At 64.9% G+C, this 225,179-nt stretch carries 212 protein-coding genes, 2 other RNA genes, 3 pseudogenes and 1 riboswitch (1 of these 218 running past the window's edge); of the genes and pseudogenes, 119 read left to right on the forward strand and 98 right to left on the reverse strand.

The window, feature by feature from the left end:
• Positions 1 to 128: 128 nt before the first annotated feature.
• Together XH84_RS12910 and XH84_RS12915 are read right to left on the reverse strand one after the other, a co-directional pair.
• On the reverse strand, positions 129 to 1,736 hold the full coding sequence (locus tag XH84_RS12910) for a TRAP transporter large permease (RefSeq protein WP_128917367.1): 1,608 nt from the start codon (positions 1,734 to 1,736) through the stop codon (positions 129 to 131).
• Complete coding sequence (locus XH84_RS12915; RefSeq protein WP_128917366.1) at positions 1,733 to 2,272, reverse strand: TRAP transporter small permease subunit; 540 nt, start codon at positions 2,270 to 2,272, stop codon at positions 1,733 to 1,735. Before XH84_RS12915 ends, XH84_RS12910 begins: the two co-directional genes overlap by 4 nt.
• A gap of 347 nt (positions 2,273 to 2,619) precedes the next feature.
• Between XH84_RS12915 and XH84_RS39715 the strand changes: the two genes are divergently transcribed.
• On the forward strand, positions 2,620 to 2,793 hold the full coding sequence (locus tag XH84_RS39715; RefSeq protein WP_164935971.1) for a hypothetical protein: 174 nt from the start codon (positions 2,620 to 2,622) through the stop codon (positions 2,791 to 2,793).
• Positions 2,794 to 2,816: 23 nt separating this feature from the next.
• Here the strand turns inward: XH84_RS39715 and XH84_RS12920 are convergent, their stop codons facing one another.
• From XH84_RS12920 to XH84_RS40735, 7 genes and pseudogenes are all read right to left on the reverse strand, one after another.
• Positions 2,817 to 3,053 carry a hypothetical protein gene (locus XH84_RS12920; protein WP_128917365.1) on the reverse strand — a complete coding sequence of 79 codons (237 nt, stop codon included), beginning with the start codon at positions 3,051 to 3,053 and terminating at the stop codon, positions 2,817 to 2,819.
• A gap of 19 nt (positions 3,054 to 3,072) precedes the next feature.
• The gene (locus tag XH84_RS12925) at positions 3,073 to 3,282 is read right to left on the reverse strand and encodes a hypothetical protein (RefSeq protein WP_128917364.1); all 210 of its coding nucleotides are present in this window, start codon (positions 3,280 to 3,282) and stop codon (positions 3,073 to 3,075) included.
• 1,791 nt (positions 3,283 to 5,073) lie between these two features.
• Positions 5,074 to 5,556, reverse strand: coding sequence for a hypothetical protein (locus XH84_RS40730; RefSeq protein WP_245471711.1), 483 nt, complete (start codon positions 5,554 to 5,556; stop codon positions 5,074 to 5,076).
• A 1-nt stretch (position 5,557) separates the two neighbouring features.
• Positions 5,558 to 5,731 (reverse strand): hypothetical protein, encoded by a 174-nt coding sequence (locus XH84_RS39720; RefSeq protein ID WP_164935970.1) that lies wholly within the window; start codon positions 5,729 to 5,731, stop codon positions 5,558 to 5,560.
• A 297-nt stretch (positions 5,732 to 6,028) separates the two neighbouring features.
• Entirely contained in the window at positions 6,029 to 6,433 is a 405-nt protein-coding gene (locus XH84_RS12940) for a hypothetical protein (protein ID WP_128917363.1), read from the reverse strand.
• Between the two features lie 103 nt (positions 6,434 to 6,536).
• Positions 6,537 to 6,962, reverse strand: a complete 426-nt coding sequence (locus XH84_RS12945) for a response regulator (protein ID WP_128917373.1) — start codon at positions 6,960 to 6,962, stop codon at positions 6,537 to 6,539.
• 93 nt (positions 6,963 to 7,055) lie between these two features.
• A pseudogene (locus tag XH84_RS40735) lies at positions 7,056 to 7,169 on the reverse strand (SOS response-associated peptidase); the annotation flags it as partial.
• A gap of 1,361 nt (positions 7,170 to 8,530) precedes the next feature.
• Here XH84_RS40735 and XH84_RS12955 point away from each other — a divergent pair.
• On the forward strand, positions 8,531 to 8,839 hold the full coding sequence (locus XH84_RS12955; RefSeq protein ID WP_128917362.1) for a hypothetical protein: 309 nt from the start codon (positions 8,531 to 8,533) through the stop codon (positions 8,837 to 8,839).
• Positions 8,840 to 10,109: 1,270 nt separating this feature from the next.
• On the opposite strand, the gene XH84_RS12960 is transcribed toward XH84_RS12955, so the two are convergent.
• From XH84_RS12960 to XH84_RS12980, 4 genes are all read right to left on the reverse strand, one after another.
• Positions 10,110 to 10,751, reverse strand: a complete 642-nt coding sequence (locus XH84_RS12960; protein ID WP_245471746.1) for a helix-turn-helix domain-containing protein — start codon at positions 10,749 to 10,751, stop codon at positions 10,110 to 10,112.
• Positions 10,752 to 11,069: 318 nt separating this feature from the next.
• Complete coding sequence (locus XH84_RS12965; protein ID WP_164935969.1) at positions 11,070 to 12,467, reverse strand: tyrosine-type recombinase/integrase; 1,398 nt, start codon at positions 12,465 to 12,467, stop codon at positions 11,070 to 11,072.
• A gap of 845 nt (positions 12,468 to 13,312) precedes the next feature.
• Positions 13,313 to 14,155 (reverse strand): AAA family ATPase, encoded by an 843-nt coding sequence (locus XH84_RS12975; protein ID WP_128917361.1) that lies wholly within the window; start codon positions 14,153 to 14,155, stop codon positions 13,313 to 13,315.
• 95 nt (positions 14,156 to 14,250) lie between these two features.
• The gene (locus tag XH84_RS12980) at positions 14,251 to 14,496 is read right to left on the reverse strand and encodes a GlsB/YeaQ/YmgE family stress response membrane protein (protein ID WP_128917360.1); all 246 of its coding nucleotides are present in this window, start codon (positions 14,494 to 14,496) and stop codon (positions 14,251 to 14,253) included.
• 123 nt (positions 14,497 to 14,619) lie between these two features.
• On the opposite strand from XH84_RS12980, the gene XH84_RS12985 reads away from it, so the two are divergent.
• The 3 genes from XH84_RS12985 to sseA all read left to right on the forward strand — a co-directional run bounded on the left by XH84_RS12985 (position 14,620) and on the right by sseA (position 17,433).
• The gene (locus tag XH84_RS12985) at positions 14,620 to 15,795 is read left to right on the forward strand and encodes a vWA domain-containing protein (protein WP_128917359.1); all 1,176 of its coding nucleotides are present in this window, start codon (positions 14,620 to 14,622) and stop codon (positions 15,793 to 15,795) included.
• Positions 15,796 to 16,018: 223 nt separating this feature from the next.
• Positions 16,019 to 16,432, forward strand: a complete 414-nt coding sequence (locus tag XH84_RS12990) for a rhodanese-like domain-containing protein (protein WP_128917358.1) — start codon at positions 16,019 to 16,021, stop codon at positions 16,430 to 16,432.
• A 140-nt stretch (positions 16,433 to 16,572) separates the two neighbouring features.
• Positions 16,573 to 17,433: a 3-mercaptopyruvate sulfurtransferase gene (gene sseA, locus XH84_RS12995; protein ID WP_128917357.1), complete on the forward strand. Its 861-nt coding sequence runs from the start codon at positions 16,573 to 16,575 to the stop codon at positions 17,431 to 17,433.
• Between the two features lies 1 nt (position 17,434).
• Here the strand turns inward: sseA and XH84_RS13000 are convergent, their stop codons facing one another.
• Positions 17,435 to 18,304: a hypothetical protein gene (locus XH84_RS13000; RefSeq protein ID WP_128917356.1), complete on the reverse strand. Its 870-nt coding sequence runs from the start codon at positions 18,302 to 18,304 to the stop codon at positions 17,435 to 17,437.
• 321 nt (positions 18,305 to 18,625) lie between these two features.
• On the opposite strand from XH84_RS13000, the gene XH84_RS13005 reads away from it, so the two are divergent.
• On the forward strand, positions 18,626 to 19,831 hold the full coding sequence (locus XH84_RS13005; protein ID WP_164935968.1) for a L,D-transpeptidase: 1,206 nt from the start codon (positions 18,626 to 18,628) through the stop codon (positions 19,829 to 19,831).
• 57 nt (positions 19,832 to 19,888) lie between these two features.
• Here XH84_RS13005 and XH84_RS13010 read toward each other — a convergent pair whose 3' ends face one another.
• Entirely contained in the window at positions 19,889 to 20,851 is a 963-nt protein-coding gene (locus XH84_RS13010; protein WP_128917354.1) for a D-2-hydroxyacid dehydrogenase family protein, read from the reverse strand.
• Positions 20,852 to 20,981: 130 nt separating this feature from the next.
• Positions 20,982 to 21,197: a hypothetical protein gene (locus XH84_RS13015; protein WP_063201904.1), complete on the reverse strand. Its 216-nt coding sequence runs from the start codon at positions 21,195 to 21,197 to the stop codon at positions 20,982 to 20,984.
• A 234-nt stretch (positions 21,198 to 21,431) separates the two neighbouring features.
• Between XH84_RS13015 and ettA the strand changes: the two genes are divergently transcribed.
• The 3 genes from ettA (at position 21,432) to XH84_RS13030 (ending at position 24,597) form a co-directional block, all read left to right on the forward strand.
• A complete protein-coding gene (ettA, locus tag XH84_RS13020; protein ID WP_128917353.1) occupies positions 21,432 to 23,081 on the forward strand; it encodes an energy-dependent translational throttle protein EttA in 1,650 nt (549 codons plus the stop codon).
• A 74-nt stretch (positions 23,082 to 23,155) separates the two neighbouring features.
• A complete protein-coding gene (locus XH84_RS13025) occupies positions 23,156 to 23,356 on the forward strand; it encodes a hypothetical protein (RefSeq protein ID WP_128917352.1) in 201 nt (66 codons plus the stop codon).
• A gap of 53 nt (positions 23,357 to 23,409) precedes the next feature.
• Complete coding sequence (locus XH84_RS13030) at positions 23,410 to 24,597, forward strand: lytic murein transglycosylase (protein WP_245471747.1); 1,188 nt, start codon at positions 23,410 to 23,412, stop codon at positions 24,595 to 24,597.
• 81 nt (positions 24,598 to 24,678) lie between these two features.
• Here the strand turns inward: XH84_RS13030 and XH84_RS13035 are convergent, their stop codons facing one another.
• Both XH84_RS13035 and XH84_RS13040 read right to left on the reverse strand, forming a co-directional pair.
• The gene (locus XH84_RS13035) at positions 24,679 to 24,960 is read right to left on the reverse strand and encodes a hypothetical protein (protein ID WP_128917350.1); all 282 of its coding nucleotides are present in this window, start codon (positions 24,958 to 24,960) and stop codon (positions 24,679 to 24,681) included.
• Between the two features lie 226 nt (positions 24,961 to 25,186).
• Complete coding sequence (locus tag XH84_RS13040; protein WP_128917349.1) at positions 25,187 to 25,510, reverse strand: hypothetical protein; 324 nt, start codon at positions 25,508 to 25,510, stop codon at positions 25,187 to 25,189.
• 135 nt (positions 25,511 to 25,645) lie between these two features.
• On the opposite strand from XH84_RS13040, the gene XH84_RS40740 reads away from it, so the two are divergent.
• From XH84_RS40740 to bfr, 3 genes are all read left to right on the forward strand, one after another.
• Positions 25,646 to 25,948 (forward strand): hypothetical protein, encoded by a 303-nt coding sequence (locus XH84_RS40740; protein ID WP_128917348.1) that lies wholly within the window; start codon positions 25,646 to 25,648, stop codon positions 25,946 to 25,948.
• Positions 25,949 to 26,109: 161 nt separating this feature from the next.
• Positions 26,110 to 26,382: a (2Fe-2S)-binding protein gene (locus XH84_RS13050; protein ID WP_128917347.1), complete on the forward strand. Its 273-nt coding sequence runs from the start codon at positions 26,110 to 26,112 to the stop codon at positions 26,380 to 26,382.
• A 134-nt stretch (positions 26,383 to 26,516) separates the two neighbouring features.
• Entirely contained in the window at positions 26,517 to 27,005 is a 489-nt protein-coding gene (gene bfr, locus XH84_RS13055) for a bacterioferritin (protein ID WP_024339472.1), read from the forward strand.
• Between the two features lie 209 nt (positions 27,006 to 27,214).
• On the opposite strand, the gene XH84_RS13060 is transcribed toward bfr, so the two are convergent.
• The 3 genes from XH84_RS13060 to XH84_RS13070 form a co-directional block, all read right to left on the reverse strand.
• Complete coding sequence (locus tag XH84_RS13060) at positions 27,215 to 27,817, reverse strand: MSMEG_1061 family FMN-dependent PPOX-type flavoprotein (RefSeq protein ID WP_128917346.1); 603 nt, start codon at positions 27,815 to 27,817, stop codon at positions 27,215 to 27,217.
• Positions 27,818 to 27,894: 77 nt separating this feature from the next.
• Positions 27,895 to 28,239, reverse strand: coding sequence for a hypothetical protein (locus XH84_RS13065; protein ID WP_128917345.1), 345 nt, complete (start codon positions 28,237 to 28,239; stop codon positions 27,895 to 27,897).
• 166 nt (positions 28,240 to 28,405) lie between these two features.
• Positions 28,406 to 29,467: an alpha/beta fold hydrolase gene (locus tag XH84_RS13070; protein WP_128917344.1), complete on the reverse strand. Its 1,062-nt coding sequence runs from the start codon at positions 29,465 to 29,467 to the stop codon at positions 28,406 to 28,408.
• A gap of 128 nt (positions 29,468 to 29,595) precedes the next feature.
• Here XH84_RS13070 and XH84_RS13075 point away from each other — a divergent pair, with 128 nt between their 5' ends.
• Both XH84_RS13075 and XH84_RS13080 read left to right on the forward strand, forming a co-directional pair.
• Positions 29,596 to 29,862 carry a DUF2277 domain-containing protein gene (locus tag XH84_RS13075; protein ID WP_128917343.1) on the forward strand — a complete coding sequence of 89 codons (267 nt, stop codon included), beginning with the start codon at positions 29,596 to 29,598 and terminating at the stop codon, positions 29,860 to 29,862.
• Between the two features lie 97 nt (positions 29,863 to 29,959).
• Positions 29,960 to 30,175, forward strand: coding sequence for a hypothetical protein (locus XH84_RS13080; protein WP_128917342.1), 216 nt, complete (start codon positions 29,960 to 29,962; stop codon positions 30,173 to 30,175).
• A 165-nt stretch (positions 30,176 to 30,340) separates the two neighbouring features.
• On the opposite strand, the gene XH84_RS13085 is transcribed toward XH84_RS13080, so the two are convergent.
• Positions 30,341 to 30,862 carry a collagen-like domain-containing protein gene (locus tag XH84_RS13085; protein WP_128917341.1) on the reverse strand — a complete coding sequence of 174 codons (522 nt, stop codon included), beginning with the start codon at positions 30,860 to 30,862 and terminating at the stop codon, positions 30,341 to 30,343.
• A gap of 159 nt (positions 30,863 to 31,021) precedes the next feature.
• Here XH84_RS13085 and XH84_RS13090 point away from each other — a divergent pair, with 159 nt between their 5' ends.
• Positions 31,022 to 31,264, forward strand: a complete 243-nt coding sequence (locus XH84_RS13090; RefSeq protein WP_128917340.1) for a hypothetical protein — start codon at positions 31,022 to 31,024, stop codon at positions 31,262 to 31,264.
• Here XH84_RS13090 and XH84_RS13095 read toward each other — a convergent pair.
• On the reverse strand, positions 31,261 to 31,509 hold the full coding sequence (locus XH84_RS13095; protein WP_128917339.1) for a helix-turn-helix domain-containing protein: 249 nt from the start codon (positions 31,507 to 31,509) through the stop codon (positions 31,261 to 31,263). The two genes, XH84_RS13090 and XH84_RS13095, sit on opposite strands and share 4 nt — an antisense overlap.
• A 338-nt stretch (positions 31,510 to 31,847) precedes the next feature.
• The gene (locus XH84_RS13100; RefSeq protein ID WP_128917338.1) at positions 31,848 to 32,615 is read right to left on the reverse strand and encodes an SDR family NAD(P)-dependent oxidoreductase; all 768 of its coding nucleotides are present in this window, start codon (positions 32,613 to 32,615) and stop codon (positions 31,848 to 31,850) included.
• 111 nt (positions 32,616 to 32,726) lie between these two features.
• On the opposite strand from XH84_RS13100, the gene XH84_RS13105 reads away from it, so the two are divergent.
• The gene (locus tag XH84_RS13105; protein WP_128917337.1) at positions 32,727 to 33,212 is read left to right on the forward strand and encodes a J domain-containing protein; all 486 of its coding nucleotides are present in this window, start codon (positions 32,727 to 32,729) and stop codon (positions 33,210 to 33,212) included.
• A gap of 69 nt (positions 33,213 to 33,281) precedes the next feature.
• On the opposite strand, the gene XH84_RS13110 is transcribed toward XH84_RS13105, so the two are convergent.
• The 3 genes from XH84_RS13110 to XH84_RS13120 all read right to left on the reverse strand — a co-directional run bounded on the left by XH84_RS13110 (position 33,282) and on the right by XH84_RS13120 (position 34,570).
• Entirely contained in the window at positions 33,282 to 33,533 is a 252-nt protein-coding gene (locus XH84_RS13110; RefSeq protein WP_128917336.1) for a hypothetical protein, read from the reverse strand.
• Positions 33,534 to 33,771: 238 nt separating this feature from the next.
• Positions 33,772 to 34,032, reverse strand: a complete 261-nt coding sequence (locus XH84_RS13115) for a hypothetical protein (protein ID WP_128917335.1) — start codon at positions 34,030 to 34,032, stop codon at positions 33,772 to 33,774.
• A 154-nt stretch (positions 34,033 to 34,186) separates the two neighbouring features.
• Positions 34,187 to 34,570 carry a RidA family protein gene (locus XH84_RS13120; RefSeq protein WP_128917334.1) on the reverse strand — a complete coding sequence of 128 codons (384 nt, stop codon included), beginning with the start codon at positions 34,568 to 34,570 and terminating at the stop codon, positions 34,187 to 34,189.
• Positions 34,571 to 35,031: 461 nt separating this feature from the next.
• On the opposite strand from XH84_RS13120, the gene XH84_RS13130 reads away from it, so the two are divergent.
• On the forward strand, positions 35,032 to 35,466 hold the full coding sequence (locus tag XH84_RS13130) for a hypothetical protein (RefSeq protein WP_128917332.1): 435 nt from the start codon (positions 35,032 to 35,034) through the stop codon (positions 35,464 to 35,466).
• Between the two features lie 159 nt (positions 35,467 to 35,625).
• Here XH84_RS13130 and XH84_RS13135 read toward each other — a convergent pair whose 3' ends face one another.
• The 8 genes from XH84_RS13135 to XH84_RS13170 form a co-directional block, all read right to left on the reverse strand.
• Positions 35,626 to 36,276, reverse strand: a complete 651-nt coding sequence (locus XH84_RS13135) for a glutathione S-transferase family protein (RefSeq protein ID WP_164935967.1) — start codon at positions 36,274 to 36,276, stop codon at positions 35,626 to 35,628.
• 264 nt (positions 36,277 to 36,540) lie between these two features.
• On the reverse strand, positions 36,541 to 37,053 hold the full coding sequence (locus tag XH84_RS13140; RefSeq protein ID WP_164935973.1) for a mismatch-specific DNA-glycosylase: 513 nt from the start codon (positions 37,051 to 37,053) through the stop codon (positions 36,541 to 36,543).
• A gap of 322 nt (positions 37,054 to 37,375) precedes the next feature.
• Entirely contained in the window at positions 37,376 to 39,274 is a 1,899-nt protein-coding gene (gene thiC, locus XH84_RS13145; protein ID WP_128917331.1) for a phosphomethylpyrimidine synthase ThiC, read from the reverse strand.
• A 184-nt stretch (positions 39,275 to 39,458) separates the two neighbouring features.
• Entirely contained in the window at positions 39,459 to 40,067 is a 609-nt protein-coding gene (locus XH84_RS13150) for a thiamine phosphate synthase (protein ID WP_128917330.1), read from the reverse strand.
• Positions 40,054 to 40,836, reverse strand: coding sequence for a thiazole synthase (locus XH84_RS13155; RefSeq protein ID WP_128917329.1), 783 nt, complete (start codon positions 40,834 to 40,836; stop codon positions 40,054 to 40,056). The genes XH84_RS13150 and XH84_RS13155 overlap by 14 nt, the downstream gene beginning before the upstream one ends.
• 178 nt (positions 40,837 to 41,014) lie before the next feature.
• Positions 41,015 to 41,212, reverse strand: a complete 198-nt coding sequence (gene thiS, locus XH84_RS13160; protein ID WP_128917328.1) for a sulfur carrier protein ThiS — start codon at positions 41,210 to 41,212, stop codon at positions 41,015 to 41,017.
• On the reverse strand, positions 41,203 to 42,213 hold the full coding sequence (locus XH84_RS13165) for an FAD-dependent oxidoreductase (protein WP_128917327.1): 1,011 nt from the start codon (positions 42,211 to 42,213) through the stop codon (positions 41,203 to 41,205). Before XH84_RS13165 ends, thiS begins: the two co-directional genes overlap by 10 nt.
• Positions 42,201 to 42,329, reverse strand: a riboswitch (TPP riboswitch). It overlaps the preceding gene by 13 nt.
• Before the next feature lie 209 nt (positions 42,330 to 42,538).
• On the reverse strand, positions 42,539 to 43,096 hold the full coding sequence (locus XH84_RS13170) for a lytic transglycosylase domain-containing protein (RefSeq protein WP_128917326.1): 558 nt from the start codon (positions 43,094 to 43,096) through the stop codon (positions 42,539 to 42,541).
• Positions 43,097 to 43,347: 251 nt separating this feature from the next.
• Here XH84_RS13170 and XH84_RS13175 point away from each other — a divergent pair, with 251 nt between their 5' ends.
• Positions 43,348 to 43,548: a hypothetical protein gene (locus XH84_RS13175; protein ID WP_128917325.1), complete on the forward strand. Its 201-nt coding sequence runs from the start codon at positions 43,348 to 43,350 to the stop codon at positions 43,546 to 43,548.
• A gap of 9 nt (positions 43,549 to 43,557) precedes the next feature.
• Here XH84_RS13175 and XH84_RS13180 read toward each other — a convergent pair whose 3' ends face one another.
• Positions 43,558 to 44,883, reverse strand: coding sequence for an ATP-binding protein (locus tag XH84_RS13180; protein ID WP_128917324.1), 1,326 nt, complete (start codon positions 44,881 to 44,883; stop codon positions 43,558 to 43,560).
• A gap of 14 nt (positions 44,884 to 44,897) precedes the next feature.
• On the reverse strand, positions 44,898 to 45,698 hold the full coding sequence (locus XH84_RS13185; RefSeq protein ID WP_128917323.1) for a response regulator: 801 nt from the start codon (positions 45,696 to 45,698) through the stop codon (positions 44,898 to 44,900).
• Between the two features lie 181 nt (positions 45,699 to 45,879).
• On the opposite strand from XH84_RS13185, the gene XH84_RS13190 reads away from it, so the two are divergent.
• Complete coding sequence (locus XH84_RS13190; protein WP_128917322.1) at positions 45,880 to 46,452, forward strand: hypothetical protein; 573 nt, start codon at positions 45,880 to 45,882, stop codon at positions 46,450 to 46,452.
• A gap of 229 nt (positions 46,453 to 46,681) precedes the next feature.
• Positions 46,682 to 47,209, forward strand: coding sequence for a PRC-barrel domain-containing protein (locus XH84_RS13195; protein ID WP_128917321.1), 528 nt, complete (start codon positions 46,682 to 46,684; stop codon positions 47,207 to 47,209).
• Positions 47,210 to 47,328: 119 nt separating this feature from the next.
• Here the strand turns inward: XH84_RS13195 and XH84_RS13200 are convergent, their stop codons facing one another.
• From XH84_RS13200 to XH84_RS13230, 7 genes are all read right to left on the reverse strand, one after another.
• Positions 47,329 to 48,156 carry an ABC transporter permease gene (locus XH84_RS13200; RefSeq protein ID WP_164935966.1) on the reverse strand — a complete coding sequence of 276 codons (828 nt, stop codon included), beginning with the start codon at positions 48,154 to 48,156 and terminating at the stop codon, positions 47,329 to 47,331.
• Positions 48,153 to 49,415, reverse strand: coding sequence for an ABC transporter permease (locus XH84_RS13205; protein ID WP_128917320.1), 1,263 nt, complete (start codon positions 49,413 to 49,415; stop codon positions 48,153 to 48,155). Before XH84_RS13205 ends, XH84_RS13200 begins: the two co-directional genes overlap by 4 nt.
• Positions 49,416 to 49,673: 258 nt before the next feature.
• Positions 49,674 to 50,732, reverse strand: a complete 1,059-nt coding sequence (locus tag XH84_RS13210) for an ABC transporter substrate-binding protein (RefSeq protein WP_128917368.1) — start codon at positions 50,730 to 50,732, stop codon at positions 49,674 to 49,676.
• A 67-nt stretch (positions 50,733 to 50,799) separates the two neighbouring features.
• Positions 50,800 to 51,909: an ABC transporter ATP-binding protein gene (locus tag XH84_RS13215; RefSeq protein ID WP_128917319.1), complete on the reverse strand. Its 1,110-nt coding sequence runs from the start codon at positions 51,907 to 51,909 to the stop codon at positions 50,800 to 50,802.
• Positions 51,910 to 52,247: 338 nt separating this feature from the next.
• Positions 52,248 to 53,816 (reverse strand): DUF4403 family protein, encoded by a 1,569-nt coding sequence (locus tag XH84_RS13220; RefSeq protein WP_128917318.1) that lies wholly within the window; start codon positions 53,814 to 53,816, stop codon positions 52,248 to 52,250.
• A 345-nt stretch (positions 53,817 to 54,161) separates the two neighbouring features.
• Positions 54,162 to 54,800: a Vgb family protein gene (locus XH84_RS13225; protein ID WP_128917317.1), complete on the reverse strand. Its 639-nt coding sequence runs from the start codon at positions 54,798 to 54,800 to the stop codon at positions 54,162 to 54,164.
• Positions 54,801 to 54,825: 25 nt separating this feature from the next.
• Positions 54,826 to 56,046: a helix-turn-helix domain-containing protein gene (locus tag XH84_RS13230; RefSeq protein ID WP_128917316.1), complete on the reverse strand. Its 1,221-nt coding sequence runs from the start codon at positions 56,044 to 56,046 to the stop codon at positions 54,826 to 54,828.
• A gap of 142 nt (positions 56,047 to 56,188) precedes the next feature.
• Between XH84_RS13230 and XH84_RS13235 the strand changes: the two genes are divergently transcribed.
• Positions 56,189 to 56,980, forward strand: a complete 792-nt coding sequence (locus XH84_RS13235; RefSeq protein ID WP_430641899.1) for a DUF899 domain-containing protein — start codon at positions 56,189 to 56,191, stop codon at positions 56,978 to 56,980.
• Positions 56,973 to 57,296, forward strand: a complete 324-nt coding sequence (locus tag XH84_RS13240) for a hypothetical protein (protein WP_128917314.1) — start codon at positions 56,973 to 56,975, stop codon at positions 57,294 to 57,296. Before XH84_RS13235 ends, XH84_RS13240 begins: the two co-directional genes overlap by 8 nt.
• A gap of 172 nt (positions 57,297 to 57,468) precedes the next feature.
• Here the strand turns inward: XH84_RS13240 and XH84_RS13245 are convergent, their stop codons facing one another.
• On the reverse strand, positions 57,469 to 57,900 hold the full coding sequence (locus tag XH84_RS13245; RefSeq protein WP_128917313.1) for a c-type cytochrome: 432 nt from the start codon (positions 57,898 to 57,900) through the stop codon (positions 57,469 to 57,471).
• Positions 57,901 to 58,002: 102 nt separating this feature from the next.
• Positions 58,003 to 58,719, reverse strand: a complete 717-nt coding sequence (locus XH84_RS13250) for a L,D-transpeptidase (protein WP_128917312.1) — start codon at positions 58,717 to 58,719, stop codon at positions 58,003 to 58,005.
• Between the two features lie 274 nt (positions 58,720 to 58,993).
• Between XH84_RS13250 and XH84_RS13255 the strand changes: the two genes are divergently transcribed.
• From XH84_RS13255 to XH84_RS13265, 3 genes are all read left to right on the forward strand, one after another.
• Positions 58,994 to 60,046, forward strand: coding sequence for a glycosyltransferase family 4 protein (locus tag XH84_RS13255; protein ID WP_128917311.1), 1,053 nt, complete (start codon positions 58,994 to 58,996; stop codon positions 60,044 to 60,046).
• 33 nt (positions 60,047 to 60,079) lie between these two features.
• Positions 60,080 to 60,769: a class I SAM-dependent methyltransferase gene (locus XH84_RS13260; RefSeq protein WP_128917310.1), complete on the forward strand. Its 690-nt coding sequence runs from the start codon at positions 60,080 to 60,082 to the stop codon at positions 60,767 to 60,769.
• Positions 60,770 to 60,892: 123 nt separating this feature from the next.
• On the forward strand, positions 60,893 to 61,552 hold the full coding sequence (locus XH84_RS13265) for a hypothetical protein (RefSeq protein ID WP_128917309.1): 660 nt from the start codon (positions 60,893 to 60,895) through the stop codon (positions 61,550 to 61,552).
• 143 nt (positions 61,553 to 61,695) lie between these two features.
• On the opposite strand, the gene XH84_RS13270 is transcribed toward XH84_RS13265, so the two are convergent.
• A complete protein-coding gene (locus XH84_RS13270) occupies positions 61,696 to 63,360 on the reverse strand; it encodes an aminotransferase class III-fold pyridoxal phosphate-dependent enzyme (RefSeq protein ID WP_128917308.1) in 1,665 nt (554 codons plus the stop codon).
• Positions 63,361 to 63,395: 35 nt separating this feature from the next.
• Here XH84_RS13270 and asd point away from each other — a divergent pair, with 35 nt between their 5' ends.
• Positions 63,396 to 64,259: an archaetidylserine decarboxylase gene (asd, locus tag XH84_RS13275; RefSeq protein ID WP_128917307.1), complete on the forward strand. Its 864-nt coding sequence runs from the start codon at positions 63,396 to 63,398 to the stop codon at positions 64,257 to 64,259.
• A 67-nt stretch (positions 64,260 to 64,326) separates the two neighbouring features.
• Positions 64,327 to 64,884: an NUDIX hydrolase gene (locus tag XH84_RS13280; protein ID WP_128917306.1), complete on the forward strand. Its 558-nt coding sequence runs from the start codon at positions 64,327 to 64,329 to the stop codon at positions 64,882 to 64,884.
• A 301-nt stretch (positions 64,885 to 65,185) separates the two neighbouring features.
• Here XH84_RS13280 and XH84_RS13285 read toward each other — a convergent pair whose 3' ends face one another.
• Together XH84_RS13285 and XH84_RS13290 are read right to left on the reverse strand one after the other, a co-directional pair.
• The gene (locus XH84_RS13285; protein WP_164935972.1) at positions 65,186 to 66,619 is read right to left on the reverse strand and encodes a FecR domain-containing protein; all 1,434 of its coding nucleotides are present in this window, start codon (positions 66,617 to 66,619) and stop codon (positions 65,186 to 65,188) included.
• Between the two features lie 315 nt (positions 66,620 to 66,934).
• Entirely contained in the window at positions 66,935 to 67,717 is a 783-nt protein-coding gene (locus XH84_RS13290; protein ID WP_128948308.1) for a DUF2147 domain-containing protein, read from the reverse strand.
• A 96-nt stretch (positions 67,718 to 67,813) separates the two neighbouring features.
• Here XH84_RS13290 and XH84_RS13295 point away from each other — a divergent pair, with 96 nt between their 5' ends.
• The 3 genes from XH84_RS13295 (at position 67,814) to XH84_RS13305 (ending at position 70,250) form a co-directional block, all read left to right on the forward strand.
• Complete coding sequence (locus tag XH84_RS13295; protein WP_245471712.1) at positions 67,814 to 68,146, forward strand: DUF2147 domain-containing protein; 333 nt, start codon at positions 67,814 to 67,816, stop codon at positions 68,144 to 68,146.
• 218 nt (positions 68,147 to 68,364) lie between these two features.
• Positions 68,365 to 69,567 (forward strand): extensin family protein, encoded by a 1,203-nt coding sequence (locus XH84_RS13300; protein WP_128918529.1) that lies wholly within the window; start codon positions 68,365 to 68,367, stop codon positions 69,565 to 69,567.
• A gap of 101 nt (positions 69,568 to 69,668) precedes the next feature.
• Positions 69,669 to 70,250, forward strand: a complete 582-nt coding sequence (locus XH84_RS13305; protein WP_128918528.1) for a histidine phosphatase family protein — start codon at positions 69,669 to 69,671, stop codon at positions 70,248 to 70,250.
• Between the two features lie 42 nt (positions 70,251 to 70,292).
• Here the strand turns inward: XH84_RS13305 and XH84_RS13310 are convergent, their stop codons facing one another.
• From XH84_RS13310 to XH84_RS13320, 3 genes are read right to left on the reverse strand one after another with little or no spacing between them, the layout of a single operon-like run.
• Entirely contained in the window at positions 70,293 to 71,435 is a 1,143-nt protein-coding gene (locus XH84_RS13310; RefSeq protein ID WP_245471713.1) for a lanthionine synthetase C family protein, read from the reverse strand.
• Between the two features lie 47 nt (positions 71,436 to 71,482).
• Positions 71,483 to 71,827: a DUF6665 family protein gene (locus tag XH84_RS13315; protein ID WP_128918527.1), complete on the reverse strand. Its 345-nt coding sequence runs from the start codon at positions 71,825 to 71,827 to the stop codon at positions 71,483 to 71,485.
• Between the two features lie 43 nt (positions 71,828 to 71,870).
• Positions 71,871 to 72,506 carry a TetR/AcrR family transcriptional regulator gene (locus XH84_RS13320; RefSeq protein ID WP_128918526.1) on the reverse strand — a complete coding sequence of 212 codons (636 nt, stop codon included), beginning with the start codon at positions 72,504 to 72,506 and terminating at the stop codon, positions 71,871 to 71,873.
• Positions 72,507 to 72,702: 196 nt separating this feature from the next.
• Here XH84_RS13320 and XH84_RS13325 point away from each other — a divergent pair, with 196 nt between their 5' ends.
• From XH84_RS13325 to XH84_RS13340, 4 genes are all read left to right on the forward strand, one after another.
• Complete coding sequence (locus XH84_RS13325; RefSeq protein ID WP_128918525.1) at positions 72,703 to 74,016, forward strand: HlyD family secretion protein; 1,314 nt, start codon at positions 72,703 to 72,705, stop codon at positions 74,014 to 74,016.
• 148 nt (positions 74,017 to 74,164) lie between these two features.
• Positions 74,165 to 75,751 (forward strand): DHA2 family efflux MFS transporter permease subunit, encoded by a 1,587-nt coding sequence (locus XH84_RS13330; protein ID WP_128918524.1) that lies wholly within the window; start codon positions 74,165 to 74,167, stop codon positions 75,749 to 75,751.
• Between the two features lie 336 nt (positions 75,752 to 76,087).
• A complete protein-coding gene (locus XH84_RS13335) occupies positions 76,088 to 77,887 on the forward strand; it encodes an ABC transporter ATP-binding protein (protein WP_164936129.1) in 1,800 nt (599 codons plus the stop codon).
• A 67-nt stretch (positions 77,888 to 77,954) separates the two neighbouring features.
• Positions 77,955 to 79,361: an MATE family efflux transporter gene (locus XH84_RS13340; protein WP_164936128.1), complete on the forward strand. Its 1,407-nt coding sequence runs from the start codon at positions 77,955 to 77,957 to the stop codon at positions 79,359 to 79,361.
• Positions 79,362 to 79,476: 115 nt separating this feature from the next.
• Here XH84_RS13340 and XH84_RS13345 read toward each other — a convergent pair whose 3' ends face one another.
• Positions 79,477 to 80,220 (reverse strand): sulfite exporter TauE/SafE family protein, encoded by a 744-nt coding sequence (locus XH84_RS13345; protein WP_128918521.1) that lies wholly within the window; start codon positions 80,218 to 80,220, stop codon positions 79,477 to 79,479.
• A gap of 218 nt (positions 80,221 to 80,438) precedes the next feature.
• Between XH84_RS13345 and XH84_RS13350 the strand changes: the two genes are divergently transcribed.
• A complete protein-coding gene (locus tag XH84_RS13350; RefSeq protein WP_164936127.1) occupies positions 80,439 to 80,702 on the forward strand; it encodes a hypothetical protein in 264 nt (87 codons plus the stop codon).
• Between the two features lies 1 nt (position 80,703).
• On the opposite strand, the gene XH84_RS13355 is transcribed toward XH84_RS13350, so the two are convergent.
• A complete protein-coding gene (locus XH84_RS13355; RefSeq protein WP_128948309.1) occupies positions 80,704 to 82,074 on the reverse strand; it encodes an aminotransferase-like domain-containing protein in 1,371 nt (456 codons plus the stop codon).
• A gap of 48 nt (positions 82,075 to 82,122) precedes the next feature.
• On the opposite strand from XH84_RS13355, the gene XH84_RS13360 reads away from it, so the two are divergent.
• Positions 82,123 to 82,587 (forward strand): DUF983 domain-containing protein, encoded by a 465-nt coding sequence (locus tag XH84_RS13360; protein WP_164936126.1) that lies wholly within the window; start codon positions 82,123 to 82,125, stop codon positions 82,585 to 82,587.
• A gap of 101 nt (positions 82,588 to 82,688) precedes the next feature.
• Here XH84_RS13360 and rnpB read toward each other — a convergent pair.
• An RNA gene (gene rnpB, locus XH84_RS13365) (RNase P RNA component class A) lies at positions 82,689 to 83,114 on the reverse strand.
• A 148-nt stretch (positions 83,115 to 83,262) separates the two neighbouring features.
• Here rnpB and XH84_RS13370 point away from each other — a divergent pair.
• Together XH84_RS13370 and XH84_RS13375 are read left to right on the forward strand one after the other, a co-directional pair.
• Positions 83,263 to 83,616, forward strand: a complete 354-nt coding sequence (locus XH84_RS13370) for a YciI family protein (RefSeq protein WP_128918517.1) — start codon at positions 83,263 to 83,265, stop codon at positions 83,614 to 83,616.
• A gap of 22 nt (positions 83,617 to 83,638) precedes the next feature.
• The gene (locus tag XH84_RS13375) at positions 83,639 to 84,871 is read left to right on the forward strand and encodes an RNA polymerase sigma factor (RefSeq protein WP_128918516.1); all 1,233 of its coding nucleotides are present in this window, start codon (positions 83,639 to 83,641) and stop codon (positions 84,869 to 84,871) included.
• A 116-nt stretch (positions 84,872 to 84,987) separates the two neighbouring features.
• Here the strand turns inward: XH84_RS13375 and XH84_RS13380 are convergent, their stop codons facing one another.
• Positions 84,988 to 85,770, reverse strand: a complete 783-nt coding sequence (locus XH84_RS13380; protein WP_128918515.1) for an N-acetylmuramoyl-L-alanine amidase — start codon at positions 85,768 to 85,770, stop codon at positions 84,988 to 84,990.
• A 512-nt stretch (positions 85,771 to 86,282) separates the two neighbouring features.
• Between XH84_RS13380 and rsmH the strand changes: the two genes are divergently transcribed.
• The 20 genes from rsmH to ligA all read left to right on the forward strand — a co-directional run bounded on the left by rsmH (position 86,283) and on the right by ligA (position 112,758).
• Positions 86,283 to 87,272 carry a 16S rRNA (cytosine(1402)-N(4))-methyltransferase RsmH gene (rsmH, locus tag XH84_RS13385; protein WP_164936125.1) on the forward strand — a complete coding sequence of 330 codons (990 nt, stop codon included), beginning with the start codon at positions 86,283 to 86,285 and terminating at the stop codon, positions 87,270 to 87,272.
• 3 nt (positions 87,273 to 87,275) lie between these two features.
• A complete protein-coding gene (gene ftsL / locus XH84_RS13390; RefSeq protein WP_128918513.1) occupies positions 87,276 to 87,668 on the forward strand; it encodes a cell division protein FtsL in 393 nt (130 codons plus the stop codon).
• Positions 87,665 to 89,407: a peptidoglycan D,D-transpeptidase FtsI family protein gene (locus XH84_RS13395; RefSeq protein ID WP_128918512.1), complete on the forward strand. Its 1,743-nt coding sequence runs from the start codon at positions 87,665 to 87,667 to the stop codon at positions 89,405 to 89,407. The genes ftsL and XH84_RS13395 overlap by 4 nt, the downstream gene beginning before the upstream one ends.
• 85 nt (positions 89,408 to 89,492) lie before the next feature.
• Entirely contained in the window at positions 89,493 to 90,965 is a 1,473-nt protein-coding gene (locus tag XH84_RS13400; protein ID WP_128918511.1) for a UDP-N-acetylmuramoyl-L-alanyl-D-glutamate--2,6-diaminopimelate ligase, read from the forward strand.
• Positions 90,962 to 92,341 (forward strand): UDP-N-acetylmuramoyl-tripeptide--D-alanyl-D-alanine ligase, encoded by a 1,380-nt coding sequence (locus XH84_RS13405; RefSeq protein ID WP_128918510.1) that lies wholly within the window; start codon positions 90,962 to 90,964, stop codon positions 92,339 to 92,341. Before XH84_RS13400 ends, XH84_RS13405 begins: the two co-directional genes overlap by 4 nt.
• A 167-nt stretch (positions 92,342 to 92,508) precedes the next feature.
• On the forward strand, positions 92,509 to 93,612 hold the full coding sequence (gene mraY, locus XH84_RS13410) for a phospho-N-acetylmuramoyl-pentapeptide-transferase (protein WP_018318673.1): 1,104 nt from the start codon (positions 92,509 to 92,511) through the stop codon (positions 93,610 to 93,612).
• A gap of 7 nt (positions 93,613 to 93,619) precedes the next feature.
• On the forward strand, positions 93,620 to 95,017 hold the full coding sequence (gene murD, locus XH84_RS13415; RefSeq protein WP_128918509.1) for a UDP-N-acetylmuramoyl-L-alanine--D-glutamate ligase: 1,398 nt from the start codon (positions 93,620 to 93,622) through the stop codon (positions 95,015 to 95,017).
• Between the two features lie 86 nt (positions 95,018 to 95,103).
• Entirely contained in the window at positions 95,104 to 95,415 is a 312-nt protein-coding gene (locus XH84_RS13420; protein ID WP_128918508.1) for a hypothetical protein, read from the forward strand.
• 269 nt (positions 95,416 to 95,684) lie between these two features.
• Positions 95,685 to 96,836 (forward strand): putative lipid II flippase FtsW, encoded by a 1,152-nt coding sequence (gene ftsW / locus XH84_RS13425; RefSeq protein WP_128918507.1) that lies wholly within the window; start codon positions 95,685 to 95,687, stop codon positions 96,834 to 96,836.
• Positions 96,837 to 97,015: 179 nt separating this feature from the next.
• Entirely contained in the window at positions 97,016 to 98,116 is a 1,101-nt protein-coding gene (gene murG / locus XH84_RS13430) for an undecaprenyldiphospho-muramoylpentapeptide beta-N-acetylglucosaminyltransferase (protein ID WP_128918506.1), read from the forward strand.
• 137 nt (positions 98,117 to 98,253) lie between these two features.
• Entirely contained in the window at positions 98,254 to 99,657 is a 1,404-nt protein-coding gene (gene murC / locus XH84_RS13435) for a UDP-N-acetylmuramate--L-alanine ligase (RefSeq protein WP_128918505.1), read from the forward strand.
• A 4-nt stretch (positions 99,658 to 99,661) separates the two neighbouring features.
• Positions 99,662 to 100,582: a UDP-N-acetylmuramate dehydrogenase gene (murB, locus tag XH84_RS13440; protein WP_128918504.1), complete on the forward strand. Its 921-nt coding sequence runs from the start codon at positions 99,662 to 99,664 to the stop codon at positions 100,580 to 100,582.
• Between the two features lie 96 nt (positions 100,583 to 100,678).
• The gene (locus XH84_RS13445) at positions 100,679 to 101,665 is read left to right on the forward strand and encodes a D-alanine--D-alanine ligase family protein (protein ID WP_128918503.1); all 987 of its coding nucleotides are present in this window, start codon (positions 100,679 to 100,681) and stop codon (positions 101,663 to 101,665) included.
• Between the two features lie 350 nt (positions 101,666 to 102,015).
• Entirely contained in the window at positions 102,016 to 103,044 is a 1,029-nt protein-coding gene (locus tag XH84_RS13450) for a cell division protein FtsQ/DivIB (RefSeq protein ID WP_128918502.1), read from the forward strand.
• The gene (gene ftsA / locus XH84_RS13455; protein ID WP_128918501.1) at positions 103,041 to 104,363 is read left to right on the forward strand and encodes a cell division protein FtsA; all 1,323 of its coding nucleotides are present in this window, start codon (positions 103,041 to 103,043) and stop codon (positions 104,361 to 104,363) included. Before XH84_RS13450 ends, ftsA begins: the two co-directional genes overlap by 4 nt.
• An 87-nt stretch (positions 104,364 to 104,450) precedes the next feature.
• A complete protein-coding gene (gene ftsZ / locus XH84_RS13460) occupies positions 104,451 to 106,256 on the forward strand; it encodes a cell division protein FtsZ (protein ID WP_128918500.1) in 1,806 nt (601 codons plus the stop codon).
• A 363-nt stretch (positions 106,257 to 106,619) separates the two neighbouring features.
• Positions 106,620 to 107,582, forward strand: coding sequence for a UDP-3-O-acyl-N-acetylglucosamine deacetylase (gene lpxC / locus XH84_RS13465; protein WP_128918499.1), 963 nt, complete (start codon positions 106,620 to 106,622; stop codon positions 107,580 to 107,582).
• Positions 107,583 to 107,831: 249 nt separating this feature from the next.
• The gene (locus XH84_RS13470; RefSeq protein ID WP_128918498.1) at positions 107,832 to 108,722 is read left to right on the forward strand and encodes an outer membrane protein assembly factor BamD; all 891 of its coding nucleotides are present in this window, start codon (positions 107,832 to 107,834) and stop codon (positions 108,720 to 108,722) included.
• Between the two features lie 13 nt (positions 108,723 to 108,735).
• Positions 108,736 to 110,421 carry a DNA repair protein RecN gene (gene recN, locus XH84_RS13475; protein ID WP_128918497.1) on the forward strand — a complete coding sequence of 562 codons (1,686 nt, stop codon included), beginning with the start codon at positions 108,736 to 108,738 and terminating at the stop codon, positions 110,419 to 110,421.
• Positions 110,422 to 110,604: 183 nt separating this feature from the next.
• Positions 110,605 to 112,758, forward strand: a complete 2,154-nt coding sequence (ligA, locus tag XH84_RS13480; RefSeq protein WP_128918496.1) for an NAD-dependent DNA ligase LigA — start codon at positions 110,605 to 110,607, stop codon at positions 112,756 to 112,758.
• Positions 112,759 to 112,874: 116 nt separating this feature from the next.
• On the opposite strand, the gene XH84_RS13485 is transcribed toward ligA, so the two are convergent.
• Together XH84_RS13485 and XH84_RS13490 are read right to left on the reverse strand one after the other, a co-directional pair.
• Positions 112,875 to 114,149, reverse strand: a complete 1,275-nt coding sequence (locus XH84_RS13485; protein WP_128918495.1) for a multidrug effflux MFS transporter — start codon at positions 114,147 to 114,149, stop codon at positions 112,875 to 112,877.
• 326 nt (positions 114,150 to 114,475) lie between these two features.
• Positions 114,476 to 116,302: an aminopeptidase P family protein gene (locus XH84_RS13490; protein ID WP_128918494.1), complete on the reverse strand. Its 1,827-nt coding sequence runs from the start codon at positions 116,300 to 116,302 to the stop codon at positions 114,476 to 114,478.
• Between the two features lie 186 nt (positions 116,303 to 116,488).
• On the opposite strand from XH84_RS13490, the gene XH84_RS13495 reads away from it, so the two are divergent.
• On the forward strand, positions 116,489 to 116,668 hold the full coding sequence (locus XH84_RS13495; RefSeq protein ID WP_128918493.1) for a hypothetical protein: 180 nt from the start codon (positions 116,489 to 116,491) through the stop codon (positions 116,666 to 116,668).
• A gap of 183 nt (positions 116,669 to 116,851) precedes the next feature.
• Here XH84_RS13495 and XH84_RS13505 read toward each other — a convergent pair whose 3' ends face one another.
• A complete protein-coding gene (locus XH84_RS13505) occupies positions 116,852 to 117,739 on the reverse strand; it encodes a 50S ribosomal protein L11 methyltransferase (RefSeq protein ID WP_128918491.1) in 888 nt (295 codons plus the stop codon).
• A 163-nt stretch (positions 117,740 to 117,902) separates the two neighbouring features.
• Here XH84_RS13505 and XH84_RS13510 point away from each other — a divergent pair, with 163 nt between their 5' ends.
• A complete protein-coding gene (locus XH84_RS13510) occupies positions 117,903 to 118,058 on the forward strand; it encodes a Flp family type IVb pilin (protein ID WP_128918533.1) in 156 nt (51 codons plus the stop codon).
• Positions 118,059 to 118,340: 282 nt separating this feature from the next.
• Here the strand turns inward: XH84_RS13510 and XH84_RS13515 are convergent, their stop codons facing one another.
• Entirely contained in the window at positions 118,341 to 119,951 is a 1,611-nt protein-coding gene (locus XH84_RS13515) for a phytoene desaturase family protein (RefSeq protein WP_164936123.1), read from the reverse strand.
• 218 nt (positions 119,952 to 120,169) lie between these two features.
• Here XH84_RS13515 and XH84_RS13520 point away from each other — a divergent pair, with 218 nt between their 5' ends.
• Positions 120,170 to 122,449 carry a fused MFS/spermidine synthase gene (locus tag XH84_RS13520; RefSeq protein ID WP_128918489.1) on the forward strand — a complete coding sequence of 760 codons (2,280 nt, stop codon included), beginning with the start codon at positions 120,170 to 120,172 and terminating at the stop codon, positions 122,447 to 122,449.
• A 145-nt stretch (positions 122,450 to 122,594) separates the two neighbouring features.
• Here the strand turns inward: XH84_RS13520 and XH84_RS13525 are convergent, their stop codons facing one another.
• Complete coding sequence (locus XH84_RS13525; protein ID WP_128918488.1) at positions 122,595 to 123,590, reverse strand: glycerophosphodiester phosphodiesterase; 996 nt, start codon at positions 123,588 to 123,590, stop codon at positions 122,595 to 122,597.
• A 131-nt stretch (positions 123,591 to 123,721) separates the two neighbouring features.
• Here XH84_RS13525 and XH84_RS13530 point away from each other — a divergent pair, with 131 nt between their 5' ends.
• Entirely contained in the window at positions 123,722 to 124,984 is a 1,263-nt protein-coding gene (locus XH84_RS13530) for a hypothetical protein (protein WP_128918487.1), read from the forward strand.
• Between the two features lie 37 nt (positions 124,985 to 125,021).
• Here XH84_RS13530 and XH84_RS13535 read toward each other — a convergent pair whose 3' ends face one another.
• On the reverse strand, positions 125,022 to 125,819 hold the full coding sequence (locus XH84_RS13535; RefSeq protein WP_206734113.1) for a L,D-transpeptidase: 798 nt from the start codon (positions 125,817 to 125,819) through the stop codon (positions 125,022 to 125,024).
• A 328-nt stretch (positions 125,820 to 126,147) separates the two neighbouring features.
• Here XH84_RS13535 and XH84_RS13545 point away from each other — a divergent pair, with 328 nt between their 5' ends.
• Entirely contained in the window at positions 126,148 to 126,474 is a 327-nt protein-coding gene (locus XH84_RS13545) for a hypothetical protein (RefSeq protein WP_128918532.1), read from the forward strand.
• 56 nt (positions 126,475 to 126,530) lie between these two features.
• Here XH84_RS13545 and XH84_RS13550 read toward each other — a convergent pair whose 3' ends face one another.
• Together XH84_RS13550 and XH84_RS13555 are read right to left on the reverse strand one after the other, a co-directional pair.
• Positions 126,531 to 127,292: an ABC transporter permease gene (locus XH84_RS13550; RefSeq protein WP_128918485.1), complete on the reverse strand. Its 762-nt coding sequence runs from the start codon at positions 127,290 to 127,292 to the stop codon at positions 126,531 to 126,533.
• Positions 127,289 to 128,212, reverse strand: coding sequence for an ABC transporter ATP-binding protein (locus tag XH84_RS13555; protein ID WP_128918484.1), 924 nt, complete (start codon positions 128,210 to 128,212; stop codon positions 127,289 to 127,291). Before XH84_RS13555 ends, XH84_RS13550 begins: the two co-directional genes overlap by 4 nt.
• A 288-nt stretch (positions 128,213 to 128,500) precedes the next feature.
• On the opposite strand from XH84_RS13555, the gene XH84_RS13560 reads away from it, so the two are divergent.
• Entirely contained in the window at positions 128,501 to 129,214 is a 714-nt protein-coding gene (locus tag XH84_RS13560) for a hypothetical protein (protein ID WP_128918483.1), read from the forward strand.
• A gap of 67 nt (positions 129,215 to 129,281) precedes the next feature.
• Here the strand turns inward: XH84_RS13560 and XH84_RS13565 are convergent, their stop codons facing one another.
• Positions 129,282 to 129,872: a TMEM175 family protein gene (locus XH84_RS13565; protein ID WP_128918482.1), complete on the reverse strand. Its 591-nt coding sequence runs from the start codon at positions 129,870 to 129,872 to the stop codon at positions 129,282 to 129,284.
• A gap of 13 nt (positions 129,873 to 129,885) precedes the next feature.
• Complete coding sequence (locus tag XH84_RS13570; RefSeq protein WP_128918481.1) at positions 129,886 to 130,737, reverse strand: alpha/beta fold hydrolase; 852 nt, start codon at positions 130,735 to 130,737, stop codon at positions 129,886 to 129,888.
• Between the two features lie 127 nt (positions 130,738 to 130,864).
• Here XH84_RS13570 and XH84_RS13575 point away from each other — a divergent pair, with 127 nt between their 5' ends.
• Both XH84_RS13575 and XH84_RS13580 read left to right on the forward strand, forming a co-directional pair.
• Entirely contained in the window at positions 130,865 to 131,482 is a 618-nt protein-coding gene (locus XH84_RS13575; RefSeq protein WP_181769344.1) for a CGNR zinc finger domain-containing protein, read from the forward strand.
• Between the two features lie 155 nt (positions 131,483 to 131,637).
• Positions 131,638 to 132,576 (forward strand): LysM peptidoglycan-binding domain-containing protein, encoded by a 939-nt coding sequence (locus XH84_RS13580; protein ID WP_164936121.1) that lies wholly within the window; start codon positions 131,638 to 131,640, stop codon positions 132,574 to 132,576.
• A gap of 181 nt (positions 132,577 to 132,757) precedes the next feature.
• On the opposite strand, the gene XH84_RS13585 is transcribed toward XH84_RS13580, so the two are convergent.
• Together XH84_RS13585 and XH84_RS13590 are read right to left on the reverse strand one after the other, a co-directional pair.
• Positions 132,758 to 133,831, reverse strand: a complete 1,074-nt coding sequence (locus tag XH84_RS13585; RefSeq protein ID WP_128918478.1) for a tartrate dehydrogenase — start codon at positions 133,829 to 133,831, stop codon at positions 132,758 to 132,760.
• Positions 133,832 to 133,852: 21 nt separating this feature from the next.
• A complete protein-coding gene (locus XH84_RS13590) occupies positions 133,853 to 135,151 on the reverse strand; it encodes an MFS transporter (protein ID WP_128918477.1) in 1,299 nt (432 codons plus the stop codon).
• Positions 135,152 to 135,306: 155 nt separating this feature from the next.
• Between XH84_RS13590 and XH84_RS13595 the strand changes: the two genes are divergently transcribed.
• Both XH84_RS13595 and XH84_RS13600 read left to right on the forward strand, forming a co-directional pair.
• Positions 135,307 to 136,224: a LysR family transcriptional regulator gene (locus XH84_RS13595; RefSeq protein ID WP_128918476.1), complete on the forward strand. Its 918-nt coding sequence runs from the start codon at positions 135,307 to 135,309 to the stop codon at positions 136,222 to 136,224.
• A 36-nt stretch (positions 136,225 to 136,260) separates the two neighbouring features.
• Positions 136,261 to 137,085, forward strand: a complete 825-nt coding sequence (locus tag XH84_RS13600) for an aspartate dehydrogenase (RefSeq protein ID WP_128918475.1) — start codon at positions 136,261 to 136,263, stop codon at positions 137,083 to 137,085.
• A 156-nt stretch (positions 137,086 to 137,241) separates the two neighbouring features.
• On the opposite strand, the gene XH84_RS13605 is transcribed toward XH84_RS13600, so the two are convergent.
• The 8 genes from XH84_RS13605 to XH84_RS13640 form a co-directional block, all read right to left on the reverse strand.
• The gene (locus XH84_RS13605) at positions 137,242 to 138,546 is read right to left on the reverse strand and encodes a PQQ-dependent sugar dehydrogenase (protein ID WP_128918474.1); all 1,305 of its coding nucleotides are present in this window, start codon (positions 138,544 to 138,546) and stop codon (positions 137,242 to 137,244) included.
• A gap of 232 nt (positions 138,547 to 138,778) precedes the next feature.
• Positions 138,779 to 139,405, reverse strand: a complete 627-nt coding sequence (locus XH84_RS13610) for a methyltransferase family protein (RefSeq protein WP_018319663.1) — start codon at positions 139,403 to 139,405, stop codon at positions 138,779 to 138,781.
• A 27-nt stretch (positions 139,406 to 139,432) separates the two neighbouring features.
• The gene (locus XH84_RS13615; RefSeq protein ID WP_128918473.1) at positions 139,433 to 140,464 is read right to left on the reverse strand and encodes an NAD-dependent epimerase/dehydratase family protein; all 1,032 of its coding nucleotides are present in this window, start codon (positions 140,462 to 140,464) and stop codon (positions 139,433 to 139,435) included.
• Positions 140,465 to 140,493: 29 nt separating this feature from the next.
• A complete protein-coding gene (locus tag XH84_RS13620; protein WP_164936131.1) occupies positions 140,494 to 141,012 on the reverse strand; it encodes an Mpo1 family 2-hydroxy fatty acid dioxygenase in 519 nt (172 codons plus the stop codon).
• A 171-nt stretch (positions 141,013 to 141,183) separates the two neighbouring features.
• Positions 141,184 to 141,855 (reverse strand): OmpA family protein, encoded by a 672-nt coding sequence (locus XH84_RS13625; protein ID WP_128918471.1) that lies wholly within the window; start codon positions 141,853 to 141,855, stop codon positions 141,184 to 141,186.
• The gene (locus tag XH84_RS13630; protein WP_128918470.1) at positions 141,855 to 142,271 is read right to left on the reverse strand and encodes a hypothetical protein; all 417 of its coding nucleotides are present in this window, start codon (positions 142,269 to 142,271) and stop codon (positions 141,855 to 141,857) included. The genes XH84_RS13625 and XH84_RS13630 overlap by 1 nt, the downstream gene beginning before the upstream one ends.
• Before the next feature lie 88 nt (positions 142,272 to 142,359).
• Positions 142,360 to 142,647: a type II toxin-antitoxin system HicB family antitoxin gene (locus tag XH84_RS13635; RefSeq protein WP_128918469.1), complete on the reverse strand. Its 288-nt coding sequence runs from the start codon at positions 142,645 to 142,647 to the stop codon at positions 142,360 to 142,362.
• Between the two features lie 10 nt (positions 142,648 to 142,657).
• Entirely contained in the window at positions 142,658 to 145,249 is a 2,592-nt protein-coding gene (locus tag XH84_RS13640) for an ATP-dependent helicase (protein ID WP_128918468.1), read from the reverse strand.
• Positions 145,250 to 145,485: 236 nt separating this feature from the next.
• Here XH84_RS13640 and XH84_RS13645 point away from each other — a divergent pair, with 236 nt between their 5' ends.
• Positions 145,486 to 145,659 (forward strand): DUF1328 domain-containing protein, encoded by a 174-nt coding sequence (locus tag XH84_RS13645; RefSeq protein ID WP_028138034.1) that lies wholly within the window; start codon positions 145,486 to 145,488, stop codon positions 145,657 to 145,659.
• Positions 145,660 to 145,662: 3 nt separating this feature from the next.
• Here XH84_RS13645 and XH84_RS13650 read toward each other — a convergent pair whose 3' ends face one another.
• On the reverse strand, positions 145,663 to 146,169 hold the full coding sequence (locus XH84_RS13650) for a thioesterase family protein (protein ID WP_128918467.1): 507 nt from the start codon (positions 146,167 to 146,169) through the stop codon (positions 145,663 to 145,665).
• Between the two features lie 83 nt (positions 146,170 to 146,252).
• Here XH84_RS13650 and XH84_RS13655 point away from each other — a divergent pair, with 83 nt between their 5' ends.
• The 3 genes from XH84_RS13655 to XH84_RS13665 all read left to right on the forward strand — a co-directional run bounded on the left by XH84_RS13655 (position 146,253) and on the right by XH84_RS13665 (position 149,465).
• Positions 146,253 to 147,677, forward strand: coding sequence for an FAD-binding oxidoreductase (locus tag XH84_RS13655; protein WP_128918466.1), 1,425 nt, complete (start codon positions 146,253 to 146,255; stop codon positions 147,675 to 147,677).
• Positions 147,678 to 147,781: 104 nt separating this feature from the next.
• On the forward strand, positions 147,782 to 149,068 hold the full coding sequence (locus XH84_RS13660) for a Spy/CpxP family protein refolding chaperone (protein ID WP_128918465.1): 1,287 nt from the start codon (positions 147,782 to 147,784) through the stop codon (positions 149,066 to 149,068).
• A 31-nt stretch (positions 149,069 to 149,099) separates the two neighbouring features.
• Entirely contained in the window at positions 149,100 to 149,465 is a 366-nt protein-coding gene (locus XH84_RS13665; RefSeq protein ID WP_128918464.1) for a hypothetical protein, read from the forward strand.
• A 52-nt stretch (positions 149,466 to 149,517) separates the two neighbouring features.
• On the opposite strand, the gene XH84_RS13670 is transcribed toward XH84_RS13665, so the two are convergent.
• Entirely contained in the window at positions 149,518 to 150,987 is a 1,470-nt protein-coding gene (locus XH84_RS13670; protein WP_128918463.1) for a caspase family protein, read from the reverse strand.
• A gap of 426 nt (positions 150,988 to 151,413) precedes the next feature.
• On the opposite strand from XH84_RS13670, the gene XH84_RS13675 reads away from it, so the two are divergent.
• Genes XH84_RS13675 through XH84_RS13685 form a run of 3 tightly spaced genes read left to right on the forward strand, consistent with a single transcriptional unit; the run spans position 151,414 to position 155,311 of the window.
• Positions 151,414 to 152,445 carry a TRAP transporter substrate-binding protein gene (locus XH84_RS13675; protein ID WP_128918462.1) on the forward strand — a complete coding sequence of 344 codons (1,032 nt, stop codon included), beginning with the start codon at positions 151,414 to 151,416 and terminating at the stop codon, positions 152,443 to 152,445.
• A 22-nt stretch (positions 152,446 to 152,467) separates the two neighbouring features.
• A complete protein-coding gene (locus tag XH84_RS13680) occupies positions 152,468 to 154,321 on the forward strand; it encodes a TRAP transporter large permease (protein WP_164936130.1) in 1,854 nt (617 codons plus the stop codon).
• A gap of 12 nt (positions 154,322 to 154,333) precedes the next feature.
• Positions 154,334 to 155,311 (forward strand): hydroxyacid dehydrogenase, encoded by a 978-nt coding sequence (locus XH84_RS13685; protein ID WP_128918461.1) that lies wholly within the window; start codon positions 154,334 to 154,336, stop codon positions 155,309 to 155,311.
• A gap of 6 nt (positions 155,312 to 155,317) precedes the next feature.
• Here XH84_RS13685 and XH84_RS13690 read toward each other — a convergent pair whose 3' ends face one another.
• The gene (locus tag XH84_RS13690) at positions 155,318 to 156,484 is read right to left on the reverse strand and encodes an ABC transporter substrate-binding protein (protein WP_128918460.1); all 1,167 of its coding nucleotides are present in this window, start codon (positions 156,482 to 156,484) and stop codon (positions 155,318 to 155,320) included.
• 328 nt (positions 156,485 to 156,812) lie between these two features.
• On the opposite strand from XH84_RS13690, the gene XH84_RS13695 reads away from it, so the two are divergent.
• The 4 genes from XH84_RS13695 (at position 156,813) to XH84_RS13715 (ending at position 162,960) form a co-directional block, all read left to right on the forward strand.
• On the forward strand, positions 156,813 to 159,203 hold the full coding sequence (locus tag XH84_RS13695) for a bifunctional diguanylate cyclase/phosphodiesterase (protein WP_164936120.1): 2,391 nt from the start codon (positions 156,813 to 156,815) through the stop codon (positions 159,201 to 159,203).
• A gap of 221 nt (positions 159,204 to 159,424) precedes the next feature.
• Positions 159,425 to 162,010 (forward strand): EAL domain-containing protein, encoded by a 2,586-nt coding sequence (locus XH84_RS13700; protein WP_128918458.1) that lies wholly within the window; start codon positions 159,425 to 159,427, stop codon positions 162,008 to 162,010.
• Between the two features lie 109 nt (positions 162,011 to 162,119).
• Positions 162,120 to 162,536, forward strand: coding sequence for a hypothetical protein (locus XH84_RS13705; RefSeq protein WP_128918457.1), 417 nt, complete (start codon positions 162,120 to 162,122; stop codon positions 162,534 to 162,536).
• Positions 162,537 to 162,723: 187 nt separating this feature from the next.
• Entirely contained in the window at positions 162,724 to 162,960 is a 237-nt protein-coding gene (locus XH84_RS13715; RefSeq protein ID WP_128918455.1) for a DUF6894 family protein, read from the forward strand.
• A 201-nt stretch (positions 162,961 to 163,161) separates the two neighbouring features.
• On the opposite strand, the gene XH84_RS13720 is transcribed toward XH84_RS13715, so the two are convergent.
• Entirely contained in the window at positions 163,162 to 163,440 is a 279-nt protein-coding gene (locus XH84_RS13720; protein ID WP_128918454.1) for a DUF1488 family protein, read from the reverse strand.
• Positions 163,441 to 164,024: 584 nt separating this feature from the next.
• Between XH84_RS13720 and XH84_RS40750 the strand changes: the two genes are divergently transcribed.
• Positions 164,025 to 164,351, forward strand: coding sequence for a hypothetical protein (locus tag XH84_RS40750; RefSeq protein WP_245471716.1), 327 nt, complete (start codon positions 164,025 to 164,027; stop codon positions 164,349 to 164,351).
• A gap of 118 nt (positions 164,352 to 164,469) precedes the next feature.
• On the opposite strand, the gene XH84_RS13730 is transcribed toward XH84_RS40750, so the two are convergent.
• Positions 164,470 to 165,081: a TetR/AcrR family transcriptional regulator gene (locus tag XH84_RS13730; protein WP_128918453.1), complete on the reverse strand. Its 612-nt coding sequence runs from the start codon at positions 165,079 to 165,081 to the stop codon at positions 164,470 to 164,472.
• A gap of 131 nt (positions 165,082 to 165,212) precedes the next feature.
• On the opposite strand from XH84_RS13730, the gene XH84_RS13735 reads away from it, so the two are divergent.
• From XH84_RS13735 to XH84_RS13755, 4 genes are all read left to right on the forward strand, one after another.
• The gene (locus tag XH84_RS13735) at positions 165,213 to 166,445 is read left to right on the forward strand and encodes a cytochrome P450 (protein ID WP_128918530.1); all 1,233 of its coding nucleotides are present in this window, start codon (positions 165,213 to 165,215) and stop codon (positions 166,443 to 166,445) included.
• Between the two features lie 142 nt (positions 166,446 to 166,587).
• The gene (locus XH84_RS13740) at positions 166,588 to 170,205 is read left to right on the forward strand and encodes an AsmA family protein (RefSeq protein WP_128948310.1); all 3,618 of its coding nucleotides are present in this window, start codon (positions 166,588 to 166,590) and stop codon (positions 170,203 to 170,205) included.
• A 342-nt stretch (positions 170,206 to 170,547) separates the two neighbouring features.
• The gene (locus tag XH84_RS13750) at positions 170,548 to 171,666 is read left to right on the forward strand and encodes a DUF2336 domain-containing protein (RefSeq protein ID WP_164936169.1); all 1,119 of its coding nucleotides are present in this window, start codon (positions 170,548 to 170,550) and stop codon (positions 171,664 to 171,666) included.
• A 19-nt stretch (positions 171,667 to 171,685) separates the two neighbouring features.
• Complete coding sequence (locus tag XH84_RS13755) at positions 171,686 to 171,928, forward strand: hypothetical protein (protein WP_128918803.1); 243 nt, start codon at positions 171,686 to 171,688, stop codon at positions 171,926 to 171,928.
• 95 nt (positions 171,929 to 172,023) lie between these two features.
• On the opposite strand, the gene XH84_RS13760 is transcribed toward XH84_RS13755, so the two are convergent.
• The 10 genes from XH84_RS13760 to ssrA form a co-directional block, all read right to left on the reverse strand.
• Positions 172,024 to 173,730 carry a response regulator gene (locus tag XH84_RS13760; RefSeq protein ID WP_128918802.1) on the reverse strand — a complete coding sequence of 569 codons (1,707 nt, stop codon included), beginning with the start codon at positions 173,728 to 173,730 and terminating at the stop codon, positions 172,024 to 172,026.
• On the reverse strand, positions 173,727 to 175,241 hold the full coding sequence (locus XH84_RS13765; RefSeq protein WP_128918801.1) for an ATPase domain-containing protein: 1,515 nt from the start codon (positions 175,239 to 175,241) through the stop codon (positions 173,727 to 173,729). The genes XH84_RS13760 and XH84_RS13765 overlap by 4 nt, the downstream gene beginning before the upstream one ends.
• A 207-nt stretch (positions 175,242 to 175,448) precedes the next feature.
• A complete protein-coding gene (locus XH84_RS13770; protein WP_128918813.1) occupies positions 175,449 to 175,946 on the reverse strand; it encodes a GNAT family N-acetyltransferase in 498 nt (165 codons plus the stop codon).
• A gap of 209 nt (positions 175,947 to 176,155) precedes the next feature.
• Entirely contained in the window at positions 176,156 to 178,027 is a 1,872-nt protein-coding gene (feoB, locus tag XH84_RS13775) for a ferrous iron transporter B (protein WP_128918800.1), read from the reverse strand.
• A gap of 47 nt (positions 178,028 to 178,074) precedes the next feature.
• Positions 178,075 to 178,350, reverse strand: a complete 276-nt coding sequence (locus XH84_RS13780) for a FeoA family protein (protein WP_128918799.1) — start codon at positions 178,348 to 178,350, stop codon at positions 178,075 to 178,077.
• 118 nt (positions 178,351 to 178,468) lie between these two features.
• Positions 178,469 to 178,720: a ribbon-helix-helix domain-containing protein gene (locus XH84_RS13785; RefSeq protein ID WP_025038043.1), complete on the reverse strand. Its 252-nt coding sequence runs from the start codon at positions 178,718 to 178,720 to the stop codon at positions 178,469 to 178,471.
• Positions 178,717 to 178,905, reverse strand: a complete 189-nt coding sequence (locus XH84_RS13790) for a DUF4169 family protein (RefSeq protein WP_128918798.1) — start codon at positions 178,903 to 178,905, stop codon at positions 178,717 to 178,719. Before XH84_RS13790 ends, XH84_RS13785 begins: the two co-directional genes overlap by 4 nt.
• 279 nt (positions 178,906 to 179,184) lie before the next feature.
• Positions 179,185 to 180,618, reverse strand: coding sequence for a class II fumarate hydratase (fumC, locus tag XH84_RS13795; protein ID WP_128918797.1), 1,434 nt, complete (start codon positions 180,616 to 180,618; stop codon positions 179,185 to 179,187).
• Between the two features lie 89 nt (positions 180,619 to 180,707).
• Positions 180,708 to 181,223 (reverse strand): SspB family protein, encoded by a 516-nt coding sequence (locus tag XH84_RS13800; RefSeq protein ID WP_128918796.1) that lies wholly within the window; start codon positions 181,221 to 181,223, stop codon positions 180,708 to 180,710.
• A gap of 113 nt (positions 181,224 to 181,336) precedes the next feature.
• Positions 181,337 to 181,703, reverse strand: a transfer-messenger RNA (tmRNA) gene (ssrA, locus tag XH84_RS13805).
• A gap of 96 nt (positions 181,704 to 181,799) precedes the next feature.
• Between ssrA and XH84_RS13810 the strand changes: the two are divergent.
• From XH84_RS13810 to XH84_RS13860, 11 genes and pseudogenes are all read left to right on the forward strand, one after another.
• Positions 181,800 to 182,404 (forward strand): annotated as a pseudogene (locus XH84_RS13810) (chromate transporter).
• A gap of 43 nt (positions 182,405 to 182,447) precedes the next feature.
• Entirely contained in the window at positions 182,448 to 182,930 is a 483-nt protein-coding gene (locus tag XH84_RS13815) for a chromate transporter (RefSeq protein WP_128918795.1), read from the forward strand.
• A 95-nt stretch (positions 182,931 to 183,025) separates the two neighbouring features.
• Complete coding sequence (locus XH84_RS13820; protein WP_128918794.1) at positions 183,026 to 183,787, forward strand: tripartite tricarboxylate transporter TctB family protein; 762 nt, start codon at positions 183,026 to 183,028, stop codon at positions 183,785 to 183,787.
• A gap of 7 nt (positions 183,788 to 183,794) precedes the next feature.
• The gene (locus XH84_RS13825) at positions 183,795 to 185,360 is read left to right on the forward strand and encodes a tripartite tricarboxylate transporter permease (protein WP_128918793.1); all 1,566 of its coding nucleotides are present in this window, start codon (positions 183,795 to 183,797) and stop codon (positions 185,358 to 185,360) included.
• Positions 185,361 to 185,566: 206 nt separating this feature from the next.
• Positions 185,567 to 186,361 carry a thymidylate synthase gene (locus XH84_RS13830; RefSeq protein WP_128918792.1) on the forward strand — a complete coding sequence of 265 codons (795 nt, stop codon included), beginning with the start codon at positions 185,567 to 185,569 and terminating at the stop codon, positions 186,359 to 186,361.
• Positions 186,362 to 186,366: 5 nt separating this feature from the next.
• Positions 186,367 to 186,852 (forward strand): GNAT family N-acetyltransferase, encoded by a 486-nt coding sequence (locus XH84_RS13835; RefSeq protein ID WP_128918791.1) that lies wholly within the window; start codon positions 186,367 to 186,369, stop codon positions 186,850 to 186,852.
• Positions 186,852 to 187,364 (forward strand): dihydrofolate reductase, encoded by a 513-nt coding sequence (locus XH84_RS13840; protein WP_128918790.1) that lies wholly within the window; start codon positions 186,852 to 186,854, stop codon positions 187,362 to 187,364. The genes XH84_RS13835 and XH84_RS13840 overlap by 1 nt, the downstream gene beginning before the upstream one ends.
• Before the next feature lie 153 nt (positions 187,365 to 187,517).
• A complete protein-coding gene (gene hflK / locus XH84_RS13845; protein WP_128918789.1) occupies positions 187,518 to 188,654 on the forward strand; it encodes an FtsH protease activity modulator HflK in 1,137 nt (378 codons plus the stop codon).
• The gene (gene hflC / locus XH84_RS13850) at positions 188,651 to 189,547 is read left to right on the forward strand and encodes a protease modulator HflC (protein WP_128918788.1); all 897 of its coding nucleotides are present in this window, start codon (positions 188,651 to 188,653) and stop codon (positions 189,545 to 189,547) included. Before hflK ends, hflC begins: the two co-directional genes overlap by 4 nt.
• Before the next feature lie 71 nt (positions 189,548 to 189,618).
• Complete coding sequence (locus XH84_RS13855; protein ID WP_028137993.1) at positions 189,619 to 189,825, forward strand: DUF2065 domain-containing protein; 207 nt, start codon at positions 189,619 to 189,621, stop codon at positions 189,823 to 189,825.
• 141 nt (positions 189,826 to 189,966) lie between these two features.
• Positions 189,967 to 191,463: a Do family serine endopeptidase gene (locus tag XH84_RS13860; RefSeq protein ID WP_128918787.1), complete on the forward strand. Its 1,497-nt coding sequence runs from the start codon at positions 189,967 to 189,969 to the stop codon at positions 191,461 to 191,463.
• A gap of 132 nt (positions 191,464 to 191,595) precedes the next feature.
• On the opposite strand, the gene serB is transcribed toward XH84_RS13860, so the two are convergent.
• A complete protein-coding gene (gene serB / locus XH84_RS13865; RefSeq protein ID WP_128918786.1) occupies positions 191,596 to 192,501 on the reverse strand; it encodes a phosphoserine phosphatase SerB in 906 nt (301 codons plus the stop codon).
• Positions 192,502 to 192,512: 11 nt separating this feature from the next.
• Here serB and miaA point away from each other — a divergent pair, with 11 nt between their 5' ends.
• The 9 genes from miaA to XH84_RS13910 all read left to right on the forward strand — a co-directional run bounded on the left by miaA (position 192,513) and on the right by XH84_RS13910 (position 202,580).
• Positions 192,513 to 193,469, forward strand: coding sequence for a tRNA (adenosine(37)-N6)-dimethylallyltransferase MiaA (miaA, locus tag XH84_RS13870; protein WP_128918785.1), 957 nt, complete (start codon positions 192,513 to 192,515; stop codon positions 193,467 to 193,469).
• Between the two features lie 330 nt (positions 193,470 to 193,799).
• The gene (locus XH84_RS13875) at positions 193,800 to 195,575 is read left to right on the forward strand and encodes an acetolactate synthase 3 large subunit (RefSeq protein WP_128918784.1); all 1,776 of its coding nucleotides are present in this window, start codon (positions 193,800 to 193,802) and stop codon (positions 195,573 to 195,575) included.
• A gap of 24 nt (positions 195,576 to 195,599) precedes the next feature.
• Positions 195,600 to 196,142 carry an acetolactate synthase small subunit gene (ilvN, locus tag XH84_RS13880; protein ID WP_128918783.1) on the forward strand — a complete coding sequence of 181 codons (543 nt, stop codon included), beginning with the start codon at positions 195,600 to 195,602 and terminating at the stop codon, positions 196,140 to 196,142.
• Positions 196,143 to 196,145: 3 nt separating this feature from the next.
• Positions 196,146 to 196,841, forward strand: coding sequence for a class I SAM-dependent methyltransferase (locus tag XH84_RS13885; protein WP_128918782.1), 696 nt, complete (start codon positions 196,146 to 196,148; stop codon positions 196,839 to 196,841).
• A gap of 46 nt (positions 196,842 to 196,887) precedes the next feature.
• Positions 196,888 to 197,778 carry an EamA family transporter gene (locus tag XH84_RS13890; RefSeq protein ID WP_128918781.1) on the forward strand — a complete coding sequence of 297 codons (891 nt, stop codon included), beginning with the start codon at positions 196,888 to 196,890 and terminating at the stop codon, positions 197,776 to 197,778.
• A 7-nt stretch (positions 197,779 to 197,785) separates the two neighbouring features.
• Complete coding sequence (locus tag XH84_RS13895; protein ID WP_164936168.1) at positions 197,786 to 198,388, forward strand: LysE family translocator; 603 nt, start codon at positions 197,786 to 197,788, stop codon at positions 198,386 to 198,388.
• 133 nt (positions 198,389 to 198,521) lie between these two features.
• Entirely contained in the window at positions 198,522 to 199,541 is a 1,020-nt protein-coding gene (gene ilvC / locus XH84_RS13900; RefSeq protein WP_126255348.1) for a ketol-acid reductoisomerase, read from the forward strand.
• Between the two features lie 152 nt (positions 199,542 to 199,693).
• Positions 199,694 to 200,542, forward strand: coding sequence for an SDR family oxidoreductase (locus XH84_RS13905; protein WP_128918779.1), 849 nt, complete (start codon positions 199,694 to 199,696; stop codon positions 200,540 to 200,542).
• A 325-nt stretch (positions 200,543 to 200,867) separates the two neighbouring features.
• Positions 200,868 to 202,580, forward strand: coding sequence for an LTA synthase family protein (locus XH84_RS13910; RefSeq protein WP_164936167.1), 1,713 nt, complete (start codon positions 200,868 to 200,870; stop codon positions 202,578 to 202,580).
• Between the two features lie 202 nt (positions 202,581 to 202,782).
• On the opposite strand, the gene XH84_RS13915 is transcribed toward XH84_RS13910, so the two are convergent.
• Positions 202,783 to 204,342: a glycine betaine ABC transporter substrate-binding protein gene (locus XH84_RS13915; RefSeq protein ID WP_128918777.1), complete on the reverse strand. Its 1,560-nt coding sequence runs from the start codon at positions 204,340 to 204,342 to the stop codon at positions 202,783 to 202,785.
• Complete coding sequence (locus XH84_RS13920) at positions 204,339 to 205,121, reverse strand: ATP-binding cassette domain-containing protein (protein ID WP_128918776.1); 783 nt, start codon at positions 205,119 to 205,121, stop codon at positions 204,339 to 204,341. Before XH84_RS13920 ends, XH84_RS13915 begins: the two co-directional genes overlap by 4 nt.
• Before the next feature lie 120 nt (positions 205,122 to 205,241).
• Between XH84_RS13920 and XH84_RS13925 the strand changes: the two genes are divergently transcribed.
• Both XH84_RS13925 and XH84_RS13930 read left to right on the forward strand, forming a co-directional pair.
• Positions 205,242 to 206,060 carry an ABC transporter ATP-binding protein gene (locus tag XH84_RS13925; RefSeq protein WP_128918775.1) on the forward strand — a complete coding sequence of 273 codons (819 nt, stop codon included), beginning with the start codon at positions 205,242 to 205,244 and terminating at the stop codon, positions 206,058 to 206,060.
• Positions 206,060 to 206,848, forward strand: a complete 789-nt coding sequence (locus XH84_RS13930; protein ID WP_128918774.1) for an ABC transporter permease — start codon at positions 206,060 to 206,062, stop codon at positions 206,846 to 206,848. Before XH84_RS13925 ends, XH84_RS13930 begins: the two co-directional genes overlap by 1 nt.
• A gap of 157 nt (positions 206,849 to 207,005) precedes the next feature.
• On the opposite strand, the gene XH84_RS13935 is transcribed toward XH84_RS13930, so the two are convergent.
• On the reverse strand, positions 207,006 to 207,455 hold the full coding sequence (locus XH84_RS13935; protein WP_128918773.1) for a cupin domain-containing protein: 450 nt from the start codon (positions 207,453 to 207,455) through the stop codon (positions 207,006 to 207,008).
• A 138-nt stretch (positions 207,456 to 207,593) separates the two neighbouring features.
• On the opposite strand from XH84_RS13935, the gene XH84_RS13940 reads away from it, so the two are divergent.
• The 13 genes and pseudogenes from XH84_RS13940 (at position 207,594) to XH84_RS39730 (ending at position 222,474) form a co-directional block, all read left to right on the forward strand.
• Positions 207,594 to 208,619 carry an ABC transporter substrate-binding protein gene (locus XH84_RS13940; protein ID WP_128918772.1) on the forward strand — a complete coding sequence of 342 codons (1,026 nt, stop codon included), beginning with the start codon at positions 207,594 to 207,596 and terminating at the stop codon, positions 208,617 to 208,619.
• A gap of 29 nt (positions 208,620 to 208,648) precedes the next feature.
• Complete coding sequence (locus XH84_RS13945) at positions 208,649 to 209,353, forward strand: NUDIX hydrolase (protein WP_128918771.1); 705 nt, start codon at positions 208,649 to 208,651, stop codon at positions 209,351 to 209,353.
• Between the two features lie 93 nt (positions 209,354 to 209,446).
• Positions 209,447 to 210,757, forward strand: a complete 1,311-nt coding sequence (locus XH84_RS13950; RefSeq protein WP_128918770.1) for an ABC transporter substrate-binding protein — start codon at positions 209,447 to 209,449, stop codon at positions 210,755 to 210,757.
• 15 nt (positions 210,758 to 210,772) lie between these two features.
• Positions 210,773 to 211,543 (forward strand): ABC transporter ATP-binding protein, encoded by a 771-nt coding sequence (locus XH84_RS13955; protein ID WP_128918769.1) that lies wholly within the window; start codon positions 210,773 to 210,775, stop codon positions 211,541 to 211,543.
• Complete coding sequence (locus tag XH84_RS13960) at positions 211,543 to 212,247, forward strand: ABC transporter ATP-binding protein (RefSeq protein ID WP_128918768.1); 705 nt, start codon at positions 211,543 to 211,545, stop codon at positions 212,245 to 212,247. The genes XH84_RS13955 and XH84_RS13960 overlap by 1 nt, the downstream gene beginning before the upstream one ends.
• 5 nt (positions 212,248 to 212,252) lie before the next feature.
• Positions 212,253 to 213,134, forward strand: coding sequence for a branched-chain amino acid ABC transporter permease (locus tag XH84_RS13965; protein ID WP_128918767.1), 882 nt, complete (start codon positions 212,253 to 212,255; stop codon positions 213,132 to 213,134).
• Positions 213,131 to 214,150, forward strand: a complete 1,020-nt coding sequence (locus tag XH84_RS13970; RefSeq protein WP_128918766.1) for a branched-chain amino acid ABC transporter permease — start codon at positions 213,131 to 213,133, stop codon at positions 214,148 to 214,150. The genes XH84_RS13965 and XH84_RS13970 overlap by 4 nt, the downstream gene beginning before the upstream one ends.
• Positions 214,110 to 215,060, forward strand: a complete 951-nt coding sequence (locus XH84_RS13975; RefSeq protein ID WP_128918765.1) for a polyphosphate kinase 2 family protein — start codon at positions 214,110 to 214,112, stop codon at positions 215,058 to 215,060. Before XH84_RS13970 ends, XH84_RS13975 begins: the two co-directional genes overlap by 41 nt.
• Before the next feature lie 866 nt (positions 215,061 to 215,926).
• A complete protein-coding gene (locus XH84_RS13985) occupies positions 215,927 to 218,266 on the forward strand; it encodes a mechanosensitive ion channel domain-containing protein (RefSeq protein ID WP_128918763.1) in 2,340 nt (779 codons plus the stop codon).
• 99 nt (positions 218,267 to 218,365) lie between these two features.
• Positions 218,366 to 219,362 (forward strand): annotated as a pseudogene (locus tag XH84_RS13990) (tripartite tricarboxylate transporter substrate-binding protein).
• 506 nt (positions 219,363 to 219,868) lie between these two features.
• A complete protein-coding gene (locus XH84_RS13995) occupies positions 219,869 to 221,521 on the forward strand; it encodes an NAD-dependent malic enzyme (protein ID WP_128918762.1) in 1,653 nt (550 codons plus the stop codon).
• 172 nt (positions 221,522 to 221,693) lie between these two features.
• Positions 221,694 to 222,218 (forward strand): septal ring lytic transglycosylase RlpA family protein, encoded by a 525-nt coding sequence (locus XH84_RS14000; RefSeq protein ID WP_128918761.1) that lies wholly within the window; start codon positions 221,694 to 221,696, stop codon positions 222,216 to 222,218.
• 100 nt (positions 222,219 to 222,318) lie between these two features.
• The gene (locus tag XH84_RS39730) at positions 222,319 to 222,474 is read left to right on the forward strand and encodes a hypothetical protein (protein WP_164936166.1); all 156 of its coding nucleotides are present in this window, start codon (positions 222,319 to 222,321) and stop codon (positions 222,472 to 222,474) included.
• 259 nt (positions 222,475 to 222,733) lie between these two features.
• On the opposite strand, the gene XH84_RS14005 is transcribed toward XH84_RS39730, so the two are convergent.
• From XH84_RS14005 to XH84_RS14015, 3 genes are all read right to left on the reverse strand, one after another.
• Positions 222,734 to 223,039, reverse strand: a complete 306-nt coding sequence (locus XH84_RS14005) for a hypothetical protein (protein ID WP_128918760.1) — start codon at positions 223,037 to 223,039, stop codon at positions 222,734 to 222,736.
• A gap of 96 nt (positions 223,040 to 223,135) precedes the next feature.
• Positions 223,136 to 223,408, reverse strand: a complete 273-nt coding sequence (locus XH84_RS14010; protein WP_128918759.1) for a hypothetical protein — start codon at positions 223,406 to 223,408, stop codon at positions 223,136 to 223,138.
• Positions 223,409 to 223,539: 131 nt separating this feature from the next.
• Positions 223,540 to 225,179, reverse strand: the 3' portion of a protein-coding gene (locus tag XH84_RS14015; protein WP_128918758.1) for a flavin-containing monooxygenase. Its footprint extends 1,045 nt past the window's final position; 1,640 of the gene's 2,685 nt are visible here — the last part of the coding sequence; its start codon lies beyond the right edge, outside the window — the gene reads right to left on this strand; it ends in the stop codon at positions 223,540 to 223,542.

The raw sequence follows: 225,179 nt of genomic DNA on the forward strand, positions 1-225,179 counted from the left end.
AAATTGACTGCATAGGCTGCTCCTCCGAATCGTGGAGCCTCAAAACGGCACCCACTCCTTGGCACTCTCGTGCCGGTGGAGGAGCCGTCCACAACATCAATAGCGGAATTTGCCTCGGTCGATATCCTTCAGTTCTTGGGCTGGCCAAAATCGATCACCGGCGGCGGCAGCTCGATATCCGGGATTTCGATCTTGACCTTGTCCAGATCCACCTTGGTCGGGGCGTCCAACAATCCGGTGACGGTGATCGGGAACGCGATGACGACGGCAACCATGATCGCCTGCAGGCCGATCCAGGGCATTGCGCCCCAATAGATGTCTGAACTCTTGACCTCCTTCGGCGCCACGCCCCGCAGGTAGAACAGGGCAAAGCCGAACGGAGGATGCAGGAAGGAGGTCTGCATGTTGACGCAGAGCATGACGCCGAACCAGATCAGGGCAGCGTCCGCCCCGACGACGGGAGCGAGCAGCTTCTGCGCGATCGGCGCAATCATCGGAATGATGATGAAAGCGATCTCGAAGAAGTCGAGGAAGAACGCGATGAAGAAGATGAACAGGTTCATGAAGATCAGGAAGCCCCAGACGCCTCCCGGCAGCGATGTCAGCATGTGCTCCAGCCAGACACCGCCGTTGCAACCGAGAAAGACGATCGAGAAGCAGGTCGATCCGATCAGGATGAACGTCACCATGCAGGTGATGCGCATGGTGGTCTCGTAGCCCTGCTTGACCAGATCGCGGAGATCCGGAATCCGGACCGCCTCGAGGCAAACCCAGGCGACCGCAAGATAGGCGATCGCGAAGGCGATCTTGAACACCAGATTTGGCGTGAAGTAGATGCCGATGATGGTGCCGACACCCGCAGCCGCAACGCCGACGAGCAGCACCCTGTGGCCGGCCGAGCTGAAATCCTTGTGATGGATGACGGCGAGGACGATCGCGCCGACTGCGCCCATCGCACCTGCTTCGGTCGGCGTGGCGAGGCCGAGCATCATTGTGCCGAGCACCACGAAGATCAGGACGGCGGACGGGACGATGCCCAGAAGACATTTGCGCCAGAGCGCCCAGCCCTTGAGCGTCCTTGCTTCCTTGGGCACCGCCGGAACGTGGCCCGGCTTGATCACGCTCAGAACAAAGGTGTAGCCCGCAAAGAGCGCGATCTGGAGGATCGACGGCCCCCAGGCACCCAGATACATATCGCCAACCGACTTCCCAAGCTGGTCCGCGAGCACGATCAGAACCAGCGAGGGCGGCACAAGCTGGGTAATGGTGCCGGACGCCGCGAGCACGCCGGTGATGTAGCGCATGTTGTAGCCGTAGCGGATCATCACCGGCATCGAGATCAGCGCCATCGCGATCACCTGCGCCGCCACCGTGCCTGTGATGGCACCGAGGATGAAGCCGACGATGATCACGGAATAGCCGAGGCCACCGCGAATGGGGCCGAACAACTGCCCCATCGAATCCAGCATGTCCTCTGCGAGGCCGCATCGTTCGAGGATCGAGCCCATGAACGTGAAGAATGGAATGGCCAGCAGCAATTCGTTCGCCAGAACGCTGCCGTAGATGCGCTCCGGAATCGCCTGGAGGAAGCGGAAGCCGAAGAAGCCCTCGTGGATCGCCAGAAATCCGAACGAAAGCCCGAGAGCGGCCAAAGTGAAGGCGACCGGATATCCGATCAGCATGGCCAGGACCAGGCCGCCGAACATCAGCGGCGGCATCATCTCAATCGTGATCATTGGGTCGGGCGCTCGTATTTCGCGTCGATTGTGACTTCACCGCGCAAGGCCGCAGCTCGTTTGATGGCTTCGGAGACGCCCTGCAAAGCCACCATGAAGAAGCCTGCCGGCAAGACGAATTTGATTGGCCACCGAACAAGACCACCGGCATTGTTGGACATCTCGCCGATGATGAACGAGTTGTGGAACATCGCCCATGACAAATAGCTGAGGAGCAGGCACGCCGGGACCAGGAAAACCAAAGTCCCGATCAGGTCCAGCCACAACTGGCCGCGCTCAGACAGCATGAGGTAGAGGATTTCCACGCGGACATGCTCATTGCGCTTGAAGGTATAGGATGAGCCGAACATCACGATGACGGCGAACATATACCACTGCGTCTCGAGCCAGCTGTTGGAGCTGTAGCTGAAGGCATACCGGATCATCGCATTGACAGCGCTGACCATGCAGGCCGCGAGCACCAGAATATTGCAGACGTTGCCGACCTTTTCGTTCAGCCAATCGATAGCTGTACTCACCGCCAACAATGGGCGCATCGATGCCTTTTCCCCGCTCGCTGAGTGCTACCTCCAAGCAGGGAGGATCATGGCGACGCAATAGCCACCGTCCACGCCCATACGGGAGTTAGGTACCCCTCCTGATGCTTCCGCCCGTTCTTGTTGTCGGTTTTTGGCAAGCCATGGTCCGGTCTTGCCCGCCGCGTGAAGCAAGGCCACCTTTACCGTCGGCCAATTCCGGGTCAACAGGAAAATGGACAGTTTGCCGCAGCAGCGTCTAAGTTAGCGTCGCTGTGCTTAATTGGGTTGACCTTCGGGGCTTACCGGCAACGCGACCGCCGGAGGACAACCTCCAGTGAGATGTCACTGCTTCAGAGGGGGATTTCGTGATCGGCGCATTCCTGGTCGTCTTGTCAATCGCCCTCCTATGGGTCTTCCTGCCTCGCAACGGGCAGTCACATCGGTGGATGGAGCTGCCGTTCTTTGAGACAGGAGTTCCTCTGGTGATCATCATGTCCTTCTCAGCTGGTCTGACGATGGTGATCGACCGCATCTTCTGACCTGTGTAGATTGTCGAGGACGCCTAACCCTCGACATCGTACTGCTTGCAGAGGTGATCGCCGATCTGGACGAGCATTGCGACGCATTCAGGGTATCCCGGCCGATCCGAGGTTACCCGATCGGCGCTGGCTCGAAACTCCCAGGAACTACCGTCGCGGAGGACGGAAATGATCATGCCCTCGGGGCAGTCGGCGTGAACTTTCAATTCGGCCTTCGCCATAGCGATCAGCTCGCTTTCAGATTTTACGGGCTTGCTCATTTCGTTGCCCTTTGATCCCCTAGCGAACAACGCCAGCCGCGTCATCGTCGCTAGGCATCACCCAATCGAGGGCGAGCAAGCAAGCTTCCAGCAGGGCGAAAGCAACGAGGCCGCCGATTAGACCGAAAAATACGATCGAAAAGGTCCCGAGCAAAAGCGCACAGAAGACATCTGCAAGCACCTTAGACACGCGATCTGATTGGGTCTGCTTGGCTGTGAAGTACGGCATCTTCATCCTCCGGAGTTTGGCGCCAACTTAGCCACACCAGCGCGCGGCCGTCTATGCCGAAGGGACGGCTTAGCGGTCCAGCTAATGAATTGATGGGAACGTCCGCAACGGGTCAAAATGCGAAGAACTCAGGCTGAGCACATCAAGCCCGCTACGGTCCACTGAGCCGACCTCATGAGTGTGCAGTCACCTCGCGAGCTGATCGGCGAGGTCGTCGAGGTTTCTCGTACCGAAGCGACCGCCACTTGCTCTTTGCCCCGGTAAATGGGGTAGGAGCTATTTACCGGAGTTTACCGGCAAGCCAGCCCCCCGGAGTAGCCTCCGCCACTCGAACGCATAGGCGATGATTATAGGCCGAGCCGTTGGAGGTCCGTCTCGCTCAGCGCCGCGTCCGCGAGCCGCAATCCCCTTCTGCCACGTCCGCCGCCGCGTCGCCGCACCGCTGCCGCGCGCTCTTGGGCATAGGCTCCACGGAACAGCGCGAGAAATCGCACCCGATCAGGTCGCGAAAGCGCCCGCCAAGCCCGCCACGCCCGTTCTAACTCGCTCATCGCACTATCCTGTTGAATTCGCGATATTACCGGATGCAGCAAAATCGGAAAAGTTCGGGGCCAAATACGCCAAACGGGGGCCGTCGCGCGTCCCGGCATTTGATTTTGCGATCTCGGTAGGACCCACCAAAAGCCCGCGCAAAAAGGATTGCTAGGCCGCCTTAGTCGCGACGTCGCCAAACGGCGCGAACAGAAGATCAGAAGTCTTTCTTCAAACGGCTCTCCGGAAGATCTAGCCGATTATATTGCCTGATTAGCTCGTTCAATTCGAACTGGCATCGTTCCGGAAAGATTGGCGAAGTGGTTTGATTGACGGCCTTCTCCCAGATTGCGTTGACATCTAGCTCTGCTTCTTCGGATACGGCAGCCGAGCAGCCAGTGCATGGAGGCGGTGGAGGTTGTCGGCATGCCAAACGATCATCGTTCGACTGCGCTGCTGCGCTAGCCGCAAGTGACAGGGTGAAAATCAGCCCTATTGCGGCGCGAAAGATAAAACGTGTCGCAGGCAGCATGTTCGCTTTTCGTTAAGCCATCATCCTAAACCCGGAATGTATCGCTACATTTGCGGATGGTTATCCGGGGAAATGCGGTGGCTTGTTGGTCCTGCGCGGAACCGTCCTCGAAATGATGACGCGGGCAGAATAGTTCTCGGTGATCTTCCGGGATTGAAAGGTGAACAGGATCAGCCGCTATCAGCGCCTTGTTGTCCTGACTTGTGTGATCTCTCCGCTGCTCGCAGTCATTTTGCTTGCACTGCTAAGACGTGGAGACGATCCGTCGTACATGGAAGGACACGATGGCAAGGCGAGGAAGTGCCCGTTCTGCGCCGAGAATATCAGGCCCGAAGCCATCGTCTGCAAGCACTGTGGACGTGACGTGCCGCCGGTCGAAGTCTCGACTTCAAATGCAGAACCTGAGATCAATCGGCCGCGATCGTCGCCAACTGTCCGTTGAGTAGCGATCAACGGCTGGTTCTGTTCGTTGCGGCCTTCTTCGGGGGGCGCGGCGCACCATTGAGCACAACGCCGCACTAGCCGAATATATTGGCTAGCGGGCGCTGCTTAGACGCTGGGCCCCTCAAATCCCCAGCCGCAATAATCTTGGGCAAACTCAGGCGTGAAATTCAATGTTCCCTGTTGGAACACCGCAATCCCACGGAGAAGTATATAGCCTGCTGCCAGCGTCACCCGGGCGATTGTGCCAAGGCCGACTTCGCCGCGTGGACGGGCATTGAGATACATCAATCGTCGCGGGGGCGGTTTGGATGCATGCTCTCAGCGCGATGATCGAGACCGACGCAGATAGATTTCGCGAACAAGCTCAGGAGTGCCGTCAACTGGCCGCTAAGGCTATCCATGAGGTTGACAAACAGGCTTGGCTTCGGCTTGCCGCTGATTGGATCAAGCTCGCGCAAGAAGTTGAGGAAAGACGGAGCGGAGGGTCTTCCGCCTGACACGCCTTCACCTGCTTCCGTCGCGGTGCTGCAACGGCTTGTGATGGCGGTTGAACGCACGCACACAGCGATGCGCGCGAACATGGTGGGGCCGCTGAGACTGACCACGAGCAATAGCGCCTCGATCGCGGCCAGCCATTCCGGCGCATCATGCTCCTGCTTCCGCAACTTGGTGATGAAGGTGGCGGCATCGTGCAGCGTGCTCAGTGTTCGGCCATCGGACGACAGGATCGGATCGTCGAATTCGCGCCGCCAGCCGCGATCGGTCATCTTAGGGATCGCGCTTATGAGTGATCTCGCGTGCCGCCAAGCTCAACTCAAGCTCGGTCAGCCGCTCGATCAACCGCTCGACGATCTCCTCACAGTCAGATGGCGTTAGTGAACTCACACCTCGCCGGGCCAATTCGTTGGCGAGGATCGAGGTCATGATGGCTTTGACGGTCAATTCCGCCTCTCCGGCTAGAAATTCGATCGTGATCGAAATGCAATCGAAGCGGGTAGTAGACGCCAAACGGCAACCACGGGCAACAGCGTGCACCGCGCATCGGTATAACTACGGAGAGGCCGCCCGTTCGGCGTCTTAATCCCGAATAGGTGTCGTGGAGACACGCTGGCAGGGAGCGCATTTGTAGACGCGCACGCCCGGCCGATCTGCGATTGCGGACAGTTGCCCTACCGGCATCATGTCGCGCTCGCACCTCTCGCAGGCGGGACCTCGCTTGGTATCGGTTTTGGTCAGCATCTAGCGGGAGCGTTTTGGTAGTTTCGGGAGTTTCGCCGGGTCGAACCGTGGTCTCGGCTTGGTCGCTTCTGGCGCGGGCGTCTGTTGTTCGCTCAGAATAAGCGTTCCCTCAAGCACCACTCCCGGCACCTGATCCGCCGTGCCAACGTAACGAGCTATCTTGCCGGGGCACGTTCCCTCAAGCCGAAGCGTAAGGTCATCTGCGCCGAACACCGTGGCATGTCCTTCGGTGTGCCTCTTGATCGTGATGATCGCGGTGAAGCGGTCACCGTCGGTCTGGCAAGAGCCGCTGTATGTCATGATGCTATCATGACCCCAGATTTGCCCGTCCGCGACGTGGGCGATCCCGGTTCCGCTGCCCAGCGGGGTCCTAAACCACGCGCTGTATGTGCCGTCCTTCAACATGGGAGCGATCGTCCTGTTGCATCCGCAAGTTGAGGGTCGGACGAGCAGCACTAAGACTTGGTAAAATCCTGCATCCGGACGATCCCGGTGCAGGACGAATGGGTTAGGCCGGGTCCTTGGGGCTGAGCGGAGGCGTGCCGTTGTTCAGGAGTTGGGAAACGGCGGTGACCAGTTGGGCGGAGGCAAATGGCTTCTGCAAAAGAATGCTGTTTGGCACGCCTTGGGAGGGCCACTCGTGACCGGCACCGGCGGTTATGTAAAGAATGGGAAATGCCGGATCGATTTCTCGGGCTTGCCTAGCGGTCACCCAACCCGTCATTCTGCCCCTCAAGTTGATGTCCAGAACGAGCGCGCAATACTTGGCTGCGCGGCCCTTAAGCAGGGTGATCGCTTCCTCACCGGAGGCCGCGATGGCGGGCTCAAAGCCCCCATCGGCCAGGGCATCTTCGACAATGCGCTGTATGTCGGCGTCGTCCTCGACAACCAAGATTACCGGTTTCTCCGCCAAGGCGCTCCCCCGCTCCGGCATAACCCGTGAATACGCCCAGCGATTCACAAAGTTCCCGAAAAATCACCAAAGGTGCCATGCATATCTTGGCCGGGCAGTCGTCGAGCCAGTCGTATAGTCCGGAAACACGCCCAGCATCGGAGCCAGGTTGCCGACGTAGCGATTGACTACGCGGAATAGAGCGCGGATCGCCTCTTGGTTCGTGGTGACCGAATACAGATTGCACATGTCCGCTTGTCGTTGAGGCCATAGGGTTGGCGCGTGTGCAGCCGCTCTTTCCAATTGCTTTCGAGCGATATGACTTCGTCGGGCGGCATCGTGGGGAAACAAGTTCGAGGATGGTGAAACGAAAATTTGTTGGGTCACGCTGCCGCAGCAATCTGTTCCCGCCGTGCCCGGAGGTCCCATAGTTTCGCCATCTGCCCAACAGATTTTCCGCGCCATAAGCGGAGCCGACGTAGCCCTTTGCATCCGAGCTATCGAAAATGTAGTAGATGCCCCGCCATTCAGAGAGCTTCGCTTGCCAACGCTTCGGCAAAATACTGAGTTGGCTCCAAGTAAGGTCTAGCTCGTTCCACTTATGCATCGCAGTATCGAGCGCGCTATCTTCGAGAACAGCGTGAACCGACATCCTGTTGCGATGGGCGCGCCGCCACCAAGATCGCTCGGGCGGCGGCCAGTCCACCACCAATTTGCCTTTCCATTCGGAATAGAAGTCCAAGAGTTGCAAGTCGAACCACAGGCAAGAGCGACGGCCACTCACAAACCCGCGCATTCCTAGCTTCTTTAACTCGGTATTGGCCGGGATGCGCCAAAATTGCTGCTGCGTGAGAGGTTTTGGTTTGCCGATAGCATATGCGCCGATGAACAACGCTCTACCGGAGCCGTGCCGGATGAACGACGCTACATGGCTCGCGGATAGCAAGACCTTCTCGATCTTTTCGCTGTGCGCTCGTTGATAGGCGTTGAACAGGTCAGGCCGGTCGGCTGCCAGCAGAGGAAAGATTTTATTCAACTCCGGCTCCGTGGGGCGGTGCCGAAATACAAGGACGTTACGCGGGTCAATACCTTTGCCCGACAATAACTCGTTCAATTCCATATGCCCGATCCATGTTAGCGTCTCGGCTTAAGGCACATTAGATCAGGGCATATAGTTTTCCTGCCGCGCAAATGCTCTTGAGGGCCTTTATCCACGGTGAATGATCGTCCGTGTCGTCGTCTTGGGGACGTTCGGTCACCATGACCGTCCACCTAAGACACGGCCATTGGGCAGGCGGCGGCTGCTCTTTCTTGAGCCGGTACCGGGCGGCCCTGCCGCTCTAGGAGGCGCAGACGGTGCCAAAGCCCGTCATCCATGGTCGCTCACTCCCGATCCGGCCCGCCGCGAACGAAATGAGAACAAACGGCAAGCCGCGAGACATCGGGCGGGTGACCTTTGGGGGCGCTAATTCGGTAGTAATGGCCGCCGACGATCGCCAACCGCGCGATGGGCAAACTTGGGACCGTAAAAGGAAGAAGCCGCCACCTACCGCAGGAACGGTCGGAGTTCGCTCCCGTTACACCGGTTCACCCCAAGGGAGCACTCGCACATGTTGAAGATCGCTCTTGTGTTAGCCGCGACCGCAGCCGCGCTGACAACTACTCCGCTCGCCATTCCGGCCAACGCCCAAGGCGTCAAGATGGCCCAAGGCGTTGACGTTCAGATCGGGCGGGACCGCGAGGACCGCTACTACCGGGACCGTGACTATAGGGCACGCGACCGCTACGACCGCGACACGACAGTTGGCGTCGGGCCGGGCGGCGTTACGGTCGGCCCAAGACAGCGCTGCCGCACAGAGACCGTCACGGTCGAACGTGATGGACGCATGGTTACGCGCAGGGAGCGCCGCTGCGACTAATTCCGTCCGGGTGAAGGCGGAATTGATCCGGGCAACACCATGGTGCACGCCGCAAGAAAACGCGCGAGCTTGCCGCTTGACGCCTTATGTTGGCGGCCAGACGCCGATTTGAAAGCTCAATGCGGCACCGAAACGCTAGCAGTGCAAGAAGAACCGACGCGCACCGCCGGTTCAGCCGGTCCTACTCGCGCTGGATCGCGCCCTACATTGGAACGTGGCTAGCGGCGAGTTTGTTGGCTTTCCGTCCATTTTTGACAATGGACGGCAGGCCGGCCCCGACCCAGCGTCCCCCATTGCCCTTGGTGTCGGGGCCAGCCCGTGTGTGGAGAGAGACCTTGGATGGTAGAAGCACGGCCCGGATCGTCGGTTTCAGCATCGCGGGTATATACTTCGTTTGCATGGTACTCGCGGCGATCAGCATGAGCTGACTACCTTCCGGCCTTCACGACCCATGCTTCCGCCAGGAACAAGTGCGCCAATTAGCGCGTTGGCGTCATTACTTCGACGCTTACTGCCGGGCCTCGGAGCGTTTGCCACGTTGTGCGACCTCAAGCGCGTCCGACGGCGGCCATCTCATAGAGCAGTGATGGGCGTGCAATGGGAGATCGCGGTCAGGCAGACAGCCGTACGACTGTTCTGTACCAACGCCTTGAGGTGCTCGTTGCTCAGCGGGCTGAGCTTGAGAACCTTCGCAGGCAAGTTCTGACTGCGGAGGAAAGAACCGTAAGCACAAATCGACAACCCATTTTGGGGAACACCAAAGTGGGCCAAAAGGGCGAGCAGAAGCTCTAAGCCGCGCGTTCAAATGGATTGCCCCTGGCGCTCCGCCGAAGCGGCACGGGCCAGATTGAGCGGGGGCCCTATGCGTCACGTTTTGTCACGCGTTCTCTAGGCCACCATCCACACGCAGGCCGACTGCGGCGAGGCCGAGCAGAGATAGACGACGTAGAAGTGACAGTCCGAAGCCCAATAAGAGTAGAAGCATTGCATTGCGCCCGTGGGTGACGCTCAATCGGCCGAGCGTCAATTGGGACTTTTCCCAGTGCCGCATGAGACCTTCGACGTAAGTAGAAGCCCGGTATCCAAGTTGCGGCGCAACTCGCGCTAAAACACATTCGCACCGGGGCTGGCAATTTCAGTACGGAAAGATAATTCATTCCGGTGGGCCGCAGAGCAATCTGCGGCCATTTTGCCTTGGCTCCCATCGACGATGCGATCGGCTGCATGATCACGCGCTGCGGCGGGACGAGGGACGGCAGTTCGGCTTCAATCAGGCGTCATACTGCGCAAGTCCGCACCGGTTCAAGAGTGCGACCTGTCGCTGTGTAGTCCCTATGAAGCGCAGCAAGCCATCATCGCGAAGCACTGAAAGGGCACGCGATACGGTTTCAAGCGTCAGACCCAAATAATCAGCAATATCGCGGCGGCTCATCGGCAAAATCATCACGTCGGGATGAGACTGCCGGTCGTCCATTTCGAGGAGGAATGCAGCTACTCTCTCCAGCGCTGTTTTACGACCCAGCAGAAGCATGTGGTTCTCAGCGTGCTGCAGGCTTTGAGTGACCAGACGGAGAAGGTTAGTTGTGCTGCCTTCTCGGCTTGCCACCGTATGAAGCAGGCTGCGCTGTCTCATGAGGCGAACTTTAGTTTCGACGAGAGCCTCGGCAGAAAAGCGGTGAGAGGCACCGTTCTCAAACCCAAACATATCGCCCGGCAGGTGAAATGAGTTGATTTGGCGGCGACCATCTGCGAGCAACTTGTACGTCCGCACCGCTCCAGTGATGATTTGATAGACGTATTCCGCCGCATCTCCCTCGCCAAAAACCTCGGTTCCCTTGCGGTACTTAAACTCGCTAGAGAAGACGCGCTCCCCGACGAGGACAGCTAGGGGCCCGTCATTTAAACGGCGCATCGTTTCGTTGGTTCTGACCAGCATCATCGAACTCCCCGAAGTTAATAAACGCTAAGCAGGCGGTGCATCCGTGGATTTGATCTGACGCAAGTTCCAGCGCGGCCCACGTAGTTGCCCGGAGTGCTCTCGGGGTGAGGCCGATCGGGATTGCGGAGAAAAAGAGGAGCCGTCAGCCCTTGGGAAGCTGACGGCTTTACTTTGGGGGGCTGCGTAGTTGGGGGCTACGCTGTTTTTAAATAGGCCTCTGCCAAGGATCACATATTGATCAGCATCAAAAAGGCACTGGCGATTGCATTGCCAAATTTGGATTTGCGTTGATTAGGCGACGAGACGCAATCCGGCTTCCGCTTGCTCGGCATTCGTGCCGATGATGCGCCGAAGCTCGGCGGCCCACGCCTGCAAGACTTCGCGCTTCTCTTTCACCTCGCGATCCTCGGCGCGGACATAGTGCTTGCCGGTGACGGGCGGCAGCTTGATGCCGTCCTCCGTCGTCACGCGATGATCCAAGCAGAGCGCGATCTTCGCCATCGGCTGGCCGATCCGGCGCGCCCAACTCGCCGCCGTCCGCCGCAGATCGTGTGGCGTGAACGGCTTCAACCCGAGCAACTGGCAGATGCCGGGCGTCCTGACCTTGCCCTTGCGCCTGTCGCCGCGCAGCGCGTCCGCCATCGCCTTGCGGTGCAGCGGCCTGTTGTCGAGCGGGCTGGCGAATACGAAATCCTTGTTGTTGCCCTTCAAAGCCTCCTTGACGATCTCCACCGCGAGGCTCGGCAGCGGCTGTTGGATCATTCGTCGTTTCTTCACCCGCTTGAGTGGCACGTCGAGGCGCGGCTGCTCGCCGTCGAGGTCGATCAGTTCGTTGCGGTGTGCGCCGAGCAGTTCGGCCGAGCGCAGCATGGTCGCCAACTCGAACTTGAGCGCGAGCCGGGTCCTACGGTCCCATGACGTCATTAAGTCGTCGCGGTCGAGGCCGTGCCAGAAAATCCTGATCTCGTCCTCGGTGAGAACGCGGGTGCGCGGATGCTCCGGGTCGAGCGGCTCCAGATCACTGCAAGGGTTGACGGTGATGTACTCGCGCCGCAATGCCCACCGGAACATGCCCGATGCCGCCTTGCGCATGTGACGCGCATTGCTGACCGACGGCTTGCCGCCGTGCCGACCCGCCACGATGTCGTCCGACAACGCCTGAATGTCGCCTCGGGTGACGTCGGCTGCGATCTTCCGGCCGAGCTTCGAGCCGATGAAGCGGCGCAGATGGCTCGCGGTGTTTTCCCAACTTTCCAGCCGGGGCCGCATCTCGCCATCCGCCTTCCGGACCGGCGTCTTCATCCAGTCGATCCGCTCCTCGATGATCTCGGCGACCGTCTTGCCGCGCTTGGCCTGCCGCTCTCTGCGGTCGCGGAACGTCTCGGCAATGGCGTCGCCACCCTTGCCCTTGAGGCCGTAGACCTTGCTCCGGGCGTCGTCGACGGTGAAGGTCTCGGGGTTATAGAGGCCGAGCCAGCCGGTGCGCTGCTTGCCGGTCTGCGGATCGGTGAACTTAATCGAGAAGGTCGCCACGCCCGCCGTGGTGATGCTGACATAGAGGCCCGGGCATTTGCGATCGTAGAACTTGACCCGTTTGGGCACCCGCCTTTCGCAAAGGCGGTTGGTCAGGATGACGCTGCCGTTGCGGGCGCGCTTGCCAGCGGGGGCGGCGGTGATGGTAGTATCCATTTCGGTTTCGGCTCCTAAGGCTTGGGACCAAAGGGCTCGGCTTTGGGTCTTTCAGTTTGTCGTGCGGACGCTGAAAGACTTAGGGCCGGGCCCTAGTTTTGACGAAACCCGCCGAAGCGCCCCGAAACAGGCTAGTCGAAAAGAGCTTGTTTTAAAGGATTTTTGTAGTTTCGGCGTGTTTCACCGAATGCCAAAATATAGACGTGTGGTCCTGGCCGTCGTTGCTACGGTCAAGCCTTTCGCGGAGATGCGAGCGAGCCCAACCGGGCAGACTGCATCATCCAATTCGCGGGGTGAGGGAGGCCAGAAGGAAAGTTCGGCTCCCGGGAGATCACGGCATAAGCCGTCCGACCATCGCGCAGGGAAGGCCGAGTGATCGGCACCACCTGTATGCTGCTGTGCGGTCTTCTCTGCGTGTGCATTTCGCGCAGCGGACCGCGGGTGCGATGTCGGCACCCGGCCTTCCCTGCGCCCTCTTTCTGGTGGGGCGAGGAATGCAAGCAAAGCTCGGGCGAACTAAGCCACGAGGCTGCGAAGGCGTGTCTGCAAGCGAGATGGAGCGGAAGAGCGGAGCCGTTGCGTCACACTCCGTCATTGCGAGCGAAGCGAAGCAATCCAGAAATCCCTCCGCGGAAAGATTCCGGATTGCTTCGTCGCAAGAGCTCCTCGCAATGACGTGGAGAGTGTGTGCCCCACACGCCGCTCTCGTGCCCCGGACGCGGCGCAGCGCCCTTGCGGTGCGCTGCAGAGCGGGCCCATGTCTCCGAGCAGGCCGTGTCGCCTTCTGGGTCCCGGCTCTGCGCAGCAGCGTTGCACGCTGCAGCGCGTCCGGGACACGGCTCCCCTCACACTTCCCTACGGCTCAAGAACGCCAGCCGCTCGAACAGATGCACGTCCTGCTCGTTCTTGAGCAGCGCGCCGTGCAGCGGCGGGATCAGTTTGCGCGGGTCGCGCTCGCGCAGCTGCTCGACGCTCATGTCTTCGTTGAGGAGAAGCTTGAGCCAGTCCAAGAGCTCCGAGGTCGATGGCTTCTTCTTCAGGCCGGGCACCTCGCGCACTTCGAAGAAGATGCGCAGCGCCTCTTCCACCAGGCGCTTCTTGATGCCGGGGAAGTGGACGTCGACGATGCGGCCCATCGTGTCGGCGTCGGGGAACTTGATGTAGTGGAAGAAGCAGCGGCGCAGGAAGGCGTCCGGCAGCTCCTTCTCGTTGTTGGAGGTGATCATCATGATCGGGCGCTGCTTGGCCCTGATCGTCTCGCCGGTCTCGTAGACATGGAATTCCATGCGGTCGAGCTCGAGCAGCAGGTCGTTCGGGAATTCGATATCGGCCTTGTCGATCTCGTCGATCAGAAGCACCGGGCGCTGCTCGGCCGTGAAGGCCTCCCACAGCTTGCCGCGCTTGATGTAGTTCTTGATGTCGGAGACGCGCGCGTCGCCGAGCTGGCTGTCGCGCAGGCGCGACACCGCGTCGTATTCGTAGAGGCCTTGCTGCGCCTTGGTGGTGGACTTGATGTGCCAGGTCAAAAGCGGGGCGTTCAGCGCCTTCGCCACCTCCTCCGCCAGCACCGTCTTGCCGGTGCCGGGCTCGCCCTTGATGAGCAGCGGGCGCTCGAGCACGATCGAGGCGTTGACGGCGACCTTGAGATCGTCGGTCGCAACATAGTCCTTGGTGCCGGTAAATTTCATTGCGTGTCCTTGGGTCATTGTCGGCGAGAGGCGCTCGCCTCGTCGCGACAAGCGAACGGCCGCTCGCGGCGGCCGTTCCTGGTTCGGTCAGGCTTTCAGACCCGTTTTATCAGCGAAAGGATGACGAGCACAATCACCGCGCCGATGGTGGCGTCCACGATGGCGCCGAAGGTGCCGGTGGCAAGCCCGATGTGGAGCTGTGGCAGCACCCAGCTCGCAACCAGCGCGCCGATGATGCCGACGACGATGTTGCCGACCAGCCCAAATCCCGCCCCGTGGACAATCTTGCCGGCAAGCCAGCCTGCGATCGCGCCGATGATGAGCGCTGCGACAATTCCCATTGCAAACGTCCCCCAAACAACCCCGTGAGGGCGCCAATTCTAGAGCAAAAAGCCTGCCGGTCCAGAGTCCCGCGAAGGACCCCGCCCCTTGACGTTCGCCCCCCGACGGGCAATCTGTCACCCATGTTCCTGCAATTCTTCACCTCTCTGCGCGACGCGCAGGTCCCCGTGACGCTGCGCGAATACCTCACGCTGATGGAGGCGCTCGACGCTGACCTTGCGGACTACACGGTCGAGAACTTCTACTACCTGTCGCGCGCCTCGCTGGTGAAGGACGAACGCAACCTCGACAAGTTCGACCGCGTCTTCGGCACGGTGTTCAAGGGGCTGGAAAACCTGCTCGACGCCATGGAGAAGGCGGAGATCCCCGAGGAGTGGCTGAAGAAGCTCGCCGAGAAATATCTGACTGAAGAAGAGAAGAAGCAGATCGAGGCCATGGGCTGGGACAAGCTCATGGAGACCCTGAAGAAGCGCCTCGATGAGCAGAAGGGCAGGCACCAGGGCGGCTCGAAGTGGATCGGCACCGCAGGCACTTCGCCGTTCGGCGCCCACGGCTACAATCCCGAGGGCGTGCGCATCGGCCAGGAGAAGAACCGCAACAACCGCGCCGTCAAGGTGTGGGACAAGCGCGAGTTTAGGGATCTCGACGGCAATGTCGAGCTCGGCATCCGCAATATCAAGGTGGCGCTGCGCCGCCTGCGCAAGTTCGCGCGCACCGGCGCGCCCGACGAGCTCGATCTCGACACCACCATCCGCGAGACCGCCAATCACGGCTATCTCGACGTCCACATGCGCCCCGAGCGGCGCAATGCGGTGAAGCTCTTGGTGTTCTTCGACATCGGCGGCTCGATGGACGCGCATATCGAGCAGGTCGAGGAGCTGTTCTCGGCGGCGAAGAGCGAGTTCAAGCACATGGAGTATTTCTACTTCCACAATTGCCTCTATGAAGGCGTGTGGAAGCAGAACAAGCGCCGCTTCACCGACCGCACGCCGACCTGGGACGTGCTGCACAAATATCCGCACGACTACAAAATCGTGTTCGTCGGTGACGCCTCGATGTCGCCTTACGAGATCATGGTGCCCGGCGGCTCGGTCGAGCATGTCAACGAGGAGCCCGGCTCGGTTTGGCTCGACCGCATCATCCGCACCTATCCGCATGCGGTGTGGCTGAACCCGGTCGCGCAGAAGCATTGGGATTATTCGGAATCGACCACCATCATCAAACGCATCTTCGCCAATCGGATGTACCCGATCACGATCGAGGGGCTGGAAGGTGCGATGAAGGAATTGACGCATTGATGCGTGATTAGTCCGGCTCGATCGGCGACGGGACTGCGCTCCCTCCCCCGCCTGCGGGGGAGGGTTGGGGAGAGGGTCTCTCCACGAGCGACGTCCCCCAAAGAGGAGAGAGCCCTCACCCGCCGCGCTCTTCGAGCGCGCCGACCTCTCCCGCAAGCGGGAGAGGTTACCTCCACCTCCGGCAGTTCGCCCGGAACGGCGACGTAACAAGAGGGAGAACCACATGCCCCAAAACATCACCCGCGGCATCAAGGCGCTGATTGACGAGGCCAATGCCGAAATCGAGACGCTCACCGCCAAGGATGCCATCGAGATCTCCAGGAACGGCGACGTCGTCATCGTCGACATCCGCGATCCCCGCGAGATCGAGCGTGACGGCCGCATCCCCGGCGCCTTCGCCTGCACCCGCGGCATGCTCGAATTCTGGATCGATCCGCAGAGCCCGTACGCCAAGCCGATCTTCCAGGAGGACAAGAAGTTCGTCTTCCACTGCGCCGGCGGATTACGCTCCGCGCTCGCGGCCAAGACCGCGCAGGACATGGGCCTCAAGCCCGTCGCCCACATCGCCGGCGGCTACGCCGCCTGGCGCGACGCCGGCGGGCCGGTGGAGAAGTGGGAGCCGAAGAAGAAGGGGTGAGGGTACGACACCTACACCACACACTCCGTCATGGCCGGGCTCGTCCCGGCCATCCACGTTCTCACCTGCGGGTCGAAAGACGTGGATGCCCGGGACGAGCCCGGGCATGACGACCGAGAAAGCTGCCGGAGAGTACATCAATGACTGACACCGCCACCGACCCCCTCGTCTCCACCGAATGGCTCGCCGCCCACATGGGCGACGCCAACGTCAAGATTCTCGACGCCAGCTTCAAGCTGCCGGGCGTGCTGCCGCTGCCGAAGGACGATTATCTCGCCGCGCATCTGCCGGGCGCGGCCTTCTTCGACGTCGATGCGGTGTCAGACCATTCCAACCCGCTGCCGCACATGTATCCGAGCGCCGAGCAGTTCGGACGTGACGTCGGCAATCTCGGTATCTCCAACGCCGATACCGTCGTGATCTACGATGCCGGAGGCTGGGTTGCCGCGCCGCGCGCGTGGTGGATGTTCCTGGCCTTCGGCCACGACAACGTGCGCATCCTCAACGGCGGCCTGAAGAAGTGGCGGGCCGAGGGGCGCCCCGTGGAGAGTGGCGAGGTGAAGCCGAAGCCGGCGACGTTCAAGGCGAGCTACGATCCAAAGCGCGTGCGCAGCATGCAGCAGCTGATCGCCAACGTCGAAAGCCGTGCCGAGCAGGTGATCGACGCCCGCGCCGCCGACCGCTTCGAGGGCCGCGCGCCCGAGCCGCGCGCGGGCATCCGCTCCGGCCACATCCCCGGCGCCCGCAACGTGCCCTACAATCTGCTGTTCGACGCCGCGACCGGCACGATGAAGCCGCTCGAGGATCTGCGCGCCGCCTTCACCGGCGCCGGCGTCAAGCTCGATGCGCCGATCGTGACCAGCTGCGGCTCCGGCGTCTCCGCCGGCGTGCTGACGCTCGCGCTCTATCGCTTAGGCGTCACCGACACCGCGCTCTATGACGGCTCCTGGTCGGAATGGGGCCAGGAGGGCGGCCCGGCAATCGCGATCGGGCCGGCGTAAATTACTGGCGCGACCTCGTGGCCGTCGTCGTCGCAAACGTCTGCTGCTGACCGAACGGATCGAGCTGCTGCTGCAACTGCTGAGGCGGCGGACGGCGCACGACGCGGTGCCGCTTCTTCGCTTTCGCCTGCCGCTTCGTCGCCTTGCCGTCAGATTTGCTGTCCGCCTTGTCAGGCTTGGCCTCAGACTTAGCCTCAGACTTAGCCTCGGACTTGGCCTTCGCCGGCACGTCCTTCACGACCGTCGTCGCCGGGGCGTTCAGCGCCGCAACCTTGTCCGAGGCGATCTCGAGCGCCGAGGCGGCGGGGGCGGCATTGGAGTTGGCGGGAGCCGGCTCGCTGGCGGCCGCGACAGGCTGAATGTCAGGCTTGATCTCGGGAATCGATGCCGTGGTATCGGCCGGGGTGAGCGTGTCGGGGGACGCCGGGACGGTGGCTTCCGCCGTGGTCTCGGTCGGGACCGGCTCGACGGCCGCCGCTTCCGCCGGAGGCGGAGTGAGCTGCGGCTGAAGTTCGGCCTCGGTTGTCGGCGCGCCGGCTTGCTCAGGCTCACTCGCCGGCAATCCAATGGTCGGCACGAGGTCGCGCAACGACGGCTCCGGCTCGGCCATCACCTCGGGTTCGGCGCGAAGGACCGCCAGCACGGGCGGGGCAGGCTCGGGAGCCTGGGCGAACCTCTGCTCCTGCGGCCCGTTCAGCCAGGACGAGTTGTTGGCATACTGCTCGTGGCTCGCCCGCAATAGCGCGGCGGCGCCCAGGCCGAACACCAGGATGGAGGTTGACAGCAGGATCGCGGCAAACAGGAAGCGAAAGCCGGGAAGCATCGAGGGGTTACGAATTTCCGCCCCGGCGGCGTGGGTGCCAGGGCCCATGAGCCATCTGAACGCGGTGACGGTACTGTTTGCCGCGTTCGCCGCGCGGAGATCGGGAGCTCAAATGGGCGGCGAATCAGGCTGATTCGAACATACCGCAACGATTCCGACCCGTTCCCTTAAATTCGGGGCCGATGTGTCAGGCAATTCACGACACGATGCGATTTCCGCCCCGTGATGCAACGGGGCAACGGTAGTCTTGCGGATCACAAATCGGCAAAACCGGCGCAAATATGCCTGATATGTCTTGAATGTGCCGCTATCTTCCGTCATCTGGCCGTTAACGGTCCGATCGGGCTTGGGGACTATACAAGAGCGATGATGATCAAACATTTTCTGACGATATGCGCTGCGGCAACAGTCGCTGCGGCGGGAACCTCGCTCGCGCAGGCTCAGAGCTATCCGGTCCAGCAGGCCCCGAGCTACGGCGCCCCGGCCGAATATCGGCCCGGCGACCGCACGCCCAATTTCGACGCGCTGGATGACGAAGACGACGCGGCGCCCCAGGCATCGCTGCCGCCGCCCGGCCCGGGCGACGATTCGCGCTATGGCCGCCCGGCCGGCGCGCCCCCAGTCTACTCGGCCGCGCCGCAGGGGCCGGTGATGTCGCCGGATGATCCGCGTTATGGCCGCCCCGCTGGCGCTCCGCCGGTCTATTCGGCCGCCCAGCCGCAGGGCCCCGTGATGTCGCCCGACGATCCCCGCTATGGCCGCCCCGCCGGTCCGCCGCCGGTGATCTATGCCAATCGTCCGGATCAGCAGGGACAGGCCCCCGCCGGTGACGGCGTGCGTCCGCCGGAGGCTGTCGGCGGTCCCGCCGCGACCGGAGCGGTCCAGGCCGGCCAGCCGCCCGTCGGCACCGATGGCCGTCCCGTGACGATTGCCTCGCTGCCGCCCGAGGAGCAGCCCGACGCTGCGCCGGCGCAGTTGCCGCCGAACCTGCGCCGCCAGGAGGTTTCGTTCCAGACCAAGGAGCCGGCCGGCACCCTCGTGGTCGATACGCCGAACACCTATCTCTACTACGTGCTCGGCAATGGCCGCGCGATCCGCTACGGCGTCCGCGTCGGCCGCGACGGCTTCACCTGGACCGGCGTGCAGAAGATCACCCGCAAGGCCGAGTGGCCGGATTGGCATCCGCCGACCGAGATGATCGAGCGCCAGCCCTATCTGCCGCGCTTCATGGCCGGCGGTCCCGGCAATCCGTTAGGGGCCCGCGCGATGTATCTCGGCTCGACCGTCTACCGCATCCATGGCACCAACCAGCCCTCGACCATCGGCAAGTTCGTCTCGTCGGGCTGTATCGGCATGCTGAACGAGGACGTCTCCGACCTGTTCGATCGCGTCAAGGTCGGCACCCGCGTGGTCGTGATGCCGGGCGGCCCGCCGCCGGGAACGGCGACCGCGTCCGCGGCGCCCGCCTCCGGTGCTGCTGCCGGTCCGGCTCCGATGGCCGCTCAGGCTGGTCCGGTCCCGGGCACGCAGCCGACCGTGGTGCCGCCGCTGCCCGCGCCGGTCACCGTGCGCTAAGGGCTTCGCGAGAACTGGATTGCAGAAGGGCGTGCCGTCGGCACGCCCTTCGTCGTTTCAGACGAGCTTGCGCGGCAAATCACTGCCTTTGGTGAAGGCATCGATCGCCTCGACCATCTGACCGTAATGGATGCCAAGACCATCCTTGGTGGCGTAGCCGAGATGCGGCGTCAGCACGAGGTTGTCGAGCTTGCGGAAGGGATGGTCGACCGGCAGCGGCTCGACTGCGAACACATCTAAGCCGGCGCCCGCAATCCTGCGCTGCTGCAACGCTTCGAGCAGCGCCTGCTCGTCCACGATCGGCCCGCGCGCGGTGTTGACGAGAAAAGCCGTCGGCTTCATCCGGGCCAGGTCCTCGCGGCTGACGAGACCACGCGAGCGCTCGCTCAGCACGACATGGATGGTGACGATATCGGCCTTGGCGAACAGCTCCTCCTTGGTGGCGTAGCCGACGCCTGCGCCTGCGCACTTCTCTGGCGTCAGGTTCGGGCTCCAGGCGATCACATTCATGCCGAACGCCTTGGCGATCCCAGCCATCTTGCTGCCGAGCTTGCCGAGCCCGATGATGCCGAGCGTCATGCCCTCGATCTCGACGCCGGCAAAGGTCTGCCAGGCTTCGCCCGAATGCATGCGCGCATTCTCGCGGCCGATGCCGCGGGTCAGCTCCAGGATCAGGCCCATGGCGAGGGGTGCGGTCGGGTCACGCGAATATTGCGTGCCGCCGACGACGATGCCGCGCGCCCTGGCAGCTTCCATGTCGATCGCGGCGTTGCGCATGCCGGAGGTCAGGAGCAGCTTCAGCTTCGGCAAGCTCTCGAACAGGCTCTTGGGGAATGCGGTGCGCTCGCGCATCGCGCAAATGATCTCGAAGTCGGCCAGCGCGCTGGCCGCGGCGTGTTCGGAGGCAAAGGGATGGCTGAACACGGTGACGTCGACGCGGTCGGACAGTTTCTGCCAGTCGGCGGCGTCGAGCGCGAGGTTGAAATAGTCGTCGAGAATTGCACAGCGCAGCCGGCTCATCAGCGTTCATCCATGGCGAGAGGCGAGGGCGCCGGGTGGGCGCCATCGTCGAAATCAGGCCATGGTTGCGCGCAATCGCACCCGCGCGCAAGTCGCTGCGGTCTTCAAAAGTCCGATAGGGAAAGGCCGCTCAGAGGTCGCGGGGCTTCAGGCGGAACGGCGCATCCATGCCGTGCTTGGCGCGCCAGGCGGGGCCGGGGCCGCGCATGTAGTGCAGTTCGGGCCGATAGGGATTGAAGGCGGTGGCGAAGAAGCGCTTCCAGAATCCCTTGATCTCCGAGGCGAAGTCGGAGACGTGGCCGGCTTCTGCCGGAACAGGAAGAGAATGGGTCTCGATCAGAGCCATGATGCGGCCTCGCTGTGCTCCCGTTCGTTCTGAGCGGGTGGCGCTGTTTCCGCGCGAAACCGAGCTTTCGGCCTGATTTATTAAAAGATGGTTTCAATTGTCCGGATCGATGGCCGGATGGTGTCCGGTCCGTATTCATCCGTGGTGAACGGACGGAAAACGTTGCCCTTTTGGGACGGGATCGCTACATCGCAGGCGAAGCAAATTTCCTCAAATCGAAGGTTTTCGGGACCGATGGCGCGCCAGTTCATCTACTTCATGCAGGGCCTGACCAAGAGCTACCCGACCCGGAAGGTGCTCGATAACATCCATCTGTCGTTCTACCCGGACGCCAAGATCGGCGTGCTCGGCGTCAACGGCTCGGGCAAGTCGACGCTGCTCAAGATCATGGCCGGCCTCGACAAGGAATACACCGGCGAGGCCTGGGTCGCCGAGGGCGCCCGCGTCGGCTATCTCGAGCAGGAGCCGCAGCTCGATCCGAAGCTCTCGGTGCGCGAGAACGTCATGCAGGGCGTCGCCAAGAAGAAGGCGATCCTCGATCGCTACAATGAGCTGGCGATGAACTACTCGGAGGAAACCGCCGACGAGATGACCAAGCTGCAGGACGAGATCGAGGCCCAGGGCCTCTGGGATCTCGATAGCAAGGTCGACCAGGCCATGGACGCACTGCGCTGCCCGCCCGACGATGCCGACGTGACCAAGCTCTCCGGCGGTGAGCGTCGCCGCGTCGCGTTGTGCAAACTGCTGCTCGATCAGCCCGAGCTTCTGCTGCTGGACGAGCCCACCAACCATCTCGACGCCGAGTCGGTGTCGTGGCTGGAAGGGCATCTGCGCAACTATCCCGGCGCGATCCTGATCGTCACCCACGACCGCTACTTCCTCGACAACGTCACGGGCTGGATCCTCGAGCTCGATCGCGGCCGCGGCATTCCGTACGAGGGCAATTACTCGTCCTGGCTGGTGCAGAAGCAGAAGCGTCTGGAGCAGGAAGGACGCGAGGACGCCGCCCACCAGAAGACGCTCGCCCGCGAGCAGGAATGGGTCGCGTCCTCGCCGAAAGCGCGCCAGGCCAAGTCCAAGGCCCGCTACCAGCGCTATGAGGAGCTGCTCAAGCAGGCGAGCGAGAAGCAGACCCAGACCGCGCAGATCATCATTCCCGTTGCCGAGCGGCTCGGTGCCAACGTGGTCGATTTCGAGGGGCTCAGCAAAGGCTTCGGCGATCGCCTCTTGATCGACAATCTCACCTTCAAACTGCCGCCCGGTGGCATCGTCGGCGTCATCGGTCCCAACGGTGCCGGCAAGACCACGCTGTTCAAGATGATCACGGGCCAGGAGAAGCCGGACTCAGGCACGATCACGGTCGGCGAGACCGTGCATCTCGGCTATGTCGACCAGTCGCGCGATGCGCTCGACGGCAAGAAGACCGTGTGGGAGGAAATCTCCGGCGGCAACGAACTGATCCTGCTCGGCAAGAAGGAAGTGAATTCGCGCGGCTACTGCTCGTCGTTCAACTTCAAGGGCGCGGACCAGCAGAAGAAGGTCGGCGCGCTCTCCGGCGGTGAACGTAACCGCGTGCATCTGGCCAAGATGCTGAAGTCCGGCGCCAACGTGCTGCTGCTCGACGAGCCGACCAACGACCTCGACGTCGACACGCTGCGCGCGCTCGAAGAGGCGCTGGAGGACTTTGCCGGCTGCGCCGTCATCATCAGCCACGATCGCTGGTTCCTCGACCGTATCGCGACCCACATCCTGGCCTTCGAAGGCGACAGCCACGTCGAATGGTTCGAAGGCAACTTCCAGGACTACGAGAAGGACAAGATGCGCCGGCTCGGCCAGGACAGCATCATCCCGCACCGTATGAAGTACAAGAAGCTGACGCGGTGATGTCGGCACGCCGGCCACCTCCGGGGGCGTTGGCTGGCATTTTCATCAGGTCAGGTCCGTGATAAAGTGGATCGATGGTTGAGCCTGACAACATGGTCCTCGAGCTCCTGCGTCCCATTCGCGGCGCCGTCGACGATGTGCGAGATGATATTCGTGAGATGAAGCAGCGTATTGGCAATCTGGAGAGCCAATACGCCAATATGTCGAACCGGCTCGACCGTATGGATGTTCGCATTGAGCGAATAGAGCGACGTCTCGATCTGGCTGACGCGTGAACGGGCTGAGCCGATCGAGTTTGGCGGCCGTCGCGTCCGCTCTGTTCCTCGGATTGCTCGTGCCCACTTCGGCCTCTTCGGCCGACGCCGCCTTTACCCAGTTCATCGCCTCGCTCTGGCCGGAGGCGCAGGCAGAAGGCGTCTCGCGCACGACGTTCGACGAGCAGACGCGCGGTCTCGAGCCGGACTACAAGCTACCCGACCTGATCTTGCCCGGGCGTCCCGCGACTGGCGCGCCATCGCAGGCCGAGTTCGTGCAGGTGCCCGCTGATTATGTCAAGGAAGCCTCGATCGCGCGGCTCGCGGGCGAGGGACAGCGGCTGCTGCAAAAATATCGCGCCGCGCTGAGCGAGATCGAAAAGAAGTCAGGCGTGCCGGCGACCGTGATGCTCGCGATCTGGGGCCGCGAGACCGATTATGGCCGCTACACGCTGCCTTACGATCTCGTCCGCGTGCTGGCTACGCAGGCCTATGTCGGGCGCCGCAAGGATCAGTACCGCACCGAGTTCATCCTCGCGCTGAAGATCCTGGGCGACGGCGTGGTGACGCGCAAGGAGATGCGCTCGTCCTGGGCCGGCGCCACCGGGCTGACGCAGTTCCTGCCGTCCGAATATTACAAGCACGGCGTCGATTTCGACGGCGACGGCCGCATCGACATCTGGCACTCGGTGCCGGATGCGCTGGCCTCGGCCGCGCAACAGCTTGTCAACAAGGGCTGGCAGACCGGCGTGCGCTGGGCCTACGAAGTGCAGGCGCCCGCGAAGATCGATTGCACGCTTGGCGTGCCCGAGGTGACGAAGCCGATCGGCCAGTGGCTGCGCGAAGGTTTTGTGCCGGTGCGCGGCCAAAAGCTCAGCGCGGCGGAGCAGGCGCAGCCGGCCTCGCTGCTGCAGCCGGAGGGCATCTACGGCCCGTCGTTCCTGACCACGAAGAATTACTTCGTCATCAAGGAATACAATTTCTCCGACCTCTATGTGTTGTTCGTGGGCCACCTCAGCGACCGCATGACGAGCCCGCTGCCGTTCGCAACGCCCTGGTCGGCCTCCAAGCAGCTGCGTACGAAAGACGTCGAGACCATGCAGCGCGGGCTGACGCGCGTCGGGCTCTACAAGGACAAGATCGACGGCAAGGCCGGCATGCAGACGCGTGCGGCGCTGGGCGCTTATCAGAAATCGGCGGGGCTCAAGGTCGATTGCTGGCCGAGCGAAGAGGTGCTGCGCTCGATCCAGGCGGCGCGATAGCGCAGCGGCAAAAAGAAAAAGCCCGGCCGATGGTCTCGGCCGGGCTTCAATCGCGACGCTCGTGAGCGCGGTGCGATCAGATCAGTAGCAAACGCGGACCGGACGGCTCACCCAGCCGTAGCCGTCCCAATAGCGCTCACGGCGCCAGTAGCATGGCGCGGGCGGCGGGGGCTCGGCGACGTAGACGGGCCCGCCATAGGCGGGACGGCTCGACGCGATGGCGCCGCCGACGATGGCGCCGCCGATCAGGCCGGCCGCGATGCCGGCGCCGACGCCGTCACCGGCTTTCGCGGGCGGCGTGGCGGTAACCAGCGAACCGGCGATCGTCGCAACCGTGAGGGCGGCAACTAAAGTCTTGTTCATGCTCTTGGCTCTCCTGGGAGATGGGTTCCTCTTGTTAGAGGCGCCCGGGTTTCAAAGGTTCACGCACACGCTGAGGGAATTGGCCGTGCAGCTAGGAAGCGCGCAATTGGTCAACCCACGGTAAACGCACACGGAGCTGTGACGTGAAAAAGCGGTCTTTTTCAGGCCCCGAGATGAACAGCGCATCCGTAGTGAACCGGTCCAAACGAACCCTGCCCGCGGCGCCTCAGCCACAGACTCTGACGCGGCGGACGCGCCAGCCATAGCCGTCCCAGAAGCGCTGCTTCTGCCAGACGCAGCCGCCGCCATAATAGTCGTCAGCGACATAGCCGGGACCCGGTGCATAGTAGCGGGGCGGGTAGTAGCCCGGCTCGTAATAGCCCGGGCCGGGTCCGTAATAGTACGGAGATGCCAGCGCGCCGCCGACAATGGCGCCGCCGATGATCCCGGCCGCCACGCCCGCGGCGACACCGCGCTGGGCCTGGGCCGGCGTTCCGGCCGCAACGGCCAAGGTGGCGACGGCGGCGACCGCCAGGAGCAATTTCTTCATTGGCTTGACCTTTCGTACAAACACTCTGGGACCCTTTGGGGGGAGAGTTCCATATTTCGCTTGAATGATCAATGAACGGCACCTTTGCCGGGCACGACCAATTCAATGGACCGCGGCTCTGCCAGGGAGGCGATAATGGGCAACGCGATGATAAACGCATTGATCGCTGCCGGGATCGTTTTTGCGATCGGCTATGGCTGGTTGACCCACCTCCAGAACCGCGGCCGACGCTCGCGCGCCGGCGCTGGTGGCGACGGCGGGAGCAGCAGCGACACCTCCTGCAGCGGGACGAATGACGGGTTCTCACTGGGGAGCTGGTTTTCCGGCGACGGTTCAGGGAGTTCGACAGATGGCGGCAGCTGTTCCAGCAGCGATAGCAGCGGTGGTGGCGGGGATTGTGGAGGTGGCGGCGACGGTGGTGGGGGCGGCGGCGACTAGATCCGCTCTAATCTTGATTCAGCGCAACGCCGGGTTTTGAAGCCGCTCTAGGTTGCCAATGGGCCAGTTTGGAATAGCTTCAAATACCGGTTTTTCCTTTTGCATCCGGCCGGCTCGTTAAATATCGATGATGTCGCATCACCGAAGGGCCTGCCGCTTCCATGATCGTTTGTTCCTGTAATGTGCTGAGCGATGACGACATCCGCGCCGCCGTCGCCGAGTCCGACGACGCCGTGCGCCATGCCAAGCAGGTCTATGGATGCCTCGGCTGTAGCGCCGAATGCGGCCGCTGCGCGCGGACGATCAAGACCATCATCGACGAAGCGCTTGGCCCCTGCGCCCAGTCCTGCTGTACCGGCTGCCCGCACAACCACACGGTGGCCGCCAATGACGAGACGGCCGAGCCCGCCCAGTTCGCCCTCGCAGCCTGCTGAAATCTTCCCGCCGGATTGGCTGAGCTTTTCCCCGGCTGCGTTCTCGGTAGCCAGTTGCCCTCATCCGCAAACTGACTTAGAAACGTTCTAAAGTCGGTTAGGACCGATTTGGACTGCAAGAGCTGGAGTGAATCATGCAGGGCGACGCAAAAGTTATCGACTATCTCAACAAGGCGCTGCGTCACGAACTGACTGCGATCAACCAGTACTGGCTGCACTACCGCTTTCTCGACAATTGGGGCCTGCTCGACATGGCCAAGGTCTGGCGCAAGGAGTCCATCGAGGAGATGGAGCATGCCGACAAGCTCACCGCACGCATCCTGTTCCTCGACGGATTCCCGAACATGCAGGTGCTCGATCCCCTGCGCATCGGCCAGAACGTCAAGGAGATCATCGAGTGCGACCTCGCCGCCGAGATGAGCGCGCGGGCGCTCTACCAGGAAGCGGCGACCTACTGCCACGGCGCCAAGGACTATGTCACGCGTGACCTGTTCGAGAAGCTGATGAGCGACGAGGAGCACCACATCGACTTCCTCGAAACCCAGCTCGACCTGATCGGCCGCATCGGCCTCGAACTCTATACCCAGAAGCACGTCGGCGGGCTCGAGGGCGAGGGGCATTAATTCGACGCGCTAGCGCTGCCACACACTCGGTGTCGTCCCTGCGAAAGCAGGGACCCATAACTCCAGGGAGGAGTGTGGCGCGAGGCTGGTAACTCCGAATCTTCGCCAAACGCCTCCCTGTGGCTTATCGCGACGAGCGCAAGCGCTCGCGCGGAGGTCCCGGATCTGCGCTGCGCTTGTCCGGGACGACACCGTCATTGTAGCAGCGCTCACAACTGCGTCTTGTAAATCTCTTCCACGGTCTCCTGGCTCGCCGGTTCGCCGAGGCCGGTCTGGTCGTGAATGACCGTGACGATGCTCGGCATCACCGAGCGCTGCACCTTCTCCGACGACCATAGCTTCGAGCGCATCAGCGCCTTGCCGCAGTGGAAATAGACTTCGTTGACGGCAACGTTCAGCACCGCGCGCGGCGGCTTATCGAACTCGACCATGGACGCGAGCAGACCCGGGTCGGCCGACAGCGTGCCGCGTCCGCCGACGCGCAGCGTCTCGTCGATGCCGGGGACGAAGAACAACAGCTGCACGAAGCCCGAGCCTTCGACGACGTTGCGAAAACTGTCGATGCGGTTGTTGCCGGAGCGGTCGGGCATCAATAGCTGGTTGGGGCCGGCGACGTGGACGAAGCCGATGCCGCCGCCGCGCGGTGAGGCATCGACGCTGCCATCGCTGCCCGATGTCGCGAGCACGCAGAACGGCGACATCTCGATGAATTTCTTCGCATGCGCGTCGATCGCGGGACGCGCCTTCGCAATCACGCGCGGGCTCGGCTTGGCATAGAAGGTGGCGAGGTCTTCGGCGCAAAGATCGGTCAACGGCGTGCCTCCGCATCGGATTGGCGGCAACCTACCCGATCGGGCCGCCGCCAGCCAATGGAATCGATAAAGACGCGTTACACGGCATCCGCCGGCACGAAGCAGCTGATGATGATGGCTCCGCGGTGGTGAACATACCACACGACGGCCTCGCCGACCGGATTGCCGCGGTCACGGATGATGGCGCGCTCGGGCACCTCCATCCATTGTCCTTCGATTGGCACCCAATAGCGGCCCGCGCGCACGTCGTAGTCGGTGCGATGGCCGTCGGAGATGTCGCAGCAGGGCACGCCGTTCGGCGCGATCACGCTCTTGAACCAGGAACGGATGTCGGGCGGGACGTGATCGTACTGCCCGTTGTCAAACGCGAACGCAGCGCTCGTCAGCGCGGCCAGCCAAACGCACAGTGCGAACCTGTGCATGCGATCCTCCCCCATCGCGTGTCGTGCCGTGGCGCGCCATTGTTCCGCGCCTCGATTCGTATCGTCGACGCGATTAAGCCCGAGCTGTCGGCGCATTGCATGCTCAAATAATATGCGGCGCCGAGACGCCGCACATGATGCGTTGCGATATGAGTGGTCTGCCGTCTTACATCGTCCGCTCCGGTGCGGTCTGCAGCAATTGTCGGACCTGCTCGCTGTAGAACTTTGCATTGCTGGTGGTGCCGTGGCCGCGCGTCTCGGTGCTTGCGGGGATGAGATACAGCTTGCCGTTCTTGACCCGCTTCATCGCTGCGTCCGTGATACCGGTCTCGGGCGGGTTGCGCTCGTCGTCGGCGGAATTGATCAGCAGAAGCGAGGCCTCGATCGCTTCCAGCTTCTCGCCGGCATTATAGTCGTGCGAGGACTCCCACTGGTAGACGAAGTCGTTGGCATCGGCCGTGATCGGTGCCGCCAGTCGGTCGTCGACCATCTTGTCGGCCTTGGCCGCGGTCGGCGCCTGCGATTGATAGGCCAGCGTTCCACCGATGCTCGCGATGCCGTAGGCAGTGACGGCGTATTTCATCATGCGCGGCTGGCTGGTGTAGTTGCCGCCATTGTACTCGGGATCGCTGCGGATGGTGTCGAGCATGATCCGCCGCATCATCCAGTTGCGCGATGCCATCTCGGTCGGCTGCGAAGCCATCGGCACCAACGCGTCCATCTCCTTCGGATATTTCTCGCCCCACAGCCAGGTTTGCATGCCGCCCATCGAATTGCCGATCACGAGCCGCAGATGCTTGACGCCGAGGCCTTCCATCACCAGGCGATGCTGCGCTTCGACCATGTCGTCGTAATTGTATTTCGGAAAGCCGGTCTTCATGCCGTCGGACGGCTTTGACGATTTGCCATGGCCGACCGCGTCGGGAATGATGATGTAATATTTGGAGGCGTCGAGCGGTTGCCCAGAGCCGAACAATTCGCCCGCGAAGGCCGCTGACAGCATGCTTGCGCCCGAGCCGCCGGTGCCGTGAAGCACCAGCACCGGTTGGCCGGTCGGCTCGCCGACGGTCGTGTAGTGCAGCTTCAGCTCCGGGATGATCTCGCCGGTGTGGAACTTGAAATCTTTGGCGATCCAGTCGCCCTGCTTCGGGGCCGGATAATCTGCGGCCAATACGGATGTCGAGACGGATAGCAGGATGGCCGACAACGCCGCGCAAGTGGCTTTCATGTTTCTCTCCCCGTTGCGGCTCGTCGTCGGCGGCCGCGTTAGGACGGAACTTAGCAGAAATGCCGGGAAGGATGTAGGATTTCGGCTCCGCCGATCGTCTTCATGGAAACATCCGGAGAGAGGCCTGCATGTGCCGCAACATCAAGACGCTGTTCAACTTCGAGCCGCCGGCGACAAAGGATGAGATCCACGCCAGCGCGTTGCAATTCGTGCGAAAATTGTCCGGCTTCAACAAGCCGTCGCAGGCCAACGAGGCGGCGTTCGACCGTGCCGTGGCGGAGGTCTCGGAGGCCGCGCGAAAACTGCTGAGCTCGCTGCATACCCATGCGCCGGCGCGCGACCGCGAGGTCGAGGCGGAGAGGGCCAGGGAGCGCTCGCGGCTGCGCTTCGGTTAGTGGGCGCCGGCCACTCGTTCCGTGATCTGGCTCACGGTATGGGGCGCCTGACTCCGCAATGATGTCTGCCGGGGTTTTGACAGCCCGGAGCACGACCATGAACCGCCCCCTACTTCCTCTGAAAGCAGGTGCCATCGTTTTCACGCTGCTATGGACGGCGTGGATGATGTGGTGGAGCGGCTCGGCCTCGCGCGCGAGCGTGATCATCCTGGCCCTGTGCGGCGCGGCGGTCGGCTATCTCTGGTACCGCGCCATGCGCTGGCAGTTCGAGCGCATGGGCATGCTCCCGCACAAGGATGATCCATCGGCCTGAACCGAGGCTCGTGTCCCGGACGCGGCGCAGCGAGTCAGCGCTGCGACGCAGAGCCGGGCCCAGAAAATCGCAAGTTAAGCTCCTGGTTAGATGGGCCCCGGCTCAGCCGCGCAGCATTGCATGCCGCGCTGCGTCCGGGGCACGCAACCAACTTGCCGCTTACTTCTAATCCTTCTGGCCGTGCTTCTTCTTTTTCTTCTTTTTCCTGGGCTCGTCGCCATCGCCGTCGTCGCTCTCGTTGTCGACGATCGCTGCGTCGGGCTCCTGCACGGCGGCTGCGAGTGCCTCGCGCTCGGTGGCTTCACGTTCGCGCTGGCGGCGGCGCTCGTCCCAGGCGTCGAACAGTTGATCGAGCCACGGCAGCACCTGTTCGATCGAGGGTAATTGACCGGCAGGTCCCGGCTCGCCGCGCGGGCCTTGCGGCCCCGCAGGTCCCTGCGGTCCAACAGGCCCCTGCGCGCCGATTGCCCCGCGCGGGCCGGCCTCGCCCTGCTTGCCTTGCGGACCGGGCTTGCCCTGAGGTCCCGCCTTTCCGATCGGCCCCGGCTTGCCTTGCGGACCCGGCTTGCCACGCGTGCCGTCGGGGCCGCGCCGGCCCGGATGACCCTGCGGTCCCGGCCGTCCCGGCTCGCCCTGCCGTCCGCGCGGTCCTTGAGGTCCCTGCCGTCGTCCCTGATCGTCTGCCACGCCGCTGCTCCCTTGACCGGAAGCAAGTTACTTAGCGGCGTTTGACGACAGCAGCAATTCCGCCCGCGCGGCACGCCGGGCTTGATCAACATCAATTGGCGGCACGCGCCCTGTGCCATCGATCCCACGGCCAGACCCAACTCTCGCGAGGACCGACCGATGCGCGCCGCGTGGAAAGTCTTTTGCCTGTTCGCCGTCGTCCTTGCAGCGGCGCTCGGCGTCGCTCACCAACTGGTGCCCGACGTCGTGGCGGTCGCATTCGCCGAGGAGCCGCAGCCGTCATGGGCTGTCATGACGGCCTTCTTCCTCCGTGCGGTCGAGATCATCGCCGCCTCGGTCGCGATGATCGCGCTGGCGGTCATCGTCGGCGGACTGGTTCGGCGGCGACTTCTCGGACGCTAATCCTGGTAGGCGGGCACGTCGATGCCGGAGGCGGCGTAGAGCTTGATCTTGTTGCGCAGCGTGCGTACCGACAGGCCGAGCACGCGCGAGGCGCGCGTACGGTTGCCGTCGCAGCGCGCGAGCGTCTGGAGCACGAGCTCGCGCTCGACCTCGTCGACCGTGGCGCCGATCAGAAGCGGAACGATCTGGTTAGGAGCAAGAAATTGCGCGCCCGGCTCGGACGCAGCGACATGAACAGTGGTCATCAATACACTCCCCGATCAACGCCCGCTTCCATCGTTGGAAGCGGATCGAGAACAAACGACCCCCAAGCCGTGGATCTACGGTGGTCGGGTTTGGTTAATGAAAGGTTAATTCTCCGCGGTCAGCACCAGATGACCTCGGGAATGCCGCGAAGCCGCCGCGATTGGCAGGAGGTGAATGGTGATGCGGACCTATCTCGCGCGGCAAATACGGTGTCATCGTCCGCGAAAGCGGACGATCCAGTACGCCGCGGACTCTCGGCGTCTCACTGTCGTCTCTGGAATACTGGATCGCCCGCCTTCGCGGGCGATGACACCGAGCAAATGGTGAGAACCTCTGATCACACCGTCCGATAGCCGCCGTCCACCATCACGATCGTTCCCGTGACATAGGCCGACAGATCCGAGGCGAGGAAGAGCGCGGGTCCGACGATATCCTCGGGCTTGCCGGTGCGCGCCAGCGGGGTGTGGTCGACGAAGGCCTGCACCAGCGCCGGATTGGTCGCGCGCACATTGGCGTTGATGTTGGTCTCGATGAAGCCCGGCCCAATCGCGTTGACGCGCACGCCTTCCTTGCCGAGCTCGACCGCGAGCGCCTTGGTGAAGCCGAGCACGCCGTGTTTCGAGGTCGTATAGGCCGCCGAGCTCGGCGTGCGCAGATGCACGAAGGACTGGATCGAGCCGATATTGACGATGCGGCCCTTGCTGGCGCGCAAGGGTGCGAGGAAGGCCTGCGTCATGTTGAAGACGCCGTTGAGGTTGAGCGAGATGATGTCGTTCCAGTCCTTCGCCACCGTCTCCGTCTCGGCGGTGAAGGCGTTGCGGCGGGTGATGCCGGCATTGTTTACGAGGATCGAGACCTGTCCGACCTTGTCCGCGACCTGCTTTGCCAGCGCGAAGCAATCCTCGCGCCGGGTCACGTCGAGCGCAAAGCTCTCCGCCGTGCCGCCCGATTTTCGGATCTCCCGGGCGGCCTCCGCGACGGTCTCGGAATTGACGTCGAGCAGCACCACCTGCGCGCCTTCCCGCGCATAGCCGGCGGCGATCGCGCGGCCGATGCCGGAACCGGCCCCGGTAACGACGGCGATGTGGTTTGCAAGCAATGCCATGACATTTTCCTCCCGATTTCTTGTCGAAGTTTCACGAAACGCTAACTCGAAATTAAGGGGTCGGAAACGGCAGCCTTGGCATACTGATCTCGATTGCTAAACGTTGCGCGCATGATGGAACGGCTCGACTCCTGGAAACTCGCCCTTGAACGGCTGCGGTCGGCGCCATCGGCCGACTTCGCCGAGGCGGTCCGGCTCGTGGCCGAGATCGCGCGGATGAGCGTTGACCCCACGCTGCGTCAGGCGGCGGAGCAGGCGCTTCCGGTGCTGCGCCAGGCGGTCGACAATGACGACGACGGCGTCACGCTGGCGGCGCAGCGCCGTCTCGGCGTGGTGCTCGAGGTCGTCCATGATTTGACCGCGCCGCGCTTCGGCCGCCGCAACGCCAAGCCGAAGCAGCTCTCCAGCGAGGATCGCGCCCGTAAGATGCTGGGCCTGCCGCTCGCGGTGCAGCTGACCTGCGAGGACATCAACCAGGCCTATCGCCGCGCGGCCAAGGGCATGCATCCCGACCACGGCGGCAGCACGCAAGCCTTCATCGACCTCGCCGCCGCCCGCGACGTCCTGATCCATCCCGGCGCGCACAAGGACGCGTGAGAGCGTCTCATCAAAAACGAGCGGGCAAGGACGCTGGCGCCCTTGCCCGCCCTTCGTCCGCCGATCGAATTACCAGCTGCAGTGGCCGTTCTTCAACGCATGATCCTTCAACATGAGCGCGTCACCAAGGGTCGGCACGCTCGCGCTGACGCGGGAATAGTCGGAGGGCCACGGCGTGGTCGGGATGCTCTCGTCCCAGATCTGGCAGAAGCCGGTGTCCTGCCAGCGGATCAGGTGATAGCTGGCCTCCGCGGGGCTCGCCGCGACGAACGAGGTGACGGCAAGTCCGGCGGCAGCGCACAGCAGGGAAATACGACGCATGATTAGCTCCTCGAAATGAATGATGTGATGCGCCTCCCGGCAATGACGGGGAGGGCTGGTGCCGGACGCTTTTGGGGATGCGCGCCGGACAAGATGTGAGTAGTTGGACGTGTTGATCAGGTTCAAAGAACGCGCGCGCCATGGCTGACTTCGGCGGGACAAATCCGCGGTCCTGCAAAAAGAAAAGGACGGACCGCTTGCGCGATCCGTCCTTGAAATCCGTCTTGTCGCGTCAAGCCTAGAGCGTGCAGCGGCGTTCGGCGCGCAGCTTGATCTGGAGGTCGGACGCGGCCTGGAAGGTCGGCAGCGGCTTGCTGACCACCTTGTAGGTCGACACGCCAAACTGGAACGGCTTGTACTTCAGGTCCTCGTTCCAGACCTGGCAGATGCCGGTGTTGTCCCAGCGGATCACGTAATAGCCGACCGCCGCGGATGCGGGCCCGGCGAACACGGACGAAGCGATGCCGGCAACGGCACAGAGCGCGAGAACGCGACGCATGGAATATCTCCTTGTGGGGAAGAGTGACCCGAAAATTCGTGCGGTAAAAGCAGGTCCTTTGCAAGCCGGGGAGCGGCCGTTCACGGATATGTCAGACTGCGCAGGGCACTTGGTTTGGCGGAGTGCCCGGCAAGTCACACGCGCAAGGCGCGGCTCACTTCGCTAGCGAGGCCACCGCCTCGATTTCGATCAGCATCTTTGGATCGGGCAGCGCATGGACCACGCAGGTCGTGCGCGCCGGATAAGGCGGCGGGCCGAAGGCGCCGGCATAGAGCGCATTCATGGCGGCGACGTCGGAGGCGCGGGTCAGGAGCACGTTGACCTTGGCGAGGTCCCGGATTCCGGCGCCGGCCTCGTCCAGCACGCGCTTGATGTTGACGACGACATTGGCGAACTGCGCCTCGAAACTATCAGGCAGCGCGCCATTGACGTCGAAGCCGGGAATGCCCGAGACGAACAGGAGATCGCCGACGCGCGTCGCAAAGGACAGCGGCGGCGCCTTGACGTGCGGCGGGGGCGCGAAATGCTGGATCGGCATGGGATCACCTCGAAAGACGTTCGCTAAGGCCTGAGGGTAGCCGCAGGCGAGGGGCGCTCAAACCAAAAAATGCGAAAACAACCCCATGCACAGTAGGCATGAGATGGAAATCATTGAGCTTTTCAAATTCGGGAAGAGCGAAAATGAGGATTTGCTCCGTCGGGCAAGACAGGGGCAGAATGGCATGATGCGGTTGGCTTCGACGATGGCCCCTCACTCCGTCGTCATGCCCCGGCTTGACCGGGGCATCCAGTACGCCGCGGCAGACGTGGCGAGAGCGAGCCCTCCGACGAAGGCCTCTGGAATACTGGATCGCCCGGTTGAACCGGGCGATGACAGCTGAGTGTCTGGCGAACAACCCGACTGACGCCGCCCCCATCATGTTGCCGCCCCGATCAATCAGATACATTCGCCGCGTCTGATTCGAGTCCCCCCTAAAAAATAGCCCCCCGGAGACCCCCATGAAGCTCGCATCCACCCTTCGCGCCGCGCTGGTCGCCATTGCCGCCCTGGCCGGACTTTCGACCGCGGCAGAGGCCGACAGCGGTTTCGTGACGCTGACGATCTACAAGGCGGGCTGGATCATCGGCGGCTCTGGCGGGAGCGGAGTCCTCAGCTTCCGCGGCCGCACCTATGGGCTCTCCACCGGCGGCCTCGATTACGGCCTCGTCTTCGGAGGCTCCAAGACCGTGCTGCGCGGCCGCGTCAGCAACATCAACCGTCCCTCCGACGTCGCCGGGGTCTATGGCGCCGCCGGTGCCGGCCTTGCCGTCGGCGCCGGCGCCCGCGCCATCGTGCTGACCAACCAGAAGGGCGCTGTGCTGGAGCTGTCGGGAACGCAGGTCGGCCTGATGGCGAACGCAGATCTCAGCGGCCTTGCGATCACGATGCGGTAGGGCGGTGCGTAGGGTGGGTTAGTCCTACTGAGGATTAGTCCTGCGATTGCGCGAAGCGTAATCGCTCGGCGTAACCCACCACTTCAGCGTCCGCGGTAACAGAAGCGGTGGGTTACGCCGCGCGGGCTCCGCTTCGCGCCGCCGCGCAGCTAACCCACCCTACGAGCGCGATGCGGCGGTGAACACCGCCAACTGCGCATCGAACGCCCGCCGGAACGCCGGCCGCGCCTCGCCGCGGGCCACATAGGCGGCGACAAGTGGATAGCCGTCCAGCAAACCCGAATTGTTCAGCCGGCGCAGCACCGTCACCATCAGGAGATCGCCGGCGCTGAACGCGCCGTCGAGCCAGTCGGCATCACTGATGTGGCGGGACAGTTCGCCAAGCCTGGTCCGGACGCGTTCCTGCAGCATGGGGAGCCGCTCCGCATACCAGCTCTTGTCGCGCTCGAACAGCATGGCCATGGTGAGCTCGACGATCGGCGGCTCCATTGTGCTGAGCGCGGCGAACATCCAGGCGATCGCGTGGGCGCGCGCATTGGCATCTTTCGGCAGCAAGCCATCGTGGCGCTCGGCGATGTGCAGCACGATGGCGCCCGACTCGAACAAGGCGAGATCGCCATCCTCATAGGTCGGGATCTGCCCGAACGGATGCAGCGCGCGATGCGCGGGCGCCTTCATCGCCGCGAAGGAGAGGAGGCGAACGTCGTAAGGTTGGCCGACCTCTTCCAGTGCCCAGCGCACGCGCATGTCGCGCGCGTGGCCCCTGCCGCGGTCGGGCGAGGATTCGAAGGCGGTGATGGTGGGAGGCATCGGAAGGCTCCGAGTTGATCGCGGTTTAGCTTGCATAGGACGAACGACGAGGGCGGATTCCGACATCGGTTCGATCCTTTCCACGCCTGATGCCAAACCAACAATGTCGTCCCGGCGAACGCCGGGACCCATACCGCGTGATTTATCTGTGCGGTTAGTCTCAGTACCGATACGCCGAGTCTCCGCCAAACTACTCCCTGGGGTTATGGGTCCCCGCGTTCGCGGGGACGACAGCGGAATGTGACGCGCTATTGTTCGCCGAACCTACGCGGCGATCCACGCCGCCAGCTCGCGCCACGGCTCCAGTGTCCAATGCCCCGACGCCGCGCCGGACGGCGACGGCAGCACGAAGATCTCCGGCAAGCTCTCACGGCGCTGCTGCCGCCCGAGCGCAATCCCGCTCGACGGCCTGCCGTAAAACAAGCTCGCCGCCTTCTTGCTCGTGAACGCAATCGTCCGCGGCCGATACGTTTCCATCTTGGCCCTGAAGCCTGATACGTCGATCGTCTCCGCCGCGATCTGGTGATCCATCCCGGCGCCCGTCTTGGAGAGATCGGTGAAGCCGATCCCGAGTTCGATCAGGCTCGCGAACTCGCTTGGCTGATAGCGCCGCGGCGTGATGCCGGCCTCATGAATCGCGCGCCAGAAGCGGTTGCCGGGATGGGCGTAATAGTGCCCGAGCTCCGCCGAGCGCGTCGAGGCGGCGGTGCCGACGAAGACGAGGCGGAGGTTGGGGCGGAGTTGGTCGGGGAGGCGGTGGGGGGTGGGTAAGTGGATCGTCGCTGTAAATGAGAATATGCCAAAATCACTTATTTCCCAGTTGCTGATCGCGGTCAGCGAGTTTGAGTTTGATGGCTTCGTCCTTTGGACGCCGGTGCGAGATGTTGGCGAGACCGAAGATGTATACATCGGATCGTATGGTCAAAGCGACTATGTCGAGTTTGCTCCAGGATTTGCAGACGTCGTGAAAGACGAATTCAGCTTTAGTGAATACGTGCTCAAAAATCAGCACCGCAAACGGCACTAATAGATTCTATCAATTACAGAGAAATGGGAACGAGCAACTGCTCGGTCCCATTTCATCGTTCATTTAGTGGTCTCACAACACCCGATTACTCTCCTTCACCTTCTCCGCATCCAGATAAACGCTGCTCCCCATCTCCTTAAACTTCGCGCTCATCCTGGCCATGCCGTCCTCGGCGGTGCCGGCCAGCGACATGCCAACGCTGTTCGGATCGTTCAGCGTTGCCGCGTAGTCGCGTACGTCCTGGGTGATCTTCATTGAGCAGAATTTCGGACCGCACATCGAGCAGAAATGGGCGACCTTGTGGGCTTCCTTCGGCAGGGTCTCGTCGTGGAAGTTCTTCGCGGTGTCGGGATCGAGGCCGAGGTTGAACTGGTCGCTCCAGCGGAAGTCGAAGCGCGCGCGGGAGAGGGCGTCGTCGCGCAGTTGCGCGGCGGGGTGGCCCTTGGCGAGATCACTGGCGTGGGCGGCGATCTTGTAGGTGATGACGCCGGTCTTGACGTCGTTGCGGTCGGGTAGCCCGAGATGCTCCTTCGGGGTGACGTAGCAGAGCATGGCGCAGCCGAACCAGCCGATCATGGCGGCGCCGATGCCTGACGTGATGTGGTCGTAGCCCGGCGCGATGTCGGTGGTCAGCGGTCCAAGTGTATAGAACGGCGCCTCGCCGCACTCCTTGAGCTGCTTGTCCATGTTGATCTTGATCTTTTGCATCGGCACGTGGCCGGGGCCTTCGATCATGACCTGGCAGCCCTTGTCCCACGCGATCTTGGTGAGCTCGCCGAGCGTCTCCAGCTCCGCGAACTGCGCGCGGTCGTTGGCGTCCGCGATCGAGCCGGGACGCAGGCCGTCGCCCAGCGAGAACGAGACGTCATACTTGCGCATGAGGTCGCAGATCTCGTCGAAATGGGTGTAGAGGAAGCTCTCCTTGTGATGCGCCAGGCACCACTTCGCCATGATCGAGCCGCCGCGCGAGACGATGCCGGTGACGCGGTTGGCGGTGAGGTGGATGTATTGCAGGCGCACGCCGGCGTGGATGGTGAAATAGTCGACGCCCTGCTCGCACTGCTCGATCAGCGTGTCCTTGTAGAGCTCCCAGGTGAGCTGCACCGGATCGCCGTTGCACTTCTCCAGCGCCTGGTAGATCGGCACGGTGCCGATCGGCACCGGCGAGTTGCGCAAGATCCATTCGCGGGTGGTGTGGATGTTGCGGCCCGTCGAAAGGTCCATCACGGTGTCGGCGCCCCAGCGGATCGCCCACACCATCTTCTCGACCTCTTCCTCGACGGAAGACGTCACCGCCGAGTTGCCGATATTGGCGTTGATCTTGGTGAGGAAGTTGCGGCCGATGATCATCGGCTCGAGTTCGCTGTGGTTGATGTTGGAGGGGATGATGGCGCGGCCGCGCGCGATCTCGTCGCGAACGAACTCCGGGGTGATGAAAGCGGGCACGGAGGCGCCGAAGCTTTCGCCGTCGGCCAGGGCTGCTTCCGCGCGCTCGAGCTGTTGCTTGCGGCCGAGGTTCTCGCGCGCGGCGACGTAGATCATCTCCTTGGTGATGATGCCGGCACGGGCGAATTCGAGCTGGGTGATCTTGTGGCCGTCGAGGCCGCGCAGCGGCTTGTGATAGGCCGAGAAGGCGCGCGCGGCCTTGTCGGTGGAGACGCTGCCATTGTCCTCCGGCTTGATCTGCCGGCCCTCATATTCCTCGACGCCGCCGCGCTCCAGCACCCATTGCTTGCGGTTGCGCGCCAAGCCGGCATTGACGTCGATGGTGACGCTGGGGTCGGTGTAGGGCCCCGAGGTGTCGTAGACCGGCAGGTTCGGCTCGCCGGCGCCTTCGGACAGGATGATCTCGCGCAGCGGCACGCGCAGATCGGGCGCGGCATCGGGGGACGCGAAGATCTTGCGCGAGGAGGGAAGGGGACCGGTGGTGACGGCGGGGATGGTCTTGTCGGGGTTGGAGCGGATGTTCATGGGATCCTCCGTTTTAATTCGTTCATGTCGCTGCGCGAGAGGCAAATACCGCTGTCATCCACGCGAAAGCGGGGATCCAGTATTCCAGAGGCGGTGCGGCTAGAGCCGAGAAGCCGCGGCGTACTGGATCGCCCGGTCAAGCCGGGCGATGACAGTGGAATGTGGGGTGGGAACGGGACATGCATCACGCAGCCTCCGTGGACAGGCCGAGCCATTGCCGCACGCGCGCATCCGGATCGGCGTTCTGCGTGACGTCGCTGACAACAGCGATCGAATCCGCGCCCGCCGCAAAAATCTCCGCGGCGTGCTCGAACTTGATGCCGCCGATGGCGACCAGCGGGATGGTGCCGATGCGCTGCTTCCATTCGGTGATCTTCGGAATGCCCTGCGGCTCGAAGCGCATCGATTTGAGCGTGGTGAAGAAGATCGGGCCGAGTGCGACGTAATCCGGCTTTGCTGCGAGCGCGGTTTCAAGCTCGGCATCGTCATGGGTGGAGATGCCGAGTGACAGGCCCGCTTCGCGGATCGCCTTGAGATCGGCGGCGGCGAGGTCCTCCTGGCCGAGATGCAGATATTTGGCGCCGGCGACGATCGCGGCGCGCCAATAATCGTTCACGACCAGCTTGGCCTGCGTGCCCTTAGTGATCGCGAGTGCATCGGTGACCATCTGCAAGGCCTGCCCGTCGTCGAGCTCTTTCGCGCGCAGCTGGATGGTGCCGACGCCGAGCTTGGTCAGGCGCTCGACCCAGCCGAGGCTGTCGACGACTGGATAGAAACGATCAGGATACGGCATGCCAGAACGGGGTCCCAACGACAGGGGTGGAAGGGGAGGCGAAGTCGCGGGCGTTCATCAGCCCGGCCTCGAAGGCTATGCGGCCGGCATCACAGCCGAGGCGGAAAGCCTTGGCCATCGCGACCGGGTCGGCGGCTTTGGCGATGGCGGTGTTGAGCAGCACGGCATCAAAGCCGAGCTCCAGCGCCTGCGCCGCGTGGCTGGGCGCGCCGAGACCAGCGTCGACCACCAGCGTGATGTCAGGCAGCCGGTCGCGCAGCAGCTTCAGCGCATCGCGATTGGTGATGCCCTTCGCGCTGCCGATCGGCGCTGCCCACGGCATCACGACCTTGCAGCCGGCATCGACCAGGCGGTTGGCAACAGAAAGATCCTCGGTGCAATAGGGGAACACTTCAAAGCCGTCCTTGACCAAGATGGTCGCGGCCTCGACCAGGCCGACGACGTCCGGCTGCAGCGTGTCGTTGTCGGCGATCACTTCCAGCTTGATCCAGGACGTCGCGAACAATTCGCGCGCGAGCTTGGCCGTGGTCACGGCCTCGCGCACGCTGCGGCAGCCGGCGGTGTTCGGCAGCACGGTGACGTCGAGCTCGCGGATCAGCTTCCAGAACGCGTCCCCGGTCTTGCCGCCGGCGGATTCGCGCCGCAGCGACACGGTGACGATGTTCGAGCCGGAGGCGCGGATCGCCGACTGCATGATCGCCGGCGAGGGATAGAGCGCGCTGCCGATCAGCAGGCGCGAGGCGAAGGTTTTGCCGTAGAAGGTCACCATGTGGGAGGTGTCTCCTTTGATTGCGGTGTCATCCCCGCGAAAGCGGGGATCCAGTACGCCGCGGCAGGGTGGCTAGAACCGTGAAGCCGCGGCGTACTGGATCGCCCGGTCAAGCCGGGCGATGACAGCGGAGTGTTTGGCAGGCGTCGCGGCGACAAATAGAGTGCATTCATCATCCTCACCCTCCCTGCCGCGGCGTGATGATCTCGATCTCGTCGCCGGCCTTCAGGCTCGTCTCGGCCCAGCGGCTCTTCGGCACGACGTCGTAGTTGAGCGCGATCGCGAAATGGCTGCCCTCGTAATCGAGCTCGGACAGCAGCGCGTCGACGCTTGCGGAATTCACCTCGCGCTGCTCGCCGTTGACGATCACAAGCATTGCATCACCTCGTTGTCGATCTGGCCGCGCTCGACATAGGCGAGTGTCAGCTCGGCGAGCGCGGGGGCGATCAGGAAGCCGTGGCGATAGAGGCCGTTGACGGTGATCCTGCGGCCGCGAATGCCGATGCGCGGCAGATTGTCGGGATAGGCGGGGCGAAGCCCCGAGCCGAACTCGACGATGCGGGCTTCGCCGAAGGCCGGGTGCACGGCATACGCCGCGCCCAAGAGCTCCAGCGCGGAGCGGACGCTGACGCCGGTGTCCTCGGCCTCGATCGAGGTCGCGCCCAGCATGAACAGATTGTCCTCGCGCGGGATCACGTAGAGCGGCCAGCGCGGATGCATCAGCCGCACCGGGCGGGCAAGCTGCACCTCGCTCGTCTCGATCAGGATCATCTCGCCCTTGACGCCGCGAAGCTCGCTCTGCTCGTCGCGCGCGCCGAGGCCGCGGCAGTCGATCACGATGCCGTCGAGATCATTCGCGGTGACGTCGCTTTCGAACTTGATGGTGCCGCCGGCGGCGCGGATGCGCTCGTGCAGCTGCGGCAGCACGCGGCGCGGCTCGACATGGCCCTCGGCGGGGAAGAACAGCGCGTCGCGGAAGCGGCCCTCCAGCGACGGCTCCAGCTCGGCGAGGCCGGCGGCGTCGAGCCGGCGGTGGTCCTCGGTCATGCGGGCAAAGCGCTCGAAATCGTTGCGTTCGCGCGCATGGGCGACGACGAGCGAGCCGTTGAACGGCGTGTCGGGCAGCTCGCGCCGCCAGATGTCGAGCGAGCGCAGCCCCAGGCGGCTGATGATGGGTTCGGCGACCTCGGCCTCGCAATAGGGCGCGAGCATGCCGCCGGCCCAATGGCTGGTGGCGTCCGTCATCGCCTCGTCACCGCGCTCGTGCAAGGTCACGGCATGGCCGGCCTGCGCAAACAACAGGGCTTGCCAGGCTCCGGCAATGCCTGCGCCGATGATGGATACCGGTGAATCCGGTCGCTTGGTGTTCTGCAACATCCCTGTCCCTTCGCCGGCATGACCCGGATCAGGTTCAAAGGGTCACCGCGGTCCTGGGCGGTATTGCCCATTTAGCGGTATCTCAGCTCCTCCTCGGAGCACCCCTCGGAACGGGTCTAATGTAGGACAGCGGGACGGGGTGGTCAACGCGTTAGGTGGGAACCGCAGCTGTGCCCCGGATGCGATGCAGCGCGCCCCTGGCGATGCGAAGCATCGTCCAGCGCGGCGTGATGCGTCGCAGAGCCGGGGCCCATGCTTATGTGGGACGCTCTTATGTGGGACGCTGGGTCCCGGCTCTGCGCAGCAGCGTTGCACGCTGCCGCAGTTACTTCATCGCCTGCGCCCGCGCGTTGCGGAGGCGCTGGGCGAGCTTCCGATGCGGCACGTTGCCGAACATCGGCTGCGGATTGCCGTTCGGTTCGAGCCAGGGTTGGCCCATATTGCCCATATTGGTGTCGCCCATGCTGGCGACCTGCACGGCCTCCTGCCGCTGGCGCTTGGCGGCGTAGTAATAGCCGCCGGCGAAATAACGCACGGCGCGGGCGTGGTCGCCGTTGGCGGCGCGATAGGCGCCGGCGAGGTATTTCACGGCATAGGTGAGGTTGGTGTTGGGATCGCGCAGGCCCGCGGCATCGCCGGTGTAACCAACCCCGCGGGCGGTCGCGAGCTTGATCTGCATCAGGCCGATGGTGCCACCGCGGCCGACGAGGTGCGGCTGATAGCGGCTCTCGCGCATGATCACGCGATGCACCAGCGCTTCCGGCACGCCGTTGGCGCGGGCATGGGCCGCGACCATCTCGGCATATTCGGCTTCGCCGGCGAACGCGGCCTGCGGCAATGTCAGTCCGGCCGCGAGCAGCGCGGCAATGCGTAAAATTTTCATCAGATATCCCTGAGGCCCCTTAAATGAGGCCCCTTAAATGACCTGCGCCCGGCTGCCGTTAGGCCTTCCGAACGCGGCGATGATGTGACCAAACGCCGCCGCTTGCGATTTTGCGGCGCCGAGCCGTTGTTACGACGCAATGCCGGCGTATCGGTTCCCTCAGGGCGCGGTCCGCTCGCGGCAGCAAAGCTGTCTATTCGCGCGGGCGCGCGAAAGCGAGTAGGAAGACGCCGCAAATCGGGAGAGGTGCCATGACAAAAGCAATCCTCAGCGACATCCCTAGGCAGAATCCCTGTGCCCAATGCGGCGCGCCGATCCCGCAGCCCGACTGGATCGAGCCGGGCGAGGGGTGCGTCCGCTATCTCTGGACCTGCCACGCCTGCAATTACCGCTTCGAGGCGGTGGCCATCTACGACGAGGTGGCCGTCGAGCATCCGCCGCTCGCAGCGTAAGGGGCGATCTTAAGCCGCCGCAAGCCTAGGCTGCTGCCAGAGCGGCAATTGCATCCGCACGATCAGTCCGTGCGGGGCGCGGTCGTGCAGGGACAGCTCGCCGCCATGGGCGAGCGCGATGGCGCGCGCGATCGACAGGCCGAGCCCGAAGCCGGTGGACTCGTCCATGGTGCGCGCATCGTCCCCGCGCACGAACGGCTCCAGCATCTCCTGCTTGCGCGCATCCGAAATGCCGGGACCGTCGTCCTCGACGTCGATGACGAGCCTGCTGCCCGAGACGTCGAGGCGGATCGTCACCTCGGCGCCGAAGCGCACCGCGTTCTCGACGAGGTTGGTGACGCCGCGATGCAGATCGTCGGGCCGCGCGGCGGCGGTCGCGGACGCCGGTCCGTCATAATGCACGACATGGCCCATGTCGCCGAACTGGTCGGTGACGAGCTGGAGCGTGCTGGCGATGTCGACCAGCGTCACGGCTTCGACCTTGCGGTCGTTGCGCAGCAGCGACAGCACGCTCTCCAGCATCGCGCGCATCTGGTCGAGGTCGATCAGCATGCGCTTGCGGTTGGTCTCGTCCTCGATGAACTCGGCACGCAGGCGCAGACGCGTGATCGGGGTGCGCAGATCGTGGCTGATCGCGGCCAGCATGCGGGTGCGATCCGACATCAGGCGGGCGATCCGCTCGTGCATGCGGTTGAGCGCGCGCGCCACCGAGCGGATCTCTTCCGGACCGCGCTCGGGCAGGGGTTCTGCCCCGCCGTCCAGGCTGAAATTCTCGGCGGCCTTGGCAAAGGATGACAGCGGAGCGGCCAGCGCCCGCGCCGCCCACAGGCCGAGCACGGAGACGCAGATGAAGGCGGTCATCAGCGCCATCAGCCAGGGCGCCCCCCAGAACCATGGCCGCGGCCCGCCGTCGACATGCCCGGCGATCATGGTGCCGTCGGGCAACTCGACGCCGACGCGGGATTGGGGGCCGCTCGAGGCCAGCTGGACCGCCTTGTAGCCGCGTCCGAGATGACGGCGCATTCCGCGCAGGGGCTGATTGTCGCTCTCCTCGACGCTTACGGTGCCAGGGGCGAGCAGTTCGATGCCGAGCTTGGGAAAGGCGCGCGCGAGATCGGCGACGAGGCGCGGCCGCTCGCCGGCCTCGGCCGAGCCGAGCAGCAGCGCGGCATCGGTCAGTTGATGCGCGCCATCCGGCGGCATGTCGGAGCGATCCGGCCGGCTGATCAGGAAGGCGGTAGTGACGACGAGATGGAGCGCGACGGTCGAAGCCAGCACCAGCGCGGCGATCTGCCCGCCGATCCCCTTGAGGTGAAAGAACCCGAACGGCCTCATCGTCGGCGTCCCCTTCAATTGCTCAGGGGCGCCGCAACCGCTTCAGTGCTCGCTGCTTGAGGGCTTGCCGCTTGAGAATTTGCCGCTTGAAGGACTGCGACCTGCGTTCGCGGCGTGAACAGATAGCCGCCGGAGCGCACCGTCTTGATCAGGGTGGGATCGGCCGGGTTGGGCTCGATCTTGCGGCGGATGCGGCTGACCAGCACATCGATGGAGCGCTCGAACGAGCCGGTGTTGCGGCCTTGCGTGAGGTCGAGCAGGCTGTCGCGCGACAGCACGCGGCCGGGCCGTTCGCAGAACGTGCGCAAGAGATCGAATTCGGCGCTGGTCACCGCGACGCGCGCACCTTCCGGATTGCGCAATTCGCGCAGCCGCAGATCGATGTGCCAGCCCTCGAAGGTGAGCGTGGAGGCGCCTTCGATCGAGCTTGCCGCTTGCGCCGCGGCCTGGCGGCGCAGCACCGCGTTGATGCGGGCGAGCAGCTCGCGCGGGTTGAAGGGTTTGGGCAGATAGTCGTCCGCGCCCATCTCGAGGCCAACGATCCGATCGACGTCCTCGCCGCGCGCGGTCAGCATGATGATCGGCGTCTGTGCCTCGGCACGCACCTTGCGACACAGGCTGAGGCCGTCCTCGCCGGGCAGCATGACGTCGAGAATGATGAGGTCGATGCGGTGATCGGCCATGGCGCGCGACATCTCGCGGCCGTCGCTCACGGCGGTGACGTTGCAGGCGTTGTTGCGCAGGTACTTCGCAATCAACGTCCGCGTTTCGCGGTCGTCCTCGACGACCAGGATGTTGGGATTGGGAATGGCCATGCGCTTTGTTTGTCCAAGATTCGGGCCAAATGGCGAAGATTTTTGTTTCGGATTGTTTCTGCCCAGCTTCCCGCAACAGGCGGCAATCGCGCGCCTGCGGAGCGGCAAGGTCTCGTTAAGTCCGTTAACCATACCGTGGCGTGGTCCGCGACGAAACCCCGCAATATCCACGGAGCCATCCATGACCTCGATTTCGGCGGCCTCCGCCGGCAACTACCAGTCGCCGCTGCAGCGGCTGCAGCAGGAATTGCAATCGGAAGTGTCCGCCGGCACGATCTCGTCGTCTGATCAGTCCGCGCTCTCGACGGCGCTGACCGACATCGACACGGCGCTCCAGCAGGGCCGGTCGAGCGACCAGTCGAGCGGCACGCGCCCCTCCAAGGAGGACATGCAGTCGAAGATCGACGACCTCATCTCGAATGAAGTGTCCAACGGGACGCTGACCTCGGACCAGGCCGAAGCGCTCAAGGGCGTGTTTCAGTCCGCCTTCGCGAGCGGAGCGGGTGGAGCGGGTGGCCCCGGCGGCGCAGGCGGACCTCCGCCCGGCCCGCCGCCGGACGACAGCTCCTCGGATTCGTCGTCCTCCACCGACACGACCAGCAGCACGTCCAGCGACCAGACCACCGCCGAGATCCTCCAGCAATTCCTCCAGGCGCTGCAGCAATCGCAATCCTCGGCATCGTCCTACGGCGCCAACGGCAGCTCATCCATGGGCTCCGACTTCTCCGCGCTTTTGATCGACTACAAGAGCTGACCCCGAGCGACGCGGGTCGGCGCGGTCCTCGCCGCGATCTTGCTTCATCCAGGGTGCCTGATCGTCGGCGGGGAACCGTGCGCCGCAAAATGTTCCTGAGTGACGCAGGAACAGTCCTTGCGGGTTTTTTCGCACTCGCGCATCGCGCGACGAAATTGCCGCGCGCAAGGAACTGCGTGTGATCAGCGCTGTTTTCTCCACACGAGTTTCTTGTGAAGGAGAGGACAACATGCTGACGAAATCGATCGCCGCCGGCCTCGCCGGCACCGCACTGCTTGCAACCGTTGCGTTCGCGCAATCGCCGACCGCCACCACCGACAAGGCGCCGGCCGCGGCGGCCACCACGACCACCACCACGGCGTCGGGCGAATGGCGCGCCTCGAAGATGTCGGGCCTGAAGATCTATAACGAAGCGAACGAGAACATCGGCTCCATCAACGATCTGTTGATGGACAAGAGCGGCGCCATCAAGATCGCCGTGATCGGCGTCGGTGGCTTCCTCGGTATGGGCGAGCATCTGGTCGCCGTGCCCTATGAGAAGCTGAAGTTCGTCAATGAGGCCGTTGCCTATACCGGCGCTGCCACGAATCCGGGCGCGAAGCCCGCGGCGACGACGACCACGGGCGCTGCGACCGGCACCGACAAGACCGCGACGACCACGACGTCGTCCTCGTCGAAATGGTATCCGGATCACGCCGTGTTCAATGCCAGCAAGGACGAGCTGAAGAACATGCCGGAGTTCAAGTATTCGGAGTAATGCGGTCCTGAGCGAGTAGACGAAGCGCGCCCGGTTTTCACCGGGCGCGCTGTCGTGTCTGTTTCACCTCGCCCCGCTTGCGGCCGCAGGCGGGGAGAGGGAGAAGTTGCACCGCCGCTTCAGCCGCCGGCCTTGAGCCGTTCGTTGCGGCGGCGCAAGGCTTCCATGGTGGCGAGGAGGATGACCGACACCGTAGTCAGGATCAATGCCGCGGCGGTGATGGTCGGGCTGATGTTCTCGCGGATGCCGCTGAACATCTCGCGCGGCAGGGTGCGCTGCTCGGGACCCGCCATGAACAGCACGATCACCACCTCGTCGAAGCTGGTCGCGAAGGCGAACAGCGCGCCCGATGCGAGGCCAGGCAGGATCAGCGGCAGGATCACGCGGCGGAACGCCTCAAGCGGCGAGGCGCCGAGCGAGGCGGCGGCGCGCGCCAGATTGGTGTCGAAGCTTTGGAGGGTCGCGCCGACCGTGATCACAACGAAGGGCGTCGCCAGCGCGGTGTGGGCGAGGATGAGGCCGAGATAGCTGCCGGTCAGTCCGATCGGCGCGAAGAAGAAATACAGGCCCACGGCGGTGATGACGCCGGGCACGACGACCGGCGACAGCACGAAGGCCAGAACGAGCGGTTTGAGACGGCTCTTCCACTGCGCCAGCCCCAGCGCGGCCAGCGTGCCAAGCACCATGGACAGTGCCGTCGAGGCCACGCCGATGATCACGCTGTTCTTCAACGAATTCATCCAGCGCGGCGACGTGATGAAGTCGTCGTACCAGCGCAAGGACAGGCCCGGCAGCGGATAGGTGAGGTACGAGCCCGAGCTGAACGACAGCGGCATGATCGCCAGGATCGGCGCGATCAGGAAGATGAACACCAGCGTGGAGACGACGATGGTCGCCGTCCACGCGATGCGCTGGCTCTGTGTGCGCAAGGAGGAATTGTCGCTCAATTCTTCATGCCCCCCGTGACCTGCTGGCCCTGCACCAGCTTTCCGTAGACGAGCGCCAAGAGAATGGTGGCCAGCAGCAGCACCGCACCGAGCGCCGAAGCCAGACCCCAATTGGCCGTTTCGGTCGTGTAGAGCGCGATGAAGTAGCTGATCATCTGATCGGCGGCGCCGCCGACGAGCGCCGGCGTGATGTAGTAGCCGAGCGCCAGGATGAAGACGAGCAGGCTTCCCGCGCCGATGCCGGGCAAGGTTTGCGGCAGGTAGATCCGCAAGAAAGCGGTGAGGGGTGGTGCGCCGAGCGAGGCGGCGGCCCGCAAGTAAGCTGGCGAAATGGCCTTCATGCTGCTGTAGAGCGGCAGGATCATGAAGGGTAGGAGAACGTGGGTCGTCGCGACGCAGACGCCGAAGCGGTTGTAGATCAGGCGCAACGGCTCGTCGATGATGCCAAGCCAGCGCAGGCTGTCGTTGACGACGCCCTTGCTCTGCAGCAGCACGATCCAGGCGCAGGTGCGGACCAGAAGCGACGTCCAGAACGGCAGCAGGACGAAGATCATCAAGAGGTTCGACCGTTCCGGCGGCAGCGTCGCCAAGAGGTAGGCGACCGGGAAGCCGAGGATCAGGCAGAGCAGGGTGACGCTGAGGCTGATGATGAAGGTGCGGGTGAAAACCTGGCGGTAAATGGCCTGGTCCGGCAACGCCGCGACGATCGCGCCGTCCGCATTCCGCGTCAGATCGAGCGCCGCCAGAAGGTAGAAGCCCGTGATGGGACCGCTGGCGTCCTTGATCGTCGTCCAGGTGGCGCGTTCGCGCCAGGCCGGATTGATCTTGCCCAGAGTCTCCTTGGCGGTGCCGGGTTCGGGCGCGGCCTTCAGATTGCGGGCGGTGCTGGTCAGGATCGTGCGAAAACCGTTCAGCGCGTAGTTCAGCCGCTTGGCCGCAATCGCAATGGTGCCGGCGGCGCGTGCCGCCAGCACGTCGCTTGCGAGCGCCGCGTACGCCTTTTCGTCCGGCAGGTCCTTGCCGTCCCAGTCGGCGAGAGCAGCTATGGTTTGAGGCAGGACCTGACGCACCTCGCGGTCATCGACCGCGCGCCACAGCATGCCGGCGATGGGCCCGGCGAAGGTGAAGAGCAGGAAGACGAGGAGCGGCGCGACCAGCGCGAGCGCCTTGAGCTGCCGTGCCCGCTCGGCGCGCCTCAATCGCCGCTTCAGCGGCACCCCGGGCGGCGCGCTGGCGCTGGTCAGGAGCCCATCCGTCACGGCGCCAGCCTCTTTGGCCGGACATCCCTCGCCGCTTCAGGTTTGGAGCGGCCCGAGCGCGCGCTTCGTCCTTCGAGACGACCGCTTCGCGGTCTCCTCAGGATGAGGCTCCTCGACATCGGTGCGTGTAGAATCGCTGCCACAGACTCAGACCTCATCCTGAGGGCCCGCCGTAGGCGGGCGTCTCGAAGGATGCGCGACGGGCGAGGTATCCGCCACGCATCCTCTACTTGCTCCCTGCACCATTTCGGCCGCGCGCTACTTCGCGGCCCATTTGTTGAAGCGCTCGGTCAGGCGGTCGATGTTCTCGAGCCAGAACGCGACGTTGATCTCGACCGCGTTCTTGATGTTGTCGGGCGCGGTCGGCAGGTCCTTCAGCACGGCGGGCGAGAGCCTGCCGGCTGCGTCCTTGTTGGAGGTGCCGTAGGCGATGTTCTCCGACAGTTTCGACTGGTTCTCCGCCTTGCCGACGAAATCCAGGAACTTGTAGGCGGCGTCCTTGTTCGGGCTGCCCTTCAGAATGACCCAGCTGTCGAGAGTGAACAGCGCGCCGTCCCACACCATGCTAAAGTTCTTCTTCTCGTTCTTGTTGGCGGTGTCGATGCGGCCATTGTAGACCGAGGTCATCGCCACCTCGCCGGAGGCGAGCAGTTGCGGCGGCTGGGCGCCGGCCTTCCACCAGACGATGTCACCCTTGATGGTGTCGAGCTTCTTGAAGGCGCGCTCGACACCCTCGTCGGTCGCAAGCACCTTGTAGACGTCCTTCGGTGCGACGCCGTCGGCCATGAGCGCGATCTCCAGCGTGGTCTTCGGGCCCTGACGGAGGGCGCGCTTGCCCGGAATCTTCTTGGTATCGAAGAAGTCGGCCCAGCCCTTCGGGGCGTCCTTCAGCTTGTCCTTGTCGTAGCCGAGAACAAAATCGTAGAGGATGGCGCCGACGCCGCACGGATTGACCGATGGCGGGATATAGGCGGCCTCGCCGCCGATCTTGGTGTAGTCCAGCTTCTCGAACAGGCCTTCCTCGCAGCCGACCGCCAGTTCGTCGCTCTCGACCTGGACGACGTCCCAGGTGGCGGCGCCGCCCTGCACCTTGGCCCGCAGCACGCCGACACCGCCGTCCCAGGACTCGTCGTTCATGGCAATTCCGGCCGCCTTCTTGAACGGCTCGAAATAGACCTTCTTCTGGGCCTCCTGGTACGCGCCGCCCCACGACACCACGGTGAGGTCACGCGCCTGTGCGACCGTCGCCAGCGCGGCGCTGGCACCGAGCGCGGCGGCGAAACCCAGAGCAATCTTGCCAATCTTGCGCTTCAGCATGGTCTTGGTTCCTTCTTTCATGTGAGTGGCGTTGAGGTTGATTGTTCTCAGGCCCGCTTGCGCTGGATCAGACGGGATCGAGGGCGAGGCAATCGTCCGGGCGGAAGCTGATGAAGACGCTTTCGCCATGTGTGAGATCATGATGCGCCCCCGGCTGAAGCTTGACCATGAACTCGGCGTTGCCGGCGACGTCGAGCACGGCCAGCGCATGGTCGCCGAGATAGATGGTGTTCTGCACCTTCGCCGGCAGGCGGTTTGCTCCGTCGCTGGAGCTGCCGTCCGTGACAATGGCGATCCGCTCCGGCCGTACCGACAGCGAGGTCGATGCGCCCGGGCCCGATACATTGATCGCCCGGGCGGTCACGGCGCCGCCGCCGGTCAACGCGACGCGGCAATAGTCCTTGTTGACCGTCTCGACGGTGCCGGCCAGCACATTGTTCTCGCCGATGAAATGGGCAACGAAGCTGTTCACCGGATGCTCGTACAGCGCGTCGGGCCTGTCGATCTGCTGCACGATGCCGTCGTTGAACACGGCGATGCGGTCCGACATGGTGAGCGCTTCGCTCTGATCGTGGGTGACGTAGACGACCGTGATGCCCATCCTCTCGTGCAGTTGTTTGATCTCCAGCTGCATCTGCTCGCGCAGGCGCTTGTCGAGGGCGCCGAGCGGCTCGTCCATCAGCACGAGCTGCGGGTTGAAAACCAGCGCACGGGCCAGCGCCACGCGCTGTTGCTGGCCGCCGGACAGCTGTCCGGGCCGCCGGTGCGCCAGGGCTTCCATCTTGATCATGCGCAACGCCGATTTGACGCGCTCCTGCGCTTCCGCCTTGCTCGTCTTGCGAACGGATAGCGGGAAGGCGATATTCTCGGCGATCGTCAGGTGCGGAAACAAGGCATAGTTCTGGAACACCATGCCGATGTCGCGCTTGTGGGGCGGCATGTTCTTGATGGGCCGTTCCGCGAGGTAAATCTCGCCATGGGTCGGCACCTCGAAGCCGGCCAGCATCATCAGCGTGGTCGTCTTGCCCGAGCCCGACGGGCCGAGCAGGGTGATGAACTCGCCCTTCCTGATGTCGAGATCGAGGTTTTTCACCACGAGGTGCTCGCCATCATAGGTCTTCTGAATGCCGGAAAAGCGCACCAATGCCGGCGCGGGCGTGACCATGCCGGCTTCCATGTTGTCCTCGGCTTGCCGCTACAATGCTTGTCAGAACCTCGTTCGAGGTTGCGAGGGGCAGCTTAGCATCCTCCGATGAGAATGCCAGCGGCGCAAGCGATGAAGAGGCGCGGGAGTGCAGGCTATCGCATACGATTCGCGGCGGCAGCTTGTGCGCCTCGTCCTTCGAGACGACCGCTTTGCGGTCTCCTAAGGATGAGGCTAAGCGGCATAGGTGCTCGTTGAAACGGCTGCCGCACACTCCAGCCTCATCCTGAGGGCCCGCCAAAGGCGGGCGTCTCGAAGGATGGGCGCAGGGACAGCTCTCAAATGCGACAGCCATGCCGTGAGCGCGCGCGCTACATTCCCGACAGCTTGCTCACATACACATTCAGCGAGCCGCCGGCCTCCGCGACCACACGCAACGTTTTGGAATCGAAGGCGATGTCGGCCAGCGTCAGGCTGTCGATCTTGGCGTCGACCTTGAGGCCGTCCTCACTCTTCTGGTAATCGGCGATCGCGGCGGCGATCTTCTCGCGGGCGTTGGCGGCGATCGGCTTCAGGTCGAGCGTCGCCTTCTGCAGCAGCGCCTGCTGCATCTGCGGCACGACGGCGCGCGCCGCGGCGCCGAGCAGGCCGAACGCAGCTTCGGATTCCACCGCGAGCTGGATGTCGGTGAGCCGCAGCGTCTGTTGCGCCTGATCGAGCACCGGCCGCCCCCAGATGTGGACGGTCGCCTCGGCGCCGAGGCCGAGCCAGCTCTTCTTCTCCTTGGCGCGGACCAGCAGCGAGATCAGCAGCCGGTCGCCCGACGGGATCACGTTGGCGCTCTTCACGGTGACGTCGACCGGGCCGGAGCCGTCCTCGGGATAGGTGCGGCCGACCATCTGCGCGCTGATCAGCTTGTTGATCTCGGTGAAGGGCACGTCGATCGGCACGCCGATGTTCACGCCGGTGCCGGTCGGCGGCACGATCGAGATCTTGTCGGGAAACGGACAGTCCGGCTTGGTCGGCGTCGAGGTGACGCGGGTCTCCGCTTCCAGGCCCATCAGCAGCGTCACCGCCTGCGCGTCGACGCGCGGCTGCGCGGCGATGGCGCGGATCGGTTTCATCTCGAGCCAGAGCGGCGGAAGCGTGGCCGAGGAGCTAGATCCCTGCAGCGGGATCGAGCGGCACGCCTTGGCCCATTGCAACTTCGCATTCTCGCGCAGGCTCGGATCGTTGCGGATGCGTTCGGAGACGATGTTGATCTGCTCGCCGACATTCTTGTCGATCAGCGGCTTGACCTGCGCCGGCACGTTGACCTTGGCGCCGGCCACCGCAAGGTTGGTGTCGCCGAGATTGACCTGGGCGCCGAGATTGGGCTCGAGGTGCCAGTTGGCCGCGAGCTTCGGGCGGGAGGTGACGACCACGTTGCCCTTGATCTCGGCGCTGGCATTCAAATTCTTGATGTTGACGGCGCCGATCCGTTTCGCAGCATCACCGCCGAGCACGCTGCCGAGCGCCTCGCCGAGCGCGCCCGTGGCCTTCGCCGACAGCGAGCCCGTCACGTTCAGCTTGCCGGACAGCGGCGTCGAGATCGTGAGCACGTCCTTGTCGCCGGCCGCCGCCATCGGCCCGCGCACAGCGGACCAGCCGATGTCGGCGTTCTCCAGGATCTGCGAGATCGGGTTGTCGGCCTTCCCTGAGAAATTGCGTGGCGCGGCCTTCTCGGCCTGCTCGCGGATCGCCGAGATCGCGATGGCGACCGGCGCGATCACGATCGAGCTCTTCGCGACCGGCGGCAGCGGCGGCAATTGCGCGACCGGTGGCGCCGAATTCGTCGCGCGCGGCGACAGCCAGTCCATCGCCTTCAGGCTGACGAAGAACGACGCCGCGAGCACGGCGACGCCGACCAGGATAGTCTTCAGATTCAACGTTAGCCGCATCAATCCCCCAAGCCGCCCCGGCCGGGATTCTACAGGGCGAGCGAGAAGGGCGCTAGAGCGCACCGATGGGGTGGAATTGCGGCGAATGGGTTAACGGCGCCGGTTTGAGGTTCTACACAGGTGCTTCGCTTGCAGGGAGCCCTGTCCCGCAAGCCGGGCAATCGCACATAGCCGCGATCTCGACTGTGGCCATCCTTCGAGACGCCCGCCGTCGGCGGGCCCTCAGGATGAGGACCGAGCGGGCGGCGCCAGTTTCAACGAACGCCGATGTTGCTTAGCCTCATCCTGAGGAGACCGCGAAGCGGTCGTCTCGAAGGACGAGGCGCGCGCTCATTTCACCGTGACTTAGCTGCGCCTGGGACGGCGGACTGCTCTCACCTTGCCGGCGGCGCCGCCGCCGCAGAACAGGCGATCGCCGCCATCGGATTCCAATCCTGAAACCATCGTCCCGGCCGGCAGGTCGAGCTGCTCGAGCACCTTACCCGTCTCAGGGTCGATCCGTCGCACGTCGCTCTCTTCGTTCTCCCAGGTGCCGTGCCAGAGCTCGCCGTCGACCCAGGTCACCCCGGTCACGAAGCGCTTGCTCTCGATGGTGCGAAGAACCTTGCCAGTGTCCGGATCGACCTGATGGATCTTGCGCTCGCGATATTGCCCGACCCACAGCGATCCCTCGGCCCAGGCCAGGCCGGAATCGCCGCCGCCGCCGGGCGCCGGAATGGTGGTGAGCACCTTGCCTGAGGCCGCATCTATCTTCTGGATGCGATCCTCGGCGATCTGGAACAGGTGCCTTCCGTCGAATGCCGTGCCGGCATGCGCGGCCACGTCGATGGAGCGCGCGACCTTGCCGCTGGCCGGGTCGACCGCGTTCAATTTGTCGCCGGATGCGAACCAGACATGGCTGCCGTCATAGGTGACGCCATGCACGGCCTCGACGCCCTCAAACGGTCCATACTCCCTGACGATTTCGGCGGCTGAACGCTTCATCTGCTCGTTCCCTGTGATCTTAACGTTACATCTTCAGCAGCGGCGCGGGGAGTAACAAGCCTGTCGGGAAACCCGGGACGGGCGGCGTCATCCAGCGCCGCGCCCGGCCATGTCCGAAGCATTGCACCTTGTTCGACCGCGCCAGTTCGTCGAGGGCCCGCTGCACCGTGCGCGCGCTCGTTCCGAGCGCCAGCGCGAGCGCCGAGCTCGACCAGGGCTCGCCGTCGGAGAGGAGCGCGAGGATAGCGGCGTGCTTTTCCTCCACCGGCCGCGCCAGCACGAGGATTTCGCGCGTCTTGCGCGGCGCCAGCGCAAACCCCTGTTTCGTTGCGCAGACGTCGGCGAGCGGTTTGAGCTTGGTGCGGAGCCGTCCGATCTCGACGCGCAACCGCGCGCGATGCGATTCATCGAAATGTTTGGCGTGAAACGCACCTGCGATCAGAATCTGCCGCGAGACGTCCGCAGGCCAGGCCTGCGCCAGGATGCGAACGAGGGCGAACAGCACCGGCCGGGTGCCGAGCGGCACGACGGTGCCGCGCCTGCGGACCGAATGATGGAAGGTGTCGACGACGAGCGCCTCGGATGCTGCGAGATTCTCGATTCCCTCCAGCAGCAGGGGCCGCTCGTCGCCGTGCACGATCAGGCGTGCCGCCGGCGTGTCGAGCACGCGGCTTGCGCTTTCGACCTCGGCCGTGAGCGCGGGGATATCAGCCAGTTGCGCCGCGCGGGCTGCCCGCGCGAGCGCCGCGCGCGCATCCTTGGTTCTGAGCCGCCGTATGGCGATGCCGGCCAGCACGAGCTCGCGAACGACTTGTGAGGTGGGCGGGAGCGGGGCGGGGTTAAGCTCGGCGAGCGTATGCTCTGCCTCGTCGACATGTCCGAGGAGGAGAAGACGCCGCGCCGCAATGTGTCCGGCATGCGCCGCGTTGGCGAGATCGCCATGCTTTTCGAGGGCCGCCCGTGCCGCGGCGAGCGCCTTGTCCGGCCAGCTTAGATCGCGCGAGACCAGCGCGATCTCGGCTTCGGCGACCACGCATCTGGCGCGCGCGACCGCCTCGCGCGGGCCGAACGCGCGCGCGGCGCTTCGCAGCAGCGACTTGGCCTTGGCGAGATCGCCGAGCTGCGCCATCGCGATGCCGCGCAGCGCCAGCGACGGCGCGTCGTTGCGCAACGCAACCCGGTTCAGCGCGCCGAGCGGATCACCGGCCTCGAGCGCGCGCGCGGCGGCCGTGATCAGAGATTCCATTCAAATCCCGCCACACTTGTTACTCCCACCGCGCAACCGCGCGGTGCCAGAAATCGTTGTCGAACCGACCATGTGCGGTGAGGGGCGAGCGGTTCTGGAAGACGCAGGCCGATCGCCCATGCAGGAGATTTGGAGAGTCATGATGACATTAGCCCAAAACGAACGGAATAACGGACAGGCTGGCATGCAAACACCGCCGGTGGTGTCGCCGCAGGACTGGGAGGCAGCCCGTCAGCAACTGCTCGTGAAGGAGAAGGCGCATACCCGTGCCCGCGACGCCCTGGCCGCCGAGCGCCGGCGCATGCCGTGGATGCAAGTGACCAAAACCTATGCGTTCGAGGGGCCCGGCGGCAAGCTTAGTCTGCTCGACCTGTTCCAGGGGCGGCGGCAGCTGATCGTCTACCGTGCCTTCTTCGAGCCGGGCGTGTTCGGCTGGCCCGATCACGCCTGCCGCGGCTGCTCCATGGTGGCCGACCAGGTCGCCCACGTCGCGCATTTGAATGCCCGCGACACCACGCTGGTGTTCGCCTCGCGCGCGCCGCAGGCCGATATCATCAGGCTGAAGCAGCGGATGGGCTGGATCATGCCGTGGGTCACCGTCACCGACAGTTTCGATGCCGATTTCGGCGTGGACGAATGGCACGGCACCAACGTGTTCTACCGCGACGGTGACCGAATCTTCCGCACCTATTTCGTCAAGAGCCGCGGCGACGAGCAGATGGGCGGCACCTGGAACTACCTCGACATCACCCCGCTCGGCCGTCAGGAGGTCTGGGAGGACTCGCCCAAGGGATATCCGCAGACGCCGACCTACAAATGGTGGAACTGGCACGACAGCTACACGGAAGATGCGGCGCCCGACAAGAAGTGGGTCGAGATTTCCGAGGCCGGCGAGAAGGCCTTTCGCAAAGAGGCGGCGGAAGGACGTGACTAGTCCCGTCAGCGCAACCGCCGGCGCCGGCCGCAAGGGCGTTGTGGCCGCGCGCCACGTCGCCCGATGGCTGGCCTTGGCGGCCACGCCGACCTTCGCGACCATGGCCGTGTTGACGGCCGTGGCCGGGAGTGGGCCGGCGGACATGCTTTGCGCCGCCGGGCACGGCTCGGTGCTCGGCGGGATGGTGCCGATGTATCTCCTGATGAGCGCGTTTCATTCGGCGGCATGGCTGAGGCTGATCGCGGAGCGGCGAACTTCCGCGGGTGTGAACGCCTCGTCCTTCGAGACGCGCGCAAGGGCGCGCTCCTCGGGATGAGGCTAACTGGCATCTCGTTCATTGCCGGCAAGCATTGGTGGGAGCAAAAGGTCTTCCGTCGAGCTGCCGGAAGCCACACACTCAGCCCTCATCCTGAGGGCCCGCCTCAGGCGGGCGTCTCGAAGGATGCGCCGCGACTTCCGATGCAAGCCCAAAGCCGGCGCAGGTGCCGCTATTGCGATCCTGCCGCCTGCAAATACGCAACCACCTTTGCCGCTTCCTCCGCCGAGATGCCGCCATAGGGCTGCATCTTGTTGCCCGACACCACCTCGTCCGGCTTGACCATGAAGCGCGTGAGCTTGTCCTGGTCCCAGACGAAGCCGGCTTCCTTCATTGCGGACGAATAATTGTAGTCCGGCAGCGAGCCGGCCTTGCGCCCGACGATCTTGTTGAGGTTAGGGCCGAGACGGTTGTCGCCTTCTTTCGCCGAGTGGCAGGTGCGGCAGGAATTGTTGAAGGCCTGGTGGGCCGCCTCATCGCTCGCCGGCTGCTGTGCGAGCGAGGAGGGAGCGGACAACAGCAGCGTCAATGCTCCGGCGCCGGCGATCGCGCGCGGCCATGTGCTTGGCAAGACGAGCAGGCGTGATTGCATCTGCGCCTCCATTGGGGATCGCGCCGCAGCAAGCGCGCGCGTCGACATGTCGAGGGCAAACGAAAGCGGCCCCGGTGGGTTCCGGGGCCGTTTGCGTCACAATGTCCTGCCAATTCAGCGCGTCGCGGTTCCGAGCTCGGCGCGGCGCTCCGTCATCGGCAGCACCACGACCTTGGTGCCGACGTTGACGCGCGAATAGAGGTCGGTGACGTCGTCGTTGGTCATGCGGATGCAGCCGGAGGAGACGTGCTTGCCGATGGTCTCGGGCGCGTTGGTGCCGTGGATGCGGTAGATGGTGCCGCCGAGATACATGGCGCGGGCTCCCAACGGATTGCCGGGGCCTCCGGCCATATGGCGCGGCAGATAAGGCTGGCGGGCGATCATCTCCGGCGGAGGCGTCCAGTCCGGCCACTCTGCCTTCTTGGTCACCGACTGGATGCCGGACCAGGTGAAGCCATCGCGACCGACGCCGATGCCGTAGCGCAGCGCCTGGCCGTTACCGAGCACGTAATAGAGATAGGTGTTCGGCGTATCGATGATGATGGTGCCCGGCGCCTCGCGCGTGGCGTAGGAGACGGTCTGGCGGCGGAAGCGCGCCGGCATCTCGACCTGGTCCTGGTCCTCGGACGGCGCGGCCTGATAAGGCGTCGTCTGGTAGGGCTGATAGGGCTGCAGCGGCTGCGGCGCGGCCATCGGCGGCAGTGGCTGGAAGAACGGGAAGAGCTGCACCGGCGCGGCCTTGGCCGAACCCGAAAATGCGATTGCGGAGATCGCGACTGCGCCGAGAGCAACGGCGCGCGAAAACGTCTTGAACGTATCCCGATTGAACATGTGATCGCCCCTGTTTGCTCGGTGGTCTCGGCCACCGCGGCACCGTTTCGGTGCTCCGTTGCCTGACTTCCTAACGGCAAAACGTTTCGGGACATTTGCGCGGAAAACCGAAAACGGTTTCACGGCGGCAAGGATTGTTTCATGACAGTTTCGTGGCCGTGCCGGCCCGTTAACGAACAAAACAGCCCGCCGACACTTCTATGACGTCACACGCCTGAAATATCCTTCGTTGATGGTCGATGCCTGAGAATCATCAAACTCTCGGGATTTTCCCATGCGGGTATTAATCGCGACCGATGCCTGGCATCCGCAGGTCAACGGCGTGGTCCGGACGCTGACCTCGCTGGCGAATGCGGCGAAGGGTCTCGATGTCGAGATCGACTTCCTCACCCCGGACGGCTTTCCGTCCTGGCCGCTGCCGACCTATCCGGGCCTGCGCTTTGCGCTGCCTTCGGGACAAGAAATCGCGCGGCGGATCGAGAAGGCCGCACCTGACGCGCTGCACATCGCGACCGAAGGTCCGATCGGCTGGGCGGCGCGGGCCTATTGCCGCCGCAACCGGCTCGCCTTCACCACCTCCTACACGACGCGCTTTCCCGAATATGTCGCGGTGCGGACCGGCATCCCTGCCGCCGTCGGCTATGCCGTGCTGCGCCATTTCCATGATGCCGCCGCCATGACCATGGTGGCGACGACGTCGCTGCGGCAGGAGCTGACCGAGCGCGGCTTCAAGCGGCTCGGCTTCTGGACCCGCGGCGTCAACACCGAGCTGTTCCACCCTGACGCGCCGGCCAGGCTCGACCTGCCGCGCCCGATCTTCATGACCATGGGCCGCGTCGCGGTGGAGAAGAATCTCGAAGCGTTCCTCTCACTGGATCTGCCCGGCACCAAGGTCGTCGTCGGCGACGGTCCGCAGAAGGCGGCGCTCGAAAAGAAATATCCTGATGCCGTCTTCCTCGGCGAGAAGAAGGGCGCCGATCTCACCGCGCATCTCGCCGCCGCCGATGTGTTCGTGTTTCCGAGCCTGACCGATACGTTCGGCGTGGTGCAGCTCGAGGCGCTGGCCTGCGGCACGCCGGTTGCTGCGTTTCCGGTCACCGGCCCGAAAGACGTCATCGCCGATCATCCGATCGGTGCGATCGACCACGATCTGCGCGCCGCGTGCCTGCGCGCACTCACCATGTCGCGCGAGACCTGTCGCAATTTTGCGCTGGAGCGTTCCTGGGAGAACAGCGCGCGGCAGTTCGTCGGAAACCTCACCTCACTTCAGCCCAGCCGCGTCCTGCGCGCCTCGCCTCGCATGGCGCGGCGGCCGGTGCGCGGTTGATCTTTCATCAGAACCACAGCGAGAACCTCATCGATGGCCAAGATCATGAACCTTGACGGCACCCAGCAGCTCGACCTCACCCGCGGCACGGTCGAGCAGGCCTACGATCGTTGGGCGCCGGTCTACGATCTCGTGTTCGGCGGCGTGTTCGCCAAGGGCCGGCAGGCGGCGATCGCGGCCACCAACAAGATCGGCGGCCGTGTGCTCGAGGTCGGCGTCGGCACCGGCATCTCGCTGCCGCTCTACGCGCCGAACCTGCGCATCTTCGGCACCGACATTTCGGAAGCGATGCTCGACAAGGCGCGCCGCCGCGTCGCCGCAGGCAATCTGAAGAACGTCGAGGGTCTCGCGGTGATGGACGCCGAGAAGCTCGAATTCCCCGACAACTCCTTCGACGTCGTCATGGCGCAATATGTCGTTACCGCGGTGCCGAACCCCGAAAAGGCGCTCGACGAATTCGCCCGCGTGCTGCGCCCGGGCGGCGAGCTCATCATCCTCACCCGCGTCAGTGCCGACACCGGCATGCGCCGCTTCATCGAACAGAAGCTGCAGCCGGTGGTGCGTCCGCTCGGCTTCCGTACCGCCGAGTTCGCCTGGTCGCGTTATGCGAAGTGGCTGGCCGGCGCCCACGGCATCGAGCTCGCCGAGCGCCGTTTGATCCCGCCGCTCGGTCATTTCTCGCTGGTGCGCTTCCGTAAGGTCGACATCGCCAAGGCGGCGTGACGTCGTGCGCGGGCGTCGTGCGCCATCGCGCCGCTACGTGCCGTCACATGACAAGATGATGTTGTCACACGGCGTACATCGAATCCATTTAACCCCGTATCCGAAAGCATCTTGGGGAAGAGCATGATCAAGAATTATCTCGAGCAGCTGCGGATCCAGCGCTGGGACGACCATCGCTACTATCACCACAGCCGCATCAATCAGAGCCTGCACTTCGTCAGCGCGCTGAGCTTCCTCTTCGCCTATGTCTGGCTGTTCGTCGATCCCGTGATCTCCGCGCTGGTCGGCTGGCTGGTCTCGATGACCTCGCGCCAGGCCGGTCACTTCTTCTTCGAGCCGCATACTTACGACCACATCAACCAGGCGACGCATGAGTACAAGGAAGAGATCAAGGTCGGCTACAACCTTCAGCGCAAGGTCGTTCTGATGGCGATCTGGGCGGCCTCGCCCCTGGTGCTGTTCCTCGACCCGACGCTGTTCGGCCTGTTCTCGCCGTGGGTCAGCGCGACCGACTTCATGCGGCAGGTCGCCAAGATCTGGCTCGTGGTCGGGGGCGGCGGTCTGTTGTTCCGCACCGTGCACCTGTTCTTCATCCGCGACGTCGAGACCGGTCTCGTCTGGATGACCAAGATCCTGACCGATCCGTTCCACGATTTGATGCTCTACCGCAGTGCTCCGCTTGCCCTGATGCGCGGCGAGCTGATGGATCCCGGCCTGCACCTCAACCCCGAGCACACGCTGGGTCTCATCGGCGAGCCCACGCTCGAAGAGCAGCACGCCTGATACGGCCCCTGCCCAGATCGCGAATGTGTACGGTCTACGTCATGCCCGGGCTTGTCCCGGGCATCCACGTGTTGGAGCCATCGTGCGGAGACGCGTGGATGGCCGGGACAAGCCCGGTCATGACGGCTTCGGAGTATGGAGCATCAGTGCCCAAAACGCTTGGTCAGCATCTCTTTCAAAATCTGCCGCTTGATCTGCTTGTTGGTGAGCACGCCGTCGTGCCACCAGAAACCGTCGGCCTTCATCTTCTGCGTGGCGCGGACGAAGCGGTCGGCGACCTCTCCGAAATCGGCGTCGGTGTAGTTCAGGCTGAAGATCAATCGGCCGGTGCCGACCCAGCTCAGCGCCAGGCCTTCGGCACGCAGATAATATTGCAGCATCCAGTTGTAGCGGGAGGGCGTCGTGTATTTCACCGTCCAGATCGACGAGACGTTGGCGAACCGCACCGGCAGGTCGGCGTCTTCCATCATCCCGTTGAGCTTCTTCACGCGGCCGTTCCAGGTCTCCTCGAGGCCCTCATAGATCGCACGGAAGTTCGGGCTGGCGAGCCGGCTCAAAAACTCGTCCATCGCCGTCATGACGTAGGGATGCGAGTTGAAGGTGCCGCGGGCGAAGCAGATGTCGGCGGGACGATCGTCGCGGAAGCGGCGCATCAGCTCGCGCTTGCCGCAGACGACGCCGACCGGCAGTCCGCCGGCGAGGCTCTTGCCGTAGGTCACCATGTCGGCCTTGACGCCGAAATATTCCTGGGCGCCGCCGGCGGCGAGGCGGAAGCCGACGAAGACCTCGTCGAAGATCAGCACGATGCCACGCTCGCTGCAGACTTCGTGGAGCTTCTTCAGCCATTCCGTGTAGGCCGCGCGATCGAAATGGCCGCCGCGGGAGGAATCAACCAGCGCGGAATCGCCGGGCGCGTTGGCGTTGGGATGCAGCCCCTGCAGCGGATTGACCAGCACGCAGGCGATGTCCTTGCGCGTCTTCAGCACGTGCAGCGTCTTCTCCGACATCTCGGCGAGGGTGTAGGTCTCGTGCGCGGCAATCGGGTTGCCGACGCCGGGCTGCACGTCGCCCCACCAGCCGTGATAGGCGCCGGCGAAACGGACGAGATGCGTGCGCTTGGTATGGTAGCGCGCCAGGCGCACCGCCTGCATGACGGCCTCGGTGCCGGACATGTGGAACGAGACTTCGTCGAGGCCGGAGATCCGGCAGAGCCGCTGCACGTTCTCGAGGATGACGGGATGGTAGGGGCCGAGCACCGGGCCGAGCGCATGCGCGCGCTTCTCGGCGCCCTCGATGCATTCCTTGTAGAAGTCGTTGCCGAAGATGTTGACGCCGTAGGAGCCGGTGAGGTCGTACGACGTGTTGCCGTCGACATCCGTGACGGTGACGCCGCTGGACGATTCCACGAAGGTCGAGGTGCCCAGCTGCTCGCGGACCAGGCGCGAGAACTGGAACGGCACGCGGTAGCTCTCGGTGAAGTTCAGGTCGGAGATTTTGTCCGCGGCCTCCTTCGTCATCGCGCGGCCCTTCGGGTAGCGCTTGGCGTAGAGGGCGGCGAGACGGAAGAAGCCGTCCTTGCGCTGCGCGGCGATGTTCGCCGGCGCGCCGTCGCACGAGAAGTAGTCGTTCTCTCCAAACTCGTAGAACGGGAGCAGCTTTGCCACCCGTCGCGACATCTTGGAGTGCCCGGCCAGCGAGCGATGCTTGGCGCGGGACAATTCGACCCGCGCCTTGATCTTCGGGAGGATGGCGGCAGCAGATGCTGCGGCGGCCACGGACATCGAGAGAATCGGGAGTGTCGTTTCCATGTCAACAAGCGCTAATACTGTGAGCTGACAGATTCATGACAGTCAAAGCCCTCATCGCCTCCTTCACCCAGCAGGAAGACCTCAACTTCCTGTTGACCAACCGCATCCCCCGCGCCGCGCTGACCCGCTTCATGGGCTGGTTCTCCAAGATCGAGAACCCGCTCGTGCGGGACTTTTCGATCGCGCTGTGGAAGCTGTTCTCCGACCTCGATCTGTCGGAGGCGCGAAAAGACCATTTCAAGAGCCTGCATGACTGCTTCACCCGCGAGCTGAAGCCGGGCCTGCGGCCGTTCGATCCCGATCCTTCCGTCGTCGCCAGTCCATCGGACGGCATTGTCGGCGCGCATGGGAAGATCGCCGACACCGAGCTGTTCCAGGTCAAGGGCGCGCCCTATTCGCTGCTCGACCTCGTCGGCGATTCCGCGCTGGTCGATCAGCACCGCAACGGGAGCTTCGTCACGCTGCGGCTGACGTCGAGCATGTATCACCGCTTCCATGCGCCCTTTGATGCGCATATCGAGCGCGTCACGCTGATCCATGGCGACGTCTGGAACGTCAACCCGATCGCCTTGAAACGGGTCGAACGTCTGTTCTGCAAGAACGAGCGCGCGGTGATCCGCACGCATCTTTCGACCGGCGAGGCCGTGACGCTGGTGCCGGTCGCCGCGATCCTGGTCGCGAGCATCCGGTTGCATTTCCTCGATATGGTGCTGAACGCGCAGACGCGCGGCCCGGTCAATTTCCCCTGTGACGTCAACGTGGCCAAGGGCGAGGAGCTCGGCTGGTTCGAGCACGGCTCGACCATCATCATCCTCGCGCCCGGCGATTTCACCTTCTGCGACGGCATCGCCGAGGGTACGCGCATCCGTGCCGGCCAGGCGCTGCTCGGAAGAAAGTAGCCTTCAATCCGCCGTTCCCGCCGCCTATATCGTCGGCGGGGACGATGTGACGACGACGGATTTGGCAATGGTGCGAGCGCCGGTGATGGCGGCGGGTGGTATCGTGCTGCGGCGTGGTTCGACGCCGCTGATTGCGGTCGTGCGTCAGCGCAAGCGCAACGAATGGGTCTTGCCCAAGGGCAAGCTCGACGACGGCGAGACGCCGAAGGAAGCGGCGCACCGCGAAGTGCTGGAGGAGACCGGCCACGACGTCGCCATCCACGAATTTTTGGGCACGTTGGTCTACCAGTCCGGCGGGCGCTCGAAAGTCGTGCATTTCTGGCGGATGGAGGCCGACGGCGGTCCCGTCCGCAAGCTGACGAACGATATCAAGGCGGTCGACTGGCTCGCGCTGGACGACGCGATCGCGCGGCTGTCGCGGGAGTATGAGCGTGCGTTCCTGACCCAGACCGGCCCGATCGCGCTTGCGGCAGCAGGGCTGGCGGCGTCGCCGGAGCCGGCGCCTGCCGCTGACGACTTCGATGCAGCCTTGCAGACGCTGACACCCGCCGAAGCCGCCTCGATCGACGAGTTGCGGCACGGCCTGTTGCAAAAGGTGAAGGCCTGGCTGCGCGGCGAGGCGTGATGTCTTGCGCCGCGCTGCTCGCGCGTCTGGAGACATCCACGAGTTGATATGCCTGTGGAACCGTGGGCTCCCTCCACGTCGTCATTGCGAGCGTAGCGAAGCAATCCAGAATCTTTCCGCCGAGGGACTCCCGGATTGCTTCGCTGCGCTCCGCAATGACGGAGGAGAGAGCGGCGTGCTCGACGTTGACCCTCATGGTGAGGAGCGCGCATCGCGCGCGTCTCGAACCATGCGGCCCGACTGTGGCCTCGCCCTTCGAGACGCTTGCTTCGCAAGCTCCTCAGGGTGAGGGGCGGCACTGTCACCGCCGCTCCTTCTCCTTCGAAGCGGGCGCCGGTTTGCGCGGGGCTGCCGGGCGCTGTGCGGCCGGGAGGCGCTGCTGGAATCCGCCGGGGCGCTGCAAGCCTGGCGATTGAGCCGCGGGCGGCTGGCCGGGTTGCATGCCGGTCCGCGGCAGTTGCGGCTGTGGGCCCGGCTGCTGCGGCGGTACGACTCCTCCGGGCTGAATTCGTCCGCCGCGCGGCGGCTGGGTTTGCGGCGTGCCGTTGGGCGCTGTGCCCTGTCCCGTGCGCGGTGCACTTGGACGTCCGGCACCTTGCTGCTGACCGGGTTGCGGCTGACCCTGTCGCTGCTGGCCTCGCTGCGGCCCCTGACCCGCACGTGGGTTGCCCGGCTGCACCGCGCCGCCTTGCCGCTGCGGCTGGGCGCCTTGCCGGCCCGGCGCGCCCGGCTGCTGCTGACCCGGACGGTTGTTCTGGCCGGGCGGCCCGTCCGGTCGCTGTGGCTGCTGACCGGGTACGGTCGCCGGCCGCAATTGCTGTTGCTGCGGCGGCTGCGCCGGCCGCGGGATGCGGCTCTGCGCGGTCGGATTGGCGCGGCGGAAGTCGCGCTGCTCGGTGACGATCTGGCGGCCCGTGGTCTGCGCCAGATGGACCTGGCTGACGAAGCTGCGGTCGCGCGCGATCTGCTGCGCGGGAATCGTGATCGGCACGGCGGCGAAGCGCATGCCGCCCGCGCCAGCGGCGCCGGGCCGGATCGCAAAGCCGCTCGCGCCTTGCGTCAGCGCGCCGAGCCGCGTGCCGCTGGTGCGGTCGTCGACGTCGATGTGACCGACGCGGCCGTCGGCGTCGGGATAGAGCTTGATGTTGACGTTGCGCGCGCTGTTCGCGGCCGCGCCTTCGGGCACGTCGACGACGCCGGTGGTGCCGCGGATGCCGAGCGTCGCCGTCGGCGTCGTGATCTTCATGTTGCCGGTCTTCGCCACGGCAGCAGCAACGAAGGCGACCGTGCCCTTGCCGATGTCGAAGATTCCGGAGTTCTGCTTGCCGCCGTCCTCATAGACGTAATTGTCGATGGTGATCTTCGAACTGGCGGAGAGGTTGAACGTGGTGGCGTCGTTGAAGGTGATGCCGAGCGTGGAGTTCGACGAAGTCTGCACGATGTCGTTCAGGTAGATGTCGTCGCGCACGCGGAGCGGATAGGAGTTCTTGTCACGGATCACGGTTGCGATCCCCGTGACGGTCGCGACGTTGCCGATCGGCTCGACGGCGGTCGCTTGCGCGTCTGCCGCCGGAGCCGGCGAAGCCGAAGGCGTCGGGGAGGGGCCAGGCGCCGGCTCTGCCTGCGGCTGCGCCTGCGCGATCTCGATTGCATCGGATGCATACACCACGCTGCTGCCTGCCAGCGGTAATGCCAGCAGCGCAAGCGCGAACACGAAGCGGCGCCAAGCCAGCATAGATGTCACGAGGAAGTCCCGGTGAGAACGCGAGGCGAGATCGGCCGATTTCAGCCGGGGAGACCTGAATGGCGGATGAACGTGTGTCGCATGCGCTGGGCGAACGTCAGAGGCTAGGCGACGCTAGCGAATTGGGCTCGAATATCTCTACGCCGTCATGGCCGGGCTTGTCCCGGCCATCCACGCCTTGTTTTGCGTCACTAAGAACGTGGATGCCCGGGCCTTCGCCTCGCCGAAGCGGCTTCGGCCGCGCAAGCGGGACAAGCCCGGGCATGACGAAGAGTTGTGGGTATCGTTGGGTTGACGCTCCGCCCTTCAGCTCACCCGCTTCCAGGTCTGGCCGCCGCAGAACATGCCGCCGAAGGCGCAGCCCTGCACGCGCATCGCATTCGGACCCTTCATCGCGATGGTCGAGTCGTAATTACGGCCCGAGTTGGGATCGTGGATGCGGCCGGTCCACTTCGCGCCCTCGGGCTTCATGTTGATCAGGATGCGCTCGTTGGTCTTCTCGGCGTAGCCGCAGAGATCGGCGCCGCACTGCTCGACGCGGACATTGCCCTTGCCTTCTTCGGTCGCCCACACGCCGATCGGCGAGTTCGGCGTGGCCACAGGCGCGGCGGCCACTGGAGCCGGAGCGGGCGCGGGAGCAACCGCGACTGGCGCGGGTGCAGGGGCGGGAGCCGCAACCGGTGGGGGCTGCGTCGTCGTATCGACGGACGGCGCGGCGGCAACCGTCGCGGCCGGGGCGGGAGCGGCAGGCGCGGCCGGTGCGGTCGCCTGAAGCGGCGCCTGCTGCACGGGCTGCTGCTGCACCGGAGGCGGCGCGGGCTGCGCGGTCGTGGCCGGAGCCGGCGTGGTGTCGACGTCATCATCCTTGGAGCCGCCGAGGCCCTTGAGATTGATGTTGTTCAGCTTGATCGGCTTGTCCGACAGGCCCGGCGCGACGATGGTCACGCAATTAAGCGAGGCGCAGTTGCGCGGCGTCTCGATGCGGATGTGCTGGCCCTCGATCTGGAACGAGATCGAATTGCCGCCGGCATCGGCGGCGGCGGTCGACGCCAGGAAGAGCGCGGTGGCGGCGATGGCGAGCTTGTTCATGACAACCTCCGAAATGGCGTGGTCCCGATATGGACTGAAGTCGCTGGTCGATGACGCGCGGTTCGATCCTATGCCGGACCGGCCGGGCGTTCTGTGATGAACGTCACAACGCTGGCGCGCTGTCTGGGCGAGGCAGCCGGCGAGAGCGTGGTGGTCAACATGAAGCCGAAATCGCACGACGCCTGGACCGGCAGCATCTACAGCCGCTCCAGTGGCAACACCTATTGCGCGACGGTGACGCTGAAGAGCTTCGGCAGGCTTCAGGTCGAGGCCTGCGCGCTTGGCCGCTTCTGGTGCTCGGGCAACGACTGGACGCGGATCGAGGCACCGCGCGAGGGGAGAAGGGCGGGCCCGTGTGGTCGACTGCTGCCGTCTAGATCATGCCGAGCACGATGGCGCCGACGAAGGCCATGGCGAGGTAGGCGGTGACTACGCTCAGTCTCCCGGCGAACGTCATGAGGTCGCTCCCTCCACGCGCGCCAGTTTGCGCGCGAGCATCATAGTTAACAGAGAGACTCGTCGTGAAAAAGTCAGCCCTGCTGTCGCTCAGTTCTGCCTGGGTTCGGCAGGCGCGCGCCTACATGGTTAAAGATCGGTGAAATCAACGTGTTGAAGAGTCTTTAAGTAAATTCACCGAACCTGCGTGCATGACGCGCGGAGTTCGTTTGTATCTCGTCGGCTCCATCGTCCTTGTTTCGCTAGCGGGTTGCGGACGCGGCTTCTTCCAGGCCGAACGCGAACCGTGGCGGGCCGAGGCGGAAGCCGCATGCCTGAAATCGGGCGCGGTGAAAGAGGGGCCGGATCTCGTCCGGATCGACCCGATCTCCGGGCCCGGCATGTGCGGCGCCGAGTTTCCGCTGAAGGTCGCGGCCCTCGGCGAAGCCTCGGGCAGCTACGGCTTTGCCGATGAGGAGCTGCGGCCGCCCGGCAGCATCGGCGGCCAGCCGCGTTGGCCGGTGGCGCAGCGGCCGAATTATCCGCAGAGCCAGAATTATCCGGCGTCGTCCACTCCGCAACGGCCGAACTATCCCGAAAGCACGGTGGCCCAACCCGCCGGCTATGGTGCTTCGTCCGGGCCGATGTCGCTGAACGCGCCCGGCGTGGCGGCGCAGGAGGACGAGATCGACCTGCCGCCCGATGGCACCGACGCCGCAGGCGCGGCGCGCTACATGAATGCGCCGAGCTATCCGGCCCGGCCGGCGCCTTACTCGCAGGCGCCTGCGCAGCAACCGCTGCCGCGCCTCGGCCCCGCGCAGGGCAATCCCGTCACGGCGGTCGGTCCGGTCGCGATCAAGCCGACCGCGACGCTCGCCTGTCCGATCGTATCCGAGCTCGATCGCTGGCTCGCCGACACCGTGCAGCCTTCGGCGATGCGCTGGTTCGGCGTCCGCGTCGCCGAGATCAAGCAGATCTCCGCCTATTCCTGCCGCGGCATGAACGGCAATCCGCATTCTCATATCTCCGAGCACGCCTTCGGCAACGCGCTCGATGTTGCCGCGTTCGTGCTCGCCGACGGACGCCGCGTCACCGTGAAGGACGGCTGGCGCGGCATGCCGGAGGAGCAGGGGTTCCTGCGCGACGTGCAATCGGGCGCCTGCGCGCATTTCACGACGGTGCTCGCGCCGGGGTCGAACGTCTATCACTACGATCACATCCACGTCGATCTGATGCGCCGCGCCAGCCGCCGCCTGATCTGCCAGCCTGCCGCCGTCTCCGGCGAAGAGGTCGCTGCGCGTGCGCAGTCGCGCAGCCCCTATGCCAATGCGCGCGATCCGTCCGTCACCGGTTCGCTCGGCGCGCGCAAGAGCATGGCGCGCAAGCGCGAGGAAGACGACTACGCCGACGATTGAGCGGACGCGATTTGCCTTGTAGCCTGGATGAGCGCAGCGATATCCGGGACACGGTATTCCCGCATATCGCTGCGCTCATGCGGGCTACGATCTCAATCAAAATGTCCATCGTCCGCTATCTCACCCATCCGCAGGTGCAAATCGACCCCTCAGTACCGGTGCCGCAATGGGGCCTCAGTCCGGTCGGACGCGCACGAACTGAAGCGCTGGCGAACGCGGGCTGGCTCGCGAACACCACGCAGATCGTCGCGAGCAGCGAACGCAAGGCGATCGAGACCGCCGAGATCATCGCCGCCAAGCTCGGTGTCATGATCGAGACCCGCGAGGCCATGCACGAGAACGACCGCTCGGCGACCGGCTTCCTGAAGCCGGCCGAGTTCGAGCAGGTTGCCGATCAGTTCTTCGCCGAGCCCCATCTCAGCGTCCGCGGCTGGGAGCGCGGCGTAGATGCGCAATCGCGTATCGTGCGTGAGGCGGAAGCGGTGCTGTCGCGCAACCGTGCGGGCGACGTGCTTTTCGTCGGTCACGGCGCCGTCGGCACGCTGCTGTTCTGCCATTATTCCGGCCATCCCATCGATCGTGCCTACGATCAGCCGGCGGGCGGCGGCCACGTGTTCGCGTTCGCGCGCGAGACGCGCCAGATCCTGCATGGCTGGCGAAGACTGGAAGAGCTGACGCGGTAGCTCCGCGGAGCTAGAGCCGTATCTTGAGGTCGGCCTCGCAGATCAAAACACGTCGATTGTCGGGAAGCGCGGCTCTCCGGTGATGCAATCCCAAAGGTAGATCGCGAGGCCGACGTCGCCGGTCCAGAGCGAATAGCGTCCGCGGCCAACGGCGGCCTTGGTGCCGCGATACTGGACAATAGCCGTCATGGCGAATTGGCGTGCGCGATCGAGCCAGACCGGATCGCTCGTGCGGCGGTAAAGCTTGAGGAAGGCGTAGCCGTTCCCGCCAGTACCGTGGCATAGGTTCGAACCCTTGGTCAGCGGTCTGGCGGCCCAGGTGAACCGGCCGCCATCCAGGAGAAGTCCATCAAAGTCAGGTGTCGCAAACGGCGCGTCGGCAAATGTCGTCACCATGCCGGGAGCGCCGTGACAGTGTTGACACAAGGTCGGTGGCGTCCCGCGCTTGCTTCTCGCACCCCAATTCGTTCCGAGCTCAGACGGCCACGCATTCGCCGCTAGGGTCTTCGGCACGATATCGGCCACTTGCGCCTGCTGTGCCGGCGTCAACCAGTCCCATCCACGCAGCAACGGGATGATGTTGCCGGCGAAGCCATGCACTGGCCCGAGCCAGCGGTCCTTGGCGCCGTAGAGATCCTGGGTCCAGAGCAGGCCTTGCGACGCCTCCTCCAGATCATCCAGTAGCCGGGCTGCTTGCAATTCGAACAGGCCGCGCCATCGCGGCTCGCGCGTCATCTCGGTCATCTGGATCGCCGCCAGCATGGACCCGGGCATGCCCCACATCAGTTCACGGATGGGCAGCCTGCTATTGGCTTCGGCGCGCAGATAGACGAGATCGGCCAAGGCTGGCGTCGGATCAAGGCGCATGGCGAGAAGTGCGGCGCCCATGTCACCAAACAGCAGCGAGCCGTGTTTGGCGTAGCCGGCCGGCGCATTACTCTCGAACCTGGCGGTCGTCAGTTCGAGTAGTTTCGGCAGTACCGGGCGAAAGTCTTGTGCGACCAGGCTGGCGCCGACACGACGCAAATAATCGAGCGCCCAGATGACGCCTGCCGCGCCAAAGTAGAAGCTGGGGTTGCCGTCGCCCACCCCGTCGTCGCCGGGGTGACCGGGCCAAAACGCTTCGGGATCGAAATCCGCGACGGCGTCGGCGACGATGTCCGCGATCGCGGTGCGGACAGCCAACTCGCTTCAGGCGTCCTGCACAAGCGCGCGATGGCGTCCAAGCGTGATCATGATTTGGGTTTGGCGATGCCCGTTGACGGCGCCAGCCCCATGCAGCGCTGCACCTCCCCCGGGACATTGTAAGTGCGCATGATGTGACGGCTGTCGCGCAAGCCGGTCGCTTCACGCTGCACCACGAACATCCAGAGAGCCTCGCCGGCTTCCAACACCAGCTTGCGCCTGGTCGGCTGCATCGAGGTTACAGTTCCCGTCGTGGCGTGGGCAGCGTCAAACTCGCGCAACCGCACCAGTGCCTGTTCGAGTGTGCGCCCCATCCGCCCAAGCGCCGAGGCCTGTTCCTGGACGATCTCGTAATGGAGAATATCGACAGGCGGGCGAAGATCACGGGACATGGGCGCAATATAGTGCGGCCGGCCCGGCCTGCGCAACGCGCGGCTACTTCGCCTGATACGCCGCCAGGAACATCCGCGTCGCGCTGTCGACCACCTCGGTCATGCGCTGTTCCGACGGTGCGGGGGCGGCCTGGAAAACGAAAGGCAGGAAGAGCGAGGCCTTGCAAAGCTCCATGAACTGGGAGGCCGCAAGATCGCAATCGTCGATTCTGAGATCGCCGGAGGCGACGCGGGCGTCGAGATAACCGGAGAGCCGGTTGATGCTCTTGTCCAGCACGCGCGCATAATAGCGGCGGCCGACATCGGGCATGCGCTCGGCGATCGCCATCACGGTACGGATCGCCGATCCGCCTCCGGGACGGCAGAGCAAGTGGATGTAGGCCCGGCCGAACTCCTTCAGCGTGGTCTCGGCATCGCGCGCGGGATCGAAATTGAACACGACCTGGCCGTGCTGGAGCGCCTCCTGCTCGAGGATCGCTTCGAACAGTGCGGATTTGTCGGCGAAGTAGACGTAGAGCGTGCCCTTGGAGACCTGCGCCGCGCGCGCGATCTCGCCCATGCTGGCGCCGTCGAAGCCGAGATCCATGAACACCTTGCGGGCACCGTCCAGGATCTGGCGACGTTTGGAGCCGTCCTCCTCTTGGACGACGTGCAGATGGTCGCTGGCAGCTACAACCATTGGTTCAGGGTCTCGGAAGGTTTTTGAGTCGGGTCCTGCGGCCATGAAACCCGAATAAAGGATTAGTCAGTAAGGATCCGGCCGGGAATATTATGTATATTGACCGAACCGTTCGGTCAATGGTATTTAGATCAGAGAGCGGAGAGCGCGCCATTTGCGTGCCGTCTCCTGATCGCGCTTTTTTGGGGAGGCCTTGATGGCCGTATCGAGAGATCAGGCCGCGCGCGTCCTTCGCCAGGAAGCGGTGGAGGAGCACGCGGGCGATGCGGCTGCGGCCGAGACCTCTGGTCCCCTTGCCGAGCAGTTGCGCGTCCAAATGGTCGAAGAAGCCAAGCGCCGCAGCAGCGAGGCGCCGGAGAAGCCCGTGACCGACAAGCCGGCGGCACCTGCGCCGGACGCACCCGCTGCCAGCGCTCCCAAATCCGGCAAGCGCAGGTTCGTCCTGATGGGCGTCGGCCTGATGCTCGCGCTCGCGGCCGCGAGCTATGCCGGCTATTACACCCTGGTCGGCCGCTTCTACATCTCCACCGATGACGCCTATGTCCGCGCCAACAACACCATGCTGGGCGCGCGTGTTGCCGGCCACATCTCCTCGATCCTCGCCGGCGACAACGCGACGGTGCGCGCCGGCGACGTCGTCCTGCGCATCGATGACGGTGACTACAAGATCGCGGTCGATGCCGCCGCCACGAAGATTGCGACCCAGCAGGCCACCATCGACCGCATCGGCCGCCAGGTCGCAGCGCTCGACAGCCAGGTCGTGCAGGCCAAAGCCCAGCTTGTCTCGGCCGAAGCCGGCCTCAAGCGCGCCGATCTCGATTACGAGCGCCAGCAGGCGCTGAGCAGCAAGGGGTTCGCCTCGCGCGCCACCTTCGAGAGCTCGGAAGCCGGACGCGACCAGGGCGCCGCCGCGGTCAAGGCCGCGCAGGCCGCTTACGACGTCGCCGTCAGCAATGTCGATGTCGCCAAGGCGCAGCAGGCCGAAGCGCAGGCCCAGCTCGCCGAGCTCAAGACCGCGCTCGCCAAGGCGGAACGTGATCTCGGCTTCACCGCGGTGCGCGCGCCGGTCGACGGCACATTCTCCAATCGCCTGGTCAACACCGGCGACTTCGTCGCGGTCGGCCAGCGCCTCGGCAATATCGTGCCGCTGGACGCCGTCTATATCGACGCCAATTTCAAGGAAACGCAGCTCAAGCGCATCCGTCCCGGCCAGCCGGTGACGATCAAGGTCGACGCCTACGGCATGCGCAAGTTCTCCGGCGTGGTCGACAGCATCGCGGCGGGCGCGGGCTCGGTGTTCACGCTGCTGCCGCCCGACAACGCCACCGGCAACTTCACCAAGATCGTGCAGCGCGTGCCGGTCCGCATCCGCGTGCCGAAGTCGGTGGCGAAGCAGAACCTGCTCCGCGCCGGCATGTCGGTCTATGCGACCGTCGACACCAACAAGGGCGCCGCCGACGCCGACAGCGAGGTCGACCTCGACGATCCCACCGCGATCCACCCGCAGTAGGTGCGGTGATATGAGTTGCGCTGCAGCCGCAAATGCAGGTGCGCTCCCTCTCCCGCTTGCGGGAGAGGGCCGGGGCCTTCGGCGCGACCTCTCCCGCAAGCGGGAGAGGTGTACCCAACTCGCAGCGTGCTCTAATCCGAGCTGAGACATGGCCAACGCCACCACCGCTTCACCTGCCATGATGGCGGCGCCGGCTTCGGAGCGCATCGCGCCGAAGCGGCTGTTCGCCTTCATCATCATGGTGTTCGGGATGTTCATGTCGATCCTGGACATCCAAATCGTCTCGGCGTCCTTGAGCGAGATCCAGGCCGGCCTGTCGGCAAGCTCCAGCGAAGTCTCCTGGGTCCAGACCGCCTATCTGATCGCCGAGGTGATCGCGATTCCGCTGTCGGGATTCCTGTCGCGCGCCTTCGGCACGCGGCTGTTGTTCGCGATCTCGGCGGCCGGCTTCACCGCCTCGAGCCTGCTCTGCGGCTTTGCCACCACCATCGAGGAGATGATCCTTTGGCGCGCGCTGCAGGGATTCCTGGGCGCGGGCATGATCCCGACGGTGTTCGCCTCGGCCTATACCGTGTTCCCGCGCACGAAATTCCACATCGTCGGCCCCATCATCGGGCTGGTCGCGACCCTCGCACCCACGATCGGGCCGACGGTCGGCGGCTACATCACCGACCTGATGTCGTGGAACTGGCTGTTCTTCATCAACGTCGTGCCCGGCATCGGCATCACCGTCGGCGTGCTGGCGCTGGTCGATTTCGACGAGCCGCATTTCGAGCTGCTCGACCGCTTCGACTGGTGGGGCCTGTTGTTCATGGCCGGTTTCCTCGGCACGCTGGAATATGTGCTGGAGGAGGGGCCGCAATACGAATGGCTGCAGGACACCTCGGTGGCGATCTGCGCCTGGATCTGCGCGCTCTCGGCGATCGCCTTCTTCTGGCGGGTCTTCGCGGCGGCCGAGCCGATCGTCAATTTGCGCACCTTTTCCGACCGCAATTTCGCCGTGGGCTGCACGCTGCAGTTCTGCATCGGCATCGGGCTCTATGGCCTGACCTACATCTATCCGCGCTATCTCGCCGAGGTGCGCGGTTACAGCGCGCTAATGATCGGCGACACCATGTTCGTCTCCGGCATCACCATGTTCCTGGTGGCGCCGCTGGTCGGCCGGCTCATGGCGAAGCTCGACATGCGCTACATGATCGCATTCGGTCTCGTCGTGTTCGCGCTCGGCTCGTACCAGATGACCTGGATGACGCGGGACTATGATTTCTATGAATTGCTGGTGCCGCAAATCCTGCGCGGCATCGGCATGATGTTCGCGATGGTCCCGACCAACAACGTCGCACTCGGAACGCTGGCGCCCGACAAGGTGAAGAACGCGAGCGGCGTGTTCAACCTGATGCGCAATCTCGGCGGCGCGCTCGGCCTCGCCGTCATCAACACCGTGCTCAACGACCGCACCGACCTTCACATCAGCCGCCTGCAGGAGCGCGTGACCTGGGGCAACGCGACCGCCACCGAAACCCTGAGCACGTTCATGCAGAAATTTCAGGGACTTGGCGATTCCACGCTGATGGCCATGAAGCAGCTTTCCCAGCTGGTTCATCGCCAGGCCGTGGTGATGAGCTTTGGCGATGCCTTCTTCATCCTGACGCTGTTCTATCTCTCTCTCAGCTTCCTGGTGGTGCTGCTGAACAGGCCGCCGTCGCCGTTCGGTGCTGGTGGCGACGCGCACTAATTTGCAACACTGGTCCGTGATCTCGCGCGAGCCCCGTTGCAAAGCGCGAGCGATGCATCTATAAAGCGCACCTCATTCAATCGAACCGGGAGGGATTTGCATGATTTCGTCGCATTCGCAGATCGTACGCCCGCGCTCGATGGTGTTCTGGCTCGGTATGTACGCGGCCTGTTAGAGGCCTCTTCCGCCAGCTTCGATTGGGCCAAGGTTTCGACCAGGGGTCCCGATCGCTCCGCTTCCCAAGTCAAAGTCAGTTTTGAGTGACGCCGTTCCGGCCCTCCTGGCCGGCCTGCGTCCATCGATGGAGCCGGCCCGCGCGTGCGGCCGGATGATGTCATGACCGCTCTGTCCAAGAAACCCGCCGCGATTCGCGTGGTGCTCCCCTTCGTGTTCCGGCACTGGCTGAAGCAGCCGGGGCGCGGCCTCATTGTGGCCGGCGGCCTTTTGGGTGCGACCATTGCCGATTTGTTCATGCCGGTGTTCTCGGGACATTTGGTCGACGCGTTGACGCGCGGCCCGTCCGATCTCGACGCGCGCCACGCGGCGCTGACGGCATTCGGCGCCATCGTGGCGCTGGGCGCGGCCTCGATGGTGCTGCGGCTCATCGGCCTTCAGGCGATCGTGCCGTTCACGCTGAAGATCATGTCTGACTTGGCACAGGATGCTTTCCTGCGCGTGCAGCGCTTCTCGACCGACTGGCACGCCAATTCCTTCGCCGGCTCCACGGTGCGCAAGATCACCCGCGGCATGTGGGCGGTCGATCTGTTGAACGACACCATCCTGCTGGCGCTGCTGCCTTCGCTGGTCGTGCTGATCGGATCGATGATCCTGCTCGGCGTGCACTGGGCTTCGCTCGGCGCGGTGATCGCGCTCGGCGCGCTTGTCTATGTCACGATGACGGTGCTGTTCTCGACCCGCTACATCGCGCCGGCCGCGCGCGTCTCCAATGCCTGGGACACCAAGGTCGGCGGCACGCTGGCGGATGCGTTGACCTGCAATGCGGTGGTGAAATCCTTCGGCGCCGAAGCGCGCGAAGACGCGCGGCTCGCCCGCGTCATCGGCCGCTGGCGGGTGCGGGTGCGGCGGACCTGGTTTCGCTACAACTACACCGCCATGGCGCAGCTCTCGCTGTTGCTGGCCTTGCGCGCCTCCGTGATCGGCGGCTCGGTGCTGCTGTGGATGTCCGGGCATGCCTCGCCCGGCGACGTCACCTATGTGCTGACGAGCTATTACATCATCCACGCCTATTTGCGCGACGTCGGCATGCACATCAACAACCTGCAGCGCTCGGTCAACGACATGGAGGAATTGGTGGCGATCCATGACGAGCCGATCGGGATTGCGGATGCGTCCGATGCGCGGCCGATAGCGATCGAGGGCGGCGAGATCGTGTTCGACGACGTCACGTTCCACTATGGCGGCCATCGCGCGCCGCTGTACGACGGCTTGTCGGTCAGGATCCGCGCCGGCGAACGCGTTGGCCTCGTCGGCCGTTCCGGCTCCGGCAAGACCACCTTCGTCAAGCTGGTGCAGCGGCTCTACGACGTCAGCGGCGGTCGCGTGCTGATCGACGGGCAGGACATCGCGCACGCCACGCAGCAATCGCTGCGCAGCCAGGTCGCGATCGTGCAGCAGGACCCGATCCTGTTTCACCGCTCGCTTGCCGAGAACATCGCCTATGGCCGGCCCGGCGCCAGCCTGGAGGCGATCGAGCAGGCGGCACGGCTTGCCAACGCGCACGACTTCATCCTGCGCCTGCCGAAGGGCTACGGCACGCTGGTCGGCGAGCGCGGCGTGAAATTGTCGGGCGGCGAGCGGCAGCGCGTGGCGCTGGCGCGTGCGTTCCTGGCGGACGCGCCGGTGCTGATCCTGGACGAGGCGACCTCGAGCCTGGATTCGGAATCGGAGGCGCTGATCCAGCAGGCGATGGAGCGGTTGATGAAGGGCCGCACCTCGATCGTGATTGCGCACCGGCTGTCGACGGTGAGGAGCCTCGATCGAATCCTGGTGTTCGACCGCGGTGAGATCGTCGAGCAGGGCACGCATGCTCTGCTGGCGGGCAAGCCGGGCGGCATCTATCGCGGCCTGTTCGAGCGCCAGGTGGTGGAGCTCGGGCATATCGTGGCAGCGGAATGAGGCACGCGGCAGCGGGGCGAACGTCCCGCTGTCACGCCGCCAAGGAATGCGTCAAGGATGGAATGAAATGAAGGACCTGACGAACGGCTCCATCGTGAGACACATACTGGCCATGGCTCCTCCGATCATGGTCGGCATGGTCACGATCATGATCTGCCAGCTGGTCGACCTCTACTTCGTGTCGGGCCTCGGCGATGCGGCCGTCGCGGGCGTTGCTGCGGCCGGCAATGCCGGTTTCCTCGTCAATGGGCTGATGCAGGTGCTCGGTGTCGGCGGAATGGCGCTGATCGCGCATGCCGTGGGACGCAAGGACCGGCCGGATGCGAACCTGATCTTCAACCAGGCGATGGTGCTGTCGGTGCTGTTCGGATTGTTGACCCTGGCAGCAGGTGCCGCGTTGTCGCGCGCCTACATGCATGCGGTTGCCGCGGATCAAGCCACGATCGAGGCGGGGACCACTTATCTGCTGTGGTTCACGCCGGCGCTCGCGCTGCAATTCGCGACCCAAGTGATCGGATCTGCGCTGCGCGCCACCGGCATCGTGCGTCCCACCATGCTGGTGCAGGCGTTCGCTGTTGTCGTCAATATCGCCCTGGCGCCGGTCCTGATCACGGGCTGGGGCACCGGCCATGCCCTCGGGGTAGCCGGCGCGGGGCTGGCGAGCTCGATCGCGGTGGTGATCGGCGTGCTGATACTGCTGGTGTATTTCCGCAGGGTCGAGCGCTATGTCGCCTTCAATCCGGCGCAGTGGCGTCCGCAGCCGCGCCATCTGAAGCGGATCCTCAATGTCGGCCTGCCGGCCGGCGGCGAGTTCGCGATGATGTTCATCCTCATGGCAGTGGTCTATTACGTGCTGAGCGATTTCGGTGCGGCGGCGCAGGCCGGCTTCGGCATCGGGCAGCGCGTGCTTGGCCTGATCCAGATGCCGGCGCTTGCGGTGGCGCTGGCGGCCGGGCCGATTGCCGGCCAAAACGTCGGCGCCGCCAACGGCGCGCGCGTGCGGGAGACCTTCGTCAAGGCCGCTATGATCGTCACGATCGTGATGGTCAGCTTCATGATCTTTGCGCAGATGAAACCGGAGCTGCTGCTTGCCGGGTTCTCGAACGACCGTGAGACGATGGAGATCGCCTTCCTGTTCCTGCGGATCATCTCGCTCAACATGGTCGCACAGGGCCTGATCTTCACCTGCTCGAGCATGTTCCAGGGGCTCGGCAATACCAAGCCGGTGCTCCTGAGCTCGGCGACGCGTGTGCTCACCTATTCGCTGCCGGCGATTTGGCTTTCGACATGGCCGGGCTTTCGCATCGAGCACGTCTGGTATCTGTCTCTCGCCGCGACCACGCTCCAGGCGGGCTTGAGCCTGTGGCTGCTGCGCCGCGAGTTCAGGAAACGCCTGACATTGGCGCCAAAGGAGAAGGCCCTCGAGCAGGAGAGCTCCGAAGCCATTGCGCCTCTCGCCCGCGAGCCTGCGTAACGACAGCTTGTTCCCCCTCCGGCTGCTCCGGCTAGCTTGCCGGGCGGTATGGATGGTGGGCTGCAGAAGGGTCGCGGGTCGCAGCGGCATGGCGCTCGCGCGGAGGGCGTAAGAGCTAGAGCGCGCCGAGACTGTTCCAGACGAGGGTGAGGCCCGACAGGAATAACAGGCCGAGCACGACATCGCCAAAATGCTTGTCGTTGAGGGCGTGATAGACGCGTGCGCCGGCCCAGGCGCCGATCAAGGTGCCCGGAAAGGCGACCAACGCGAGCCAGACCACTTTGAGCTCGACGAGACCCGATGCGGTCTGCAGCACCAGTGCGGTGGCGAGCACCGTGAAATTGAACAGCTGGAAGATGCCGCGCCGCTCGTGCTTGTTCCAGCCGCGGATGTTGGCCCACAGGATCGGCAGCGGACCGGACAAACCGGCGAGGCCGCCAAGAATGCCACCGGCAAAGCCGACCGCGCCATCGGCGATCCGGCCGCCGAACTTGATCGCGAGCGGCCTCTTGTTCAAATACATCGCGCTCGAAAAGATCAGGATCAGCACGCCGACGCTCAGCTTGAACACTTTGGGGTCGGCCGAGGCGATCATCATGGTCCCCAGCGGCACACCGATCAGCCCTCCGATCAGGAACGGCCAGACCAGCGAGAGGTCGAAGCTCTTCCACATCGAGGGCAATGTCGAGGTCTGCGCGATCACCGAGCAGATCAGCACCAGGGGCACCGCGAGCGAGGGCGGCAGCACGTAGAGCCAGATGCCGAGCGCCATCAACGCCGTGCCGAACCCTGCCAGCCCCGAAACGAAGCCCCCGGCCAGCGCGCCGAACAGCAGCAGGACATAGGTGAGCGTTTCCAACAGATTGTCCTCTTCGCGGGGGCGATCCCGAACAGTTGATCGCCATCGCTCGCATAACACGCTTGCTGCCGTGCAGGTCAATCCATGCTGCACGCAGGCGTGATCTGCGGCATCGGGCATTCGCGGAAGACGCGCCTACATGACGGTCGTACTTCAATCCGGGCCGCTACCCGACGTGGTCGTCCGCTCGGTCCCGAATGCGATGACGGAGAATGACCATGACCCGCACCAAGATCGCCGTTGCAGCCGCGCTGTTGGCGGCAGTGCTGATGCCGACGATGGCCCAGGCGCAGTTGTCCGAGCCCGCGGCCTATCAGGCCGCTCATCCTGACCGCGATGTGCTCAATGGCGGCCAGCTTACGCCTGCGGCGCGTGCGGCTCTCGGCCAGCACGGAGCGCCTGATGATGCCTATGCGTCGCAGGCCTATCCGTCGTCCGCGGTGCCGGTCGTGCGCTCCGGCCATCGCCATCATCGTCGATGATCTAGACGATCTGTCTGGTCTCGGCGGGCTGCCGCAGCGCGCCGACCAGGATGCGCAACGCTTCCGTCAATTCGGATCTGTTCCGGGCCGCTCCCAGCGAGACGCGTGCCGCGTGCGTCGGTGTTCCACCGACTGTGAACGCATCGGCGGCGACGATCGCAAGTCCGTTCCGGAGCAGATCTGCGGCGACATCGGGCCGGCGCTCGGGCAGTCGCAGCCACAGATGATGCGCGGCGGGCCTGGCCAGGAACTGGAAGCCCTTCAGCGCGCGTTGCGCGAGCTGCTGGCGGCCGACTGCTTCGTTGCGGATGGCGGTGATGATGCGATCGGCAACGCCGCTTTCGATCCAATGCGTTACCAGCGCGACCATCAGCGGCGCCGGCATCTGCACGGTCGCCTGCAAGGACATACGCATTTCCCGCTGCGCGGCGCTGTCGGGCGTCACCAGATAGGCGACGCGCAGCGCCGGCGCGATGCATTTTGACAGCGTGGTCGCGAGATAAGTCCGTTCCGCAATGAGATTGGCGATCGGCGATGCCGAGCGGTCGAGCAGGCCGTAGGCGTCGTCCTCGATCAGGACCGTGGCGGCGTCGCGGATGATCTTTGCGATGGCACTGCGCCGCTCGGGAGAGAGCGTCGCCGTGGTTGGGTTATGCAACGTCGGAATGAGATAGACGGCCTTAGGCCGATGCGTGCGGCAGGCCTTTGCCAGCGCATCGGGCAGGATGCCGCCGTCGTCCATGGCGACGCCGACGAGCTTGATGCCGAGCCGCACTGCTGCCGCCTTGATACCGGGGAAGGTGAGGGCTTCGGTCAGCACGATATCACCAGGCCTCGCAAGGTGCGCGAGCACGTTGAACAGGATCGTCTGCGTGCCGGGAAAGATCACGAGCTTGTCGGCATGCGCGTCCGGCACCCGTGCACGCATCCAGCGCGCGGCGACGTCACGCTCATGCGCGCTGCCGCCGGGCGGCTGGTAGTTGAGATACGCCGTCAGGCCGGATTGCGCGCGGATGGAGTCCAATCCGGCGATGATGCGTTCGTCGAGCTGCGCCTCCAGCGGATGCGGCGGCACGTTCATCGACAGATCGATCGCGACGGGATGCGGCAGGTCGACCGCGCGGCGCGCGCTGGTCTCCGACACGAACGAGCCCTGTCCGACCCGCGCCTCCATGATGCCGCGCCGCCGCGCCTCGGTGTAGGCGCATGTCACCGTGGTGAGATCGAGAGCGAGCGCCTTTGCCAGCGCGCGCTGCGTCGGCAGCTGCTGGCCGCGCACCAGCCGGCCGGCGGCGATGTCGGCCTCCATGGCCTCGACGATGCGCTGGTAGCGCGGGCCGGATAGCTCCGAGATTGTCGGGGTCCAATCCATGCAATTAGGCCCATATCCTTTGAATGTATGGATGCAAATTCTTATTGTATGGATCGTCGAAAGGGAAGAGGTGTGGTCATGGCGGCCGGTTCGGTCTCTCTGGGGAAGGCGATGTGGCGTGGCTTTGGCGGCAAGTGCCCGAATTGCGGCGAAGGGCACCTCTTCGGCCGTTTCCTGAAAGTCGCCCCCGCTTGCGATCATTGCGGCGAGGAGCTGTCTCACCAGCGCGCCGACGACTTTCCCGCCTATCTCGTAATGGTCGTGGTCGGCCATCTCGTGGTGCCGGCGATTCTCGCGGTCGAGACCGCCTACGCGCCGGCCGTCTGGCTGCAATTGGCGGTGTGGCTGCCGGTGACGCTGTTCGCCTCGCTCGCATTGCTACAGCCGACCAAGGGCGCCATCGTCGGGCTGCAATGGCAGATCGGCATGCACGGCTTCGAGGCGAGCAAGCAGCGGCGCGAGGCCGTCGAGCTTGCGCCCGTCCTCGTGAAGGCGGACACGCGCGCAGCCTGAGCAGACGCAGCATCGCGCGGGCTGCCGCTGAACTCCATCGTATCAACAGCAATGAAAATGGTGAGGGGCCCGGCGCAGTCACGCCGAACCCCTCGTTGCAAGATATCAGCCGGCCTGTAAGCCGGGTTCTGTAGGGCACCGCCCGCTTGCGCGAACGATACGTGACGGCCATTCCTCTGGGACCGTGTTTGCACACGGCCTCGAGCAACCTACCCGGACGGCGGGCCTGACATCGCCCCGCGGCGTTATCGCTTTCGCGAACAGCCCGCTACGCCGTCCCTATTCGGTCTTGCTCCCGGTGGGGTTTGCCATGCCGGCTCCGTTGCCGCAGCCGCGGTGCGCTCTTACCGCACCTTTTCACCCTTACCCCGCGAAGCCGAAGGCCAAGCGGGGCGGTTCGTTCTCTGTGGCACTTTCCCTGGGGTCACCCCCGCCGGACGTTATCCGGCACCGCATGTCAAGGGAGCCCGGACTTTCCTCCCCGGCGGCCTTTCGGCACCTGCCGGAGCGGCCGTCCGGCCGACTGACCGGTAACGCATGGGCATTTGTGACGGTTTCGTCAAGCCGATATCGCTGAGCACGCGGCCTGCAAATAATTTATCCTGAAGATGTCGTTTGGAGCGTGCCCCGTTCGACTGGATGCCGGCGACACAGCCGAACAACAGGAGTGAAGCGATGCAATATCTGCTGATGATCTACCAGAACGAGGCCGAGTACGCGAAGATTGACACGGGAACCAGCCAGAAGATGTCGGCGGAATATGAGGCCTTTACGCAATCCATCATCCGGAACGGCAATTTCAAGGCCGGCGATCGGCTCCGCCCGACCACGACCGCGACCACGGTGCGCGTGCGCGATGGCAAAACGCTGACGACCGATGGTCCGTTCGCGGAAACGCGCGAGCAGCTCGGCGGCTACTACCTGATCGAGGCCAAGGATCTCAATGCTGCGATCGAGATCGCCGCGCGAATTCCGAGCGCGCGTGTCGGCTCGATCGAGGTGCGGCCGATCTGGGTCTACGACAAGTGACGGCTAGCCTGCGCATTGACGCATGAATCCGGGCGAGATCGACAAGATCTTCCGCGACGAGGCGGGGCGAGCGCTGGCCACGCTGATCCGCCTCGTCGGCGATTTCGATCTTGCCGAGGACGCGCTCCAGGATGCCGTTGCGGTTGCGCTCGAACGCTGGGCAGCGTGTGGGCTGCCCGACAATCCGCGCGCGTGGCTGGTCAATGTCGCCAAGCACAAGGCGATCGATCGGGTGCGCCGCCAAGCGGTCTTCCGCGGCAAGCAGCAGGCGCTCGTGCACGAGCTCGAGCTGAACGCGCAAACGGTCGACGAGCCGCCCTCGATACTCGACGACGACATGCTGCGGCTGATTTTCACCTGTTGCCATCCGGCGTTCGCAGCCGAGGTCCAGGTCGCGCTGACGCTGCGTACCGTCTGCGGGCTGTCGACCACGCAGGTTGCGCGCGCCTTTCTCATCAGTGAGGAGGCGATGGCGCAGCAGCTGGTCCGCGCCAAGCAGAAGATCAGGCTCGCCGGTATCCCCTATGAAGTGCCCGAGCGCGACGCGCTGGCGCCGCGACTCGATGGCGTGCTCGCCGTGATCTATCTGGTCTTCACGGAAGGCTATGTCGCGACCGAGGGCGCGGATCTGATGCGACCCGATCTTGCGGCTGAGGCGATCCGGCTCGGCCGCCTGCTTGACCGGCTGGTGCCGGATCGCGCCGGCGTCAAGGGCCTACTGGCCCTGATGCTGCTGCACGATGCGCGCCGCGCCGGGCGCAAGACGTCGGCCGGCGATATCGTGCTGCTGGAAGAGCAGGACCGTATGTTGTGGGATCGCGCGCAGATCGAGGAAGGCCTGCGCCTGGTCGACGATGCGCTGCGGGTCCCCGGCCGACCGCAGCCTTATGCAGTACAGGCCGCGATCGCCGCGCTGCATGCGCGTGCGCCGAGCTTTGCGCAAACCGACTGGCGGCAAATCGCCGGGCTCTACGAGGTCTTGCTGCGCATCGGTTCCTCGCCGGTGATCGAACTCAACCACGCTGCCGCCGTGTCGATGGTCGATGGGCCGGCACGCGCGCTCGATCTCGTCGATGCGATCAGTGCCCGAGGCGGGCTCCGTGGCTATGAGCTGTTGCCCGCCGTGCGCGCGGATCTGTTGCGGCGGCTTGGCCGCGACGACGAAGCGCGCGAGGCCTACCGCGCGGCGACGCAGGCGACACAGCTCGAGCCGTTGCGGAGATTGTATGCGCGAAGGATGAGGGAGATGGGGTAGGGCTCTCGTGCGCTGCAGAGCCGGGGCCCATCCTGCAACGAGCCGTGGCGCCGACTGGGTCCCGGCTCGCACTTCGCGCGTCCGGGACACGAGAGCGAACCGCGGAGTTTACGCCGTCACTTCGATGCGACCGGCGTCCCCTCCGGCGGCAGGCTCGCCAGCAGCGCCTGCAACGTGGACAGCGTCGAGTGATCCGCGACCCCATCGAGCCGCGCCGGGCGGAAATGGCGCTGGAAGGCCGTGACGACTTCCATGGTCGCGGCGTCGTATTTGCCGGTCAGCGGCACGCCGTAGCCGTATCTGGCGAGCGCCTGCTGCATGCTCAGCACCTCGTCGCTGATGGTGCCGAGCATCAGAGTCTCGCCGCGCACGACGGGAGCGGGCGTAACCCAGTGACCGACGCCGGAATTGGCGAGCGAGTGCCACGGAAACTTCTCGCCGGGGTCCTTCTTGCGCGCCGGCGAGACGTCGGAATGGCCGAGCACCCGGTGAGGCGGCACCTTGCGGCGGAGCGTGATGCCGCGGCACAGCGCGATCACGGCGGCGATCTGGCGCAGCGGAAACTCCGGATAGCCCCAATCATGGCCGCGATTGATGATCTCGATGCCGATCGAGCAGGAGTTGATGTCATCTTCGCCGGCCCACGAGGAAACGCCGGCGTGCCAGGCGCGCTTGGTCTCGGACACGCATTGCACGATGCGGCCGTCTTCCAGCACGACGTAATGCGCCGACACTTCCGTCCCGGCCGTGCACAGCCGCGCCAGCGCGCCCTCGACATCGGGCATGCCGGTGTAGTGCAGCACGATCATGTCGGGCTGCCGTCCCTTGTTGCGCTCGCCATAGTTCGGCGAGGGGATGATGTCGGAGACGATCGAGGAGTCCGGCTCGAACGTCCGCATGTTCGCCGCGGTCTTGGGAACCGGGAGAACGCGTTGACGCTTCGAATCGGATCCAGACGGCGTGGACGAACCGGATGGCGGCATAGGCAACTCAAGTCGGATGAGAATGGGCCAAGCCCTTCTCTTTACTATTCCTTTACCCTCCATTGTGCGCAACCGCGCGGCGCGGTTAATGGATCTATTTTGGCGTATGTGTGTGGATGGAGCATCACCACCGCGTCACCTTTCGACTTGTAACCAGCCGATCAACGCTTTCTTAACGCTAAGGGCCGTTACTGAGAGATGAAGAGCCGACCCGCGTCCGGAGGCGGCCAAAGCGTATTTTGGCTCGAAATCCCATGGCTGCCCGACAAATTCCACTGGCAACACTGGGTTTGCAGCCCGGGATGGCCGGGCTCGGTAACCATGCTGGACTGGGGCTTTGTCGTGGAACCGCCGCGACGCGGAATGATTCGAGGCGTTATGGGCAGTTACGCCCCCGATCTGGCTTGGTCGTTCGGCAGGCTTGGCGCATGAGCTCCGCCCCTCACATTCCCGTGCTCGGCCGCGAGGCCATCGATCATCTGGCGCCGCGCGCGGGCGGGATCTATGTCGATGCCACTTTTGGCGCCGGCGGCTACAGCCGCGCCATCCTCGACGTGCCTGGAACCCGCCTGATCGCGATCGACCGTGACCGCACTGCCATCGCAGGCGGTGCCGAGCTGGTCCAGCGCTCCGAGGGCCGGCTGACGCTGGTCGAGGACCGCTTCTCCAATCTCGCCGATGTCTGCGCGGCGCAGGGCATCGACACCGTGGACGGCGTCGTGATGGATGTCGGCGTGTCCTCGATGCAGCTCGACCAGGCCGGCCGCGGCTTCTCGTTCCGCCTCGACGGTCCGCTCGACATGCGGATGGGGCAATCAGGGCCGACTGCGGCCGACATCGTCGCGCGTGCCTCCGAAGGCGATCTCGCCGACATCATCTATCAGCTCGGCGAGGAGCGGCATTCCCGCCGCATCGCCCGCGCCATCGTGGCCGACCGGCAGGAGACCCCGTTCACGACCACGCGTGCGCTTGCCGATCTCATCGGCAGGGTCGTGCGCTCGAAGCCCGGAGATATCCATCCGGCGACACGGACCTTTCAGGCGTTGCGCATCTTCGTCAACGAGGAACTCGATGAACTCAAGACCGCGCTGGCCGCCGCCGAGCGCGTGCTCAAGCCGGGTGGCCGCCTCGTCGTCGTCTCGTTCCATTCGCTGGAAGACCGCATCGTCAAGAACTTCCTGTCTGAGCGCTCGAAGATTGGCGGCGGCTCGCGGCATCTGCCGGAGGTGGCGCAAGCACCGCCGAGCTTCCAGCTGCTGACGCGGCGGCCCGTCGTCGCCGGCGACGACGAAGTCGCGCATAATCCGCGGGCGCGTTCCGCAAAATTGCGCGCCGCCGAGCGCACCTCGGCGCCCGCGCATCGGGATGACGAGCAATCGTCCTGGCCAAGACTCTCCGACGTGATGAGGGGTGGCTAGCGCATGCGCATCATTCACCTCCTCGTCATTGGCGCGCTGATCTTCGCGGCGGCCTATGTCTACCGGATCAAGATGGACTCCACGGCGCGCACCGAGAAGGTGCTGCGGCTGCATGCGGAGATCCGCGAGCAGCGCGACGCGATCGCGGCGCTGCGGTCCGAATGGGCCAAGCTCGATGCGCCGCTGCGCCTGCAAGGCCTGTCCGACCGGCATCTGCAGCTGAAGCCGGTCAACGGCACGCAATATGACTCGCTGAAGAACCTGCCAGAGCGTCCGCCACGGATGTTCAGGCCGGGCGAGCCCGATCCGATCGGGGCGATGCTCAACACCATCGAAGCCGCGAGCGATCCTGACAACGTAACGGGCTCCGTGCCTCAGCCCGAGGACAATCAATGAGCGCTGCGATTCCTGCCAAACCCGCGGAACCCTGGCGGCAGCGTCTGATCCGCAGCCTGCTCTACGGGCGCAACGTCGACCGCGCCGCGAAGGCGCGCGCGCGCGTTGGCCTCGCCATGCTCGCCTTCGCTTCGGTCTATACCCTGATCGGCGGCCGGCTCGTGATGTTTGCGATCGGCGCCGATGCTCATGGCGCGCGCCGCGCCGCGGCGCAGGAGGTGGTGGCGACGGCGCGACCCGACATCGTCGACCGCAACGGCGCCATCCTTGCGACCGATGTCAAGGCGGCGAGCCTGTTCGGCGAGCCGCGCCGGGTCATCGACAAGGACGAGGCGATCGAGCTTCTCACCGCGACCGTGCCCGACCTCGACGAGGCCGAGGTGCGCGAGCGCCTGAGGACGCGCAAGGGCTTCGTCTGGCTCAAGCGCGAGGTCACGGCGCAGCAGCAGCAGGCCATCCACAAGCTCGGCATCCCCGGCATCGGCTTCCTGCGCGAGAACAAGCGCGTCTATCCGACCGGCAACGAGGTTGCCCATCTCATCGGTCTCGTCAACATCGACAACCAGGGCATCGCCGGCATGGAGAAGTGGCTCGACAATCAGGGCCTCGCCGATCTCCACCGCGCCGGATTTGCCACCGACCGGCTGCAAAAGCCGATCGAGCTTTCGATCGATCTGCGCGTCGAGCACGCTTTGCGCGACGAGCTTCTGAAGGCCAAGGACAAGTTCCACGCCAAGGCGGCCTCCGGCATCGTTTCGAACGTCAAGACCGGCGAGCTCGTGGCGATGGTTTCCTTGCCTGATTTCGACCCCAACAATCCGAAGGAAGCGCACGATCCCGATCGCATCAATCGCCTGACCACCGGCGTCTACGAGATGGGCTCGACCTTCAAGGCGTTCACGCTGGCGATGGCGCTCGATTCCGGAAAGATCAATCTGAACTCGTCGTGGGATGCGCGCGGAAACCTGCACTATGGCAAGTTCACCATCCACGACAGCCACGCGCTCGGACGCTTCATCAATACCAAGGAAGTGTTCACCTACTCGTCCAACATCGGCGCCGCGCGGATCGCGCTGAGCCAGGGCGTGGAGGCGCACAAGGCGTTCCTCGCCAAGATGGGCCAATTGACGCGGCTACGCACCGAGCTGCCGGAGAGTGCGGCGCCGCTGGTGCCGCGACGCTGGGGCGAGCTGAACACGGTCACCATCGCGTTCGGCCAGGGCATGTCGGTGGCGCCGCTGCAAGCGGTGATGGGCATCAATGCGCTGGTGAACGGCGGCTATCTGATTCCGCCGACCTTCTTGAAGCGCAGCGAATCCGAAGCCGCGGCGATGGCCAAGCGCGTGATCAAGACGGAGACAAGCGACAAGATGCGGTTCCTGATGCGGCTCAACGCCGAGATCGGCACCGCCAAGACCGCTGACGTCAAGGGCTACTATGTCGGCGGCAAGACCGGCACGTCCGAAAAGGTCATCAACGGCCGCTACGCCAAGAAGCGCGTGCTCAACTCCTTCACCGCGATCATGCCCTGCGACGATCCGAAATATCAGATCCTCGTCATGCTGGACGAGCCGCAGGCAATTCCGGAAACGAAGGGTTTCATCACCTCGGGCTGGAACGCCGTTCCAACCGGGGGCAAGGTGATCGAGCGGATTGCGCCGCTCCTGGGCGTCGAGCCACGGTTTGACCTGCCGCCTGCGGACCGCCTTATTCTTGCAGCATCCAGGACAACCCAGTAATCAACAGGGTAGGCCATCGCCGCTGCTGAGTCGGAATTTTCCCACGGGATTCGGCTTTCCGGCAGGGCATGTCGACTGGAAGACCATGAAGCTGCGCGACCTCCTAGGTCAGGATATTCTGGGCAATGATGCCGCGATCGAGCCCACTGTGGCGGCGCTCGACGTGACCGGACTTGCGCTCGACAGCCGCGTGGTCAAGCCGGGTGATCTCTTCTTTGCGCTCGCGGGCAGCAAGACCGACGGTGCGCGCTTCATCGATGCGGCCATTGCCGCGGGCGCTGTGGCCATCGTCGGCGACCATGCCCCTGATGGCAGCAAGGTGCCGTTCGTCGCGGTTGCCAATCCGCGCCGAGCGCTCGCGCTGGCTGCCGCAACCTTCTTCCCCGCCCAGCCGGCGACCATCGCCGCCGTGACCGGAACCAGCGGCAAGACCTCGGTTGCCGCGTTCACGCGTCAGATCTGGGAGCAGCTCGGCCATGCCTCCGCCAGCATCGGCACCATAGGCCTCGTCTTGCCCAAGCGCACGGTCTACGGCTCGCTGACGACGCCGGATCCGATCGCGCTGCACCGGCAGATCGATGAGATCGCGCGTGAGGGCGTCACGCATCTTGCCTTCGAGGCGTCCTCGCACGGGCTCGATCAGTACCGGCTCGACGGCGTGCGTATCTCCGCTGGCGGCTTCACCAATCTGTCGCGCGACCACATGGATTATCATCCGACCGTCGCGCATTACCTTGCCGCGAAACTCCGCCTGTTCCGGGAGTTGGTGGCGCCTGATGGAGCGGCGGTGATCTCGGCCGATCATGATTGCTCGGCGGAGGCGATCGATGCTGCGAAGGCGCGCGGCTTGCGCGTCATGGCGGTCGGCCGCAACGGCGACGGGGCAGGCGAGGGCATCCGTCTCATCGAGGCCGTGGTCGAGGGCTTCTCGCAAAGATTGACGCTCGAACACGGCGGCAAGCGTTACGCCGTCAGGCTGCCGCTGGTCGGCGAATTCCAGATCGAGAACGCGCTGGTGTCGGCGGGGCTTGCGATCGGGACTGGCAGCGATGCAGCCAATGTGTTCGCAAGCCTAGAGCATCTCGAAGGCGCCAAGGGACGATTAGAGCGCGTCGGCGAGCGCAACGGCGCGCCGATCTTCGTCGATTATGCGCACAAGCCCGATGCGCTCGCCAAGGCGCTGCAGGCGCTGCGGCCCTATGCGAAGCGCAGGCTGGTGGTCGTGTTCGGCGCCGGCGGCGACCGCGATGCCGGCAAGCGTCCGATCATGGGCGAGATCGCGGCCGAGAACGCCGACGGAATCATCATCACCGACGACAATCCGCGCAGCGAGAAGCCGGAAGCGATCCGCGCCGCGATCCTCGCTACCGCCAAGGGCGCCCGCGAGATCAGCGACCGTGCTGCTGCGATCCGTGCCGCGATCGAGGAATTGCAGGCGGGCGATGCGCTGCTCATCGCCGGCAAGGGCCACGAGACCGGGCAGATCGTCGGCGGAGAGGTTTTGCCCTTCAGTGATCACGAGGCGGTCGCCGCCGCATTAGCGTCGAGGGTTGCATGAGCGCGCCGATATGGACGGTTGCCGAAGTGGCGCGTGCGCTGGGCGCGGACGGATCGTTCCCGGACACCCCAATCGATTTCGTCACCCAGGACAGCCGCCTGGTGAAACCAGGCAGTCTGTTCGTTGCGCTGAGCGGCACGCCGAGCGGCGGCTTCGTCTCGGCCTTCGCCAGCGCGCGCGACGGCTGGGAGTTCGCGGACAAGGCCGAAGCTTCGGGCGCGGTCGCGATGATCGTGCCGCACGAGATCGCGGGCATCCGCATTCCGCAGATCGTCGTCGAGGATACGCTGATCGACGGCCTCTGGGGCCTCGCACGCGCCGCGCGCGCGCGTTTCGACGGGCCGGTGATCGGGCTGACCGGCAGCGCGGGCAAGACCAGCACCAAGGAATTTCTGGCGGCCTATCCGAACGCCTATGCGAGCCCCTCGAGCTTCAACAATTTCTGGGGCGTGCCGCTGACGCTGTGCAATGCGCGGCCCGACGCCAGCCTCTGGGTCGTCGAGATGGGCATGAACCAGAAAGGCGAGATCGCGCGGCTCAGCGAATTGACGCGGCCGACGGTCGCGCTCGTCGTCAACGTCCAGCCCGTGCATCTGGAAAAGCTCGGCTCGCTCGAAGCTATCAGGCACGAGAAGGTGTCGATCGCGCTCGGCCTGCCCGAGGACGGGGTGCTGGTGCTGCCCGCCGGGCTCAAGGCCTCGGAATGGAAAGGCAAGGTCGTGCGCTTCGGCGAGCATGCCGAGGTGCATGAGGTCGCGCACGCACCGCATGGCGAGAGCTGGCAGATCGTGGCCATGATCGGCAAGAAGGAGATCGCCTTCAGCCTGACGCCGGGTGCGCCGCATCGCGTGCAAAACGCGCTGGCTGCGCTCGCCGCGATCCGTGCGGCGGGTCTCGATCCGGCGACGCTCGCGATCAAGCTCGATCGGGTCGGCATCATGACCGGCCGCGGCGTCGAGCAGGCGATCGGCGGGATCACCGTCATCGACGACAGTTTCAACGGCAATCCGGCCAGCGTTGCTGCCGCGCTGCAAAGCCTGCAGGCGCGCCACATGACCGGAGGCCGACGCATTGCGGTGCTCGGCGACATGCTGGAGCTCGGCGATGATGCGCCGGACTACCACACCGCCCTTGCCAAGAATCTCGACGGGATCGACGGGGTCTACTGCGTCGGCCCTCTGATGCGCCACCTCCACGATGTGCTGCCATCAGGCAAGGGCCTCGGCTGGCATGACGATCCCGCCACGCTGAAGCCGGGCGAGGTCGCAAATCTGCTGCAGGCAGGCGATGTCGTGGTTGTCAAGGGCAGCAAGAAGATGTTCTGGGTCAACAAGTTTGTGCCGGGCCTGGTGGCCGCCTTGCAGGCAAAGGCGTAAACTGCTTGGAAGGCGCCGTTCCCGAATCCCACCCTTTGCGGCGCGAAGCCGTCCGGTTTCCCCGAGGTCGCGCGACCATGATGAAGACCAGCGAATGCGCGTGAGGCACGTTACGGCCGGTATCGAGGCCAAGATCGTGCGTGCAAAGGCGCCATAGGACCGTCTGAATGTTTTACTGGCTGATCGAGCTCTCCAACACATTTCCGGGCTTCGGTGCCGTTCGCACCTTCCTGAACGTCTTCCGCTACATCACCTTCCGCACCGGCGGCGCGGTGGTCACCGGTGCGCTGTTCGTGTTCCTGTTCGGGCCCTGGATCATCGATCACTTACGCATCCGCCAAGGCAAGGGTCAGCCGATCCGGACCGACGGTCCGCAATCGCATCTTGCGAAGAAGGGCACGCCCACCATGGGCGGGCTGATGATCCTGTCCGGCCTCACCGTGGGCACCGTGCTTTGGGCCAATCCGCTCAACCCCTATGTCTGGATCGTGCTGGCGGTGACGCTGGGCTTCGGCTTCGTCGGCTTCTATGACGATTACCTCAAGGTGACCAAGCAGACCACGACCGGGTTCGGCAGCAAGCTGCGCCTCTTGATCGAGGCGGCGATCGCGCTGGTGGCCTGCTACGCCCTGGTGCGGCTGAACCGCGATCCGGCCTCGACCGCGCTGACGATACCCTTCCTCAAGGACACCGTGCTGCATTTCGGCTGGTTCTTCGTCATCTTCGGCGCCTTCGTCATCGTCGGCTCCGGCAACGCGGTGAACCTCACCGACGGTCTCGATGGCCTCGCCATCGTTCCCGTGATGATCGCGACCGCGAGCTTTGCGATGATCGCCTATCTCGCCGGCAACGCGGTGTTCGCCGAATATCTCCAGATCAAATATGTCGCCGGCACCGGCGAGCTCGCGGTGCTCTGCGGCGCGCTCTTGGGCGCCGGCCTCGGCTTCCTCTGGTTCAACGCGCCGCCGGCCTCGATCTTCATGGGCGACACCGGCTCGCTCGCGCTCGGCGGCATGCTGGGCGCGATCGCGGTCGCGGTGAAGCACGAGATCGTGCTTGCGGTGATCGGCGGCCTGTTCGTGCTGGAGGCGGTCTCCGTCATCGTGCAGGTGGTGTCGTTCAAGCTGACCGGCAAACGCATCTTCCGCATGGCGCCGATCCATCATCATTTCGAGCAGCTCGGCTGGACCGAGCCGCAGATCGTGATCCGCTTCTGGATCATCTCGGTGATGCTGGCGCTCGCCGGCCTCTCCACGCTGAAGCTGCGGTGATCGCTCGATGATCCCCGTCACCTCCTTTGCCGGCAAGACCGTCGCGGTGTTCGGCCTCGGCGGCTCGGGGCTCGCCTCCTGCCACGCGCTGGAGGCCGGCGGCGCCGAGGTGATCGCGGCCGACGACAATGCCGAGAACGTCGCCAAGGCCGCGCAGGCCGGCTTCGTCACCGCCGATCTACGCAACGTCTCCTGGGCAAACTTCGCAAGCCTCGTGCTCGCGCCCGGCGTCCCGCTCACCCATCCGGTCCCGCACTGGAGCGTGCTGAAGGCGCGCGAGGCAGGCGTCGAGGTGATCGGCGACATCGAGCTGTTCTGCCGCGAGCGGCGGCGTCACGCTCCGAACGCGCCGTTCGTCGCCATCACCGGCACCAACGGCAAGTCGACGACGACGGCGCTGATCGCGCATCTGACCAAGGTCGCCGGCTACGACACCCAGATGGGCGGCAATATCGGCACCGCGATCCTGTCGCTGGAGCCGCCGCGCATGGGCCGCGTCCACGTCATCGAGATGTCGTCTTATCAGATCGATCTCACGCCCTCGCTCGATCCCTCCGTCGGCATCCTGCTCAATGTCAGCGAGGACCATATCGATCGTCACGGCACCCTCGCGCACTACGCTGCGGTGAAGGAGCGCCTCGTTGCGGGCGTGCAAGACGGCGGCACCGCGATCGTCGGCGTCGACGACGGCTTTTGCCGCGACATCGCCGACCGGCTCGATCGCGCCGGCAAGAACGTTGTGCGCATCTCGGTCAGGAACCCGCTGGCCTCAGGCATCCATGTCGAGCACGGCACCATCGTGCGCACTGCGGGCGGCGCCCGCAGCGAGGTCGCCGCGCTCGGCGGTATCGGCTCGCTGCGCGGCCAGCACAACGCGCAGAACGCGGCCTGTGCCGCCGCCGCCGCGCTCGCGATGGGCATCAGCCTTGAGGTGCTGCAGAACGGCCTGCGCAGCTTTCCGGGCCTCGCCCATCGCATGGAGCAGGTCGGCCGCCGCGGCAACGTGCTGTTCGTCAACGATTCCAAGGGCACCAACGCCGACGCCACCGCGCATGCGCTGTCGTCGTTCGCCGACATCTTCTGGATCGCCGGCGGCAAGCCCAAGGCAGGCGGCATCACCAGCTTGACCTCCTTCTTCCCGCGTATCCGCAAAGCTTATCTGATCGGCGAGGCCGCGCAGGAATTTTCCGGCACGCTCGGCTCGGTCGCGCACGAGATCAGCCAGACGCTGGACGTTGCCGTCGAGCATGCGGCACGCGATGCGGATGCCGCGGGCCTCACTGATGCCGTCGTGCTGCTGTCGCCGGCCTGCGCCTCCTTCGACCAGTACCGCAACTTCGAGATCCGCGGCACCAAGTTCCGCGAACTGGTGCAGGCGCTGCCGGGCGTGAATCCGGTGGTGTGAGGATGTCGCGGCGACGCTGGATCGGACTTGTCGCTACTCTTGCAGTTCCGGTCGGTTTCCTCTGTGTTGTCCTCATTGATAGCGTCATGCACGAATTCGGCGCGTGCCGCGTCGTTCGCCAGCGTGCATTTGCCTCCCCAAGCGGCGGTCAGCTGGTTGTCGTGGTCTGGAAGTCGTGCGGAGCGACGGTGCCCGACAGCACGCAAGCCAGCATCGTGGCGCGCGGACGGACATTCTCGCCCGAGAGCACGCCGACCTTCATCAGTGTGCGCGGGCATCTTGATCCCGTGGTTGCCTGGAGCAGTGAGCGGGCAATCAGGATCGGTTTCATTCCCGGGCCAGATAAGATCTACAAGCGCGATCAGCGCGCGGGGGATGTCACAATCAACTACGAGTGAGCGTATGGCCGCGCGCCGACGGTGCAAAGCGCACTTCGCTCCCCCACAATCTCCGCTGTCGTCGTTCGGCTCGACCGGGCGACCCAGTATTCCAGAGACCATGCTTGAGCCGAGGGGCCTCGGCGTACTGGATGCCCCGGTCAAGCCGGGGCATGACAGCGTGTTTTGTGGTGGCCGCGGAGATCATTCCAAACATCCACGATTCATTAACCCTGCAGTAACCAACCTCGGCGACCAATGGACGGACCTCTGTCCGAAAGCGGCCGCCCATGCTCTCCCGTGAAGAACGCACCCCCTTTTCCGAGTGGTGGTGGACCGTCGACAAGCCGCTGATGGGCGCAATCCTGGCCTTGATGCTGACCGGCGTGATCCTGTCGCTGGCGGCGAGCCCACCGGTTGCGACCCGCATCGGGCTCGACCCGTTCCATTTCTTCAGCCGTCACGTGATGTTCCTTCTCCCGTCCTGCCTGGTGCTGCTCGGGGTGTCCTTCTTGTCGCCGCGGTCGATCCGCCGCTCGGCGCTGATCATCTTCGCGGCCAGCATCATCCTGATCGTGCTGACCCTTGCGATCGGCCCCGAGGTGAAGGGCTCGCGGCGTTGGATCACGCTCGTCGGCGTCAACATCCAGGCCTCCGAGATCGCCAAGCCGTCCTTCGTCGTCATCGCCGCCTGGCTGTTCGCGGAATCGACCAAGCGGCCGGAGATGCCTGCGACCTCGATGGCGCTGGTGCTGCTGTTGATGCTGGTCTCACTGCTGGTAATGGAACCGGACTTCGGCCAGACCATGCTGATCCTGATGGTGTGGGGCTCGCTGTTCTTCATCGCGGGCATGCGCATGATCTGGGTGTTTGGCCTTGCGGGCGCTGCCGCGGCCGGCCTGTTCAGCGCCTATCTGTTCGTTCCGCACGTGGCGGGACGCATCAAGCGCTTCATGAACCCGGCCTCCGGCGACACCTTCCAGGTCGATACCGCCATGGAGGCCTTCTACAATGGCGGCTGGTTTGGGCTCGGACCGGGCGAGGGCATCGCCAAGCGCAGCCTGCCGGACAGTCACACCGACTTCGTGTTCGCGGTCGCCGCCGAAGAGTTCGGCATCATCCTGTGCCTCGCCATGCTGGCGCTATTCGCCTTCGTCGTGATCCGCACGCTGTCGCGCGCCTATGCCAATGAGGACATGTTCTCGCGCTTCGCCGCGTCCGGCCTTGCGATCCTGTTCGGCGTGCAGGCCGCGATCAACATGTCGGTCAACCTCCAGCTCATCCCTGCCAAGGGCATGACGCTGCCGTTCATCTCCTATGGCGGCTCCTCCATCGTGTCGCTCGCCTATGGCGTCGGCATGATGCTGGCGCTGACGCGGCTGCGCCCGCGCACCGAGGTCGAAGCCAGCGGCCACGCCGAGGCGATGCGGAGTTACGCGTAGCCGCACGTGTCCCGGACAAGCGAAGCGCAGATCCGGGACCCAGAATGCCGCAACCAATGGGCCCCGGTTCAGCAGCGCACCACGCTGCGAAGGGCAGCGCGCTGCGCTGCGCCCGGGGCACGAACACCTTGGTTGTCGCACTCGCAATGACGAAAAACTCCCTGTAAAACTCCCCCACCATGGACTCTTCCCCCCTGATTCTTCTCGCCGCTGGCGGCACCGGCGGCCATCTGTTTCCGGCCGAGGCGCTCGGTGTCGAATTGATCCGGCGCGGCTATCGCGTCCGCCTCGTCACGGACGAACGCGCGCTGCGTTATAGCGGGCTGTTCAGCAAGGACATGATCGACGTCGTCAGAAGCGAGACCGCGCGCGGCCGCAATCCGCTTCAGCTCGCCTATGCCGGGCTCACGCTCGCCGCCGGCACGCTCTCCGCCTACGCGCTGATCAAGCGCCTGAAGCCCGTCGCCGTCGTCGGTTTCGGCGGTTATCCGACGCTGCCGCCGCTGGTCGCGGCAAAATTCGCCGGCGTGCCCGGAATCATCCACGACGCCAATGCGGTGCTCGGCCGCGCCAACCGGTTCCTGTCCGCCCACGTCCGCGCCATCGCGACGTCCTTGCCCGGCGTGCTCGATCGCGATCCCGCGCTGTCGGGCAAGACCACGACCGTCGGCACGCCGATGCGGCCGGCGATCCTCGCGGCCGCCGCGGTGAAATATGCCGCGCCCGAGGTGAACGGCCCGCTGCGCCTGCTCGTCGTCGGTGGCAGCCAGGGCGCGCGCATCATGGCCGACATCGTGCCCGGCGCGATCGAGCGGCTCGAGCCTGCGTTATGGAGCCGGCTCGTCCTCACCCAGCAGGTGCGCGACGAGGACATGAGCCGCGTGCGTGCAGTCTACGACAAGCTCAAGATCAAGGCCGAGCTCGCGCCGTTCTTCACCGATCTGCCGGCGCGGCTCGCTTCAAATCACCTTGTGGTATCGCGCTCCGGCGCCGGCACGGTGGCCGAGCTCGCGGCGATCGGCCGGCCCTCGATCCTGGTGCCGTTGCCCGGCTCGATCGACCAGGACCAGTTCGCCAATGCCGGCGTGCTGGTCAAGGTCGATGGCGCGGTCCGCATCCCGCAGGCCGAGTTCAGCTCCGACCGATTGGCGTCCGAAATCTCCGGCTTCGCCGCCGAGCCCGCGCGCCTCGCCGCCATGGCCGAAGCGGCCCGCGGCGCGGGCCGTCTCGATGCGGCCGAGCGGATGGCCGATCTGGTGATCAAAGTCGCGGGAATCTGACGCCAAACCGACCAAATTTCCTACTTTTGCCGTCATGGCCGGGCTTGTCCCGGCCATCCACGTCTTGCAAGAAGTGGTAGGGATTCGTGGATGCCCGGGACAAGCCCGGGCATGATGACGGAACCATAGGATAAAGCATGAGACTGCCGCGCGAGATCGGACCCATCCACTTCGTCGGGATCGGCGGGATCGGCATGAGCGGCATCGCCGAGGTGCTGGTCAATCTCGGCTATGCGGTGCAGGGCTCGGACGCCTCCGACAATTACAATCTCGACCGTCTGCGCAAGAAGGGCGCGAAGGTCTCGGTTGGCCACAAGGCGGAGAACGTCGACGGTGCCGAGGTCGTCGTCGTCTCCACCGCAATCAAGCGCGACAATCCGGAACTGATGGCGGCGCGCGAACGGCGCATTCCCGTAGTGCGTCGCGCCGAGATGCTGGCCGAGCTGATGCGGTTGAAGAGCTGCGTCGCCATCGCCGGCACCCATGGCAAGACCACCACGACCACGATGGTTGCAACGCTGCTCGACGCCGGCGGCCTCGATCCCACCGTCATCAACGGCGGCATCATCAATGCCTACGGCTCCAACGCGCGGCTCGGGGCCGGCGACTGGATGGTGGTGGAGGCCGACGAGAGCGACGGCACGTTCCTGAAGCTGCCGACCGATGTCGCGATCGTCACCAATGTCGACCCCGAGCATCTCGATCACTTCAAGACCTTCGACGCCGTGCAGGACGCCTTCCGCCATTTCGTCGAGAACCTGCCGTTCTACGGTTTTGCCGTGATGTGCATCGATCATCCCGTGGTGCAGAGCCTCGTCGGCAAGATCGAGGATCGCCGCATCATCACCTATGGCGAGAATCCGCAGGCCGATGTGCGGTTCGTCGATCTGACCCCGATGGGCGGCGGCTCCAAGTTCAAGGTCGCGTTCCGCGATCGCAAGACAGGCAGCGTGCACGAGATCGCCGATCTCATGCTGCCGATGCCGGGGCGCCACAACGCCTCGAACGCGACGGCCGCGATTGCGGTCGCGCGCGAGCTCGGCGTCTCGGACGAAGCGATCCGCACCGCGATCGCCGGCTTTGGCGGCGTCAAGCGCCGCTTCACCAAGACCGGCGAGTGGAACGGCGTCACCGTGATCGACGATTACGGCCATCATCCGGTCGAAATCGCGGCGGTGCTGAAGGCGGCGCGGGAATCCACCAACGGCAAGATCGTCGCCGTGGTGCAGCCGCATCGCTACACGCGCCTGCAATCGCTGTTCGAGGAATTCTGCACCTGCTTCAACGATGCGGACGCGGTTGTTGTCGCCGACGTCTATGCCGCCGGCGAAGCGCCGATCGACGGCATCGACCGCGATCATTTCGTGGCAGGCCTCCGTGCCCACGGGCATCGCGAGGTGGTGCCGCTGCCGGCGGCTACGGAGCTCGCGGGCATCGTCAAGGGCGTGGCGAAGCCGGGCGATCTCGTCGTGTGCCTTGGCGCGGGCAACATCACGCAATGGGCGTATGCCTTGCCCAGCGAATTGAAGGCGCTGGGGTAGGGTGGTGAGTTTCCCCGACATCACGCCCACTCTCAAAGTCGCGATGCCGGAGCTGCGCGGTCGGTTGCTGGCCAACCAGTCGCTCGCCGAGCTCACGTGGTTTCGCGTCGGCGGTCCGGCGCAGGTGCTGTTCACGCCGGCGGATGAGGACGACCTCGCTTACTTCCTCGCGCATCTTGCATCCGACGTTCCCGTCTATGTCGTCGGCGTCGGCTCCAACCTCATCGTGCGCGATGGCGGCATCGCGGGCGTGGTGATCCGCCTGGCGCCGCGCGCCTTCGGCGAGGCTAGCGCGAGCGGCGATGTCGTCACCGCCGGCGCTGCGGCGCTCGACAAGCGCGTGGCGGAAGTGGCGGCCGCCGCCAATATCGGCGGGCTCGAATTCTATTTCGGCATTCCCGGCACGATCGGCGGTGCGCTGCGGATGAATGCGGGCGCCAATGGCGGCGAGACCAAGGACGTGCTGATCGAGGCGCGGGGCGTCGGGCGTGACGGCACCAAGCACGTGTTCTCCAATGCCGACATGAAGTTCGTCTACCGCAATAGCGGCGCTGATCCTTCCATCATCTTCACCTCCGCGCGCTTCCGCGGTGAGATCAGGGACGCGGAGGCGATCCGCGCGCGCATGGCCGAGGTGCAAAGCCATCGCGAGACCGCGCAGCCGATCCGCGAGAAGACCGGCGGCTCGACCTTCAAGAATCCGCCCGGCCATTCTGCCTGGAAGCTGGTCGATGCCGCCGGCTGCCGAGGCCTGCGCGTCGGTGGTGCACAGGTCTCGGAGATGCACTGCAATTTCCTGATCAACACGGGCGATGCAACCGCGCACGACATCGAGGCGCTGGGCGAGACCGTGCGCGAACGGGTGAAGGCAAATTCCGGAATTGAGCTACACTGGGAAATCAAGCGGATCGGGATTCCGATTTAACAGTCATTCCGGGGCGCGCGAAGCGCGAACCCGGAATCTCGAGATTCCGGGTCTGGTGCTTGCGCACCATCCCGGAATGACGAAATGCGAGGAAACATGCGCATCACCATCCTCTTCGGCGGCTCCAACCGGGAGCGTCTTGTCTCGGTCGCCTCGGCTCAGGCGCTGCATCAGGCGCTGCCCGAGGCTGATCTCTGGTGGTGGGACATCGAGGACAAGGTGCATGTGGTCCAGTCCAAACAATTGCTCGAGCACGCCCGCCCCTTCGAGGACGAGTTCAAGCCGGGCACGCGTGGCATTCCGCTGGAGCAAGCGCTCGACCAGGCCAAGGTTGAGAGCCGGGTGCTGGTGCTCGGCCTCCACGGCGGGCGTGCCGAGAACGGCGAATTGCAGGTGATGTGCGAGGCGCGCGGCGTGCCCTTCACCGGCTCGGGCTCGGCTTCCTCGCATCTCGCCTTCGACAAGTTCGCGGCCAAGCGCTTTGCCGCTCTCGGCGGTGTGACGCCGCCGGCAAACATTGCGCTCGATGACATCGACGAAGCTTTTGCCGAATACGGAAGGCTGATCGCAAAGCCAGCGCGCGACGGATCGAGCTACGGTCTGATCTTCGTCAACGCCAAGCAGGATCTCGTCGCCGTCCGCAATGCGGCGAAGCACGAAGAGTATGTCATCGAGCCCTATATCGCCGGCATCGAGGCGACCTGCGGCGTGCTGGAGCGCACCGATGGTTCGATCATTGCGCTGCCGCCGATCGAGATCATTCCGGGCGAGGGCAGTTTCGACTACGCCGCAAAATATCTTTTGAAGTCGACCCAGGAGATCTGCCCCGGGCGCTTCGCACCCGAGATCACCGCCGCGCTGAAGGCGCAGGCGATGCTGGCGCATCGCGCTATGTCGTGCACCGGATATTCCCGGTCGGACTTCATCGTCTCGGACAAGGGCCTCGTCTATCTCGAGACCAACACGCTGCCCGGGCTGACCAAGTCCTCGCTCTACCCCAAGGCGCTGAAAGCCGAGGGCATCGCATTCGTCGACTTCCTGCGCGGCCTGGTGGAGCTCGCCAGGCGGGGCGTGCGGAAATAATTAGGACTGGTTAACGGCCGGATGGCCGAAACGGGCCGGTTTGGGCTCCAAAACCGGTAAAATGCCGGACATCGCGGCATAAATGCCTCACATAGCGGGGCAAAATGCGCCGGACGTTAACGAACTTTACCTTTTGTTTACCAGGACGTCCGAAGGTTAACGCTGGCGGCGCATATGGCGCTTTGGCTGCCGGCGCGTGAGCTGTCGCGGGTGATGTCACCTCCAGCGAACGCTTTGAAGGGGAGAGGTTTTCTTCTGCTGAAGACCAGCACCCGGCCCGGCATGTCCAAGACGTCATGTTCGCCAGGATCCGCGCGATGTCGCGGGCAAACTGTTGACGAGCTCGTGCAATGGATGGAGCAGGAAGCCTCACCCGGTCGCTTTTCAGATCGCTGAGGCCCCAAGCTGACCTGAAGGCGGCCGCGATCGGAGCGGTCGTGCTTCTGCGCGAGTGGGTGCAGGACAAGCACGCCGAGGCGCGCGCCGCGGCCAAGGACAAGAGCAAGACGAGGGCCAGGGCCAAGGCCGTCGTCGAGCGCGAGCCGCCGCCGCGCGTGGTCGCACTGGTCGAGCGCTATTTGCCGCGCCGGGTCGGGATCAGCATGACCGTGCTGCTGCTGATCGGCAGCTGCGGCTTCGGCATCGTCAAGGGCGGCCATCTCCAGGACTTCGTCACCGCGGGCAGCGATGCCCGCAACGCGCTGGCCAATTCCGCCGGCTTCCGCATCACCGCCGTCGTGATCAACGGCCGCAAGCAGCTGACCCAGGACGAGATCCTGGCGATCGGCGGCGTCAGCGGCCGCTCTTCGCTGCTGTTCCTCGACGCCGATGCGGTGCGCGACAAGCTCAAGGCCAATCCCTGGATCGCGGATGCGACCGTGCTGAAGCTCTATCCGGGCCAGCTCATGATCGAGCTCACCGAGCGCAAGGCGTTCGCGCTGTGGCAGGAGGCCGGCCGGCTTTCGGTCATCGCCGATGACGGCGCCGTGCTCGAGCCCTACGTCTCGCGGCGCTTCCTGTCGTTGCCGCTGGTGGTCGGCAAGGGCGCCGAGACGCAGGCCCGCGACTTCCTCGCGCTGCTGGCGCGCTATCCGCAGGTCAATGCGGTGACGAAAGCTGCGATCTTCGTCGGCGAGCGGCGCTGGAATCTGAAGCTCAAGGACGGCCTCGACATCCGCCTGCCCGAGCAGGACGTCGGTAACGCGCTTGCGATGCTGTCCAAGCTCGACAAGGAGGACAGGCTGTTCTCCCGCGACATCGTCGCCGTCGACATGCGCCTGCCCGATCGGCTGGTGGTGCAGCTGTCCGAGGACGCCGCCAAGGCGCGCGAGGATCTGTTCAAGGACAAGAAGAAAAAGAAGGCCGGGGATTCCGCATGACCGGTCTTGATCGCACCCAGACGCCGAAGACACGTCCGATGCCGCACAAGCGCGGTGGCCTCGTCGCCTGCCTCGACATCGGCACCAGCAAGATCGCCTGCATGATCGCACGGCTGAAGCCGTCGCCGCCGAGCGAGGCGCTGCGCGGCCGCACCCATGCGGTGGAATTGATCGGCTACAGCCAGATCCAGTCGCGCGGCATGAAGGCCGGCGCGGTGATCGATCTCGGTGAATGCGAGCAGGCGGTGCGTCAGGCCGTCGCGCTCGCGGAGAAGATGGCCAAGGTGCGGGTCGAGTCCGTGCTGCTGTCGGTGTCCGGCGGCCGGCTCTCCGGCCAGCTGGTCGAGGCCGCCGCCGACATCCGTGGTGGCGCCGTGACGCAGGCCGATGTCAGCCGCGTCACCTCCACCGGCATGCGTCACGCCACCGGCGAAGGCCGCACCGTGCTGCACGCGCTGCCGGTCGGCTACACGCTCGACGGGGTCAAGGGCATCCGCGATCCCCGCGGCATGGTTGCCCATCAATTCGGCGTCGACATGAACGTCGTCACCTGCGACGCCACCGTGGCGCGGAACCTGATGCTGGCGGTGGAGCGCTGCCACATCAATGTCGAAGCCATGGCGGCGAGCCCTTATGTCGCCGGATTGTCGGTGCTGACCGACGACGAGGCCGATCTGGGCGCAGCCGTCGTCGAGATGGGCGCCGGCACCACCACGATTGCCGTTTATTCAGGCGGCCGTTTCGTGCATGCGGCGGGTTTTGCGGTCGGCGGGCAACACATCACGATGGATCTCGCGCGCGGACTCTCCGCGACCATTGCCGATGCCGAGCGAATCAAGACGTTATACGGGACCGTCATCACCGGCGGATCGGACTCGCGTGAGCTGATGTCTGTGCCGACGGCCGGTGACGAGCAGGATCTGCCGCAGATCGTCTCCCGCGCCACCATCGCCAACATCGTCAAGCACCGTGCCGAGGAAGTCTTCGAAATGGTTCGGGACAAGCTGAAGGATTCGCCCTTCGCCTCAGAGCCCAACGGCCGCGTCGTGCTCTCGGGCGGGGCCTCGCAGCTCACCGGCCTCGTCGAACTCGGAACCCAGATTCTCGCCCGGCCCGTGCGGGTCGGACGTCCGCTCGGCTTCGGCCGGCTGCCCAACGAGGCGAAGAACGCCGCGTTTGCGGTGCCGGCCGGACTCCTCGTCTACCCGCAATATGTTCACCTCGAACATGTCGAACCGCGGCATACGCGGCAGCAGGTCAAGACAGGGACCGGCGGTTATTTCGGAAAGGTCGGACGATGGCTACGCGAGGGCTTCTGATGATTCATTTCCGCAATTCCCGACTTTCACCAACTCCCGCGGCCGCCGGCCGGGGCGAACCCACACGCGCGTGATCGAGAGGCAACCATGACCATCAGCATCAATGTTCCTGATATTCACGAACTGAAGCCCCGGATCACCGTGTTCGGCGTCGGCGGCGCCGGCGGCAACGCCGTCAACAACATGATCACTGCCGGCCTTCAGGGCGTCGACTTCGTGGTCGCCAACACCGACGCGCAGGCGCTGACGATGTCGAAGGCGCAGCGCATCGTGCAGATGGGCACTGCGGTCACTCAGGGCCTCGGCGCCGGTTCGCAGCCGAACGTCGGCGCCGCGGCGGCGGAAGAGGTGATCGACGAGCTGCGCGACCATCTCTCGGGCGCCAACATGGTGTTCGTCACCGCCGGCATGGGCGGCGGCACCGGCACCGGTGCTGCTCCCGTGATCGCCAAGACCGCGCGCGACATGGGCATCCTCACCGTCGGCGTCGTCACCAAGCCGTTCCACTTCGAGGGCGGCCGCCGCATGCGCACGGCCGAGGCCGGTATCAACGAGCTGCACAAGGTCGTGGATACGCTCCTGATCATCCCGAACCAGAACCTGTTCCGGGTCGCCAACGAGAAGACCACCTTCGCCGACGCCTTCGCGATGGCCGACCAGGTGCTCTATTCGGGCGTCGCCTGCATCACCGACCTGATGGTCAAGGAAGGCCTGATCAACCTCGACTTCGCCGACGTCCGCGCCGTCATGCGCGAGATGGGCAAGGCGATGATGGGCACCGGCGAAGCCTCCGGCGACAAGCGCGCGCTGACTGCCGCGGAAGCCGCGATCGCCAACCCGCTGATCGACGATTCTTCGATGAAGGGTGCCAAGGGCCTCCTCATCTCCATCACCGGCGGCAAGGACCTCACTTTGTTCGAGGTCGACGAAGCCGCGACCCGCATCCGCGAGGAAGTCGACCAGGACGCCAACATCATCGTCGGCGCGACCTTCGACGAAGCGCTCGACGGCCTGATCCGCGTCTCCGTCGTCGCCACCGGCATCGAGCAGGCCGCGATCGCACGCAACAGCCAGGCGACCTCCGCCCCCGTCGCGAACGCGGCGCCGCAGGCACAACAGGCGCCCGCAGCTCCGGCCGCAGCCGCCGAGAGCCGTCTCGCCGATCTGACCGCGCGGCTCCGTGAAGACAATCGGCGGATGGCAGAGCGCGCCCAGAAGCTGGAAACGCAGATCCCGGCCGCAAGCCAGGCACCGGTCGCTGCCGCGCCGATGGCGCCCCGTCCGAACGTCGAGCGCGCCGCGCTTGCCGCCATCGCGGCTGCCGTTGCGGACGTTCCGCAGGCGCCGGCGCCGATGCAGACCTACGGCGACGTCACCGTGCGCCCGATCGCGCAGAAGCCGACGCTGTTCCCGGAGCCCGACATGGCCCCGGTCGCGATGCAGGAGCCGATGACGCCGGACACCTTCATCCCGCCGCAGGCCGAGCGTGCGCCGGTCCGCGCACCGCGGATGCCCCGTATCGACGAGCTGCCGATGCCGGCCCAAGCCGAGCTTCGCCAGGCTCGTGGCGAGGTCGAGGAGGAGGCGCCGCAGAAGAGCCGCTTGTCGCTGCTCCAGCGCCTCGCCAATGTCGGCCTCGGCCGTCGTGACGAGGAAAGCGAGCCGCCGGTCGCCGCCCGCACCGCCGGTCCCGCGATGCCGCCGCTGCCCGAGCGCCGGTCGCAGAAAACCGTGGCGCAGCAGGTCGCATCGAGCGATCCGGTGTCTGAGTACGCCCGCCGTCCCGCCCCGCAGGGCTTGGACATGCATGGCCGTCCTGCGCCTGTTGCGCCGGCGCCACAGGGCGACGACCATCTTGATATCCCGGCCTTCCTGCGGCGGCAGGCGACCTGAGGATTGTTACAATAAGGCAGACGAAAAAAGGTCCCGGCAACAAGCTTGCCGGGACCTTTCCTTTTGTCCCGTGCATACCCGGATTGCGCAGTCAAGCAACTGATTTTAAATCATTAATTACGTGTTCGGGTGTTCGGTAGAATTGCCGGCAGCAGCCCAAAACCTCCGTGCAATTTGGTTAAGCCTTGGCGCGAATACGGCGGGTTTGGGGTAACAATCGGTAAAAAAGCGTGAGTTGGCGCTGTTTGGGGCAGTGACTATGGTTTGCCGTGACTTGGGGATACGGATTCGCAGGGGTGTCGGCACTGGCCGGCCAAGCGGGTCTCGTATAAGTCGCAGTGGGTCGTAGTGGGGCGGTTCCTGATGAAATTTAGCCGGCAAACAACGCTTCGTGCGCAAGCCTCCGTGGCAGGCGTGGGCGTTCATTCCGGTCTTCCCGTCACTCTCACACTTGGGCCTGCGCCCGTCGATGCCGGCTTTGTTTTTATCCGGACGGGCCTTGAGGGAAGTGATCGTGAAGTTCAGGCGACCGCCGAGCAGGTGATCGCGACCGACCTCGCCACCGTCCTCGGCGATCGCAGCGGTCCGCTGGTATCCACCGCCGAGCACGTGCTTGCTGCACTGCGGGGCATGGGTGTCGATAACGCCATCATCGAGATCGACGGTCCGGAAGTGCCGATTATGGACGGCAGCGCCGCGGCCTTCATCGCGGCGATCGACCAGGCCGGCATTGTGACCCAACCGGCACAGCGCCGCTTCATTCAGGTTTTGAAGCCGGTCTCGGTCAAGATCGGCGACTCCTTCGGCGAGATCAGGCCCTACGCCAACGGGTTCTGCGTCGAGGTCGAGATCGACTTCACCAATCCCGTCATCGGCCAGCAGGCTTACGCTTTCGACCTCAGCCCGGAACGTTTCCGCCGCGAAGTTGGACGGGCCCGCACCTTCGGTCTGATGTCCGACGTCGCGCGGCTCTGGAGCGCGGGTTATGCTCTCGGCGCCTCCTTCGACAACACCGTCGTATTCGACGACGAGCGGCTGCTGAACACCGAGGGTCTGCGTTACGCCGATGAATGCGCCCGCCACAAGGTGCTGGACGTGATCGGCGACCTCTCGCTGGCCGGCCTGCCGCTGCTTGGCGCCTACCGCTCGGTGCGTGGCGGCCACAAGCTCAACCACGCTGTCCTGACCGCGATGCTGGCCGACCGGACCGCCTGGCGGGTGGTCGAGGGCGAGGCAGTCCGCCGGACCACGCGTCCCGTGGGCGAAGTCGGTCGCGGTATCGTCGGCGGCCGGGTCGCTGCGGCCTACGGGCCGGACGTGTCCTGAACAGAGTTGTCGCCGCTGGCCTCTGGCAGCGGCGGACCCCCGGGAAACTCCTGGTAACCATGATCGGCTAGGATTGCGGCAAGTTCGCCTTAATCCGGGCGAAATGCCTGCCTATCCGGTTGGTTAAAGATCGCTTTTCGGATCCATCGGCGTGGTCGCATGGCAGGCACCACCACGGCACCATTTCGCGCCCATGACGAGGTTCATGGGCTGGCGGGCACCGCTCACAGGGCGTCAGGGCTTAAACTCATGTCGGCACAGCGTATGACGCGCGGATATTTCTCGGTCTCTTTGCGAGCCCGTGGGCTGCTTCAGGCCGTCACCTTCATCCTGCTCGCGATGCCGCTGGCCGGCTGCGGCACCGGCTCGCTCTGGGACAAGTTCACCGCCAAGGACGACACCTTCGTCGAAGAGCCCGCCGACAAGATCTACAATGAGGGCCTGTACCTCATGAACGAGAAGAAGGACATGAAGGCGGCGAACAAGAAGTTCGAAGAGGTCGACCGCCAGCATCCTTATTCCGACTGGGCCCGTAAATCGCTGCTGATGTCCGCTTACGCGTCCTACCAGGGCGGCGACTATGACGGCTGCATTGGCGCGGCCACCCGCTACGTCACGCTGCATCCCGGCAGCCCGGATGCGGCCTATGCGCAATATCTGATCGCGGCCTCCCATTACGACCAGATCCCGGACGTCAGCCGCGACCAGGCCCGCACCGAGAAGGCGATCGCCGCGCTGGAAGAGGTGGTGCGCAAATATCCGAACTCGGAATATGCGACCTCGGCCAAGGCCAAGATCGAGGGCGCGCGCGACCAGCTCGCCGGCAAGGAAATGAATACCGGCCGCTACTACGCGCAGAAGCGCGACTACACGGCGGCGATCAACCGCTACAAGACCGTCGTCACGCAGTACCAGACCACCCGCCATGTCGAGGAGGCGTTGTACCGGCTGACCGAAGCCTATATGGCGATCGGCATCGTCGGCGAGGCGCAGACCGCGGCGGCCGTGCTTGGCCACAATTTTCCTGACAGCCGCTGGTACAAGGACGCCTATAATCTAGTAAAATCCGGCGGTCTCGAGCCGAGCGAGAATCAGGGGTCCTGGATCAGCAAGACCTTCAAGAAGATGGGCCTCGGCTAGGAAATTTGGTTCCATGCTGGCGCGTCTATCGATCCGCGACATCGTCCTGATCGAACGGCTCGATATCGAATTCGCGACGGGCCTTGCGGTTTTGACCGGCGAGACCGGTGCGGGCAAATCCATCCTGCTCGATGCCTTTGCGCTGGCGCTCGGCGGCCGCGGCGATGCCGGCCTCGTGCGTCACGGCGCGGAGCAGGGCCAGGTCACCGCCGTGTTCGATGTCCCCAAGAATCACCCTGCGGCGAAGATCCTCGCCGAGAACGGCCTCGATGACACGAGCGTTGAAGAATCTTGCGAGATGATCTTGCGCCGCGTGCAGCTGGCCGACGGTCGCACCCGCGCCTTCATCAACGACCAGTCGATCAGCGTGCAGACGCTGAAGGCGGTCGGCGCCGCCCTGGTCGAAATCCACGGCCAGCATGACGAGCGCGCGCTGGTCGATGCCGCCACCCATCGCCGCCTGCTCGACGCCTTCGCCGGCCTGGAGAAGGACGTCGCCGCGGTCGAAACGCTCTGGGACGCACGCCGGACCGCGAGCGCCGCGCTGGAGGAGCATCGCGCCAGCATGGAGCGCGCCGCGCGCGAGGCCGACTATCTGCGCCACGCCTCCGGCGAGCTGAAGCAGCTCGCGCCCAAGGAGGGCGAGGAGACCTCACTCGCCCATCGCCGCACCACCATGATGCAGGGCGAGAAGATCGCCTCCGATCTGCGCGAGGCGCAGGAGGCGGTCGGCGGCAATCATTCGCCGGTCGGGGCCCTCTCGGCGGCGGTGCGCCGGCTGGAGCGCCGCGGCGTCAATTCGCCGGCACTGGTCGAGCCTGCCGTGAAGGCGATCGACGCCGCGATCAACGCGCTGGAGGAGGCCGACCAGCATCTCCAGGCCGCGCTGGCCGCCACCGATTTCGATCCGGCCGAGCTCGAACGCATCGAGGAACGGCTGTTCGCATTGCGCGCCGCCTCGCGCAAATATTCGACGCCGGTCGACGGGCTCGCCGCGCTGGCCGCCAAATATGCCGCCGACGTCGTGCTGATTGACGCCGGTGCCTCGCGCCTGAAGAAGCTGGAGCAGGCTGCCATCGAAGCCGACGCGCACTATGCCGCCGCCGCCAAGAAGCTGTCGCTGGCGCGGCAGAAGTCGGCGGAGAGACTCAACAAGGCCGTCAACGCCGAGCTCGCGCCGCTCAAGCTCGAACGCGCCAAGTTCATGACCCAGGTCGAGACCGACGAGGCCGCACCGGGGCCGCAGGGCTTCGACCGCGTCGAGTTCTGGGTCCAGACCAATCCGGGCACCAAGCCAGGTCCGCTGATGAAGGTCGCCTCCGGCGGCGAGCTGTCGCGCTTCCTGCTCGCGCTCAAGGTCGTGCTGTCCGACCGCGGCTCGGCGCCGACCCTGGTGTTCGACGAGATCGACACCGGCGTGGGCGGAGCGGTCGCCGACGCCATCGGCGGGCGCCTGGCGCGGCTCGCCGGCAAGGTCCAGGTGATGGCCGTGACCCACGCCCCGCAGGTCGCCGCCCGCGCCGACCTGCATTTGCTGATCTCCAAGGACGCCCTCGACAAGGGCAAGCGCGTCGCCACCCGCGTCAATGCGCTGGCCGCCGACCACCGCCGCGAGGAGATCGCCCGCATGCTGGCCGGCGCCGAGATCACGGCCGAGGCGAGGGCGGCTGCGGAACGGCTGCTCAAGGCGGCGAGTTAGACTTCGTGTCCCGGACGCGCGCAGCGCGAGCCGGGACCCAGAATGCCCAGCCACATAGGCCCCCGGCTCTGTAGCGCACCGACCGGCCGATGCTTCGCATCGCCGGGAGCGTTGCGCTGCGTCCGGGGCACGAGATTTCCACACGCCTTTACCCCGCCGCCCGCTCTGTCGTATCCAAGCACCATGGCCAGAGCAGCAAAATCCAAAGCAACACCGCTTCGCGACGTCGCCGATCTCACCAAGGCCCAGGCCAAGGTCGAGCATATGCGGCTCGCGCTCGAGATCGAGGGGCACAACGAGCGCTATTATCAGGAGGACGCACCCACCGTCACGGACGCCGAGTACGACGCGCTGCGCCAGCGCTTCAACGCCATCGAGAAACGCTTTCCGGAATTTGTCACGGCGGATTCGCCCTCGCAGAAAGTCGGCGCAGCGCCGTCAGGCCGCTTCAAGAAGGTGCGGCATTCCGTTCCCATGCTCTCGCTCGACAACGCCTTTGCCGAAGAGGACGTGCGCGACTTCGTCGGCCGCATCGTGCGCTTCCTGAAGCTCGACGATGACAAGGTCGATTTCTCCGCCGAGCCGAAGATCGACGGCCTCTCGATGTCGTTGCGCTATGAAGGCGGCGAGCTCGTCACTGCGGCGACGCGCGGCGATGGCGCGGTGGGCGAGGACGTCACCGCCAACATCCGCACGCTCGAAGACGTGCCGCAGAAGCTGAAGGGCCGCAACGTCCCCGACATCTGCGAGGTGCGGGGCGAGGTCTACATGACCAAGAAGGCGTTCCTCGCGCTCAACGAGCGGCAGAAGGCCGAAGGCGGCACCATCTTCGCTAATCCGCGCAACTCGGCCGCGGGCTCGCTCCGGCAGAAGGATCCGACCATCACGGCCTCGCGGCCCCTGGGCTTCTTCGCCTATGCCTGGGGCGAGATGAGCGCGATGCCGGAGGATACGCAGAGCGGCATGATCGGCTGGTTTGAGCGCTGCGGCTTCAAGACCAACCCGCTGACCAAGCTCTGTCACTCGGTCGAGGAACTGCTCGCCTTCCATCATGCGATCGAGGAGCAGCGTGCAAGGCTCGACTATGACATCGACGGCGTCGTCTACAAGGTCGACCGCATCGGCTGGCAGGAGCGTCTCGGCTTCGTCTCGCGCACGCCACGCTGGGGCATCGCCCACAAATTCCCGGCCGAGCGCGCCATGACGGTGCTGCGCGACATCGAGATCCAGGTCGGCCGCACCGGCTCGTTCACGCCGGTCGGCAAGCTCGAGCCGGTCGGCGTCGGCGGTGTGATCGTGCAGAACGTCACGCTGCACAACGAGGACTACATCAAAGGCATCGGCAACAAGGGCGAGGTGCTGCGCGAGGGGCGCGACATCAGGGTCGGCGACACCGTCGTGATCCAGCGCGCCGGTGACGTGATCCCGCAGGTGGTCGACGTCGTGCTCGACAAACGGCCCAGAGGCGCCAAGGAATTCCACTTCCCGAAGAAGTGCCCGTGTCCGCTGCACACCGACGTCGTGCGCGAGGAGACGGCAGCGGGCGAGGAGGGCTCGCGTGCCCGCTGCACTGGCGAGTTCGCCTGCCCCTATCAGAAGATCGAGCATCTCAAGCTGTTCGTCTCGCGCCGTGCTTTCGACATCGACGGGCTCGGCGAGAAGCAGCTCCAGTATTTCTTCGACGAAGGATGGGTCAGGGAGCCCGCCGACATCTTCACGCTGGAGAAGCGCAATGCCAAGCTCAAGCTCGAGGAGATTGAGGGCTATGGCGCGACCTCGGTGCGCAACCTGTTCGGTGCCATCGAGAGCCGGCGTAAAATCGCGCTGGAGCGCTTCGTCTATGCGCTCGGCATGCGCCATGTCGGCGAGACCACGGCGCTGGCGCTGGCGCGCGGCTACGGCTCCTGGGATGCCTTCCACGACGCCTGCCTCAAGGTCGCCAAGGGCGACGAGGAGGCGATGGCCGACATGGACGCGCTCGACCAGATCGGTGACACCGTGATCAAGAGCATCGCCGATTATTTCGGCGAGAGCCACAATCGCGGCATCGTCGAGCGGCTGACCAAGGAGGTCGAAATTGTCGACGCCGAGAAGCCGAAGAGCAATTCGCCCGTCGCCGGCAAGACCGTGGTGTTCACGGGATCGCTGGAGAAGATGACGCGCGACGAGGCCAAGGCCACGGCAGAGCGTTTGGGGGCGAAGGTGTCCGGCTCGGTGTCGAAGAAGACCGATCTCGTCGTCGCCGGCCCCGGCGCGGGCTCGAAGCTCGCGGAGGCCAACAAGCACGGCGTCAAAGTGCTGACCGAGGACGAGTGGCTGAAGCTGATCGGGGAGTGAACTCTCTCCCCGTCATTGCGAGGAGCCCTTGCGACGAGGCAATCCAGAGTGCCGCCTCGGTGGCAGCCTGGATTGCTTCGCTGCGCTCGCAATGACGGGGAGGGAGCGTCGCCTCCCTACATCATCCCGCTCTCTTCCTCCTCGGCCTGCCCGATCAGCGCCTCGCTCACGACGACTTCGCGGCGGGGGACGACGAAGATCATCATGCAGGCACAGAGCAGCGAGATGGCGACGACGGCCGAGGTCAGCGGCAGCGTCGTGGCCGAGTGGCCGCCGAGATAGGCCCCGAATTGCGACATCAGCGCGCCGATCCCCTGTTGCAGAAAGCCCATGGCGCCCGATGCGGCGCCGGCGGCTTCGGGGCGGATGCTGATGGCACCGGCCGCGGAATTCGCCATCACGAAGGCATTGCCCACCATCACGATCATCTGCGTCCCGAACAGCCAGGCGGGCGCCTCGTTCCAGCCGGTGAAGCTCCACAGCAGGTTCAACAGGCTGCCGGCGAGCTGCAGCGCGAGCCCGAACGAGATCAGCTTCTCCAGGGAATGCCGCGGCGCAAAGCGCACGCAGAGCAGGTTGCCGACCAGATAGGCGAAGCCCGTTGTGGCGAACCAGGCGCCGTACTCGGCGCTGCTCCGGCCCATCTGCGTCACCACGATGTAAGGGCCGCCGCCCGCGAAGGTGAAGATGATCTGCGAGGCCAGCACCTGGCACATCACATAGCCGACGAAGGCGCGGTTCGTGATCAGGATGCCGACGTCGCGGCGAAAACCGCTGCCGGCGGCGCGGCTGCGGCGCGTTTCGGGCAGCGCCACCGCGATGCCGACGGCGACAAAGATCGCGGCGACGGCGATGGCGTAGAAGATCGCGCGCCAGCCGAACGCGGTTTCGATCAAGCCGCCGGTGAGCGGTGAAACCATCTGGCCGATCATCAGCGCCGCGACCACGAGGCTGATCATCGAGGCGACGCGGTCGCGCTCATAGATGTCGCGGATGATGGCACGGCTCACCACCATGCCGGCGGCGCCGCCCAGGGCTTGAAAGAAGCGGGCCGCGATCAGCTGCGGCAGGGTTTCGGCAAAGATGCAAGCGATGCTGGCCGCGACCATCAGCGCCAGCCCTCCGAGCAGCACCGGGCGACGCCCGAACCGGTCGGACAGCGGTCCCATGATCAGCTGCGACAATGCGATTCCGACCATGTAAAGCGACACCGTCATCTGCGCGATCGAGATGTCGCTGCCGAAAGTCGTCGCCAGCACCGGCAGCGCCGGAACCAGGATGTAGAGCGAGATCGGCGCAATCCCGGTCATCACGACCAGCAACAGCAGCACCCCGCGCGAGGTCGCAAGGTTGGTTGCCGCTTTCGGCGGCTTGCTGATCATGCCGTGCATGCGGGCCCATCTCGTTGCAATTCGAATCCGACTGTAGCTTGCTCGCGCAAGACCGATATCGGCGTTTCGGAATGCGGCTATACGGATTCCGGGATGGTTGTTTTGGCGGCGTGCGGAGCTGCTATGCTACGAGGCGCGGAGGGCCGGGATGTTGTGCGCTCGCCCCCTCATCCTCGGTGTCATTCCCCGTGAAGGCGGGGAATCCAGTATTCCAGAGGCCGCCCTGATTGAATCGAGAAGCCGCGCCGTACTGGACGCCCCGCCTTCGCGGGGCATGACAGTGAGTTCGAGGGAAGAGCCTTGCGTTAATCGCGTAGCTGTATGCGCTACGTCAGCTCCGCCGTGGCCTGATCGAGCCAGGCCCGGGTCGCCTCGTCGAGCGCCGGCCCGACCTCGGCTCGAACGCGCGCATGATAGGCATTGAGCCAGTCGAGCTCGTCGCGGCTCAGCATCGCGACATCGACCAGCCGGCGGTCGATCGGTGCGAGCGTCAGCGTCTCGAACGCATTCATCGGCTTCTCGGCGCCCTTGATGTCGGCGGCGACGACCAGTTCGAGGTTCTCGATGCGGATGCCGAAACCGTCGGTCTTGTAGTAACCGGGCTCGTTGGAGAGGATCATGCCGCGCTTCAGCGGCGTGGTGCCGAGCTTCGAAATTCGCGCCGGCCCTTCGTGCACCGAGAGATAGCTGCCGACGCCGTGGCCGGTGCCGTGCTCGAAGTCGACGCCGGCGGCCCAGAGATATTGCCGTGCCAGCGTGTCGAGCTGCGCGCCCGTGGTGCCGTCGGGGAAGACCGCGCGCGCGATCGCGATGTGGCCGCGCAACACGCGCGTGAAGCGGTCGCGCATCTCCTCGGTCGGCTCGCCCACGGCCATGGTACGCGTGACGTCGGTGGTGCCGTCTTCGTACTGCGCGCCGGAATCGATCAGTAGGAGGTCGCCGGGCGCGATGCGCCGGTTGCTCTTGCGCGTGACGCGGTAGTGCACGATGGCGCCGTTCGGGCCGGTGCCGGAGATGGTCGGAAACGACACGTCCTTCAGCGCGCCGGTGTCGCGGCGAAACGTCTCCAGCGCCTCGACCGCGTCGATCTCGGTGAGCTTGCCGCTTGTAGCCTCGCGATCGATGAAGGCGAGGAAGCGCGCCAGCGCTAGGGCGTCGCGCCGATGCGCCGTCTGCGTCCCCTTGATCTCGGTCGCGTTCTTGACCGCTTTGAGCAGTGCAATCGGGTCGCTGCCGCGCACCGGCTTGCCGCCGGCGCCTGCGATCAGCCGGCTGAGCGCGTCGGCCGCGGTGGCACTATCCAGTGCGATCGACCCGCCGCCCTTGGCGAGCGCCATCAGCGTCGGCGCCATCGCGTCGGGCTCGCGCACGTCGGCGGACTGCTCGAGATGGTCGCGCGTGAGGTTGGAGAGCTTGCGGTTATCGATGAAGATGGTCGGCCGTCCGTCTTTCGGCACCAGCGCATAGGACAGCGGCAGCGGCGTATGGGCGACGTCGGCGCCGCGGATGTTGAAGGTCCAGGCGACCGCGTGGCTGTCGGACAGCACCAGCGCATCGACGCCGAGCTTGCCGAGCTCGCTTCTGATCTGCGTCAGCTTCTCGGCTTCCGTGACGCCGGCATGCTGGAGTCCGTGCACGGCGACGGGGGCGAGCGGCGGCTGCGGGCGGTCCTGCCAGATCGCATCGATCGGATTGCTGTCGAGCGCGACCAGCTCGGCGCCGGCCTTGGCGCAGGCGGCGGACAGGCGCTCGGCTGCCGCAAAAGTGTGCAGCCACGGGTCGAATCCGAGGCGGTCACCGGCTTTCAAATGCGCCGACACCCAGCTCTCCGGCGGCGGGTCGATCAGCGATTCCACGGTCCAGGCCTTTGCATCGACCTGCTTGGCGGCCTGAAGCGTGTAGCGGCCGTCGACGAACAATGCGGCCTCCTGCATCAGAACCACCGCGAGTCCCGCCGAGCCCGTGAAACCGGTCAGCCAGGCCAGCCTTTCTTCCGACGGCGGCACATATTCGTTCTGCTGCTGATCGGCGCGCGGAACGACGAAGCCGGCGAGCTTGCGACGGGCGAGTTCTTCGCGAAGTGCGGCCAGCCGTGCGGTCAATGCGACGCCGGCCTCCGGCTCCTCGAATGTCTGGAAGTGTGCTTCGAACATGGTGGATCACTTTAGGATCATGGGGGCGAGTCCGCAATCTGGACGCATTTGCGTCGCATCTGGCATGGACTGTGCTTGAATGGTTCCATTCGAATTGAGTGGAGTAAAGGATGCGGCAGCCGCGCTTCGTCCGGATGACAGCGAAATTCGAGCAGGTGGTTCATCTCAACGACGAGGGGACACACGATGCCAGCGTTCACGTTTGAGAAGATTTCGCCGCCGGCGCGCCGAGCGCCGACTGCGGCGGCACCGAAGAAGCCGCGCAGCGTCATCAGCCAGATGATCGACCGACTCGCGGACCGCCGCGCCAGGCGCGCCGTGCAGGACGAGCGGGCGATGCGGCGGAACGAGAAGCCGGCGGAGTAGCGGCGGTGTTTGTTCACCTCGCCCCGCTTGCGGGGAGAGGTCGGATTGCTTTGGCGCGCAATTGCGCGCCTGAGCAATCCAGGTGAGGGGGACTCTCCGCGAGTCCAGTTCTCACCGTCCCCGTGGAGACTCCCCCTCTCCCCGCAGGCGGGGCGAGGGAGCGCACCGACGCCGCGGACGCACTCACCCCACCTTCCGCAACAACAGGCTGCTCCACCCTTCGATCCGCAGATGCTTCAGCGGCACGAGGCCGCGCGCGCGATAGGCGGCGATCACGGCGGGCGCCTGGTGCGTCAGCAGGCCGGAGAGGATGACGCGTCCGCCGGGCGCGAGATGCCGTGCCATCGGGCCCGCCAATTGCCTGAGCGGGTTGGCAAGGATGTTGGCCAGCACCAGGTCGAACGGACCGGCCTGTCCAAAATCCGGCGCGGCGAAGCCGGTCGCGCGGATCGCCCGCACATAATTGCCAGCTTCGTTCAGCGAGGCGTTCTCGGCCGCCACCCGCACCGAGGGCGGATCGATGTCGGAGGCGAGCACGTGGCGATGCAGCGCCTTCGCCGCGGCGATCGCGAGCACGCCGGTTCCGGTGCCGAGGTCGAGCACGCGGCCCGGCCGCGCGCTCTTCAGGACATGGTCAAGCAGAAGTAAACAGCCACGCGTGGTGCCGTGATGTCCGGTGCCGAAGGCGAGCGCCGCTTCGATCTCGATCGCGAGCTTGTTCGGCGCCACGCGGTCGCGATCATGGCTGCCGTGCACGACGAAGCGCCCGGCCGGGACCGGGACGAGATCTTCCAGGCTGGCCTTGACCCAGTCCTTGGCCTCGATCGTGTCGAAGGCGAGCGTCGCGGCGATCTCATTTCCGGCTGAAATTGCAATGAGTTCGCGCAGCCATGCCTGATCGGGCGCCGCGGCGAAATGCAGCGTGACGTCCCATTGTCCGTCCGGCCGCTCGAAGGCGGCGACCGCGGCATCGCCCTCGAAAAACACCTCGGTGAGCACGTCGACGACGCGCCTGGCGTCGGCCTCGCTGCCGATCGAAAAGCTGGCGCGATGGGTTGGAGCAGGCTGCATTCAGGCTTCCGTTGAGTTGAATTTTTGGAACTTTTGTCGGCAATTTTCCCCGCAAGTTGCGGTTCCCGGATTAACCTGGCCGAAGGTTGTGCCCCGTACATTTTCGGATGTCGAATTAAGCCAACACAGCTTGGAATTGAAACGGAGGCGAGTCTTGAAAAGCATGATTCTGAAGTTCTGGTCGGATGAGTCCGGTGCGACGGCGATCGAATACGGTCTGATTGCCGCGGGTATCGCCCTGGCGATCATCACCGTGGTGAACAGCCTGGGCTCGACCCTGAACGACAAGTTCACGTCGATTAGCACCTCCTTGCAGTAATTTCCGCCCCCATTTCCCAACGGGGGCTGGTTTTTCTCCGAGGCTATTCCTGATCACCGCCCGCGAGGGGAATTCCCCCTTGGCGGGCGAGGTCATTTTGGCGGGCCTCTTTGATATTCACAGGTTGTCCGCTCCTTTACCGGGACGCTATCCGCCCACTTATCCCGCAATTGTCCCCGCGATTTTCCACTGACTTTCCCCGATTGTCTCGAAGTTCTGATCCTTGCGTCCTCGGCCTGTCCACAGACGGTTCAATAGTCTGTCCACAAGAGATCCACAGGCCTATCCACGGCTTCCGAACAGCGACCGGTGATCCCTCAGGATCGCCTGCGCCGCATTGTGGCCGGGCGCACCGGTGACGCCGCCGCCGGGATGGGCGCCTGAGCCGCAATGGTAGAGACCCTTCAGCGGCCCGCGATAATCGGCATGGCCCAGCATCGGCCGTGCCGAGAACAGCTGGTTCAAGGTCAGCGCGCCGTGGAAGATGTCGCCGCCGACGAGGCCGAATTGCCGTTCAAGGTCGAGCGGGGATAGGATCTGGCGGCCCAGCACGCTCGCCGAAAACCCCGGCGCGTACTTGTCCACCGTCGCGATCATGAGATCGGCCACCTCGTCGCGATGATCGTCCCACGACTTTCCTTCGGGCAGCGTTGGCGCGACGTGCTGGCAGAACAGGCTCGCGACGTGCTGTCCCGCGGGCGCCAGCGTGTCGTCGAGTGTGGAGGGGATCAGCATCTCGACGACGGGCGAACGGCTCCAGCCTTCCGCCCGCGCATCGAGATAGGCGCGGTCCATGTAGGGAAGGCTCGGCGCCAGGATGATGCCGGATGAGAGATGATCGCCCTCGCCCGGCAGCGCCGTGAAGGAGGGTAGGCGGTCCAGCGCCACGTTCATACGGAAGGTGCCGGAGCCGTTCTTCCAGTGCCGGATGCGGGCGAGGAAGTCCGCAGGGAGCGCCTCGGCTGCGATCAGGTGCGTGTAGAGCAGCTTTGGATTGACATTGGCCGCGACATATTTCGCGCGGATCGCCGAGCCGTTCTCCAGCAGGATTCCGACCGCGCGGTCGCGCTCGACGATGATCTCGCGGACGCCCGCGTCGGTGTCGATCACGGCGCCGCGGTCGCGTGCGGCGCGCGCCATCGCCTGCGTGATCGCGCCCATGCCGCCGATGGCATGGCCCCAGACACCCTTCTTGCCGTTCACCTCGCCGAAGGCGTGATGCAGCATCACATAGGCCGAGCCGGCGGCGTAGGGGCTGGCATAGTTGCCGACGATGGCATCAAAGCCGAACAGCGCCTTGACCAGATCATGCTCGAAACGCTCATCCAGCATCTCGCCGGCCGAGCGGGTGAAGAGATCGAGCAGGCTGCGGCTCTGTTCAAGGGTGAGACCGCGCAGGATGTTGGCGGTCTTCCAGGCGTTGACGCCTTCGCGGATGGCCGCCGTGCCGAAACCGTCGACGAGGTTCGGCGGCGCGCGCAGCACGAACTGCCTGAGCACGTCGGCGATGTCTTCCAGCTCGCGTGAAAACCCGTCGAGCGCACCTGCGTCATGCGCGCTCAGCCGCGCGACGGACGCCTTGGTCCGTCCCTCGCCGGTGAGGAGATAGCTGCCGTCCGGCGCGGGCAGAAAATTCTGGGCGCGCCGTTCGACGATGCGCAGGCCCTGCTCGGCGAGCTTGAGGTCGCGGATCACCTGCGGATTGAGCAGGCTTACCGTGTAGGCCGCCACCGAATTGCGGAATCCCGGGTGAAACTCCTCCGTGACCGCGGCTCCGCCGACCACCTTGCGGCGCTCGACCACGCGCACGCGCAAGCCGGCCATCGCGAGATAGGCCGCGCAGGTGAGGCCGTTATGGCCAGCGCCGATGATGACGACGTCGGTTTCGCTCATGAGGCTTTCAAGTTGTTCCACCGTCATTCCGGAATGGTCCGAAGGACCAGACCCGGAATCTCGAGGTTCCGGGTTCGATGCTTCGCATCGCCCCGGAACGACCCTCTAATATCAAGCAATCCTCGCTGCAACATCACGCGCCCCTTTATTGCCCGCTCAGGCGCCTTGTGCTCCATTGCGCGCGTCCGGCGCCCGCCGGGTTTTGAGCCGGAGCTTCCATGGATTCGATCGTGCAACCCGCCGCCACGGAGCAGCCGTCCGCCTCGCGCGACCGGCTGGTGCTGACGGTCTACACCGCTGCGATCTTCGTCAGCGCGCTGCTGTTGTTCTCGGTGCAGCCGCTGTTCACGAAGATGGTGCTGCCGCGGCTCGGTGGCTCGCCGGCAGTGTGGTCGGTGGCGATGGTGTTCTTCCAGTCGCTGCTGCTGGCGGGCTATGCCTATGCGCATCTGCTGATGCAGGTCAAAAACCGCACCGTTCCGGTGGCCGTGCATCTGGTGCTGCTGATGGCGGCCTTCGCTACGCTGCCGCTCGGCATCGCCTCGGCCTATGGCGAGCCGCCGGCGTCCGGTTATGCGTTCTGGCTGCTCGGGCTGTTCGTGGTCTCGATCGGCCTGCCGTTCTTTGCGCTCGCCGCCAACAATCCGCTGTTGCAGGCCTGGTTCGTCCGCACCGGCCATCCCGCCGGACACGATCCCTATTTCCTCTATGCCTCCTCCAACATCGGCAGCTTCCTCGCGCTGCTGTCCTATCCGTTCCTGCTGGAGCCGGTGTTCACGCTGCACACGCAGAACCGGCTCTGGACCGCAGGCTATGGCCTATTGATCCTCTTGATCGCGGTCTGCGGCGTGCTGCTGCTGCGCTCGCCGACGCTGCCGGTGGTCGATGCGCGCATCGAGGACGTCAATGCGCCGGCGCCAGCTTTCCTGACGCGGCTGCGCTGGATCTTCCTCGCCGCGGTGCCCTCGGGTCTGCTGATTGCGGTGACCGCGCATATCTCGACCGACGTCGCGGCAGCGCCGCTGCTGTGGGTGCTGCCGCTCTCGCTGTACTTGCTCACCTGGGTCGTCGTGTTCCAGTCGCGGCCGCTGCTGCCGCACAAATGGATGCTGATGCTGCAGCCGGTCGCGATCGCAGGGGTCATTGTCCTGCTCGCCTTCGGCGGCGAACAGAATCTGCTGTTGACCCTCGGCGGCCATCAATTGTGCTTCTTCGTCATCGCCATGGCCTGCCACGGCGAACTAGCGCGGACCCGGCCGGCCGCCAAATATCTCACCGGCTTCTATGTCGCGCTGTCGTTCGGCGGCATGGTCGGCGGGCTCTTTGCCGGCCTGGTCGCCCCGTTCACTTTCTCGTGGATCGCCGAATATCCGATCCTGATCGCGCTCGCGGCATTGTGCCGGCCGGCTGCGAACGAGCGGCTTGCCGGCATCGTCAAATGGTTTTGGCTCGCACTCGCCGCGCTCGCGGTGGCGCTGGTTGTGCCCTCCACCACCACGGGCGGCCTCTCGACCTGGTTCGAGGATCACCGCGTCTGGGTCGCTGGCAGCGTCGGCGTGCTCGCCGCGCTGCTTGCGCTGGCGCTCAATGCCGGACGCTGGAAGATCTTTGCCACCGTCGTGCTCGCGCTGGCGTTGATCCGCATCTATCCCGCCGACGAGGGCCGCGTCACGACGGTGCGCAGCTTCTTCGGCGTGCATAAGATCGTGGTGACGCCCGGCGGCTACTTCCATGTGCTGATGCACGGCACCACCATTCACGGCGCCGAACGATTCCGCAACAATGACGGCACACAGGTCGCCGGCCGGCCCGAGCCGATCACCTATTATCACAAGGACGGCGGCATCGGTCAGGCCGTCAGCGCGATCCGCGAACGCAAGGGCACTCCGCTCAAGGTCGCCGCGATCGGCGTCGGATCGGGCACCCTCGCCTGCGCTGCTGACCCCGGCGAGGACTGGAAATTCTTCGAGATCGACCAGTCGATGGTGGATGCCGCGCGTGATCCCAAAAATTTCCGCTACATCTCGAGTTGCATGCCGGATATGAAGCCCGTGATCGGCGATGCGCGGCTGACCTTCGCCAAGGAGGCCGGCGGCGCCTACGATCTGATCATCGTCGATGCCTATTCATCCGATGCGATCCCGATCCATCTCGCCACCGAAGAGGCGATGAAGATCTACAAGGACAAGCTCGCGCCGCACGGCGCCGTGGTGATGCACGTCTCCAACCGGCATCTCGATCTCGAGACCGTCGTGGTCGGCATTGCGGACGCCAACGATCTCAAGAGCTGGGTCTTCAACGAGGATTCCGGGCGAGATGGTGACTACATCTTCTCGACCGACGTCGTCATCTCCGCGCGGGAGGAGGCCGACATCGGCAGGCTCGCCGCCTCCAAATCGTGGGAGCAGACCGAAGCCGACGACAGGGTGCGGGTCTGGACCGACGACTATTCCAACATCCTTGGCGCGCTGTACCGGCGGCTGCGGGACGGGGAGTAGGCGCTGCGAATTGTTCTCGTGCCCCGGACGCTGCGCAGCACGAAGTGATGCGCTGCAGAGCCGGGGCCATCGCGCGGCTTGCTGGGTCCCGGCTCTGCGGAGCAGCCGTTGCACGCTGCACCGCGTCCGGGACACGAGACTGAGGCTACGGCTCGACCGGCGTCCCCGCCGGCAACGCAATCCCCTTTTCGCCGGCGACGTCACGCAACAGGTCGGGTCTGTCGGAAATGATCCCGTCGGCGCCGAGCTCGATCATGCGCGCCATGTCGTCGCGCTTGTTGACCGTCCACACCACAACGCGCAATCCGAGTCCGTGGGCCTCCGCGACGAGCGCCGCGGTCACATCGCCGAAATAGGGCGACCAGATCGCGCCGCCCGCCGCTTTGATCGTCCGCGGCAGCGAGCCGCCGTGATTGGCCGGGCTGAACCCGGCCGTCCAGTTCGTCGCCTTGTCCAGCGCCACCGTCTGGCCCGTGCCGCGTTGGAGCGTCAGGTACACCGTCGGCATCTTCGGTGCCTGCTGCTGGACCAGTTGCAAGGTCCGCCAGTCGAAGGACTGGATCATGACCCTGTCGGAAAACGCTTCGGACTCGATCAGTCCCAGCAGCTTCGTGACAAAGGCCTGCGGATCGAGCGTTTCGTCCTGATGGTTCGGGTCGATCTTGGTCTCGATGTTGAAGCGCACACGCGAGTTGCCGGACTTCCTTACCAGCGCGAACAGCTCGCTCAGGGTCGGAATCCGCGTCCCCGGCACGGCACGCTGGTCGGGGAATTGCTTCGCGTAAGCACTGTCCGGCCGGATCCGGCCGACGTCGTAGGTTCTGACCTCGTCCAGCCGCAGCTTGACGAAAGGGGTGCCGGGCGGAGTGATGTAAGCGCCGTCGGCATTGCGCGCGAGATCAGGATTGAGCCCGCGCTCATGCGAGACGACGATCTCGCCGTCCGCGGTCACGCCGACGTCGAGCTCCAGCGTGTCCACGCCCATCGACAGCGCGTTGGCGAAGGCAGGCAGGGTGTTTTCCGGCAACAGCGCCCGCCCACCGCGATGCGCCTCGAGATCGAAGGCCATATCAATAGCCATGGCTTGTCCCGCGGTGAGAACCGAGAGCACGGTCAGGATCGTTGCGGCACGTGACGGCATCAAGGTTCTCAGCCCGAGTGAAAAGCAGAGCTTATGAAATCTTTGCGCGTTTCGTCCAGTCTCGCGGTTGACGGCAGCCGTGGAAGGCGGAAACTGCCCCTCAAAAAGCAACGGTTCAGGGGGGCACGCACATGCGGCTTGTCTTCATCGGAGCGATGGCGGTTTTCATGATCGGACAGGCGGCAGCCAGGGACGCGCTCTCGGGCGCGAGTCTCTACGAAGATGTGGTGCGCTATGCCTCCTTCGGTCTGCACCGCTTCGGCTCTGCGGGCGATCGCGCGACCGCCGACTGGATCGCCGACGAGCTGAAGCAGGCGAGTTTCGACGTCAGCTTCCAGCCTGTCGTGCTCGGCCGCCAATATGTCGTCGAGCAGGCCAGCGCCGAAGCTGGCGGCACGGTTGTCGAGGCGACGCCATTCTGGTGGCCGCCGGAGGACAGAGCTAGCTTCCATCTCAACGCGCCGCTCGCGCGGGATGGTGATGTCACCGGCAAGATTCTCTGGTTGGAGCTGCCGTTCGACCGGGGTGCCTATCTGGGGCCGATCCATCGTGCGGCCATCACGGCAGCGGCAGCGAAGAAGCCCGCGGCCATCCTGCTGATGATCGGAAATCCCGCCGACGACCGCTTCGCCTACAACGTCACGCAGGAGGATGCGCCCTGGCCGGTGCCGGTCATCGTGGTCGGCGCGAAGTGGCGGCCGGCGTTCGAGCGCGCACTCGCTGCGGGCACGTCTGTCACCTTCGACGTCAAGGGCCGTTACGAACGCGATGTCGCCGGCCGCAACGTCATCGCCGAGACGGGCACGGGCCGCGGGCCGACCATCGTCGTCTCGACGCCAATGACGGGCTGGTACACCTGCGTCTGCGAGCGCGGTCCGGGCATCGCCAACTTCCTTGCTCTTGCGCGCACCGTTGCTGCGGAAAAATGGCCGGCGCATTTCGTCTTCATCGCCACCGCCGGCCACGAGATCGGCCATGGCGGCATGGAGCTGTTCCTGAAGCACGGCGCGCCGGCGCCGAACGACACGCTGGCGTGGATTCACTTCGGCTCGTCGAACGCGTGCTACGCCTTCGCGGACGGCGCCCGCACCGATCGGCCCGAGGAAGAACGCTATCTCGTGCTCAGCAAATCCGCGGTTGCGCTGACCAACGAGGCCTTTGCCGGGGTCGCGGCGAAACGTCTGGTGACGGAGAAGCAGGCGGTCGGCGAATTGCGCGACGTGCACGCGGCGGGCTATGCCAATTTCCTTGGCATGGCGGGCCGCCATCGCACTTTCCACACGCCCTCGGACGAACTCTCAGTGACCGGACCCGAGATCCTGGAGCCGGTCGCGCGCGCCTTCGTCGATGCTGTGCGAAAGATCGTGGAGCGCGACAATGCCGCGTTCAGATAGCGCATGATCCGGAAACGATCATGCTCAGATAACAGCGTCAGTTCTGGTAATAATAGTCTCGCGGCTGATAAACCTGCCGCGGCTGCGGCTGATAATAGGTGCCCTGCTGGCCGTAGCCCTGGTCGTAATAGGGCCGCGGCTGCTGCTGATAGACCTGCGCGTCATAGAGCGGGCGGGTGGCGGAACGCGGCGCCGGATAGCGCGCGCCGGTGTCGCTGCCGTCGGCGGGATAGATGTAATTGTCATCCTGCGGCATGTAGCGGCGGGCGGGCTGCGCCGGCGGCGTCAGGTTCACGGGATCACCCGTTGTGGCATATTGCTCTTCGGCGGGCTGTTGCGGAGCGCGGGCCACCGCAGCGTTGCCGCGGCCACGCGGATTGCGCGCCAGCGCCACCTGCGCTGAGCCGGTCAGCGTCACCGTGGTGTTGAGCACGCCCTGCTGCTGCACCAGCGCATAGAGTGTCGATGCGTTCTGACGCGACAGCCGCACGCAGCCATGCGACGCTGGCGAGCCCAGACGGCCGACTGAGTCGGTACCGTGGATGGCATGGCCGATCTTGGTGAAGAAGATCGCGTGCGGCATCGGCGCGTCGTCGAATTCCTTGGAGTAGTGATCCTCTTCCATCCGGAAGGCGCGGAAGGCACCGTTCGGCGTCTCGCGCGAGGGGATGCCTGTCGATACCGGCCAGTGATAGCGAGCCACGCCATCGACCGCGACGGTCATCTGCTGATTGTCCTTGTCGACGGTGATCTCGACCTTGGCCTGCGCGCTGCCCGCGCTCAAAAGCATCAGGGATGTGAAAGCAATGAAAAATGAACGCATCTGGAAACGCATTTGGATCCTGGCCTCCGGCCTCGTCACGCTAGCCGCCGCGGCTCTCCGTCCCCGGCATGCAATATGCCTTTAATCCGGCTTTCGTTCCAGCGGCCTGCCAAGCTAACCTTTCTGCCATCGTTAACGCGATGCGGGGCGTAAGCAAGGCCGCTTTGTGCCGCGCCGCGCGCGACGGCGCTGACATTTCCGCGAGCAAGGCGTGTGTTCACAACGCCGACAATTCGTCATAAAGGCGCAACCACCCGGCTGCCCCGGGCGTTGACGATGGCCTGCTTCGACAGGCGGCTTTCGCCGCCATTCACCCTTCGTAATCTCCTTGGGACCGAAGATGAAAAAAGCCCGTCTCGCCACCGCGCCACTGCCGGCCAATTTGCCCGCCCGCCTGCTATTCGCAGCTGCCGCCTTCCTGCTCGCGCTGCTGTCACTGCCGCAAGCCAGCCACGCCCAGGGCATCGTGCGTGGCGCCCAGGAAGGCTCCTATGAGGGCAACCGGATCGGCGGTCCCGTGGGCGGTGCAGTCGGAGGCGTCGTCGGTGCCGGTGTCGGCGGCGCCGTTGGTGCAGTCGAGGGGGTGCTCGGCATTCCCCACCGTCATTACCGCCACCGCTGTCGCGGGTATTACGACGGGTATCACCACTTCCACTGCTACAGGTGAGTCCACCGCCGTCATTCCGGGCTCGTGCTTCGCACGGCCCGGAATGACAGTTTGAGTCAATTCTTCAGCCGATACCCGGTGCGGAAGATCCACCAGATCACGACCAGGCAGATCACCAGAAATGCAATCGTCATGCCGATGCTGACTGCGACGCTGACGTCGACGATTTCGTAAAAGCTCCAGCGGAAGCCCGAGATCAGATAGACCACCGGGTTGAGCAGCGCCACCGTGCGCCAGGTGGGCGGCAGCATGTCGATGGAATAGAAGCTGCCGCCGAGGAAGGTCAGCGGCGTCACCACCAGCATCGGGATCATCTGCAGCTTCTCGAAGCCGTCGGCCCAGATGCCGATGATGAAGCCGAACAGGCTGAACGTCACCGCCGTCAGCACCAGGAAGGCCAGCATCCAGATGGGATGATGGATGTGCAGCGGCACGAACAGGCCGGCTGTCGCCAGGATGATCAGGCCCAGAATGATCGACTTGGTCGCGGCGGCGCCGACATAGCCGAGCACGATCTCGAAGTAGGAAATCGGCGCCGACAGGATCTCGTAGATCGTGCCGGTGAATTTCGGGAAGTAGATGCCGAACGAGGCGTTGGCGATGCTCTGCGTCAGCACCGAGAGCATGATCAGGCCCGGCACGATGAAGGTGCCGTAGCTGACGCCCTCGACCTGGCTGATGCGCGAGCCGATCGCGGCGCCGAAGACCACGAAATAGAGCGAAGTCGAGACCACCGGCGAGACGATGCTTTGCAGCAGCGTGCGCCAGGTGCGCGCCATTTCGAACAGGTAGATGGCGCGGATGGCGCGATGGTTCATGACGTCCTCACGAGGTCGACGAAGATGTCCTCGAGCGACGATTGCGTCGTGTCGAGATCGTTGAAGCGGATGCCGGCGGTGCGGAGGTCGCCGAGCAGGCTGGTGATGCCGGTGCGCTCGCCCTTTGTGTCGTAGTCGTAGACCAGTGTCGCGCCGTTATCGCAGAGCTCGAGCTCGTAATGATGAAGGTTTTCCGGCAGCGCGGCGATCTTGCCCTGCAGATGCAAGGTCAGCCGCTTCTTGCCGAGCTTGTGCATCAAGGTCGTCTTGTCCTCGACCAGCACGATCTCGCCCTTGTTGATGACGCCGATGCGGTCGGCCATCTCCTCGGCTTCCTCGATGTAATGGGTGGTGAGGATGATGGTGACGCCGGATTGCTGAAGCGTGCGCACCACCTCCCACATGCCCTTGCGCAGCTCGACGTCGACGCCGGCGGTGGGCTCGTCCAGGAACAGGATCTGCGGTTCGTGCGACAGCGCTTTGGCGATCATCACGCGGCGCTTCATGCCGCCGGAGAGCGTGATGATCTTGTTGTCCTTCTTGTCCCACAGCGAGAGGTCCTTCAGCACTTTCTCGATGTGCGCAGGATTCTTCGGCTTGCCGAACAGGCCGCGGGAGAAGCTCACGGTTGCCCACACGCTCTCGAAGGCGTCGGTGTGCAATTCCTGCGGCACCAGGCCGATCAGCGAACGCGCCTTGCGGTACGAGGTCTGGATGTCCTCGCCGCCGACGAGGACGCGGCCCTCGCTCGGGTTGGCGATGCCGCAGATGATGGAGATCAGTGTCGTCTTGCCGGCGCCGTTCGGCCCGAGCAGCGCGAAGATCTCGCCGCGCTTGATGTCGAGATTGACGTTCTTGAGCGCCTTGAAGCCGGACCCATAGGTCTTCGACAGATTGGCGACGGAGATGATGGAGGACATGATGGCCGCAAGGCTGAGGGGGCAAACGCCGGGGGGAGGGGGCTGGACCGGTCCCGAAAGGGAGGTCAGCGGAGCCCTGAAATAGGAACGCACTTGCCTGCCCGCAATTCCCCGGAGAAAAATGGTCTCAAAACAGGCCCTTCGGGGGCAGGTTTCAGGCAAGTGTTGCGCGATGGTCACGGGCTGTGGCTAAGATTGCCGTTCACGCGGCTCTTTGTTGCGTCTGCGAGCAGGCCATGGCTACGATTCCGGCCAATCGCAAAGCGTATGTCCCCAGGGAAAACATCGATGAGACCGAACGGCCGTCACACCGCCGGCGCCAGCCAGTTGTCCGCCCTCCGCGTCTGGGCGGTGGGCCTGCTCCTGCTGTCAGCTGTTGCCATCAACCCGACCCCCGTCAGGGCCGCGCCGAGCCAGGCCGCGACCACCCACGTCTATCTACTCCGTGGCGTGCTCAATATCTTCTCGCTCGGGCTCGACACGATCGGCGCCCGGCTGCAGGCGCAGGGCATCCCGGTGACCGTCGCCAATTTCGTGTCCTGGTCCTCGCTCGCCGACGAAGCCGCGACTGCCTACAAGGCCGGCCGCCTCAAGACCATCGTCCTGGTCGGCCATTCCTCCGGCGCGACCGCGCTGCCCGACATGATCGCCAAGCTCAACCAGCTCGGCGTGCCCGTGAAGCTCGCGATCGGTCTCGATTCCGTTTTCAAGACCAAGCTCTCGACCGGCGCGGAGCGCTACATCAACATCTATATCGGCGACGGTCCCGGCGAGCCGGTACGGGCCGCGCAGGGCCTGCGCGGCAAGCTCGACAATGTCGACGTGCGCGGCACCGGCGTCGGCCACATCTCGATTGACAAGAACGAGGCGATCCAGCGCCGCGTCATCGCCGAGATCGACGCCGCGATCATGCGCTCGCGCGCTCCGGCCTTGCCGGTCGCCGAACACGGCGCGCCGCGGCAGGCGCGCTCGGCGGCAGCGGCCGCTCCGGCGAGGAACTGAAACCTGCCAAAGCAGCTCGAGACTTCGTCTGTGCCGCCGTCAACCTCGGGTTGACGGCGGCATTGCTCTATGGCCGGTCCTCGCCGCCTGGCGCTTCCGGCTTCAGGTAGACGATCAGGCAGCAGCAGCACAGTGCAAGTCCGGCAACAGGGTATCTCAGGGCCACGGCCGCTGCGAATGCGAAGATCGCGAGCGTGACGACCGAGCGGATCCGCATGATCCTGCGCTCGCGCGGCGGGACCTCGTCCGCCGGCGCCCGCCCGACGAGGTCGAAGATCAGCGCGACATAGGTCGCGTTCACCAGGAAGAACACCGCGGCGTAGAACGCGACCGGCTGCGGTGCGAGCTCGCTGACCGCCATCCAGGCCGTGGAGAGCGGCAGCAGAGATACCGAGAACAGGTGCGCGAAGTTGAACCACATCAGCCGCGGCGTCGCTTCGCTCGCATAGCGCATCAGATGGTGATGGTTGGCCCATACGATCGCGATGAAGACATAGCTGACGGCATAAGAGAGCCATGTCGGCCAGAGCGCCAGCAATGCCGCAAAAGTCGGAATTTCGGGCGGACGCAGCTCCAGCACCAGCACTGTGATCAGGACGGCGAACACGCCGTCCGAAAATGCGCTCAGTCGTTCCGGAGATCGCCTCGTGTGGGCCATGGCCAGGCTCCCGTCATTTCAGGAACGCGCGAATGCTCTCCGCGATCTCCCTTGCATGCGTCTCCAGCGCGAAATGGCCGGTGTCGAAGAACTGGACAACCGCGTTGGGATTGTCGCGCTTGAACGCCTCAGCGCCGGGCGGGATGAAGAACGGATCATTCTTGCCCCACACCGCAAGAAACGGCGGCTTGTGCTTGCGGAAATAGTCTTGGAATGCGGGATAGAGCGCGACGTTGCTCTTGTAATCGCCGAACAGGTCGAGCTGCACCTCGTCGGAGCCCGGCCGCGCCAGGTAGAAATTGTCGAGGTTCTGCCCGTCCGGCGACACAATCGCCGGATTGGGGACGCCGTGCGTGTATTGCCAGCGCGTCGCTTCCGGCGTGAGGAAGGCGCGCAGCGCCTCGCGGTTCGCCGGAGAAGGATCCTGCCAATAGGCCTTGATCGGAGTCCAGCCGTCGCTGAGGCCGTCTTCATAGGCGTTGCCATTCTGCGAGATGATCGCCGTGATCCGCTCGGGATGGCGTAGCGCGAGCCGAAATCCGGTCGGCGCGCCATAATCGAAGACGTAAACGGCAAAGCGATCGAAGCCGATCACTTCAGTGAATCGCTCGATCACGCGTGCGACGTTGTCAAAGGTGTAATTGAAGGTTTCGCGCGCAGGCATGTCGGACTGGCCGAAGCCGGGCAGGTCCGGCGCCACGATGTGAAATCTGTCCGCGAGCGGCGGGATCAGGTCGCGGAACATGTGGCCGGCGCTCGGGAAGCCGTGCAGCAGCAGCAGCTTCGGCGCGTCCTTAGGGCCGGCCTCCCGATAGAACACCTTGAAGCCGTCGACGTCTGCGGTGCGGTAGGTAATCGCGGTCATGGATGGTCTCCCATTTTGTAACCTGTTAAATCCGCTTTTAGAGGTTAGTTCCGCCAATAGTAACTTGTCAACGGCGATTTTAGTGGTTACCTGGTTGTTGCCGTTTGCCGGCAGCCAGGACCCGCTCATGGACAGACCGCCCGCCATGTTTATCGCCGACTCGCTCGGCCTCGATTTCCTCAACTCGGTCGCAACACCGATCGACACGCCCGTCGACTGGATCGACGATGGCGAAGGCCTGATCGACTGGCTGTCGCAGGCGAAGCTGGTACCGGCGGAGGAGCTGGATGCGCTGAAGGCGCGGGTGAGGCGGGGTGAGCTCGACGAGGTGGCCGACCAGACCCGTGCCTTGCGCGAGTGGTTCAGGGGCTTCGTTCTGAAGCATGCGGGGCGGCCGCTGACCGCGCAGGCGTTGCAAGAGCTCGGCCCGTTGAACAGTTTGCTCGGGCGCGACGAAGCCTTCAGTCGGATCGAGCCCGCGCAGGAGGGCGGCGGCGTCCTCGCGCTACAAAGGAAGAGGCGCTGGCGATCACCGGAAGCGCTGATGCTGCCGGTTGGTGAAGCGTTAGCGAAGCTGGTGTGTGAGGAGGACTTTTCGAACGTGAAGGCGTGCGAGGGCCATAACTGCACAATGGTGTTCGCCGATCACACCCGCAGGCATGCACGGCGATGGTGCATCATGGCGGTCTGCGGCAACCGCGCCAAGCAGGCCGCACATCGGAGCCGGCTCAAGAGCAGGCAATGAGGGATCGGGCGCGTCCTCGTCCGTGCGATCACGGGGCTTTGATGTGCGCGGCGGTGCGTCGTGCCCCAGTTCCCGTGCCCCAAAATCCGCTAAATCGGTCGTCACTAAGCCGGTTGGGGGAGAGGACCTTCTCCCGTGGTGGGACTGCTGGACTGATGATCGATCTGAGGCGACTCCTCGCGCTGGCAGCCGTTGCACTGCTCGCCCTGGGCCCCGGCATGGCCGCTGCCTCACCCGCCAAGTCCAAGACCACGGCGGCCGTACCTGCCGCGCCGCCGCCCCCGCCGTTCGAGCCATTGCCGCCGCCGAAGATCTACCTGTTCCGTGGTGCCATGGGACCGATCTTCTCGACCGGCATGGACCGGCTCGAGGAGAAGCTGACAAAGGCCGGCTTTTCGGCCAACGTCTATGAATTCACCATCTGCCGATGGATCGGCGATCGCGCCATCGCCAGCTACAAGGAAAGCCCGGCGCCGATCGTGCTGATCGGCCACTCCATGGGCGGGCTGTGCTCGATCGTCATCTCCGAGATGGCGGCCAAGGAGAATATCCCGATCAGCCTCGTCATCGCCATCGATCCCGCGCACGCGACTGGCGACGTGCCGCTCAATGTCGAGCGCTTCATCAACATCTTCCTGTCCGACAGCGTGCTCGGCGGCGGCGACGTCGTCGCGGTCCCCGGCTTTCGCGGCCACTATGCGAGCTACGACCTGAAGGAAAACGCGCGCGTCTCGCACATCAACATCGAGAAGTCCGACGACATCCATCGCCAGATCGTCGAGATGGTGACGCAGCTGCCGCGCATTCCGCCGCAGACCGAGGCCGATGCCGTGCCGCTGCGCTATCTCGTGCCTGCGGATACGTTGGTCGAATTGTGGGACTCCGGTGTGCGCGTTCCGGTGCGCCGCGGCGACACCATGGAGAGCATCGCCGCCGCCAATCGCGTTCCGCTGTGGACGCTCGCGCAGAGCAATTCGCTTGCAGAGAATGCACCGCTCACGCCGGGACAAACCATCATCGTCCCGCGCCACCTGGCGCCGCCCGAGCCTGCAGCCGCGATGGCAGCGCCGCCGGCTCCGGCGAGGCGGAAGTAGAGGAAGTTCTTCGCCTCTCCCCGCTTGCGGGGAGAGGCCGGAATTTGAAGGCACATTCCGGGTGAGGGGGAGCCTCCGCGAGTCCGTCTGCCACTATTTTTTGCGGAAGCAGCTCCTCACCCCAACCCTCTCCCCGTAAGCGGGGCGAGGGAGCCGACCGTCGCTGCGGCGCCAGCTTGCCTCACACATTCGCCCCATGGATCGCGTCGATCACGGCGTCCGTGACCTCCTTCGTCGTTGCCTTGCCGCCGACGTCGGGCGTCAGCACGCCGGCCGCGCAGACGCGCTCGACGGCCGCCATCAGCCGTGACGCGGCGTCCTTCTCGCCGAGATGCTCGAGCATCTGCGCGCCGGTCCAGAAGGTCGCGACGGGGTTGGCGATGCCCTTGCCTGTGATATCGAAGGCCGAGCCGTGGATCGGCTCGAACATCGAGGGGAAGCGGCGCTGCGGATCGATATTGCCGGTCGGCGCCACGCCGAGGCTTCCCGCCAGCGCGCCGGCGAGGTCGGAGAGGATGTCGGCGTGCAGGTTGGTCGCGACGATGGTGTCGAGACTCTTCGGATGCAGCGTCATGCGCACGGTCATGGCGTCGACCAGCATCTTGTCCCAGGTCACGTCGGGGAATTCGGTCGCGACTTCTGCGGCGATCTCGTCCCACATCACCATGCCGTGGCGCTGGGCGTTCGACTTGGTCACGACGGTCAGGAATTTGCGCGGGCGCGACTGCGCGAGCTGGAACGCATAGCGCATGATGCGGGTGACGCCGACACGGGTGAACACTGCAACTTCGGTGCCGACCTCTTCCGGCAGGCCCTTGTGCGCGCGACCGCCCATGCCGGCATATTCGCCTTCCGAATTCTCGCGCACGATCACCCAATCGAGATCGCCGACGCCGACATTGCGCAGCGGCGAGGCGACGCCGGGCAGGATTTTTGTCGGCCGAACATTGGCGTATTGGTCAAAGCCCTGGCAGATCGGCAGGCGCAGGCCCCACAATGTGATGTGATCGGGCACGTCGGGCGCGCCGACCGCGCCGAAATAGATCGCGTCGAACTTCTTCAGCTCAGCGAGGCCGTCGGCCGGCATCATGACGCCGTGCTTCTTGTAATAGTCCGAGCCCCAGTCGAACGTCTTGACGTTGAAGGCAAGGTCGCCGCCGCGCTTTGCCAGAGCCTCCAGCACGCGGATTCCGGCCGAGATCACCTCGGGGCCGATGCCGTCGGCGGGGATGGCTGCGATCGAATGGGTGCGCATGGAAATGCTCCGTTTGAGAGATCAGTGGGATTGTGGGACGGGTTCGACCGGCGCAGTTTTCGCGCGCGACAATAGCAGGGTCAGGACCGCCGAGAGAACGAGCAGGCCGCTGACGAAATAGAGGCCGCCGACGAAGCTGCCGGTCTGGTCCTTGATCCAGCCGATCATTGCAGGGCCGACGAAGCCGCCGAGATTGCCGATCGAGTTGATGGTGGCGATGCCGGCCGCCGCCGCGGGGCCGGACAGGAACAGCGTCGGCATGCTCCACAGCGGCGGCTTTGCCGAGGAGATACCGATGTTGACCAATGTCAGCGCGGCCAGCACGGCAACCACGCCGGCCGCAAGCCCGGCATAGGCGAGGCCGGCGGCGGCGATCAGGCAGGCCCACACGACATGCCAGGTGCGTTCGCCGCTGCGGTCCGAGTGCCGCGCCCATAGGATCATGGCGACGACGGCGGCGGTTGCCGGCAGTGCATTGAGGAAGCCGACCTGGAGCGAGGACATGCCGAACTGCTTGATGATCTGCGGCGCCCAGACGCCGAGCGTGTAGAGGCCGGCCGAAGTGCCGAAATAGATCAGCGACAGCGCCAGCACGCGCGGATCGGCGAGCCCGCGCCAGATGCTGTGGCTCGCGCTCGCGGCCTTGCTGGTGGTCTCCACGTTCATGGTCTCGACCAGCCAGCGCCGCTCGTCCTCCGCGAGCCATTTTGCCTTCTCGGGGCGGTCGGTCAGAAAACCGAGCACGACGAAGCCGAGCAGCACGGCCGGCAGTGCTTCGAGCGCGAACAGCCATTGCCAGCCCTTGAAGCCGAAGAGGCCGTCCATCTCGAGCAGCGCGCCCGAGATCGGCGAGCCCAGCACGGTCGAGAGCGGGGCGGCGGCCATGAACAGTGCGGTGACCGCGGCGCGCTGGCGCGCCGGAAACCAATAAGAGAGATAGAGGATGATGCCGGGGAAGAAGCCGGCCTCGGCGACGCCGAGCAGGAAGCGCAGGACATAGAAGCTGGTCGGCCCCTGCACGAACGCCATCGCCGCCGAGACGAGGCCCCAGGTGATCATCACCCGTGCGATCCAGATCCGCGCACCGATCTTGTGCAGGATGATGTTGGAGGGCACCTCGAACAGGAAATAGCCCCAGAAGAAGATGCCGGCGCCGAAGCCATAGACCGCGGGGGACAGGCCGATGTCCTTGTTCATCGTCAGCGAGGCGAAGCCGATATTGACGCGGTCGATGAAGGCCACGAAGTACAGCAGCATGATGAAGGGAACGATGCGCCAGGTGATCTTGCGCAGCACGCGCGTCTGAATCTCGCTCGCCACCTTGGCCTCCTCGGTGCTGGTTTGTCGTTGTGTCGACGGACCTGGAGGTCTACGCCGGCCATGAGCCTAGGCGGGGGGAAGAGGCACACTCAATCGGCGCTGGTTTATACAAAAAAATGATATAATCCTCGCCGGGCGAGACGAGAGGACCTTCAATGGAATTGCATCAGCTTCGATGCTTCGTGGCGGCGGCCGAACAGCTGCATTTCGGCCATGCGGCGCAGCAGCTCCAGATGCTGCCCTCGGCGCTCGGCCGGCAGATCAGGTTGCTGGAGCAGGATCTGGGCACGCGGCTGTTCGCCCGGACGACGCGCGCAGTGTCGCTCACCGAGGACGGCACGACGCTGCTGCGCGATGCCCGCGCCATCCTCGCCAAGGTCGAGGCGGTCGAGAGCAGTCTGCGCAGCCGCTCCCGCGCCGGCACTGCGCGGCGGCTGCGGATCGGCGCCGTCGACAGCGCGGCGGCAGGGTTGCTGCCGCCGCTGCTGCGTGATTTCCGCGCCAGGCATCCGGACATCGCGGTGCAGCTCCTCGAGGACAAGACGGTCCGGCTGCTGCCGAAGATCCTGACCGGTGCACTCGATCTCGCCTTTGTCCGCCCGCCCGATCGTGCGGACAAGCGGCTCGAATTCCGCGATCTGCTCCAGGAGAGTGCGATCGTGGCGTTCCCGCAGCGGCATGCGCTGGCCAGGCGCAAGTCGGTCACGCTGGCCGACATCGCCGACGAGGCGATGCTGGTGCCGGACCGCCGCTCGCGGCCGCATAGCCATGATCTCACGATCAAGCTGTTCGAGCAGGCTGGACTGACGCCACGCATCGTACAGGTCGCCGACGAGAAGCAGACCATCATCAATCTGGTGGCCACGAAGCTCGGCGTTGCGATCGTGCCCCGCTGGACCACGCGGATGGCGGTGTCGGGGGTGCGTTTCGTGCCGCTCCGGCCGAAGCAGAGCGGTCCCGTCGGCCGGCTGCCGCTCGCCGCCGCCTGGCTGCGCGGCTCGCGCGATCCAGCGCGCGATGCCATTCTGGCGGTGCTGGAGGCGCGCCTGCGCAACTATGCGCGGGAGGCGTGACGGTTTAAGACATTGGACCGGACAGAGGGGGACGCGATGACGGATCAAAGGGCAAAGAGCGATCTGCGAGTTGCCATTGCCGGGTTAGGCTCGATCGGCACCAAGATCGCGACCGCGCTCGATCAAGGCATCGAGGGGCTGACGCTGTCGGCTGTCGCGGTGCGCGATCCCGCCAAGCATCAGGCTTTCATCGGCGGCTTGCGCCGCCCGCCGCAGGTGCTGTCGATCGAGCAGCTCGGCGAGGCCGCCGACATCGTGGTCGAATGCGCGCCGAGCCATCATCTGCGTTCCATCGTCGAGCCGGCGGTGAGGCGCGGCAAGGCCGCAATCGTGGTCAGCGTCGGCGGCCTGCTCGACAATTTCGATCTCGTCGATCTCGCCCGCGCCAACGGCGGCCGCATCATCGTGCCGACCGGCGCGCTGATCGGGCTCGATGCCGTCAACGCCGCCGCAATCGGCACCATCCATTCGGTGAAGATGGTGACGCGTAAGCCGATCGACGGGTTGAAGGGCGCGCCGTTCATTGTACAGAACAACATCGACATCGACAATTTGCGCGAGCCGCTGAAATTGTTCGAGGGCAGCGCGCGCGAAGCCGCAAAAGGCTTTCCGGCGAACGTCAATGTCGCCGTTGCGCTGTCGCTGGCGGGCATCGGACCCGATCGGACCCAGATCCAGGTCTGGGCCGACCCGACCGTGACGCGCAACGTTCACCGCATCGAGGTCGAGGCGGATTCGGCGCGGTTCTCGATGGGCATCGAGAACATCCCGTCCGAAAATCCCAAGACCGGGTTGATCACCGCGCTGTCCGTGATCGCGCTGCTGCGGAAGCAGCGCGCCACGCTGTGTGTGGGAACGTAATGGGGTGAGGCCCGACCTGCCTCAATGGCGGCGCGCTCTATCACCGTCATCCTTCGAGGCGCGCCATGGGACGTGGTGCGTCCCATGCCTCGCACCTCAGGATGACGGAAGGCAGATGCGATCGCCGTGGCGCCTGCCTCAAGATATTAGGTCCGGTTACGCGCCCGTCACGCGCCAGATCACGTTGCCGACGTCGTCGGCCATCAGCAGCGACTTCTTGTCGGGGCCGATTGCGACGCCGACCGGGCGACCGTAGGATTCCTTTTCGTCGGGGGACAGGAAGCCCGATAGGATGTCGCGACCGGGACCGGACGGCTTGCCGTTCGCGAACGGGATGAACACCAGCTTGTAGCCGGACAGCTTGCTGCGATTCCATGAGCCGTGCTGGCCGATCACCATGCCGTCTCCGAAGCCGGGCAGGGTCCCTGCCGGCATCCAGCACAGGCCGAGCGAAGCGGTGTGGCCGCCGAGCGCATAGTCCGGTTGAAGCGCCTTGACGACCATCGCCGGATCCTGCGGCACGCGGTCGTCCACCGTCTTGCCCCAGTAGCAATAGGGCCAGCCGTAGAAACCGCCGTCGCGCACCGCGGTCAGGTAATCCGGCGGCGTCTCGTCGCCGAGGCCGTCGCGCTCGTTGACGACGGTCCAGAGCGCATTCGTGTTCGGCTCCCAGGCAAGGCCGACGGGATTGCGAAGGCCGGCGCCGAAAATGCGATGCGTGCCGGCAGCAAGATCGAGCTCGTAGACCGCGGCACGGCCTTCCTCGACCTCCATGCCCATCTCGGCGATGTTGGTGAGCGAGCCGACGCCGGCATAGAGCTTCTTGCCGTCGGGACTTGCGAGCAGGCTGCGCGTCCAGTGGCCGCCCGGCTTGAAGGTGGTGAGCCGTTTGCCCGGCGCGGTGATGCGGTCGTCATTTGCGACGTAAGGGAAGGCCATCACCCCATCGGTGTTGCCGACGTAAAAAGTGTCGCCGACCAGCGCCATGCCGAACGGCTGGTTGAGATTTTCCATGAAGGCGCCGCGATGTTCGGCGACGCCGTCGCCGTCCTTGTCGCGCAGCAGCGTGATGCGGTTGGCGGAGACGCCGAGCGCCGCGGCGCGGCGCATCGTCGCCTGCATCGCATAGTGAAACACGCTGCGCGGGGCGCCTGCGATCTGCGTCGCCTCCGCAATCAGCACATCGCCATTCGGCAGCACCTCGATCCAGCGCGGATGGTCGAGGCCGGTGGCGAACGCATTGACCTTGAGACCCGGTGCGACGGTCGGCCTCTGGCCCTCGCTCCAGCCGCGCGCGGTCGGCATCTTCAAGGTCGGGATCGCGCCTTGCGGCTTCGCTTCGGGGATCGCGGGGGTCTGGCCCCAGGCCGGCGCGGGCTCGGTGCCCGTCATCTTGCGCCATTGCAGTGCGATGCCGCCGAGAATCGCGACGAACTGCGCGAAGATGCTGGAGAAGGTCATGAGAAGCCCCTATTTGCGCGCGCATCCAACTGGCTGACGGGGCCGGCGTCAACCGGTGTGGCCCTCCGCCGGGGTCTATTCCCGCGGAATGGCAGCCGATCGAATTTGCATGGGACGAGCGCCGACAGGTGTCCTTCGAGGCTTGCCTCGCGATGCTTGCGCATCGCGAACCTCGCACCTCAGGATGACGGGACTAATAGGGGCGTCGCACGAGAAAGCGGAAGGCTCGCCCTCACCGGGGCGACAAAAACGGGATGATCATCGGCACGCGGCGGCAATAGGCGCCGTAGGCGTCTTCGCCGAGCTCCTTGGAGAGGAACACCTCTTCCATCCGGCCCTTCTGCCACATGCCGAGCGAGATCAGGATCGCGCCGAGGATCGTCGTTACGAGGCCGATTGCGATGCCGGTGACGAGCATGCCGAAGATCAAGCCGGTGTAGATCGGGTGACGCACGATGCCGTAGGGGCCGGTGTCGATAACGCGGTGATCTTCTTTGTGGGTGATGGTGTTCGACCAGAATTTTCCGAGATGCAACCGGCCCCACCAGGCGAAGGCGATGCCGGCTGCCGAGAGGACCGCGGCGATGTAGATGCCGGTGTTGCCGAGCACCCAAAGCGGCTTCCAGCCCAGGAGCTGGGCAACCCACGGCGTGTACAGGATGCCGCCGACCAGGATCGGCAGGCGATAGCGCTGCGACTCCAGCGTCATGACCTGCTTCTTGGTCCGCCCCTGCCAGAACGAGGCGCCGACCCAACTGGCGAGAAAGGCGAGCCAGACCAGGGCCAGGAGTTCGGTCGGCCAGGCTGTGGTCCAGCCACCCCAGGCGACAGAGAGAAGCTTGCTGAAATCGAAGGACATGAAGGTTCTTTGCGTTGGGCGGCGGCTTCAGCCCGCGCGCGAGGAGAGCGCGCGATGCTCGATGGCGCCGGTGGGCTGCTGGCCGTTGCGGGCGAGCAGATGGGTGATGGTTTCGCGCAGCACCGGCTCGATCGGACGTGGCGAATAGCCGAGCTCGTTACGGGCTTTGCCGATCGAAAGATCGCTCGCGGCGAGCGCGATGCGCACGCCCTCTGCGGTGCCGTTGGGCGGCCGGCGCGTGAATTGATCGGAGATGTACTCCAGCATGATCGCGGAGAGCTCGGCGATCTTGCCGGGGACGACGACCGGAAACTGCCGGCGGCCGCTCATCGCCGACATCATCCGCAGGATGCGCCCGAGCGGGACGCAGTCCCCGCCAAGGATGTAGCGCTGGCCGAGGCGGCCGCGCTCCATGGTCAGCACCAGGCCCATGGCAACGTCGCGAACGTCGACGAGGTTGACCAGGAAGTTGAGATGCGGCTGCACCTTCTTCTGGAGGAAATACCAGAGCATCGCGGTCGGCGGCGTCAGATTGTGGTCGGCAGCACCGATCGGCATGGTCGGCGTGCCGATCACGAGCGGAAAGCCGCTTGCCGCGGCCTTTGCGGCGCAATGCTCGGCGAGCGACTTCGAGCGCGTATAGGCACCGGGCATTGCGTCGACCGGCTGCAGCGCTTCTTCCGCGGGGACACCGTTCAGGTCGGAATAGGGGAACAGGATGGATTCCGTCGAGCAGTGCAGGAAGCGCGACACACCGCGCTTCATCGCGGCCGCAAGCACGATCTCGGTGCCGCGGCAATTGACCTCGTGAAAATCCCGCTTGTTGGCGACCCACATGCCGGGCAGGCCGGCGAGGTGATAGACCTGATCGACCCCGGCGACCGCAGCATCGACCGCGGCGCCGTCCAGCACCGAGCCGTGCACGTGTTCGACCTCAGTGTTCGCCGCGGCCGGCGCACGGACGTCGAGAACACGCACCCGCTGCCCACGGGCGCGGAGCGCTTCGACGAGATGATGTCCGATGAAGCCACTGCCACCGGTAACCAGGACGAGAGCCATGCAGAAGTTTTGCTGTTTCGCTTCTAGAGCTATCGGGTTGAAAGGGAATTGGTCGGAAGAGGCGCCAGAATCGCGGCAAGGTCGCGACGGAAGCCCAATGCAATGAATAATTTTGCCATCACGAACATCGGTCCAAGCAAAAGATGCGAAGGAAAAGTGAACAGCGAGGCTTCGCGGCCCTCAAAAACCTTATGGCCGATGGTCTGCGCGGCGAGGCCGAGCACCACCAGCGCGGCGAAAATCGCCCACATCGTCGCGATGCTGACGTGCGCCGCAATGCTCGTCGCAATCGAAAACAGCACGATGGAGACCGCCAGAATGCCGATCCCGAGCGCCACATCGAGCAGCAGCCAATAGATCAGAACCGGCAAGGCCAGGATCACCGCCAGGCTGACATCGAAACCGAACAGCGGAAGCCTGACCAGCGTCAGCGGCAGCACCGCGCCGGTGAACAACAGAAGAATACCGACGACATGCATCGCCGTGTTGCGGGGATCGCGATGGTACTCGACGTAAACGGCAAGCTGGCGCTGAAAAAAGCCACCCATTTTGGTCTCATGCAGCACGGGATCGGGAAGGGCGAACAGTGGCTATAGCACTGGACCGGGCGGTGCACAAACCGGCGCTTTTGTCGCGCAAAGCCGTCTTGCTGCGCCCCGGACAGGCACCAAAACGATCAGAACTTCAAAGGGTTCCGTCAGGCGCGAAGCCGTGTCCGCTCAGCGCTTCTTGGCGGGCTTTTTCGCCGCAGGTGCAGGCGCCGCAGCCGGATGTGCAGGCGCCTCGTCGGGCACCCTGGCATAGGTCATGATTTGCAACTGGCCGTTGACGGCCGAACTTGGCTTGGCCCGGTCGAGAAACTGCTCCTCGCCGAGGCCGATCGGATGCAGCCGCTTGGTCGAGATCTTGAATGTGTTCACCAGCACGTCACGGATCGCGTCGGCGCGGCGCTGGCTCAGGATCGCATTGGCCTCGCGCGTCTTCGAATTGGATTCGACGTGGCCGACGATCAGGAACGTGTAGGGCAGCAGCGAAGAGTGCACCAGCGCGTCCGCGATGCGGCCGACGGTCTGGTAGGAGGCCGGCTGGATGATGGGCGTGTCGGCATCGAACTGGATCTGTGCGTTGAAGGCGGGCAGCTTGGCCAGATCGGGCGCGATCGGCGGCCGGTTCACCGGGCCCGGGTCATTCTTGATCCTGGCCTTGGCGCGCTCCATCACCTGCTGCTTCAGCGCGGGAAGATCGACCTCGGCAGCCTCTTCGAAATGGTCGAGCTTGCCGACGATGTCGTCGCGGGTCGGCGCCGCCGTCTGGGCGGCGGCTGCGCCCGCGAGCAGAGCGAGGCCGAACGCGAGGGCCGGTCCGGCAAAGAAGAGCCTGCTCGCATGCATCAGCGATACCCCGCGTCGTCGACGGCCTTCAGGCAATTGTTGCTGATGCCCTTGGGGGTCGAGACCAGGCAGGGGATCGACTTGCTGGTCTCCTTGGTCGAGCCGCCGCACACCTTGACGATCTCGCGCTGGCAGGCGTTCGCCACCGTGACGCGCGCGGCGACGCGCTTCTGGATGGCGTCGAAGGCGCCGAGATAGTCGCTCGCGCACTGCGGCGAGAGCACGTCGCGGTTGCGCGACAGGCATTCCTTCAGGCGCGTCGAGTCCGGATTGACGCCACGGCAATTGGCGACGATTTCCGCACCGCAGCTCTTGGCCAAGAGCCCGATCGAATCGCCAAAGCTCATGGTCTCCGCCGCGCTGAGCGACGGCATCCCCAATGCCAGCAAGATCAGTGTGATGGAGCCCCGGACCATGGCTTTATCTGATACGGGGAAGTTCGCGATGGTCAAGACCTGTTCGGAGGAGAACCGTCGAAGGCCCGGCGAGTGCGGCGAACAGTCCTCACTCCGCGGCGTCGAGGGGCGGCCATTCGATCAGGGCGACGGTATGGTTTCTGAGGTCGTCGGCCACATCGGGGTCGGCCTCGAGCTCGGCCAATGTCCGAGGCGGGGGAAGCTGGCGGCCGTCTGCGGCGAGGTCCTGAGCGTAGAGCGCCAGTGCCTCGGGCGCATTCTCCAGGGCCTCGTCGATATCATCGCCTCCTGAAAAGCAGCCGGGGAGGTCGGGAAACCACAGGCCCACGGCTTCCTCCGGATCGGTATCCTCGATGATGGCAACGTACTGAGCCATATCGCGGGCCTCACGCCCGCTGCACAAAACTGTCCACGACCTTCTTCTCGCCGGCCTTGTCGAAGGCGATGGTGAGCTTGTTGCCGTCGATCTTGGTGACGCGGCCATAGCCGAATTTCTGGTGGAAGACGCGGTCGGACAGCGAGAATTCGGACGTCGTGCCGGTCGATTTGGCGACCAGCTCGCCCTCGATCGTCAGGGGACCACGACGGCGCGAAGAGAAGCTGCCGAAATCGGGGCCGGCCGATGAGGAGGACGAGAACGTCGCGGCCTCGTCCTCGAAGCCGCCGTGGCCGCCGCTGCCAGAGCGACCACCGCCGCGATTGCGGTTGGCCTGCGCGCGCTGCCAGCCCGGCGTCGAATAGCTGGAGCCGAAGGCCTCCAGGTCGTCGAAGCGCGAGGCGCCATAGCCGCCGGTGCCGCCCCAGGCCGAGCCGCCCTTGGACTCCGTGATCTCGACGTTGGCCGCCGGCAATTCGTCGAGGAAGCGCGACGGGATCGTGGTCGACCAGGTGCCATGGATGCGCCGGTTGGTCGCGAAATAGATCATCGCGCGGCGGCGGGCGCGGGTCAGGCCGACATGGCCGAGCCGGCGCTCTTCTTCCAGGCCGGCGCGGCCCTGCTCGTCCAGCGTGCGCTGACTCGGGAACAGGCCTTCCTCCCAGCCGGGCAGGAACACGTTGTCGAACTCGAGCCCCTTGGCCGAATGCAGCGTCATCAGCGACACCGCATCTTCCTCGGCGCCGCCGTCGCGGTCCATCACCAGGGAGATGTGCTCGAGGAACCCTTGCAGGTTCTCGAACTCCTCCATCGAGCGCACCAGCTCCTTCAGGTTCTCCAGCCGGCCCGCGGCGTCCGCCGAACGGTCCTTCTGCCACATCTCGGTATAGCCGCTTTCGTCGAGCACGATCTGGGCGAGATCGGTGTGGGCGGTGACCTCGCGCTGGGCGCGCCAGCGGTCGAACTGGGCGACGACGTCGCGAAGCGAGCCGCGCGCCTTCGGCTTCAGCTCGTCGGTCTCGACCACCGCGCGGGCCGCTTCGAACAAAGGAATGCGGCGCTTGCGGGCGTGGTCGTGCAGCATCTGCACCGTGGCATCGCCGAGGCCCCGCTTGGGCACGTTGACGATGCGCTCGAAGGCGAGGTCGTCGGCCGGCGAGTTGATGACGCGCAAATAGGCCAGCGCGTCGCGGATTTCCGCGCGCTCGTAGAAGCGGGGGCCGCCGATGACGCGATAGGGCAGGCCGAGCGTGACGAAACGGTCTTCGAACTCGCGCATCTGGTAGGACGCGCGCACCAGGATCGCGATCTCGTTGAGCTTCTCGCCGCGGCGCTGGATCTGCTCGATCTCCTCGCCGATGCCGCGCGCTTCCTCTTCGGAATCCCACGAGCCTGTTACCGTGACCTTCTCGCCGTCCTGGTCCTCGGTGCGCAGTGTCTTGCCGAGCCGGCCTTCATTATGCGCGATCAGATGTGAGGCGGCGGCGAGGATGTGGCCGGTCGAGCGGTAGTTGCGCTCCAGGCGAATGACCTTGGCGCCCGGGAAATCGTGGTCGAAGCGCAGGATGTTGTCGACCTCGGCGCCGCGCCAGCCATAGATCGATTGGTCGTCGTCGCCAACGCAGCAGATGTTTTTGACGTGGTTCTTCTCCCTCGCCCCGTCCTTCACGGGGAGAGGGTCGGAGTGAGGGGCTGTCTCCACGAGCGCGGCGCTTGGAGCGTCCCCCTCACCCGCATCGCTTTGCGATGCGACCTCTTCCCGCAGGCGAGGAGAGGCGAAGGAAGACGGCGCCTGCGACAATAGCCGCAGCCACAGATATTGCGCGACGTTGGTGTCCTGATATTCGTCGACCAGGATGTATTTGAAGCGCTGCTGATATTGCCGGAGGATATCCGGGTGCTCGCGGAAGATGCGGATGTTCTCCAGCAGGAGATCGCCGAAATCGGCCGCGTTCAGGATCTTCAGCCGCTCCTGGTAGCTCGCATAGAGCTTGCCGCCCTTGCCGTTGCCGAACACGGCGGCTTCGCCCGAGGGCACCTGCGACGGCATCAGGCCGCGGTTCTTCCAGCCGTCGATCAGGCCGGCGAGCATGCGCGCCGGCCAGCGCTTGTCGTCGATGTTCTCGGCTTGCAGCAGCTGCTTGAGCAGCCGGACCTGGTCGTCGACATCGAGCACGGTGAAGTTCGATTTGAGCTGCGCCAACTCGGCATGGACGCGCAGGATGCGGCCGCCGATGGAGTGGAAGGTGCCGAGCCACGGCATGCCCTCGACGGCGTGGCCGAGCATCTGGCCGAGCCGGTGCTTCATCTCGCGCGCGGCCTTGTTGGTGAAGGTCACCGACAGGATCTCGGCGGGGCGGGCGCGGCCCTGGCTCAGGATATGGGCGATGCGCGTCGTCAGCACGCGGGTCTTGCCGGTGCCCGCGCCGGCCAGCACCAGGACCGGACCGTCCAGCGTCTCCACCGCCTCGCGCTGCTCGGGATTGAGCCCGGAGAGGTATTTCGGGCCTACTGAGGCGCGCGCACGCGCGGCGATGCCGCCGGCTGCGGGCTGGTGGTCGGGTACGCTGGTGATCTTGCTCGGCTCGGTCATGCGAATCATTGACCCCACGATGGCACCGCGGGGAGGCGGAAGGGAGCCTTCTAACAGGGATGGTGCCTATATGGGGCGGCGAAAAGAGGTTTTCCACGTGCGCGGCGGGCCAAATTGTTCCTGCGAATCTTGCGAATTTCCACTTGGGGCGGGCCGGAACCATCGTTCCCACCCCGAGATTGTCTGGACAGGTGGCGCGGCGAGCCTGCGCCGGACGCAGACAACATCAAGACGAGGGATTGACCATGCTAGGCTGGGTTGTGACGTTTCTGGTTATCGCACTGATCGCCGGCATCCTGGGCTTCGGCGGCGTCGCCGGCGCTTCGATCGAGATCGCCAAGATCATCTTCTTCATCGCGGTCGTTCTGTTCCTGGTCTCGGCCGTGGTCGGCTTGGCGCGCGGCCGCAACAGGGTATAGCGCTCACCGCTTCGAGGGCATCGCCACGTTCCGGCCGATGCCCTCGGGGCGCGCTACCGCGCTGTGGGCCTTTATGACTGCAGCGATACGCTCGCTTATATCGGGCGGAAACGGCGCGACGCGCCGCGCATTCATGTCCATGTGCAGTGACATGTTCTCGGACGTGGCCGACAGCCATCCTTCGCTCGCGTGCCGCATCTCCTCGAACGTGTGCAGCCGCTTGTCGTCGGCCTCCAGCAGCCAGACGTGGATCTGCACGGGATCGCCGAGGTGGATTTCGCGCAAGTATCGCACATGGCATTCGGCGGTGAAGGTCGAGCCGCCTCGCTCCTTCATGTAGGTCGGCCCGATCCCGAGCTCGAGCCAGAGCTGGTCGACGGCGCGGTCGAACATCACGTTGTAATAGGCCATGTTGAGATGGCCGTTATAGTCGATCCATTGCGGCTCGATCTGCATGATCGCGGCGCGGAACGGCTCGGCTTTGGGCGTTGAGGCGGCAGTCTCCGGCATGTTTCCTTCCAGCTATGCGTCCGGTCGCTTGACTTGACCGGTTTTATGTCCTTTGCCACGGTTCTTCTGTCGGGAGGAATTCCGTGGGTACGACCATCACCAATAATCCGCCGCGGCCGGAGCCGAAAGCCCTCGCGAGCGCGCTGGAGCAGCTCGCCGCACGCTTCGGCAACCGCCTCATCACCTCGCAGGCCGTGCGCGAGCAGCACGGCCATACCACCACCTGGATTCCCAACCAGCCGCCTGACGGCGTGGTGATGGCGCAGGAGACCGCCGACATCCAGGACGTGGTGCGGATCTGCGCCAAGAACCGCGTCCCCGTCATTCCCTTCGGGACCGGCACCTCGCTCGAGGGCCAGGTCAACGCACCCGCGGGCGGTATCTCGATCGACCTGCGCGACATGAACAAGGTGCTCGCGGTGCATGCCGAGGACCTCGACTGCGTGATCCAGCCCGGTGTGACCCGCAAGGCGCTCAACGAGCACCTGCGCGACCAGGGTCTGTTCTTCCCGATCGATCCCGGCGCGGATGCCTCGCTCGGCGGCATGGCCTCGACCCGCGCCTCCGGCACCAATGCGGTGCGCTACGGCACCATGCGCGATAGCGTGCTGGCCCTGAAGGTGGTGCGCGGCGATGGCGAGATCATCACCACGGGCACGCGCGCCAAGAAATCGTCCGCGGGCTACGACCTTACCCATCTGTTTGTCGGCGCCGAAGGCACGCTCGGCATCATCTCGGAATTGACCATTCGCCTGCGCGGCATCCCCGAGACGATCGCGGCGGGCGCGGTCTCGTTCGAGACCGTGCACGGGGCCTGTCAGGCCGTCATCCTGGCGATCCAGACCGGCATTCCCGTGGCGCGCATCGAGCTGCTCAACGCCGCGCAGGTCAAGGCCTGCAACGCCTATTCGAAGCTGACGCTGCCGGAGACGCCGCTGCTGCTGATGGAATTCCACGGCAGCGAGATCGAGGTCGCCGAGCAATCCAAGGCGTTCGGCGAGATCGCGAGGGATTGCGGCGGCGGAGAATTCTCCTGGACCACCAAGCCCGAGGATCGCACGAAACTGTGGCAGGCGCGGCACGATGCCTATTGGTCCGTGAAGGCGCTGCGGCCCGGCGACAGCATCGGTGTGGTCGCGACCGACGTCTGCGTGCCGATCTCTCGGCTCGCCGATTGCGTCAGCGAGACCGAGGAGGATTTGAAGCGGCTCAACCTGCTGTCCCCGATCGTCGGTCATGTCGGCGACGGCAATTTCCATTGCTCGCTGGTCTGCGACGTCAACGACGCGGACGAGATGGCGCGCGGCGAAGAGTTCATGCATCGCCTGGTCGAGCGCGCGCAGGCCATGGACGGCACCTGCACCGGCGAGCACGGCATCGGCCAGGGCAAGCAGAAATATCTGAAGGCAGAGCTCGGCCCCGAAGCGCTCGATGCGATGCGGGCCCTGAAAAAGGCGCTCGATCCGCTCAACATCTTCAATCCCGGCAAGATCGTGCCGGAGGCGTAGCGCCGGCCGCAGCGGGGGACCGGGAACTTTCGGCAGGCCCGCCGGTTCCAATTCCCGCCAAGTTCCGATGCCTCAATGGCAGGACGGCACGCGGGGAGGGTGAGATGGTGCGACCGGTCATTGGAATTGCCGCGATGGCGTTTGCCTGCATGTTGGCGGGCGCGGCGCTGGCGAAGGGCGGACACGGCGGCGGCCATGGAGGCGGGCACGGCGGCGGACATCACGGCGGTGGGCATTTCCGCGGTCATGGCGGTGGGCATGCGCATGGCGGCGGACATCATCGCGGCATGGGGTTCACCGCAGGTGCCAGACGCGGCGGCCCCAATTTCGGTCAGATCCGCAATGCCGCGATCCGGCCGGCGACCTTCCGCAATGCCCTGAACTCCAGCGCATTCCGCAATGGCCGGCTGATCAGCAATCCGGCGGCGCGTGCGCAACTCGCCGCCGCGGCCGCGCTGGCCGGCTGGAGCGGCGTGAGCAGCGGATGGTGGCAACACGCGGGTGGCGGCTATGGCTGGGTCGGGCCGCTGTTCTGGCCGTTCGCCTATAACGATCTCTACGATTACACGATCTGGGGCGACGGGCTCGGCTTCTGGGGTTACGGCTACCCGGACATCTATGCCGGCATATTCGGCCCCTATGGTTATGATCGCCTGTCGGCCTATCTGCCGCAGCAACCAGAGCGACGACGGCGGGCGCGCAGCGCACCGCTCGATCAGCTGTGCGGCAGTGGCCGCCGTGCCATCGCCGGGCTGCCGATCGATCAGATTGCATCCGCGGTGCAGCCGACCGATGCGCAGGGCGCCGCTCTTGATGCGCTCGGCAACGCCTCCGTCGACGCGGCAGCGCTGATCCGCACGTCCTGTCCGATGCAGGCCGCAGCGACTGCGCCCGGCCGGCTCGCGGCGATGCAGCAGCGCATCGAGGCGATGCAGAAGGCTGTCGATCTGGTCCAGCCCGCGCTCGACCAATTCTATGGTTCGCTTAACGACGAACAGAAGGCGCGCTTCAATGCGCTGGCCGAGGATCAGCGGCGCGCGAGCGCATCGAACAATGCGAGCGGATCGCCGGTGCAAAACTGCAGTGTGTCCGCCGCGTTCGATTGGCCCGGCGCCACGATCGAGGAGAGACTTCGTCCCAACGACACGCAGCGCGCAGCGCTTCAGGTTCTCCAGGATACCAGCGCCAAGGTGAGCGCCTCGCTCAAGGCAGCCTGCGAGCCCAATGAGGTGATGACACCGCCGGCCCGCATGGCCACAATCCGCAAACGGCTGGATGCGATGCTGGACGGGATCAAGTCGGTGCGTGCGGCGCTCGATGACTTCTACGCCACGCTCAACGACGAGCAGAAGGCGCAGTTCGAGGCGATCGGACCGCGCCGCACGTCCTGAACGGTGTAGGCAACGACCATTGGTGGGGGCAATGAAGTGGTTCGCAAGGCGGCAGCCGGTCGACATCTGGGATGAGCCGATCCAGGGACCGCTCGGCGATATCGAAGCGGCGGAGCGAATTCGCAACATCTGCGAGGCTGCGCAAGCGGGCGCGGAGGCCGTCGGAGGCTCCGCACAGACTGCCAAGCGCGAGCGCTATGAACGCGCGGCCCGCGTCGCGATGGAAATTGCGATGAAGATCGCAGACGATCTGATGCGCGACGATGCGGTCCGCCGCATCGTCGACCTCTGCATGAAGGCGGACGACGCCAAGACGGCGCAGATCCTGTTTCGCGCGATCCAGGCCGGCTGGATCCGGGAGGCCGTTCAGCGCGATTATCCGGCGCTGGCGCAGTAGACCTGGCTCGCGCGATGGGCGCGAGCCGGTGCGATGTCGATGCTGGACCGTCTCAGTATCTGCGGTAGTCGCCGCGATAATGGTCGCCGCCATGGCCGCCCATCCCGATGCCGATACCGACGCCGATGCCCTGCATCACGGCGCCGGGCGGCAGGCCGGGAGGCGGCTCACGCTCGTAGATCACTTCGTCGGGCGGCGGGCGGCGCTTCGGTGGCGTCTCGACCACCTTGCGCTTGGGCGGTGTGTCGTCGACGCGCTTCTTGATGATGGGCGCAACGCTCGGATTGACCGGCGTTGCCGGTGCCTGTGGCGCCGAGCACGGGCAGGTCGGTGCCATCGCGACGGCGACCGGGGCGGGGGATGCCGCGGCGACAACGGGCGGGCCATAATTGCGGTTCTGCACGCGGAGCAGCAGCCGGCGCGCAGTCGCAGCGAGGTCGCTGTTGTCCCAGTTGGCCAGATAAGCCTCGAACGAAGCGCGGGTGTTGATCGCTGTGGCCCGCTCCCAGGCCAGCATCTGGCGCCGCCGCTCCAGCACCGTGCGCAGGCGCGAGGTGCGGGTGTCCTGCGCGTACAGCTCGATATAGGCCTGATAGGCCGGCACGGTGTCGTCGGTGATGACGAGTTCATAGGCGACCATGGCCGGCTTGCCCTGCAATTCCTTCCGCCAGTCCTCGAGGCTGCGTGTGCCGCTGGCAAGCGCCATCGAATCTGCGCCCGGAAGGGATGGCTGCCGGCCGCTGCTCTCGCCGAAGAACTTGAAGTCGGTCGTCAGCGAGGAGCTTTCCCACGGGATCTGCCGTCCGTCGGTCGATTGCGCGACGGCGACGCGGATGCGCTTGAACACTTCCTCGATCGGCAGATTGGGCTGCTTGGCGATGGTCAGCGCGGCCGTGGTGTAAGGGCTGTCGATGCCGCTGCCGTCCTCGGCTTCGGCGCCGGGCGAGGTCGAATAGGAGATGAAGGAGCCGGGCGCGCCGGCCTTGGTATCGACGATCGCAAGCCCGTGGCCGGCGCCGCTCAGCGCCGGGAACGGATTGTTGCGGCAGGCATCGAGCATGAAGATGCGTGCCCGCGTCGGCAGTGCGCCGAGCGTATTGAGCAGATCGTTCAGCCGCACGCCCTGGAGCGGAATGTCGGCCTCGCGCTTGGGATCGAGATCGACCGGCACCAGGTAATTCTCGCCGTCGATCTGCAGGCCGTGGCCGGCATAAAACACCAGCGCGATGGTGTCGGCGCCGCTGGCGCTGACCTTGCCGGCGAAATCCGAGATCGCGGCGCGCATCTCGTTCTGCGCCAGGTTCGCCGCCGTGGTGACAGTGAAGCCGGCATTGCCAAGCAGCTCCGTCATCCCCTTGGCGTCGTTGGCGGCGTTGGGCAGCTCGGGCACGGTGCGATAGGCGGATTGGCCGATCACCAGCGCGAGCCGCGCTTCGGCGGCAGCGTGCGTCGGTGTCACCAATTGCGCGAATGCAATAAGGCCGGATGCAAGCAGCAAATTCGAAAAGACTGGACGGCGCATGATGTCACCTCCAATGGCAATACGCGCGATGATGTCACTTTTCCTAGGGGGGCGCCATCTGCCCGTCTGTGCACTGGATCACGTTCGTCATTCGGCAAGATGGGGCAGGGTGTCTGCCGGAGGCGGAAGGCATCGTTCCAGGCCGATCCATGTGAATTGTGCATTGATCCATGCTCCGATTGGATCGATGTCAGCCCTGCGCGACTGCGCCCATTGCGCGGACGCGGCTGCAGGCCAATCCTCTTTGCAAATCCCAGGGGATCGTTCTCGTTCAGCCGCGCGTGCGGACAGTTGCACGCGCGTCGTGCCGCTCTGCGGCTGCCGGCCGTCACGCTTGCCTGTCCCGTCGCTTTAGCCATACAGTTCGCGCAACAGGCCGCTAGCAACGACCGCGGCGAACAAGAACAATGTGGGAGAGACCGCACCATGACCATCGTGCCCGTGAACCGTCGCGCGTTCATCAAGTCATCGGCGGCGGTCACCGCCGGTCTCGTGTTCTCTCCCGCAATCATCGGCCGCGCCGAAGCTGCGACGCTGAAGCTGAAATGCTCCTCCTCGCTGCCGAACGATCCCAAATTCGCCAACGGCCGCGTCTACTACGACAATCTGGTCAAGAGCCTGAAGGCGAACGGGCTCGGCGAGCAGATCGAGGTCGCGTTCTTCCCCGACAACCAGCTCGGCCAGGAGATCGACGTCATCAACTCGGTGAAGCTCGGCGTCATCGACCTCATGGTGTCGGGCTCGTCGATCTCGGCCAATCTGGTGCCGCTGGTCGGCACCTACGATCTCGGTTTCCTGTTCTCGAGCTTCCCGCAGCAGACCAAGGCGTTCGAGGCCGGCGCGGCCAAACCGATCGAGGACGCGCTGCTCAAGGGCGGCAACATCCGCATCATCGCCTGGGCCTATAATTTCGGCTCGCGCAGCGTGCTGGCGAAGAAGCCGGTGAAGACGCCGGAAGATCTCGCCGGGCTCAAGATCAGGACGCTGCCCAACCCTGTCATCACGGAATGCCTGCGCCTGATGGGCGCCGCCGCGACGCCGCTGGCGTTTGGCGAAATCTACACGGCCCTCCAGGCCGGCGTGCTGGACGGCCTGGAGCACGATCCGCCGACCATCCTGGCCAGCAAGTTCTTCGAGACCGCCAAATTCTACGCGCTGACGCAGCACAATTTCTCGCCGCTTGCGATCTATTTCAGCGATGTGACCTACAACCGCATGGATCCGAAGCTGCGCGAAGGCTTCCTCGATGCCGCCAAGAAGGCTGCGGCCGACACCCGCACCCATGGGCTTGCGGTCGAGAAGGAGGCGCTGGCGGCCCTGACCGAGAAGGGCGTGACGGTGGCCGAATGCGACCGTGAGGCGTTCAAGAAGCGCGTCGCGCCGCAGACCGAGAACTTCATCAAGGCTCGGCCGGAATCCAAGGCCGTCATCGACATCATTGGCGCGACCCAAGCCTGAGATGACCAAATCTGAGCTGGCGATGACAGCCGCCGCGCCCGTCTCGGGCGGCCGCCATGGCAGCATCGCCCTGCTGCTGCGCGGCAGCGACGCGATCGCGGCCATCCTGCTCGCCGCCGATCTCGTCGTGGTCTGCGCGTCCGTGCTGCTGCGCTTCTTCTTCAACGCGCCGGTCGAATGGTCGGACGACGTTGCGCGCGGGCTGATGGTCGGCTCGGCCTTTTTCGGCGCGGCGAGTGCGCTCGCGCGCGGCGAGAATGTCGGCGTCTCCTTCTTCCGCGATCTCTTGCCGGTGCGGCTGCGCGCGCTGGTCGACGCCGCAAGCGCGCTGTTGATCGTGCTGATCTCGGGCTACGTCGCCTACAACGCGATCAAGCTGGGCTCGCTGACGGCGGGTCAGACCACCGGCTCCGGACTGCCACTGGAGCTGACCTTCTACCCCATGGGCATGGGCGCGCTGTTCATGACGGTGTTCGCGATCGACCACCTCTGCGCAAGGCCGCTGCCGGACATCGTCAGGGGGCTCGTTGCGGTTGTCGTCGTGACCGGCCTTTATCTGGCCTGGGACTATCTGTCGCCGTCCTCGGTGCCGTCGGCGGGCACGTTGATGCTGATCGGCTTCTTCGCAACCCTGTTCGGCGGATTGCCGATCGGTTTTGCGCTGGCGCTCGCCGCGCTGATCTTCATCTGGGTCGAGGGCGCGCTGCCCGGCGTGATCTTCGCCCAACAGATGGCGCGCGGCATCGACAATTTCGTGCTGCTGGCGATCCCCTTCTTCATCCTCGTCGGCTACCTCATGGAAGCCAACGGCATGTCCTTGCGGCTGATCGAGCTGCTGCAACGCGCGGTCGGACGCATGCGCGGCGGCCTCAACGTCGTCATGGTCGCCTCCATGGTGCTGTTCTCCGGCATCTCCGGCTCGAAGATGGCGGACGTTGCCGCGGTCGGCTCCGTGCTGATCCCGGCCGCGCGCCGCTCCAGGCAAAATCCGGGCGGCGCGGTGGCGCTGCTTGCGGCCTCGGCGGTAATGGCGGAGACCATTCCGCCCTGCATCAATTTGATCATTCTCGGCTTTGTGGCCAATCTGTCGATCGGCGGCCTGTTCGTCGCCGGGCTGCTGCCGTCGGCGCTGATGGCGGCCGTGCTGATTGCGGTCTCCATCGTCTTCGGCAAGCGGCCGGACAAGGTCGAGGACGTCGAGCCGCAGATGCCGGTCTCGGGGCTGTGGAGCGGCGCGATCGCCTCGTTCGGCCTGATCTTCATGATCTTCTTCGGCTTCAAGAGCGGCTTTGCCACCGCGACCGAGATCTCGGCCTTCGCGGTGGCCTATGCGCTCGCCGTCGGCAGCGTGGTGTTCCGCGAGCTCAGCTTCAGATCGGCTGCGCAAAGCTTCGTGCAGGCGGCGACGCGCGCGGGCCTCGTGCTGTTCATCGTCGCCGCCGCACAATCGCTGGCCTTCACGTTGACGCTGCAGCAGGTGCCGCACGCGGTCGGCGATTTCATGCTGGGATTGTCAAAGACGTCGGGCGTCTGGCTCTTCATTCTGCTGGCGATCGCCGTGCTGATCGTGATGGGCTCGGTGCTGGAAGGTGCAGCCGCGCTGATCATCTTCGGGCCGCTGCTGTTGCCGGTCGCGGTGCAACTTGGCGTCGATCCCTTGCATTTCGGCGTCGTGCTGGTCATCGCCATGGGCATCGGCCTGTTCGCGCCGCCGCTCGGGCTCGGCCTTTACGGCGCCTGCCTGATCGGCAACGTGCCGATCGAGCAGACGGTGAAGCCGATCATGGGTTATCTCGGCCTGTTGTTCCTCTGCCTGCTCGTCATCGCCTTCGTGCCATGGCTGAGCACCGCGCTGCCGCGGGCATTCGGCTACTGAAGGAGTTTTGTCATGAAGGTTCTGCTCGCTCACACGCCGGAGATGCGGCGCAACTATTACGGCGATCGCAGCCTCAACGGGTTGCGGGCGGCCGCCGAGGTGATCCTGCACGAGAGCGACGAGACCCTGGACGCCGCCGGCCTCGTGCGTGCGGCGAAAGACGCCGACATCATCGTCGCCGATCGCATGACGGAAGGGCGCGGCGAGATCTTTGCGCAGCTGCCGCGTCTGCGCGCCTTCGTCCGCTGCGCCGTCGATATCCGCAATGTCAATGTGGAAGCGGCCTCAAAGGCCGGCGTGCTCGTCACCCGCGCCGGTCCCGGCTTCGTGCAGGCCGTCGCCGAGCTCGCCCTCGGCTTCATGGTCGACCTCTCCCGCGGCGTGTCGCGGACGACGGCGGACTACCAGGCCGGCCGCAAGGCCGAGGCGCGGATGGGCCGCCAGCTCGCCGGCAGCAAGCTCGGCATCATCGGCTATGGCAGCATCGGGCGCTATCTCGCCGAGATCGCAAAGGTGCTGCGCATGGAAGTGCTGGTCTCCGATCCCCACGCGACCGTCAGCGATGCGGCGATCCGGCAGGTCGGTCTGGACGAGCTGCTCGCCGCCTCGGACTACGTCGTCTGCCTCGCCATCGCCAACGAGCAGACCGAGAATTTGATCGGGGAGGCGGCGCTGGCTCGCATGCAAAAGCATGCGTTCTTCGTCAATCTCTCGCGCGGCAATCTCGTCGACGAGGCCGCGCTGGCACGTGCGCTATTGGAGAACCGCATCGCCGGCGCCGCGATGGATGTCGGCCGCGCGCCGGACCAGATGCCGACACCCGAGCTGGCGAAGCTTCCGAACGTGATCGCCACCCCGCATGTCGGCGGGCTGACGCCGCAGGCGATCGAATATCAGTCGCTCGAGACCGTGCGGCAGGTCGAAGCGATCGTCAAAGGCGAGGTGCCGCCGGGCGCGGTCAACGCCGACCGCTGGACGCGGCGGCCCTGAACTGCCCTACAGCCGGTCCACCGCCTTGAACGTTCCGTCCTTCTGGATCACCGTCAGGAATACCTTCGGCGGCGCGTCGATCATGCGGATGCCGACGTTGACGGTGCTGCCGCTGATGTCGAAGCCGCCGACATCGTTGATGGCGCGGAGCAGGCTCGCGCGCGTCGGTTCCGGTCCGGCCTGTTCCAGCGCTGCAGCTGCGAGGCGACCGGAGAGATAGCCTTCCAGCGACACGAAGTCCGGTGTCTGTGTCGAATCAATCGCCTTCTGTGCCGCCTGGTAGTCGGCGACCAGTTTGAGCGAGCGGTCCCACGGAAACGGCACGACCTGCGAGACGATGACGCCTTCGCCTTCGGGGCCAAGCTCTCTGGCGAGTGCATTCGCGCCGACGAAGGAGATGTTGACGAAGGTCGGATAGAAGCCGCTGCGGTGCGCGAGCTTGATGAACTCCGCGCAGGGCCCATAGGTCCCGACCATCACGATGGCCTCGGGTTCTGCGCGCTTGATCACTCGCCAGGCGGCCTTGACCGCGCGGGTGTTGCGCTCGAAGGTGCCTTCGGCGGCAAGCTCGAGGCCGCGCTTGGCGAGCGCGCGCTTCACGCCGACCAAACCATCGCGGCCGAAGGAATCGTCCTGGTAGAAGATGCCGATGCGGGTGAAGTGGCGATCCTCGGTGAGGTGCTTGATCCACGCTTCGGCCTCCGCACCATAGCTCGCGCGGATGTTGACGACGTTTGCGAGTTCGAGGTCGCGCAGGAATTCGGCGCCGCTGAACGGGCCGATGAAGGGAACGTTCCTGGCGCTGGTGATGGGAATTGTCGCCATCGCAGTCGGCGTACCCACCGCGCCGATCAGCGCGAACACCTTGTCGTCCTCGATCAGCTGCAGCGTCTGGGCGACGGAACGATCGGGGTCGTAGCCGTCGTCGCGGCTGATGAGCTGGAGCTTGCGGCCGTGGACGCCACCCTTGGCGTTGATCTCGGTGAATGCTGCGACGATGCCTTGTCGCATGCGCTGTCCGAGCGCGGAGGAGGGACCTTCCAGCGCGGCGGCCTGGCCGAACAGGATCGCATCCTCGCTGACGCCGACCTCGCTGCTCCTGGCCGCGAACGTGGTCGCTGCCATGAGCACGCAGGTCAGAACGACGGATCTCGTTGATCGAAACCGATGCATCGGAAGGTCTTGCTGGATCGTTGGAAGAAATCTTCCGCAACATATCGCTGCGAGCCTGAATAGCTCGCTAAGCGGCACTGTATCGACGCCCCCTAGTACTCCGGGCAAAGTCGGCAACTTGTTTCCACAGTGCCGGGTCATTCGCGCACTTCATTAACTAATCCATGCATTGCGGAACGATCCGGTTCCGAAATTGTGCAGTTCTTAACCGCGGTCTTGTTCCGATAGCCGAACCTGAACCTCAACCAGAGGTTCGGCTTGTCGCGGGATAGGGGACAGCGGCTTCAGGATGGGCGATCGCGATCAAATTGATCAGGATCGGAGGCGTATGACCGGATGGTGGCGTGCCGCGCCGCTGCTCGGGCTCTATCGCCCTGCGCTCGTCGCGGTCGGCGTCGGTCTTCTGTTCTCGGTCGTGGGCGCGGCCGCCGTGGCGCGGTGGGAAGATCGCGTCAACAGGATCGAGTTTGAGAACGCCGCCGAAACCGAAGCGATCGTCATGCAGAACGGCATGGGCGAATACATCTCAAGGCTCGTCGCGCTGCGTACGCTGTTCGAATCGACCAACGACGAAGTCACCCGCAGCGAGTTCGAGACCTTCAGCGCCCGCCTGTTCGAGCGCCATCCCGGCATGCTGCGCATTGCCTGGCTGCCGCGCGTTAACCGCAAGGAGCGCTCCGATTACGAGGCCGCGGCGATCACGGACGGTGTGTCCGGCTATCGCATCAAGGCGCTCCAGGGGGAGAGCTTCGCGACTGCGCCGCAGAGCGATGAATATTTTCCCGTGTTCTACTCGACCCAGCCGAAGACCTCGTCGGTCTATGGCATGGACTACACCACCGTGCCGGAGCGCCGCGCGGTTCTGGAGCGCGCGCGCGACAACGACGGCATCGCAGCCATCCGCACGCGCCTGTTCGAACCCAAGGAGGGGGGCCGGCTGCCCGACGTCCTCGTTGCCGTTCCCGTCTACGCCAAGGGAACGTCGCGCGAGACGGTCGCGGACCGGCGTCGCAATCTTGCCGGCTTCGTGGTCGGAATCTTCGACCTGCCGCTGCTGATTCAGGCCATTCGCGTGACCACCGGAGCAAGCCCCGCGGTCAGCATGAACGTCTATCCGCCCTTCACGGGGCAGATCGCCAGCCTGGAGCAGATGCTGCCGGACTATTCCTCGGCGGCCAGGGCGCCGCAGTCGATGCGGGACGTCGCGCGGGCGCTGCACTGGTCGGGCAGCCTCAAGATCGGCGATACCGATTGGCAGGTGCGGGCCGTTCCCACCGCCGGCGGTCCGCTGGAGACGACTTATGATCGCGCGGGCGCGGTGCTGATCGTCGGGCTGCTGCTGACGCTGTCGCTATCGACCTATCTCATGCTCGCGAGCCGCAATTCGCGGCGGCTGTCACTGGCCAACCGGCGGGTGCTCGAGCTCGCCCAGACCGACATCCTGACCGGACTGCCGAACCGCGCCTTCTTCCTCACCCGGCTCGACGAGATGAACAGCCAGCTCGGCGTGCGGGGCCTGCCGTTCTCGATCCTGATGCTCGACCTCGATCGTTTCAAGAACGTCAACGATTCCCTCGGTCACGGGGCCGGCGATGCGCTGCTGCGCCAGGTGGCACAGCGGCTGAAATCCACGGTGCGCGCGGGCGACGTGCTGGCACGGCTCGGCGGCGACGAGTTCGCCATCATCCAGGAAGCCGGCGCGGATCAGCGCGCCTGCTCGACCGAGCTGGCGGCGCGGATCGCCAAGCTCTTGACCGAACCGTTCCTCCTGCCCGGTCACCGCATCGAGATCGGCACCAGCATCGGCATCGCCATCGCGCCCGATCACGGCAGCGATCAGGAGCAATTGCTGAAGAAGGCGGACCTTGCGCTCTATCGCTCGAAATCGGCGGGCCGCAACTGCTTCACCATCTACGACGAGGCGATGTCGGCCGAGCTGGAGGCCCGCAATACGCTGGAGGGGGATCTGCGCGATGCCATCGCACAGTGCCAGCTGGAGGTGCATTACCAGCCGTTCATCGACGCCCTCAGCGGCGCGCGGCGAGGCTTCGAGGCGTTGGTGCGCTGGCGGCATCCGACGCGCGGCCTGATCCCGCCGGATCAGTTCATCCTGCTTGCGGAGGAGACCGGGCTGATCGTCCCGCTCGGCGAATTCGTGCTGCGGCGCGCCTGCGCGGATGCGGCCGGCTGGCCCTCCGATCTCGCGGTCGCCGTCAACCTGTCGCCGATCCAGTTCAAGGAAGCCGAGCTGTTCGAGGTGATCTGCGCGGCGCTCGCGGATTCCGGCCTGCCGCCGCACCGACTGGAGATCGAGATCACCGAATCCGTCCTGCTGGAGCGCGGCGGCGAGAACCACGCCTTCATGGAGCGGCTCAAGCATCTCGGCATCGAGCTCGCGCTCGACGATTTCGGCACCGGCTATTCCTCGCTGAGCTATCTGACCGCGTTCCCGTTCGACAAGATCAAGATCGACAAGTCGTTCATCCGCAATCTCACGCATCAGCCGCGCAGCTCCGCCATCATCTCCTCGATCGTGACGCTGGCGCGCGGGCTCGACATGTCGGTGACGGCCGAGGGCGTCGAGACCCGCGAGGAGTACGAGCGGCTGAAGGCGCTCGGCGTCAATTTCGGGCAAGGCTATCTGTTTGGCCGTCCGCAGCCGATCGAGCGGATCCTGTTCGACGCCCCCGTCAAACCGTCACGCCGCGACGCCGCCTGAGCGCGCGCTCGTCCTTCGAGACGACCGCTTCGCGGTCTCCTCAGGATGAGGCTAATCCAGAGTGAGTTCCACGCACACCGCATTACCTGCGCTTCTTTGCCGAATGTTAAGCATGTCGCGGCTTGGCAAATGCGAGGGGGATTGCAAGAACGTCTTGGACACCATCGGAGCGTTAGCCTCGGGCCGATTTGCTGCTTCTTCCCGATGCCCCGGGTCCACCGATGTCTGCTTCCGATAGTCTTGTGACAGAAACTCCGGACGTGCTGTTGGCTGCACTGGAACGCGCCGACGATGGAATCGTCATCGTCGACAGCGCGCATCGCGTCACGCATTTCAACGCCAGTGCGGAGCGGATCTGGAAACTCGCGCGCACCGACGTGGTCGGCCGCGATGCTGAAATTCTCACCCTCAACTGCCTTCAGGCCGATCCGGTCTCGGAGTTCCGCGACGAGATCAGCCTCGTGCGGCACGACGGCAGCCGGATCCGTGCGGCCATATCGCTGTCGTCCATTGCGCATGACGGCGCGCCCCATCGCGTCGTGTTCGCGCGCGACGTCACCGCGGATGCCGAGCGCCGCGTCAGAATCGGGCTTCTCCACGCCGTCTCCGATCAGACCAACCGGGCGGTGATCATCACCGACACCGAGCAGAACATCGTCTACGTCAACTCGGCCTTCACGACGCTGTTCGGCTACACCAGCGGTGAGGCCGAGGGCCGCCACGCAGGTGAGCTCATCGCCGGCTGCCACACCGACCGCAAGGCGGTCGCGAAGCTGGTCAAGCGTCTGATGCATGGCGGCCGCCGCGGCGAAGCCGAAGTGCTTGCCTACGACAAGGAGGGCGAGGAGATCTGGGTCTGCGCCAGGATCGACGCTTTCCGCGACAAGAAGGGACGGGTCAAGCACATCTTCGCGCTGCTCGAGGACATCACCGAGACCAAGCAGTTGCGGTCGCTGCAGCAGCTCATCATGGGCGCGCTCGCGGACGAAGTTCCGATCACCGACATCGCCGACAGGCTGTGCCGCCGCGTCGAGGAGATCGCGCCCGACGTCGTCTGTTCGCTGCTCCACGTCGATGCCGCCGGCTTGATCCACCCGCTCGGTGGTCCCAGCCTGCCCGAGGATTATTCCCGCGCATTGGACGGCATCGCGATCGGCCCCAATGTCGGCTCCTGCGGCACGGCCGCCTTCTACGGCGAGCCGGTGCTGGCGACCGACCTCGAGACCGATCCCCGCTGGCAGCCCTACAAGGCGATGCCGCTGGCGATCGGCCTGCGCGCCTGCTGGTCGACCCCGGTCAAGGCCAAGGACGGCCGGGTCATCGCGACCTTCGCCTTCTACTATCGGGAGCCCCGCGCGCCGAGCAATTGGCATCGGCGCATCGTCGAGGCTTGCGTCAGCCTTGGCGCCTTCGCGATCGAGCGCAAGGAAGCGCGCGCCGAGATCGCGCGGCTCGCCTATCACGATATCCTCACCGGCCTGCCGAACCGCGCGCAGCTGCGGCACCTGATCACCACCGCCATCGATGCCTGCCCGACAGGCAGCCATATCGCGCTGGCCTTCCTCGACGTCGATCATTTCAAGGACGTCAACGACACGCTCGGTCACGCCGCCGGCGACGAGCTCCTGATCCAGCTTGCCCAGCGCCTGCGCGAGCAGATCGGCCCAGAGGACATGCTGGGGCGGCTCGGCGGCGACGAATTCGTCATCTTGCTGCCGCAGCGCAACGCCGAGAGCGCCGCGCGCGTCGCGGCCGACATCACGGAGGCGCTGGGTGCCCCCTTGAGGCTCGGATCGAGGCTGATGCCGATGTCGGCCAGCATCGGCATCAGCCTCTATCCCGATCATGCCACCGACATCGATACGCTGATGCAGCAGGCCGACGCCGCCATGTACATGGCCAAGCAGGCCGGCCGCTCGACCCATCGCATCTTCAGCGCCGAGATGAACGGGCTCACCGAGCAGCGTTTGGCGCTGATCGCCGCATTACGCCGCGCCATCGCGGAAGGAGCACTGAGCCTCAGCTACCAGCCGCAGATCCGCAGCTGCAACGGCGCGATCCACGGCGCCGAGGCGCTGGCGCGCTGGCATGATGCCGTGCTCGGCGACGTCTCGCCGGCAAAATTCATCCCGCTCGCCGAGGAGTGCGGCCTGATCGAGCAGATCGGCCTGTGGTCGGTGCGCGAGGCGTGTCGGCAGATGGCGAGCTGGCGCCGCGCCGGACTCAACATCCCCTGCGTGTCGGTGAACCTGTCGCCGATCAATTTCCGCAACGTCACGCTGGCCGCACGGCTCAAGGACATTCTCGCCGAACACGATCTGCCGGCGGACGCCTTGATGCTCGAGATCACTGAAGGCGCTTTCATGCAGGACAGCGTCGCCGCGCTGGAGACGATGAACGCGATCCGCGAGCTCGGCGTCGGGCTTTCGGTGGACGATTTCGGCACCGGCTATTCCAGCCTCAGCCGGCTCGCGCATCTTCCGATCCGCGAACTCAAGATCGACCGTAGTTTCATGCGCGACATCGAGAGTGACGCGGGCGCGCTCGCGATCGCCACCGCCGTGGTGCGCGTCGGCCAGGGCCTCGGCATGACCGTCGTCGCCGAAGGCGTCGAGACCGAGGGCCAGCGCAAAACGCTGGCCGAGCTCGGCTGCGACGTCGTGCAGGGCTTCCTCTACGCCCCCGCGCTTGCCCCCTTCGCCTTCGAACGCTGGCTGATCGAGCACTGCGCCGAGCAGGCGAGGGCGATGCTGGGGCGGCTCGGGGTGGGACCGGTCGGCGTGGCCGCGGTGAAGCGGTCGGCGTAATTGCCGTTCGGCGATATTCCGGCCCAATAGGAACGTATCGGGAAGCCGGCGGTTTGATCTATGATATCTGCCGGAGGGGGCGCCACGCCGTATCCAGTTTGGAGAATGCATGGGCCCGATGAAAAGACCGGAAAACGCCACCCCCTCGGTTCGATCGGCAGGTTTTCGACCTTCGCAATCGCTGCTCAGAGCCATCACGGCGTGGATGGCACTTCAGGAGGAAAGGCCCAGCCTGTCCCAGGCAATAACTCGTTTGGTGGAGCTGGGACTTGCGCACGCCGACCAGGATCGACAGAAGCTACGTGCCCGCGAGATGGCCGGCGATACAATCGATCGAATTGGCGACGCAACGACGACGGAGGACGATCGGGCAATCCGCAAGCGGGATCTGCTCGATGGACCCAAGGAGTTCGATCGCGTGCGGATTGATCGAGCCAACGCAGCAAGCCGATCCAGTAAAAAGGGCGAGCACCAGGAAGCTCCGACACCGGAGGACCTCGAGCCGCCAGAGACAGGGAGGACGTAAGATGAGACGGCATTCCCAATCGCATGCAGCGAATGAGGCGAACAGCCACTTCAAACCGGCCGCGGCGAAGCCGGCGACCGATTACGAGAAAGCGGAACAGGCTTTCCAGGCAAATCGGGAGCGACTGAAGGCCGAACGGTTGGCGAGGGAGGCCGAGCGACGAAGCCGGTCCGAGAGGACGCCTTAGGTGTCGCACTTCTACTTCGACATCTGGGATGGTGAAGCGCTCGTCGTCGACGAAGAAGGCCTGGATTTGACCAGCCAACGGGCCGCAGAGGTCGAGGCCGCGCTGTCTCTTGCCGACGTCGCCAAGCAGCTCGAGCCGTTCGCCAGCAGCGACGGCTTGGCCATCAATGTTCGGGATGCGAGCGGACCGGTATTGAGAGCGATATTCGTCCGCGAAAGAGTTCAGCCGATCAATTGAGATCGCCAGGACGCGCCGATACCCGGCTAGAGCATCGAAAGCACGACGATCCCGTCTTCGAGTTCTCCTGACGCAAGCCGCCGTTGCCGGAGATCAAGGCAAAGGCCGAGTAGAGACGACCCCGGGGTTGGGTCCGATCAATGGAACCGCGACGATATTGGATCCTTCCGCTACACATCCGCCGTCGCGGTGCTGCCGTTCCTATGGCCTGAATTCGATGCCACGTAGCACGATGCCGGGTGGCGTGCCTTCGAACTCCGTCGCGCGATATTTGCTCGCCGCGCGTGCTTCGATGCGATCCCGCAGGCGGGTGAACTGAGCCTCCCGTTGTTCGGGCCTGACCTGCGGGCCACGCTCGAGATAGTCCATCGCGGAGGTCGAGACGGCGCAAGGAATCTCCCTGGTGCCGTGATGCATCGAGAACCGAACGATCATCCGGTCGTATTCGTGGCTGATAAAGCGGCCGCTGGTCAATGTCATGGCTTGCTCCGTTGCGTGATCGGCAGGCACGATCGCACCCCTCAAATCAGCGCGGCGACCGGCCGCCTGCTTTCCCGTCGCGCATGACACGTGTCGAGAATGCAGGCGGCGGTCGTTCGCCTCAGCTCTCCCCCGACAGCCGGGCGAAATCGTCGAACAGCGCCGCCACCAGCGCGCGGTGGCGTGTGTCCTCGGCGGGCAGGCTCGCGGCGTAGAGGTTGAGCAAATGGCGCGCTTTCACCGCGGCCTCCGACCAGGACGCGGCGGGCACTCGCTCCTGGCGCGGCAATAGCCAGCACTATCGTCACCGCGCCGCAGGCGACGGTGTCACGGATAGACGCACGCGAGGCATTTAAGCGCTCGCTATCGCCTCAGTGCGGGCGTAAGGTTGCGGCCATCACCGCACGTCTCAACGGCTTCGACCGGTGACTGAGGGGCACGTGTGCTCCCGCCGAAGGCTTCGCAGGAGCGTTCGATGTCGCGTGTTCGCATCTCGGAATCGATCGTGCCGCCGATGATCGTTCCACTGTTTCTTCTGCTTCTCGTGTGCGGAGCCGCCATCCTCAATGGGTAGGGCGATACGCGTGCCGTACCTGGTCAGTCGGACCAACGAATACGGCAGTTCCAATCTGGGCCGCGGCACCGCGGCGGTCGCGCTACGCCTCGCGCGAAGACTGTTGCGCGAAGGCTACATGGACGTCAGGGTCTGCACCCGGCGCGGCCGGATCCTGCAACCAAATGAATTCGACCAACTCGAACCGGCAAAGGAGAGCGACATGGCGAAGGGCCAACAACGCGGCAACCGCGAAGCCAAGAAGCCGAAGAAGGAGAAGTCCAAGGTCATCGCCGCGGCTCCGAGCCGCAAGGAAGCCGCCTGGCAGCCGGATTTCGGACCTGCAAAGAAGAAGTAGGCACGATTCCCTTGCCGGCATAGCTGGTGAGAACCCGCCTTCGAAAGTCGGACCGACCGGGAAGCCGCTCCGCCCCTTCGTCTCCGGAGCCGCTTGTCGGCCGTCCGTCCGGGCGTCGTTACCCTGCCGCCAATCCCGTCCTCCGCCTGAGATCGGTGATCGCGCGCAAGAAGCTGTCGGCCGGCGTGGTCTCGGGATCGATCAGCCGGTGCAGGCGAAAGCCGTCTTCGAGCGCCAGCACGACGGAGGCCATCCAGGGCGGGTTCAGATTGCTGTTACGTCCGTTGCTCTTCAACGTCGCCTCAACGATGTCGGCGACCAGCTTGCGGCGCGCGCGCAGACGTTTGGCGAGCTCGGGCCGGCGCTTCTCGGCGCGCGCGACGAACAGGATCATCTCCATGTGCAGGAGCGGCGAGCGGCCGAGCGGATCTTGCCGCGTGCGGTCCAGCGCCTTCAGCGCTGCGATGAAATCGTCGAGATTGTCGTGCTGGGCGAGGATGTCCATGTTGCGCCGGATCGACTGCTCGACATGATCCTCGATCATGGCGATGATCAGCTCGTCCTTGCTTGTGAAGTTGGAATAGAACGCTCCGCGGGTGAAGCCTGCAGCGGCCGCGATCGCTTCGATGCTGGCGCCGCCGATGCCGTCCTCCTCGAACACGCGCGCGGCCGCCTCGAACAGCCTGCCGCGCGTATCGTCCCTGGTCGGCCTGGTTCTCACCCTTGACATCGGACCAGGGTAGGGCAGAATGCAACTCGATACAACAATGTATCGAGTTTATAAATTCAAGGGATGGTTACGCCGGGCAGTGGGGCTGCGCTCGGCGTATTCGTTTCATGCGGCAACCGATTGAGGTCACCATGAACGAGGACGTGCAAGGCGCCGGCGGCGCGCCGTTGTTCAACCCGCTCTCGCCGGACTTCATCCGCGATCCCTATCCGCATTACGACCGGCTGCGCACGATCGATCCGATCCATGTGACGCCGTTCGGCCAGTTCGTTGCCAGCCGCCATGCCGACGTCAGCCTGGTGATGCGCGACAAGCGCTTCGGCAAGGATTTCGTCGAGCGCTCCAAACGGCGCTATAGCGAAAAGATCATGGACGAGCCGGTGTTCCGCAGCATGAGCCATTGGATGCTGCAGGCCGATCCGCCCGACCACACCCGCCTGCGCGGCCTTGTCGTGAAGGCCTTCACGGCGCGTCGGGTCGAGGACATGCGGCCGCGCATCCAAGAGATCGTCGATCAGGCGATCGATGCCGTGATCGACCGCGGCCACATGGACCTGATCGAGGATTTCGCCTTCCGCCTGCCCGTCACCATCATCTGCGACATGCTCGGCATCCCCGAGGACCATCGCGAGGTCTTCTACAAGAGCTCGCGCGACGGCGGGCGGTTGCTCGACCCCGTGCCCCTCACGCCGGAGGAGATCAAGAAGGGCAACGAGGGCAACCTGATGGCGCAGATGTATTTCCAGCAGCTGTTCGAGCTGCGCCGCAAAAATCCCGCCGACGATCTCACCACCCAGCTGGTGCAGGCCGAGGAGGACGGCAACAAGCTCACCAACGAGGAGCTGACCGCCAACATCATCCTCCTGTTCGGCGCCGGCCACGAGACCACGGTCAACCTGATCGGCAATGGCCTGCTCGCGCTTCACCGCAATCCGGACCAGCTTGCGCTGCTCAAGGCGCGCCCCGAGCTGATGGAGGGCGCGATCGAGGAGTTCCTGCGCTACGATTCCTCGGTGCAGATGACCGGCCGCGTCGCGCTGGAGGAGATCGAGGATCTCGGCGGCAAGAGGATCCCCAAGGGCGAGACCGTGCTGTGCCTGCTCGGCTCGGCCAACCGCGATCCGTCGGTCTATCCTGATCGGCCGGACCGGCTCGACGTCACCCGCCAGAACGTGAAGCCGCTGTCGTTCGGCGGCGGCATCCATTTCTGCCTGGGGGCCCAATTGGCGCGCATCGAGGCCGAGATCGCCATCGCCACGCTGCTGCGGCGGCTGCCCGATCTGCGCATCGACGACGTCGAAAACCCGGAATGGCGGCCGACCTTCGTGCTGCGCGGCCTCAAGCGGCTGCCGGCGAGCTGGTGAGGCGGCCCAGCGTTAACCTCCGCGCGCAACAGTCGCTGTGACTTCGCCACACTTCCCCCTATATAAGGGGCTGTTCCGGCACGCCTGAAGTCCGCGAAGGCCAGGGTTTGGTCCGGGTGCCGATTTGGCCGAGGGGAGACCCGTGCAGACGACGCTGCTCGGATTGGCGATTGCCTTCATCATTGCGCTGCTGGCCGCGCTGATCGGGCCTTACTACGTCGACTGGAACCAGTTCAGGCCCCAGTTCGAGGCGGAGGCTGGCAAGATCATCGGCGTGCCGGTGCGGGTCGCGGGCGAGCTGGACGCGCGGCTCTTGCCGACGCCGACGCTGCGGCTGCGCCGGGTCACCTTCGGCGGCAACAACGATCTCGGCCGCCTGCGCGCCGACAAGCTCGACGTCGAGTTCAGCCTGGGCTCCCTGATGCGCGGCGAATGGCGCGCGACCGAGCTTTCGGTGGGCGGCATGGCGGTCGATCTCGGTCTCGATGCGCGTGGCCGGGTCGATCTGCCCTCCACCGCGAGCGGCACCTTCAATCTGGCCTCGCTCGCCATCGAGCGGCTCAATCTCACCGGCCGCATCGCCCTGCACGATGCCGCCAGCCGCTCGACGCTGGAGCTGAACGACATCGCCTTCTCCGGCGATGTCCGCTCGCTCGCCGGCTCGGTGCGGGGCGACGGTGGCTTCACCGCCAATGGGGTGCGCTATCCGTTCCGCGTCTCGTCCGGCCCGAGCGCCGACGGCAACGCCACCCGTCTCCACCTCAACATCGATCCCGGCGCGCGTGCCGTTCTCGCCGATCTCGAAGGCGTGCTCGCCTTCGACAATCGCCTGCCGAAATTCGAGGGCGCGCTGACACTGGCCGTGCCGCCGGTCAAGAAGGCCGGCGAGGCGGGGCCGACGCCCTGGAAGCTCACGACCAAGCTTAGGGCGGATCCGGCCGGCGCGAGGTTCGAGCAGATCGACGCGAGCTTCGGCCCCGAAGACAGCGCGCTGAAGCTCGGCGGCGTCGGCGATCTCAAGTTCGGCGCCTCGCCGCTGCTGCGCGCGGTGCTGTCGGCGCGCCAGGTCGATGCCGACAGGCTCGCCGCCAAGGATGATGCCGAGCCCCTCCGCATCCTGCCGGCGTTGCGCGCGGGGTTAGCTGCCATTCCGCAGGCGCCGATCCCGGCCCAGATCGAGTTCAACTCCGACCAGATCATGCTCGGCGGTCGTCCGCTGCAGAACATCACGGCCGAGCTTCAGACCGACGGACGGTCCTGGACCTTCCAGCGGCTCGAGCTGCGCGCGCCCGGCATGACGCAGCTCTCGCTCAACGGCGCAACACCGGGCGCCGACAGTTTCAGCGGCCGTCTCAACGTCGAATCCTCCGACCCCGATACACTGGTGGCCTGGCTCCAGGGCCGCAGCGAAATCAACCGCCGCAGCACGCGGCCGCTGCGCCTTGCCGGCGACGTCACGATCGCCGCCAACCATCTCGCCGTGGACAGGCTGAGGGCCGACATCGAAGGCGGTACCGTGGAAGGCCGCATCGCCTTCGTGCAGACAGGCGCGAGCAACGGCTCGCGGATCGACGCCGATCTCAAGGCCGACCGGCTCGATCTCGACGCCGCCGCAAGCTTCGTGCGCGCGCTCGCGGGACCGCAAGGCGAGTGGCCGGAAGAAGCAAAGCTCTCGCTCGACATCGGCCGCGCCATCTCCGCCGGCCAGGAGCTGAGGCCGTTCGCGACAAAGCTCGCTTACGGCCCCGCATCGCTGTCGCTGGAGCAACTGCGTTTCGGCCAGGCCAGCGGCGTCACCACCGAGGCGAGCGGCAGCTTCGACCGCACCAAGGCCACCGGCAAGCTCGCGCTGAAATCCTCGGCCAATTCGCTGCGCGAACTCACCGCGCTGCTCGAGCCGTTCGCGCCTTCGGTCCGCGCGCGGTTCGATGCCATCCCGGCATCATCAGGCGCGACCCGCCTCAAGCTCGATCTCAGCCTCGACAAGAACGCCGAGCACGCCGATCGCAGCGACGCCCGCGCCGTGCTCGAGCTCGACGCGCCACAGCTCAAGGCGACCGCGACGCTGGCCGCGCAGACGCCGGCGGCCGCCATTGGCGGCATCGACCTCGATCGCCTGCAGAGTAGCGACTTCTCGCTGGAGTCGAAGGTGTCGACGCCGCAGGCGGGCGCGCTGCTGGCGCTGCTTGGGCTCGATCGCGTGGTGGCCGCAGGCGAGGGCGCTTCGCAGTTCGAGGGCAAGCTGACCGGTGCCTGGCGGCGGCCGCTGCAATTGAGCGCGAAGCTCAGCGGCGGCGGGCTCGATGCCGACGCGCAGGGCAGCGTCGAATTGTCGGAGCCGAAAGGCAGCGTGAATTTGCGCGTGCGCAACGTCAATCTGGCGCCGCTGCTCGGGACCAGCCGGGCCGACAAATCGGCGCAGAACGTCAGCCTGTCCTCGCGCGTCGGGTTGACAGGTCATCGCCTGACCTTCGACGATCTCGACGGCAATGCTGCCGGCTCGCATCTGCGCGGCCATCTGGCGGTGATGCTGGATCCCGAGAAGAGCCTCGACGGCGAAGTCGGTCTCGATACGCTCGATCTGGCGCCGGCGCTCGCGATGGCGATCGGCGCAGCCGGGCATGATACGAGCGAGCCCCTCAGCGCGGGGTTCATCACCACCGGCTGGCGCGGCCGGATCGCCTTCCAGGCGTTGCGTGGGACGTTGCCCGGCGGCATCGAGCTGCGCCCGTTCGGCGGCACGATCCGCAGCGACGGCCAGTCGCTCGCGCTTGATGCGCTGAAAGGCGCGGTCGGCGGCGGCGAGATGTCGGCAAGCTTTGACGCGCGCAACGGTGCCAATGGCCTCGCTCTGAATGCGCGCATCGAGCTCGGCAATGTCGATGCGGCGGCGCTGCGCTATCGCGATCTCGCGCTGCCGAAGGGACGCGTCTCGGTGCAGATGGCGCTGAGCAGCCAAGGCCGCAGCGTCGCCGCGCTCACCGGCGCGCTCGCCGGCAACGGCACGGTGACGCTGGCGTCAGCCGAAATCAGCGGCCTCAATCCGCGCGCCTTCGAGATCGCGATCCGAGCCAGCGACGGCGGCCAGGTCAGTGACGACAACCGCTTGCGGCAGCTGGTCGAGCCTGCGCTTGCCGCCGCGCCGATTGCGGTGGCATCGGCGCAGATTCCGTTCACGATCCGCGACGGACGCCTGCGCGTCGGCGCGACCCCGCTGGAAGCGAAGAACGCCCGCGCCATCGTGTCCGGCGGCTACGACATTCCCGCGGACCAGGCCGACATCCGCGCCAGCCTGACGCCGATCATGACCGGCCTCTCCGGCGCCCCGCCGGAGATCCAGTTGTTCGCGGCAGGTCCGCCCGACAGGCTCAATCGCACGATCGATCTTGCGCCGCTGTCCTCCTGGCTCGCGGTGCGCACGATCGATCGCGAGACGCGCCGGTTAGACGCCATCGAGCGCGGCGAGCCGCCGCCGGCGACCGCGGCGCTGCCGACGCTGGTGTCTCCGGATGCGGCGCCCGAGCAGGCGCCCGCCAATGTGCCGCTGCCAGGTCAGGATCCGCGCCGCGCGCCGTCAAAGCCTAAGGCCGCGCCGACGCCGAAGGCGCCGCAGGCCGCGCCCGCCGCGCCGAGCCCGCCACTCGCGAGCCAACAGCTCGCGCCGCTGCCGCCGGCCATCGACGTCAAGCCCGCCCCGGGCCCTGCGCCTGCCAAGCCCAGGCCGAAGCCGCCGCTGGTGCTGACGCCGCAGAATCCGTAGGCGGATTGGTTTGCACCGACCGAGCCGCGGACTCGCCTAACCTCTCCCGCTTGCGGGAAAGGTCGGCGCGAAGCGCCGGGTGAGGGCTTTCTCCTCTAGGGGGGCCCGCTGCGGAGACACCCTCTCCCCAGCCGCAAGCGGGAGAGGGAGCGCACCGTCTTCCTTCTCCAACGGTTAACCCATTCCCTCGCATTTGAATGAATTTTGCCCGGCAAAACTGATTTGCCAATTTTACTGAATTCTCGCGTTTCATCTCTAACGTCGGTTTCAGAGGAATTCGGCGTCGCGTCAATTGAGACGCAACGGTTCGCAAAAGAACGGCCAAGAACTGGGGTGATCGAGATGAACGGGGCGAAATCGCTTCTGCAGGATCTGGACGACGCGATCGCGCGCGGCACCGACGAAAGCCGGGTGAAGGCGTTGTGGCATGCGACTGACATTCTGATCACCGGCCGCTACAGCGACGACGAGATCAGCACGTTCGGCGAGGTGATCGGCCGGCTCGCCGAGGAGATCGAGGTCGCCGCGCGGGCGCAGCTCTCGGATGTGATGTCGGCGTGCGATCATGCGCCGCTCAACGTCATCGAAAAGCTTGCGCTCGACGACGAGATCGAGGTCGCCGGTCCGGTGCTGCGCGACTCCAATCGCATCGACGAGAAGATGCTGGTCGAGAGCGCCATGACCAAAGGCCAGTCGCATCTGCTCGCGATCGCCCAGCGCAAGTCGATCGGCGAGGCCGTGACCGACGTGCTGGTCAAGCGCGGCAACCAGGAGGTCGTGACATCGGTTGCGAAGAACGAGGGCGCGCGCTTCTCCGGCTCGGGCCTGCTGCATATGGTCCGCCGCGCCGAAGGCGATTCGATCCTCGCCGAGCAGATCGGCCTGCGCAAGGACGTGCCGCGCCACGTCTTCCAGCAGCTGATCTCGAAGGCCTCGGAAGACGTCCGCCGCCGTCTCGAGACCGAGCGGCCCGAGATGATGGCGCAGATCCAGAGCTCGGTGACCGAGGTCACCGGCGACCTTCAGTCCAAATTCGGGCCGTCCTCGCGCAGCTATTTCGTCGCCAAGCGCGTGGTCACGACGCAATACCGCCAAGGCAACCTCAATCAGGACTCCATCTCGAACTATGCGCGCCAGCACCGCTTCGACGAGGTGCAGATCGGCCTGTCGCTGCTGTCGTCGCTGCCCGTCGACGTGATCGAGCGCGCGCTGATGGACCGCAACCGCGAGATGATCCTGGTGTTGTGCAAGGCCCTCGACTTCTCCTGGGATACGACGATGTCGCTGCTGTTCCTCGGCGCCAAGGATCATCTGATCACGGCGCGCGAGCTGCAGGACAACGAGCGCGAATACGGTCGGCTCAAGATCGAGACCTCGCGCAGCATCTTGAAGTTCTACCAGTCGCGCAAGACCGGCACGGGTGCCGATGCGGGCCGTCAGCCCGAGCTCCAGGTACACTAAGGACAGGGGAGTATCTGCAATGTTGCCTCAATTCGGCACCGCCGTTCGCAAGAAGAACCTCACCAGCGCCGTCACCACCGATCTCGGCGGCGGAGCACCGGACAAGGCGTCGGTGGACGCGGCCTGGCTCGTGCTGGAAGCCGCCAATGATCTCGGCGATCATGCCGCGATCGAAGCCTGTCGCCGCGTCATCGACGCCGAGCTGACCGGCACGGTGGCCCGGAGTGCGGATGTCGATCTCGTGCTGGGATATTTCCGGTAAGAACTTGATGCAGCTTCTTCGGACGCGAACAAGGGCCATGAGCGCGGCGTAGCGGTTCTGTCGCGCAAGGCCGGACCTTTCCGAGCCTCGCGAGGTCAGCAGGAACTGGAACGCTTGGATTGTGCGTTGCGCCGAAGATTCGACTTCGCCGTGTTCAAGGCTGCGGCGAGATCGTCGATGTGATAGGGCTTGGCCAGAATCTCGATACCCGCGTTCTCCGCTTCGTGGATGGACGCTTCGGCATATCCGCTGGTCAGCAATATCGGGATGTCACTTCGTCTCTTCTTGATCTCTCGCGCAAGCTCGACCCCGTTCATGCCGCCCGGCATCATGATGTCGGAAAAGATCAGATCGATGGAGCGGCCGTCTGCCAGGGCACCAAGCGCTGCGGCGGCGCTGGAGGCGCGGGTGACGTCGTAACCGAGCTGGCCGAGCATCTCGCTGACCAGCGCGGCAACTTCGTCATCGTCTTCCACCAGCAGGACGTGGCCCTGATTGCTCCTCTTCGGCCGTACCCTGGTGAGGTCGATCAGGTGTCGCTCGCTCGAGGGAACATCGAACGATCGCGGCAAGTACAGCTCGATGCTGGTGCCTCGGCCGACCTCCGATCTAATTCGGACTGTGCCCCGCGACTGCGTCGCAAAGCCGTGGACCTGGGCGAGCCCAAGTCCCGATCCCTTGCCGACGTCCTTGGTCGTGAAGAACGGCTCGAAGACACGCGACAGGATCTTCGAAGACATGCCGACGCCTGTATCGACGACCGACAGCCGAACATAGTCGCCGGCGATCTCCCCGTCATTCAGATCATGCAGATTCTCGCCGCGGACGACGATGGTGCCGCCGTTGGGCATCGCATCGCGCGCATTGACGGCCAGATTGAGAATGACCAGCTCGAGCTCGCCGGGATCGACCTCCACCGGCCAAAGCGCATCCGGGAAGTCGAATTCGACGTGAACGTCGCCTCGCAAGCTTCGATCGAGCAGCTCGCGCATGCCGCCGATCTGCATGGCGACGTCGACGGGTTCCGGCCGAAGCGTCTGCCGGCGTGAGAATGCCAGCAGCTGCTTGGTCAGGCTGGCGCCGCGCTGCGCGGCCTGGATCATCCCGTCCATCAGACGCCGGCGACGGTTCGGATCTGTCTGGCGGTCGAGCATGTCGAGGCCGCCGGAAATCACCATCAGCAGATTGTTGAAGTCGTGCGCGACGCCGCCGGTGAGCTGGCCGATCGCCTCGATCTTCTGGGCCTGGCGGAGCGTCTCCTCGACGCGGGCACGCTCGTTCATTTCGAGACGCAGTTGCTCGTTGGCTTCCTTCAGCTCGCGTGTCCGCTCGACCACCAGCTTCTCGAGCTCCTGCGCCGTCTGCTCGCGCGCCTGGAGCAGGGCCCGGATCTCGTACTGGCGCCGCCGCGCCCTCATCGCGGATTGAACCGCGCTGGTCAGCGTGATCGGCTGAACCGGCCGTTCGAGCAGCGAAACATTGCGGAGAAGCTCGACGATGCTGCGTCGCCACGCAACGACAGCCGGCTGCTCGCGATGGCTGGTGAGGACGACAAAGGGGAGGTCCGACCATGGCGGTTGCGCCGCGATCCATTGGGCCAGCGGGGTCGTGTCCTTCCCAAACAATCCTTCCTCGGCGAGAAAGACGGTGCCCACGCCGGCTGTCATCTCGTTGACGAGCTCGGGCAGGCTCCGGCAATTGGCCGCATCCAGGTTGGAGCTGCGGAAGAGCTCGGCTGATGCCGGTCCGTCGCGTCCGATCGGGGCGAATATGAGGACGCGGCTATCCCGGTCCGCGTTCATTCGATTGGTCCTTCCGGGAGTGCCGTGCCGGTATAACGCGGATTGCCGGAAAAGATGCCGCTGAACTCCTGGAGGGGCGGGCCGAGCTTGATTCCGGTGCTGCCGAGCCGAAACTCGCGGATGGTATGCTCATGGTTGCCGCTTCGCTTCTTCACGACGGACAAGGCGCGCCGCACCGTTCCGCCGAACTCGAAATAGCGCAGCATCAGCACCGCATCGCTCAAATAGCTGAGGTCGATCGGCGTTTCCATTGGGCCGACGAGCCCATGCTGCGCGAGGATCAGGATGGTGAGCACGCCCTGCTGTGCCAGATAGCTCAGAAGTTCGTGCATCTGCAGGATGAGAAAACGCTCATCCGGCATCGCGTTCAAATAGCCGTTGAGGCTGTCGATGACCACCACGCGGGCGTTGTCGACCTCGACGCTCCGACGCAGCGTCGCCGCGAACTCACCGGGCGACAATTCGGCGGGATCGATTTGTTGAAATCGGATCTTGCCGGAATCGAGATATTTCTGCAGAGGCAGGCCGAGCGTAAGAGCGCGTGCTTCGACCGTTCCACGGCCCTCATCGAACGCGAAGAATACGGCGTGCTCGCCGCGTTCGGCCGCCGCGATGGCATAGGCCAGCGCGAGCGAGGACTTGCCGACACCGGCTGAGCCGAGGAGAAGTGCGTTGGTGCCGCGCTCGATCCCGCCGCCCAGCAGCCGATCGAGCTCGACGTTTCCGCTGGACATGGATTGGCCGGGGAACGGCTTGTGATGCTCGGCCGCGACGAGGCGGGGGAAGATGCGCAGGCCTCCTGCCGAAATTGTAAAATCGTGGTAGCCGCCCCGAAACCGGATGCCGCGCATCTTGATCACGCGAAGCCGCCGCCGCTCGGCCCCGTAGTCGATCGCGAGCTGTTCCAGCATGACGACGCCGTGTGCGATCGAGTGCAGCTGCAGATCGTCCTGAGACGATGAGAGATCGTCGAGCAGGACGACCGTGCAGTTTCGATTGGTGAAGAAGTGCTTCAAGGCCAGCACCTGGCGTCTGTAGCGCAGCGGATTTTGGGCCAGCAGGCGCAATTCGGACAGGCTGTCGAGCACCACGCGGGTGGGATTGAGCCTTTCGACTTCCTTGAAAATCAGATTGGTGGTTTCGCTCAGCTCCATCTCGGCGGGATGGAAGACCGTGAGCTCCCGATCGGGATCGAGCGTCGTCTCCGGCGGGACCAGTTCGAAGATGTCCACGCCTTGCAAGGACCAGCCGTGTCGATGCGCGACAAGCTCGAGCTCCCGCCTCGTCTCGGAGAGGGAGATATAGAGCACGCGTTCACCGTCCCGCACGCCCCTGAGCAGGAATTGCAGCGCAATCGTGGTCTTGCCGGTCCCCGGCCGTCCCTCATAAAGATACATCCGGTTGGGATCCAAGCCGCCGGCCAGGATGTCGTCCAAACCGTCGCTGCCCGTGGAAATTCTGGGTAAATCCCGGGGGGCGCTATCCGAAGCAGCGCTCGATGGACCAGTCATTGAACCCCCTAACGCATATGCCGGGACGGCTGCCATTGCCCCAGGCACGACGAGCCGGAGCTTGGACCAGGTAGGTCCGTTGAAGGAACTCTTGAGCAGCGGCTGGGTTCCCGGCGAGGCGAGGGTAGCTGCTGACGGTTCGCGGCTTGGATTCAGAATTGAACACAGCAAGTCCGCTCGGCGCTACCGGTCCACTCACTGTGACCTTTAGCGCCGGATGCGGTAGATCACGACGTCCTCGCCGCGACTGTTCGCGCTCCGCTCGAGGAGATAGTCTGATCTCTCCAGCACGCGGCGGGATGCGCCGTTCCTGACATTCACGACGCCGATGAGAGATGGCAGCGCGAGCTGTAACAGCCCGATGTCCGTCATCGCGGCCGCAATCTCGCTTGCAAATCCCTGGCCCCAGAATTCGCGTTTGAACGCGTAGAAAATCTCGATCTCGTCGATGTCGTCGACCAGGATGTGGCGGATGCCCGCCCGTCCGGCGAACGCCCCCTCTTTCGTCCGCAGGGCCCACAGGCCGAAGCCGTGTTGATCCCAATGGGCCATGTTGGCGACGAGATAGTTCTCCGTTTTTTCCGCCGAGCGCACACCGCCGAGATAACGGGAGACCTCGGGGTCGAGATGCAGCGCGACGAGGTCGGCGAGGTGATCTTCGCGTAGACGCTCGGCGGTTAGCCTGATGGTGGTGAAGTGATCCATGGAGTCGGATGGACGCATTCCAGGTCGATCACTGTGCCGATGAGGTTGATGATGCCATTGTGCCGGTGTTTTGCCCGACGGATCAACCGGTTCGTCGTCTGGATGGAGCCTACGGTCGGATCACTTTCGTGCACGCGTAAGCCATTGATTTCACAACCCCCGTCTACTGTGCATGGGGTTGTTTCGCGAGTTTTGTTTTGGAGGGAACGCTAGCCGGCCCCGAGCGCCACCGCGACGTTGTAGGTCAGGAGGCTCGCGGCATAGGCCAGCACCAGCATGTAGGTGAAGGTCACGGCCATCCAGGCCCAGCTGCCGGTCTCGCGCCGGATCACGGCCAGCGTCGAGGCGCATTGCGGGGCGAAGATGTACCAGGCCAGCATCGACAGCGCGGTGGCGAGCGACCATTTCGTCGCCAGCACCTGGCCGATCTGCTCGGCCGCTTCCTTGCCGCCTTCGATCGCGTAGACGGTGCCGAGCGCGGCGACCGCGACCTCGCGTGCCGCCATGCCCGGGATCAGCGCGACCGCGATCTGCCAGTTGAAGCCGACCGGGGCGAGCAGCGGTGCGAGCGCCTTGCCGATCATCGCGGCGAGGCTGAAGTCGATCGCGGGCTCGGTGGCGCCTGCCGGCGGCTGCGGGAACGAGGCCAAAAACCAGATCAGCACCATCATCGAGAAGATCGTGGTGCCGGCGCGCACCAGGAACATCTTGGCGCGGGTATAGATGCCGATCGCGATCGATTTCGGCCGCGGCATCTTGTAGTCCGGCAGCTCCAGCATGAACGGCGCCGGCGCATAGTCGCGCAGCATGAAGAACTTGATCACGAACGAGACGGCAAGCGCGCTGACGATGCCGGCGGCGTAGAGGCCGAACATCACGAGGCCCTGCAGGTTGATGAAGCCCCAAACGTCATTCGCCGGAATGAAGGCGGAGATGATCAGCGTGTAGACTGGAATGCGCGCCGAGCAGGTCATCAGCGGCGCGATCAGTATCGTGGTCAGCCGGTCGCGCTTGTTGTCGATCACGCGCGTCGCCATGATGCCGGGAATGGCGCAGGCAAAGCTCGACAGCAGCGGAATGAAGGCGCGGCCATGCAGGCCGGCGCCGCCCATGATGCGGTCCATCAGGAACGCGGCGCGCGCCATGTAGCCGAAATCTTCCAACAGCAGGATGAACAGGAAGATGATGATGATCTGCGGCAGGAACACGATGACGCTGCCGACGCCCGAGATCACGCCGTTCTGCAGGAAGCTCTGCAACAGGCCATCGGGCAGGGTCGTGTGGACGAGCTCGCCGAGCGCATCGAAGCCGGATTGCAGCAGCTCCATCAGCGGCCGCGCCCAGGCGAACACCGCCTGGAACATCATGAACAGGATCAGCGCCAGCACGATGAGGCCGCCGACGGGATGCAGCACGACCCGATCGATCCGCGCGGTCCAGGTGTCGGGTCTAGCCGGCAGGCTGACGCAGTCGGCGATGATGCGGTCGGCCTCGCGCTGGGTCGCGCGCAATTCCGAGACGCTGAGCGCGCGCCAGCTGTTCGCCTCCGCCTCGGCGGCGAGTTTTGCCGAGATCTCGTCGGTCAGCCTCAAGAGGTCGGACGTGCCGCCCTTGCGCACCGCGATCGAGGTGACCACGGGCAGGCCGAGCTCCTTGGCGAGCCGCTCGACGTCGACAGTGATGCCGCGGCGGGCGGCGATGTCGAACATGTTGAGCACGAGGACCATCGGCCGTCCCGTGCGCTTGAGCTCGAGCAGCAGGCGGATGGTCAGCCGCAGATTGGTCGAATCGGCCACGCACAGCACGAGATCGGGCACGGTTTCGCCGGAGGCCTTGCCGAGCACGAAGTCGCGGGTGATCTCCTCGTCCGGGCTGCGGCCGCGCAGGGAGTAGGTGCCGGGCAGGTCGACCACCGACACCTGGCGTCCCAAGGGGGTGACGAAGAAGCCTTCCTTGCGCTCGACGGTGACACCGGGATAGTTCGCGACCTTCTGCCGGCTGCCGGTCAGGGCGTTGAACAGCGACGTCTTGCCGCTGTTTGGCGTGCCGACCAGGGCGAGATGCAGCAGGGGTAATTCCATGTGATCAAGGCCTGGCAAAAGGCTGGGATGAGGCGTCCGGTCGCTGTCTAAGCGACAATGACCGCCATGGCTTCGCGGCGGCGGACCGCGATCGTGATGCTGTCGACCCGCACGGCGATCGGGTCGCGTCCGACCAGCCCCTCGTGCAGGACCTCGACCCGGGCGCCCTCGACGAAGCCGAGCTCGATCAGGCGGCTCTCGAGCTCGATGTCCGAGAGCGCCGAGCCTGTCTCGCCAGCGGACAGGTGCTGGATGACGCCGGTATAGCCGCGCTGGGCCAAACCCAGCGGCATGTGCGGGCGCATGTCATTGGTGTCGGTCATGCCCTGTATTTTCAACGCAAGGCAGTGAGGTCAAGCGCGCGCGCTCGCTGAAACCGCACCTTAGAGCGATTTTAAAGTGCGGGCGGCGGGGCGCCCTCCAAGGCGCCCCCGAGGCTGGCTATTGGGCCGGGACCTTGTCCGGCTGGGCCGCCATAGCCCGGCTCTTGAAGTAGTCCAGGACGAACAGACGGATCGCCGACGACAGATTGCCCTGCTGGCGGTTGTTGTCGATCTCGCCGACCAGCTCGGACAACGTCATGTTGCGCAGGCCGGAGATCTCCTTCATGCCGTTCCAGAATGCCTCTTCCAGGCTGACGCTGGTCTTGTGCCCGGCGACGACGATCGACCGTTTCACGACCGGCGACTTCATTGCTGCTCCTCGCGATCGATCTGATGCTGATCCAGGTGCGCCTTCGCCTTGTCCGCGCGCGTCTCCTCCGCCGACCGTTCCGCCTTCGTGCGGCCGAACTTCGTCCGGTTGGCGTCCGCCCGTTTCGCCGAGGCTTGGCGCTCGACGCGCTTCCTGAAACGATTCAGGTTGATGACGTTCCCCATGCCGCGTCTCCATCATCCGATCCTCTTCAGGCTGGATGAAACATTCCGAAACAGGGTGCCGCGTTGCGCCCCACAAGACTTGATCGCCATTCGCTTGTCCTCGTCAATCGGCCCCTCGGGCCATCAAACGATGAATTTGGCCCCGTCAGGGGGCGGAAAGGCTGCGTAGCACGCCGTCCCGCCAGAACATTGACGGTAATCAAATCCCGCCCCCAAAGCCGCACATTTCTGGGCGTCGAGGGTCCGTATCATTACGGATGGCAATCGGAATTCGGAATTTTATCCGGGGCTGGTCATCTTCTCGGGACGCACCAGGCGATCGAACTCGTCGGCCGAGACGAAGCCGAGCCGCAGCGCCTCCTCCTTCAACGTGGTGCCGTTGGCATGGGCCGTCTTGGCCACCTTGGCGGCGTTGTCGTAGCCGATCTTCGGGGCGAGCGCCGTCACCAGCATCAGCGAGCGCTGCATCAGCTCGTTGATGCGCTTTTCGTCGGCACGGATGCCGCTGACGCAATGCTCGGTGAAGGATCGCGCGGCATCCGCCAGCAGGCGGATCGAGTGCAGCATGTTGTAGGCCAGCACCGGCTTGTAGACGTTGAGCTCGAAATGGCCCTGGCTGCCGGCCACCGTGATCGCGGTGTGATTGCCGAACACCTGGCAGCACACCATGGTCATCGCCTCGCACTGCGTCGGGTTGACCTTGCCCGGCATGATCGACGAGCCCGGCTCGTTCTCCGGCAGGATCAGCTCGCCGAGCCCTGAGCGCGGGCCGGATCCGAGCAGGCGGATGTCGTTGGCGATCTTGAACAGGCCCGTCGCCACCGAATTGATGGCGCCATGCGCCAGCACATAGGCATCGTTCGAGGCCAGCGCCTCGAATTTGTTGGCGGCGCTGGTGAAGGGGAGTTTCGTGATGCCGGCGACATGCTTTGCGAACAGCTTGGCAAAGCGCGGCTTCGAATTGAGGCCGGTGCCGACGGCGGTGCCCCCCTGCGCCAGCGGATGGAGGTCCTTCACCGCGATCTTGAGCCGGGCGATGCCGCTTTCGACCTGCGCGGCGTAGCCGGAAAACTCCTGGCCGAGCGTCAGGGGCGTCGCATCCTGGGTGTGAGTGCGGCCGATCTTGACGATCTTGGCAAACTCTTTCTCCTTCTTGCGCAGCGCGCGGAGCAGCTCATTGAGCGCGGGGACGAGGTCGGCATGGATGCGGCTTGCGGCCGCGATGTGCATCGCGGTCGGGAACGAATCGTTCGATGACTGGCTCATGTTGACGTGGTCGTTGGGATGCACCGGCTTCTTGGCGCCGAGCTCGCCGCCCAAGAGCTCGTTGGCGCGGTTGGCAATCACCTCATTGAGGTTCATGTTGGTCTGCGTGCCGGAGCCGGTCTGCCACACGACGAGCGGAAAATGATCGTCCAGCTTGCCCTCGATCACCTCGCGCGCGGCGCGGATGATGGCACCCGCGCGGCGCTGGTCGAGCAGGCCGAGCTCGAGGTTGGACTGCGCGGCGGCGAGCTTGACGATGCCGAGCGCGTGCACGAGCGCGATCGGCATGCGGTCCGTTCCGATGCGAAAATTCTGGCGCGAACGTTCGGTCTGCGCGCCCCAATAGCGATCGGCGGGGACCTCGATGGGACCGAAACTGTCGGTCTCGGTGCGGGTCGCGGGGCGGGCGGTCTTCGAGCGGGACGCTTTGGCCATGAGCACATCCATTCCGCCGCGCGAAACGCCGCGCGGCCTCTTCAGGTGCTCTTCTATATAGACAGTTTGGCCGGGCGCGACGGCTTCAAAGCCAACCTAGATCATTTCTTGCGGAAACGATCGAGCCGCACCACCTCGGCGCCGCCCTGGTTAGGCGGGGGCGGCTCTTCCGCGGTTTCCGCCTTTTCAGCGGCGGCGGGCACCGATACGGCCGAAGGGGCAGGGGCCGCCGGCAATGTCTCCGGCGTGACTTCGGCGACATCGGACGTGTCGAACTGGAGGCCGAACTTCACGGACGGATCGAGGAAGCTCTTGATGGCGCTGAACGGCACCACCAGCCGCTCCGGAATGCCGCCGAAGGACAGGCCGACCTCGAAGCGGTCCTCGAGCACAGTCAGATCCCAGAACTGGTGCTGCAGGATGATCGTCATCTCTTCCGGATATTGCGCGAGCAGCCGTGGAGACAGCTTCACGCCCTCGGCCTTCGATACGAAGGTGATGAAGAAATGGTGCTCGCCGGGCAGGCCTTGGGCCGCGGCATCGGTCAGCACCTTCCGCAGCACGCCGCGCAGCGCGTCGCGGGCCAGCACATCGTATCGGATATGATCGGTCGCCATCGTGGTCCTGTTGCATCCCCGAAGCCGGACCCTACCGGCTCGACTCGCCAAGCCGCAACAATATCGCGCCTAACGGGTCAGCAGGAGTCCCCGCCGGGCAAGAAATAAAGGCAAGTGGAGGCTTCTGTTGCCAGGTGCCTCCGAACCCCGCCTAGCGGAGCTTAACCCGCTAGGACTTTAGAGTGGTCTTTCAAACTGCGTTACGCAGCCTGAGCAACCGGAGCAAAGTTGTCGTTGGCAACTATTGCAGTAGCCCGATAACGGCGGAACAATACCGGGAAAAAGTACGCCCTTTACGCCCTCGTCGATCCTATTTCGCCCCCGCCAAAGCCCGCTTCCGGGAGAGTCCGTTGGTGGGCTTTGGTGGAGGCGCCGGGTACCGCCCCCGGGTCCGAATGGTTTATTGCGACGACCGTTTATTTCCATAGCCGGCGAACCGGCATCCCTAATATAGGGCGCAAAGGTTTCGAAAAACAGGGGTTTTGAGTGTCCCTCGCCAGGTTCCCGTTGGATAGGTTCCGGGCGGACGTGAGCTTGATCTTGGCCGCCTCGCGACCGGCATTCTAAGTTTCTGAGATGTCCGAGGATTCAGCACTGGCGGTCCAAGAACCAGATCCACTGCCGGACCATCCGGCGACCGGCGCCGCTCCGCCCGGCCTGCTTGCGCTGTTTCTGGCCTTCGCCAGGATGTCGCTGGCCGGTTTCGGCGGGGTTTTGGTGTTTGCCCGGCGGCCCATCGTCGAGCAGCACCGCTGGATGAATGCGGACGAGTTCAACGAGACCTTCGCGCTTTGCCATTTCCTGCCCGGCCCCAACATCGTCAATCTGTCGATGGTGTTCGGTCAAGGTTGCGCGGCATTGCGGCGGAGTTGCCGCCTTTGCCGGGCTGTTGCTGCCGCCGACGCTGATCATGATGGTGCTCGCGATCATCTACGCCCGTTTTGGTGCTGCGCCGCAGCCTCGCCGGCATCTCCTGCGCGGCGGTCGGCCTCCTGATCGCGGTGGTCTTCCGCATGATGGCGCCGGTGCCGAGGCGGACGGATCCCCTCGCGCTGATCCTGATGCTCGGTGTGTTCCTCGCCATCGGCGTGCTCCGCCTGCCGCTTCCGGCGGTGCTGCTGGTCGCGATCCCCGTGAGCATCGGCGCCACTTATTTCCTGCGGCGGAAAGTAGCAGCATGAACGCCGAGAATCCGATCTGGGCCTGATCGCCACCTTTGGCCTGATGTCGCTGTTCGCGGTCGGCGGCGCCGCGGCGGCGGTGCCCGAGATGCACCGCATCGCGGTCGAGGTGCATCGCTGGATGACCGACAAGCAGTTCACCGATGCCTATGCGATCGCGCAGCTGTCGCCGGGTCCGAACGTGCTTATCGTGACGTTAATCGGCTATGCCGTCGCCGGCATCCCCGGCGCGCTCGCGGCGACGCTGGCGATGTGCCTGCCGACGGCGCTGCTTGCCTATCGTGTCAGCCGGCTCTTGAATCGGCCCAGCCAATCGCGCTGGCCCGGCCTGATTCAGGCTGCACTGGTTCCACTCTCGATCGGATTGATGGCCGCGAGTGCCCTGATCCTGGCCCAGTCGACCGATCGCACACTTGCTGCACTGCTCCTGACCGCAATGGTTGCGCTGATCGCATCGGTCTCGCGCCTCAATCCACCCTGGCTCCTGCTCGCCGGCGGGATGTTGGGTTTTGCTGGCATTGTGTGATGAAAATCGCTAGGCAGTGATCCGGGCGGGGTATCCAGTTCCAGCCGATTTAGAACAACAGTGCTCGTGACTTACGGGTCGCGGAGGAGACATGCATGGCCGACACGATGGGCCACTCAGCGACTGCCACTCGAAATACCCGGTTGGTGGTCGGCTTTTGTCTGCTGGCGATTGCGCCGCAGATCTTCGAATTGATCTGGTCGATCGGGACGATCTTGGGGTGGGGGGCCGGCCGCGGCCCGGGGACGGTGGTCACCAGCCACCTGACGGCGCTGCTCGCAGGCGCGCCTAGTGCCATCTTCGGATCGTTCGGCGGCGGCACCCAGAAGATGTCATCCGAGGTGCTGCTCGCGCTAATCTATTCTTACCCGCTGTTCGTGGTGGCGATCCTTACGATCTTCATGACGATCAGATCGGCGCAGGACTATGTCGGTGGGATCGTTCTGATGGCGTTGGCCTTGTTCGCGCTGTGGGCAGGAAGCGACTTGCAGGGCATGCGCGGCTTCTCCTTCGGCGCCGGCACGGCGCCGCGGATGTTTGGCGGGCTGCTCGTCGCACTTGGCGCCGGCATCGCGTTGACGGGACTGCTGACCGAGGGGCCGGGGATGGCGCATTATGCCTGGCGCGGGCCCCTGTTCGTGATGGTCTCGATCGTCTTCTTCGCGCTGGCGATTCGTCCGCTTGGAGTGGTGGTTACGGCGTTCGCGAGCTTCATGATCGCAGCGATGGGCACGCATGAGACGCGCTGGGTCGAAGCGATGATCGTCGGCGCCTGCCTGACGCTCGGCTGCGCGCTGCTCTTCCCCTACGTGCTCGGCCTGCCGATGCCGATGTTCCCGCGCTTCCTGGTTCAGTGAGGGTGTGATGTTCGATCTCTTCCACAATCTGGGCCTTGGCTTCGGTGTGGTGTTTCAGATCTCCTGGTGGTCACCCTGGTGGCTCTACGGCCTGTCGCTCCCGATCTCGATCAATATTCTCATGTGCCTGATTGGCGCATTGGTCGGCACGCTGGTCGGCGTGCTGCCTGGTATCGGCACCGTCGCAACCGTGGCGATGCTCCTGCCGATCACGTTCGGATTGCCGCCGGTCGGCGCGCTGATCATGCTCGCCGGCATCTACTATGGCGCTCAGTATGGCGGCTCGACCACCTCGATCCTGGTCAACATTCCCGGCGAGGCGACATCGGTTGTCACCGCGATCGACGGTCACCAGATGGCCAAGCAGGGCCGTGCCGGCCCGGCGCTGGCGATCGCGGCGATCGGCTCGTTCTTCGCAGGCTGCGTCGCGACCGTGCTCATCGCCGTGCTCGGTGCGCCTCTGACGAAGCTCGCGCTGGCGTTCGGTCCGGCCGAATATTTCTCGCTGATGGTGCTCGGCCTGATCTTCGCGGTGGTGCTGGCCAAGGGCTCGGTGCTGAAAGCGATTGCGATGATCGTGTTCGGCCTGTTGCTGTCGATGGTCGGCTCCGACATCGAGACCGGCGCCTCGCGCATGGCGTTCAACATTCCGGAACTCGCCGACGGTCTCGGCTTTGCGACGGTGGCGATGGGTGTGTTTGGTTTCGCCGAGATCATCCGCAATCTCGACGCCGGCGCCGAGATGAATCGCGACCTCGTCCAGCAGAAGATCACCGGCCTGATGCCGACCAAAAAGGACATGATCGACTCGACGCCTGCGATCCTGCGCGGCACTGTGCTCGGCTCGATTCTGGGCATCCTGCCGGGCGGCGGCGCCGTCATCGCGTCCTTCGCGTCCTACACCCTCGAGAAGAAAATCGCCAAGAACCCGTCGCGGTTCGGCCGCGGCGCGATCGAGGGCGTGGCGGCACCGGAAAGCGCCAACAACGCTGCGGCGCAGACCTCCTTCATCCCGCTGCTGACGCTCGGCATCCCGCCGAACGCTGTGATGGCGCTGATGGTGGGCGCGATGACCATCCACGGCATTGTGCCGGGTCCGCAAGTGATGCAGAAGCAGCCCGATCTCGTCTGGGGCATGATCGCCTCGATGTGGATCGGCAATCTGATGCTGATCATCATCAACCTGCCGCTGGTCGGAATCTGGGTGCGGCTGTTGCGCGTCCCCTATCGGTTGATGTTCCCCTCGATTGTGATCTTCTGCGCGATCGGCATCTACTCGGTGAACAACGCGCCAGTCGACGTCATCCTCGCCGGCGTGTTCGGTCTCGTCGGCTATTGGCTGATCAAGCACGATTTCGAGCCGGCACCCCTGCTGCTCGGCATGGTGTTGGGACCGCTGATGGAGGAGAACTTGCGCCGTGCGCTGCTGATCTCGCGCGGCGACTGGAGCGTGTTCCTGACGCGGCCGCTGTCGGCCGTGTTGCTCGCGATTGCGGCCTTCCTCCTGGTCCTCACGGTGCTGCCCACGTTGCGTGCCAAGCGCGACGAGGTGTTCACCGAATCCGAGAATTGAGGGGCTGGACCCCGGTGGGCAAGTCGGCGACTTAATCAGCAGGATCAAGCTGATAGGCAAGGGGCGGGACGCTGAGTTCCGCCCCTTGTCGTTTGCGCCGGGAAAGCTCACTTTTCCGGGTATAATCGGTGCGGACAGCGAATCGCCGCTGTTGCAGCGCGGGGGCGGCCGCTAAGTTCGCCGCCTCCCCAAAGGCCTAGTCGCACATGCACCAGTATCAGGACCTGCTCGAGCGGATTCTTTCAGACGGCGCGGAGAAGACTGACCGCACCGGCACCGGCACGTTCTCGGTGTTCGGCCATCAGATGCGCTTCAATCTGTCGGCCGGTTTTCCGATGCTGACGACCAAGCGGCTGCCGCTGAAGGCGATCGTGCACGAGCTGTTGTGGTTCCTGAAAGGCGACACCAACATCAAATATCTGCGCGACAACGGCGTCACGATCTGGGACGAGTGGGCGGATGCCAATGGTGATCTCGGCCCGGTCTATGGCCATCAGTGGCGCTCCTGGCCGGCGCCTGACGGCCGCAGCATCGACCAGATCGCGAACGTGGTCGACATGATCAAGCGCAATCCGGACTCGCGCCGCCTGATCGTCTCGGCGTGGAATCCGGCCGACGTCGACAAGATGGCGCTGCCGCCGTGCCATTGCCTGTTCCAGTTCTACGTCGCGGGCGGCAAGCTGTCCTGCCAGCTCTATCAGCGCTCGGCCGACGTCTTCCTCGGCGTGCCCTTCAACATCGCCTCCTACGCGCTGCTGACGATGATGGTGGCGCAGGTCACCGGCCTGAAGCCCGGCGACTTCGTGCATTCGTTCGGCGATGCCCATCTCTATTCCAACCATCTGGAGCAGGCAAAGCTCCAGCTCAGCCGCGCACCGCGGCCGCTGCCGGTGATGCGGATCAATCCTGAGGTGAAGGACATCTTCTCCTTCCGTTTCGAGGATTTCGAGCTCGTCGGCTACGACCCGCATCCGCACATCAAGGCGGAAGTCGCGGTCTGACGCCGATGTCGTTGACCATCCGCCGTGCGCAGCCCGGAGAAGCCGGGCTCGTTCTCTCCTTCATCCGCGAACTCGCCGAGTACGAGAAGCTCTCGCACGAGGTGGACGCGACCGAGGCTAACATCGCTGAGGCGCTGTTCGGCGAGAGACCGCAACTCTATTGCGCGATCGCCGCGTGGAACGGCGAGGCCGTCGGCTTCGCGGTCTGGTTTACGAATTTCTCCACCTTCAGCGGTCGCCACGGCATCTATCTCGAGGACCTCTACGTGCGGCCGTCGCATCGGGGCAGGGGCCTCGGCAAGGCGCTGCTGGTCTATCTCGCGAGGGAATGCGTCGACAACGGCTGGGCGCGCCTGCAATGGGCGGTGCTCGACTGGAACGCGCCGTCGATCGCGTTCTACAAGTCGCTCGGTGCCGTCATGATGGACGACTGGACGCTGTGCCGCGTCACCGGACCGGCCCTGAAGCGGCTTGCCGGGAGTGCGCCCTGATGGAGATCGTCTTCGTCGTCGCGATCGCGGAGAATGGCGTCATCGGCGCGGGCAATGCGATGCCGTGGCGATTGAAATCCGACATGGCGCGCTTCAAGGCGCTGACGATCGGCAAGCCCGTGATCATGGGCCGCAAGACCTTCGAATCGCTGCCTCGCCGTCCCCTGCCGCGCCGCACCAACATCGTGATCACCCGCGATGCGGCCTATCGCGCCAATGGGGCCATCGTCACGACATCCGCCGCGGATGCGGACGCGATTGCGCGCGGCGATGCCCTGCGGCGCTCGGTCGCTGAGATCGCGGTGATCGGCGGCGCCGAGATTTTTCGGCAATGGCTCGATCGCGCCGATCGTCTCGAAATCACCGAAGTCCATGCGCGGCCCGAAGGCGATACGCATTTCGACATCGACAAGGCGGAGTGGGACGAGGTTGAACGTATCCGCCATCCTGCCGGCCCGGACGACAGTGCCGACTTCTCCTATGTGACATATCGTCGGCGGCGCGGCCATTAACCGCTTTCGTCAATGTTTACATTGACTTTTTCGTGCCCGAGCATAGCTCGAAGGACGGTCAGGGCTGCGTTGTAAGGGACCTGCCCGTCCCCTATAAAGCCGGACCGGACAAAGCGGGCGGGGGCAATTCTACCCTGCCGAGGAGAGCGTCGAATGCCGTGGAAGAATCAGGGCGGTGGCCCATGGGGCTCGGGTCCAAAGGGACCATGGGGCTCAGGCCCGCAACCGGTCGGGCCGAGGCCGCCGGATCTGGAAGACCTTCTGCGCCGCGGCCAGGACCGCCTCCAGCAGATCATGCCGGGCGGCTATTTCTCCGGCGTTGGCATCACGCTGATCATCCTGCTCATCATCGCGTTCTGGCTGCTGTCGGGCTTCTTCCGCGTGCAGTCCGAGGAACAGGGCGTCGTGCTGCGCTTCGGCAAGCATGTCCGCACCGTGGATCCGGGCCTGAACTATCATCTGCCCTATCCGATCGAGACCGTGCTGCTGCCGAAGGCGCTGCGCGTCAACACCATCTCGATTGGCATGACGCTGATCGACGATCCCGCACGGCGCGGCCGCTCCATCCGTGACGTGCCGGAAGAGAGCCTGATGCTGACGGGCGACGAGAACATCGTCGACGTCGACTTCACCGTGCTGTGGCGCATCAAGCCCAACGGTGTCGGCAATTTCCTGTTCAACATTCAGAACCCTGAGGGCACCGTGAAGGCGGTCGCCGAAAGCGCGATGCGCGAGGTGATCGGCCGATCGCAGATCCAGCCGATCCTGACCGGTGCGCGCAACGTCACCGAGCAGGGCGTGCAGGAGCTGATCCAGAAGACGCTGGATAGCTACGGCGCCGGCATCCAGATCAGCCAGGTGCAGATGCAGAAGGTCGACCCGCCCGCGCAGGTGATCGACGCATTCCGCGACGTCCAGGCGGCGCGCGCCAATCTCGAGCAGCTGCAGAACGAGGCGCAGACCTACGCCAACCAGGTCGTGCCGCAGGCGCGCGGACGGGCGGCGCAGATTCAGCAGGCCGCCGAAGGCTACAAGGAGCAGGCGGTCGCCGAGGCCAAGGGCCAGAGCGCGCGCTTCCTGAAGGTGTACGACGAATACAAGAAGGCGCCCGACGTGACGCGTGAACGGATCTATCTGGAGACGATGGAGCGGGTGCTCGGCGGCGCGGACAAGCTCGTCTATGACGGCGGCTCCTCGGGCCAGGGCATCGTGCCCTATCTGCCGCTGGGCGAATTGACCACCAAGCGGCCGCCTACCACCGGTCCGCAGTCGGGCGGAGGCAACCGATGAGGTCTCCGGTCACAGGTTTCGTCACGCTGCTCGCGCTCCTGCTCGTCGTGATTGTCGGCTACATGTCGCTTTTCACAGTGCAGCAGACCGAGCAGACCATCGTGCTCCAGTTCGGCCGCCCCGTCGACGTCGTCACTGCGCCCGGTCTGCACTTCAAGGCGCCATGGAATTCGGTGATCAACATCGACAAGCGGATTCTCGACCTGGAGAACCCGTCGCAGGAAGCGATCGCGTCCGATCAGAAGCGGCTCGTGGTCGATGCCTTCGCACGCTACCGCATCAAGGATGCGCTGCGCTTCTATCAGAGCGTCGGCTCGATCCAGGCTGCCAACATCCAGCTCACCACGCTCCTGAACGCGGCACTGCGCCGCGTGCTCGGCGAGGTCACCTTCATCAACGTGGTGCGGGACGACCGCGAGAAGCTGATGCAGCGCATCCGCGACCAGCTCGATCGCGAGGCCGACGGCTACGGTATCGAGGTCGTCGACGTCCGGATCCGCCGTGCCGACCTGCCGGAGCAGAACAGCCAGGCGGTCTATCAGCGCATGAAGACCGAGCGCGAGCGCGAAGCGGCCGAGTTCCGCGCGCAGGGCGGCCAGAAGGCCCAGGAGATCCGCTCCAAGGCCGACCGCGAGGCGACGGTGATCATCGCGGAAGCCAACTCGCAGGCCGAGCAGACCCGCGGTGCGGGCGATGCCGAGCGCAACCGCCTGTTTGCGGAGGCCTACAGCAAGGACGCCGACTTCTTCGCCTTCTACCGGTCGATGACGGCCTATGAAAACGGGTTGAAGTCGAACGATACCCGCTTCCTGCTGCGGCCGGACTCGGATTTCTTCCGGTACTTCAGCAACCCGTCCGGCAGGATGGCCACCGAGACGCCGGCGAAGCCGTAAGCTAGACAAGGGCGGCGGATCTCGCCGCCCATTGTCCAGACAAGAACAGCATAACGGGAGGTTCCAATCCGATGAGGTCCATTGCGTTCGCCGACTTCCTCATCGGCTTGGGCATCCTGTTCGTGCTGGAAGGCTTGATGTTTGCGGCGAGTCCGAACTGGATGCGCAAGGCCATGAAGAGCGCCATCGCCACGCCGGATAACATCCTGCGGGCGGTCGGGATCGGCTCGGCCGTGGTCGGCCTGGTCCTGATCTGGGTTATGCGGCGTCCGGTCTAGAGCTCGCGCCAACGCCAAAGTGAAGCCGAAAGACCGGTTTTCGCCGTATTATCGGGGTCTTGAGGCCGTTAAGCTCCGTGCTTGCGCCGTGCCCCCGTTCGAGCGCAGTCTGGACCCGAATCCTTTTCTCTGGAGATACCAATGCCCGCTGCCACCATTGCCCCGACCCGCTTGCGTTTAGGGCTGGCTGCGCTCGCCGTCACTGCTTTCAGTGCGTTCGGCACGCCGGTCCAGGCACGCGGACCGGAGGGCATCGCCGACGTCGCCGAGAAGGTGATCGACGCGGTCGTCAACATCTCGACCTCGCAGACCGTGGAGGCCAAGGGCGGCGGCAGCAACACCATGCCGCAATTGCCGCCCGGCTCGCCCTTCGAAGAGTTCTTCGACGACTTCTTCAAGAACCGCAGGGGCCCTGGCGGCGGCGGCAAGGGCGGCGATAACGGCGGCGCCCCGAAGAAGACCAACTCGCTCGGCTCCGGCTTCATCATCGACACCTCGGGTGTCGTCGTCACCAACAATCACGTCATTGCGGATGCCGACGAGATCCACGTCATCCTCAACGACGGCACCAAGATCAAGGCCGAGCTGGTCGGCGTCGACAAGAAGACCGATCTCGCCGTGCTCAAGATCAAGCCGCCGAAGCCGCTGGTCGCGGTGAAGTTCGGCGACAGCGACAAGCTGCGCCTCGGCGACTGGGTGGTCGCGATCGGCAATCCCTTCAGCCTGGGAGGCACGGTGACCGCCGGCATCGTCTCGGCCAAGAATCGCGACATCTCCTCGGGGCCCTACGACAGCTACATCCAGACCGACGCCTCCATCAACCGCGGCAATTCCGGCGGTCCGCTGTTCAACCTCGACGGCGACGTCATTGGCGTCAACACGCTGATCATCTCGCCCTCGGGCGGCTCGATCGGCATCGGCTTCGCCGTGCCGTCGAAGACGGTCACGGGCGTCGTCGATCAGCTGCGCCAGTTCGGCGAGCTGCGCCGCGGCTGGCTAGGGGTGCGCATCCAGAGCGTCACCGACGAGATTGCCGAGAGCCTCAACATCAAGCCCGCGCGCGGTGCGCTGGTTGCCGGCGTCGACGACAAGGGCCCGGCCAAGCCTGCGGGCATCGAGCCAGGCGACGTCGTCGTCAAGTTCGACGGCAAGGACGTCAAGGATCCGAAGGATCTCTCCCGCGTCGTCGCCGACACGGCGGTCGGCAAGGAGGTCGACGTCGTCGTCATCCGCAAGGGCCAGGAGCAGACCAAGAAAGTCACCCTCGGCCGCCTCCAGGATCCCGAAAAGGTGCAGGCCGCGGTGAAGACCGACGAGCCGGCGCCCGAAAAGCCGGTGACCCAGAAGGCGCTCGGCCTCGATCTCGCCGCGCTGAACAAGGATCTGCGCACGCGCTACAAGATCAAGGACAGCGTCAAGGGCGTGGTCGTCACCAATGTCGACGCCAATTCCGACGCCGCCGAGAAGCGCCTGTCGGCCGGCGACGTCATCGTCGAGGTCGCGCAGGAAGCGGTGTCGAGCGGTGCCGATATCCAGAAGCGGGTCGACCAGCTCAAGAAGGACGGCAAGAAGTCGGTGCTGCTGCTGGTCTCCAATGCCGACGGCGAGCTGCGGTTCGTGGCGCTGAGCGTGCAGTAGCCGCAAGGTACGGTCCTGTAGGGTGGGCAAAGCGAAGCGTGCCCACGTCTTTCTATCGCTGCAACGAGAATGGTGGGCACGGCGCAAAGGCGCCTTTGCCCACCCTACGGCTGCCGTGCATGCGGAGAGAGTCTACCCCTCCACGAACTCGTCCCGCCGATACCCCTGCGCATAGAGCAGCGCGGTGAGATCGCCGTGATCGATCCGCGCAGCTGCCGCAGCCGCCACGGCCGGCTTGGCGTGATAGGCGACGCCGAGCCCCGCCGCCTGGATCATCGCGAGATCATTGGCGCCGTCGCCGACCACGACCGAGTCGATGTCGTCGAGATCGAACGATTCCATCAGATCCACCAGCGTCGCGAGCTTTGCCGCGCGGCCCAGAATCGGCTCCTTCACCTCGCCGGTGAACTTGCCGTCGCGCACGACGAGCTCGTTGGCGCGGTTCTCCTGGAAGCCGATCTTGGCGGCGACCGCGCTGGTGAACAGCGTGAAGCCGCCGGAGACGAGGCAGGTATAGGCGCCGTGCGCGCGCATGGTCGCGACCAGTGTGCTGCCGCCCGGGGTCAGCGTGATGCGCTTGGCCAGCACCTCGTCGACCACGCTGGCCGGGAGGTCCTTCAGCAGCGCGACGCGCTCGCGCAGTGCCGGCTCGAACTCGATCTCGCCGCGCATCGCGCGTTCGGTGATGCCTGCGACATGGGCCTTCATCCCGACCAGATCAGCGAGTTCGTCGATGCATTCCTGGCCGATCATGGTGGAATCCATGTCGGCGAGAAAAAGCTTCTTGCGCCGGGCGCCGACTGGTTGCACGACGATGTCGATGGGCAGGTCGCCGCGCAGCTCGCGGAGCCGCTGTTCGATGGCGTGGCGGTCACCTTCGAGGTTACTGTCGGCACCGAAGGGGATGTCGACCGCAACCCCGTCGAACAGCCAGTGCGCCGGAGTTGCCTGGGGCAGCACGGCGCGGGCGCCATCGACGATGGTCGAGTCGAGCGCGGGATTGTCGGGGTTGCAGATCAGCGTGGCGACGAGGGACATTTGAGGTTTTCGTGAGCGAGGAGCAAGTCGGCAGAAGGCCTGTTGGCGAGGCCGTGCTTATCGCAGGCCCGACCGCCAGCGGCAAGTCGGCGCTGGCGCTGGAGCTTGCGCTCGCCACCGGCGGTATCGTCATCAATGCCGATTCCATGCAAGTCTACCGCGACCTGCGCATCATCACGGCACGGCCGACACGGGATGAGGAAGCGCGCGCTCCGCACCGTCTCTACGGGCATGTCGATGCAGCCGTGAATTTCTCGGCCGGGGCCTGGGTGGCCGACGCGGCAAAGGCGCTCGACGAGGCCCGTGCCGAAGGTCGCCTGCCGATCTTCATCGGCGGCACCGGGCTCTATTTCAAGGCGCTGACGGCGGGGCTCTCCGTGGTGCCGCCAATCCCTGCCGAGGTGCGCGAGGAGGTGCGCGCGCGGCTGGAACGGAACGGTGCGGAGGCGCTGCATGCGGAACTGGCGCGTCGCGATTCCCGTGCGGCCGAGCGATTGAACTTGCGCGACCGCACCCGGATCGCGCGCGCACTCGAAGTGGTCGAAGCGACCGGCCGTTCGCTGCTTGACTGGCACCGCGAAGGCCAGCCGCCGCTGCTGCCAAAGGACAGTTTTCGCGCGGTCTTCCTCGCGCCCGAGCGCGACGCGCTCTATGCCCGGATCGATGCCCGTTTCGAGGCCATGCTGGGGGCCGGCGCACTGGACGAAGTCGAGCGGCTCGCCACGAGACACCTCGATCCGCTGCTGCCGGCGATGAAAGCGCATGGTGTGCCAGCCCTGATCCGGCACTTACGCGGTGAGCTTAGCCTGGAGCAGGCCGCCGGAATCGGCCGCGCCGACACCCGCCATTATGCCAAGCGGCAATTCACCTGGTTCCGGCACCAATTGCCCGAGTTCGAATGGGTCAAGCCGGAGCAGGCGAGGGGATGGCTCGCCGCTGTTGTGAACGCGGCCCGCGCCCCCCGCTGACGCGCTTTTCCGTCCGGGTTCCACAATTTACCTCTCGCCGAACCTTGGGAACACCGCTACACTGCCAAAATCGCGCGGGAACGGCCGCATCGCCTTGACATCCGGGCTTTGGCCGCTATGTTTCGCGCAACCTTTGGGAAGCCGAGCGCCTGCCATGCGTAACTTTATTTCCAAACTCCTTATCGCCGTCGTACCCAGGCACACCGCCGGGGATGGCTAGCTGCCATCCACAAGACAGGCGGTGTGCATGGGCCCTCTTCGGGGCCTTTTTTATTTCCCGAACCCGACACGAACGAAGCCGCTGACAACAGCGCATCCGGAGCAAGCCAAATGAGCGACAAGAGCCACGATCCGAACCAGATGACCGGTGCCGCGATGATCGTTCGCGCGCTCATCGATCACGGCGTGACCGACATTTTTGGCTATCCCGGTGGCGCCGTGCTTCCGATCTATGACGAGATCTTCCAGCAGAGCGAGGTCCAGCACATCCTGGTCCGCCACGAGCAGGGCGCGGGCCACGCCGCCGAGGGCTACGCGCGCTCGACCGGCAAACCGGGCGTCGCGCTGGTGACCTCCGGCCCCGGCGCCACCAACATGGTGACGCCGCTGACCGACGCGCTGATGGACTCGATCCCGCTGGTCTGCATCTCCGGCCAGGTGCCGACGCACCTGATCGGCAACGACGCGTTCCAGGAATGCGACACTGTCGGCATCACGCGCCCCTGCACCAAGCACAATTGGCTGGTGCGCGACGTCAATGATCTCGCCAAGGTGCTGCACGAAGCCTTCTACGTCGCCACCTCCGGCCGTCCCGGCCCGGTGCTGGTCGACGTTCCCAAGGACGTGCAGTTCGCGACCGGCACCTATCATCCGCCGCGCAAGTCCGACGTGCACCGTTCCTATGCGCCGCGCGTGAAGGGCGATGCGGCGCAGATCCGCAAGGCGGTGGCGCTGCTGGCGGGTGCCAAGCGCCCCGTGATCTACAGCGGCGGCGGCGTCATCAATTCCGGCCCCGAGGCGACCAAGCTCTTGCGCGAGCTGGTCGAGGTCACCGGTTTCCCGATCACGTCCACGCTGATGGGCCTCGGTGCCTACCCTGCGTCGGGCAAGAACTGGCTCGGCATGCTGGGCATGCACGGCACTTACGAGGCCAACATGGCGATGCATGATTGCGACGTCATGCTGTGCGTCGGCGCGCGCTTCGACGACCGCATCACCGGCCGCGTCGATGCGTTCTCGCCAGGCTCTAAGAAGATCCACATCGACATCGACCCGTCCTCGATCAACAAGAACATCCGCGTCGACGTGCCGATCATCGGCGATTGCGGCAACATCCTCGGCGATATCCTGCAGGTGTTCAAGGCTGAGGCGAAGAAGCCCGAGATCAAGAATTGGTGGCAGCAGATCGCGCAGTGGCGCGCCCGGAACTCGCTCTATTACAAGAAGAGCAACGACGTCATCCTGCCGCAGCATGCGATTCAGAGCCTGTTCGAGGCCACGCGCGGCAAGGATACCTACATCACGACCGAAGTCGGCCAGCACCAGATGTGGGCGGCGCAGTTCTACGGCTTCGAGGAGCCGCATCGCTGGATGACCTCGGGCGGTCTCGGCACCATGGGCTACGGCCTGCCGGCCGCGGTCGGTGTGCAGGTGGCCCATCCCGACAGCCTCGTCATCGACATCGCAGGCGATGCTTCGGTGCAGATGACGATGCAGGAGATGTCGACGGCGGTGCAGTACGAGCTGCCGATCAAGATCTTCATCCTGAACAACCAGTACATGGGCATGGTGCGGCAATGGCAGCAGCTGCTGCACGGCAACCGCCTGTCGCATTCCTATTCGGAGGCGCTGCCGGATTTCGTCAAGCTCGCCGAAGCCTATGGCGCCGTCGGCCTTCAGGTGCACAAGCCCGGCGATCTCGACGGCGCCATCCAGGAGATGATCTCGGTCAAGCGCCCCGTGCTGTTCGACTGCCGCGTCGCGGCGCTCGAAAATTGCTTCCCGATGATTCCGTCCGGCAAGGCGCACAACGAGATGCTGTTGCCGGAGCAGGCCAATGACGAGGCGACCGCGAAGGCGTTCGCCGGCGGCAAGGCGCTGGTGTGACGAGAAAGACTTGAGGGGACGACAATGAACCAGCCCGCATCCGCTTACTTCATCGAAGAGCGCCACGATCCGAACGAGACGCACACGCTTGCAGTGCTCGTGCAGAACGAGCCGGGCGTGCTCGCGCGCGTCATCGGCCTGTTCTCAGGCCGTGGCTACAACATCGAAAGCCTCACGGTCTCGGAGACCGAGGCCCAGAAGCATCTGTCGCGTATCACCATCGTCACCACGGGAACGCCGATGGTGATCGCGCAGATCAAGAATCAGCTCGATCGCATGATCCCGGTCTATCAGGTCGTCGACATGACCCAGACGCGGCGCTCGATCGAACGCGAGCTCGCCATGGTGAAGGTGCGCGGGCAGGGCGAGCATCGGGTCGAGACGCTCAGGCTTGCGGATGCGTTCCGCGCCCGGGTGATCGACGCCACCACCGAGAGCTTTGTGTTCGAGATCACAGGCAATACCGACAAGATCAACCAGTTTATCGACCTGATGCGCCCGCTCGGGCTCGTCGAGGTGTCGCGCACCGGCGTTGCCGCGATCGGCCGCGGGCCCGAAGGGATGTGAACCATGCTGGCGCGCGACTGGTACTACAACGAGCGGAACCGGATGGGGATCGAGCCCGCTGTGGCCTCGATCTACGACGCCCACGACGATGCCGATCTGCGGGCGCGCGCCGCGCTGAAAATGCTTGGCGTCCAGCGCGGCTGGCGCATCGCCGATATCGGCTGCGGCAACGGCGTGCTGGCGACCGAAGCGGCGCTGATGGGTGCCGAGGTCGACGCCATCGACATCTCGCCGGCGATGCTGGCGCTCGCCGAGATCTACGCCCGCGACCGCAAGGCGCCCGTGCGCACCCAGTCTGCCGGCCTGCTCAGCTTCGCCTATCGGCCGGAATCCTACGACCTGATCGTCAGCGAATTCACGCTGCATCACCTGCCGGATTTCTGGAAGGCGGTGGCGATGTCGCGGATTTTTCGCGCGCTCAAGCCCGGAGCAACGTTCTATCTGCGTGACATCGTCTACTCATCGATGCCCGACGCAATCGAGCGCGACGTCGAGCAATGGGCCGACTTCCAGATCAAGAACCACGACTTTTCGCGCGAAGGCATCGTCACGCATATGCGCGACGAATATTCCACCTTCGGCTGGGTGATGGAGCGGATGCTGACCGACGTCGGCTTCACGCTGGTCTCGGCCGATTACCACGCACCGATGCACGGCACGTATCTGCTGCGCAAATCAAGAGCCGGCGAGCAAGGCTAGACGAATAACAACAGGGCTGCACGACAGGGCAGAACCGAGAACAACAATGAAGCCGGCCGATATCCTCATCGCCATCCTGGTGGCGATCATCTGGGGTCTTGCCTTCGTGGCGAGCCGGATCGCGCTCGACGAGCTTTCGCCGGAGCTGATGACGGCGCTGCGCTTCAGCGTGGCTGCGGTCCCATGCCTGTTCATCCGCAAGCCCAAAATCGCCTGGTCGCTGCTGATCGCGATCAGCTCCACGTTGTTCCTCGGCCAGTTCCTGAGCCAGGCCTATGGCATCGCTCACGGCGTGCCGGTCGGGCTGACCAGCGTCATCGTGCAGAGCCAGGCGCTGTTCACGATCGGTTTTGCCGCGATGGCCTTTGGCGAGCGTCCGACACCGATGCAGGCACTCGGCATCGGTATCGCTGCAATCGGCCTCCTAATGATCTGCGGCACGGTCGGCTATGATTTCAGCGTCGCTGCGTTTGCAGTGCTGATGATCTCGCCGCTCAGCTTTGCCGTCGGCAATCTGCTGCTGCGCAACGCCCGCGGCGTGCCGATGTTCGACCTGTTCGCGTGGTTGTGCCTCGCCTCGGCGGTGCCGCTTTTCGTGCTGGCGCTGATCGCCAATGGCCCGGCGCCGACCTGGACATCGCTGAGCCACATGTCGCTGACATCGGCTCTCTGCATGTTGGCGCTTGGCGGCATCTCGACGAGTATCGCCTATTGGCTGTGGGGCCGATTGCTGCGCGACTATCCCGCCGCGCAAGTGGTGCCATTCGCGCTGCTGGTCCCGTTCGTCGGCTCGGCCGCCTCCAGCATCGTGTTCGGCGAGCGGTTCGGACCCTTGCGCCTTGCCGGCATGCTGACCGTGATCGGTGGTATCGCCGTGATGGTGCTGGCGAAGCGGCCCAACGCGTTACCCGAAGAACCGTTGCCGAAGACGGCGTGAGGTGAGCATGTCCCAGTCGCTGTTCTATGCCTTCCTCATCTTCATGGTCGTGATGTATTTCACGCCGGGGCCGAACAACATCATGCTGCTGTCCTCGGGCCTGACCTACGGCTTCCGGCGCACCATCCCTCACATCGTCGGCATCGTCCTCGGCTTCGCTTTCATGGTCGCCGCTGTCGGCCTCGGGCTCGGCTCCGTGTTCCTGGCCTATCCGGTCCTCCAGACCATCCTGAAATATGCCGGTGCCGCCTACCTGATCTATCTTGCCGCCGCGATCGCCATGTCCGGCCCGACCAAACCGCGGGAGGGGAATGGCCGCGGCCCGATGACCTTCTGGGGCGCGGCGATGTTCCAATGGATCAATGCCAAGGGCTGGGTGATCGTGATCGGCACCATCACCGCCTATGCGGCCATCGCCCAATTCCCGCTCAATATCGCGATCCAGACCGTGATCAGCCTGATGGTCGGCACCGTCTCGACCGTGGTCTGGGCCCTGTTCGGCTCCGCATTGCGGCCGGTCCTGACCTCGGAGCGGCTGGTCCGCGCCTTCAATATCCTGATGGCGCTCCTGCTGCTGGCCTCCCTCTACCCCGTTTTCATGGATGCATGATGTCGCGGATTTCCATGCAGAAACGGGTTTCCCTCAGGGCTGAAAATGCTCTAGACAGCCCCCGAAATCCGCAAATTTCACCCTTCGGACACTGACCATTGGCCGATTTCGGCCCTGAACGAGGAAACGACCTATGCGTGTTTATTACGATCGCGACGCCGACCTGAACCTGATCAAGGGCAAGAAGGTCGCCATCGTCGGCTATGGCAGCCAGGGCCATGCCCATGCGCTCAATCTGAAGGATTCCGGCGTCAAGGAAGTCGCCATCGCGCTGCGCAAGGGTTCAGCCTCGGCCAAGAAGGCGGAAGCCGCCGGCTTCAAGGTGCTGGAAGTCGCCGAAGCCGCCAAATGGGCCGACCTCGTCATGATGCTGACCCCGGACGAGCTCCAGGGCGACATCTATCGTGAGCACCTGCACGACAACATGAAGAAGGGCGCTGCCCTGGTGTTCGCGCACGGCCTCAACGTCCATTTCAACCTGCTCGATCCCCGCGCCGATCTCGACGTGCTGATGATCGCGCCGAAGGGCCCCGGCCACACCGTGCGCTCGGAATATCAGCGCGGCGGCGGCGTGCCCTGCCTGATCGCGATCGCCAAGGACGTTTCCGGCAACGCCCATGACCTCGGCCTGTCCTATGCCTCCGCCATCGGCGGCGGCCGCGCCGGCATCATCGAGACCACCTTCAAGGAAGAGTGCGAGACCGACCTGTTCGGCGAGCAGGTCGTGCTTTGCGGCGGCCTGGTCGAGCTGATCAAGGGTGGCTACGAGACGCTGGTCGAAGCCGGCTACGCCCCGGAGATGGCCTATTTCGAGTGCCTGCACGAAGTGAAGCTGATCGTCGACCTGATCTATGAAGGCGGCATCGCCAACATGAACTACTCGATCTCCAACACCGCCGAATACGGCGAGTATGTCACCGGTCCGCGCATCATCACGGACGAGACCAAGAAGGAGATGCGCAAGGTTCTGGCCGACATCCAGGGCGGCAAGTTCGCCCGCGACTGGATGCTCGAGAACAAGGTCAACCAGACCTCGTTCAAGGCGACCCGCGCCAAGCTCGCTCAGCACCCGATCGAGGAAGTCGGCGCGAAGCTGCGCGACATGATGCCCTGGATCAAGAAGGGCGCGCTGGTCGACAAGTCGAAGAACTAAGCATTTGTGCCCCGGACGCAGCGCAGCACGGTGGTGCTGCGCTGCTGATCCGGGTCCAATGCGTCTGCTGGGTCCCGGCTTTGCGCTTCGCTTGTCCGGGACACCAGGAGAAATCCAAGGCATGACCGCGGGAACCTGAGGGAGGAGGGACCATGCGATCTGTCGTCGTCACCGGTGCGTCCACCGGCATCGGCTGGGCCACTGCAAGATTCCTGATCGGGCGCGGCTATCGCGTCTTCGGCAGCGTTCGCAAGCAGGCCGACGCCGACCGGCTCAAGGTTGAGTTCGGTGCCAATTTCACGCCGCTGCTGTTCGACGTCACCGACGAGGCTGCCGTGCTGGCGGCTGCGCGAGAAGTCCGCGAGGCGCTGAACGGCGAGACGCTGGCGGGCCTCGTCAACAATGCCGGTGTCGCGGTGGCCGGCCCCGTGCTCGAATTGTCGGCAGACGATTTCCGCCGCCAGATGGACATCAACATGATCGGCCCCGTGATCGCGACGCAGGCGTTCGGGCCGCTGCTCGGCGCCGACGCCTCGCTGAAGGGCCCGAAGGGGCGGATCGTGATGATCAGCTCGGTCGCGGGCAAGAACGGCAATTCGCTGTCGGCGCCTTACTGCACCTCCAAGCACGCCGTCGAGGGCTTGTCGGAAAGCCTGCGCCGCGAGCTGATGCTGTTTGGCATCGATGTCATCATCGTCGCTCCCGGCGCCGTGAAGACGCCGATCTGGAGCAAGGCCGAGCAGATCGATCTCTCCGTCTACCAGAACTCGCCCTACCTGCCGGCGCTGAACAAGGTCATGGCCTTCATGATGGACCTCGGCGCCAAGGGCCTGCCGGCCGAGCGGGTCGCCGAGATCGTGTTCGAGGCGCTCACGGCGGCGAGTCCCAAGGTGCGCTACCAGATCACCCCTGACCCGATGCGCCATCTGATCGCGGCCGTGCTGCCGAAGCGGACGGTCGACCGCATCATCGCCAAGCGGCTCGGGTTCCTGCCACAGTAAGGCAGGGGCTTCAGCCCGCCGCTACGGTCTGCCCACGGGGATGGCGAGCCATCGCGCGCATGGCGGAAGGGGTGATCGACCTGTTTATCGCCGGGATCGCAAAGCCCTAGCACCGCAAGCGGCTTTTGCCCACCGCCGTGCAGCACGTCCCGGCTCGCGAACGTTAAGCGAAGGTGGGACCACGACGCGCGTTGCCTGTCCTTGACCGTTTCGTTACAGTTTTATGACACGGTGCAGGCTTCCGGCTGCGCCGGAGGGCCCTGGCCGTTTTCGGCTGGCCAGAGGGCTTGGCATCACCGCGCCGGACCAGAGTTGCGTGTCGTCGATGGCGTCCGCGCCCAATCCAGGTCCTTCTGCCACGACCGCCGTGCTGGCGAGCGTCGCCGCGCTCGGCATCTGGCGGCTGCTCGCCGTTGCCGCGCCGCATCTGGCCGCGCTCGCGCTGATGTACCAGACCGAGACCGATTTCGGCTCGCGCCTCTCCTTCGTGCTGGCCTGGGGCATCCTCAACTTCTTCTGGATCACGCTGCTGCGCCGGCCGGCGCTCTCCGGCGCGCTGTCGCTGACCATGGTGGTTGTGCTGGTGCTGTTGTCGCGGCTGAAGCACGACGTCGTGCAGATGACGGTCAACTTCATCGACCTGATGATGATCGACCGCGACACCGTCGCCTTCCTGTTCACGATCTTCCCGAATTTGCGCTGGTCGGTGATCCTGGCCGGCTTCGTCACGCTGCCGCTGATGTACGCGCTGTGGTGGCTCGATCCGTTCCGCATTCGCCGCCTGCCCGCGCTCGCCTGCAAGCTGGCCTGTCTGGCCGCGCTGGTCGGTTATTCGCTCTATCATCCCGATGAGGCCTGGCGCGGCTATTACGACGACGGCTATCTGTCGAAATTCTTCCGCTCCGGCGTCAGTTCGGTCGCCGATTTCGTGCAATACGGCTTCATGGAATCGGCCGCTGCGACCAATGAGCGGCTCAATCTGCCGCTGGTCGATTCCTGCCACCCCGCCGGGCGCCGGCCGAACATCATCATGATCCATGATGAATCGAGCTTCGACATCCGCGCCGCCGGGGGCATCAAGGTCCCGCAGGGCTATGGCAGCCACTTCAAATCCTGGGACGGCAAGCAGCGTACGTTCCTGGCCGAGAGCAACGGCGGGCCGAGCTGGTTCACCGAATACAACGTGCTCGCGGGACTGTCCTCGCGTTCGTTCGGCCGCTTCGCCTATTTCGTGACACGCATCGCCTCAAACCGCGTCGAGCGCGGGCTGCCGCTGGCGCTGCGCCGCTGCGGCTACGACACGATGTCGCTGTATCCCGCCTATGGCGGCTTCATGGGCGCACGCAGTTTTCAGATGACGACCGGCGTCGAACGCTTTTTCGACTCCAAGGATCTCGGCGCCAAGGACGTCGAGCCCGACAGCTTCTTCTACAATAGGGCGCTGCAGCTGATGGGCCAGCAGCCGCCCAACAAGCCGCTGTTCACCTTCATCTATCTCGGCGCCAATCATTTCCCCTGGGAGACGCGCTTCCGCCCCGAGCTGCTGCCGAACTGGCGCGCGCCGGGCAATGTGGCGTCGATCGACGAATATCTGCGCCGGCAGGCGATGAGCGCCGAGCAGTACAAGGCGTTTATCGCGGGTCTGAAGAAGACGTTCCCGGGCGAGCCCTTCCTGATCGTGCGTTACGGCGATCATCAGCCGGAATTCGCGCCGCAGATCCTCGAGCCCGGGCTCGATGAGGGCGCTCTCGGCAAGAAGCTCGACGCCTACGATCCGCGCCTCTATGCGACCTATTACGCGATCGATTCCGTCAATTTCGAGCCGGTGAAGAGCGATGCCGTGATGGACACGATCGACGGGCCCTATCTGCCGCTGGTCATCCAGGAGGCCGCGGGCATCCCGCTCGACCCGTCCTTTGCCGAGCAGAAGGAGATCATGCTCCGCTGCAAGGGCGTCTTCTACGGTTGCAAGGACGGCGCCGAAGCGCGGCGACTGAACCGCCTGCTGATCGACGCGGGGATGATCCGGGGGCTGTAGTCTCTCGCTTTACCCCAACCACTACTCATTGACCGTCACCCTGAGGTGCTCACCGAGCGGCGTCAGCCGCTTGGTGAGCCTCGAAGGGCGACAGCCGGGCTGCATCCACAACCGTGGCCGTGCATCCTTCGAGGCTCCCCATGGGACGCGTTGCGTCCCATGCCTCGCGCCTCAGGATGACGGAGCTTGAGCGGAGCTAGGCCTACCGCCCTCCCACCTTCTCCCACAACCACCTCGCCACCGCGTCCGGCGATGAGTTGGCGTCATTGCCGCTGGCGCGCAGGTTTGCCTCGCGCATCGTGGCGATGTCGATCTTGCCGAGCAGCGGCCTGAGCGCCGCCTGCAATCTCTCGTCGCCGGCGCGCTTCGGTGCGAGCAGAAGGATCGCATCGTAAGGCGGAATCGCGTGCCTGGGGTCGTCGAGCGCGACCAGGTCGTATTTCGCGATCAGGCCGTCGCTGGTGTAGCCGGCGATGACGTCGACCTCGCCGCTGGCCACCGCCGCATACATGAAGTCCGGCTGCATCTGGCGCTGGGCGCGGAACGAAAGCCCATAGGCCTTTTGCAGCGCCGCCCATTCCGGCCGTGAGAAGAATTCGTAGTCGCCGGCAATCGACAGCGTCGATGCGTGCGCGGCGAGGTCGGTGATGGTGTGGATGCCAAGCGCCTCGGCACGCTTCTTCGGCATCACCAGCGCATAGGCGTTCTCGAAGCCGAGCTCGCCGAGCAAAACGATGTTGTCCTGCGCCAGCGCCGTCTTCAGCTCCGCTATCAACTCGGCGCGCGGCTTGATGTCGGTGCGGTGCAACTGGTTGGCCCAGAGCGTACCGGAATAATCGACATAAAGGTCGATGTCGCCGGCCTTCAGCGCCCCGAAGACCACGCTGGAGCCGAGGCCGGAACGCGTCGTGGCCGGGAGGCCCGCCGCCCGGAGGCGATCCCGCATCAGCGCCGACAGCACATATTGCTCGGCGAAGGTTTTGGCACCGACCACGTAGCCCGACGACGAGCGTCCCATGGTCGGCACCAGCGTTGCCGCGACCAGCGCCGCGATGCCGGCCGCGCCGAGCCCGCTGCGCAGGCGGCTGCGCTGGCGCAGGCCGCCCTCGATCAGGCCGAGCAGCTGATCGACGGCGAGTGCCAGCGCGGCGGAGGCAACGCAGCCGAACAGCACGAACACCCAGTTCTGGGTCTGAAGCCCGGCAAAGATGTAATTACCGAGGCTGGACTGCCCGATCGGCGTCGACAGCGTCGCGGTGCCGATCACCCACACCGCGGCGGTGCGGATGCCCGCCATCATCACCGGCAACGCCAGCGGCAGCTCGACCATGATCAGCGACTGCCGTGTGGTCATGCCGACGCCCTTGGCGGCCTCGACCAGCGCGGGATCGATGCCGTTGAGCCCGGTGATGCCGTTACGCAGCACCGGCAGCATCGAATAGAGCGCCAGCGCCAGCATCGCCGGCAGGAAGCCGAACGCCGAGAAGGACACGCCGAACCAGGCCAGCGTCACGGACGCCGCCAGCAGCAGCAGCGGATAGAACAGCGCCAGCAGCGCCAGTCCCGGCACCGTCTGCACGATGCTGGCGAGTGCGAGCAGGACGGTGCGCGGCGCCGGGCGGTTGCGCGTCAGGATCGCCAGCGGCAGGCTGACGGCGAGACCGAGCACGAGCGCGGCAAGACTCACCCGTACATGGTTGCCGAGATAATCGGGCAGATGCGACAGCGCCTCGCCCCAGCGCGGATCGGTGAAGAGGCTCATGCCGCACCGCCCTGCGGCAGCAGCGCGTTCAGCCGTTCGACCTGGCGGCGCGGTGTGCGCAACAGCTCCAGCACGTAAGCGTCGCTGCTGTTCGACAGCTCGGCGGGTGTGCCCTGGGCGAGCAGCTTCCCGCCGCGCATCACCGCGATGCGGTCGGCGAGCAGGATCGCCTCCGTCATGTCATGCGTGATCATCACCGTGGTCAGACCGAGCTTGCGGTGCAGCGAGCGATAATCGTCACCGAGCGCGTCGCGGGTGAGGGGATCGAGCGCGCCGAAGGGCTCGTCCATCAGTACGATGCGGGGCTTTGCGGCCAGCGCCCGTGCCACCCCGACGCGCTGGCGCTGGCCACCGGAGAGTGCCTCCGGCAGGCGGTCGCGATGCGCATCGCGGTCGAGCTGTACGAGCGCAAGCAGTTCGTCGACCCGCGCGGCGATGCTCGCCACAGGCGCGCCCAGCAATTTGGGCGTGATCCCGATATTGTCGGCGACGCTCAAATGCGGAAACAGTCCACCAGCCTGGAAGACGTAGCCGATCCGCCGCCGCAGCGCGACCGGATCGACATTCCTCACGTCCTCGCCCTCGACCGTGATGGTGCCGCCGTCGACCTCAATCAGCCGGTTGGCGAGCCGGAGCAGGGTCGTCTTGCCCGAGCCGGAGCCGCCAACGATGGCCAGGAACTCGCCCTCGGCAATGTCGAGCGATACGTCGTCCACGGCTGTGAGAGAGCCGAACCGCTTGGTGATGTGGGCGTAGCTAATGGCCGGCTTGGAAGGCATTCGACGCAGCTCATTCTTACCCTCCCTTGGAGGGGCAGGGCATGCGTAGCACGCTTGGCCGATTGATTGAACTTGGCCGCGCGAGCGGCTAAGGCATCAAGCGAAATTTGGAGGAAGCATATGTCGACGCCCACGGCAGTGGCGCTGGAAGATGCCAAGGTCGCGTTCCGGCTCGGAGACGGGCGGATCTATACGGCGGTGGAGAAAGCCCATCTTGCGGTGGCGCAGGGCGAGTTCGTGGCCATTGTCGGCCCCACGGGCTGCGGGAAATCCACGCTGCTCAACGTCGCGGCCGGGCTGCTGAAGCCGGCCGCCGGCAGCGTCAGGATTTTCGACCGGCCGCTGGCGGGACTGAACCGGGATGCCGGCTACCTGTTCCAGGCCGACGCGCTGTTCCCCTGGAAGACCGCGCTCGACAATGTCGCGATCGGTCTCGAGATCAAGGGCACGCCGCGAGCTGAAGCGCTGCCGCGGGCGCAGCAATGGCTGACCTCCGTCGGCCTTGGCGCCTTCGCGGGTCGCTATCCGCACATGCTCTCCGGCGGCCAGCGCAAGCGCGTGGCGCTGGCGCAGGTGCTGATCCGCGATCCGAAGATCCTCTTGATGGACGAGCCGTTCGGGCCGCTCGATGCGCAGACCCGCCAGGTGATGGGCAATCTGCTGCTCGACTTGTGGAATGCCGATCGCAAGGCGGTGCTGTTTGTCACCCACGACCTTGAAGAGGCGATCGCGCTCGCCGACCGCGTCGTGATCATGTCGGCAGGGCCGTCCTCGCGCATCATCGGCGACTGGCGCGTCAGCTTGCCGCGCCCGCGCGACATCTTCGAGGTGCGGCTGGACAAGGAGTTCCACGAGCTCCATCGCGAGATCTGGAGCGTGCTCAAGGACGAGGTGATGAAGGGTTACGCGCAATCGACGCACGCGGCGGAGGCGGTCTGATGTCGCGCCCGACGCTCTTCGCGCTGCAAGTGCTGGTCGCGGTCGTCTGCATCGTGCTGTGGCAGGTACTGTCGACCGTGCCGGTGTTCGGCAAGATCCTGCTGCCGCCGTTCTTCTTCTCCAACCCGTTCGACGTGTTCAGCCAGATCGTGAAATGGTTCGCCTCCGGCGTGATCTGGAAGCATCTTGGCATCACCTTGGCGGAATCGATCCTGGCTTTCGTGATCGGATCGCTCGGCGGCGTGCTGGTCGGCTTCTGGTTCGCGCGCCAGCCGCTGGTCGCCGCGGTGTTCGACCCTTACGTGAAGATGGTCAACGCATTGCCCCGCGTGGTGCTGGCGCCGATCTTCGCGCTGTGGCTCGGCCTCGGCATCTGGTCCAAGGTCGCGCTCGGCGTGACGCTGGTGTTCTTCATCGTCTTCTTCAACGTCTATCAGGGCGTCAAGGAGGTCAGCCGCACCGTGCTCGACAATGGCCGCATGCTCGGTATGAGCGAGCGGCAGCTGATGCAGCACGTCTATTGGCCCTCCGCGCTGTCCTGGATGTTCTCCTCGCTGCACACCTCGGTCGGCTTCGCCGTGGTCGGCGCGGTGGTCGGCGAATATCTGGGATCTGCGGCGGGCCTTGGTTATCTTATCCAGCAGGCCGAGGGCGTGTTCGACGTCGCCGGCGTGTTCGCCGGCATGTTCGTGCTGTCGGCCTTCGTGATCCTGATCGATTTCGGCGTGACGCTGGTGGAGCGGCGCCTCCTGGTGTGGCGGCCGACCGCATCGGATGGGCGGGGCTAGGAATCAAGCCTCATCGCAGGTGCGCTCCCTCCGCCGCTTGCGGGGGAGGGCGGGGGAGAGGGTCTCTCCCCAATGGGATAATCTCCAAGAGGACAGAACCCTCACCCGGCGCTTCGCGCCGACCTCTCCCGCAAGCGGGAGAGGTCGAAGCAACAGTTTAATCCAGCAGCTTGACGTCGTCAGGCGCCTGCGGCGGCGTCTTGATCGCGATCGCCTTGACTTGGCCGGTGATCGGCTTGGTGCCGCCATGCGGCGTGCCCTTCGGGATGATGACGAGGTCGCCCGGCTTGACCGTCACTTCCTTGTCGCCGAGCCAGATCGTCCCGGTCCCGTCAAGGATGTACTGGATCTCGTTGGTGTTGGGATGCAGGTGCTTCGGCACGTTGCCGACCTGGATCGACACGGTGGCGCCGTCGGCGGTCATGAACGTCTTGGAGCGGTAACCGACCTTGTTGGCGGGGCCCAGAGCGTCGCCTTCCATCTCGCCGGTATGGATGATCTGCGCGTTGATGTTCTCGGCGGCAAGCGCCGGCCCGAGCAGGTAGGTTGCGCCGCATCCGGCGACGAAGGCGGCCGTAATCGACAGTCCGGCTGTAATGCGATTCATGGATGATCCTGCCCATCGAGAATTATTCTTGTTTGGACATGCTATTGCGCCGAATGGCCGATGGCCAGTGCCTCCGGCCACGCTTCTCAAGCCAGCCGGGCTGCTCTATGGTGCCGCCCGGCCGAACGGAGGAAACCAATGAAGAACACGATTGCCAGGCTTGCCGGCGCGCTGCTCGCGCTGACGCTCACCACTGGATTTGCCGCGGCGCAAAGCAAGGTCACCATCGCGGTCGGCGGCGGCTCCTGCCTGTGCTATCTGCCGACGGTGCTGGCCAAGCAGCTCGGCGAATACGACAAGGCCGGCCTCAATGTCGAGCTCGTGGACCTCAAGGGCGGCTCCGACGCGCTCAAGGCCGTGCTCGGCGGCAGCGCCGACGTGGTCTCCGGCTATTTCGACCATTGCGTCAACCTGGCCGCCAAGAAGCAGGAGCTTCAAGCCTTCGTGGTCTATGACCGCTATCCCGGCCTCGTGCTCGTGGTCGCGCCCTCGCGGACCAACGACATCAAATCGGTCAAGGATCTTGCCGGCAAGAAGGTCGGCGTCAGCGCGCCCGGCTCCTCCACCGACTTCTTCCTGAAGTACATGCTCAAGAAGAACGGCGTCGATCCCACCAGCGCCGCCGTGATCGGCGTCGGTCTCGGTGCCACCGCCGTCGCCGCGATGGAGCAGGGCCAGATCGATGCCGCCGTGATGCTCGATCCCTCGGTCACCGTGCTGCAGGGCAACCACGGGGATCTGCGCATCCTCTCCGACACCCGCACGCAGAAGGATACGCTCGAGACCTTCGGCGGCGAATATCCCGGCGGCGCGCTGTATTCGACGGCGGCCTGGGTCAACGGCCACGAAAAGGAGACGCAGGCGCTCACCAACGCGATCCTCGCCACGCTGGCCTGGATCCATTCGCACAGCCCCGAGGAGATCATGGCGAAGATGCCGGAGGAGACGGTCGGCAAGAACAAGGACCTCTATCTCGCCGCGCTGAAGAACACGATCCCGATGTACTCGGAGACCGGCAAGATGGACCCGAAGGGCGCGGACGCCGTGCTCGCGGTGTTCAGCGTCGGCTCGCCCGAGGTGGCCAATGCCAAGATCGACGTCAGCAAGACCTTCACCAACAAGTTCGTCGAGCAAGCCAAGAAGACCACGGGGAACGTCAAATAGTTGACGCGAAGGCGCGATAATCGTCCCTCATGACGTCACCAATCATTCATCGCGTCACGACGCTCGATCTTGCCGTGCGGCCGATCGTCTGGCCGTTCGCCGAGGAGCGTCGCGCCGAGATCGCGGCGCATTTCGCCGAGAAGCAGCGCGAGCGACCGAAGATCTGGAACGGCCGCGTCCTGCTCGGGCGGGACGCGGTGTTTGCGGACGGCCATCTCTCCGCGACCTATTTCGAGACCGATTTTGCCAGCTTTCTCGCCTGGCGAGACTGGAGCTTTCCCGACAAGGCGGTGTTCAACGGGTTTGGCATGGGCGCGCTGCGCACTTCCGACGGCGCCTTTATCATGGGCGAGATGGCGCAGCACACCGCCAATGCCGGCCGCATCTATTTCCCCTCGGGCACGCCCGACCTCGACGACGTTGCGGAGGGTGCGCTCGACATTCCCGGCAGTGTTATCCGAGAGCTTGGGGAAGAGACCGGGCTGACCACAGCCGACTATTGGGCTGAGCCGGAGTGGCACTGCGTCGTCAGCGGCCCTGCGATTGCGATGATGCAGGTGCTCAACCTGAATATGTCCGGCGAAGAGGCTCGCGCCCGGATCGAAGCCAACCTCGCCCGCGAGGACGAGCCCGAATTGTCAGCCATCCATCTTGTGCGCGGGGTGAGCGATCTCAGGCCGACCATGCCGCGATTTGTCACGGCCTTTGTCGAGCAGCAGTTCGCTTCGCGCTGATGCGCAAGGCTTGACATCCCTGCGCTCAGCCCATGTGATGGGGGCAAGCAAGATCAAGACGAATGCAATGCACAATCGTCCAGGGAGGGTTTGATGCGCCTGCGCATGGCTGCCCGTTTGCTACGTGGGCTGTTGGTCGCGATATCTGCGACGGGCTTGGCAATGTCCGCCCAGGCTCAGGACAAGAAGATCAAGATCGGCGTCGTCTTCGATTTGACCGGGCCTCTGGCCGGCGGCGGCTCCGAACTCAACTATGTCGGCACAAAGATCATCCTCGACCATTTCGCCAAGACCGGCGTCGAGGGCTACAAGATCGAGGCGGTCTATGCCGACGCGCAGAGCAAGCCCGACGTCGCCATCAACGAATCCGTTCGCCTGCTCGAGCAGGAGAAGGTCGACATGGTGCTCGGCTTCTTCTCCTCGGCGCAATGCGTGCCGGTGGCCGCCCGCGTCGAGCAGCTCAAGAAGTTCATGTGGATGACGACCTGCATCTCGTCGGCCGTGTTCAACGAGAAGGGCTACAAATACGTGTTCCGCCCGCAGGCGAGCGGCGACCAGTTCGGCATGATGACGATGGATTTCATCGCGCAGAACGCCAAGGAGAAGTTCGGCAAGGAGGCGAAGGACCTCCGCGTCGCCATCATCCACGAGGACGGCGCTTACGGCGTCGACGTCTCCAAGGGCAACGAGCTCGGTGCGAAGAAGGCCGGCTTCAACGTCGTGCTCAAGGAGGGCTATTCGGCGACCGCCCCCGATCTGTCCGCGCTGGTGACCAAGCTCAAGCGCGCCAAGCCCGACGTGATCTTCCACACCGGCTACAATCCGGACATCACGTTGCTGCTGCGCCAGGCTCGCGAGCAGGGCCTGAAGTTCGGCGCGCTGATGGGGCATGGCGCGGGCTATGGCGTCTATGAGAAGCTGAAGGAAGGTATGGGAGCCGACGCCACCTATATCTTCAACACCGACCCGATCTCGATCTGGCTGGCCAATCAGAAGACCATGGATCCGAAGCTACCGCCCGTCATCAAGATGGTCGGCGAGGAGTTCGACAAGATCCGGCCCGGCGTTGCGATCCGCTCTGCCCATGTCGGCATCGGCGCGTCCAACACTTACGTCTTCATGGCGGATGTGCTGCCGCGGGCGATCAAGAAGTACGGCGGCGTCGATCCCGACGCGCTGCGCAAGGCGGCACTCGATACCGACATCCCCGAGGGCGGCACCATGCTCGGCTTCGGCGTGAAGTTCTACGGCGAGGGCACGCCCATGGCCGGGCAGAACGAACGCTCGTTCCCCGTCGTGATCCAGTATCTCGAAGACAAGTCCCACGTGGTGTGGCCGAAGAGCCAGGCGCAGCGCGAGGCCGTGCTGCCGCTGCCGAAGGGCACCACCTACAGCAACCAGTAGCAGCGGAGGGCCTTGGTGCTGGAAGTCAGCGGGCTGGTGAAGCGGTTCGGCGGCTTCACCGCGGTGAACAACGTGTCGTTCAAAGTCGATCAGGGCGAGATTCTCGGCCTGATCGGCCCCAACGGCTCGGGCAAGAGCACGATCTTCAACATGCTCTCCGGCACTCTGGCGCCGACATCCGGCTCCATCCTGTTCGGAGGCACCGAGATCGCGGGCCTTGCGCCGCACCGGATCATCAACAGCGGCATCGGACGTACCTTCCAGATTCCGCGCCCCTTTCGCCGTTTGACCATCTTCGAGAACGTCGCACTCGCCGGTTTCTACGGCCAGGGACGCCACAGCCGCGCCAAAGCCGGGGAGGCGGCCGAGCGCTCGCTGGCGATGGTCGGCCTGCCGACCGATCGCCATGCCAGCGTCGATGGTCTCGGCGCGGCCGGTCTGAAGAAGCTCGAGCTCGCCAAGGCGCTCGCGACTGGGCCAAAGCTGCTGCTCGCCGACGAGAGCCTCGGCGGTCTCGACGAGGCCGAGATGGACCAGGCCGCCGACATGCTGCGCAACATCCGCGACGAGCTCGGTATCACCATCATCTGGGTCGAGCACATCATGGGCGTGTTGATGCGCGTCGTCGATCGCGTCATGGTGCTCGATCACGGCGAGAAGATCTCGGAAGGCTTGCCAAGCACCGTGGCGGGCGACCCGCGGGTGATCGAGGTCTATCTCGGCACCGATGCCGAGACCACGCAGGCCGCGGCCGCCGAAGCGCGCCGCCGCGCGGGAGGCGCCTGATGCTCGAGCTCCGCGCCGTCAATGCCGGCTATGGCACCTTCCAGGCGCTATTCGACGTTGACCTCGACGTCAAGGCTGGCGAAGCCGTCGGCGTGATCGGCCCCAATGGTGCCGGCAAGACCACCTTGATGCGCGTCATCTCCGGCCTGATCCGGCCCTCGCGCGGCTCGATCAAGATGGAAGGCGTCGACGTCGTCGCAACGCCGCCGCACAAGATCGTCAGCCTCGGCATTGCGCATGTGCCGGAAAACCGGCGGCTGTTCCCCCAGCTCTCGGTCGACGACAATCTCAAGATGGGTGCCTTCATGAAGGAGGCGCGCGACCATTATGCCGAGCGGCTCGAGGTCGTGTTCGACCTGTTTCCACGCCTGAAGGAACGGCGGCACCAGATGGCCGGCACCATGTCCGGCGGCGAGCAGCAGATGTGTGCGATCGGCCGCGCGCTGATGTCCAATCCGAAGCTGCTGCTGCTCGACGAGCCATCGGCGGGCCTTGCCCCGGTCGTGGTGCAGCAGGTGTTCGAGCTGGTGAAGCGGATCCGCGCCAGCGGGCTGACCGTGCTGATCGTCGAGCAGAACGTGCAGCAGGTGCTGAAAGTGGTCGACCGCGCCTATCTGATCGAGGCGGGCACGATCAGGGCGTCCGGCACCTCGGCCGAGATGCTGGCGAGCGACACCGTCAAGGAAGCGTATCTCGGGGTGTGATGGGCATGCAGGCGTTCCTGGACATTTTCGACATCTACCTGCTGGAGGCCGTGATCAACGGCATCCTGCTCGGCGGCGTACTGGCGCTGCTCGCGCTCGGGCTCAATCTGATCTTTGGCGTCATCGACGTGACCTGGATCTGCTACGCCGAGCTCGTCATGATCGGCATGTATGCCATGTACTTCATGGTGCAGGTTTACGGCATTAGCTATTTCATTGCCGCGCCTCTCACGGTTCTGCTGGTCGCGATGCTCGGCGCGGCGCTGCACTATCTTGTGATCGCGCCGCTCTTGACCGCGCCGCCGATCAACCAGCTGCTCGCGACCGGCGGGGTTCTGTTCGTGCTGCAGAGCTTCGCCACCGTCGCCTTCGGCATCGACTTCCGCAATCTCGGCATCCGCCTGCCGGTGCTCAGCTTCGGCGATATGAATTTCAGCTACGCGCGGCTGCTGTCGTTCCTGGCGGCGCTGGTCGGCATGGTCGCGGTCTATCTGTTCATGACGCGCACCTTCACCGGCACCGCGATCCGCGCCATCTCGCAGGACCGCCAGATCATGGCGCTGATGGGCGTCGACACCAGGCGGATCTATCTCATCACCTCTGCAATCGGCGGCGGGTTGGCCGGGCTCGCCGCCTGCTTGCTGGTGCTGCAATATGACGTGCACCCCTTCGTCGGTCTGTCGTTTGGGCCGATCACCTTCCTGATCTGCGTGCTCGGCGGGCTCGGGAATTTCATCGGCGGCTTCATCGCAGCCTTCGTGTTTGCCGAGATCATTTCGCTCGGCGGCCTGTTCTCTGATCTCGAATGGGGCTACGTGCTCGCCTTCGCCTTCTTCATCGTCATGATGTTCATCCGGCCCGCGGGCCTCTTGGCGAGGCGCCGATGACGGGGCAGGGGCGGCTGGCAGCGTGGGGGGTGGGGCTGGCGGCGCTGGTCGCGCTGCCCTTCGTCTATCGCGATCCCTATCATCTGCACATCCTGGTGCTGATCCTGATCTGGTCGTTCGCCTACACCTCGTGGTCGATGATGGGGCGTTTCGGCCTGGTCTCGCTCGGCCATGGCGGCTTCATGGGGATCGGCGCCTACGTCACCGCGCTCTTGTGGAATCATCTGGGCCTGACGCCGTGGATCGGCATTCCCGTCAGCATGGTCGCGGCCGGCGCGCTGGCGCTGATCGTCGGCTATCCCTGCTTCCGCTTCCGCATCACCGGCCACTATTTCGTGCTCGTGACGCTGGCGCTGTCAGGCATCGTGCTTCAGGTCATCACGGCGACGCGCGACTATACCGGCGGCTCGCTGGGCTACACGCCGAACCGGGCATCTAGCAACAAGCTGCTTGCGCTGCAATTCGACGACAAGACCATCTGGTACCTGATCGCGCTCGGGGTCTGGTTGTTCGGCATCGTGGTCTGGCACTGGGTCGACCGCAGCATGGCCCGCTATGCCCTGGAGGCGATCTCGGAGGACGAAGACGCGGCGGCGGCCGCCGGCGTCGACGTCACCGCGGAGAAGCTGAAGATCACGCTGCTCAGTGCCCTGATGACGGCGCTCGCGGGCGCGATCTACTGCCAGTACCAGATGTTCATCACCCCCGACACCGTCAGCGGCATCGCGGTGTCGCTGCAGATGGTATTCGCGGCCATCGTGGGCGGCCTGTTCGTCTCGCTCGGCCCGACCTTCGGCGCCATCATCACCATTCTGCTGGCCGAGACCCTGCGCATCGGCTTCGGCACCAAAGCGGTCGGCTGGGACAATCTCGTCTACGGCGTGCTGCTCGTGCTCTTCATCATATTCCTTCCCAAGGGCATCCTTGGTAGCCTGCTCGATCGATTGAAGCCGCAACGCAAGGTGCCCCGCGCTCATGAGCAAGAAGCCGTCCAAATCGCTCGCCCAGGAGCTTGACCGCTACATCACGCCGTTCCGCTACGATGGCTCCGGCAAGTTTCACCTCAAGGACCACAAGACCAACGAGAAGGGCGATCTCGACAAGGAGAAGGCGCAGGAGCTTCTCGACGTCAACAAGAAGCGGCTGATCGAGTTTCAGGAGAAGCTCTACGCCCAGGACCGCTGGTCGCTTCTGATCGTATTCCAGGCCATGGATGCCGGCGGCAAGGATAGTGCGATCAAGGCGATCTTCGAGGGCATCAATCCGCAGGGCTGCGAGGTCCATGCCTTCAAGGCGCCGAGCAGCAAGGAGCTCGACCACGATTTCCTCTGGCGCCATGTGATCGCGCTGCCGGAACGCGGCCATATCGGCATCTTCAACCGCTCCCATTACGAGGAATGCCTGGTGACGCGCGTGCACCCGGAGCTCCTCGCCAAGGAGAAGCTGCCGCAAAAGCTCCTCACCAAGAGCATCTGGAAGGAGCGGTTCGAGGACATCTCGGCCTTCGAGCGCTATCTCTGCCGCAACGGCACCGTGGTGCTGAAGTTCTTCCTCAACGTGTCCAAGGACGAGCAGCGCGAGCGCTTCCTCGACCGGCTGGAGGACCCGGCCAAGCAGTGGAAGTTCTCCATGGACGACATCAAGGAGCGCGCGCTGTGGCCGCGTTACCAGGCGGTCTACCAGGACATCGTCCGCCACACGGCGACGTCTCACGCGCCGTGGTACGTCGTGCCCGCCGACCACAAATGGTTCGCCCGCGTCGTGATCGGATCGGTGATCAATGCGGCGCTCGAAAAACTCGACCTGCGCTTTCCCCGTGCCGACAAGGCCTCGCTGCGGGAGTTCGACGAGGTGCGCAAGGCGCTGGAGCAGGAAGAAAAGAGGGGCCATACGAAGAAATCGCGAAAACAACCCCATGCACAGTAGGCGGCCACAGCGAAATCAATGGCTTGATGGTTGTCGGAAGGTGGTGCGGAATTCACGAAATCGATTTGCTGCGTCGGGCAAAACAGCGGGATGATGGAACTGGCAAATCCAATTGTGATAGCCGACTTGATTGATCCCGCTTGACAGTCTGATGACACAGGAGGACGATCTCTAAGGTCGCAAACAAGCGACACGCAACGTCCACCTCATGAGCAAGGGGAGGTCTATGACACCACCTCCGCAAATCCAGCCGCGTTAAGTGCGATGGAGCTCGTTCGGACTATCGCATAGCGGCAGAAACCGCGAACGGCACGCCGGGTCAAGGTTTAGCGGGCTACATCAGTAAGGCAGAGCCCCTACCTTCCCGGCGCTGTATTTTGCATCACATTGATCGTGTGGACGGCCGTGATGAGGCCGACCGCGACAGCTGTTTTCGACATCCTGTTTCTCCTCCTTCCTCCTCGCCGTCATTCCGGGCCGGCGCCCGGAATGACGGGAAGCAATTGCGGATGACCTGTGCACGCGGGCACGCTGGTCTCCACGCCGTCATGGCCGGGCCTGTCCCGGCCATGACGGCCTTGGCCCGAGGCACGAAGAGCGTGGATGCCCGGGACAAGCCCGGGCATGACGACCTTGTAAAGCCGAGCTGCGGAATCCCGCAGAAAGACGGATCGCGTTCCGTTGGCGTTTGGTCTCTGCTGAGACGCAGTTCCCCCATCTTTGCATTGCGGCAAATGCCAAGAGAATGTCGCCTCGAAGGCCAACTTCCGACACAGGCTAGGGGCGAATAACGGGCATCCGACATGACGCATGTGTTTCGGCGGTCCCGACGCCGCCGGCGCATGCATTTTTTTCAGGGAATCCTCGTGTCGCATAAGCTGGTCCCGGCGGTCCTCGCCGTCGTCTTCCTCGCGATCTCCTCTCTCTCCGGCGTCCGCGCCGAGCCGCCTCGGCCGGCGACGAACAATGCTGCCGCGTTGTCGCCCGAGGAAGCCAGGCGCGCGCTTGAGACGCTCCAGGACGACAAGAAGCGCGGGCAGATGATCGATACGCTGCGCGTGATCGCCAATGCGTCCGGTCCGCAGCAGCCGGCGACGCCCGCACCCGAGCAGAAGTCGCCGATCCCGCTCTCGGCCGACGGTCTCGGTGCGCAGCTCCTGCTCACGGTGTCCGAGGAGATCGGCGAGATCTCGAGCGAGATCGCCAGCGTGGCGCGGACGATCACGCATTTCCCGGCGTTCTATTACTGGATCATGCGGACGGCCAACGATCCCGCGGCCTATAACCTTCTGATCGAGATCGCCTGGAAGCTCGCATTGGTGATCGGTTGCGCGCTCGCGGCCGAATGGGTGCTGTTCCGCCTGATCCGTCGCCCGGTTGCCTTCCTGGAGGGACGGGTGCCGCAAACCGCGCATCTGCCGGCGCAGGTGCTGCCGGTTGCCGATCCGCCGTCGTCGCTCGTCGATGTCACCCCCTCGCCCGAGCTGCACAAGCGGCGTCACAGCCTTGCACGCGTCTGGCAGATCATGCTGCGGCTGCCCCCCGTGTTCGGCCGCCTCGTCCTGGAATTGCTTCCCGTTCTCGTCTTCGTGGGTGTCGCGACGGCGCTGCTCGGCACCGAGATCGGCCAGCCTACCATTGTTCGCCTCGTGATCCTCGCGGTCGTCAACGCCTATGCGTTCTCGCGCGGGCTGATTTGCATCGTCCGGGCGCTGGCCGGGCCGTTCGGCCTGTTCCCGGTGCGAGCCGAGACCGCGGCCTATATCGAGATCTGGGCGCGCCGCATCGTCGGCGTCGGCGTCTCCGGCATCGCCTTTGCCAATGTGGCGCTGCTGCTCGGTCTGCACCGCGCCGGCTATGCCGCGCTGCTGCGCATGGTGATGCTGATCGTGCACCTCTTCGTCGTCGTCATCATCCTGCAATGCCGTCGCCAGGTCGCCGAGGCCATCCGTGCACCGGCCGACCGGCAGGGCATTGCAGCCCGCCTGCGCAACCGCATCGCCGGCGGGTGGCATTATCTCGCCATCGCCCTCGATCTCGCGCTGTGGGCGGTATGGGCTCTCAACATTCGCAACGGCTATTCGCTGCTGCTGCAATATTTCGTCGGCACCATCGTGGTCGCTGTGATCACGCGCGTCGCAATCATGCTGACGCTCAGTCTGATCGACCGCGGCTTCCGCATCCAACCGGAGATTCTCCAGCGCTTTCCGGGTCTCGAGATCCGCGCCAACCGCTATCTGCCGCTGCTGCGCAAGATCGTATCCGGCGTGATCGTCTTCATCGGCTTCGTGGCCGTGCTGGAGGTCTGGGGCGTCGATGCCATCGTCTGGTTCTATGGCGGCCAGATCGGCAGCCGTCTGATCTCGGCCGTGGTGACGATCGGTCTCGCCGTCGCCATCGCAGCGGCGATCTGGGAAGCCAGCAACGCGCTGCTGGACCGCCAGATCAACACGCTGTCGCGCGATGGGCATTACGCCCGCGCCGCGCGCTTGCGCACTTTCCAGCCGATGCTGCGCACCGCGCTGCTCTGCCTGATCGCCACCGTCGTCGGCCTCACCGCGCTGAGCGAGATCGGCGTCAACGTCGCGCCGCTGCTGGCGGGCGCCGGCATCGTCGGCATCGCTATCGGCTTCGGCTCGCAGAAGCTGGTGCAGGACCTCATCACCGGCCTCTTCTTGCTGCTGGAGAACACGGTGCAGGTCGGCGACAATGTCAGCGTGTCAGGGCTGTCCGGGGTGGTCGAGAACGTTTCGATCCGCACCATCCGCCTGCGCGCGGGCGACGGCGCCGTGCACATCGTGCCGTTCAGCGCGGTCACGACCATCACCAATGCGAGCCGCGGCGCCGGTAACGCCTCGGTCAGCGTCAACGTCGCCTACAAGGAAGACACCGACCGCGCCAGCCAGATCCTCAAGGACATCGTCGAGGAGATGCGCCGCGAGAGCGAATTCCGCGCGCTGATCCGCGGCGACCTCGAGCTGTGGGGCGTCGACAAGGTGGACGGCGCGATGGTGTCGATCGTCGGCCAAATCCGCTGCACCGAAGCCGGGCGCTGGCCGGTCCAGCGCGAATTCAACCGCCGCATGAAGCTGCGCTTCCAGCAGAACGGCATCGACGTCGCATCCGCCACCCAGACCATCCTGATGCATGTCGCGCCGCCGGCCGATGGCTCGGCCAACCTGACGCCGCGGCGGGCGGCCGGATAGCGGTTCGATAATCCGGCTTGCCTCCGCGCGTCCGGCAGCGTTCACTCTGCCTCCAGCCCGCTGCCAACATGCGGGCGACGAAAATGGATGGGCGGAATGATACGAGGGCTGTGGGCTGGCTTGCGCGGCCATGTGATCGTCTTGTGCGCCTTGGCCGGATCTGCCCCGTGGATGGCACCGGGTCACACGCAGCCGTTTCCCTCGCGCCCGATCACTCTCATCGTACCATTCGCGGCGGGAGGTCCGACCGATACGCTGGCGCGGATCCTGTCGGAACGGATCGCCGCCGAGCTGCACACGACAATCGTGGTCGAGTGTGGCCGGTGCCTCCGGCAGCATCGCCGGTAGCCGCGTCGCGCGTGCGGCCCCCGACGGCACGACGATCACGATCGGCCATTGGGGCACCCATGTGCTGAACGGCGCGATCTTCAAGCTGCCCTATGACGTCGTCGCCGATTTCGAGCCGGTCGCGATGATCGCGATGGGAACGCAGCTCATCGTCGGCAGGAAGTCGCTTGAGGCGGCCAATCTGAAAGAGATGATCGCGTGGCTGAAGGCCAACCCCGGCAAGGCTACGGCCGGGACGGCCGGGGCTGGCACGGGCGCCCATGTCGCCGGCGTCTTCTTCAAGGACAAGACCGGCACCGACTTCCAGTTCGTGCCCTATCGCGGCGCGGGCCCCGCCATGATCGATCTCGTCGCCGGCCAGATCGACATCATGTTCGATCAGGCGTCGAACTCGCTGCCGCACGTCAAGAACGGTGCGATCAAGGCGTTCGCGGTGACCTCGCCGACCAGGCTTCCGTCTGCACCCGATGTGCCGACCGTCGACGAAGCAGGTTTGCCTGGCCTTTATATTTCCTACTGGCACGGCATCTGGGCACCGAAGAGCACGCCGAAGGACATCATCACCAAGCTCAACGCGGCCATCGTCGCCGTGCTTGCCGACGCTTCCGTCAAGCAGCGCTTTGCCGAGCTGGGCCAGGAGATTCCACCACCGGAGCAGCAGACGCCCGCAGCGCTCGCGACGTTCCAGAGGGCCGAGACCGAGAAATGGTGGCCGATCGTGAAGGCGGCCAACATCAAGCCTGAATAGCGCTGCCTCACATGTGCCCTCTCATTCTGAGGAGGCCGCGCTGCAGGCGCTTGCTCCGCCTCTCCCGCTTGCTTGCGGGAGAGGCCGACGCGCCCCCGGCGATGCGAAGCATCGTCCCGAGCGCGGCGGGCGAGGGTTCTCGCCGCGCAGGCACATTCTCGACAATCCCGACGCGGAGACACCCCCACCCCAGTCCTCCCCCGCAAGCGGGAGAGGGAGTCCAGTCCCGATGCCGAAGCATCGTGCATATCCAATGCGAGAGTGGGGCCTTCATGGTTCGCCCGGCGATGCGAAGCATTGTCCGGAGACGGCGCTGACGCGCCTCCTCACCATGAGGTGCACGAGTCTTGCCGCGTTAACCTTTGCGTCTCGCGCAACTGCCAGTCGTTCGCGAGAGTCTCGCTGCATTGCGAGATCACAATCGACGCTTCAGTCTCTACGTCCTTGATCTCAATGGAGCGCTGGCCGACAATGTCCGTAGTTCAATGTGAAGCTTGGGGGAATTCGTGAATAGACCTGCCCGGGTCGTTGCCCAATCGACGTCGTCCAATCCGCCGCAAGGCATGGCGCTGCTGCGCGATCCCTTGCTCAACAAGGGCACCGCTTTCACGGAATCCGAGCGCGCCGCACTCGGCCTGCGTGGCCTGTTGCCGCCTTGCGTGCTGACGATGGAGACGCAGGCGCAGCGCGTTCTCACCAATCTGCGCACGCTGCCGACCGATCTGCAAAAATATGTCGCGCTGAACGCGCTGCATGACCGCAACGAGGCGCTGTTCTTCCGCATCGTCGTCGACAATATCGACGAGATCCAGCCCATCATCTACACGCCGACGGTCGGGCTCGCCTGCCAGAAATACGGCCTGATCTTCCAGCGGCCGCGCGGCATGTTCATCTCCTCGCGCGATCGCGGCCAGATCGCCGAGCTTCTGAAGAACTGGCCCTATCAGGCCAAGCTGATCGTCGTCACCGACGGCGAGCGCATTTTGGGCCTCGGCGATCTCGGTGCCAACGGCATGGGCATCCCGGTCGGCAAGCTCTCGCTCTATTCGGCCTGCGCCGGCGTGCATCCGGAAACGTGCCTGCCTATCGTGCTCGACGTCGGCACCAACAACGAAGAGCTTCTCAACGATCCCTATTATCTCGGCCTTCGCGAGCGCCGGCTGACCGGCGCGGCCTATGACAGCTTCGTCGACGAGTTCATGCAAGCCGCGCGGAAGATCTTTCCGGGCGTGCTGATCCAGTTCGAGGATTTCGCCAATCATTCGGCGTTCAAGCTGCTGCACAAATATCGGGATGAAGCCTGCGTCTTCAACGACGACATCCAAGGCACCGCCGCGGTGGCGCTGGCCGGTCTGTTCTCGGCGCTGCGTGTGAGTGGCGGCAAGCTGAAGGACCAGAAGATCCTGTTCCTCGGCGCGGGCGAGGCGGCGACCGGCATCGCCGATCTCGTGGTGTCCGCGATGATGGCGGAAGGCACTTCCGAAAAAGACGCGCTCCGGCGCACTTGGCTGGTCGATTCCCGCGGCCTCGTCGTCGGCGGCCGCGAGGGTCTCTCCGGCCACAAGCTGCGCTATGCGCATGCCGATCAACCGCCGATCTCCGATTTCCTCACCGCGATCAAGACGCTGAAGCCGACGGCGATCATCGGCGTCGCCGCGGTCGGTGGCGCCTTCACGCCGGAGGTGCTCAAGACAATGGCCGAGCTCAACGAACAGCCGATCGTGTTCGCGCTCTCCAACCCGACCTCGAAGGCCGAATGCTCGGCGGAGGATGCCTATCGCTACACCGAGGGCCGTGCCCTGTTCGCCTGCGGCAGCCCATATGATCCGGTGCAGCTGGGCGGCCGCAGCTTCGTGCCGCGCCAGGGCAACAACTCCTACATCTTTCCGGGCGTCGGCCTCGGCGTCATCGCCAGCGGCTCGAAGCTGGTGACCGACGAGATGTTCATGGCGGCGGCCCATACGCTCGCCGATTGCGTCGGCAAGGAGGACCTCGCGCAGGGCAGTCTCTATCCGGCGTTGCCGCGCATTCGCGAGGTCTCGGTCCGCATCGCCGCGGCCGTCGCGGACGTCGCCTATCAGCGCGGGCTCGCGGACGGACCGGCGCCCAACGACGTCAAGGCGCTGGTCCAGTCCCAGATGTACGAGCCGCATTACTGAGACACCGGCTCGGCCGGCCACCTTGCGTGGCCTGTCCCGATTCAGGACGCGTCACTGTGGTGGAATCGTCACAGCTGGCGCGAAACGGCGGTGGCCCCACGCCTGCTTTTGTTCCGACAAGGTTCTGCCCTCATTGCCCACCGAAAATCGCCCCCGTTCGGAGGGGCGTACCATGTCTCGCATTGCACGTGCCGAAACTGCCCGGATTTCCTTCGCAACCTCGTGCCGGCTGCTGCTTGCCGTCGCCGGCGCCGCCTCGCTTGCGGCTTGCGCGCAATCGCCGGTCGGCCGCCAGAAGGCCGATCTCGCCGGCGTCAGCCGGCAGGCCGTGGTCGAGCGCCCGCACCGTGTGGCGGCGCTGCATCCACGTCCGATCAGCCGGGCGCGCGTGCCCGACGCGACGGGCGAGGCAAAGCAGGCTGCCTCGCACGGCATTGCCAGCTTCTATTCGGATACGGAGACCGCGAGTGGCGAGAGGTTCGACAAGAACGAGTTGACCGCGGCGCATCCCACCCTGCCGTTCGGCACCAAGCTGCGCGTCACCGATACCAATTCCGGCCGCTTCGTCACGGTCAGGGTCAACGATCGCGGTCCCTATGTTCGCGGGCGTGTGGTCGACATCTCGCCGTCCGCGGCCGAGGCGCTCGGCATGGTCGACAAGGGCATCACCAACGTCCGGCTCGAGGTCGTGCAATAGCGCGCTCGTCAAGACAAGGCGGCGCGCTTAACCGGCTGTTAGCGGCTTCTCAAGCACCATGCGTGTCCGAACAATTTGGGGCTGTTGGGGAGGCGGACGCTTGAACACGATCCAGTATCTCGAAGATCAGGCCGCACGCGCCGAGCGGCTCGCCAAACGGATCACGGATACGCTGACGATCGAAAAGCTCCTGGCCTTCGCCGACGAACGCCGCCGCGAGATCGAAGTCATCGCCGGCAAATATCGGCGCGCATAACTCCCGCAAACCATGCTCTGATCGCATTCGTGCTTCCTGCGAAGCGAGGAACTTCTTCGTCTCTCCTGCGTCATCTGGGCAGGAGAGAGGAGGACATCATGGGTTTTGGACGAGGTGCTTTGCTTTGGTTGCTTGGCGTGCCGCTGCCGATCATTCTGCTGCTGGCATTGTTCTGGCACCATTGAGGTGACCACACCACACGAAAAGCGCCGCGGAAGCGGCGCTTTTTGTTGCCCGCGTAAATCGGCGCAAAGCGCTTTCAGGAATGGCTTTCGACGAAGTCGCTGAGATAATCAGGCAGCTCTATTCCGTAGAGGTCGCAGCGCGCACGGATCTCGCCGGCGACGTCGGTCGAGATGTCCTTCATCCAATGTTCGAGCGTGTTGAAGGAAATCACCTTGATGGGGTCGTTGAAGCAGCCGGCGACGAGCTCGCCGATCGTGGCGTCGAGGTCGTTGCGTTCGATGCGGATTTCGGTCTTTTCATCGCGGCGATCGACCACCACGAACAAGGTCTGGTCCGCCCCGTAAGGTACGATCGGTGATGACACGCCAGCTTCAAGCATCCTCAGGCACTCGCGACTTGGCTTACGACTTGGCTTCCGATCCCCGTTAACGGGAAAAACCGGAAGAATGTTCCTGCGCGATTCCGTGAAGTGTCGTCAGAGAAATTCTCTCAAGCGCGAGAGCTCGATGACGTGCTCGGACGAGAGGATTTCGGTGACGAGTGGCGGTTGCGCCACGGTGCGGATCTCATAGAGGTGCCGAGTTGCCGCCGGCTTGCTCATGAACGCCGAGATGCAATCGTCGAGGGTGCCTTCGATGATCTGGTAGGGCTCCCGGTCCAGCCGGCGCTGGTTTGCGAGCGATGGCCATTTATGCAGGGCGGCAAGCGCACCGAAATCGACCTTTGATTCGCCAACAACGTCCCCCATCGTCCCGCCTCACGCAAAGAACGCCCCAGCACGCGGATTTGCGTGCCGGGGCTTACACCTGTCGCTGCATCTCAATGCCACGCCAACGCAACGCAGCAGCCGCGAAAAGGTTCCCGGCCGCGCTGTCGCGATCAGCTCGCCGCCGCCGCGATTCTGTGCCCTGGGCTGGCCTGGCCGTGGCCGGACTCGTCGCGCCTGACCTCCGGCGGCAGCCCGGCGAAGCGCCGCAAGGCTTCCGCCATCTGCACCCGGCCCGGCACGGCGGTGATCACCACGTCGACCATGGTGAAGGACGAGTGGAAATGGCCGTGCGCCCGGAGCTGCTGGACCGGGACGCCCGCGGCCGACATCGCCTCGGCGTAAGCGACGCCTTCGTCGCGCAGGGGATCGAACTCGCAGGTCACGACGAAGGCCGGTGGTAAGCCGGCGACCTTGCCGCGCAGCGGCGAGACGCGTGGATCGGTGCGGTCGGCGGGCGAGCAGTAGAGGTCCCAGAACCAGTACATCAGCGAGCGCGTCAGGAAGTAGCCCGTCGCATTGTCGTTGTAGGAGGGACGATCGAAGGTGCAGTCGGTGACCGGGCAGATCAGGAGCTGACCGGCGATCTCGGGCCCGCCCCGGTCGCGCGCGAGCTGGCAGGTGACGGCAGCGACGTTGCCGCCGGCGCTCCAGCCGGCGACCAACACCGGGCCCGGGCTGCCGCCGAACTCTTCGGCATGCTCGGCGATCCAGCGCGTTGCCGCATAGCCGTCTTCGGCGGCGGTCGGGAAGCGATGCTCCGGCGCGTGACGATAGCCGACGCTGACGAACATCATGCCGGTCCGCCGCACCATGTCGCGGCAGAACGGCTCGTCCGACTGCTCGTCGCCGAGCACCCAGCCGCCGCCGTGGAAATAGACCACGACCGGATGCGGTCCCGGCGCCGCCGGCTTGTAGACGCGGTAGGGCAACGCGCCGCCCGTGACGGGCAGGGTGCCGTCGACGATGTCGCCGATCGGCCGCCCCGCGGGGCGCCCTTTGTTGAACTCGTTCACGAACTCGCGAGCGCCGAGCGCGCCCATCGACTCGATCGGCGGCAGATTGAGTGAGGTGAGCAAGTTGAGCACCAGCCGCACATCCGGCTGCAGGCGCACCACCTCGCCGTCATTGCATTGCGCGGCGCCGTCCGGGCCGCTGAGCTTGAAGCCGAGCATGCCGCGGCTGACCACCTCGTCGCAGATGCTGCGATAGGGGCCGACGCCGCCGGTATAGGGCATCAGGCCCTGCACCTTGCCGGGCACGTTGGCGCCCGTGTACCAGGTGTTGGCGAGCCGGTGCAGCGTCAGCATCGAGCAATCGGCCATGTGCCTGTTCCAGCCGGCCTGGGCCGTCTCGGTCGGCTCCATCGTGGTGAAGCCGGCATCGCGTAGCGCAGCCAGGCGGTCGACCACCCAGTCGACATGCTGCTCGATCGACACCGCCATGTTCGACAGCACCGACGGGCTGCCGGGGCCGGTGATCATGAAGAAGTTCGGGAAGCCCGCGACGGTGAGCCCGAGATAGGTCTGTGGCCCCTGCGCCCAGACGTCGGTGAGCGACTTGCCGCCGCGTCCGGTGATCGGATGCACGGCGCGGATCGCGCCGGTCATGGCGTCGAACCCGGTCGCGAACACGATGACGTCGATGTCGAAGCTGCGCTTGCCGGTCGCGATTCCGCCGGTGCTGATCGCCTTGATCGGCTCCTGGCGCAGATTGACCAGTGTGACGTTCGGCCGGTTATAGGTTGCGTAAT

Source organism: Bradyrhizobium nanningense, from assembly GCF_004114535.1.
Classification (GTDB): Bacteria; Pseudomonadota; Alphaproteobacteria; order Rhizobiales; family Xanthobacteraceae; genus Bradyrhizobium; species Bradyrhizobium nanningense.

Coding starts and splice junctions, on each gene's coding strand:
- ettA (WP_128917353.1), top strand. CDS start 21,432: ATGGCGCGCCAGTTCATCTACTTCATGCAGGGCCTGACCAAGAGCTAC.
- XH84_RS13885 (WP_128918782.1), top strand. CDS start 196,146: ATGCTGGCGCGCGACTGGTACTACAACGAGCGGAACCGGATGGGGATC.
- XH84_RS13635 (WP_128918469.1), bottom strand. CDS start 142,647: ATGGCTCAGTACGTTGCCATCATCGAGGATACCGATCCGGAGGAAGCC.
- XH84_RS13965 (WP_128918767.1), top strand. CDS start 212,253: ATGCAGGCGTTCCTGGACATTTTCGACATCTACCTGCTGGAGGCCGTG.
- XH84_RS13215 (WP_128917319.1), bottom strand. CDS start 51,909: ATGGAAGCCGGCATGGTCACGCCCGCGCCGGCATTGGTGCGCTTTTCC.
- XH84_RS12980 (WP_128917360.1), bottom strand. CDS start 14,496: ATGGGAATTGTCGCAGCGCTCATCATCGGCGCGATCGCAGGCTGGCTT.
- XH84_RS13400 (WP_128918511.1), top strand. CDS start 89,493: ATGAAGCTGCGCGACCTCCTAGGTCAGGATATTCTGGGCAATGATGCC.
- XH84_RS12965 (WP_164935969.1), bottom strand. CDS start 12,467: ATGGATACTACCATCACCGCCGCCCCCGCTGGCAAGCGCGCCCGCAAC.
- bfr (WP_024339472.1), top strand. CDS start 26,517: ATGCAGGGCGACGCAAAAGTTATCGACTATCTCAACAAGGCGCTGCGT.
- XH84_RS13935 (WP_128918773.1), bottom strand. CDS start 207,455: ATGAATCGCATTACAGCCGGACTGTCGATTACGGCCGCCTTCGTCGCC.
- XH84_RS13525 (WP_128918488.1), bottom strand. CDS start 123,590: ATGCCGTCACGTGCCGCAACGATCCTGACCGTGCTCTCGGTTCTCACC.
- recN (WP_128918497.1), top strand. CDS start 108,736: ATGCTGGCGCGTCTATCGATCCGCGACATCGTCCTGATCGAACGGCTC.
- ftsL (WP_128918513.1), top strand. CDS start 87,276: ATGCGCATCATTCACCTCCTCGTCATTGGCGCGCTGATCTTCGCGGCG.
- XH84_RS13605 (WP_128918474.1), bottom strand. CDS start 138,546: ATGACCTTCTCCAGCATCTTCGCGCAGTTCGTCGCGATTCTCGGCGGC.
- XH84_RS13505 (WP_128918491.1), bottom strand. CDS start 117,739: ATGCAGCCTGCTCCAACCCATCGCGCCAGCTTTTCGATCGGCAGCGAG.
- XH84_RS13625 (WP_128918471.1), bottom strand. CDS start 141,855: ATGCATGCGAGCAGGCTCTTCTTTGCCGGACCGGCCCTCGCGTTCGGC.
- XH84_RS13700 (WP_128918458.1), top strand. CDS start 159,425: ATGTCTGCTTCCGATAGTCTTGTGACAGAAACTCCGGACGTGCTGTTG.
- XH84_RS13090 (WP_128917340.1), top strand. CDS start 31,022: ATGCGCGCCGCGTGGAAAGTCTTTTGCCTGTTCGCCGTCGTCCTTGCA.
- XH84_RS13260 (WP_128917310.1), top strand. CDS start 60,080: ATGGCCAAGATCATGAACCTTGACGGCACCCAGCAGCTCGACCTCACC.
- XH84_RS13785 (WP_025038043.1), bottom strand. CDS start 178,720: ATGAAGTCGCCGGTCGTGAAACGGTCGATCGTCGTCGCCGGGCACAAG.
- hflC (WP_128918788.1), top strand. CDS start 188,651: ATGAGGTCTCCGGTCACAGGTTTCGTCACGCTGCTCGCGCTCCTGCTC.
- XH84_RS13685 (WP_128918461.1), top strand. CDS start 154,334: ATGAAGGTTCTGCTCGCTCACACGCCGGAGATGCGGCGCAACTATTAC.
- XH84_RS14005 (WP_128918760.1), bottom strand. CDS start 223,039: ATGCTTGAAGCTGGCGTGTCATCACCGATCGTACCTTACGGGGCGGAC.
- XH84_RS13420 (WP_128918508.1), top strand. CDS start 95,104: ATGCACGAATTCGGCGCGTGCCGCGTCGTTCGCCAGCGTGCATTTGCC.
- XH84_RS13025 (WP_128917352.1), top strand. CDS start 23,156: ATGGTTGAGCCTGACAACATGGTCCTCGAGCTCCTGCGTCCCATTCGC.
- XH84_RS13690 (WP_128918460.1), bottom strand. CDS start 156,484: ATGCATCGGTTTCGATCAACGAGATCCGTCGTTCTGACCTGCGTGCTC.
- XH84_RS13890 (WP_128918781.1), top strand. CDS start 196,888: ATGAAGCCGGCCGATATCCTCATCGCCATCCTGGTGGCGATCATCTGG.
- XH84_RS13235 (WP_430641899.1), top strand. CDS start 56,189: ATGACATTAGCCCAAAACGAACGGAATAACGGACAGGCTGGCATGCAA.
- XH84_RS13530 (WP_128918487.1), top strand. CDS start 123,722: ATGCGGCTTGTCTTCATCGGAGCGATGGCGGTTTTCATGATCGGACAG.
- XH84_RS13375 (WP_128918516.1), top strand. CDS start 83,639: ATGAATCCGGGCGAGATCGACAAGATCTTCCGCGACGAGGCGGGGCGA.
- XH84_RS13000 (WP_128917356.1), bottom strand. CDS start 18,304: ATGGGCCCTGGCACCCACGCCGCCGGGGCGGAAATTCGTAACCCCTCG.
- XH84_RS13290 (WP_128948308.1), bottom strand. CDS start 67,717: ATGAACAAGCTCGCCATCGCCGCCACCGCGCTCTTCCTGGCGTCGACC.
- XH84_RS13800 (WP_128918796.1), bottom strand. CDS start 181,223: ATGGCGACCGATCATATCCGATACGATGTGCTGGCCCGCGACGCGCTG.
- XH84_RS13875 (WP_128918784.1), top strand. CDS start 193,800: ATGAGCGACAAGAGCCACGATCCGAACCAGATGACCGGTGCCGCGATG.
- XH84_RS13930 (WP_128918774.1), top strand. CDS start 206,060: ATGTCGCGCCCGACGCTCTTCGCGCTGCAAGTGCTGGTCGCGGTCGTC.
- XH84_RS13570 (WP_128918481.1), bottom strand. CDS start 130,737: ATGACCGCGATTACCTACCGCACCGCAGACGTCGACGGCTTCAAGGTG.
- XH84_RS13380 (WP_128918515.1), bottom strand. CDS start 85,770: ATGCGGACGTTCGAGCCGGACTCCTCGATCGTCTCCGACATCATCCCC.
- XH84_RS13135 (WP_164935967.1), bottom strand. CDS start 36,276: ATGCCTCCCACCATCACCGCCTTCGAATCCTCGCCCGACCGCGGCAGG.
- XH84_RS13640 (WP_128918468.1), bottom strand. CDS start 145,249: ATGATTCGCATGACCGAGCCGAGCAAGATCACCAGCGTACCCGACCAC.
- XH84_RS13650 (WP_128918467.1), bottom strand. CDS start 146,169: ATGCCGGAGACTGCCGCCTCAACGCCCAAAGCCGAGCCGTTCCGCGCC.
- XH84_RS40730 (WP_245471711.1), bottom strand. CDS start 5,556: ATGACCGATCGCGGCTGGCGGCGCGAATTCGACGATCCGATCCTGTCG.
- XH84_RS13105 (WP_128917337.1), top strand. CDS start 32,727: ATGATGGAACGGCTCGACTCCTGGAAACTCGCCCTTGAACGGCTGCGG.
- XH84_RS13600 (WP_128918475.1), top strand. CDS start 136,261: ATGACGGATCAAAGGGCAAAGAGCGATCTGCGAGTTGCCATTGCCGGG.
- sseA (WP_128917357.1), top strand. CDS start 16,573: ATGACTGACACCGCCACCGACCCCCTCGTCTCCACCGAATGGCTCGCC.
- XH84_RS13820 (WP_128918794.1), top strand. CDS start 183,026: ATGGCCGACACGATGGGCCACTCAGCGACTGCCACTCGAAATACCCGG.
- XH84_RS12960 (WP_245471746.1), bottom strand. CDS start 10,751: ATGCGCCGTTTAAATGACGGGCCCCTAGCTGTCCTCGTCGGGGAGCGC.
- XH84_RS13170 (WP_128917326.1), bottom strand. CDS start 43,096: ATGAAAATTTTACGCATTGCCGCGCTGCTCGCGGCCGGACTGACATTG.
- thiC (WP_128917331.1), bottom strand. CDS start 39,274: ATGAACATCCGCTCCAACCCCGACAAGACCATCCCCGCCGTCACCACC.
- XH84_RS13905 (WP_128918779.1), top strand. CDS start 199,694: ATGCGATCTGTCGTCGTCACCGGTGCGTCCACCGGCATCGGCTGGGCC.
- XH84_RS13075 (WP_128917343.1), top strand. CDS start 29,596: ATGTGCCGCAACATCAAGACGCTGTTCAACTTCGAGCCGCCGGCGACA.
- XH84_RS13780 (WP_128918799.1), bottom strand. CDS start 178,350: ATGACCGACACCAATGACATGCGCCCGCACATGCCGCTGGGTTTGGCC.
- XH84_RS13610 (WP_018319663.1), bottom strand. CDS start 139,405: ATGTCCTTCGATTTCAGCAAGCTTCTCTCTGTCGCCTGGGGTGGCTGG.
- XH84_RS13915 (WP_128918777.1), bottom strand. CDS start 204,342: ATGAGCCTCTTCACCGATCCGCGCTGGGGCGAGGCGCTGTCGCATCTG.
- serB (WP_128918786.1), bottom strand. CDS start 192,501: ATGTCCCTCGTCGCCACGCTGATCTGCAACCCCGACAATCCCGCGCTC.
- XH84_RS13585 (WP_128918478.1), bottom strand. CDS start 133,831: ATGCGCACCCATTCGATCGCAGCCATCCCCGCCGACGGCATCGGCCCC.
- XH84_RS13495 (WP_128918493.1), top strand. CDS start 116,489: ATGCCAGCGTTCACGTTTGAGAAGATTTCGCCGCCGGCGCGCCGAGCG.
- XH84_RS13280 (WP_128917306.1), top strand. CDS start 64,327: ATGGTGCGAGCGCCGGTGATGGCGGCGGGTGGTATCGTGCTGCGGCGT.
- XH84_RS13830 (WP_128918792.1), top strand. CDS start 185,567: ATGCACCAGTATCAGGACCTGCTCGAGCGGATTCTTTCAGACGGCGCG.
- XH84_RS13560 (WP_128918483.1), top strand. CDS start 128,501: ATGAGACCGAACGGCCGTCACACCGCCGGCGCCAGCCAGTTGTCCGCC.
- XH84_RS13555 (WP_128918484.1), bottom strand. CDS start 128,212: ATGTCCTCCATCATCTCCGTCGCCAATCTGTCGAAGACCTATGGGTCC.
- asd (WP_128917307.1), top strand. CDS start 63,396: ATGACAGTCAAAGCCCTCATCGCCTCCTTCACCCAGCAGGAAGACCTC.
- XH84_RS13940 (WP_128918772.1), top strand. CDS start 207,594: ATGAAGAACACGATTGCCAGGCTTGCCGGCGCGCTGCTCGCGCTGACG.
- XH84_RS13510 (WP_128918533.1), top strand. CDS start 117,903: ATGATTCTGAAGTTCTGGTCGGATGAGTCCGGTGCGACGGCGATCGAA.
- XH84_RS13450 (WP_128918502.1), top strand. CDS start 102,016: ATGGATGGAGCAGGAAGCCTCACCCGGTCGCTTTTCAGATCGCTGAGG.
- XH84_RS13080 (WP_128917342.1), top strand. CDS start 29,960: ATGAACCGCCCCCTACTTCCTCTGAAAGCAGGTGCCATCGTTTTCACG.
- XH84_RS13680 (WP_164936130.1), top strand. CDS start 152,468: ATGACAGCCGCCGCGCCCGTCTCGGGCGGCCGCCATGGCAGCATCGCC.
- XH84_RS13675 (WP_128918462.1), top strand. CDS start 151,414: ATGACCATCGTGCCCGTGAACCGTCGCGCGTTCATCAAGTCATCGGCG.
- XH84_RS13545 (WP_128918532.1), top strand. CDS start 126,148: ATGAAAAAAGCCCGTCTCGCCACCGCGCCACTGCCGGCCAATTTGCCC.
- XH84_RS12910 (WP_128917367.1), bottom strand. CDS start 1,736: ATGATCACGATTGAGATGATGCCGCCGCTGATGTTCGGCGGCCTGGTC.
- XH84_RS13245 (WP_128917313.1), bottom strand. CDS start 57,900: ATGGAGGCGCAGATGCAATCACGCCTGCTCGTCTTGCCAAGCACATGG.
- XH84_RS13595 (WP_128918476.1), top strand. CDS start 135,307: ATGGAATTGCATCAGCTTCGATGCTTCGTGGCGGCGGCCGAACAGCTG.
- XH84_RS13130 (WP_128917332.1), top strand. CDS start 35,032: ATGAAGCTCGCATCCACCCTTCGCGCCGCGCTGGTCGCCATTGCCGCC.
- XH84_RS14010 (WP_128918759.1), bottom strand. CDS start 223,408: ATGGGGGACGTTGTTGGCGAATCAAAGGTCGATTTCGGTGCGCTTGCC.
- XH84_RS13840 (WP_128918790.1), top strand. CDS start 186,852: ATGGAGATCGTCTTCGTCGTCGCGATCGCGGAGAATGGCGTCATCGGC.
- XH84_RS13730 (WP_128918453.1), bottom strand. CDS start 165,081: ATGTCAAGGGTGAGAACCAGGCCGACCAGGGACGATACGCGCGGCAGG.
- XH84_RS13895 (WP_164936168.1), top strand. CDS start 197,786: ATGTCCCAGTCGCTGTTCTATGCCTTCCTCATCTTCATGGTCGTGATG.
- ftsW (WP_128918507.1), top strand. CDS start 95,685: ATGCTCTCCCGTGAAGAACGCACCCCCTTTTCCGAGTGGTGGTGGACC.
- rsmH (WP_164936125.1), top strand. CDS start 86,283: ATGAGCTCCGCCCCTCACATTCCCGTGCTCGGCCGCGAGGCCATCGAT.
- XH84_RS13705 (WP_128918457.1), top strand. CDS start 162,120: ATGGGCCCGATGAAAAGACCGGAAAACGCCACCCCCTCGGTTCGATCG.
- XH84_RS12920 (WP_128917365.1), bottom strand. CDS start 3,053: ATGAGCAAGCCCGTAAAATCTGAAAGCGAGCTGATCGCTATGGCGAAG.
- XH84_RS40740 (WP_128917348.1), top strand. CDS start 25,646: ATGGGCAACGCGATGATAAACGCATTGATCGCTGCCGGGATCGTTTTT.
- mraY (WP_018318673.1), top strand. CDS start 92,509: ATGTTTTACTGGCTGATCGAGCTCTCCAACACATTTCCGGGCTTCGGT.
- XH84_RS13305 (WP_128918528.1), top strand. CDS start 69,669: ATGTCCATCGTCCGCTATCTCACCCATCCGCAGGTGCAAATCGACCCC.
- XH84_RS12925 (WP_128917364.1), bottom strand. CDS start 3,282: ATGCCGTACTTCACAGCCAAGCAGACCCAATCAGATCGCGTGTCTAAG.
- XH84_RS13490 (WP_128918494.1), bottom strand. CDS start 116,302: ATGTTCGAAGCACACTTCCAGACATTCGAGGAGCCGGAGGCCGGCGTC.
- XH84_RS13150 (WP_128917330.1), bottom strand. CDS start 40,067: ATGCCGTATCCTGATCGTTTCTATCCAGTCGTCGACAGCCTCGGCTGG.
- XH84_RS13550 (WP_128918485.1), bottom strand. CDS start 127,292: ATGAACCATCGCGCCATCCGCGCCATCTACCTGTTCGAAATGGCGCGC.
- XH84_RS13360 (WP_164936126.1), top strand. CDS start 82,123: ATGGATCGTCGAAAGGGAAGAGGTGTGGTCATGGCGGCCGGTTCGGTC.
- XH84_RS13005 (WP_164935968.1), top strand. CDS start 18,626: ATGATCAAACATTTTCTGACGATATGCGCTGCGGCAACAGTCGCTGCG.
- XH84_RS13265 (WP_128917309.1), top strand. CDS start 60,893: ATGATCAAGAATTATCTCGAGCAGCTGCGGATCCAGCGCTGGGACGAC.
- XH84_RS13180 (WP_128917324.1), bottom strand. CDS start 44,883: ATGAGGCCGTTCGGGTTCTTTCACCTCAAGGGGATCGGCGGGCAGATC.
- XH84_RS13670 (WP_128918463.1), bottom strand. CDS start 150,987: ATGCGCCGTCCAGTCTTTTCGAATTTGCTGCTTGCATCCGGCCTTATT.
- XH84_RS13975 (WP_128918765.1), top strand. CDS start 214,110: ATGAGCAAGAAGCCGTCCAAATCGCTCGCCCAGGAGCTTGACCGCTAC.
- XH84_RS13250 (WP_128917312.1), bottom strand. CDS start 58,719: ATGTTCAATCGGGATACGTTCAAGACGTTTTCGCGCGCCGTTGCTCTC.
- XH84_RS13950 (WP_128918770.1), top strand. CDS start 209,447: ATGCGCCTGCGCATGGCTGCCCGTTTGCTACGTGGGCTGTTGGTCGCG.
- XH84_RS14000 (WP_128918761.1), top strand. CDS start 221,694: ATGTCTCGCATTGCACGTGCCGAAACTGCCCGGATTTCCTTCGCAACC.
- XH84_RS13035 (WP_128917350.1), bottom strand. CDS start 24,960: ATGAACAAGACTTTAGTTGCCGCCCTCACGGTTGCGACGATCGCCGGT.
- XH84_RS13065 (WP_128917345.1), bottom strand. CDS start 28,239: ATGCACAGGTTCGCACTGTGCGTTTGGCTGGCCGCGCTGACGAGCGCT.
- ilvC (WP_126255348.1), top strand. CDS start 198,522: ATGCGTGTTTATTACGATCGCGACGCCGACCTGAACCTGATCAAGGGC.
- XH84_RS13665 (WP_128918464.1), top strand. CDS start 149,100: ATGAAGTGGTTCGCAAGGCGGCAGCCGGTCGACATCTGGGATGAGCCG.
- ftsA (WP_128918501.1), top strand. CDS start 103,041: ATGACCGGTCTTGATCGCACCCAGACGCCGAAGACACGTCCGATGCCG.
- XH84_RS13485 (WP_128918495.1), bottom strand. CDS start 114,149: ATGCACGGCATGATCAGCAAGCCGCCGAAAGCGGCAACCAACCTTGCG.
- XH84_RS13445 (WP_128918503.1), top strand. CDS start 100,679: ATGCGCATCACCATCCTCTTCGGCGGCTCCAACCGGGAGCGTCTTGTC.
- XH84_RS13920 (WP_128918776.1), bottom strand. CDS start 205,121: ATGCCTTCCAAGCCGGCCATTAGCTACGCCCACATCACCAAGCGGTTC.
- XH84_RS13760 (WP_128918802.1), bottom strand. CDS start 173,730: ATGAACGCGGACCGGGATAGCCGCGTCCTCATATTCGCCCCGATCGGA.
- XH84_RS13120 (WP_128917334.1), bottom strand. CDS start 34,570: ATGCCGATCCAGCATTTCGCGCCCCCGCCGCACGTCAAGGCGCCGCCG.
- XH84_RS13355 (WP_128948309.1), bottom strand. CDS start 82,074: ATGGATTGGACCCCGACAATCTCGGAGCTATCCGGCCCGCGCTACCAG.
- XH84_RS13770 (WP_128918813.1), bottom strand. CDS start 175,946: ATGGATCACTTCACCACCATCAGGCTAACCGCCGAGCGTCTACGCGAA.
- XH84_RS13835 (WP_128918791.1), top strand. CDS start 186,367: ATGTCGTTGACCATCCGCCGTGCGCAGCCCGGAGAAGCCGGGCTCGTT.
- murD (WP_128918509.1), top strand. CDS start 93,620: ATGATCCCCGTCACCTCCTTTGCCGGCAAGACCGTCGCGGTGTTCGGC.
- XH84_RS13040 (WP_128917349.1), bottom strand. CDS start 25,510: ATGAAGAAATTGCTCCTGGCGGTCGCCGCCGTCGCCACCTTGGCCGTT.
- XH84_RS13295 (WP_245471712.1), top strand. CDS start 67,814: ATGAACGTCACAACGCTGGCGCGCTGTCTGGGCGAGGCAGCCGGCGAG.
- XH84_RS13210 (WP_128917368.1), bottom strand. CDS start 50,732: ATGCTGAAGCGCAAGATTGGCAAGATTGCTCTGGGTTTCGCCGCCGCG.
- XH84_RS13330 (WP_128918524.1), top strand. CDS start 74,165: ATGGCCAACGCCACCACCGCTTCACCTGCCATGATGGCGGCGCCGGCT.
- XH84_RS12945 (WP_128917373.1), bottom strand. CDS start 6,962: ATGCCGGAGCGGGGGAGCGCCTTGGCGGAGAAACCGGTAATCTTGGTT.
- XH84_RS12955 (WP_128917362.1), top strand. CDS start 8,531: ATGTTGAAGATCGCTCTTGTGTTAGCCGCGACCGCAGCCGCGCTGACA.
- XH84_RS13050 (WP_128917347.1), top strand. CDS start 26,110: ATGATCGTTTGTTCCTGTAATGTGCTGAGCGATGACGACATCCGCGCC.
- feoB (WP_128918800.1), bottom strand. CDS start 178,027: ATGGAATTACCCCTGCTGCATCTCGCCCTGGTCGGCACGCCAAACAGC.
- XH84_RS13575 (WP_181769344.1), top strand. CDS start 130,865: ATGGACAGACCGCCCGCCATGTTTATCGCCGACTCGCTCGGCCTCGAT.
- XH84_RS13405 (WP_128918510.1), top strand. CDS start 90,962: ATGAGCGCGCCGATATGGACGGTTGCCGAAGTGGCGCGTGCGCTGGGC.
- murC (WP_128918505.1), top strand. CDS start 98,254: ATGAGACTGCCGCGCGAGATCGGACCCATCCACTTCGTCGGGATCGGC.
- XH84_RS13350 (WP_164936127.1), top strand. CDS start 80,439: ATGACCCGCACCAAGATCGCCGTTGCAGCCGCGCTGTTGGCGGCAGTG.
- ilvN (WP_128918783.1), top strand. CDS start 195,600: ATGAACCAGCCCGCATCCGCTTACTTCATCGAAGAGCGCCACGATCCG.
- XH84_RS13370 (WP_128918517.1), top strand. CDS start 83,263: ATGCAATATCTGCTGATGATCTACCAGAACGAGGCCGAGTACGCGAAG.
- XH84_RS13070 (WP_128917344.1), bottom strand. CDS start 29,467: ATGAAAGCCACTTGCGCGGCGTTGTCGGCCATCCTGCTATCCGTCTCG.
- XH84_RS12915 (WP_128917366.1), bottom strand. CDS start 2,272: ATGCGCCCATTGTTGGCGGTGAGTACAGCTATCGATTGGCTGAACGAA.
- XH84_RS13270 (WP_128917308.1), bottom strand. CDS start 63,360: ATGGAAACGACACTCCCGATTCTCTCGATGTCCGTGGCCGCCGCAGCA.
- XH84_RS13970 (WP_128918766.1), top strand. CDS start 213,131: ATGACGGGGCAGGGGCGGCTGGCAGCGTGGGGGGTGGGGCTGGCGGCG.
- XH84_RS12975 (WP_128917361.1), bottom strand. CDS start 14,155: ATGAAATTTACCGGCACCAAGGACTATGTTGCGACCGACGATCTCAAG.
- XH84_RS13015 (WP_063201904.1), bottom strand. CDS start 21,197: ATGGCTCTGATCGAGACCCATTCTCTTCCTGTTCCGGCAGAAGCCGGC.
- XH84_RS13285 (WP_164935972.1), bottom strand. CDS start 66,619: ATGCTGGCTTGGCGCCGCTTCGTGTTCGCGCTTGCGCTGCTGGCATTA.
- XH84_RS13100 (WP_128917338.1), bottom strand. CDS start 32,615: ATGGCATTGCTTGCAAACCACATCGCCGTCGTTACCGGGGCCGGTTCC.
- XH84_RS13395 (WP_128918512.1), top strand. CDS start 87,665: ATGAGCGCTGCGATTCCTGCCAAACCCGCGGAACCCTGGCGGCAGCGT.
- XH84_RS13945 (WP_128918771.1), top strand. CDS start 208,649: ATGACGTCACCAATCATTCATCGCGTCACGACGCTCGATCTTGCCGTG.
- thiS (WP_128917328.1), bottom strand. CDS start 41,212: ATGCTTGTGATCGTCAACGGCGAGCAGCGCGAGGTGAATTCCGCAAGC.
- XH84_RS13340 (WP_164936128.1), top strand. CDS start 77,955: ATGAAGGACCTGACGAACGGCTCCATCGTGAGACACATACTGGCCATG.
- XH84_RS13695 (WP_164936120.1), top strand. CDS start 156,813: ATGACCGGATGGTGGCGTGCCGCGCCGCTGCTCGGGCTCTATCGCCCT.
- XH84_RS13470 (WP_128918498.1), top strand. CDS start 107,832: ATGTCGGCACAGCGTATGACGCGCGGATATTTCTCGGTCTCTTTGCGA.
- lpxC (WP_128918499.1), top strand. CDS start 106,620: ATGAAATTTAGCCGGCAAACAACGCTTCGTGCGCAAGCCTCCGTGGCA.
- XH84_RS13255 (WP_128917311.1), top strand. CDS start 58,994: ATGCGGGTATTAATCGCGACCGATGCCTGGCATCCGCAGGTCAACGGC.
- XH84_RS13175 (WP_128917325.1), top strand. CDS start 43,348: ATGACAAAAGCAATCCTCAGCGACATCCCTAGGCAGAATCCCTGTGCC.
- XH84_RS13615 (WP_128918473.1), bottom strand. CDS start 140,464: ATGGCTCTCGTCCTGGTTACCGGTGGCAGTGGCTTCATCGGACATCAT.
- XH84_RS12940 (WP_128917363.1), bottom strand. CDS start 6,433: ATGTTGAAGGACGGCACATACAGCGCGTGGTTTAGGACCCCGCTGGGC.
- XH84_RS13185 (WP_128917323.1), bottom strand. CDS start 45,698: ATGGCCATTCCCAATCCCAACATCCTGGTCGTCGAGGACGACCGCGAA.
- hflK (WP_128918789.1), top strand. CDS start 187,518: ATGCCGTGGAAGAATCAGGGCGGTGGCCCATGGGGCTCGGGTCCAAAG.
- XH84_RS13010 (WP_128917354.1), bottom strand. CDS start 20,851: ATGAGCCGGCTGCGCTGTGCAATTCTCGACGACTATTTCAACCTCGCG.
- XH84_RS13520 (WP_128918489.1), top strand. CDS start 120,170: ATGGATTCGATCGTGCAACCCGCCGCCACGGAGCAGCCGTCCGCCTCG.
- ligA (WP_128918496.1), top strand. CDS start 110,605: ATGGCCAGAGCAGCAAAATCCAAAGCAACACCGCTTCGCGACGTCGCC.
- XH84_RS12990 (WP_128917358.1), top strand. CDS start 16,019: ATGCCCCAAAACATCACCCGCGGCATCAAGGCGCTGATTGACGAGGCC.
- XH84_RS13230 (WP_128917316.1), bottom strand. CDS start 56,046: ATGGAATCTCTGATCACGGCCGCCGCGCGCGCGCTCGAGGCCGGTGAT.
- XH84_RS13315 (WP_128918527.1), bottom strand. CDS start 71,827: ATGTCCCGTGATCTTCGCCCGCCTGTCGATATTCTCCATTACGAGATC.
- XH84_RS13765 (WP_128918801.1), bottom strand. CDS start 175,241: ATGACTGGTCCATCGAGCGCTGCTTCGGATAGCGCCCCCCGGGATTTA.
- XH84_RS13855 (WP_028137993.1), top strand. CDS start 189,619: ATGAGGTCCATTGCGTTCGCCGACTTCCTCATCGGCTTGGGCATCCTG.
- XH84_RS13165 (WP_128917327.1), bottom strand. CDS start 42,213: ATGTTGCAGAACACCAAGCGACCGGATTCACCGGTATCCATCATCGGC.
- XH84_RS13645 (WP_028138034.1), top strand. CDS start 145,486: ATGCTAGGCTGGGTTGTGACGTTTCTGGTTATCGCACTGATCGCCGGC.
- XH84_RS13750 (WP_164936169.1), top strand. CDS start 170,548: ATGAACGGGGCGAAATCGCTTCTGCAGGATCTGGACGACGCGATCGCG.
- XH84_RS13755 (WP_128918803.1), top strand. CDS start 171,686: ATGTTGCCTCAATTCGGCACCGCCGTTCGCAAGAAGAACCTCACCAGC.
- XH84_RS13535 (WP_206734113.1), bottom strand. CDS start 125,819: ATGCGTTTCCAGATGCGTTCATTTTTCATTGCTTTCACATCCCTGATG.
- XH84_RS13660 (WP_128918465.1), top strand. CDS start 147,782: ATGGTGCGACCGGTCATTGGAATTGCCGCGATGGCGTTTGCCTGCATG.
- XH84_RS13220 (WP_128917318.1), bottom strand. CDS start 53,816: ATGCGGCTAACGTTGAATCTGAAGACTATCCTGGTCGGCGTCGCCGTG.
- XH84_RS13155 (WP_128917329.1), bottom strand. CDS start 40,836: ATGGTGACCTTCTACGGCAAAACCTTCGCCTCGCGCCTGCTGATCGGC.
- XH84_RS13225 (WP_128917317.1), bottom strand. CDS start 54,800: ATGAAGCGTTCAGCCGCCGAAATCGTCAGGGAGTATGGACCGTTTGAG.
- murG (WP_128918506.1), top strand. CDS start 97,016: ATGGACTCTTCCCCCCTGATTCTTCTCGCCGCTGGCGGCACCGGCGGC.
- XH84_RS13110 (WP_128917336.1), bottom strand. CDS start 33,533: ATGCGTCGTATTTCCCTGCTGTGCGCTGCCGCCGGACTTGCCGTCACC.
- XH84_RS13815 (WP_128918795.1), top strand. CDS start 182,448: ATGTCGCTGTTCGCGGTCGGCGGCGCCGCGGCGGCGGTGCCCGAGATG.
- XH84_RS13515 (WP_164936123.1), bottom strand. CDS start 119,951: ATGAGCGAAACCGACGTCGTCATCATCGGCGCTGGCCATAACGGCCTC.
- XH84_RS13300 (WP_128918529.1), top strand. CDS start 68,365: ATGACGCGCGGAGTTCGTTTGTATCTCGTCGGCTCCATCGTCCTTGTT.
- XH84_RS13565 (WP_128918482.1), bottom strand. CDS start 129,872: ATGGCCCACACGAGGCGATCTCCGGAACGACTGAGCGCATTTTCGGAC.
- ftsZ (WP_128918500.1), top strand. CDS start 104,451: ATGACCATCAGCATCAATGTTCCTGATATTCACGAACTGAAGCCCCGG.
- XH84_RS13335 (WP_164936129.1), top strand. CDS start 76,088: ATGACCGCTCTGTCCAAGAAACCCGCCGCGATTCGCGTGGTGCTCCCC.
- XH84_RS13190 (WP_128917322.1), top strand. CDS start 45,880: ATGACCTCGATTTCGGCGGCCTCCGCCGGCAACTACCAGTCGCCGCTG.
- XH84_RS13825 (WP_128918793.1), top strand. CDS start 183,795: ATGTTCGATCTCTTCCACAATCTGGGCCTTGGCTTCGGTGTGGTGTTT.
- XH84_RS13095 (WP_128917339.1), bottom strand. CDS start 31,509: ATGACCACTGTTCATGTCGCTGCGTCCGAGCCGGGCGCGCAATTTCTT.
- XH84_RS13620 (WP_164936131.1), bottom strand. CDS start 141,012: ATGGGTGGCTTTTTTCAGCGCCAGCTTGCCGTTTACGTCGAGTACCAT.
- XH84_RS13860 (WP_128918787.1), top strand. CDS start 189,967: ATGCCCGCTGCCACCATTGCCCCGACCCGCTTGCGTTTAGGGCTGGCT.
- XH84_RS13115 (WP_128917335.1), bottom strand. CDS start 34,032: ATGCGTCGCGTTCTCGCGCTCTGTGCCGTTGCCGGCATCGCTTCGTCC.
- XH84_RS13630 (WP_128918470.1), bottom strand. CDS start 142,271: ATGGTCCGGGGCTCCATCACACTGATCTTGCTGGCATTGGGGATGCCG.
- XH84_RS13320 (WP_128918526.1), bottom strand. CDS start 72,506: ATGGTTGTAGCTGCCAGCGACCATCTGCACGTCGTCCAAGAGGAGGAC.
- XH84_RS13325 (WP_128918525.1), top strand. CDS start 72,703: ATGGCCGTATCGAGAGATCAGGCCGCGCGCGTCCTTCGCCAGGAAGCG.
- XH84_RS13960 (WP_128918768.1), top strand. CDS start 211,543: ATGCTCGAGCTCCGCGCCGTCAATGCCGGCTATGGCACCTTCCAGGCG.
- XH84_RS13735 (WP_128918530.1), top strand. CDS start 165,213: ATGAACGAGGACGTGCAAGGCGCCGGCGGCGCGCCGTTGTTCAACCCG.
- XH84_RS13790 (WP_128918798.1), bottom strand. CDS start 178,905: ATGGGGAACGTCATCAACCTGAATCGTTTCAGGAAGCGCGTCGAGCGC.
- XH84_RS12985 (WP_128917359.1), top strand. CDS start 14,620: ATGTTCCTGCAATTCTTCACCTCTCTGCGCGACGCGCAGGTCCCCGTG.
- XH84_RS13720 (WP_128918454.1), bottom strand. CDS start 163,440: ATGACATTGACCAGCGGCCGCTTTATCAGCCACGAATACGACCGGATG.
- XH84_RS13195 (WP_128917321.1), top strand. CDS start 46,682: ATGCTGACGAAATCGATCGCCGCCGGCCTCGCCGGCACCGCACTGCTT.
- fumC (WP_128918797.1), bottom strand. CDS start 180,618: ATGGATGTGCTCATGGCCAAAGCGTCCCGCTCGAAGACCGCCCGCCCC.
- XH84_RS13910 (WP_164936167.1), top strand. CDS start 200,868: ATGGCGTCCGCGCCCAATCCAGGTCCTTCTGCCACGACCGCCGTGCTG.
- XH84_RS13580 (WP_164936121.1), top strand. CDS start 131,638: ATGATCGATCTGAGGCGACTCCTCGCGCTGGCAGCCGTTGCACTGCTC.
- XH84_RS13925 (WP_128918775.1), top strand. CDS start 205,242: ATGTCGACGCCCACGGCAGTGGCGCTGGAAGATGCCAAGGTCGCGTTC.